Annotated in this window: 198 protein-coding genes, 5 tRNA genes and 1 pseudogene (2 of these 204 cut by a window edge); 113 read left to right on the top strand and 91 right to left on the bottom strand. The window is 65.0% G+C overall.

The annotated features are described in order from the left end of the window. From chrA to AC1RRJ_RS17360, 3 genes are all read right to left on the bottom strand, one after another. Positions 1–493: the start of a chromate efflux transporter gene (gene chrA, locus AC1RRJ_RS17370; RefSeq protein WP_493124908.1), read on the bottom strand. 842 nt of this gene lie to the left of the window's left edge; only the first 493 of its 1335 coding nucleotides appear in the window; it begins with the start codon at positions 491–493; its stop codon lies off the left edge, out of view. A 172-nt stretch (positions 494–665) separates the two neighbouring features. Beyond that, entirely contained in the window at positions 666–1508 is an 843-nt protein-coding gene (gene sseA / locus AC1RRJ_RS17365; protein ID WP_493124906.1) for a 3-mercaptopyruvate sulfurtransferase, read from the bottom strand. Between the two features lie 192 nt (positions 1509–1700). Further along, the gene (locus AC1RRJ_RS17360) at positions 1701–3020 is read right to left on the bottom strand and encodes a hypothetical protein (RefSeq protein WP_493124904.1); all 1320 of its coding nucleotides are present in this window, start codon (positions 3018–3020) and stop codon (positions 1701–1703) included. Between the two features lie 125 nt (positions 3021–3145). Here AC1RRJ_RS17360 and queF point away from each other — a divergent pair, with 125 nt between their 5' ends. Beyond that, positions 3146–3616: a preQ(1) synthase gene (queF, locus tag AC1RRJ_RS17355; RefSeq protein ID WP_493124902.1), complete on the top strand. Its 471-nt coding sequence runs from the start codon at positions 3146–3148 to the stop codon at positions 3614–3616. A 70-nt stretch (positions 3617–3686) separates the two neighbouring features. Next, positions 3687–4097: an acyl-CoA thioesterase gene (locus AC1RRJ_RS17350; protein WP_493124900.1), complete on the top strand. Its 411-nt coding sequence runs from the start codon at positions 3687–3689 to the stop codon at positions 4095–4097. 239 nt (positions 4098–4336) lie between these two features. Here the strand turns inward: AC1RRJ_RS17350 and AC1RRJ_RS17345 are convergent, their stop codons facing one another. The 7 genes from AC1RRJ_RS17345 to hflK form a co-directional block, all read right to left on the bottom strand. Then, positions 4337–5623, bottom strand: coding sequence for a cytochrome P450 (locus AC1RRJ_RS17345; protein ID WP_493124898.1), 1287 nt, complete (start codon positions 5621–5623; stop codon positions 4337–4339). Positions 5624–5676: 53 nt separating this feature from the next. Further along, complete coding sequence (locus AC1RRJ_RS17340) at positions 5677–6123, bottom strand: globin family protein (protein ID WP_493124896.1); 447 nt, start codon at positions 6121–6123, stop codon at positions 5677–5679. A 13-nt stretch (positions 6124–6136) separates the two neighbouring features. Next, positions 6137–7732: a helicase HerA-like domain-containing protein gene (locus tag AC1RRJ_RS17335; RefSeq protein WP_493124894.1), complete on the bottom strand. Its 1596-nt coding sequence runs from the start codon at positions 7730–7732 to the stop codon at positions 6137–6139. Positions 7733–7803: 71 nt separating this feature from the next. Continuing rightward, positions 7804–8172, bottom strand: coding sequence for a VOC family protein (locus tag AC1RRJ_RS17330; RefSeq protein ID WP_493124986.1), 369 nt, complete (start codon positions 8170–8172; stop codon positions 7804–7806). 122 nt (positions 8173–8294) lie between these two features. Beyond that, positions 8295–9791 carry a trypsin-like peptidase domain-containing protein gene (locus AC1RRJ_RS17325; RefSeq protein ID WP_493124892.1) on the bottom strand — a complete coding sequence of 499 codons (1497 nt, stop codon included), beginning with the start codon at positions 9789–9791 and terminating at the stop codon, positions 8295–8297. 125 nt (positions 9792–9916) lie between these two features. After that, positions 9917–10768: a protease modulator HflC gene (hflC, locus tag AC1RRJ_RS17320; protein WP_088474453.1), complete on the bottom strand. Its 852-nt coding sequence runs from the start codon at positions 10766–10768 to the stop codon at positions 9917–9919. Next, entirely contained in the window at positions 10768–11928 is a 1161-nt protein-coding gene (hflK, locus tag AC1RRJ_RS17315; RefSeq protein ID WP_493124889.1) for a protease modulator HflK, read from the bottom strand. The genes hflC and hflK overlap by 1 nt, the downstream gene beginning before the upstream one ends. A 91-nt stretch (positions 11929–12019) precedes the next feature. On the opposite strand from hflK, the gene AC1RRJ_RS17310 reads away from it, so the two are divergent. From AC1RRJ_RS17310 to phbB, 7 genes are all read left to right on the top strand, one after another. Beyond that, positions 12020–13012, top strand: a complete 993-nt coding sequence (locus AC1RRJ_RS17310) for an Mrp/NBP35 family ATP-binding protein (protein WP_493124887.1) — start codon at positions 12020–12022, stop codon at positions 13010–13012. 1 nt (position 13013) lies between these two features. Beyond that, positions 13014–13436: a CoA-binding protein gene (locus AC1RRJ_RS17305; protein ID WP_493124885.1), complete on the top strand. Its 423-nt coding sequence runs from the start codon at positions 13014–13016 to the stop codon at positions 13434–13436. Then, positions 13433–14029: a hypothetical protein gene (locus tag AC1RRJ_RS17300; protein ID WP_493124883.1), complete on the top strand. Its 597-nt coding sequence runs from the start codon at positions 13433–13435 to the stop codon at positions 14027–14029. The genes AC1RRJ_RS17305 and AC1RRJ_RS17300 overlap by 4 nt, the downstream gene beginning before the upstream one ends. A 48-nt stretch (positions 14030–14077) precedes the next feature. Then, a complete protein-coding gene (locus AC1RRJ_RS17295) occupies positions 14078–16366 on the top strand; it encodes a xanthine dehydrogenase family protein molybdopterin-binding subunit (protein ID WP_493124881.1) in 2289 nt (762 codons plus the stop codon). Then, entirely contained in the window at positions 16363–17361 is a 999-nt protein-coding gene (gene hemH, locus AC1RRJ_RS17290; RefSeq protein WP_493124879.1) for a ferrochelatase, read from the top strand. Before AC1RRJ_RS17295 ends, hemH begins: the two co-directional genes overlap by 4 nt. 94 nt (positions 17362–17455) lie before the next feature. Next, a complete protein-coding gene (locus tag AC1RRJ_RS17285) occupies positions 17456–19120 on the top strand; it encodes a DUF1963 domain-containing protein (protein WP_493124877.1) in 1665 nt (554 codons plus the stop codon). Positions 19121–19223: 103 nt separating this feature from the next. Continuing rightward, on the top strand, positions 19224–19946 hold the full coding sequence (phbB, locus tag AC1RRJ_RS17280) for an acetoacetyl-CoA reductase (protein ID WP_493124875.1): 723 nt from the start codon (positions 19224–19226) through the stop codon (positions 19944–19946). A 46-nt stretch (positions 19947–19992) separates the two neighbouring features. On the opposite strand, the gene AC1RRJ_RS17275 is transcribed toward phbB, so the two are convergent. After that, positions 19993–20751 (bottom strand): helix-turn-helix domain-containing protein, encoded by a 759-nt coding sequence (locus tag AC1RRJ_RS17275; protein WP_493124873.1) that lies wholly within the window; start codon positions 20749–20751, stop codon positions 19993–19995. A 113-nt stretch (positions 20752–20864) separates the two neighbouring features. Between AC1RRJ_RS17275 and AC1RRJ_RS17270 the strand changes: the two genes are divergently transcribed. Then, on the top strand, positions 20865–21095 hold the full coding sequence (locus tag AC1RRJ_RS17270; RefSeq protein ID WP_493124871.1) for a ribbon-helix-helix domain-containing protein: 231 nt from the start codon (positions 20865–20867) through the stop codon (positions 21093–21095). Here the strand turns inward: AC1RRJ_RS17270 and AC1RRJ_RS17265 are convergent. The 5 genes from AC1RRJ_RS17265 to AC1RRJ_RS17245 all read right to left on the bottom strand — a co-directional run bounded on the left by AC1RRJ_RS17265 (position 21092) and on the right by AC1RRJ_RS17245 (position 31558). Next, the gene (locus tag AC1RRJ_RS17265) at positions 21092–21949 is read right to left on the bottom strand and encodes an ATP-grasp domain-containing protein (protein ID WP_493124869.1); all 858 of its coding nucleotides are present in this window, start codon (positions 21947–21949) and stop codon (positions 21092–21094) included. The genes AC1RRJ_RS17270 and AC1RRJ_RS17265 overlap by 4 nt on opposite strands. A 123-nt stretch (positions 21950–22072) precedes the next feature. Next, a complete protein-coding gene (locus tag AC1RRJ_RS17260; RefSeq protein ID WP_493124867.1) occupies positions 22073–26794 on the bottom strand; it encodes an NAD-glutamate dehydrogenase in 4722 nt (1573 codons plus the stop codon). 165 nt (positions 26795–26959) lie between these two features. Further along, the gene (locus tag AC1RRJ_RS17255; protein WP_493124984.1) at positions 26960–28279 is read right to left on the bottom strand and encodes a PAS domain-containing protein; all 1320 of its coding nucleotides are present in this window, start codon (positions 28277–28279) and stop codon (positions 26960–26962) included. Between the two features lie 79 nt (positions 28280–28358). Beyond that, complete coding sequence (locus AC1RRJ_RS17250; RefSeq protein ID WP_493124865.1) at positions 28359–30101, bottom strand: amidohydrolase; 1743 nt, start codon at positions 30099–30101, stop codon at positions 28359–28361. A gap of 14 nt (positions 30102–30115) precedes the next feature. Continuing rightward, positions 30116–31558, bottom strand: coding sequence for an alginate export family protein (locus AC1RRJ_RS17245; RefSeq protein WP_493124863.1), 1443 nt, complete (start codon positions 31556–31558; stop codon positions 30116–30118). Between the two features lie 264 nt (positions 31559–31822). Between AC1RRJ_RS17245 and AC1RRJ_RS17240 the strand changes: the two genes are divergently transcribed. Together AC1RRJ_RS17240 and AC1RRJ_RS17235 are read left to right on the top strand one after the other, a co-directional pair. After that, positions 31823–32287, top strand: a complete 465-nt coding sequence (locus AC1RRJ_RS17240) for a DUF983 domain-containing protein (RefSeq protein ID WP_493124861.1) — start codon at positions 31823–31825, stop codon at positions 32285–32287. After that, positions 32277–33647 carry an aminotransferase-like domain-containing protein gene (locus AC1RRJ_RS17235; protein ID WP_493124859.1) on the top strand — a complete coding sequence of 457 codons (1371 nt, stop codon included), beginning with the start codon at positions 32277–32279 and terminating at the stop codon, positions 33645–33647. Before AC1RRJ_RS17240 ends, AC1RRJ_RS17235 begins: the two co-directional genes overlap by 11 nt. 7 nt (positions 33648–33654) lie before the next feature. On the opposite strand, the gene AC1RRJ_RS17230 is transcribed toward AC1RRJ_RS17235, so the two are convergent. The 7 genes from AC1RRJ_RS17230 to AC1RRJ_RS17200 all read right to left on the bottom strand — a co-directional run bounded on the left by AC1RRJ_RS17230 (position 33655) and on the right by AC1RRJ_RS17200 (position 44927). After that, positions 33655–35070, bottom strand: a complete 1416-nt coding sequence (locus AC1RRJ_RS17230) for an efflux transporter outer membrane subunit (protein WP_493124857.1) — start codon at positions 35068–35070, stop codon at positions 33655–33657. 5 nt (positions 35071–35075) lie between these two features. Beyond that, a complete protein-coding gene (locus AC1RRJ_RS17225; protein WP_493124855.1) occupies positions 35076–38261 on the bottom strand; it encodes an efflux RND transporter permease subunit in 3186 nt (1061 codons plus the stop codon). 64 nt (positions 38262–38325) lie between these two features. Next, complete coding sequence (locus AC1RRJ_RS17220; RefSeq protein ID WP_493124853.1) at positions 38326–39594, bottom strand: efflux RND transporter periplasmic adaptor subunit; 1269 nt, start codon at positions 39592–39594, stop codon at positions 38326–38328. Positions 39595–40011: 417 nt separating this feature from the next. Further along, positions 40012–40623: a TetR/AcrR family transcriptional regulator gene (locus AC1RRJ_RS17215; protein WP_493124851.1), complete on the bottom strand. Its 612-nt coding sequence runs from the start codon at positions 40621–40623 to the stop codon at positions 40012–40014. 51 nt (positions 40624–40674) lie between these two features. Further along, on the bottom strand, positions 40675–41055 hold the full coding sequence (locus AC1RRJ_RS17210) for an OsmC family protein (protein WP_493124849.1): 381 nt from the start codon (positions 41053–41055) through the stop codon (positions 40675–40677). A 78-nt stretch (positions 41056–41133) separates the two neighbouring features. Further along, positions 41134–44424 (bottom strand): autotransporter domain-containing protein, encoded by a 3291-nt coding sequence (locus AC1RRJ_RS17205; protein WP_493124847.1) that lies wholly within the window; start codon positions 44422–44424, stop codon positions 41134–41136. 429 nt (positions 44425–44853) lie between these two features. Then, positions 44854–44927, bottom strand: a tRNA-Cys gene (locus AC1RRJ_RS17200). A gap of 245 nt (positions 44928–45172) precedes the next feature. Between AC1RRJ_RS17200 and AC1RRJ_RS17195 the strand changes: the two genes are divergently transcribed. The 3 genes from AC1RRJ_RS17195 to AC1RRJ_RS17185 all read left to right on the top strand — a co-directional run bounded on the left by AC1RRJ_RS17195 (position 45173) and on the right by AC1RRJ_RS17185 (position 47866). Continuing rightward, a complete protein-coding gene (locus AC1RRJ_RS17195; protein ID WP_493124845.1) occupies positions 45173–45829 on the top strand; it encodes a protein-L-isoaspartate O-methyltransferase family protein in 657 nt (218 codons plus the stop codon). A 38-nt stretch (positions 45830–45867) separates the two neighbouring features. Further along, complete coding sequence (locus AC1RRJ_RS17190; protein ID WP_493124843.1) at positions 45868–47358, top strand: TolC family outer membrane protein; 1491 nt, start codon at positions 45868–45870, stop codon at positions 47356–47358. Between the two features lie 76 nt (positions 47359–47434). Further along, positions 47435–47866 (top strand): DUF2497 domain-containing protein, encoded by a 432-nt coding sequence (locus tag AC1RRJ_RS17185; RefSeq protein ID WP_493124841.1) that lies wholly within the window; start codon positions 47435–47437, stop codon positions 47864–47866. A gap of 33 nt (positions 47867–47899) precedes the next feature. Here AC1RRJ_RS17185 and nudC read toward each other — a convergent pair whose 3' ends face one another. From nudC to AC1RRJ_RS17170, 3 genes are read right to left on the bottom strand one after another with little or no spacing between them, the layout of a single operon-like run. Next, positions 47900–48769: an NAD(+) diphosphatase gene (gene nudC / locus AC1RRJ_RS17180; protein ID WP_493124839.1), complete on the bottom strand. Its 870-nt coding sequence runs from the start codon at positions 48767–48769 to the stop codon at positions 47900–47902. Beyond that, positions 48769–50055, bottom strand: a complete 1287-nt coding sequence (locus AC1RRJ_RS17175; RefSeq protein ID WP_493124837.1) for a serine hydrolase domain-containing protein — start codon at positions 50053–50055, stop codon at positions 48769–48771. The genes nudC and AC1RRJ_RS17175 overlap by 1 nt, the downstream gene beginning before the upstream one ends. Further along, positions 50052–51080 carry an A/G-specific adenine glycosylase gene (locus AC1RRJ_RS17170; RefSeq protein WP_493124836.1) on the bottom strand — a complete coding sequence of 343 codons (1029 nt, stop codon included), beginning with the start codon at positions 51078–51080 and terminating at the stop codon, positions 50052–50054. Before AC1RRJ_RS17170 ends, AC1RRJ_RS17175 begins: the two co-directional genes overlap by 4 nt. A 26-nt stretch (positions 51081–51106) precedes the next feature. On the opposite strand from AC1RRJ_RS17170, the gene AC1RRJ_RS17165 reads away from it, so the two are divergent. From AC1RRJ_RS17165 to smc, 4 genes are all read left to right on the top strand, one after another. Then, positions 51107–51691: a DUF721 domain-containing protein gene (locus AC1RRJ_RS17165; RefSeq protein ID WP_493124835.1), complete on the top strand. Its 585-nt coding sequence runs from the start codon at positions 51107–51109 to the stop codon at positions 51689–51691. 17 nt (positions 51692–51708) lie between these two features. Next, positions 51709–52434, top strand: a complete 726-nt coding sequence (locus tag AC1RRJ_RS17160; protein WP_493124833.1) for a thioredoxin domain-containing protein — start codon at positions 51709–51711, stop codon at positions 52432–52434. Positions 52435–52474: 40 nt separating this feature from the next. After that, a complete protein-coding gene (locus tag AC1RRJ_RS17155; RefSeq protein ID WP_493124831.1) occupies positions 52475–53221 on the top strand; it encodes a thioredoxin domain-containing protein in 747 nt (248 codons plus the stop codon). A gap of 139 nt (positions 53222–53360) precedes the next feature. Further along, positions 53361–56804 carry a chromosome segregation protein SMC gene (gene smc, locus AC1RRJ_RS17150; protein WP_493124829.1) on the top strand — a complete coding sequence of 1148 codons (3444 nt, stop codon included), beginning with the start codon at positions 53361–53363 and terminating at the stop codon, positions 56802–56804. Between the two features lie 3 nt (positions 56805–56807). Here smc and ubiA read toward each other — a convergent pair whose 3' ends face one another. From ubiA to AC1RRJ_RS17130, 4 genes are all read right to left on the bottom strand, one after another. Then, the gene (gene ubiA / locus AC1RRJ_RS17145; RefSeq protein WP_493124827.1) at positions 56808–57716 is read right to left on the bottom strand and encodes a 4-hydroxybenzoate octaprenyltransferase; all 909 of its coding nucleotides are present in this window, start codon (positions 57714–57716) and stop codon (positions 56808–56810) included. A gap of 73 nt (positions 57717–57789) precedes the next feature. Continuing rightward, positions 57790–58449 carry a TadE/TadG family type IV pilus assembly protein gene (locus tag AC1RRJ_RS17140; protein WP_493124825.1) on the bottom strand — a complete coding sequence of 220 codons (660 nt, stop codon included), beginning with the start codon at positions 58447–58449 and terminating at the stop codon, positions 57790–57792. Next, positions 58446–59045, bottom strand: coding sequence for a TadE/TadG family type IV pilus assembly protein (locus AC1RRJ_RS17135; RefSeq protein ID WP_493124823.1), 600 nt, complete (start codon positions 59043–59045; stop codon positions 58446–58448). Before AC1RRJ_RS17135 ends, AC1RRJ_RS17140 begins: the two co-directional genes overlap by 4 nt. Further along, positions 59042–60649: a pilus assembly protein gene (locus tag AC1RRJ_RS17130; protein ID WP_493124821.1), complete on the bottom strand. Its 1608-nt coding sequence runs from the start codon at positions 60647–60649 to the stop codon at positions 59042–59044. Before AC1RRJ_RS17130 ends, AC1RRJ_RS17135 begins: the two co-directional genes overlap by 4 nt. A 170-nt stretch (positions 60650–60819) precedes the next feature. On the opposite strand from AC1RRJ_RS17130, the gene AC1RRJ_RS17125 reads away from it, so the two are divergent. The 3 genes from AC1RRJ_RS17125 to AC1RRJ_RS17115 all read left to right on the top strand — a co-directional run bounded on the left by AC1RRJ_RS17125 (position 60820) and on the right by AC1RRJ_RS17115 (position 65082). Next, a complete protein-coding gene (locus AC1RRJ_RS17125; protein ID WP_493124819.1) occupies positions 60820–61569 on the top strand; it encodes a 16S rRNA (uracil(1498)-N(3))-methyltransferase in 750 nt (249 codons plus the stop codon). A 153-nt stretch (positions 61570–61722) separates the two neighbouring features. Further along, positions 61723–63642 (top strand): proprotein convertase P-domain-containing protein, encoded by a 1920-nt coding sequence (locus AC1RRJ_RS17120; RefSeq protein ID WP_493124817.1) that lies wholly within the window; start codon positions 61723–61725, stop codon positions 63640–63642. A 66-nt stretch (positions 63643–63708) separates the two neighbouring features. Then, positions 63709–65082, top strand: a complete 1374-nt coding sequence (locus tag AC1RRJ_RS17115; protein WP_493124815.1) for a glutamate--cysteine ligase — start codon at positions 63709–63711, stop codon at positions 65080–65082. Here AC1RRJ_RS17115 and AC1RRJ_RS17110 read toward each other — a convergent pair. Next, positions 65079–66476 (bottom strand): methyltransferase family protein, encoded by a 1398-nt coding sequence (locus AC1RRJ_RS17110; RefSeq protein ID WP_493124813.1) that lies wholly within the window; start codon positions 66474–66476, stop codon positions 65079–65081. The genes AC1RRJ_RS17115 and AC1RRJ_RS17110 overlap by 4 nt on opposite strands. Before the next feature lie 241 nt (positions 66477–66717). Here AC1RRJ_RS17110 and AC1RRJ_RS17105 point away from each other — a divergent pair, with 241 nt between their 5' ends. Together AC1RRJ_RS17105 and AC1RRJ_RS17100 are read left to right on the top strand one after the other, a co-directional pair. Continuing rightward, positions 66718–67938 carry a M23 family metallopeptidase gene (locus AC1RRJ_RS17105; RefSeq protein WP_493124811.1) on the top strand — a complete coding sequence of 407 codons (1221 nt, stop codon included), beginning with the start codon at positions 66718–66720 and terminating at the stop codon, positions 67936–67938. 1 nt (position 67939) lies between these two features. After that, positions 67940–68320: a bactofilin family protein gene (locus tag AC1RRJ_RS17100; protein WP_493124982.1), complete on the top strand. Its 381-nt coding sequence runs from the start codon at positions 67940–67942 to the stop codon at positions 68318–68320. A gap of 53 nt (positions 68321–68373) precedes the next feature. Here the strand turns inward: AC1RRJ_RS17100 and catB are convergent, their stop codons facing one another. The 3 genes from catB to AC1RRJ_RS17085 form a co-directional block, all read right to left on the bottom strand. After that, positions 68374–69006: a type B chloramphenicol O-acetyltransferase gene (gene catB / locus AC1RRJ_RS17095; protein WP_493124809.1), complete on the bottom strand. Its 633-nt coding sequence runs from the start codon at positions 69004–69006 to the stop codon at positions 68374–68376. Positions 69007–69224: 218 nt separating this feature from the next. Further along, a complete protein-coding gene (locus tag AC1RRJ_RS17090) occupies positions 69225–69527 on the bottom strand; it encodes a DUF1905 domain-containing protein (RefSeq protein WP_493124807.1) in 303 nt (100 codons plus the stop codon). After that, positions 69524–71032, bottom strand: coding sequence for a YifB family Mg chelatase-like AAA ATPase (locus AC1RRJ_RS17085; protein ID WP_493124805.1), 1509 nt, complete (start codon positions 71030–71032; stop codon positions 69524–69526). Before AC1RRJ_RS17085 ends, AC1RRJ_RS17090 begins: the two co-directional genes overlap by 4 nt. 165 nt (positions 71033–71197) lie before the next feature. Between AC1RRJ_RS17085 and AC1RRJ_RS17080 the strand changes: the two genes are divergently transcribed. The 23 genes from AC1RRJ_RS17080 (at position 71198) to AC1RRJ_RS16970 (ending at position 85329) form a co-directional block, all read left to right on the top strand. Then, complete coding sequence (locus AC1RRJ_RS17080) at positions 71198–71869, top strand: TetR/AcrR family transcriptional regulator (RefSeq protein WP_493124803.1); 672 nt, start codon at positions 71198–71200, stop codon at positions 71867–71869. 119 nt (positions 71870–71988) lie between these two features. Further along, complete coding sequence (locus AC1RRJ_RS17075; protein WP_493124801.1) at positions 71989–72423, top strand: VOC family protein; 435 nt, start codon at positions 71989–71991, stop codon at positions 72421–72423. Positions 72424–72449: 26 nt separating this feature from the next. Then, a complete protein-coding gene (locus tag AC1RRJ_RS17070) occupies positions 72450–72866 on the top strand; it encodes a DoxX family protein (RefSeq protein WP_493124799.1) in 417 nt (138 codons plus the stop codon). After that, positions 72863–73081: a DUF4287 domain-containing protein gene (locus AC1RRJ_RS17065; protein WP_493124797.1), complete on the top strand. Its 219-nt coding sequence runs from the start codon at positions 72863–72865 to the stop codon at positions 73079–73081. The genes AC1RRJ_RS17070 and AC1RRJ_RS17065 overlap by 4 nt, the downstream gene beginning before the upstream one ends. A gap of 31 nt (positions 73082–73112) precedes the next feature. Further along, positions 73113–74000, top strand: coding sequence for an alpha/beta fold hydrolase (locus tag AC1RRJ_RS17060; protein ID WP_493124795.1), 888 nt, complete (start codon positions 73113–73115; stop codon positions 73998–74000). 34 nt (positions 74001–74034) lie between these two features. Then, positions 74035–74706, top strand: coding sequence for a glutathione S-transferase family protein (locus tag AC1RRJ_RS17055; RefSeq protein WP_493124793.1), 672 nt, complete (start codon positions 74035–74037; stop codon positions 74704–74706). Between the two features lie 22 nt (positions 74707–74728). Next, positions 74729–75448, top strand: a complete 720-nt coding sequence (locus AC1RRJ_RS17050; protein ID WP_493124791.1) for a DUF1428 domain-containing protein — start codon at positions 74729–74731, stop codon at positions 75446–75448. Positions 75449–75464: 16 nt separating this feature from the next. Further along, a complete protein-coding gene (locus AC1RRJ_RS17045; protein ID WP_493124789.1) occupies positions 75465–76025 on the top strand; it encodes a GFA family protein in 561 nt (186 codons plus the stop codon). Continuing rightward, positions 76022–76321 (top strand): DUF6958 family protein, encoded by a 300-nt coding sequence (locus tag AC1RRJ_RS17040; protein WP_493124787.1) that lies wholly within the window; start codon positions 76022–76024, stop codon positions 76319–76321. The genes AC1RRJ_RS17045 and AC1RRJ_RS17040 overlap by 4 nt, the downstream gene beginning before the upstream one ends. 34 nt (positions 76322–76355) lie before the next feature. Then, a complete protein-coding gene (locus AC1RRJ_RS17035; RefSeq protein WP_493124785.1) occupies positions 76356–77072 on the top strand; it encodes a DUF899 family protein in 717 nt (238 codons plus the stop codon). A 22-nt stretch (positions 77073–77094) separates the two neighbouring features. Beyond that, on the top strand, positions 77095–77892 hold the full coding sequence (locus AC1RRJ_RS17030; protein WP_493124783.1) for a VOC family protein: 798 nt from the start codon (positions 77095–77097) through the stop codon (positions 77890–77892). A 22-nt stretch (positions 77893–77914) separates the two neighbouring features. Further along, complete coding sequence (locus tag AC1RRJ_RS17025) at positions 77915–78334, top strand: VOC family protein (protein WP_493124781.1); 420 nt, start codon at positions 77915–77917, stop codon at positions 78332–78334. Then, positions 78331–78828, top strand: a complete 498-nt coding sequence (locus AC1RRJ_RS17020; protein ID WP_493124779.1) for a VOC family protein — start codon at positions 78331–78333, stop codon at positions 78826–78828. The genes AC1RRJ_RS17025 and AC1RRJ_RS17020 overlap by 4 nt, the downstream gene beginning before the upstream one ends. After that, positions 78815–79264 carry a hypothetical protein gene (locus AC1RRJ_RS17015; RefSeq protein ID WP_493124777.1) on the top strand — a complete coding sequence of 150 codons (450 nt, stop codon included), beginning with the start codon at positions 78815–78817 and terminating at the stop codon, positions 79262–79264. The genes AC1RRJ_RS17020 and AC1RRJ_RS17015 overlap by 14 nt, the downstream gene beginning before the upstream one ends. After that, positions 79264–79917: a glutathione S-transferase family protein gene (locus AC1RRJ_RS17010; protein ID WP_493124775.1), complete on the top strand. Its 654-nt coding sequence runs from the start codon at positions 79264–79266 to the stop codon at positions 79915–79917. Before AC1RRJ_RS17015 ends, AC1RRJ_RS17010 begins: the two co-directional genes overlap by 1 nt. A 121-nt stretch (positions 79918–80038) precedes the next feature. Beyond that, a complete protein-coding gene (locus AC1RRJ_RS17005) occupies positions 80039–80830 on the top strand; it encodes an alpha/beta hydrolase (protein ID WP_493124773.1) in 792 nt (263 codons plus the stop codon). 49 nt (positions 80831–80879) lie between these two features. After that, on the top strand, positions 80880–81197 hold the full coding sequence (locus AC1RRJ_RS17000; RefSeq protein WP_493124771.1) for a hypothetical protein: 318 nt from the start codon (positions 80880–80882) through the stop codon (positions 81195–81197). Positions 81198–81298: 101 nt separating this feature from the next. Continuing rightward, on the top strand, positions 81299–81433 hold the full coding sequence (rpmH, locus tag AC1RRJ_RS16995) for a 50S ribosomal protein L34 (RefSeq protein WP_039570342.1): 135 nt from the start codon (positions 81299–81301) through the stop codon (positions 81431–81433). A gap of 20 nt (positions 81434–81453) precedes the next feature. After that, positions 81454–81804 (top strand): ribonuclease P protein component, encoded by a 351-nt coding sequence (gene rnpA, locus AC1RRJ_RS16990; RefSeq protein ID WP_493124768.1) that lies wholly within the window; start codon positions 81454–81456, stop codon positions 81802–81804. Continuing rightward, positions 81801–82013, top strand: a complete 213-nt coding sequence (yidD, locus tag AC1RRJ_RS16985) for a membrane protein insertion efficiency factor YidD (protein WP_088472044.1) — start codon at positions 81801–81803, stop codon at positions 82011–82013. The genes rnpA and yidD overlap by 4 nt, the downstream gene beginning before the upstream one ends. A 58-nt stretch (positions 82014–82071) precedes the next feature. After that, positions 82072–83817, top strand: a complete 1746-nt coding sequence (gene yidC, locus AC1RRJ_RS16980) for a membrane protein insertase YidC (protein WP_493124765.1) — start codon at positions 82072–82074, stop codon at positions 83815–83817. After that, entirely contained in the window at positions 83814–84479 is a 666-nt protein-coding gene (gene yihA, locus AC1RRJ_RS16975) for a ribosome biogenesis GTP-binding protein YihA/YsxC (RefSeq protein WP_493124763.1), read from the top strand. Before yidC ends, yihA begins: the two co-directional genes overlap by 4 nt. Positions 84480–84657: 178 nt before the next feature. After that, the gene (locus AC1RRJ_RS16970; RefSeq protein WP_493124761.1) at positions 84658–85329 is read left to right on the top strand and encodes a glutathione S-transferase family protein; all 672 of its coding nucleotides are present in this window, start codon (positions 84658–84660) and stop codon (positions 85327–85329) included. Between the two features lie 127 nt (positions 85330–85456). Here AC1RRJ_RS16970 and AC1RRJ_RS16965 read toward each other — a convergent pair whose 3' ends face one another. Further along, on the bottom strand, positions 85457–85924 hold the full coding sequence (locus AC1RRJ_RS16965; protein WP_493124759.1) for a cupin domain-containing protein: 468 nt from the start codon (positions 85922–85924) through the stop codon (positions 85457–85459). Positions 85925–85973: 49 nt separating this feature from the next. Between AC1RRJ_RS16965 and dapE the strand changes: the two genes are divergently transcribed. Then, positions 85974–87107 (top strand): succinyl-diaminopimelate desuccinylase, encoded by a 1134-nt coding sequence (gene dapE / locus AC1RRJ_RS16960; RefSeq protein ID WP_493124757.1) that lies wholly within the window; start codon positions 85974–85976, stop codon positions 87105–87107. A gap of 9 nt (positions 87108–87116) precedes the next feature. Here dapE and AC1RRJ_RS16955 read toward each other — a convergent pair whose 3' ends face one another. From AC1RRJ_RS16955 to AC1RRJ_RS16945, 3 genes are read right to left on the bottom strand one after another with little or no spacing between them, the layout of a single operon-like run. Further along, on the bottom strand, positions 87117–87692 hold the full coding sequence (locus AC1RRJ_RS16955) for a Smr/MutS family protein (protein WP_493124755.1): 576 nt from the start codon (positions 87690–87692) through the stop codon (positions 87117–87119). Between the two features lie 6 nt (positions 87693–87698). Next, the gene (mltA, locus tag AC1RRJ_RS16950; RefSeq protein WP_493124752.1) at positions 87699–89021 is read right to left on the bottom strand and encodes a murein transglycosylase A; all 1323 of its coding nucleotides are present in this window, start codon (positions 89019–89021) and stop codon (positions 87699–87701) included. Positions 89022–89038: 17 nt separating this feature from the next. Continuing rightward, positions 89039–89701: a Tim44/TimA family putative adaptor protein gene (locus AC1RRJ_RS16945; RefSeq protein WP_493124750.1), complete on the bottom strand. Its 663-nt coding sequence runs from the start codon at positions 89699–89701 to the stop codon at positions 89039–89041. A gap of 243 nt (positions 89702–89944) precedes the next feature. On the opposite strand from AC1RRJ_RS16945, the gene secB reads away from it, so the two are divergent. The 4 genes from secB to AC1RRJ_RS16925 all read left to right on the top strand — a co-directional run bounded on the left by secB (position 89945) and on the right by AC1RRJ_RS16925 (position 93933). After that, a complete protein-coding gene (secB, locus tag AC1RRJ_RS16940; RefSeq protein WP_493124748.1) occupies positions 89945–90460 on the top strand; it encodes a protein-export chaperone SecB in 516 nt (171 codons plus the stop codon). Between the two features lie 28 nt (positions 90461–90488). After that, a complete protein-coding gene (murJ, locus tag AC1RRJ_RS16935; RefSeq protein ID WP_493124746.1) occupies positions 90489–92087 on the top strand; it encodes a murein biosynthesis integral membrane protein MurJ in 1599 nt (532 codons plus the stop codon). An 18-nt stretch (positions 92088–92105) separates the two neighbouring features. Beyond that, positions 92106–93122 (top strand): tryptophan--tRNA ligase, encoded by a 1017-nt coding sequence (gene trpS, locus AC1RRJ_RS16930; RefSeq protein WP_493124744.1) that lies wholly within the window; start codon positions 92106–92108, stop codon positions 93120–93122. Between the two features lie 133 nt (positions 93123–93255). Continuing rightward, positions 93256–93933: a DUF4136 domain-containing protein gene (locus AC1RRJ_RS16925; protein ID WP_493124980.1), complete on the top strand. Its 678-nt coding sequence runs from the start codon at positions 93256–93258 to the stop codon at positions 93931–93933. A gap of 79 nt (positions 93934–94012) precedes the next feature. Here AC1RRJ_RS16925 and dnaA read toward each other — a convergent pair whose 3' ends face one another. The 3 genes from dnaA to mutM all read right to left on the bottom strand — a co-directional run bounded on the left by dnaA (position 94013) and on the right by mutM (position 97130). Next, on the bottom strand, positions 94013–95371 hold the full coding sequence (gene dnaA, locus AC1RRJ_RS16920) for a chromosomal replication initiator protein DnaA (protein ID WP_493124742.1): 1359 nt from the start codon (positions 95369–95371) through the stop codon (positions 94013–94015). Between the two features lie 495 nt (positions 95372–95866). Further along, entirely contained in the window at positions 95867–96130 is a 264-nt protein-coding gene (gene rpsT, locus AC1RRJ_RS16915; RefSeq protein ID WP_332817203.1) for a 30S ribosomal protein S20, read from the bottom strand. Positions 96131–96317: 187 nt separating this feature from the next. Beyond that, positions 96318–97130, bottom strand: coding sequence for a bifunctional DNA-formamidopyrimidine glycosylase/DNA-(apurinic or apyrimidinic site) lyase (mutM, locus tag AC1RRJ_RS16910; RefSeq protein ID WP_493124977.1), 813 nt, complete (start codon positions 97128–97130; stop codon positions 96318–96320). A gap of 94 nt (positions 97131–97224) precedes the next feature. On the opposite strand from mutM, the gene AC1RRJ_RS16905 reads away from it, so the two are divergent. From AC1RRJ_RS16905 to AC1RRJ_RS16865, 9 genes and pseudogenes are all read left to right on the top strand, one after another. Next, positions 97225–97962: a class I SAM-dependent methyltransferase gene (locus tag AC1RRJ_RS16905; RefSeq protein ID WP_493124740.1), complete on the top strand. Its 738-nt coding sequence runs from the start codon at positions 97225–97227 to the stop codon at positions 97960–97962. After that, the gene (gene ubiB, locus AC1RRJ_RS16900) at positions 97959–99503 is read left to right on the top strand and encodes a 2-polyprenylphenol 6-hydroxylase (RefSeq protein WP_493124738.1); all 1545 of its coding nucleotides are present in this window, start codon (positions 97959–97961) and stop codon (positions 99501–99503) included. Before AC1RRJ_RS16905 ends, ubiB begins: the two co-directional genes overlap by 4 nt. A gap of 44 nt (positions 99504–99547) precedes the next feature. Then, positions 99548–99793: a type II toxin-antitoxin system CcdA family antitoxin gene (locus tag AC1RRJ_RS16895; RefSeq protein ID WP_493124736.1), complete on the top strand. Its 246-nt coding sequence runs from the start codon at positions 99548–99550 to the stop codon at positions 99791–99793. Further along, complete coding sequence (locus tag AC1RRJ_RS16890; protein WP_493124734.1) at positions 99793–100089, top strand: CcdB family protein; 297 nt, start codon at positions 99793–99795, stop codon at positions 100087–100089. Before AC1RRJ_RS16895 ends, AC1RRJ_RS16890 begins: the two co-directional genes overlap by 1 nt. 2 nt (positions 100090–100091) lie before the next feature. Further along, positions 100092–101345 (top strand): bifunctional phosphopantothenoylcysteine decarboxylase/phosphopantothenate--cysteine ligase CoaBC, encoded by a 1254-nt coding sequence (gene coaBC, locus AC1RRJ_RS16885; RefSeq protein ID WP_493124732.1) that lies wholly within the window; start codon positions 100092–100094, stop codon positions 101343–101345. Then, positions 101317–101769: pseudogene (dut, locus tag AC1RRJ_RS16880) on the top strand (dUTP diphosphatase); the annotation flags it as partial. The gene coaBC and the pseudogene dut, both read left to right, overlap by 29 nt. A gap of 99 nt (positions 101770–101868) precedes the next feature. Beyond that, positions 101869–102210 (top strand): hypothetical protein, encoded by a 342-nt coding sequence (locus AC1RRJ_RS16875; RefSeq protein WP_493124730.1) that lies wholly within the window; start codon positions 101869–101871, stop codon positions 102208–102210. Beyond that, on the top strand, positions 102207–102959 hold the full coding sequence (locus tag AC1RRJ_RS16870) for a HesA/MoeB/ThiF family protein (protein WP_493124728.1): 753 nt from the start codon (positions 102207–102209) through the stop codon (positions 102957–102959). Before AC1RRJ_RS16875 ends, AC1RRJ_RS16870 begins: the two co-directional genes overlap by 4 nt. Further along, complete coding sequence (locus AC1RRJ_RS16865) at positions 102947–103312, top strand: DsrE family protein (protein ID WP_493124975.1); 366 nt, start codon at positions 102947–102949, stop codon at positions 103310–103312. The genes AC1RRJ_RS16870 and AC1RRJ_RS16865 overlap by 13 nt, the downstream gene beginning before the upstream one ends. Positions 103313–103414: 102 nt before the next feature. Here AC1RRJ_RS16865 and AC1RRJ_RS16860 read toward each other — a convergent pair whose 3' ends face one another. The 6 genes from AC1RRJ_RS16860 to AC1RRJ_RS16835 all read right to left on the bottom strand — a co-directional run bounded on the left by AC1RRJ_RS16860 (position 103415) and on the right by AC1RRJ_RS16835 (position 111478). After that, complete coding sequence (locus tag AC1RRJ_RS16860) at positions 103415–104128, bottom strand: class I SAM-dependent methyltransferase (RefSeq protein WP_493124726.1); 714 nt, start codon at positions 104126–104128, stop codon at positions 103415–103417. After that, positions 104128–105255 carry a peptide chain release factor 2 gene (gene prfB, locus AC1RRJ_RS16855; protein ID WP_493124724.1) on the bottom strand — a complete coding sequence of 376 codons (1128 nt, stop codon included), beginning with the start codon at positions 105253–105255 and terminating at the stop codon, positions 104128–104130. The genes AC1RRJ_RS16860 and prfB overlap by 1 nt, the downstream gene beginning before the upstream one ends. An 89-nt stretch (positions 105256–105344) precedes the next feature. Next, entirely contained in the window at positions 105345–107861 is a 2517-nt protein-coding gene (locus AC1RRJ_RS16850) for a penicillin-binding protein 1A (protein ID WP_493124722.1), read from the bottom strand. A gap of 80 nt (positions 107862–107941) precedes the next feature. Then, positions 107942–109087 (bottom strand): DSD1 family PLP-dependent enzyme, encoded by a 1146-nt coding sequence (locus tag AC1RRJ_RS16845; RefSeq protein ID WP_493124720.1) that lies wholly within the window; start codon positions 109085–109087, stop codon positions 107942–107944. Continuing rightward, positions 109084–110337, bottom strand: a complete 1254-nt coding sequence (locus AC1RRJ_RS16840) for a D-arabinono-1,4-lactone oxidase (RefSeq protein WP_493124718.1) — start codon at positions 110335–110337, stop codon at positions 109084–109086. The genes AC1RRJ_RS16845 and AC1RRJ_RS16840 overlap by 4 nt, the downstream gene beginning before the upstream one ends. A gap of 166 nt (positions 110338–110503) precedes the next feature. Further along, positions 110504–111478, bottom strand: coding sequence for an N-acetylmuramoyl-L-alanine amidase family protein (locus tag AC1RRJ_RS16835; protein WP_493124716.1), 975 nt, complete (start codon positions 111476–111478; stop codon positions 110504–110506). A gap of 638 nt (positions 111479–112116) precedes the next feature. Between AC1RRJ_RS16835 and AC1RRJ_RS16830 the strand changes: the two genes are divergently transcribed. The 7 genes from AC1RRJ_RS16830 (at position 112117) to AC1RRJ_RS16800 (ending at position 124054) form a co-directional block, all read left to right on the top strand. Beyond that, positions 112117–114813 (top strand): Rne/Rng family ribonuclease, encoded by a 2697-nt coding sequence (locus AC1RRJ_RS16830; RefSeq protein WP_493124714.1) that lies wholly within the window; start codon positions 112117–112119, stop codon positions 114811–114813. An 88-nt stretch (positions 114814–114901) separates the two neighbouring features. Further along, positions 114902–116296, top strand: a complete 1395-nt coding sequence (locus AC1RRJ_RS16825) for a M48 family metalloprotease (protein ID WP_493124973.1) — start codon at positions 114902–114904, stop codon at positions 116294–116296. 55 nt (positions 116297–116351) lie between these two features. Then, positions 116352–117965 (top strand): DsbA family protein, encoded by a 1614-nt coding sequence (locus tag AC1RRJ_RS16820; RefSeq protein ID WP_493124712.1) that lies wholly within the window; start codon positions 116352–116354, stop codon positions 117963–117965. A gap of 61 nt (positions 117966–118026) precedes the next feature. After that, positions 118027–119565: a tetratricopeptide repeat-containing sulfotransferase family protein gene (locus tag AC1RRJ_RS16815; protein WP_493124971.1), complete on the top strand. Its 1539-nt coding sequence runs from the start codon at positions 118027–118029 to the stop codon at positions 119563–119565. 229 nt (positions 119566–119794) lie between these two features. Further along, positions 119795–122209: a TonB-dependent receptor gene (locus tag AC1RRJ_RS16810; RefSeq protein ID WP_493124710.1), complete on the top strand. Its 2415-nt coding sequence runs from the start codon at positions 119795–119797 to the stop codon at positions 122207–122209. 58 nt (positions 122210–122267) lie between these two features. Then, a complete protein-coding gene (locus AC1RRJ_RS16805; protein WP_493124969.1) occupies positions 122268–123542 on the top strand; it encodes an APC family permease in 1275 nt (424 codons plus the stop codon). Between the two features lie 119 nt (positions 123543–123661). Then, the gene (locus tag AC1RRJ_RS16800; protein ID WP_493124708.1) at positions 123662–124054 is read left to right on the top strand and encodes a DUF805 domain-containing protein; all 393 of its coding nucleotides are present in this window, start codon (positions 123662–123664) and stop codon (positions 124052–124054) included. A gap of 6 nt (positions 124055–124060) precedes the next feature. Here the strand turns inward: AC1RRJ_RS16800 and AC1RRJ_RS16795 are convergent, their stop codons facing one another. The 3 genes from AC1RRJ_RS16795 to AC1RRJ_RS16785 all read right to left on the bottom strand — a co-directional run bounded on the left by AC1RRJ_RS16795 (position 124061) and on the right by AC1RRJ_RS16785 (position 128163). Further along, the gene (locus tag AC1RRJ_RS16795; protein WP_493124706.1) at positions 124061–125665 is read right to left on the bottom strand and encodes a phytoene desaturase family protein; all 1605 of its coding nucleotides are present in this window, start codon (positions 125663–125665) and stop codon (positions 124061–124063) included. Continuing rightward, positions 125662–126882: an FAD-dependent oxidoreductase gene (locus tag AC1RRJ_RS16790; RefSeq protein WP_493124704.1), complete on the bottom strand. Its 1221-nt coding sequence runs from the start codon at positions 126880–126882 to the stop codon at positions 125662–125664. The genes AC1RRJ_RS16795 and AC1RRJ_RS16790 overlap by 4 nt, the downstream gene beginning before the upstream one ends. Before the next feature lie 99 nt (positions 126883–126981). Continuing rightward, on the bottom strand, positions 126982–128163 hold the full coding sequence (locus AC1RRJ_RS16785) for an aromatic ring-hydroxylating oxygenase subunit alpha (protein ID WP_493124702.1): 1182 nt from the start codon (positions 128161–128163) through the stop codon (positions 126982–126984). Here AC1RRJ_RS16785 and AC1RRJ_RS16780 point away from each other — a divergent pair, their 5' ends adjacent. Next, the gene (locus AC1RRJ_RS16780) at positions 128164–128796 is read left to right on the top strand and encodes a TetR/AcrR family transcriptional regulator (protein ID WP_493124700.1); all 633 of its coding nucleotides are present in this window, start codon (positions 128164–128166) and stop codon (positions 128794–128796) included. Positions 128797–128857: 61 nt separating this feature from the next. On the opposite strand, the gene AC1RRJ_RS16775 is transcribed toward AC1RRJ_RS16780, so the two are convergent. The 3 genes from AC1RRJ_RS16775 to dapB form a co-directional block, all read right to left on the bottom strand. After that, positions 128858–130231, bottom strand: coding sequence for a M20/M25/M40 family metallo-hydrolase (locus AC1RRJ_RS16775; RefSeq protein ID WP_493124698.1), 1374 nt, complete (start codon positions 130229–130231; stop codon positions 128858–128860). A gap of 71 nt (positions 130232–130302) precedes the next feature. Then, positions 130303–130959, bottom strand: coding sequence for an endonuclease III (gene nth / locus AC1RRJ_RS16770; RefSeq protein ID WP_493124696.1), 657 nt, complete (start codon positions 130957–130959; stop codon positions 130303–130305). Between the two features lie 5 nt (positions 130960–130964). After that, positions 130965–131693 (bottom strand): 4-hydroxy-tetrahydrodipicolinate reductase, encoded by a 729-nt coding sequence (gene dapB / locus AC1RRJ_RS16765; RefSeq protein WP_493124694.1) that lies wholly within the window; start codon positions 131691–131693, stop codon positions 130965–130967. 120 nt (positions 131694–131813) lie between these two features. Between dapB and AC1RRJ_RS16760 the strand changes: the two genes are divergently transcribed. After that, the gene (locus tag AC1RRJ_RS16760) at positions 131814–132518 is read left to right on the top strand and encodes an NAD-dependent deacylase (RefSeq protein ID WP_493124692.1); all 705 of its coding nucleotides are present in this window, start codon (positions 131814–131816) and stop codon (positions 132516–132518) included. Positions 132519–132561: 43 nt separating this feature from the next. Here the strand turns inward: AC1RRJ_RS16760 and tadA are convergent, their stop codons facing one another. Then, positions 132562–133017 carry a tRNA adenosine(34) deaminase TadA gene (gene tadA, locus AC1RRJ_RS16755; protein WP_493124690.1) on the bottom strand — a complete coding sequence of 152 codons (456 nt, stop codon included), beginning with the start codon at positions 133015–133017 and terminating at the stop codon, positions 132562–132564. A gap of 141 nt (positions 133018–133158) precedes the next feature. Between tadA and rpmB the strand changes: the two genes are divergently transcribed. Continuing rightward, the gene (rpmB, locus tag AC1RRJ_RS16750) at positions 133159–133452 is read left to right on the top strand and encodes a 50S ribosomal protein L28 (RefSeq protein ID WP_493124688.1); all 294 of its coding nucleotides are present in this window, start codon (positions 133159–133161) and stop codon (positions 133450–133452) included. A 22-nt stretch (positions 133453–133474) separates the two neighbouring features. Here the strand turns inward: rpmB and AC1RRJ_RS16745 are convergent, their stop codons facing one another. After that, positions 133475–134482 (bottom strand): esterase-like activity of phytase family protein, encoded by a 1008-nt coding sequence (locus tag AC1RRJ_RS16745; protein ID WP_493124686.1) that lies wholly within the window; start codon positions 134480–134482, stop codon positions 133475–133477. Positions 134483–134683: 201 nt separating this feature from the next. On the opposite strand from AC1RRJ_RS16745, the gene AC1RRJ_RS16740 reads away from it, so the two are divergent. From AC1RRJ_RS16740 to AC1RRJ_RS16725, 4 genes are all read left to right on the top strand, one after another. Next, positions 134684–135091 (top strand): glycine zipper 2TM domain-containing protein, encoded by a 408-nt coding sequence (locus AC1RRJ_RS16740; protein WP_493124684.1) that lies wholly within the window; start codon positions 134684–134686, stop codon positions 135089–135091. Between the two features lie 201 nt (positions 135092–135292). Continuing rightward, complete coding sequence (locus tag AC1RRJ_RS16735) at positions 135293–136384, top strand: Ppx/GppA phosphatase family protein (RefSeq protein WP_493124682.1); 1092 nt, start codon at positions 135293–135295, stop codon at positions 136382–136384. Then, a complete protein-coding gene (locus tag AC1RRJ_RS16730) occupies positions 136381–137118 on the top strand; it encodes an RlmE family RNA methyltransferase (protein ID WP_493124680.1) in 738 nt (245 codons plus the stop codon). Before AC1RRJ_RS16735 ends, AC1RRJ_RS16730 begins: the two co-directional genes overlap by 4 nt. Before the next feature lie 40 nt (positions 137119–137158). Then, the gene (locus AC1RRJ_RS16725; RefSeq protein ID WP_493124678.1) at positions 137159–138616 is read left to right on the top strand and encodes a S41 family peptidase; all 1458 of its coding nucleotides are present in this window, start codon (positions 137159–137161) and stop codon (positions 138614–138616) included. An 89-nt stretch (positions 138617–138705) separates the two neighbouring features. On the opposite strand, the gene AC1RRJ_RS16720 is transcribed toward AC1RRJ_RS16725, so the two are convergent. Beyond that, positions 138706–138780 (bottom strand) — tRNA-Gly (locus tag AC1RRJ_RS16720). Positions 138781–138994: 214 nt separating this feature from the next. On the opposite strand from AC1RRJ_RS16720, the gene AC1RRJ_RS16715 reads away from it, so the two are divergent. Then, positions 138995–139906, top strand: a complete 912-nt coding sequence (locus AC1RRJ_RS16715; protein ID WP_493124676.1) for a tetratricopeptide repeat protein — start codon at positions 138995–138997, stop codon at positions 139904–139906. Beyond that, complete coding sequence (locus AC1RRJ_RS16710; protein ID WP_493124674.1) at positions 139906–140556, top strand: LON peptidase substrate-binding domain-containing protein; 651 nt, start codon at positions 139906–139908, stop codon at positions 140554–140556. Before AC1RRJ_RS16715 ends, AC1RRJ_RS16710 begins: the two co-directional genes overlap by 1 nt. 103 nt (positions 140557–140659) lie before the next feature. Here the strand turns inward: AC1RRJ_RS16710 and AC1RRJ_RS16705 are convergent, their stop codons facing one another. Then, complete coding sequence (locus AC1RRJ_RS16705; protein ID WP_493124672.1) at positions 140660–141901, bottom strand: FAD-dependent monooxygenase; 1242 nt, start codon at positions 141899–141901, stop codon at positions 140660–140662. Positions 141902–142038: 137 nt separating this feature from the next. On the opposite strand from AC1RRJ_RS16705, the gene AC1RRJ_RS16700 reads away from it, so the two are divergent. From AC1RRJ_RS16700 to ribA, 4 genes are all read left to right on the top strand, one after another. Next, positions 142039–144357, top strand: a complete 2319-nt coding sequence (locus tag AC1RRJ_RS16700) for an FtsK/SpoIIIE family DNA translocase (RefSeq protein WP_493124670.1) — start codon at positions 142039–142041, stop codon at positions 144355–144357. A gap of 102 nt (positions 144358–144459) precedes the next feature. Then, on the top strand, positions 144460–145119 hold the full coding sequence (locus AC1RRJ_RS16695) for a LolA family protein (protein ID WP_493124668.1): 660 nt from the start codon (positions 144460–144462) through the stop codon (positions 145117–145119). Between the two features lie 400 nt (positions 145120–145519). After that, entirely contained in the window at positions 145520–146311 is a 792-nt protein-coding gene (locus AC1RRJ_RS16690; RefSeq protein ID WP_493124666.1) for an exodeoxyribonuclease III, read from the top strand. Then, on the top strand, positions 146308–147363 hold the full coding sequence (gene ribA, locus AC1RRJ_RS16685; protein ID WP_493124664.1) for a GTP cyclohydrolase II: 1056 nt from the start codon (positions 146308–146310) through the stop codon (positions 147361–147363). Before AC1RRJ_RS16690 ends, ribA begins: the two co-directional genes overlap by 4 nt. Before the next feature lie 39 nt (positions 147364–147402). On the opposite strand, the gene AC1RRJ_RS16680 is transcribed toward ribA, so the two are convergent. From AC1RRJ_RS16680 to AC1RRJ_RS16670, 3 genes are read right to left on the bottom strand one after another with little or no spacing between them, the layout of a single operon-like run. Next, positions 147403–148209 carry a LytR/AlgR family response regulator transcription factor gene (locus tag AC1RRJ_RS16680; RefSeq protein ID WP_493124662.1) on the bottom strand — a complete coding sequence of 269 codons (807 nt, stop codon included), beginning with the start codon at positions 148207–148209 and terminating at the stop codon, positions 147403–147405. Further along, the gene (locus AC1RRJ_RS16675) at positions 148206–149333 is read right to left on the bottom strand and encodes a sensor histidine kinase (protein WP_493124660.1); all 1128 of its coding nucleotides are present in this window, start codon (positions 149331–149333) and stop codon (positions 148206–148208) included. Before AC1RRJ_RS16675 ends, AC1RRJ_RS16680 begins: the two co-directional genes overlap by 4 nt. Positions 149334–149379: 46 nt before the next feature. Then, on the bottom strand, positions 149380–149895 hold the full coding sequence (locus AC1RRJ_RS16670) for a winged helix-turn-helix transcriptional regulator (RefSeq protein WP_493124658.1): 516 nt from the start codon (positions 149893–149895) through the stop codon (positions 149380–149382). Positions 149896–150021: 126 nt separating this feature from the next. Between AC1RRJ_RS16670 and AC1RRJ_RS16665 the strand changes: the two genes are divergently transcribed. Next, positions 150022–150351, top strand: a complete 330-nt coding sequence (locus AC1RRJ_RS16665) for a CC_3452 family protein (protein WP_493124656.1) — start codon at positions 150022–150024, stop codon at positions 150349–150351. 176 nt (positions 150352–150527) lie between these two features. Continuing rightward, complete coding sequence (locus AC1RRJ_RS16660; RefSeq protein WP_493124654.1) at positions 150528–152621, top strand: RelA/SpoT family protein; 2094 nt, start codon at positions 150528–150530, stop codon at positions 152619–152621. Between the two features lie 108 nt (positions 152622–152729). Here AC1RRJ_RS16660 and AC1RRJ_RS16655 read toward each other — a convergent pair whose 3' ends face one another. The 5 genes from AC1RRJ_RS16655 to gdhA all read right to left on the bottom strand — a co-directional run bounded on the left by AC1RRJ_RS16655 (position 152730) and on the right by gdhA (position 164012). After that, positions 152730–157052: a hypothetical protein gene (locus tag AC1RRJ_RS16655; RefSeq protein ID WP_493124967.1), complete on the bottom strand. Its 4323-nt coding sequence runs from the start codon at positions 157050–157052 to the stop codon at positions 152730–152732. Positions 157053–157058: 6 nt separating this feature from the next. Then, on the bottom strand, positions 157059–158975 hold the full coding sequence (locus AC1RRJ_RS16650; RefSeq protein ID WP_493124651.1) for a hypothetical protein: 1917 nt from the start codon (positions 158973–158975) through the stop codon (positions 157059–157061). A 3-nt stretch (positions 158976–158978) separates the two neighbouring features. Beyond that, positions 158979–160955, bottom strand: a complete 1977-nt coding sequence (locus AC1RRJ_RS16645) for a heme-binding protein (protein ID WP_493124649.1) — start codon at positions 160953–160955, stop codon at positions 158979–158981. A gap of 3 nt (positions 160956–160958) precedes the next feature. Then, positions 160959–162413 carry a multiheme c-type cytochrome gene (locus AC1RRJ_RS16640; RefSeq protein WP_493124647.1) on the bottom strand — a complete coding sequence of 485 codons (1455 nt, stop codon included), beginning with the start codon at positions 162411–162413 and terminating at the stop codon, positions 160959–160961. 243 nt (positions 162414–162656) lie between these two features. Then, on the bottom strand, positions 162657–164012 hold the full coding sequence (gdhA, locus tag AC1RRJ_RS16635; RefSeq protein ID WP_493124645.1) for an NADP-specific glutamate dehydrogenase: 1356 nt from the start codon (positions 164010–164012) through the stop codon (positions 162657–162659). Between the two features lie 159 nt (positions 164013–164171). Here gdhA and AC1RRJ_RS16630 point away from each other — a divergent pair, with 159 nt between their 5' ends. After that, positions 164172–165119, top strand: a complete 948-nt coding sequence (locus AC1RRJ_RS16630) for a tetratricopeptide repeat protein (protein ID WP_493124643.1) — start codon at positions 164172–164174, stop codon at positions 165117–165119. A gap of 203 nt (positions 165120–165322) precedes the next feature. Here AC1RRJ_RS16630 and putA read toward each other — a convergent pair whose 3' ends face one another. Then, a complete protein-coding gene (gene putA, locus AC1RRJ_RS16625; RefSeq protein ID WP_493124641.1) occupies positions 165323–168421 on the bottom strand; it encodes a bifunctional proline dehydrogenase/L-glutamate gamma-semialdehyde dehydrogenase PutA in 3099 nt (1032 codons plus the stop codon). 98 nt (positions 168422–168519) lie between these two features. On the opposite strand from putA, the gene AC1RRJ_RS16620 reads away from it, so the two are divergent. Both AC1RRJ_RS16620 and AC1RRJ_RS16615 read left to right on the top strand, forming a co-directional pair. Then, positions 168520–168990 (top strand): Lrp/AsnC family transcriptional regulator, encoded by a 471-nt coding sequence (locus AC1RRJ_RS16620; protein ID WP_493124638.1) that lies wholly within the window; start codon positions 168520–168522, stop codon positions 168988–168990. Positions 168991–169125: 135 nt separating this feature from the next. Continuing rightward, positions 169126–169199: transfer RNA gene (locus AC1RRJ_RS16615), tRNA-Gly, on the top strand. Here the strand turns inward: AC1RRJ_RS16615 and AC1RRJ_RS16610 are convergent. Next, a complete protein-coding gene (locus AC1RRJ_RS16610) occupies positions 169165–169962 on the bottom strand; it encodes a transglutaminase-like domain-containing protein (protein WP_493124636.1) in 798 nt (265 codons plus the stop codon). The genes AC1RRJ_RS16615 and AC1RRJ_RS16610 overlap by 35 nt on opposite strands. Positions 169963–170082: 120 nt before the next feature. Between AC1RRJ_RS16610 and AC1RRJ_RS16605 the strand changes: the two genes are divergently transcribed. Next, positions 170083–171330, top strand: a complete 1248-nt coding sequence (locus AC1RRJ_RS16605; RefSeq protein WP_493124634.1) for an MFS transporter — start codon at positions 170083–170085, stop codon at positions 171328–171330. Here AC1RRJ_RS16605 and AC1RRJ_RS16600 read toward each other — a convergent pair. Next, positions 171303–172064 carry a competence/damage-inducible protein A gene (locus AC1RRJ_RS16600; RefSeq protein ID WP_493124632.1) on the bottom strand — a complete coding sequence of 254 codons (762 nt, stop codon included), beginning with the start codon at positions 172062–172064 and terminating at the stop codon, positions 171303–171305. The two genes, AC1RRJ_RS16605 and AC1RRJ_RS16600, sit on opposite strands and share 28 nt — an antisense overlap. Positions 172065–172171: 107 nt before the next feature. Between AC1RRJ_RS16600 and AC1RRJ_RS16595 the strand changes: the two genes are divergently transcribed. Further along, positions 172172–172807, top strand: coding sequence for a glutathione S-transferase family protein (locus AC1RRJ_RS16595; protein ID WP_493124630.1), 636 nt, complete (start codon positions 172172–172174; stop codon positions 172805–172807). 247 nt (positions 172808–173054) lie between these two features. Here AC1RRJ_RS16595 and AC1RRJ_RS16590 read toward each other — a convergent pair whose 3' ends face one another. Then, positions 173055–173783, bottom strand: a complete 729-nt coding sequence (locus AC1RRJ_RS16590; RefSeq protein ID WP_493124628.1) for a Bax inhibitor-1/YccA family protein — start codon at positions 173781–173783, stop codon at positions 173055–173057. Positions 173784–173924: 141 nt separating this feature from the next. Between AC1RRJ_RS16590 and thpR the strand changes: the two genes are divergently transcribed. Further along, positions 173925–174542 carry an RNA 2',3'-cyclic phosphodiesterase gene (gene thpR, locus AC1RRJ_RS16585; protein ID WP_493124626.1) on the top strand — a complete coding sequence of 206 codons (618 nt, stop codon included), beginning with the start codon at positions 173925–173927 and terminating at the stop codon, positions 174540–174542. On the opposite strand, the gene AC1RRJ_RS16580 is transcribed toward thpR, so the two are convergent. Further along, entirely contained in the window at positions 174449–174937 is a 489-nt protein-coding gene (locus AC1RRJ_RS16580) for a low molecular weight protein-tyrosine-phosphatase (protein WP_493124624.1), read from the bottom strand. The two genes, thpR and AC1RRJ_RS16580, sit on opposite strands and share 94 nt — an antisense overlap. 115 nt (positions 174938–175052) lie before the next feature. Here AC1RRJ_RS16580 and AC1RRJ_RS16575 point away from each other — a divergent pair, with 115 nt between their 5' ends. Then, on the top strand, positions 175053–176651 hold the full coding sequence (locus AC1RRJ_RS16575; RefSeq protein ID WP_493124621.1) for a spinster family MFS transporter: 1599 nt from the start codon (positions 175053–175055) through the stop codon (positions 176649–176651). A gap of 102 nt (positions 176652–176753) precedes the next feature. Here AC1RRJ_RS16575 and AC1RRJ_RS16570 read toward each other — a convergent pair whose 3' ends face one another. The 5 genes from AC1RRJ_RS16570 to AC1RRJ_RS16550 all read right to left on the bottom strand — a co-directional run bounded on the left by AC1RRJ_RS16570 (position 176754) and on the right by AC1RRJ_RS16550 (position 180318). Next, entirely contained in the window at positions 176754–177326 is a 573-nt protein-coding gene (locus AC1RRJ_RS16570; RefSeq protein WP_493124619.1) for a superoxide dismutase family protein, read from the bottom strand. 362 nt (positions 177327–177688) lie between these two features. Then, positions 177689–178114, bottom strand: coding sequence for an ExbD/TolR family protein (locus AC1RRJ_RS16565; protein ID WP_438324475.1), 426 nt, complete (start codon positions 178112–178114; stop codon positions 177689–177691). 34 nt (positions 178115–178148) lie between these two features. Next, positions 178149–178667: an ExbD/TolR family protein gene (locus AC1RRJ_RS16560; RefSeq protein WP_493124616.1), complete on the bottom strand. Its 519-nt coding sequence runs from the start codon at positions 178665–178667 to the stop codon at positions 178149–178151. Between the two features lie 104 nt (positions 178668–178771). Beyond that, positions 178772–179587 carry a MotA/TolQ/ExbB proton channel family protein gene (locus tag AC1RRJ_RS16555; protein ID WP_493124614.1) on the bottom strand — a complete coding sequence of 272 codons (816 nt, stop codon included), beginning with the start codon at positions 179585–179587 and terminating at the stop codon, positions 178772–178774. Positions 179588–179661: 74 nt separating this feature from the next. Further along, a complete protein-coding gene (locus AC1RRJ_RS16550; protein ID WP_493124612.1) occupies positions 179662–180318 on the bottom strand; it encodes an energy transducer TonB in 657 nt (218 codons plus the stop codon). A 268-nt stretch (positions 180319–180586) separates the two neighbouring features. Between AC1RRJ_RS16550 and AC1RRJ_RS16545 the strand changes: the two genes are divergently transcribed. Next, positions 180587–181471 (top strand): hypothetical protein, encoded by an 885-nt coding sequence (locus AC1RRJ_RS16545; RefSeq protein ID WP_493124610.1) that lies wholly within the window; start codon positions 180587–180589, stop codon positions 181469–181471. Between the two features lie 96 nt (positions 181472–181567). After that, on the top strand, positions 181568–182887 hold the full coding sequence (locus AC1RRJ_RS16540; RefSeq protein ID WP_493124608.1) for a homoserine dehydrogenase: 1320 nt from the start codon (positions 181568–181570) through the stop codon (positions 182885–182887). Positions 182888–182938: 51 nt separating this feature from the next. Here AC1RRJ_RS16540 and AC1RRJ_RS16535 read toward each other — a convergent pair whose 3' ends face one another. After that, positions 182939–183337, bottom strand: coding sequence for a hypothetical protein (locus AC1RRJ_RS16535; RefSeq protein ID WP_493124606.1), 399 nt, complete (start codon positions 183335–183337; stop codon positions 182939–182941). A 128-nt stretch (positions 183338–183465) separates the two neighbouring features. Between AC1RRJ_RS16535 and glpX the strand changes: the two genes are divergently transcribed. Beyond that, on the top strand, positions 183466–184434 hold the full coding sequence (gene glpX / locus AC1RRJ_RS16530; protein ID WP_493124604.1) for a class II fructose-bisphosphatase: 969 nt from the start codon (positions 183466–183468) through the stop codon (positions 184432–184434). Positions 184435–184530: 96 nt separating this feature from the next. Here the strand turns inward: glpX and AC1RRJ_RS16525 are convergent, their stop codons facing one another. Next, positions 184531–185022, bottom strand: a complete 492-nt coding sequence (locus AC1RRJ_RS16525; RefSeq protein ID WP_493124602.1) for a flavodoxin family protein — start codon at positions 185020–185022, stop codon at positions 184531–184533. 63 nt (positions 185023–185085) lie between these two features. On the opposite strand from AC1RRJ_RS16525, the gene AC1RRJ_RS16520 reads away from it, so the two are divergent. From AC1RRJ_RS16520 to AC1RRJ_RS16490, 7 genes are all read left to right on the top strand, one after another. Then, positions 185086–187059: an alkyl/aryl-sulfatase gene (locus AC1RRJ_RS16520; protein ID WP_493124600.1), complete on the top strand. Its 1974-nt coding sequence runs from the start codon at positions 185086–185088 to the stop codon at positions 187057–187059. A 25-nt stretch (positions 187060–187084) separates the two neighbouring features. Beyond that, a complete protein-coding gene (locus tag AC1RRJ_RS16515; RefSeq protein ID WP_493124598.1) occupies positions 187085–187612 on the top strand; it encodes a PH domain-containing protein in 528 nt (175 codons plus the stop codon). After that, the gene (locus AC1RRJ_RS16510) at positions 187609–189117 is read left to right on the top strand and encodes a PH domain-containing protein (RefSeq protein ID WP_493124596.1); all 1509 of its coding nucleotides are present in this window, start codon (positions 187609–187611) and stop codon (positions 189115–189117) included. Before AC1RRJ_RS16515 ends, AC1RRJ_RS16510 begins: the two co-directional genes overlap by 4 nt. After that, entirely contained in the window at positions 189114–190883 is a 1770-nt protein-coding gene (gene recJ / locus AC1RRJ_RS16505; protein ID WP_493124594.1) for a single-stranded-DNA-specific exonuclease RecJ, read from the top strand. Before AC1RRJ_RS16510 ends, recJ begins: the two co-directional genes overlap by 4 nt. 10 nt (positions 190884–190893) lie before the next feature. Continuing rightward, entirely contained in the window at positions 190894–191277 is a 384-nt protein-coding gene (locus AC1RRJ_RS16500) for a VOC family protein (protein ID WP_493124592.1), read from the top strand. Between the two features lie 68 nt (positions 191278–191345). Continuing rightward, positions 191346–191421 (top strand) — tRNA-Glu (locus AC1RRJ_RS16495). A gap of 52 nt (positions 191422–191473) precedes the next feature. Beyond that, positions 191474–191548: transfer RNA gene (locus AC1RRJ_RS16490), tRNA-Glu, on the top strand. Positions 191549–191902: 354 nt separating this feature from the next. Here the strand turns inward: AC1RRJ_RS16490 and AC1RRJ_RS16485 are convergent. From AC1RRJ_RS16485 to ung, 4 genes are all read right to left on the bottom strand, one after another. Further along, complete coding sequence (locus AC1RRJ_RS16485) at positions 191903–192358, bottom strand: YaiI/YqxD family protein (protein ID WP_493124590.1); 456 nt, start codon at positions 192356–192358, stop codon at positions 191903–191905. 16 nt (positions 192359–192374) lie between these two features. Further along, complete coding sequence (locus tag AC1RRJ_RS16480) at positions 192375–192506, bottom strand: hypothetical protein (protein ID WP_493124588.1); 132 nt, start codon at positions 192504–192506, stop codon at positions 192375–192377. A gap of 87 nt (positions 192507–192593) precedes the next feature. Beyond that, on the bottom strand, positions 192594–193352 hold the full coding sequence (locus AC1RRJ_RS16475; RefSeq protein WP_493124586.1) for a sulfite exporter TauE/SafE family protein: 759 nt from the start codon (positions 193350–193352) through the stop codon (positions 192594–192596). Next, positions 193349–194065, bottom strand: a complete 717-nt coding sequence (gene ung, locus AC1RRJ_RS16470) for a uracil-DNA glycosylase (RefSeq protein ID WP_493124584.1) — start codon at positions 194063–194065, stop codon at positions 193349–193351. The genes AC1RRJ_RS16475 and ung overlap by 4 nt, the downstream gene beginning before the upstream one ends. A gap of 105 nt (positions 194066–194170) precedes the next feature. Between ung and AC1RRJ_RS16465 the strand changes: the two genes are divergently transcribed. The 5 genes from AC1RRJ_RS16465 to AC1RRJ_RS16445 all read left to right on the top strand — a co-directional run bounded on the left by AC1RRJ_RS16465 (position 194171) and on the right by AC1RRJ_RS16445 (position 204834). Beyond that, positions 194171–194488: a phosphoribosyl-ATP diphosphatase gene (locus AC1RRJ_RS16465; RefSeq protein ID WP_493124965.1), complete on the top strand. Its 318-nt coding sequence runs from the start codon at positions 194171–194173 to the stop codon at positions 194486–194488. A 14-nt stretch (positions 194489–194502) separates the two neighbouring features. Beyond that, positions 194503–194880 carry a histidine triad nucleotide-binding protein gene (locus tag AC1RRJ_RS16460; RefSeq protein ID WP_493124582.1) on the top strand — a complete coding sequence of 126 codons (378 nt, stop codon included), beginning with the start codon at positions 194503–194505 and terminating at the stop codon, positions 194878–194880. A gap of 176 nt (positions 194881–195056) precedes the next feature. Further along, the gene (locus tag AC1RRJ_RS16455) at positions 195057–200897 is read left to right on the top strand and encodes an alpha-2-macroglobulin family protein (RefSeq protein WP_493124580.1); all 5841 of its coding nucleotides are present in this window, start codon (positions 195057–195059) and stop codon (positions 200895–200897) included. Positions 200898–201042: 145 nt separating this feature from the next. After that, positions 201043–203184, top strand: a complete 2142-nt coding sequence (gene pbpC / locus AC1RRJ_RS16450; protein WP_493124578.1) for a penicillin-binding protein 1C — start codon at positions 201043–201045, stop codon at positions 203182–203184. A 108-nt stretch (positions 203185–203292) separates the two neighbouring features. Continuing rightward, positions 203293–204834 carry an amino acid permease gene (locus AC1RRJ_RS16445; protein WP_493124576.1) on the top strand — a complete coding sequence of 514 codons (1542 nt, stop codon included), beginning with the start codon at positions 203293–203295 and terminating at the stop codon, positions 204832–204834. Between the two features lie 40 nt (positions 204835–204874). Here the strand turns inward: AC1RRJ_RS16445 and AC1RRJ_RS16440 are convergent, their stop codons facing one another. The 4 genes from AC1RRJ_RS16440 to AC1RRJ_RS16425 form a co-directional block, all read right to left on the bottom strand. Next, entirely contained in the window at positions 204875–206068 is a 1194-nt protein-coding gene (locus AC1RRJ_RS16440) for a multidrug effflux MFS transporter (RefSeq protein WP_493124574.1), read from the bottom strand. Positions 206069–206267: 199 nt separating this feature from the next. Further along, on the bottom strand, positions 206268–206570 hold the full coding sequence (locus AC1RRJ_RS16435) for a hypothetical protein (protein WP_493124572.1): 303 nt from the start codon (positions 206568–206570) through the stop codon (positions 206268–206270). 25 nt (positions 206571–206595) lie between these two features. Then, positions 206596–209475, bottom strand: coding sequence for a M16 family metallopeptidase (locus AC1RRJ_RS16430; RefSeq protein WP_493124570.1), 2880 nt, complete (start codon positions 209473–209475; stop codon positions 206596–206598). A 94-nt stretch (positions 209476–209569) separates the two neighbouring features. After that, positions 209570–211726 (bottom strand): acylase, encoded by a 2157-nt coding sequence (locus AC1RRJ_RS16425; protein WP_493124568.1) that lies wholly within the window; start codon positions 211724–211726, stop codon positions 209570–209572. Between the two features lie 213 nt (positions 211727–211939). On the opposite strand from AC1RRJ_RS16425, the gene AC1RRJ_RS16420 reads away from it, so the two are divergent. The 4 genes from AC1RRJ_RS16420 to AC1RRJ_RS16405 all read left to right on the top strand — a co-directional run bounded on the left by AC1RRJ_RS16420 (position 211940) and on the right by AC1RRJ_RS16405 (position 218166). Continuing rightward, positions 211940–213130 (top strand): hypothetical protein, encoded by a 1191-nt coding sequence (locus AC1RRJ_RS16420; RefSeq protein WP_493124566.1) that lies wholly within the window; start codon positions 211940–211942, stop codon positions 213128–213130. A gap of 122 nt (positions 213131–213252) precedes the next feature. Next, positions 213253–214824, top strand: a complete 1572-nt coding sequence (locus tag AC1RRJ_RS16415) for a leucyl aminopeptidase (RefSeq protein WP_493124564.1) — start codon at positions 213253–213255, stop codon at positions 214822–214824. A 109-nt stretch (positions 214825–214933) separates the two neighbouring features. Then, positions 214934–217519 carry an ATP-dependent chaperone ClpB gene (gene clpB / locus AC1RRJ_RS16410; RefSeq protein ID WP_493124562.1) on the top strand — a complete coding sequence of 862 codons (2586 nt, stop codon included), beginning with the start codon at positions 214934–214936 and terminating at the stop codon, positions 217517–217519. Between the two features lie 119 nt (positions 217520–217638). Then, entirely contained in the window at positions 217639–218166 is a 528-nt protein-coding gene (locus AC1RRJ_RS16405) for a hypothetical protein (RefSeq protein ID WP_493124560.1), read from the top strand. 417 nt (positions 218167–218583) lie between these two features. Here the strand turns inward: AC1RRJ_RS16405 and AC1RRJ_RS16400 are convergent, their stop codons facing one another. The 4 genes from AC1RRJ_RS16400 to xseA form a co-directional block, all read right to left on the bottom strand. Next, the gene (locus tag AC1RRJ_RS16400; protein WP_493124558.1) at positions 218584–221601 is read right to left on the bottom strand and encodes a TonB-dependent receptor domain-containing protein; all 3018 of its coding nucleotides are present in this window, start codon (positions 221599–221601) and stop codon (positions 218584–218586) included. A 268-nt stretch (positions 221602–221869) separates the two neighbouring features. Then, the gene (locus tag AC1RRJ_RS16395; protein ID WP_493124556.1) at positions 221870–222796 is read right to left on the bottom strand and encodes a M23 family metallopeptidase; all 927 of its coding nucleotides are present in this window, start codon (positions 222794–222796) and stop codon (positions 221870–221872) included. Then, complete coding sequence (locus tag AC1RRJ_RS16390; protein WP_493124554.1) at positions 222793–223005, bottom strand: DUF2093 domain-containing protein; 213 nt, start codon at positions 223003–223005, stop codon at positions 222793–222795. The genes AC1RRJ_RS16395 and AC1RRJ_RS16390 overlap by 4 nt, the downstream gene beginning before the upstream one ends. Positions 223006–223080: 75 nt before the next feature. Beyond that, positions 223081–224505: an exodeoxyribonuclease VII large subunit gene (gene xseA, locus AC1RRJ_RS16385; RefSeq protein WP_493124552.1), complete on the bottom strand. Its 1425-nt coding sequence runs from the start codon at positions 224503–224505 to the stop codon at positions 223081–223083. Between xseA and purD the strand changes: the two genes are divergently transcribed. From purD to AC1RRJ_RS16370, 3 genes are all read left to right on the top strand, one after another. Continuing rightward, complete coding sequence (purD, locus tag AC1RRJ_RS16380; RefSeq protein ID WP_493124550.1) at positions 224504–225781, top strand: phosphoribosylamine--glycine ligase; 1278 nt, start codon at positions 224504–224506, stop codon at positions 225779–225781. The genes xseA and purD overlap by 2 nt on opposite strands. An 89-nt stretch (positions 225782–225870) precedes the next feature. Beyond that, positions 225871–226665 (top strand): helix-hairpin-helix domain-containing protein, encoded by a 795-nt coding sequence (locus AC1RRJ_RS16375; RefSeq protein WP_493124549.1) that lies wholly within the window; start codon positions 225871–225873, stop codon positions 226663–226665. Between the two features lie 615 nt (positions 226666–227280). Next, positions 227281–227736, top strand: a complete 456-nt coding sequence (locus AC1RRJ_RS16370; protein WP_493124547.1) for a phytanoyl-CoA dioxygenase family protein — start codon at positions 227281–227283, stop codon at positions 227734–227736. 399 nt (positions 227737–228135) lie between these two features. Here the strand turns inward: AC1RRJ_RS16370 and AC1RRJ_RS16365 are convergent, their stop codons facing one another. Continuing rightward, a complete protein-coding gene (locus AC1RRJ_RS16365) occupies positions 228136–229458 on the bottom strand; it encodes a hemolysin family protein (RefSeq protein WP_493124545.1) in 1323 nt (440 codons plus the stop codon). Between the two features lie 217 nt (positions 229459–229675). On the opposite strand from AC1RRJ_RS16365, the gene AC1RRJ_RS16360 reads away from it, so the two are divergent. After that, the gene (locus tag AC1RRJ_RS16360) at positions 229676–230365 is read left to right on the top strand and encodes a YiaD family glycine zipper/OmpA-like lipoprotein (protein WP_493124543.1); all 690 of its coding nucleotides are present in this window, start codon (positions 229676–229678) and stop codon (positions 230363–230365) included. Between the two features lie 57 nt (positions 230366–230422). On the opposite strand, the gene AC1RRJ_RS16355 is transcribed toward AC1RRJ_RS16360, so the two are convergent. Then, positions 230423–230686, bottom strand: the end of a protein-coding gene (locus tag AC1RRJ_RS16355; RefSeq protein ID WP_493124541.1) for a MarC family protein. The gene runs 366 nt beyond the window's last position; 264 of the gene's 630 nt are visible here — the last part of the coding sequence; its start codon lies off the right edge, out of view; it ends in the stop codon at positions 230423–230425.

The raw sequence follows: 230686 nt of genomic DNA, 5'->3' as shown, positions 1-230686 counted from the left end.
CCGCGATTCCGACCAGCGCCGCGACCGCGATCGCGCGCTTGAGCGGGGTCGTCAGCGCGCGGCCACCGATGCGCAACAGGGCTTGGACGACGATCGCCAGCACCGCCGCCTTGATCCCCAAAAAGATGGCGGAAAACCAGTCGAGATTCGCCGCGACGACATAGAGCATCGCGAGCAATGCCATCACCAGCGCACCAGGCAGGATGAACAGCAATCCCGCGACGATCCCGCCGCGCGTCCCGTGCAATTTCCACCCGATCCACGTCGCGAGCTGCTGCGCCTCGGGCCCTGGCAACAGGTGGCAGAAATTCAGCGCGTGGAGGAATTGATCCTCCTCGACCCAGCGCAGCTCGTCGACGAATTCTCGGTGCATCAGCGCGATCTGCCCCGCCGGGCCACCGAAGCTGAGGCAGCCGACGCGCGCATAGACGCGGGTGGCTTCGGCGAAAGTCGGCCGGGAAAGGGGTCGGGATTCGTCAGGCAAGTCGGTCATGTGCAACACTTTCCCATCCGGCAACGCCGGTTGAAAAAGCAACGCTTGGGCATGGATCTGCCCACGCCTGACCGGGAGGTTGCCTCGCCCCGATGCAATACGCCTAACGCGGTGCACCGGGGCGGAGCAAGCAAGAAAAAAGCGCGCGGCCGCAAAGCCGCGCTTTCGGGCGTCAGGCCGCGCCGGTTGCTTTCGGGGTTGCCGGATCGGCGCCCCATTCGGTCCAGCTGCCGTCGTAAACCGCGACATCTTCCTTGCCGAGCAGATGCGCGCCAAAGGCAACGACGGTTGCGGTCATGCCGCTGCCACAGGTAGTGACGAGCGGCTTGTCGAGGTCGACCCCGGCGGCGTCGAACGCAGCCTTCAGTTCATCGCCCTGCTTCCAGGTGCCGTCGGCGTTGAACAGGTTGCTGTGCGGCAAGCTGCGCGAACCGGGGATATGGCCGGGGGCCATGCCCGCGCGCGGATCACGCTCCTCGCCGGTGAAGCGCGCGGCGGGGCGAGCGTCGACGACCTGTTCGGCGCTGCTGGAGACATTCGCCAGCATCTCGTCCTTGGTGCGCACGGCCTTGGCATCGCGCCACACGGTGAAGTGACGGTGGCGCAGCGTCTGCTTGCCCATCTCGAGCGCGCGCCCTTCGGCCTTCCACTTGGCGAGGCCGCCGTCGAGCAGCGCAACATCATGCGCACCGAACAATTTGAGCAGCCACCACGCACGTGCCGCACTCTTCAGCGGGCTGTCGTCATAAATTACGATACGGCTACCGTCGCCGAGACCGAGCGACTGCATACGGCTGGCGAATTTTTCGGCCGGTGGTGCCATATTCTCTACACTGGCGTTGGCGTCGGCGAGTTCGGCCAAGTCCATGAACACGGCGCCCGGTATGTGGCCCGCCTCATATTCGGCGCGCGCGTCGCGATCGGTCCCGGCCATGAATTTCGTCGCATCGACCACCCGCAGGTCCGATGCCCCCAGTTCGCGTTCCAGCCAGTCGGTTGAGACCAAGGCGTCCATGTCATGCTCCTGTTACGATCCGACGGCGGAACCCGGCCCTTCCTGTCCCCGCCCGTCGGCCATCCTGCTGTGGCTTTGGGGTTTTGCCCCCACTTGTTTTGCGGGGGGAAGTTGCCAGCCTATGCCCCGCCTTGCCCTTTTTCAAGCGCAGCGACGCTGTGCCTCAGCCGATGCTGCACTGCAACACAAAAGCTATTGCCTGCGCCGTACCGAGGTCGGGCGGGCGCCGGGCTCATCGATGGCCCAGGAAAGCCGATCGAGCGGCAGCGGCGCCAGCTTGTCGCCCGCCCCGGGGGGCGGTGCGCGGCCGAGCACGAAACTGGCCGCGGACTGGCCAAAGGCGTCGCCCGTCCCGTCCCAATGATAGGTCACGTCGAACGCCAGTACCGGAATCAGCATCGGCTTGCCGCCGATCATCAGCGGTTCGATCGCGGCGCGCGGCAACATGACGTCGGTTGACACCCGATCGCTCTGACCGGGCGCGAGCATGATGTCGTCGCGCAGCACACTGCCGCCCGCACCGTCGAAGAAACGCATGAGCACCGCCTCGGGCATCGCCGATCCCTGGCCCAGCGCAATGCGGATCATCAGGCCGGTCGCGGCGACATTTCCCTCGTTGGTCAGGTCGAGTGTGAAACTGACCGCAACCTGATCGGCGGTGAGGCGGATCGCGCGAATCTGGAGCGACATCGCCACCAGCGCGCGCTCGTCATCGGTCGGCCGTGTGACGAGCGGCGAAGGTGTCGGCGACACTGTCACACCTGTATTTGCAGGGCGCGAAGCTGGTGTTGCAGGAGGGGGCGGGGCCGGAGTCGCGGTGCGCGGGACGGGTCGCGGCGCTTCGGGCACCGGCGCCTCAATTTCATCAGCGGGCGCCGTTTCCGCGAGGACCGGACGGCGGCGCCAATACCAGACGCCAGCGCCAATCGCTGCCAGCCCGACGAGCAGCCAGGCCCAGAGCGGGGTGTTGCCCTCGCCGCTCGCCGGCGCGGGCACCGGCGCGGCATCGTCCGACGGCGGCTGCGACGGCAAAGTCGTGGCGGGCGGAACGCTATTGTCCACGGGCGCCAGCTCCGCGCTATCGGGCGCGGGCGCGGCCGGCGCGGCGTTGTCTGCGGCAGGACCGGGAGCCGTGCGCTGGACCGGTGTCGTCGATGCGGGTGCTTCACGGCGAGTCGGCGCCGGAGCAGGCGTCGCCGTCGATGGTGCCGGCTGGGTCGGGGCAACCCGCGGCGGAGCAACCTGCGGGGCCGGCGCCGGAGTCGACTGCCCGCGGCGCTCGTTCGGCGCGAGCGGCGGCAGGCCATTGTCCGACGGCCCCTGCACGCCGGTCGGGCGGCCATCGTCGGCGGGAGGCAGGCGGAAATCGATCGAACGGCCGGAGGATGGCGCGGGCGCCGGTGTTTCTCCGCTCTGCGCCGATACCGGGGCGGGGCCCGCCAGCGACAGCGCAAGCGCGGCCAGCGGCAGCCCGGCCACCCTGCTTCCCTGCACCCAATGCCTGTTTGTCATTCTTCGTCCGCGATCCCGAATAGCTTCAACTGGCTCAGTCCCGCTGAATTGGCGCTGAACCCGGCCCGATGTCATTCGATCATCTTGACGATGACATCGGCCGCGCTGGGCACTAGACGAAAGCCATGAGTGATTCCAGCCATCCCCCGCTGGCGCCCAAGCATTTGGGCCGATCCAGCGACCTTCCCGCCTCGCCCGAGGCTGCCATTCTCGATTATGTGCCCAATCCGCGGGCCAGCGAGCTGTATCTCGTGCGCTTCGCCGCGCCCGAATTCACCTCGCTTTGCCCGGTGACCGGCCAGCCCGATTTCGCGCATCTCGTCATCGATTATGCTCCCGGCGAAACGATCGTCGAATCGAAAAGCCTCAAGCTGTTCCTCGGCAGTTTCCGCAACCATGCTGGCTTTCACGAAGATTGCACCGTGGGCATCGGCCGCCGCCTGTTCGACGAGATGCAGCCGCGATGGCTGCGAATCGGTGGTTACTGGTATCCGCGCGGCGGCATTCCGATCGACGTTTTCTGGCAGTCGGGCGCGCCGCCCGAAGCTTTGTGGCTCCCCGACCAGGGCGTCGCTTCCTATCGCGGGCGCGGATAACCGGTGATTTCAACAAACTTTGTTGAATTTCATCTTTCCGTCACGAAATGTTGACACTAGTGTCAACATTATGAGCAGCGTTTCCCTTCCACACGACCATGCGATCGCCGTCGGCGCCGACCAGATCGATTTCATGGGCCATGTGAACAACGCCCATTATCTGAGCTGGGTGCAGGAAGCGGTACTCGCCCACTGGCGCCACATCGCGCCGCCCGAAGCGGTCGCGGCGCATCTGTGGGTCGCGCTGAAGCACGAGATCACCTATCGCCGCCCCGCCTTCCTCGACGACCAGGTCATCGCGACGGTGATCCTCGAAAAAGTGCAGGGCGCGCGCGCCTTTTACGAAACGATCATCAAGCGCGGCGAGGATGTGTTGGCCGAGGTCAAATCGAGCTGGTGCTGCATCGACGCCGCAACATTGCGTCCGGCACGGCTGGCGAGCGACGTCGTTGCGAGCTTCTTCCCGGCCGAGAAGGTCTGATCACCCCAAAAGACAGGCCTTGGGGCGGTTCGCTGCCACAGCCTCCCCACTCTTCTTCACCCCGGACTTGATCCGGGGTCCAGAAGGCGAGCGCTGCGATGGATCCCGGATCAAGTCCGGGATGACGATACAGGGTCGAATATCCATCGCCGCGGGGGCCGCGGGCAAATTTGCGCATCATCTCTGGCTGCCCCGCCTTCGCGGGGCGACGATTTAGGGCGGGGCTCGACGCCTCTTCGCTAGGCCACCTCGAACCGGATCGGCAGGCGCTTCAGCCCGCCAACAAACACCGATTCGACGCGCGCCGGCTCACCCGCCAGTTCGACGCTCTTCAACCGCGGGAGCAATTCCTCCATCAAAATCCGCATTTCCATCCGCGCGAGATGCTGGCCGAGACAGACATGCGCGCCGAAGCCGAAAGCGATCTGCTGATTCTTCTCGCGGTCGGGGTCAAAGGTGAAGGGATCGGCGAATACCGTCTCGTCGCGGTTGGCCGAAACATAGTTGAGCATCACCCAGTCGCCTTCGCGGATCGTCTGTCCACCCACCTTGACGTCAGCCTTCGCGCTGCGCATGAAGTGCTGCACCGGGGTCGTCCAGCGGATCGCCTCCTCGATCAGCCCCGCCTTGTCGCTGCCCGCATCGCGGAAACGCGCGAACAATTCCGGATTTTTCGCCAACTCCATCATCGCGCCTGCGGTCGACGCACTCGTCGTGTCGTGCCCCGCAGTCGCGACGATCATATAATAGCCTGACATTTCGCGGTCGGGGATTTGTTCACCGTTGATCGTCGCGTTGGCAATGACCGTCGCAATATCCTCGCGCGGGTTGGCGCGGCGGTCGGCGGTCAGTGCGGCGAAATATTGGGTGAAGTCGGCGATGACATAATCGAGCATCGCGATCGCCTGCTCGACGCTGGTGATCGCCTCCCGGCTCCGGTTGAGTTCAGGGTCGGTCGATCCGAAGAGCTGCTGCGTCAGCATCAGCATCCGCGGCTCATCCTCCGCCGGAACCCCCAAAATGTCCATGATGACGCGCAGCGGATAATGCGCGGCAACGTCGCGCGCGAAATCGCACTCCCCGCCCAGCGACAACATATGGTCCACCGTTTCGCACGCGATTTGCCGAACGCGCTCTTCGACGATCTTCAGATTCTTCGGCATGAACCAGCTCTGGGTCAGAAGCCGGTATTTCATATGGTCTGGGGCATCCATCTGGACCAGCGAGCGAATCAGATGGCCGTCATTGTTCGGCGTCGCCGCGCGCGCCAATGCCTCACCATCGCGGTTGGTCAGCACCGTCGGGCGGATGCCGTTCGCAAAATTCTGCGGATCGCGGCTGATCGCCATGATGTCGGCGTGGCGTGTCACGAGCCAGAAAGGGTCGTGATCGGGATTCTCCGCGACCGCGAGCGGCGCATTGGCGCGCGCCCAGGCCAGCTGCTCGTGCAGCGGATTCCAGTGGCCGTAAGCGACGGGGTCGACGACGGCAGCGGCTACCTCTCCAGGCAATATAGGTTTTACCATGCAACGAAGCTGCCGCAATTTGCGAGCAGAGTCGAGCCGTCAGAAACGGCAGGTCAACCGGCGGTCACCGGGTCGGGCAATGCCGCCTGCCACTCGGCGCGGGCGCGGCGAATCATCGCTTTCAGCTCATCGGCGCGGTGCTGCCAAGCGGCGGCGCAGCCATCACTCCACGCGGCCCCCGCTGCGGCGCCCAGCTCGACCACCGTCATGTCGATGAAGGCGTCATATTCGCCGATCGGCAGCGGCCCGTAGGCGCGGTGGGTGTGCACCAACTCGGTCACCAGCGGCCACACCCAGCCCTCGCCCTTCGCGAGGCCGAACATCATTTGGAGCGTTTCGTCGGTCATCCGCCGCGACGAGGCATCGACGACCATGAAGCTCGCGCGCCGATCGGGAAAGGCCGCGAAGAAGCGGTCGAATAAGGCGTGGCGAATATCGATGCCCGCGTCAGCGAGGGCCGCAAGGCTCGTCTCCATCAGCGCGGCATCACCTTCGCTCATGCGGCGACTGCGCTCATTTGAACAGGCTGCCAAGCAAGCCGCGCATCAATTGGCCGCCGAATTTCCCGGCGACCTGACGGCCAAGGTTAGTCGCAGCGGAACGCGCCGCCGATTCGACCATCTTTTCGGCAAAGCTGGGCTTGGCAGCTTCGCGCGCCGCCGCCTTTTCCTGTTGCAGCCGCGCGCGTTCTTCGATGACCTTTTGCTTCGCCTCTTCCTTGGCGGCGATCGCGGCCTGCTTGTCGGCCTCAATCTGCGCCTTGGCCTCGACCGCAGCGGCCTGCGCCTGATCGGCCTTGGCGGCGAGCAGCTCCTCGGCGCTCTCGCGATTGACGACCGTGTCATATTTGCCCTCGACGGGCGAAATCGACTTGATGATCGCACGCTCCTTGGCGTCGATCGGCCCGGCGCGCGAGCAGGGCGGCTTGATCAGCGTGCGCTCGACCGGCGACGGCGCGCCATCGGCCATCAACAGCGACACCAAAGCCTCGCCGACCTTCAGCTCGGTGATCTCGCGCGCGACATCGACCTTGGGGTTCGGGCGGAAGGTGTCGGCGGCGGCCTTGACTGCCTTCTGGTCGCGCGGGGTGAAGGCGCGCAGCGCGTGCTGGACGCGGTTGCCAAGCTGACCCGCGACATCCTCGGGAATGTCGATCGGGTTTTGCGTCACGAAATAGACGCCGACACCCTTCGACCGGATCAGACGCACCACCTGTTCGATCTTGTCGGTGAGCGCAGGCGGAGCGTCGTCGAACAGCAGATGCGCCTCGTCAAAGAAGAAGACGAGCTTGGGCTTTTCGGGATCGCCCACCTCGGGAAGCGTCTCGAACATTTCGGACAGCAGCCAGAGCAGGAAGGTCGCGTAAAGCTTGGGGCTCGCCATCAGCTTGTCGGCGGCGAGAATATTGACATAGCCGCGCCCGTTCTCGTCGCACCGGATCATGTCCATGATGTCGAGCGCGGGTTCGCCAAAGAAATTGGCGCCGCCCTGGCTTTCGAGCGTCAGCAACTGACGCTGGATCGTGCCGACTGTAGCCTTCGACACATTGCCATATTTGGTCGTCAGTTCGGCGGCATTTTCGGCGCACCAGGTGAGCATCGCCTGCAAGTCGCCCATGTCGAGCAGCAGCAGATTCTGCTCGTCGGCGATACGAAACGCGATCGCGAGAACGCCTTCCTGCACTTCGTTGAGCCCCATCAACCGCGCAAGCAGCAGCGGCCCCATTTCGGAAATCGTCGTGCGGACGGGGTGTCCTTGCTCACCGAACAGGTCCCAGAAAATCACCGGATTGTCGCGATAGGTCCATTCGCTGTCGCCGATCTCTGCGGCGCGCGCAGCGAAAATCTCGTGCATCTTCGACGTCGGGCTGCCCGCCATCGCCATGCCGGCAAGGTCGCCCTTTACGTCGGCGACGAAGACCGGAACGCCAACCGCCGAAAAGCCTTCGGCGAGCCCCTGCAAGGTCACCGTCTTACCGGTACCGGTCGCGCCGGCGATGAGCCCGTGGCGGTTCGCGCGCTTGAGCACGAGCGACTGTCGCGGTCCGTCGGCCGCTCCGCCGCCGCCCAGACCGATATAAATCTCGCTTGCCGTGCTGACGTCGCTCACCCGCTGTCCTCCGCTCTGAAACCTGTTCTCAAGGTCTAGAGCGGAGGGGCAGGAAATCAAGCGACGCGCGCTCAGCCCATGATGAAGGCGTTGAGCTTGTTGCCGTCGAGGTCGCGGAAATAGCCGGCGTAAAACCCCTCGCCGCGCGGTCCGGGAGGACCTTCGCACGTCCCGCCATGCGCCAACGCGATGTCATACAGCCGCTGGACCTGCTCCTTGTCCTTCGCCGCCAGCGCGACCATCACACCATTGCCGACGCTCGCCGCATTGCCGTCGAACGGCTTGGTCAGACCGATCCCGGCGCCGCCATCAGGTTTGCCCCACGCGATGAAGCCATCATAGTCCATCATCCGCGGCACGCCCAGTTCGGCGGCGAGCGCGTCATAAAAGGGCGCCGCCTTCGCCAGATCATTGGTGCCCAGCGTTACATATCCGATCATCATATCTCTCCCGACTCATTGTTGATGGAACATAATAGGAACAAATAACGCCCAGCGCAAAGAAAAAGGGCGCCGGACCCGAAGGTCGCGGCGCCCTTTCCTAAGGCTCGATTCGCGGGCGTTTATTTCTTAACGCGCACCGCGATGAAGGCCGACGGACCACCGCGGCGCAGGATTTCGAGCAGCACCGCATCACGGCCCGCCTTCTTGGCATCGGTGACGATCTTCGCGAGCGCATCGCTCGACGTCACCGGGGTCCGGTTGGCACTGAGGATCACGTCACCGCGGCGCAGGCCCTTGCGGCCGGCGTCGCTGCTGGCCGACGCGGCGCCGATCACCAGCCCCTTGGAACCGGTATCGACGCCGATCGAGCGCGCGATGTCCGACGTCAGCGGCTGTACGGAGAGGCCCAGTTCGTCCTGAACGACCTTGTCGGCAGTGCCGGTCGGATCTTCCGGCATCGTCTGTTCTTCTTCGGGATCGAAGTTGTTGCCGGCCAGTTCTTCCTCGGGCGGACGGGTGCCAACGACAGCATAGAGCGTCATCGCCTTGCCGTCGCGCATGACCTCGAGCGGAATGCGCGTGCCGGGCTTGGTGTTCGAGACGATGTACGACAGCGTCTGCTGCGGCGTGACATCCTTGCCATTCACCTTGGTCACGACGTCGCCGCGCTTCAGCCCGGCCTTTTCGCCTGCCTGCGCGGGTTCGACACGCTGGACAAACTCACCGCGATCTTTCGCGAGACCGAGCGCCGCGGCCAGATCCTCGTCGACCGGCGCAATACCGATGCCCAGATAGCCGCGCTCGATCTTCGCACCGCTGCGCAGCGACTCGATCACCGGGATCGCCGCATCGGCGGGAATCGCAAAGTTGACGCCGATGTTCGCGCCGACGGGCGAGATCAGCATATTATTGATGCCGACGACATTGCCCTGCAAATCGAACAGCGGGCCGCCCGAGTTGCCGCGGTTGATCGCGGTATCGGTCTGGATATAGCGGTCATAAGCGCCGCCCTGACCCAGATTGCGCTGAACCGCCGAGATAATCCCCGCGGTCACCGTCGAACCGAGGCCGAGCGGGTTGCCGATCGCGACCACCCAGTCGCCAACGCGCGCGGTGCTGCTGTCGGCAAATTTGACGAACGGCAGGCCAGTCGCGTCGATTTTCAGGAGAGCGAGGTCGGATGCCACATCGCGGCCGACGATCGTCGCCTTATATTCTTTTTGATTGGTCAGCGTCACCGTCACCTGGTTCACCGCCTCGCCACGCGGACCGCCCGAGATGACATGATTGTTGGTGACGATATAGCCGTCGGTGGAAATCAGGAATCCCGATCCGCCGCCCTGCTGTTCCTGCGTGATCGGCTCGCGCGTCCCGGCAAAGGGATTGAGCCGCACGCCCAGCGTGACTTCCTGCTTGGTCGAAATATTGACCACTGCGGGCTGAAGCTGTTCGACGAGGTCGGCAAAGCTCGCCGGCGCCCCGGCGCGCGGGACGCTCTTGGCGAACTCGCTGCGATCATTTTGCGCGACCTGCGCGCCGACCGGCGACTGGGTGACGAGCGCGAGTGCGGTGCCACCCACCAGCAAGGCCGAAGTGATGCCATATACATAACGCACGATCGCAAATCCTTTTCTCTTACGAAAACCTTACGGCCCCGGCGGCGGCTGTCTGCTAGTCTGTTGCTGAACGGCGATTGAACATGAACGACGGCCGTTCAACTTGTTCATCCACCATCCGGCGGTCAATTGCCTTTGAAACGCCTCAGATACTCATTGTCCGCCGACATGATGATCGACGTTCCGCCCTGGTTATTCTCACCCAGGAAGGTCTGGCGATAGCTCTGCATCGCCCGATAGAAATCATAGAAGTCGGGGTCTTTGCCGAAGCTGGCGGCATAGATGCGCGCCGCTTCGCCGTCGGCGCCGCCGCGGATGATCTGCGCTTCCTTCTGCCCTTCGGCACGGATCGAGATCGCCTCCTGCTGGCGCGCGGTCCGCATGCGGTTATATGCCGCCTCGAGCGTCGCGCCTTCGGGAAGGTCGGCGCGCTTGATCCGCACGTCGATGATCTCGGCGCCATATTTCTGCGCCTCGCGGTTCAGCGCGATCTGGATATTGTCCATCACCGCGCCGCGCTCGGGCGACAACAAAGTAGCAAAGGTACGCTTGCCGAGTTCGTTGCGCAGCGACGAGCCGAGGATCGTTGCAAGCTGTGCCTGCAACTTATCCTCGGTGCGGATCGCGGTGTACATGCGCACCGGATTGGTGATGCGGAAGCGCGCGAAAGCGTCGACCTGCAAGCGCTGCTGGTCGGTCGAGAGCACCTGCTGACGCTCCATGTTCACACCCAGGATCCGCTTGTCGATATACTGGATGCCATCGACGAACGGCATGCGCATGACGAGACCGGCACCCGATTCGCCGAACTGCTCGCCCTTTTTGTACATGTTGACGGTGCCCTTGATCTCACCGAAGCGCAGGATCAGCGCCTGCTTGTCTTCCGGGACGATCGCGAGCGTCGACGACAAGATCACCAGCAGCGCGACGAACGCGAAAAGCAGGCGCATCGGGTGGCGGAAAAGCGACTGGAACATCACTGGCCTCCCTTCGCGGCTTCGGCGGGCGCGGCAACGCGCTTCTGCACCTCGTTGAGCGGCAGATAGGGGGTAACCCCGCGCGCCTCGACGATCGTCTTGTCGACGTTCGACAATACATTCTCCATCGTTTCATAATAAAGCCGCTGCTTGGTCACGCCGGGCGCGAGCTTGTATTGCTCGTAAATCTTGTCGAAGGCCGAGGTGTCGCCGCGGGCGCGTTCAAGCACCTGCTGCTCATAGGCACGAGCGAGGTTGATCGCCGATTCGCGTTCCTGACGCGCCGCGGTGACTTCCTTGAACGCCTCGTCGACCTGCTTCGGCGGATCGACCTGACGGATCGCGATGCCCTGAATCATCACACCGGCGCGATACTGGTTGAGCAATTCCTGCATCCGCACCTGCACCTGCGCCTCGATCTCGACGCGGCCCGGGCCGATCGCCTGAACGAGGTCGAAATTGGCAACCGTCGCGCGCATCGCGCTTTCGGCGACTTCGCGGATCGTCCCTTCAGGGTCGGCAAGCTGGAAAAAGAACAGCTCGGGATCGCGGACCGACCAGCGGACCTCGTAGGCGAGGTCGACGATGCTCTGGTCGCGCGTCAGCACGAAATTCTCGTCGGTCGCATTGGGCGAACCGATCGCCATCGTGCGGATTGCGCGAACGTCTTCAAGGCGGATGCGCTCGATCGGTGCCGGCCAGGTGATTTTGACGCCCGGACCGACGGTGCGCGAATAGCTGCCGAGGCGCGTAACGACGCCTTCCTTTTCGGGCGGAACGATATGGAAAGACGAAAACAAAACCCAGATAACGACCGCCGCGAGGACGCCCCATTTCCAGAGACGCGCCGATTCGGGCAGATTCAGCCCGCCGCCACCGCTGCCGCCCGAACCCCCGCCGCCGAAGCCGCCGCGCCCTTTGCGCAGCAGCTCGTCAAGCGCCGAGGGACCGCGCGGCTTGCGCGCACGGTTGATGTCGATCGGATCGGGGGTCACCCACGGATTGCGCGGGCCGGGACGCTTGTCGCCATCACCATCGCCACCGCCCTTGCCGGGGCCGCTACCCCACGGGCTGTTCGCCATCGGACTCATCGTCCCGAAAAATCGCCGCAATCCCCCCGGGGCGCGGCGTCCCATGCTGCCTTCACTTTTATTGCTCATGGATGCTTTTATAAGGTCGGCGAGCGCGATTAACAGGGGGGCAAGCGAAAATGGCTGGCAATAGCCCGCGCGATGCCTATCTGCGCTGGGCATGACCAATTCCACCGCCGACATCGCCCGCCTGACCGCCGCCGCCGCCGAACTCAGCGACGGTCGTGCCTCGGGACTTCGCCTGCTCGACGACACCGGTACGCTCGCCGTCCTGCTCGACGTCACCGGCATCGCCGCCGAAGACCGCAAACCGCTCGAAGACAGGCTCCGCGCCGGCCTTCTCACCGAAACGGGCGTCAGCGAAGTCCGCATCGCGATGACCGCCGAGAAAAAGACGATGACGCTGATCGCGGTCGGCAGCGGCAAGGGCGGAGTCGGCAAATCGACCCTCGCCGCCAATCTCGCGGTCGCGCTGCACCGTCGCGGTCTGAAGATCGGGCTCGTCGACGCCGATATCTATGGTCCGTCGCAGCCCCGGCTGATGGACAGCGAAGGCGTGAAGCCCGAATCCCGCGGATCGAAACTCGTCCCCGTCCCCAACGCCTATGGCGTCCCGATGCTGTCGACGGGACAGATTGCGGCGCCCGGACAGGCGATCGCATGGCGCGGCCCGATGGCGGGCAAGGCGCTCGAACAACTCGTCGATGCGAGCTGGGGCGACATCAACACGCTGATCGTTGACCTGCCCCCCGGCACCGGCGACGTCCAGCTGACGATGATTCAGAAGCACAAGCCCGCGGGCGCGGTGATCGTGTCGACCCCGCAGGATCTTGCGCTGATGGACGCGACGCGCGCGATCAGCCTGTTCGAACAGGCCGATGTCCCGATCATCGGCCTCGTCGAAAATATGGCGGGCTATGCCTGCCCGCATTGCGGCGAGGTCAGCGACCCGTTCGGCAGTGGCGGTGCCGAAGCCGCGGCCGCGACGATGGGGCTCGACTTCCTCGGCCGCGTCCCGCTGTCGATGGGCATCCGCCTTGCCAGCGACGGCGGCGTACCGCCCGCCGCCGGAACCGACCCGGCGGGCGAGCCGTTCCATGCGATAGCGACGAAGGTCGCCGACTGGCTCGAGGCCCGCAAACAGGGGAAATAATATGGCGATCAACGACGAAGGCGACATCCGCGAGCTGCTGGGAAGCCCGCGCCGCATCGCAGTGGTCGGCGCCTCGCCCAACCCGGTGCGTGCCTCGAACGAGGTGCTCGGTTTCCTCATCGCGCAAGGCCATGACGCGATCGCGGTCAATCCCGGCCACGCCGGCAAAACCATCCACGGTGCACCTGTCGTTGCCACCCTGGCCAACGTCGAGCCGCCCGCCGAACTGGTCGACATTTTCCGCAACAGCGACGATGCCGGGGCTGCGGTCGATGAAGCGATCGTCCATGGCGCAAAGGCGGTGTGGATGCAGATGGGCGTCATCAACGACGCTGCGGCGAAGCGCGCCGATGCCGCCGGCCTGATGGTCGTCATGGACCGCTGCCCGATGGTCGAGATTCCGCGGCTCGGCTTGCTCCGGTGAAGACAGCCCTCGCTCTGCTCGCCGCGACGATGCTCGCGGGCTGCGCGACGACGCCCGTCCCCGCCACCCCGCAGGACGCCTTCTTCGCCGCACTCTCGGCGCGTTGCGGCCAGGCCTATGCCGGCACCCTCGCGAGCGATGAGGAAGCCGACGCCGGGATGCGCGGCAAGGCGATGGTGATGCACATCCGCAATTGCACCGCCGACCGCATCGAAATCCCGTTTCACATCGACGAGCTCGGCCCCGATGGCGGCTGGGACCGCTCGCGCACATGGGTCGTCACGCGCACGTCCACCGGCCTGCGGCTGAAGCACGACCATCGTCACCCCGACGGCAGCGCCGATACGGCAATCCTCTATGGTGGCGAAACCGCCGGCGCGGGCAGCCCGACGCGGCAGGTCTTTCCCGTCGACGCCGAATCGATCGCGATGTTCACCGCGACCGGGCGAAGCGTTTCGAACAGCAATATCTGGTCCGTCGAAACCACCGCCGACGGCTTCACCTATGGCCTGAACCGCGAAGGCCGACATTTCCGCGTCGTCTTCGACTATGACCGGCCCGTCACGCCACCGCCCGCACCTTGGGGCTGGTAGCGCGAAAGGCTTTGCCCTCACGACTCGCGCCGATTATCAGCGTCGGCGATGGCCGGCATTCGCGACATAGTGGGGAAAGATAAATCGCGCCTGCCGCATGTCAGCCGCCGTTCGCTGCTCGTCGGCACGACCGCCGCAGGTGGCCTCGCGCTGGCGTGGAGCGTCTGGCCGCGCGATTACCAACCCAATCTGACCGCCGCACCCGACGAGCATATTTTCAACGCCTTTCTGAAGATCGGCGACGACGGGCATATCAGTGCGATCGTGCCGCAATGCGAAATGGGCCAGGGCGTCACCACGCTGCTATCGCAGATCATGGCCGACGAACTCGGCGCCGACTGGCGCACCATCGCGGTCGAAACCGCGCCGATCAGCCCGCTCTACACCAACACATTGCTCGTCGACGCGGATAGCGCGACCTTCACCCCGCGCACCGGGGTTCCCGATTTCGTCACCGACGTGCGCAGTTGGACGCGCCGCGAATGGGCGGTGCGCAATGCGGTGATGCTCACCGCAAATGGTTCGTCAGTGCAGATGTTCGAAGAGCCGTGCCGAGCAGCGGCGGCACAAGCGCGTGCGCTGTTGATGATGGCTGCTGCCAGGCGCTGGGACGCCAATTGGGAAGACTGCGACACGCAGGGTGGCTTCGTCACCTTCGGCGCCAAAAAGCTACGCTTCGCCGACGTCGCCGCCGCCGCCGCGCTGCTCGAACCGCCGGCCGAGCCCGTCTATCGTTCCAACAGCGCCGACCCGCTCTACGGCAAGGAGCTGGCGCGGCTCGACCTGCCGGCCAAGATCGACGGGTCGGCCAATTATGCCGGTGACATCCGCCTGCCCGATATGGTGTTCGCGGCGATCCGTCAGGGCCCGCTCGGGGCGACACGGCTCAAAGGCATCGACCGCAAAGCCGGCATGGCGGCGCCCGGCTTACTGCATGTCGTCCAGCACGAACGCTGGGTGGCAACGGTCGCGCGCAACTGGTGGGCAGCGAACCGCGCACTCGATCGCTTCGCGCCGGTTTTCGAAACTACGGGCACGCCGATTTCGAGCGACCGGATCGACAAGGCACTGAAAACGGCAATGAAGGAAGATGCGTATCGCATCATCAGTGAAGGCGATGTCGCCGACGCGATGGACGGACGCACCCGGGTCGCCGCAGAATATGCCGTCGCCCCCGCTCTCCACGCGCCGATTGAAACACGCACCGCCACCGCTGCGCCCGACCGCGAGCGCATACGTGTCTGGGTTGCGACGCAAGCCCCCGCCCAGTGCCGCGCCGCGATCGCACGCGCGACCGGGCTTCCTGAATCGATGGTGACGCTATTCCCGATGATGGCGGGCGGCTCGTTCGACGCCTGCCTCGACCATAGCGTCGCGGTGCAGGCGGCGATCATCGCGCGACAGGTAAAGCGCCCGGTCCAGCTCACCTGGTCGCGCGCGGAAGAGATCATGCGCGACCTGCCCCGCGCCCCGGCGCGCGCGCGGATGACGGCGACGCTCAACGCCGCGGGCGGGATCGATGCACTGGTCGCGCGCATCGCCGTGCCATCGACCAACCATGAATTTCGCGACCGGCTGTTCGACAACACACCCGCCGACGTCGCCCAGCGCGCTGCTACGGGCAAAGCCGACGCCGTCGCGGTCGAGGGCGCGGCGAACATCTATGCTATCCCGCATGTCGCGGTCGATCATTGCCCCGCCGATATCGGCCTGCCAACGGCGCGCTGGCGCGGCAACGCCGACAGCTACACCGCTTTTTTCACCGAATCTTTCATCGACGAAATGGCGGCGCGCGCGGGGTCCGACGCGCTCTCCTATCGGATGGCGATGTTGGGGCAGGCGCCCCTGCTCGCGCGTTGCCTGCTCACAGCAACCAGCCTCGGCGGCTGGGAGGGCGGCCTGTCGGGCACCGCGCAGGGGCTTGCCTGCCATTCGATGCGCGGCAGCCATATCGCGCTGATGGCGACGGCGCGGCAAAGCGACAAGGGGCTACAGGTTGAGCAACTGGTCGCCGTCGTCGACGCTGGACGCCTCGTGAACCCCGCAATCGCGCGGCAGCAGATTGAGGGCGGGCTGATCTTCGGCCTAGCCGCCGCGGTTGGGGCAACGACCGACTATGAAGGCGGCATGGCCACCGCGCGCAAGCTCGGCCAGCTTGGGCTGCCGCGCCTGTCGCAATGCCCGCAAATATTGGTCGAATTTATCGATAGCGACCGCGACCCCGGCGCGCTCGGCGAAATCGGGGTGCCGGTCGTTGCCCCCGCAATCGCCAATGCGATGTTCGCCGCGACCGGCCGCCGCATCCGCCGCATCCCGCTATCCGAGCATCCCCTATGAACAACCTTCCTCCGTCGCACCCGCCGGTGGCGACGCCGCGCATCGGCGTGCTGCTGGTCAATCTGGGCACCCCCAACGCGCCCGACGCGCCGTCGGTACGCAAATATCTTGGCCAGTTCCTGTCCGACCGCCGCGTCGTCGAAATCCCGCAGATTCTGTGGCAGCCGATCCTGCGCGGGATCATCCTGACCACCCGGCCGAAGAAATCGGCGCATGCCTATCGGCAAATCTGGACCGATGCCGGATCGCCGCTCGCGGTGATTACCCGCGCGCAGGCCGACACGCTGCAAGCCGCATTCGGCGATGACGTGATGGTCGCACATGCCATGCGCTATGGCGATCCTGCGATCGGCAAGACGCTCGACACGATGATCGCGGCGGGGTGCCAGCGCATCCTTGTCGCGCCGCTCTATCCGCAATATTGCGGCGCGACGACCGCGACCGTCGTCGATGCGGCGAATACCCATCTCGGCCGGCTGCGCTGGCAACCGACGCTGCGTTTCCTGCCGCCCTATCATGACGATGCAGCCTATATCGGCGCGTTGAAAACATCGGTCGAAGCGGGTCTCACCGCGCTCGACTTCGTCCCCGACGTGCTGCTCGCAAGCTTTCACGGCATGCCCGAACGCACGCTGCACCTTGGCGACCCCTATCATTGCCAGTGCCGCAAGACCGCCCGACTGCTCTCCGACGCGCTCGGGCGGCCTATCGAGGTCGCCTTCCAGTCGCGCTTCGGCCGCGCCAAATGGCTCGAACCTGCAACCGACAATGTGCTGACCGATTTTGGAAAGTCCGGCAGGAGCGTCGCAATCTTCGCTCCCGGTTTCTCCGCCGACTGCCTCGAAACGCTCGAAGAGCTGGCGATTCGGGGCAAAGAACAATTCACCGCTGCGGGCGGTACGCACTTCGCCTATCTGCCCTGCCTCAACGATAGCGCGCCGGGGCAAAAGATGATCGAGACGCTGATCCGCCGCGAACTCGCCGGATGGCTTTGATTCCACGGCGGTTACTTCCTGTTTAGGACCTTTGTTTAGACTGGCGGCCACGCGGAAATGCCAAGGGGCGTCCGCGAAGGCATAAGGAGTAGCAATGAGCCAGATCCAGTCGGCAGCCCTGACGCTCGCCGGGGTGACGCTCGCCTTTCTGTTCGTCGTCTTTCTGGTGTTGCGCTGGCGCCGCAATGCCGCCGATCCGGGGCTGCCCAAGCGCGCCGGGACCCCCCGCCTGCCCCGCGACATCAGCCTGCCACGCCGGAACCGCGCGATGGAAGCACCGGCAGAAATCTCCCCTGCACGCCTCGCCCGCATCAGCGGAAAAACGCCGCTCGCCGTCCCGACCGAGGCCGCGCCCGAAACCGCTACCGACCTCCTTGTCGCCGAACGTCCGGCACCGCCCGCACCGCGCGAAGTCGAGCAGATGCTCGAAACGATCGTTGCACAAGTCGAGCAAGAGGCCGATCGGATCGAACCTGGCGACACTCGCGCAGTTGTGGTCCGCCTTGTCCCGCAAATTCCGCCGCGCGACGCCGCCCATCCGACAAGCTGGCTCGGCGGTCGCCCACGCCTCGATCGCGGCACGGCCTGGCCTGAGATTCGCGAAATCCCGGCGGTCTTTATCGCCCAGATCAGCTTCGCCGACCTGCCGCGCGACCTTTGGGACGGGCTTGGCCCGCGCAGCGGCGCCTTTGCCGTCTTCACCCATCCGCGCGACGGCGACATGGCGATCATCCCCGTCGCCGACCCGGGCGAGCCATCCAATCCGCCACGACCGCAGGACGATGCCGAACATTGGTTCACCCCGCGCGGCGCGCTGCATTTCGGCGACCTCAAACCGTTCAGCCAGTCGGGCGTCCCGGCTTGGCCGATCGACCTGGTCACGGTGCGTCCCGGCGACGCCGACCCGCGCGACGCCGAAACCGCGGACGATGCCCCCGGCGATCGCCTCTATCGTGCGGGCTATGACATAGCGGATCCCGCTTTCCATCCCTTTGACTGGGACCTGATGGTCGCGCTTGCCGAAATCCTCGCTATGCGCATCGAACGTTTCTGGCGCGATGTCGACAGCACGTCGCCAATTGCGGCGCAGCTCGCCCATGTGGAACGCCGGCTCGCCACACTCGATGCCGGCGGCGACGATCCGACGGACCGCGAGGAACTCGAAAATATGAGCGCGTCGCTCGGCGAACTCGTAGGCGCGACCGCAGCCGCGGCGGCGATGAACCGCAATGCCCGCGCCCGCGCCGAGGAAATTGTCGGGATCGTCCGCGACAGCGCGCACAAGGCTGCTTTCTCGCGAACCGACGCGGCGGCGGTCATGGAGGCGATGCGCGCAATCCGCTGGACCAAAATCCATCGGGCCCCCGACCCCGGCAATCGTCCGGGCGCCGAACGGATCGAAAGCCAGACATTGGCACTGACCCAGCATCATCCCGATGCGCCGCTGTGGGTCCATGACTATCACGATGCCTGGTTCGACCGTGCGCGACGCGCTTATGCCGCCGATCCGGACGCGCTTTCCGACGCCGCACGCGCGGTCGTCGAACCCTGGTGCCGCGAACTGGCCGCGCGCAGCGTGGGCAGCATCGGCAATCCCCCGGATGCCCATCCTGAAATACACGCGACCTTACTCGACTTGCCGTCGAGCGCGCTGATGGGCTGGGTGTTCGGCGACGCCGATCGTCTTGCTCTTGCGCTGCGCAAGGCCGACCTTGCCATGGGCCGTTTCGACCGGCCGGTCGCCCAATTCGGCATCTGACCCCGACCATCGAATAGCTTTGCGATTGACGTTCCGGTCAACTTGCGGCGCCCGGCGGCGCGCCCTAGTCTGGCGCCGAAAACTCTGTGGGAGAGCTTGATTTATGACACGCGTTGCAATCGTTACCGGCGGAACTCGCGGCATCGGAGAGGCAATCAGCCTCAAATTGAAGGAAGCCGGGGTCACCGTCGTCGCCAACTATGGCGGCAATGACGACAAGGCGCGCGCCTTCACCGAACGCACCGGCATCGCGGCGGCGAAATGGGATGTGGGCGACCATCAGGCATGCCTCGATAGCTGCGCGCGTATCGCCGAAGAGTTTGGCCCGGTCGACATCGTCGTCAACAACGCCGGCATCACCCGCGACGGCACCCTTGCGCGGATGAGCTATGGCGACTGGGACGATGTGATGCGCGTCAATCTGGGCGGCTGCTTCAACATGGCTAAAGCGACCTTTGGCGGCATGGTCGAGCGCGGCTGGGGCCGGATCGTCAATATCGGGTCGATCAATGGTCAGGCCGGCCAGTATGGTCAGGTCAACTACGCTGCCGCCAAGTCGGGAATCCACGGCTTTACCAAGGCGCTGGCGCAGGAAGGTGCCAAAAAGGGCGTGACCGTGAATGCGATCGCGCCGGGCTATATCGACACCGACATGGTTGCCGCTGTCCCGCCGCAGGTGCTGGAGAAGATCGTGGCGAAGATTCCGGTCGGCCGGCTTGGTCACGCCGAAGAAATTGCGCGCGGCGTGGCGTTTTTGTGCAGCGAGAACGCCGGTTTTGTGACGGGATCGACGATGTCGATCAACGGCGGGCAGCATATGTACTGACGAGCCAACGGGCACCCTCCCGCGTGGAACGGTGCCCGCCCGCTTGTCACCCGATCGTATAGCCGACCACTCTCCAGCTTTCGTTTTCCCACGCGAGCGAGAGGGTTTCGACCGCCTCCGCCCGGTTCGCATAGCTGGTTTTGAACTTCACGACCTGATAGCCATAGGGCGGCGCGGGCACATTTTCTTCGCTGACCAGTTTGCGCGACACGGCCGCACCGAGCGGCGTACGGGCCGATCGTGATGCATCAGCCCAAATGTCGCTAGTGTTGAGTGACTTGAACGACTGGCCGGTGGCGTTCCAGCTTCCGTTCCAATCCCCTGCATCGACGAGGGCGAGCCACTGCCGCGCAGACCGGACCGCAGCGGTTTCCGCCGCGGGCGTAGATGAGGCGGCAGGCTGTCCCGCGGCGGACGTCTCCGCGGTTCCGGATAGTGATGCAAGGGCAAGCATGGCAAGGCTGAATGACATAAGAATAGCTCCAACGATCCAGCTGGAAGGCCGCAACATGCGGGGCACCTCGGCTGGTGCCTGAAGCTCTTTCATGCCGATGACAGTCACAGCATCCCCCAAAGGCTTGCGCCCAGAAAATTCGGGGTCGGGATGTTCGATCTCGCGCAGTTGCCGGGCCGCCTCTCGGCTACTCGAAACCGCCATCTTGCGCCGCGCATCACGAAGCCGCTCGTTGACCGTGTGGACGGAAAGCCCCAGATGCCGGGCCATCGATTTCGCGTCATAGCCATGGGTCAGCAGGCGCAGCGTTTCCTTTTCCTTTTCGGTGAGTGACTGAAAATCTTGTGTCATTGCCTTGCCTGAACTCGCGCCCGATGCGCTGCCCCGTTTACGGAGCCGCGAAATTGCGAGCCACCCCAATTTAATTGTACCCGCATTGCCGGTACAGGCCGTAAACCGCCGATATGACGTCCACCTATCATCCCCCGGTCAAACGATCGGTGACCATCGCGGGTCACCCGACCTCGATCAGTCTTGAACCGATGTTCTGGGACGCGCTGGAGGCCGAAGCGGCACGGCAAGCGCTGCCGGTCAACGCACTGGTGGCGCGGATCGATGTCGAACGGATGGATGCCGACGATCCGCCCAACCTGACCTCGGCGATCCGGCAATGGCTGTGGCGGTTGCGAAACTAGATTGCCGCGTAAACCGCGTGCCCGAACGCCGCGCCATTGTCGGGAGCATGATGCAGGAACAGCGACGGTTCGATCAGTTCGAGTTCCATGATGTGCAGCAGCCCCGCCGCGTCGCCGACCATATCGACGCGCGCATAGACGGGTGGCGCTGGGGCCGCCGCGAGTGCTGCTACGGCCAGCGCCTGCGCGGCATCGCTCGCGCCCCATCGCGTCTCGCGCCCACCGAATTGTTCTTGCACACGGAAGTCGCCCGAAGCCGGGCGTTTGACGATCGCGTGGCTGAACTTGCCGGCGAAGAAGAAGAGCGAATATTCGCCCTCGGTCAATATGCCCGGCATCAGTGGCTGGACGAGTCGCCGCTGACCCTGCGCATCGGCGGGGATCGCATCGCCCGGCGCGATGCGGTGGGTGCCGTCGGCGCCGCCCGAGATCGCGGGTTTCACCACTACCTCTTCGGCGCCCAGCGCTGCGCGCGCTGCGGCGAGGCCCGCATCGTGGAGCGCAGCGACCTCGATCGTCGGCACCACCGCGACACCCTTGGCGCCGAGTTCCGCAAGATAGGCCTTGTCGCTGTTCCAGCGCAGTACCGGGACCGGATTAGCGACCGGCAGCGCTTCGGCCTCCAGCCGGTCAAGCAAAGCGTACCAGCGCGCGACGTCGCGCTGATAGCCCCAGGCGAAAAGCGGCAGGATCAGATCATGGCCCGCAAGGTCGCCGGGATCGGTCCACGTCCGTTTTTCGGTGACCAGCCCGGCCGCAGTCAGCGCCGCAGCCTTGCGTGCGAAGGCAGGGTGCCAGTTTTCCTCATAGTCTGACGCCGGGACGAGGATCGCGACGCGTGGCTGGTAGGGCATGGACTTCGATCGCCTTCTAAACCGTCATTGCGAGGAGCCGAGACAACGTGACAATCTCCAGCCAGCTTCCCGTCATGGGGCCCGCTGGAGATGGCTCCGCTCCGCTCGCAATGACGGAAATTATTACCGCCCCAACAGCCCGCGCGCCTGCCCCGCAATGTGCGACAGCATCGCGCCATTGGGGTTCGGGATCGTGCGGGCGCGCTCGACCGTTGCGCGGAACTGCGCGACGCGCGGGGTATGCTCGGCAAGCCACTGCGTGACGGCCGCGTCGAGATCGCCCTTCGGCAACTGCGCAAGGAAGGCCAGTCGCATCTGCTGGAAATCGCGCGCGAGGCTGTTGACGAGCAGGCGCTCCCACGGATCGGCGGGGCTCATATGCGCCGCAAGCGTCTGCGCCCAGTCGAGCCCCAGCGCTTCGCCCAAATGGGTGAAGGCGTGGGTCACCGCAATCTCGTCGTCGCCGCGCCGCTCGGCGAGGTCGACGATGCCGATCGCGCCGTCGGTCTTGAACAGGCGAACGACCGCCGCGGTCAACGCCTCGGGCGCCCCCGCATCGAGCAATTGCTGGCTCAGCATATCCCACTGGCGCTTGACCGAGGGGCTGAGCAGCGCGTCAACGCCCGTCATCAGGCGATCGACGCCGGGTTCGAGCCGCGCAACTAGCGGCCCCGGCTGCGCCGGCGTCGGCCCGACGCGCAGCAGGTCAGCCATTTGCGAGGTCATCGCCGACGACGCCTGAGTGAACAGCGACAGGCGGATGCTCTCATCGATCTTCGCCGCGTCGAGCTCGGCCCAAAGGCCCTTCATCTCGAGCAGCCGTTCGACCGCGACAAAGGCCGCCGCAACGTCGCCGAGCGCGCAGCCTTCCTCTTCCACCAGTTCGAAGGGGTGGACGACGCCCATGCGGTTGATGATGCGGTTGGCGATCTTGGTCGCGATGATTTCGCGGCGCAGCTGATGGTCGGCGATCGCACCCGCGAAATCGCGCTGCATCTCGGTCGGGAAAGCCGCCGCCAGATCGGACGCGAGCGCCGGATCGTCGGGCAAGTCGCTCGCCTCGATCGCGTCCTGCAGTGCGAGCTTCGCAGTCGAGAGTAGCACCGCGAGTTCGGGCCGCGTCAGCCCGCGACCCTCGGCGGCACGACGCAGCAGTTCGTCGTTCGCCGCGAGCCCCTCGACCTTGCGGTCGAGCCGGCCCGATGCCTCGAACGTCTCCATGATCCGCACCAGCGACGGCACCGCCGCCGCGCCGCCCTTTTCGGCGATCGACAGCGCGAGCGCCTGGAGGCGATTGTCCTCGAGCACCAGCGCCGACACATCGTCGGTCATCCGCACGAGCAACGCGTTGCGATCATCTTCCGCCAGACGGCCTTCGATCACTTCGCGGTTGAGCGCGATCTTGATGTTGACCTCATTATCCGAGCAGTCGACGCCGGCGCTATTGTCGATGAAGTCGGTGTTGATCCGCCCGCCCTTCATCGAGAAGGCGATGCGCGCGGCCTGGGTCACGCCCAGATTGGCGCCCTCGCCCACCGCGCGGACGCGCAGATCCTCGGCATCGACGCGCAGCGCGTCGTTGGCGGGATCGCCGACCTCGGCATTATTCTGGCTCGCCGCCTTCACATAGGTGCCGATGCCGCCGAACCACAACAGATCGGCCGGCGCCTTCAATATCGCCGAAATCAGCGAGACCGGATCAATCTCGTCGACCGTCAGGCCGAGCACAGCCTTCACTTCGGCGGTCAGCGGGATGCTCTTCTGGCTGCGCGGGAAGACCCCGCCGCCCTTCGAGATCAGTTTTTTGTCATAATCGTCCCAGCTCGAGCGCGGCAGCTTGAACATCCGGTCGCGTTCGGCCCAGCTTTTCGCTGCGTCGGGATTGGGGTCGAGGAAGATATGGCGGTGATCGAACGCCGCGACGAGTTGGATCGTCTTCGACAACAGCATGCCGTTGCCGAACACGTCGCCCGACATGTCGCCGCAGCCGACGACACGCACCGCGTCACTCTGCACATCGACGCCCATTTCGGCGAAGTGACGCTGCACCGACATCCATGCACCGCGTGCGGTGATGCCCATGCCCTTATGGTCATAGCCGTGCGAGCCACCGCTGGCGAAGGCATCCCCGAGCCAGAAGTCGCGTTCGAGCGCGAGCGCATTGGCGACGTCGGAGAAGGTCGCGGTGCCCTTGTCGGCGGCGACGACAAAGTAAGGATCGTCGCCGTCGTGGATCACTACGCCCTGCGGATGCACGACCTTGCCCGCAACCAGATTGTCGGTGATCGAGAGGAGCGAACGGATGAAGATGCGATAGCATTCCTTCCCCTCGGCGAACCACGCATCGCGGTCGAGCGACACATCGGGAAGCGCCTTGGGATAGAAACCGCCCTTCGCGCCGGTCGGCACGATCACGGCGTTCTTCACGCGCTGCGCTTTCATCAGCCCGAGGATTTCGGTGCGGAAGTCGTCGCGGCGATCGGACCAGCGCAGCCCGCCGCGCGCGACCGGACCGGCGCGCAAATGGGTGCCCTCGACGCGCGGGCTATACACCCACACTTCGCGCCACGGCAGCGGCTTGGGAAGGCCCGGAACGAGGCTCGAGTCGATCTTGAACGCCAGCGCTTCCTCGGCGGCGGGCGCAAAGGCGTTGGTGCGCAGCGTCGCACCGATGACGGCGTGGAACAGGCGCAGGATGCGGTCGTCGTCGATCGACTTGATCGCCGCGAAACCCGCCTGCATTTCGCCATCGAGCGCAGCGGCACGCGCGGCATCATGCGCCGCCGGATCGTGGAGTGCGCGGAAACGTTCGATCAACGCATGGGTCAGCGCGGGGGCGTGGCGCAGCGCCGCGACCACCGTGTCGAGGCCATAGCTCGACCCGCCCTGGCGCATATAGCGGAACCAGGCGCGCAGCCAGACGATCGCCTGCGGATCGGTCTGGGTGACCAACACCAGTTCATTGAACGCGTCATTTTCGGCGGTGCCGTCGAGCACCGCGACGATCGCGCCCTCGATCACTTCGGTATAGGGGATCAGCGCCAGCTCATCGACCGATGCGGGCAGGCGCAGCGAGAAATCATGGATGACGATCGGCGGTTCGGCGCCTTCACCGTCGCTGTCCGCCGGGCGACCCGCGCCGAGCGTGGTCGGAATTTCCTCAAGCACCTCGAACCCGAAATGTTCAAGCGCGGGGACGACGTCGGACAATGCCAGCGGCCCCACCGCGCTATAGACTTTCAGCCGCAGCCGGTCGTCGCCGTCAAGGCTGGTGCGCGCGAGCCGCACGCTGCGCGGTTTGTCGGCGTCGAGGTCGCGCAGGCGCAAAATGTCGCGCGCGGCTTCCTCCGGATTATAAAGATTGCGATAGTTGGCGGGGAAGAGCGGCGCGAAACGCGCGGCGAGCGCCGCAGCGCGGCCGGGATCGCCCTGCCGTGCCAGCGCGCCCTCAACCTCGGGCTGCCAGCCGCGGACCATTTGTTCGAGCTGATGATTCAGCGTCTCGGTATCGGGGACAACCCCGCCGACGCGCAGATCGAGCGTGAAGCGGAGCAAGGCGGCGCCGCCATCCTCGAGCACCATCGTCCAGCCGATAACCCCGGCGTGCGCCTCGCGTACCAGCAGCGCCTCGACCGCGATGCGACGTCCGGTCGAAACCTCGTCGCGCGGCAACCAGACAAAGGCGAACAGGTGACGCCCGAGCGCGCTGCGCACCATCACCAGCTTGGGCCGCGGTCGATCGGTGATCGACATCGAGGTCAGCACCAGTTCCTCGAGCGACGCCGCGTCGAACGCGATCAGCAGATCGTGCGGAAGCGCAGTGAGCGCATGCGACAGCGCCTTGCCCGCATGGCCCGTGGGATCGAAACTGAATTTGCTCATCAGCGCATCAAGCTGCGCACGCAGCACCGGCACCTTGGCGGGCGGGGTCGACAGCGCGGCGCTGGTCCACAGCCCGGCGTGAATCGACAGGCGCTCGACGGTCTTGCCGTTCATTTCGGGGACGACGACCAGATCGAGCAAGACCCGGCGATGCACCGCCGACAGGCGGTTCGACTTGATCAGCAGCGGCGCGGACCTGCCCTTGTCGAACCATTCGAACGCCGCGGTGAGCGCCGCGGGCGAGAGCAGCTGGCCCTCGCTGCTGTCGCTGATCCCCAGCGAATCATGCACCTTACCGTCGCGGGTCCGCCATTCATGGCCGAGCTGGGTCATTGCCCCGCCTTCGAACCAGCGCAGCAATTCGGCCGCCTCGCCTTCGACCCGCATCGCGGCGTCGGCGAGCATCGCGGCGCGCATCGCGCGCCAGTCGCGGACCGCCGCGCGGACGTCGCGCAACGCTTCATCGATCGCGTCGAGCAGGCGGCGGCGGGCGCGGGCATCGCCGCGCTCCAATTCCATATAGATGACCGATTCGCGGCCCTCGCTGCCCTTTTGGGCGGCGTCGGCTTCCTGCAAATCGCCCTTGCCATCGCGCTTCGTCGCAACGACGGGGTGGAGGATGCGGTGCACGGCGAGGCCCTGCGCCGCAACCACCTGCGACGTCGAATCGACGAGGAAGGGCATGTCATCATTGACGATCACCAGCCGCATGCGGCGGTCGGTGCCATCGGCGGCCATCGGCTCGAGGAGCAACGACGGCGTCGCTGCGTCGCGGTGCAGCGACGCACGCGCGGCGAACTGCGCCGCGTCGGCCAGCGCCGCCTTGTCCATATCGTCGCCCTCGCCCGGCAGCGCGCTGCCGTGCAGCGCGGCCAGATAGGCTGCGGCAATTTTCGCAGGCACTTTGACGGTGGTGGGGGTTGGTGTGTCGAGTTCCGAAATATCGGACTTATTTTGAGGCATGAGGTGCAGCATCCCGAACCAGAAATGGCGGACCTCTGCCGACGATCGGCGGGGGCCCGTTCGCTACGTCACCCTATGCGCCCGTGGCGCGCGCGGCTCAAGGCCTCGTTCGCCCTTCCGCGCAAAATTATTTCAATTTTTGGATTGTCTGTTGCGTGAACGCCATCATCCGCCGGGAGTGATCGGCGCCGCCTTGCGCGCCAGCTTCGCAACCAGCGCCGGATCGTCGGCGGCCTTGGCGACGATGCCTATATGGCCGCCGGGCATGACCCGCGCGATCAGCACGACAAATTCGGCCTCGCCGGCGTCATGTTCCAGGATCACCGCGGGGTGCGCGCGGCGCAAGGCGTCGAGCTTTGCGTCGATATTTACCTCATCCGCTGGCCTGCGAGACGCGCGGACATCCTTGACCAGCTTTTTGAGCCCGCCGGGATAATGATCGAGATAAGCGGCGAGCGCGCCCCGGCTGACGCCTTCGTCCCGGGCATGGCCAAGGACGCAGGCATATTCGGCGAGGCGCGTCTTGTCGTAATGGGCGCCGAACACTAGCTTGACCACCGGGGTCATCGGAGCGCGGTCCTGCACCGTCAGCCCGGCATCTTCGAGCAGCGCGGCGAAGGCGTCGGGCTGCACCTCGGCGACCAGCGCGAAATCCCACGCCTTGCCCACCGCCTGATAGAGCGCACTGCGGCTGCGGCTGTCGGCCGCCATCGCGCGATCGGCGGTTTCGCGCGCCAGCGCCAGCCAGTCGGCGAGTTCGGCATCGTCATCGAGCAATATGACGTCTTCGTCGATCGCCAGATCGAGAATCGCATCATCACCGCCGCCCAGCGCGGCAAAGCCGGGTGCGACCTCCTCGTCGAGATGCCCCGAGTCGGGGCCGTCGGCCCACACCGGGACCGGCGCGGTCAGCGGCGCGGCACTGCGCAGCGCCTGTTCGACCGACAACTGGAGTTCTTCCGATTCGTCGGCGGGCGCCGCTTCCTTCCAGTTGATGACGCCCATGATGAAATCGATCGTGTCGTCGTCGGACGAAAAGGGCAGCAGGATACCGCGATACATGATCGTCACGCCGCCATCGTTGACGAACTCGGCCTCGAAACCGATCGGCGCGCGGTTGGCGATGATCTGCAGATAATGATCGGTCAGCCGCGAGAGCAAGGACCGTCCGGGTATCTGATTGATATAATGAACATCTTCGCCGATCTGCGATTCGGCGCGCAACCGCTCGCCAACAAAAGCGATGGCAGGATTTTCAACCCCGGCGGTAAAATCGAGCAAGACCGAGTGCGGTCCGAAATCTCCCGCATGGTCGAGATCGAGGTCCTCAACCGACGGATAGGCGCGGTCAGCGAGCAGTGAAGCCCAGTAATTATAGGCCCGAACCTGCATCCGCCGTTCGTCGACGCCGACGACCGGCGGCGCGTCGATAGCCCCATCATCCTGGTCGTGGCTGCTCGAAAGCAGTCCGCGCATGCTGTCCATCATCTATCCCCAGTCGCAATCATATCGGCATGTCATGCACTGGAACTGGTAAAAGCGCCGTAAACGATGGCGGCGCGGCCTATGCCGAACCACCGGCGACCGGCCGCCCCTCCTTGAACGTATTGGTCACGCTGATATTCGCTAGCCGGTCGGGATCGATAGTCATCGGATTGTCCGACAGGATGGTCAGGTCGGCGAGCTTTCCGGGAGCGAGCGATCCCTTGCGATCATCCTCATAGTGCTGCCACGCCGCCCACAAGGTCATCGCCTTCAGCGCGACATCGACCGGTACGCGCTGGTCGGCGCCCAGGATATCGCCCGACCGCGTGCGGCGGGTGACGGTCGCCGACAGCACGCGCATCGCATTGGGATGCGCAACGGGAGCGTCATGGTGCGAGGTAAAGCGCATCCCGCGCCGCAGCGCCCAGCCGCATGGCGAGATATTCTCGGCGCGGCGCGGGCCGAGCACCGAATCGCGGTGCCAGTCACCCCAATAGAAAGTGTGCATCGGGAAAAAGGACGGGACGATACCGAGCGCCTTGAGCTGATCGACCTGATCCTCGCGGGTGACCTGACCGTGAATCAGCACCGGGCGGCGGTCGGCGGCACCGTGCTTTTTCGTCGCCTCGCGCACCGCCGCGATCAGCATATCGACCGCAGCGTCGCCATTGGCGTGGACCTGAATCTGCCAGTTTCGCGCGAAAGCGAGATCGACCGAGTCCATCGCCTGTTTCTCGGTGATCGCCGGATAGCCGGCATAGGCTGCCGACTGCCCCTCGGGCGGGATAAAATAGGGCTGCGACATCCACGCGGTCTTTGCCTGCGGCGACCCGTCAATCGTCAGCTTGACCCCGCCTATGCGGAAGCGGCCGATATAGTCGCGGCGATAGGACGGGAGTTCCATCGCATCGGTCGAGGTCAAGATGTCGGGGAAGGACAGAACGTCGATCGGCAATCCGCCCTGGCCCGCAACGGCCGCGATCAGCTTGCATGTATCGGTCGACGAGCGCCCGTCCTGACAGGTGGTATAGCCGAAGCTCGCATAAAAGGCCGCTCCTTCGCGGATCATTTCCATATTCGCCTGCGCATCGAGGCGGGTGAAGAGCACCCCCATCATTGCGAAGAGGGCCGATTCCTCGAGCACCCCGTTCGGCTCCCTCGATCCCGGCTCGCGGCGATAGACGCCGCCATCGGGATCGGGGGTCGTGGCGGTGATGCCCGCGGCGGCAAGTGCGGCGCTGTTCACCGCCCCCATATGACTCGACTGGTGCAGGAGCAGGATCGGCACATCTTTCGAGATCGCGTCGAGTTCGGCGCGGGTCGGATGGCGCTGTTCGCGTAGCTGCGAATCATCATAGCCAAAGCCGATCACCAGTTGGGTCTTGCGCACCAGATCGGCGTGCCCCCGCATCCAGTCGCGGGTGATTTTCTGCAGCGACGGGATCGAATCGCCCGCGCCGTCGGGGGCGGGAAGCAGATTGGCGTAGCGCGCCTGCAGCCCGACCATCACGACATGGCCGTGCGGGTCGAAAAAGCCCGGCAGCAGCGTCCGCCCCTGAAGGTCGAAGCGCTTCGCGCCGCGCCCTGCGGCGGCATTGGCGGCGTCGAGCGTGCCAGCGGCGACGATCAGGCCATTGCGCACCGCGATCGCCTCGACGCCTGGCGCCGCATCCTCCATCGTCAGGATCGGACCGCCGTGAAAGATCGTGGCGACACCGGCGTCCTGCGCCATCGCCCGCCCGCCCGTCGCGAGAAGCCCGGCGGCGAGGCCGCCCTGCGCGAGCAGCATGCGGCGATCGATGGCAGCGTCGGTCCAGCTCATGGCTTATTCCCCTGTCAGAAGTTGACGACCACATTGGCGAAGCCGCCGGTCCAGATCGGCGCGGTGACGTCGTTCGAGATCGAATCGACCCCCTTCCCCGGCGACGAGAGCGAGACCCCCGCGGTGAAATAGACATTGGGCGTCATCACGCGCCGATATTCGAGGTAGACATCGTCCGAGAGATGCTTGCGCGTCACCCCGGTGATCGGCTGCGCAATGCCATCCTCAAACTCGACGCGGGTCGCCTGACCGAACTGGATCGGGCTGCGCAATTTGTTGGCGCTGATCCGCGCAGCGCGGAGGGTGACCGTATCACGCGCGCCCGGCGCGACGCTCAGCACCAGCTGGTGCGCGTTGACGTTCGAATTGATGAACATCATCGACGATTTCGTCCCCGTCGACCAGGCACTGGGATTGCCCTCATAATAGAGCGGGTCAAAGCGTTCGAGTTCCGGCGTGTCGGGATCATCGCCCGAAAAGGTCTGATAGACATAGGAGATCGTCGGCCGCCAAGACTGGCCCGCAAAGCTATAGCCGACCTGCGCGCGCCCGGCCCAGGCCTTGAGATCGATCCGCTTGTTGCGCTCGATCGCGAGGTCGAGCCCGATCCACGCATTTTCGAGCGGACCGCCGGTGGGCGCAATCCGGCCATAGGCGGAAAGGAACCGCAAACCGTCGCGCCCGCCGATGATGAAGTTCGGAACCCCGATGCCCCCCGGCGGGGCCTGCGGATAGGGGGAAGAGGAGTTCAGCACTTTCCCCATCGTCACCCCGATGAAGCTGCCGCTGTTGGCGTCGTAGCGCAGGTCAGCGCCAGCGATATGCGTGCCGGTGTCATTGTCGGGGGCCTCATTGGGATCGAGATAGAAAGCGGTGCCCTGCACCCCGCCGCTCGCCGCCGTCACCAGCCCCGCGACCCGCCACGCGCGGCGCGGGCCGAGCTTCAGCGCGCCGCGCGAAAAGCCGTTCGATCCGCCGTTGGACAGCAACATCCCGGTCCCGGCCTTCCACTCGCGCGCACCAAAGGAAGCATCGAACCGCGTCCCCTTTTCGTCGCCGCGCCGGAACCCCAGATACAGCTCCTCGACGGTCGCTTGCCCCGTGTTACCGGCGGCGAAGGCATCGATCCCCACGGTCGTCGACACGACGACCGACGCCGCGCCGTAAAGGCTCGTCCGCTCGTCGGGCCGGTACTGAAAAGCAACGCCGGGCTTCACATAAAATTCGGCCCATTCGCCGCTGGAATCAAAATCGCTGTTGCCCGCGACGGTCTCGGCGAATTCCCAGAAGAGATTATGCTCGGCGACAAGGTTGAGGCCGGCTTCGACGCGAGCGCGCACTTCGAGGTCATCGGTTTCAGCGAGCAGGAAAGGATCTTTACTTTCCTGCGCCGTCGCCGGAGCCGCAGCCGAAAGGGCCAGACACAGAACCGCAAAGGAATGGGTCGATTGGCGCATAAGTCGCAAACCCCTGTTCGAAGCGAGCCTATCAGATCGTCAGCGCCCCGGATAGCTCATGCGACCGGCAAGCGCTGGTGTCGATTGAGCGCATTTTGCTACGGATATATATTTCGAATTATGTATGATATAATTCTCATATAATACCATGCATAAAATCACGCCTCCTGAACATAATCAAAATATCGTTGAAAATACTTGATTTATATCATCAAAAATTCCCGTCGATTCTCCGGCTCTTTTGCTTTATGTATGCGACATTGCATGCACATATATGGAGTCGCAGGCGTGATACGGAATGATGTGGGCAACGAGAAACTCCGCTGGATCCTCAAATCCGGCTGGCAGGGGCTTTGCCCCGAATGCGGCAAGGGACATATGTTCCGGTCGTGGCTCAAACTCACCGATCGCTGCGACAATTGCGGGCTGGACTACAAGTTCGCCTCGCCCGACGATGGGCCGGCATTCTTCTCGCAAATCTTCGTCGCTTTCCCCTTCACCTTCCTGATCCTGTGGCTGGAGATTGCCTATGATCCGCCGATCTGGGTCCATCTGGTCTTTTCGATTCCGGTGATGGTCCTCGGCTGCGTTCTGCCGCTGCGCGCGATCAAGGGCTGGCTCGTCGCATCGCAATATGTGAACAAGGCGCAGGAATCGGGGACCGAGCATCTGTGGGCCAAGCTCCACGCGCGCGAAAAGCAGGAAGCCGACGAACGCCATGGCGGCTAACGCGTGGCTGCCCGATATCGGCGGGATCGCGGGACCGAAATACAAGGCGGTCGCGAGCGCCATCGCCGCCGCGGTGACCCGCGGCGAGCTGCGTCACGGCGACCGCCTGCCACCGCAACGTGACCTTGCCGCAACGCTCGGGATCGACCTTACCACCGTCACCAAGGCCTATGATCTGGCACGGCAGCGCGGCCTGATCGTCGCGCGCGGACGCGCCGGCAGCTTCGTCAGCCCGACGGCGAAAAACGGAGAGGCCGCTGCGGCGGGCCAGACCGATATCGCGATGAACAGCCCGCCCATGCCCGCCGACGGCCGCTTGCCGCGGGCGATGGCGGAAGCGCTGGATATGCTGGCGCGAGACGACGGATTGGCACGGCTCCACTATCAGCGCCCCGGCGGCGCGGCGGCCGACCGCGAGGCTGGCGCCACCTTGTTGTCGCGGATCGGCCTGGTATCGGATAGCGAACAGATGCTGGTCACCGCCGGCGGACAAAACGCGCTGCATGCAATAACGACAACGATCTTGCGTCCCGGCGACCGCGTCGCCTGCGGCCGGCACCTCTATCCGGGCTTTCGTGCCATCGCCCGGCGGATCGGCGCCACGCTCGTCCCGCTGGACGAGATCAGCGCCGACGCCTTGGCCGATGCCCATCGCTCCGCGCCGCTCCGCGCGCTTTACGTGGTCCCGACCAACGACAGCCCGACCGCCGCGACGATCGCAGCGGAGGAAAGAGCGGCGATCGGCGCATGGGCAGAGACCGCGGGCGTTCAAATCATCGAAGATGATGCCTATGGGCTGCTGCCGCACGTGCCGTTGCCGCCGATCGCCAGCTTCGCCCCCGGGATGGGCTGGTATATTGCCAGCATGTCGAAAATCCTGTCGCCCGCACTGCGTGTCGCCTTTGTCCGGGCGCCGGGCGCCGTTGAAGCCGTGCAACTCGCGGCGACCCAGCATGAAAGCGCCGTGATGGCGCCGCCGCTCAACGCCGCGATGGTCTCGCTCTGGCTTTCGAACGGCAGCTTCGATGCGCTCGCCGCAGGCGTGCGCAGCGAGGCGGTTTGGCGGCAGCGGCTGGCCCGTACCATACTCGGGGACGTCGCCTATTCATCGCATCCCGAGGGCTATCATCTGTGGCTGCCCCTTCCCGACGACAGCAATCCGGATATGCTCGCTTCCTCGCTCAGCCTCGACGGACTCTCGGTGGTGCCATCGGATCGCTTTGCGGCCAGCGACGCGCGCGACAAGGCGCTGCGCATCTCGCTCGGCGGCGTCATCGACCGTGCGGGCCTGACCCGCGGCCTGCGCGCACTCGACCGCCACTTGCGGTCACCGTCGACACAGACAGCTCCGGTCATCTAACGCCGCGCTAGCTCGACCAGCCGCCCGCGAGCGCGCGGAACAACGCGATCTGGCGCCGCGAAATCTGCCCATCCTGCGCGGCGAGCACCGCTTCGGCCTCGGCAAAGGTGCGTTCGGCGTCGAGCCACTCGAGCGAATCCGACGCCCCTTCCGCGCGCTTGGCACGCACGATCCGCGCCGCGCGTTCGGACTGGTCGCGCGCAGAGCGCAACGCCTGCCGTTGCTCGAGCGCGCGCGCGTAGGAAGAGAGCGCGGTTTCGGTTTCCTCGAGCGCGCGCAGCACCGTGCCATCGAATTCGGCGAGCGACGCCTGCGTATCGGCCTCGGCCGCGGCGATCCGCGCGCGGGCAGGTTCCTGATTGGGGAAAGCCCAGTTGAGCAGCGGGCCCAGAAGCCAGCGCAGCGGCCCGCCACCGAACACATCGCCGAGGCCTGCACCGGTCGAGCCGACCGAGCCGCCGAGCGTGATGCGCGGATAGAGATCGGCGGTCGCGACTCCTATCCGCGCGGTGTCCGCGGCAAGCCGGCGTTCGGCGGCGCGGATATCGGGGCGACGCTTGAGCAGCGCCGCCCCGTCACCGACCGGGATGGGATCGGTGATCTCGAGGCTGATATTGCGGTCGGCGGCGATGGCCGGCAGCGCGGCGGGCGCGCGGCCGGTCAGCGTCGCAAGGCGGAACAGCGCCGCCTGCCGGTCGGCGTCGATCGCCGGGATGTCGGCGGCGCGCTGGTTGCGCAGCGTCGTGATCCGCGCGAGATCGAGCCCGGTCGCGAGCCCCGCTTCCTTGCGGCGTTCGGTCAACGTCACCTGCTGGTCGAGCAGACCGACGATCCGCCGCGCGACGTCAAGCCGCGCCGCGCCCGAAGCGGCATCGGCATAGGCCTGCGTCGTGTCGGACACGACGATCACCCGCACCGCATCGGCATTGGCCTCGGCGGCAGCGGTGTCGCCGCGTGCCGCCTCGATGGAGCGGCTGACGCGGCCGAACAGGTCGACTTCATACGCGACGTTCAGCCCGACATCGACCGACCAGTCCTCGCGGTCGGCGCCGGGAAGGCGCTGGCCTTCGGGGCTGCGACCGTAATTGGCACCCGCGCCGATCTGGCCCTGCGGCAGCCGGTCCGAACGCGCACCACGCAAAGCCGCACGCGCTCTTGCGATATTGGCGACCGCGACGCGGACGTCGGTGTTGGCAGTGAGCGCATCGGCGACGAGACCGTCGAGGACGGGATCGTCATAGAGGCGCCACCAGCCGGCCGCGACCGGATCGAGCGACACGGCGGGACTGCTTGCCGAAACGAACGGGCCGGTCGCGACCGGTGCCGACGCCGACTTCGGCGCGGCATAGTTGGGCCCGACGGCGCAAGCGGCCAGCGTCAGCGCCGAAGCAGCGGTGAGTATGTTGCGGAGCATCATGGTCATTCTCCTTATTCCGCGGGCACGGGCAGCGCCGCACCATGGTCGCCAGATCCCCGCCGCCGCTGCGCCAGCCAGTCGCCGAGCGCGCGGCAGACGACGTAGAAGGTCGGCGTGAAGATCAGGCCGAAGGCCGTCACCCCGATCATCCCGAAGAAGACCGCGGTGCCGAGCGCCTGGCGCAGCTCCGCCCCTGCCCCGCTCGCGATCAGCAGCGGCACTGCGCCGAGGATGAAGGCAAAGCTGGTCATCAGGATCGGGCGCAGACGGTCGCGCGCCGCACGCACCGCGGCGTCGACCGGCGAAAGCCCGTCCTGCTCCTCGGCCTGTTTGGCGAATTCGACGATCAGGATCGCGTTCTTTGCCGCGAGCGCGATCAGCACGACGAGCCCGATTTGCGTGAGGACATTATTGTCCATCCCGCGCAGGTTCACACCGACCATCGCCGCGAGCAGGCACATCGGCACGATCAGGATGATCGCCAAGGGCAGCGTGAGGCTTTCATATTGTGCGGCCAACACCAGGAAGACGAACAGCACCGCGAGCCCGAAGACGATCCCCGCGGTGTTCGCCGCCGCCTTTTGCTGGAAGGCGATGTCGGTCCATTCGGTGCCATAGCCCGCGGGTAGCGTTTCAGCGGCGAGTTTCTCCATCGTCGTCAGCGATGCGCCCGACGATGATCCCGGGGCGGTGTCGCCGTCGATCTCGACCGCGGGGAAGAGGTTGTAGCGCGTGACGCGATACGGCCCCGTGCGGTCCTCGAAATTGGCGACCGACCCGATCGGCACCATCGCCCCCGAATTCGACCGGGTTTGCAGATTGGCGATATCGGCCACTGTCTGGCGATGCGCCGCGTCGGCCTGCGCGGTGACGCGATAGGTGCGGCCAAGCAGGTTGAAGTCGTTGACGAAAGCCGAGCCCAAATAGACCTGCAAGGCCTCGAACACGCGCTCGGGCGGGACGCCGAGCAGATTCGCCTTGGCACGGTCGATATCGGCATAGACGCGCGGATTGGTTGCATCGAAGAAGGTGAAGACATTCGCGAGCCCCGGCGTCTGGCCGGCCCTGCCGATCAGGTCGCCCGACACCTTCGCCAGCTCCTCATAACCATGGCCCCCGCGATCCTGCACGATCATCCGGTAACCGCCCGCCGAGCCGATCCCCTGGATCAGCGGCGGCGGGATGATCACGATCTGCGCGTCGGTGATGTCTGCGGTGTTCGCATGCGCCTGCGCCAATATCTCCTCGAGCGTGACGCCGAGTTTCTTGCGCTCGGCAAAACTCTTCAGCGGGAAATAGGCGGCAGCCGAATTGGGTGCGAGCGTCTGCGACGGGCCGTCGAAGCCCGCGAGCATCACCGACCCCAGCACGCCTTCGACCGGAAGCACGCGCTGCGCGACCTTCTGCAGCACCGCGTCAGTACGTTCGACCGAGGCGCCCGAGGGCAGCTTGGCGACGATCAGGAAATAGCCCTGATCCTGCGCCGGAATAAAGCCGGTCGGGGTCGCCCAGAACAGGCCGACGGTCGCGACGATGAGTCCGGCATAGGTTGCCATCATTTTCTTCGGCGCGCGCACCAAGCGGGCGGTGAGCGTTGCGTAGCCGTTAGCCATACGGTCGAAACCGCGGTTGAAGGCATCGCCAGCGCGGCGGACGAAGCGCATCCCCGCGCCCTCACCCACCGGCTTGGCATGCGGCCGCAGCAAGATCGCCGCCATTGCGGGTGACAGGGTGAGCGAAAGGATCAGCGAGATGATCGTCGCGGTCGAAATGGTGACCGCAAATTGCTGATAGAATGCACCCGACAGCCCGGTGAGGAACAGCGTCGGCACGAACACCGCGCAGAGCACTAGGACGATCGCGACCAGCGCCGCCGACACCTCGTCCATTGAAGTCCGCGCCGCCTCGAGCGCGCTCATTCCCTTTTCGAGATTGCGTTCGACATTTTCGACCACGACGATCGCGTCATCGACGACGATCCCGATCGCGAGCACCATCCCGAACAGCGACAGATTGTTGAGACTGTAACCAAAGGCCGCAAGCACCGCGAAGGTGCCGATCAACGAGACCGGGATCGCGATGACCGGGATGACCGCCGCGCGCCATTTCTGGAGGAATACCAGAATGACGATGACGACGAGGATCACCGCTTCGAACAGCGTGTCCATCACCGCGTCGATCGACTGGGCGATGAACTCGGTCGGATTATAGATGACGCGATATTCGAGGCCCTTGGGGAAATCCTTCGACGCTGCTTGCATCTCGGCCTCGACCGCCTGCGCCGCGGCGAGCGCGTTCGATCCGGGGCGCTGGAAGGTTGCGAGGATGACCGTCGGATCGCCCGACAAATAGGTATTCGAATTATAGTCTGACGCGCCCAGCTCGACGCGCGCGACATCGGCGACGCGGACCTGCCGCCCGTCGGCATCGCTGCGGATCACGATATTGGCGAAATCCTTGGGGTCCGTTAGGCGGCCCTGGGTTTCGACGTTGAGCTGGAAGTCGCTGCCGTTCGCATAGGGCGGCTGACCGAGCGAACCCGCCGCGACTTGCACATTTTCGCGGCGCAGCGCGGCGACGATCTCGCCCGCGGTCAGGTCGAGCGCGGCGGCGCGGCCGGGGTCGATCCACACGCGCATCGCATAGTCGCGGTTGCCGAACAGCCGCACATCGCCGACGCCGTCGATACGGCTGAGCCGATCGCGGAGCTGGGTCAGCGCATAGTTGGAGATATAGGCGCGATCGAGCGACTTGTCGGGCGACACGAGATTCACGATCAGCAGGAAGTCGGGCGAGGTCTTGCGCGTCACCACACCCAGCCGCTGCACCGTTTCGGGAAGGCGCGGGGTCGCGATCGCGACGCGGTTTTGCACCAACACCTGCGCGGCATCGAGGTCGGTACCGATCTTGAAGGTCGCGGTGATCGTGACATTGCCGTCGCCGGTCGACTGGCTGCTCATATAGAGCATGTTATCGACCCCGTTGATTTCCTGTTCGATCGGCGCCGCGACGGTTTCGGCGACGGTTTCGGCCGATGCGCCGGGATAGCTCGCCGACACGGTCACCGTCGGCGGGACGATGTCGGGATATTGCGACACGGGCAGGCCGATATAGGCCACCGCACCGATGATGGTGATGATGATAGCGAGCACGGCGGCGAAGATCGGCCGGTCGATGAAGAAACGCGATAGGCGCATGGGAGAGCCCCTGTCTGAAAAAATACTCTGGTCATCCCCTCCCGCAAGCGGGAGGGGAGAAAGGCTAGTTCGCGAAAGTCGCCTGCGCCGACACCGGTTCGGTCGCAGTCGCCGCCGCTTTCTGCGTCGTCGCGGCGATGCGGCCGGACTTGGTCACCGCCTTTTCGCCAGGACGCGCGAACTGATAGCCGGTGACAACGACGCGGTCGGTCGGCGCCAGTCCCGAGCGAATGACGCGCAGGCCATCAACTTCGGGGCCAAGCTCAACGGGCTTCGCCGCGACCATGCCATCCTTGCCGACGATATAGACGATCTTGCGCGCCTGATCGGTCTGCACCGCAGCGGCCGGCACGAGCAGCGCCTTCACCGTCTGGCCGGTCGAGAGACGCATATTGCCGAACATGCCCGGCGTCAGGAACATCGACCCATTGTCGAAGCGGGCGCGAGCGCGGATCGTGCCCGAGCGCGGGTCGATGCCATTGTCGGTAAAGTCGAGCTGGCCCTTCCAGCGATAGCCGGCTTCATCCTGCAACCGAACCTCGACCGTCGCGCCCTTTTCGGCGCCGTCGCGCTTCGATTTCAGGAACAAGGCTTCGGAACCCTGGAAGGTGAAATAGATCGGATCGAGCGCGTTGATCGTCGTGAGCAACGTGCCCCCGGAATCACCCGCCGACACCAGATTGCCCGCGTCGATCAGGCGATCCGAAATCCGGCCGCTCATTGGCGCACGCACAGTCGTAAATTCGACGTCGAGCGCGCGTGCTGCAATGCGGGCGTCGGCGCCGGCGAGCGCCGACGAAGCCGCCTGAACGCGGGCGCGGAGACGATCGATCTCGCTCTGCGACACCGCCTCGATATCGACGAGGCGACCGGCGCGTTCAAGCTCGAGCCGCGCGAGCGCAAGGTCGCTGCGCGCACTCGCCGCCGCGGCACGCGCTTCGGCGAGCGACGCGCGATAGGGGCGCGGATCGATGGTGAAGAGCGGCTGGCCCTGACGCACGATCTGGCCGTCGGTGAAGTGGATCTGGGTGATCGCCCCCGCGACGCGCGGGCGCACCTCGACCGATTTGCTCGCCTCGAACCGGCCGATATATTCGTCCCATTCGGTGACCTCGCGCGCCAGCGGCACCGCGACGGTCAGCACCGGCGCGGGCGCAGCGGCGGCCGGCGGCGCACCGTCGCGCAGCAGCCACCAAGCGCCGACGACCAGGACCAGCAGCGCCGCGATCCACGCGGCCCGGCGGCTTCGGCCCGGATGGAGCAATTCCTTGAGCTCGCGGCGGATTTTCATGTCGACGGGATCGATTTTCTCGATCGGCGTGTGGACGGTCATGGCGGTGCCCCTTCATTTTCGTGTCGGTCAGGTAGGATGCGCGGCAGCGCACGGCTTCGCGGTCCCGAAGGCGCGCCTTCGGTCCAGTGTCTTGGCAATGATCATGGGAGCGGCGCAGCGCCGCCCTCGCCGCGCATTCGTGTCGGGCACGAACGCGCGGGCACTTGATTTACCTTCGGTCGGCATGGCCGCCGCGCCACGTGGCGCTGGCGGCCGAAATCATCCCGACCGCCGCAAGGACGGCGTGCGGCGGTCGGTCGGGGGGAGAGACGTGTTAAGTTCAGGCATGTCGGCGCTCCTTCGGCAAACACCGAAAGATGCGCCGACACGGGGGGAGATGTTTATATACTTATCGGTATATAATTCATGCTGCGCCGCGTCAATGCCATTTCATACCGGTCGGTAAAAATTTTTCTTCTAGCGCCCCGGCCACAGCTTCAGGCTGGTTTCGACGAGCCGTTCGAGTTCGGCGCGGGTCGCCCCCGCGCCGGCCTGCACGGCCATGCCCTGGTTCACCGCGGTCAACAGCGCGGCCAGCCCCTCGGGATCGACGTCGGCGGGAAAGTCGCCATCATCCTTCGCGCGTGCGAAGCGTGCGAGCAGCGCGCGCTTCGCCGTCGCCCCGCGCGCCAGCACCGCTTCGCGAATGCATTCGGCCTCGGCGCCACAAGCCACCGACGTGATGACGCCCAGACAGCCATTGGGGTTTTCCGGGCAGCTGTACATGTCGAGCGCGCCGTGCATCAGCCGTTCGGCGACGCCGCGCGCCGTCGGCGCATCGAGCGCCGCGCCCATATAGTCAGTCTTTTCGCGCTCATAGAGGTCGAGCGCCTTGTTGAAGAGCGCCTCCTTGTTGCCGAAGGCGGCATAAAGGCTGGGCTTGGTGATCCCCATCGCTTCGGTGAGATCGGCCATCGAGGCGCCCTCATAGCCCTTGCTCCAGAATACGCGCAGTGCCGCCGCGAGTGCGGCGTCGACGCAAAATTCGCGCGGACGCCCTTTGGTCGCCGGATGAGAATCTACTTCCATAACGGGCGGTATATATTTTGCCTGGGCCCGAATGTCCAGCCGCCGCGGCAATCAGGCAAGATGCGTATCAATCGGCAAGCCGCTTTTGAGCGTCAGCGTCACCGGGGTACGCTCAGCCACATCTGCGAGTCGCGCTTTCTGCACATCGTCGAGCCCGACGATCGTCAGCGTGCGATCGATCCGCCGCTCGTCCTTGCCATGCAGCCGCAGCGTCACTTCGAGCGATTCGAGCGGCCACTCCTTGCGGTCGGCATACATGCGCAGCGTGATCGCGGTGCAGGCACCGAGGCTGGCGAGCAGCAGGTCGTAGGGCGCCGGCCCCGCACCTTGCCCGCCGAGCGCGGGCGGTTCGTCGGCCGTGATTTCATGGCCGCCGACGACGATTTCGGTCCGGTAACGATCCTGGCCAATACTGGCGCTGCCCTGGGCCATGCTACTCTCCTTCGCGCGTTGCGCACCGTCTGTATCAGAAATCCGTCACGATGATCGTGCCCGGCCGCATCGCGCCGTCTAGAATCGAATGAGCGCGCCGACTTTCAGGGCATGATCCTCGCCATTGCTCCCCAGCATACCGTCATAACCAGCGGTCATTTCAACGTTCGATGCAATCGAGAATCCCAGTCCGGCGGTGACCAGGGCAGCGTTACGTGATCGCGCGACGCCGCGTACCGTAAAATCGTCGCCGCCGGAGAAAGCAAAGCGCGCCGCAGGATCGACCGCGCCAAAGCTGTGCTGCCATCCGATCGAGCCGCTGACGCGGAGGACCGCCGACTGCACGCCGAAACGGAGCCCAGCCGTCGAGAGCGTCGCATCGTCCTTCAACTTGTGCGCTGAAAGCGCAGCGCTGCCGCCCTTTTCGGTGAAACCGTCGATCCGCGCCCTGATCAGGGCGAGATTGGCAAAAGGTTGAACATGCCCGCCGCCGAGCTCCAACCGGTAGCCGGCTTCGGCAAAGCCCTGGAGTATCGTCCCGTCATATTTTCCGGTGAGGCGCTCGCCATATCCCGGAAAAGCGATGTCCCGCCGGCTCTTGCCGTCGAGCCAGCCATAACCCAGTCCCGCCTTCAGGCTGACAGCTCCCGCGTTCACCCCGCCGTAACCGAGAAGATGGACGGTCGTGGTCGATCCGGCAGAAAAACGATCCGCGATGTCGATGTCCGAATCGAGATAGCTCCCCGCGATCCCGATGGTCGCATCGGGCCCGACCGCGGTGTCGATGCCGGCGATCAGCCCCCGGCTGTTCCTGTCGATGTCCGCGGTGTTGCGGTCGCCGCCATAGGATCCCCAATCGCCGAGAAACTGCCCCCATATCGCCCTGCCCCCGGTCTCAAGCCGGTCGAGCACAGCATTTCGGGGCAAACGGCTGTCCTCGATCGCGACGGTCAGCACCGACGGATAAAATTCGCCCGAAAGCTGGTCGAACGCGGCACGCGCCGCGGCATCGTCGGGCAGAATGAGGATCGCCGCCTTCACGGCGTTGGCAGCCGGCAGCGAATCGATGCCGGTCGCACTTTCCACCTGGTTGGGCGTAAGTCCGGCGCTCGCAAGCGCCCTGATCTGGGCGAGTTCGATATAGACCGACGTCGCGGTATATCCGGCCCGCGTCCCAGTGAAAGCCGACGCCTGCTGCGGCTGGAAGCTGAACTGGCCGCTCAATCCGCCCCCGGCGGTCAGAACCGTATAACGCGTATTGGCGGCAAGGGCGCCGATCGCTTGCGCCTCCAGCGTCGCGCCGGGCGCGATGACGACGGCTCCGCCCGTTTCCATGAGGTCGGTGCCGGCGGCGCCGACATCGACTGCGAGGACCGATCCGGCGGCGAAGCTGACCGCTGCATCGGTCGCAATCCGGTCGCCGCCGGTCTGGTTCGCCATCGTTATCGTGCCGTTATTTTGCAGCCGGTCGAGATTGCCGAAAATGGTCGTTCCGGGGGCCGCCACGATGCGTCCATTGTTCACGACAGCATAGTCGCCGGTTCCGAAGCGATACTCCCGCCCGCGCAACATGCCGTTGTTGGTGACCTGGCCCGACCCGTTGCCGCTGACCAGAATATTCCCGGCGATCGTGCCATTGTTGAGGATATTGGTGGCCTGCCCGCCGGACGTGGTCACCTGCAGGGCCGAAGGCCCCTCGACCAGACCGGCGATCGTGATGCCGGTCGGCCCCGCACCCTTGTTGACGACCTCGATCGCGGGCCCGCCGAAGCTGGTCACATTGTTGACGTCGATCGTGATCGCTCCCCCGCCGGAACCGCCTTCCGCACGGATGCCTGTCGTTCCGAAAACGCTTCCCGTCGATGTGATGGCAATATTCCCCGCCTCCATAACATCGATGCCATTTGTCACAGCAAATCCTCCGCCGTCGCGTCGGGAGCCTCGAACGTCGACCGCGTTGATGGTGACCGAACCCGATGCCCGGACGCTGATACCCGTACGAAAGGCATCGACAGGCCCGCGGGCAGTGACAATCGTCTCCGAGCCTCCACCGGCGATCAGGATGCCGCTTCCCTGTGCGGCATAAATGGCGTTGACGTCGACCGACACCAGCCCGGGGCCCAGATTCGAGGTCGAGACGGAAACGCCATTTCCGAATGCACGAAGCAGTCCGGTCGATGTCACCGATACCGCGCTCGCTCTGGAATTGCTGGCGGAGATCGCGTCACCCGAATTCAACGCCGTCACATTATGGGCCTGGACATTGATGGCCCCGCCGCGACTGCTCGCGACGATGCCGCCGCCCTCAACGCCAGCCTCCCCGCCGCCGGTAACGTCGCCGGTGGTTGCGATGGTCACCGGCGCTGCCGTCCGGTTCGCAACGAAGATGCCGTAGCGCCCCCCGGTGACGTTTTCGGCATTGATCGAGAGGCTCGTTGCGATCGGAAAACTGCCGACGCTGATTCCGGCTCTCCCGCCCTCGACCGATCCGGCGGAGACGATCCTGACCGCGCCCCGGCCGCCGTGATTGACCGAAATTCCATCGTTTGCTCCCTTGACCACGCCGCTGGTCCTGATGTCGAGATCCTGCGACGGGGCGTCGGTCGGAATCTGGTTTCCGCCCCCGACAGTAGTGACCTGAATGCCGTCCTGTGTGACCCCCTCGACAAGTCCGGAGCTTTCGACAATCGCGTTCCCGGAGCCCCTGTGAGCTATAAGAATGCCGTTCAAATGGCCGCGCACGGTGCCGGTCGTGGTCACCACAGCGTCAGTAGCCTGCAAAATGTTGCTCGATCCCAGCGTATAGCCCGACCGCAGGTTTATCGCGTCGCCGGCGCTGCTGAACACACCGCCACTTGACGTAATCCGGGCCTCGCCGCTGGTCAGGTGGGTCATGCGGATGCCATAGGTTGCTCCGCTCACTGGCCCTTCGGTGACCAGCCGCGTATGCGTGGGGCCATAGGCGGTGCCGGCGGTCACGCGGGCTTCGGCATTCATCTCGATTCCGGCGCCGTTCAAGCCGGTCACCGCGCCGCGCAGCGTGACATTGGTCGTACCGCGTTCGCGATTGTCGGAGAAGAATCCGGTGGTTCCCCCGGTAATCGCTCCCGCCGTATCAACGATGATCGATCCATAACCCGAATTGATGGCGGTATCGCTGATCGAGATGCCGAGCCCACGCTCGGCGCCCCTGAGCGACGATGCATTCGCATCGATATAGGACATGGTGCCCGCAATACTGACGTTGAGGCCGACCGGATCGGCCGTGTCCACCGAAAAGCCCGGCGTCGTCACGATGGTGGCTGCGCCAGTGCCCGTCACATTCTGCTGTGCCCCGTTGGCGCCCGAACAGGTTGTCGTTCCCGGCATGGCTCCGACACATTGCGCATATGCCGGGGTCGCGAGGCTCGTGGTCAATGCGAGTGTCGCCAGTGTCAGTGCAGGCCTGAAGCGCGCGAGGTTCCGTAATGCGGAGGCGGAATTCTGCTCGAAGTGATGCACTGAAACTCTCTCCCGCTTTTCCATAGCGACTTCCATCGATTCTGTTTCTGATGGCTTTTCAACTATATCGGCTCTCCGCCACCAGTACAGCAGCAATAGAAGCTCTTCGGGGCGGCGCCATAGGGCGGTTGATTCCGGACTTTGCATAGGGGTTGTCGCGGGCGGTCCGCTTTTGACCGGAGGCGGCTTTTGCCGCGTCGGAGCTTCGTCATTGGAGACCCGCACATGGTGGCAGAGACGAAAAAGTGCGCCGCTCCGTCAACGAAGCCATTTATCATCGGGTTCGACAAATGGGGATGGAGGCCCGAGCCGGAATCGAACCGGCGTGCGAGGATTTGCAGTCCTCTGCGTCACCACTCCGCCATCGGGCCTCAATGCGCAGCTTTGCGTGGTTCGAGCGCCACTAGCCGCCCGCGTTTCGCAATGCAATTGGCTTGTTTCGCAATTTTGGCATTTCCGCATCCCTTGCAGACACACGAAGCAGGCTTGGCGGCACCTTCGCGGGCGGCTATGCGCGACGCAGCGTGGACCATGGCTGTATTATAATTGCAATACAGCATGGCTTGAGTTAGAGCAGCCTCCGCAAAGATCGAGGCCAGGAATCGGAAAAAGGCTGATGGCGACCAAATTGAGTGAAATTTCCGCTGCGGACATGCGGGCTGCGATGATCGACAGCCAGCTTCGCACCAACGACGTCATCGACCCCGCGGTCGTCGGCGCGATGGCAGCCGAGCCGCGCGAGACCTATGTGCCCGCCGCGCTTGCAGGCGTCGCCTATATGGACCGTGCGATCGCGCTGGGCGATGGCCGCGCGCTGAATCCGCCACTGGTGACCGGGCGCATGCTGGTTGCCGCAGCGATTCGTCCGGGTACGCGGGTGCTGTTGATCGGCGCGGCGACGGGCTATGCTGCGGCGCTGCTCGCACGGCTTGGCGCCGACGTGCATGCGGTCGAGGAACGCACCGACCTGATCGCCGCCGGGCGCGCCGCCGTCGCCGATGTCCACTGGGTCGAAGGCCCGCTGAACGCTGGCGCACCCGACGCCGCTCCGTTCGACCGCATCCTTATCGACGGCGCAATCGAAACGCTGCCCGATGCACTGACGGCGCAATTGGCCGAAGGCGGCCGGTTGGTCGCGGCACGTCGGGACGGCGCAGTAACCCGGCTTGTCCAAGGGGTGAAGACCGGTGGCGCACTCGCGCTGCGCAGCTTTGCCGACATGGACGTCGCGCCAATCCCCGGCTTCGACGCTCCGGCGGGTTTCCGCTTCTAGGCGCCATCTCCCTTCCCTTGCTGCAGGCTGACATGACGATGCACGATATCAAAAAGAAACGGCCACTCCGCCGCGCCCGCTGGCTGGCCGGTCTCGCCGTCGGTGCATTGACGCTGTCATCGCAGGCTCAGGCCGAAACGCTGCAAGGGGCACTTGCCAAAGCCTATGAGAATAATCCGACGTTGACCGGCGCACGCGCCGGACAGCGCGCGAATGACGAGAATGTCCCGATCCAGAAAAGCTTCGGCCTGCCCGACATTTCGACGCGGGCGGACTATGAAGAAAATCTCATCATTCCGGGCAACAGCTTTTCCTCCCCGACGCGTTCGCTGGTCGCCAGTGGCCAATTGTCGGTGCCAATCTATCAGGGCGGTGCCGTGCGCAACGCCGTGCAGGCAGCCAAATATCGCGTCGAAGCGGGTCAGGCCGATCTGCGCGCGACCGAAGCGAGCATTTTTTCGCAGGTCGTCGGGGCCTATATGGACGTCATCCGCGATCAGGCGATCGTCCAGCTCAACCAGAAGAATGTGTCGGTTCTGCGCACCAATTTGCAGGCGACGAGCGACCGGTTCGAAATCGGCGACCTGACGCGTACCGACGTTGCCCAGTCCGAAGCACGCCTTGCGCTCGCCGAGGGCGATTTGCGTGGTGCGGAGGCGAATCTGATCGCCAGCCGCGAATCCTATATCCGGCTCGTCGGCGAGGCGCCGGTCGACCTGCAGGCTCCGCCGACGCTGCCGAACCTGCCCGTGAGCGCCGAAGAAGCGGTCGCGATCGCGCTGAACAGCAACCCGGATATCGAAGCCGCGAATCTTCAGGTCAACGCCACCCGTTCCGACATCAGTGTCGCGAAGGCCAGCCGGGCACCCAAAGTGTCGGCGACGCTCGGCGGCGGCTACAATAATTTTCTCGGCTCGCTTTCCAGCGGCGTGTCGGGCGTCAGTGTCACGCAGGAAACGTCGAGCGCAGCGGCGGGCGTGTCGGTGACGCTGCCGATCTTCACCGCCGGGCGGCGCTCGGCGCAGGTCCGCCAGTCGCAATCGCGCAGCAGCCAGGCGATCGAAAATTATGTCGCGACCGAGCGCGGCGTCATCGCACAGACGCGCGGCGCCTATGCCGCGTGGCAAGCGAATGAACGCGTCATCGCCGCGACCGAGCAAGCAGTTGGAGCCAACGCGCTGTCGCTGGAGGGCGTGCGCGCCGAAAACAGCGTCGGAACGCGGTCGATCCTCGACATTTTGAACGCCGAGCAGGAATATCTGAACACCCAGGTCCAGCTCGTTTCGGCGCGGCGCAACTCCTATGTCGCCGCCTTTTCGGTCCTCGCGGCGATGGGCAAGGCCGAAGCCCGCGACCTCGGCATCGAGGGCGGCGCGCTCTACGACCCCGCCGCCAACTACAATCGCGTCAAGGGCGAGATCTGGGATTGGGCCGACGATCCGGCGCCGCAGCAGCAGGCGACCGATACGCGCGGAGTCCCCGCCGCCAACGCCAGCGTCCCGGCCACCAATCCGCTGCCTCGACAATAAGGCTTGGCAAGCGCCGCCCGCTGCCGGTAGTATATGGTTAATCGCCCCGTTGCGGGCGAATCCGAAAGGGGCAGAAATGGGCGACATGTCGCGAGAGCCGTCGATGGAAGATATTTTGTCGTCGATTCGGCGCGTTATCGCTCGTGACGATGCTCCCGGCGCGCCACGCGAACCGCGCGCGGCCGCCAACGAAGACATTCTCGACCTCAATGACGCAGAAACCGAGACGGCCGCGTCCAACGAGGCCGCACCGACCGCGGAAGAACTGGTCTCGACCGCCAGCGCCGACGCGGCGCGCCAGTCGCTCGAGGCGCTGACCGCCGCGATCGCGCCAGCCGCGACCGCAGCCGTCGCTCATGCCGCGCCGGTTCCGGGCCGCTCGATGGAAGATGTCGTGCTCGAGGCGCTGCGCCCGATGCTGAAAGACTGGCTCGACACCAATCTGCCCGACATGGTCGAAGCGATGGTGGCCAAGGAAATCAGCCGCATCACCGGTCGCCGACTCTAAACGCTCCCCCCGTCGCTACACGACAGGGCGGGTTTATTTCGCCCAATCTTCCAGCAGATAACGCGCGATCGCCATCGGCGGCGGCGCCATGAAGGGCGCGCCCATGTCACCCGCGAGTGCGGCGCGCACTTCGGCGCGGTCGACCCACATCGCCGCCTCGATCTCGGTTTCGTCCAGCGTCAGCGCGGGGTTGTGCGCAACGGCGCGGCAGCCGATCATCAGCGACGACGGGAAAGGCCAGGGCTGGCTCGCCACATAGCTGACGTCCGACACGCGGATGCCCGCTTCTTCGAACAATTCGCGCGCGACCGCTTCCTCAAGCGATTCGCCGGGCTCAACAAAGCCCGCAAGCGCCGAGAAGAAACCCGGCGGGAAGCCACCCTGCCGCCCGACGAGCACCCGCCCCTCGCATTCGGCGAGCATGATGACCACGGGGTCGACGCGCGGGAAATGCTCGGCGTTGCACGCGCCGCAGCGCCGCCCCCAGCCGCCACGGAACAACTCGGTCGGGGTACCGCACACCGCGCAGAAACGATGCCGCGCGTGCCAGTCGACCAGGCTGCGCGCACCGCCATAGAGCGCCGCCTCTTCGCCCGACAACAACGGCAGCAGCCGCATCACGGTGCGCGAGCGTGCATCGATGCGGGCGCCCGCGGGCGCCTCGCGCACGAAATGCGGGATACCGGCATCGTCGAGGCCGAGCAGCATCAGCGCGCGGTCATCGACCGGGTCGAGCGGCTCCCAGCGCAGCCCGCCGCCATCACCCGGCACGAAATCAATCCCGTCGAGCACAAGGCAGCGCGCGCGCGGATCGGCGGCGGTCGTGGCGAAGGCATCGTCATTGGTGCGCAACTGGTCGGCGCGGTCGAGCCACGCCCCCGTGAAACCGAGCGGCAAAGGCATCAGCCCATCACATCCTTCTGAAAGGTTTCGCCGAACTTTTCCTGAAAAGGCAAAGCGCCCGACGGCATATATTGGGCATAGCCCGCGGCGCGATAGCCGCGCTTGCGATCGACAAAGCCGATCGTGCCCGCCGCCCCTGCCCAGCCGTAGATGCCTTCGCCCGTCGGCGAGCTTGCGAGAGACACCCGGCCGCCGGCGCCAAAGCCCTGACCTTCGATGAAGGTGCCCTTGCGCCCGACGCTGTCGTCGATGAGGTTCGACATGGCGAGGCGCGCGGTTTCGCGGCGCATGATCCGCACCCCGCCGGTTTCGCCTTCACCGAGCAGCATCGCAAGGAAGCGGTCATAGTCGCGCGCACTCGACACCAGCCCGCCGCCGCCGAACGGATAGGGAGGCGGATCGAGATAGATGGAGCTCGTCGCCGGATCGATCGGAAGCAAGGCGCCGCCAAAGGGCGCATAATTGGTGGTGAGGCGGCCGACTTCGCTCGCCGGAACGCGGAACCATGTGCTGGTCATCCCCAGCGGATCGAAAAGGCGCGCCTTCAGAAACGCATCGAACGCCTGACCCGACGCGACTTCGATCACCCGCCCCAAAAGATCGAGGCTGACCGAATAGCTCCACTGCGTCCCCGGTTCATAGACGAGCGGCAATTTAGCGAGCCGGTCCGCCATTTCGGCGAGGCTCGGCGCCGGGGTGACTGGCGGGAAGCCCGGAATCGGCAGGCGGCTGACCTGTCCGCCGACGATGCCCGCATCATCATAGGCCTTTTTGATCGGCCCCTTTTGGATGATGTTGTAGCCAAGGCCCGCGGTGTGGGTGAGCAGGTGCCGCACCGTAATCTGCGTCTTCGCCGGATGAAGTTCGGTGATCGACCCGTCGGGGGTGTTCTGCACCTGCATCTTCGCAAAAGCGGGCAGGAAGTCGGCGATCGGCTGGTCGAGCTTCATCTTGCCGTCGTCGATCAGCAGCATCGCGGCGATCGCGGTGATCGGCTTGGTCATCGAATAGAGGCGCCACAAAGTATCGGGGCCGACCGGCGTTTGCGAATCCATCGCCAGAGTGCCGGCGCCGAAAAACTCGGCCGCCGCCTGTCCCTTGCCGACAGCAGCGAGCGTGCCCGCGAGTTCGCGGCGATCGACGAAGCCTTTGATGAAAGCATTGGTCGCGGGATAGAGCGAGGCGCCGTCGGCCTTCCACGCGAGCGCCGCGCGCGGCAGCATCGTGGCGGCCCCGCCAAGCGCGAGTCCGCCGAGCAAGGCCCGGCGCGAAACCATCATGTTCATCCATCTCTCTCCCGCATTTTGTCGGTCAGCTTGCGATAGAGCGTCGGCAACCCGGCCGCGTCAAGGTCCGAAAGCGGCCACCATTCGCCTTCCGCTGCGGAAAGCGGGACTTCGCCCCGCACTAATGTCAGCGTCAGGTCGAAATGGGTGAAGCTATGGTCGACGCGGGCGATACCGGACTCGGTCGGCGGATCATCCTCCCACGCGCCGCCGGGCAGCGCGCGCATCCCGCCGAGCATCCCCTTGTCGGGGCGGCGGACGAGCCACAGCCGGTCGGCATCCTCGATCCAATAGGCAATGCCATGACGATGCGGCTTCGCCTTTTTGGGCGGTTTGACCGGCAGGCTTTCGGCATCGCCGCGCGTGCGCGCCATACAGTCGGTCATCACCGGGCAGATCGCGCAGGCGGGGCCACGCGGGGTGCAGATCGTCGCGCCAAGATCCATCAGCGCCTGCGCGAAATCGCCGGCCCGGTCGTTCGGCACCAGCGGCGCGAGTGCGGCGCGAATCTCGCGCTTCGCCATCGGCAGTGGCGTTGTGATCCAACGATGGCGCGCGATCACGCGTTCGATATTGGCGTCGACGACGACCGCCGCGCGGCCAAAGGCGATCGAAGCGACCGCCGCGGCGGTATAGTCGCCGATCCCGGGCAGCGCGCGAAGCTCCGCTTCGCTATCCGGAAACTGCCCGCCATGATCCGCGACGACCGCACGCGCGCAGGCGAGCAGGTTGCGGGCGCGGGCATAATAGCCGAGCCCCGCCCACGCCGCCATGACGTCGGCATCGTCGGCGGCAGCCAGATCGCCGACCGTGGGCCAGCGCGCGGTGAAGCGATTGAAATAGCCCGCGACCGCCGCGACGGTCGTCTGCTGGAGCATGATTTCGGCCATCCAGACGCGATAGGGATCGGGCACATGACCGCTGTTCGGCGGGATGCGCCACGGCAGCACGCGCGCGGCACGATCGTACCAGCCCAGAATGCGGCCCGCGAAATCTTTGACGCTGTGGGAAGTCTGGACGCTCACCCCTCGCCTATGGCATGGCGCAGGAGATGGCGAAAGACACCGATCAGGACGCGCCCGCCAAAAAGGCGAAAGCGAAGAGCGGGGCAAAAAGCGGCGCGAAAACCGCCAAGCCCGCCGCGCGTCCCTATGAGCGGCCACGCGGCGGCGAAGCGCGTGCGATTTCCGACCTGGTGCCCGAAATCGGCCGCACCGCTTTCCGCAAATTCGGCTTCATCCAAAGCTCGGTGGTCAGCCGCTGGCGCGAGATCGTCGGCGACCGGCTGGCCGACGTCACCCAGCCGGCGATGATCCGCTTTCCCGCCGGCCAAAAGGCGGGCGGGACGCTGCACCTGACGATCAGCGGTGCGCACGCCCCGATGCTCCAGCATGTCGGCCCCGACATCATCGGCGCGGTCAATCGCTTCTTCGGCTATGCCGCGATCGCGCAGATCCGCATGTCGCACGGACAGGTCACGCCCGCCGCACCTGTTCAGCCTCCCGCCATGCTGAAACCCGTACCCGCCGAACTGGGGGATAGTTTGCGCGACATTGGCGACCCGGAACTGCGGACCGTGCTCGAACGCATGGCGGCGGGTCTGGCGTCACCGTCCAAACTTCCACGGATCAATTGAAGGAAGCACCGCAGCCTATGTCGAAATTTCGGGCACCCACCTTGTCCCGCCGGATCGCGATCGGCACCCTGTCCGCCGCCGCGCTGGCGCTGCTGACCGCCGCGACGCCCGCCAAGCCCGCTCCGGCGCGTCTGTCGGCGAAGGTGACCACCAACGAAATTGGCGCGTTCGTCATCGGCAGCCCGGCGGCGAAGGTCCGGCTGGTGGAATATTTCAGCTATACCTGCTCGCACTGCGCCGAATTTGAGAAGCTTTCGGCGGTCCCGCTCAAATCGCTCTACGTCGACAAGGGGCTGGTGGTTTTCGAATATCGCAACCTCATCCGCGATCCGCTCGACATGACCGCGGCGCTTCTGGCACGATGCGGCGGGGCCAACGCCTTTCCCGCGAACCACCGCGCGATCATGCTCGCCCAGCCGACCTGGCTCGGCAAGGTGATCAAAATGACCGAGGCGCAAATGGCACCCTGGTATCAGGGTAGCACCACCGAACGGGCCGAACGGATTGCCGCCGACAGCGGGCTGACAGCGCTGATGCGCACGCGCGGCTACAGCGCCGCGGCGATCAAGGCCTGTCTGGGCAGCGAGGTCGCCGCCGCCGAAATCACCGGCATGACCAATATCGGCAAAAATGCCGACAATGTTCAGGCCACCCCGACCTTTTTCGTCAACGGCCGCCATGTGGACGGCAGCAATTGGCCAACCGTCAAAAGCCGCCTCGACCTCGCGATCAAGGGAAACTAAGAGTCACGCCAACAATGCCATCTTCGGAGACGAGAATATCATGATCAAAGCCTCGCTGCGTATCGCCCTTCTGTCCTCATTCGGCGCGCTGGCGCTCGCCGGTTGCGGCGACGCCAAGACCGACGCGACCAAGGAACAGGATGTCATCGCCAAGGTTGCGGCACCCGCGGGCAAGACCTGGTCGGCAACCGTCAGCAAGACCGCCGAGGGTGGTTATGTGATGGGCAACCCCGAGGCGCCGGTCAAGGTGGTCGAATTCGCCTCGCTCACCTGCTCGCATTGCGCAGATTTTTCGAAGGACGCATCTGAAGAGCTGAAGCGCGATTTCATCGATACCGGCCGGGTCAGCCTGGAAGTCCGCAACTTCATCCGCGATCCGCTCGACGCGTCGGCAGCGGCAATCATCCGCTGCGCACCGACCGAACGTTTTTTCCCGTTGATGGAAAATGCCTTCGCCTCGCAGGCCGACCTCTTCGCGGGTGCGCAGGGCAATCCGAAGGGCGGCGAAGCCGCGATGGCATTGCCCCCGGCGCAGCGCTTCCCTGCGCTTGCCAAAGCGTGGAAACTCGACCAGTTCTTCCAGTCGCGCGGGATGACAGCCGATCAGGTCAACGCCTGCCTTGGCAATCTCGACAATATTTCCGCGCTCGAGAAGAGCACCAACAGCGCGATTGAACAGTATAAGATCGCCGGCACGCCCTCCTTCATTGTCAACGGCCAGCTTGCCGAAGGCATCGCCAGCTGGGCCCCGCTGCGCGACCGGTTGCGCACGATGGGCGTGCGCTGAACGCATTTTCTGCAAGAGGGCGGGGTTCGACCTGCCCTCTTGCGACTCCCCCCGTGGCGCGGCATGACAGTCGGCCAGGGGGAATTGTGACGGCACAATTGCGGCCATTGCGAATCATCGCACTGCACGGAGTATCTTCGTGCAGATAAAGCGCCTGCGCCTGACCGGTTTCAAAAGCTTCGTCGAACCGACCGAGCTTCGCATCGAGCCCGGCCTGACCGGCGTCGTCGGCCCCAATGGCTGCGGAAAATCCAACCTGCTCGAGGCCATCCGCTGGGTAATGGGCGAATCCTCCGCCAAGTCGATGCGCGGCGGCGGGATGGAAGATGTCATTTTCGCGGGCACTTCGTCGCGCCCGGCGCGCGATTTCGCCGAGGTCGCGCTGCACTGCGACACCGAAGGCGCGCTCGTCGCGGGCCTGTCCGACGGGAGCGACGGCGACGAGCTCGAAGTCATCCGCCGCATCGAACGCGGCGCGGGATCGGCCTATCGCGCCAACGGCCGCGACGTGCGCGCGAAGGATGTCGCGCTGATCTTTGCCGACGCCGCAACCGGCGCGCACAGCCCGGCGCTGGTCAGTCAGGGCAAAATCGCCAACGTCATCGCCGCCAAGCCGACCGACCGCCGCGCGATGCTGGAGGAAGCCGCCGGCATCGCCGGACTGCACGTCCGCCGCAAGGACGCCGAACAGAAATTGCGCGCGACCGAAACCAACCTCACCCGCCTGTCCGAAATCGTCGCCGACATGGAAGTGCGCGCCAATGCGCTGCGGCGGCAGGCGCGCGCGGCCGAGCGTTACAAAAAATTGAGCGAAGAGATTCGGGTCGCCGAGGGGCGGCTAATCTATGCGCGCTGGCGCGAGGCCGCCGCCGCGGCAGATCAGGCGCGCCACGATGCCGATGCCGCCGAAGCCGCGGTGAAGGCCGCGCAGGAAGGCCTCGACGAACTGTCGCGCGCGCAGACCGAGGTCGCAACCCGTGTCGCCGCCGCGCGCAGCGACGCGCAAGTACAGCGCGATGCGCTGGCCGAGGTCACCGCGACCCAGGTCCGCCTGCACGGCGAAGAGCGCGCGGCGCGCCAACGCCTCGACGATCTGGCGGCGCAGCAGACACGTCTCGCCGACGACCGCGCGCGCGAAGGTGAACTCGCGCGCGACGCGCATGCCGCGCTCACCGCGCTCGATACCGAAGCGAAGACATTGGCGCGCGACATCGCGGCGCACGACGCGGGCAAGGCGGTGCTCGCCGAAACGAACCAGACGGCGCAGGCACAGCTGCGCGATGCCGAGGTTGCACTGGCGCAAGCGCGCGCCAAGGCGGCAAGCGAGGCCGCCGACCGACGCATTGCGGTGTCGGCACGCGACAGCGCCGAGGCGGCGGTCCGCCGCGTCGGACAGGACAAGGCGCGGGTCGATGCCGACATCGCCGCACTGGGCGACAGCAGCGCGCTCGCCGCGAAACAGAGCGAAAGCGCGGCAGCAGCCGGGACGGCCGAAAGCGCAATCGCGACCGCCGAACAGGCACTGCAGGCCGCCGAGGCCGACCGCGAGGCGATCGCGGCCGAACTCGCGACGATCGACGCCGGGCTCGCCGAAGCGCGTGCAGCCCTCGCCGCGCTCGACGGTGAGGCAGGGACGCTCGAACGCGCGCTCGCCGCCGCACGCAGCGACGCGAACCGCATCCTCGACCAGCTCCGCGTCGCGCCGGGTTATGAAGCCGCCCTTGCCGCGGCCTTGGGCGACGATCTCGACGCCGGGACCGACACCGCCGCAGCCCGCAGCTGGGGCGGCGCCGATTCGCAGAGCGGCGATCCCGGCCTGCCCGCCGGCACCCGGGCGCTCGCCGACCATGTGAAGGCCCCGGCGGCACTCGCGCGGCGGCTGGCGCAGGTCGCGGTGGCCGACCGCGACGATGGCCAGTCGCTTGCCGCCGGGCAACGGTTGGTGACGACCGACGGCGTGATGCGCCGCTGGGACGGCTTCGTGTCGCGCGGCGACGGCGCGACCGCCAGCGAACGTCTGGTGCGGCAGAACCGCCTCGACGCGCTCGCGGCGCAACGCCCGCAAGTCGAGCTCGGGGTCATGGGCCTCCGCGACAAGCGCGACGCAGCCGCCGCGCGCGCGGCAACCCTCGCCGAAAGCGCCGCGACCGCACGCAAGCAGCTCGCGCAGGCCGACGAAGCGCGGCGCACCGCGCTGCGCGCCGCCGACCAGGCGCAGGCGGCGCTCGACCGCCATCGCGATGCCACGGCGATGTTCGACCGGCGGCGGGGCGAAATCGCCGAGGCGGCGAAAGAGGCGGCCGATCACCTCGCGGCGCAGGAAACCACGCTCGCGGCGCTGCCCGACGACAGTATCGCCCGCGCCGCGCTGGACGCCGGGGAACAGGCCGCCGAACGCGCCCGCACCGATGCGAATAGCGCGCGCGATGCACTGACCGGGCACGATCGCACACTGGCGGCCTTGAGCGAACGGCAGGCGGTGGTGAGCGCCGAGATCAAAAGCTGGAAGGCGCGCGCGGGCGAAGCGGCGCGCCGCGTCACCGATATGGACAAGCGCGCCAATGCGCTGACCGCCGAAGCGGCGAAACTCGCCAATGTGCCGGAGCGGCTCGCCGAACAGCGCATGGCAGCCGAGACACAGCAGGCGGCGCTGCGCGAAAAAGCCGCCGCCGCCGAAGCGCAAGAACGCGAAGCCGAGGCGGCGCTGCGCGAGGCCGAAACGGCGCTCAATGCGATTCGCGAGCGCGTCGCCGCCGCACGCGAAACCCGCGCCGGGGCGGTCGCCCGATCGGAAAATGCCGAGCTGCGGCGGATCGAAATGGGGCGACTGTCGGGCGAACGGTTCGAATGTCCGCCGCCGCTGCTGCCGCAAAAGGCCGGGTTCGACGGCGAAGACGTCCGCGACACAAGCACCGAATCGACCCGGCACGACCGGCTGATCGCCGACCGCGAGCGGCTTGGCCCGGTCAACCTCGTCGCCGCCGACGAGCTCGCCGAGCTCGACACCGAACGCGAGAAGAGCGCCGCCGAGATCGAGGAGCTGACGCAGGCGGTGCATCGCCTGCGCGGATCGATCGGCAATTTGAACCGCGAGGGCCGCGTCCGCCTGCTCGCGGCGTTCGAGACGGTCAACGGGCATTTTCAGCGGCTGTTCACGACGCTGTTCAACGGCGGGCAGGCGCATCTCGAGCTCGTCGATTCGGACGATCCGCTTGAGGCGGGGCTGGAGATTATGGCGCAGCCGCCGGGCAAAAGGCTGGGCACGCTCACCCTCTTGTCAGGCGGCGAACAGGCGCTGACCGCGGTCGCGCTGATCTTTGGCCTGTTCCTGACCAATCCGGCGCCGATCTGCGTCCTCGATGAAGTCGACGCCCCCCTCGACGACGCCAATATCGAGCGTTTCTGTGACCTGCTCGACCGGATGTCGCGCGAGACCAACACCCGCTACCTGATCGTCACCCACAATGCGGTGACGATGGCGCGCATGCATCGTCTGTTCGGGGTGACGATGATCGAGAAGGGCGTGTCGCGGCTGGTCTCGGTCGACCTGGGCGGCGCCGAGGAACTGCTCGCGGCGGAATAGCGCCTAGGGCGCGCTGCCGACCACCAGCATCGCGGCAAGGACCAGCAGGCCCGCGAACCGGTTGCTGCGAAATTTCGCCAAGGCATCGGCGCCATTGGCGGGATCGAGCGTCACCACCTGTCCGGTCAGATGCAGCGCCGCAGGGACGAGTGCGACCAGCACCAGCGGATCGGGACGCACGGCCCACAGCGCCCCCGCCCAGCCGGCAAGCGCGGCACCATAGCAAAGCGCAACCCCGCCGCGGACATGGCGGCCCATCGCCCGCGCGCTCGATTTGACACCGATCATCATGTCGTCCTCGATGTCCTGGAGCGCATAAATGGTGTCATATCCGATCACCCATGCGATGCAGCCCGCATAGAGCAACGGCAGCGCAAGCCCTTCGATGCCGCCGACCGCGACCCAGGCGACGAGCGCGCCCCAGCTGAACACCAGCCCCAGCCACGCCTGCGGCCACCAGGTGATGCGTTTCATGAACGGATAGGCGGCGACGGGCAGCAGACTGCCGAGCGCAACAATCTGCGCCGCCAGCGGCAATTGGATGAGCACGAGCAGGCCGAGCAGCGACAGGAAGATCATCCACAAGGCGGCGTTGCGCACCGAAACCGCGCCGCTCGCGACGGGTCGCGATGCGGTGCGCGCGACGCGCACATCGAGGTCGCGATCGACAATGTCGTTATAGACGCACCCCGCGCTGCGCATCGCCACGACGCCGAGCATCAGCCACAGAAACAGCGGCCAATGGCTGACCGCCCCGCCCGCGAGCGCGACGCCGAACGCGCAGGGCCAATATTGCAGCCAGATGCCGATTGGCCGGTCGAAGCGCGCGAGCAGCGCATAGGGCCGCGCCCCGGCGGGAAGCAGGGCAATCAGCCCCTGATGCTGGCTGTCGGGAGGATGGATGGCGGTCATGCGTTGGTGAAGCGCGATAGCAGCCGCAGCCTCGCCAATAAATGCCTGATTCGCCTTTCCGTCCTGATCGCAGTCAGGTGCAGAGCGACGGCGTCGCGGCGGGTGCGGGATTATAGACTTGCTGCAGGTCGCGCCCTTCGCGGATGTTGAAAGCGGCGGTCGACCGGATCATCTGCGGCTTCAGCCACTTGCCATAGACGAGCGATTTATATTGATAGGTGATCTCGACGAACATCACCGCGGTACCGGCCGGCGCCTTTACCTCCAAGCCTTTGGGGCCCATTCCCGGAAAGGTTGTCCCGGTGATCCCGGTTCCTTCCGGACCATATGCCGAATTGACTTTCATGTCGCCATAGCAACGCTGCCAGTGAATCCATTGCCCGTCCTCGGGATTGCGTTCGAGGCTGGAGAGGATGATGCGGCCATTGGGCTTGAAATCGAGCCCCGCAGCCTGTGCCTCAACCCCCGTGAACACCTCGTTGATGTCGATTTCGCGAATCGAAGGCTGCGACAGGCTGCTTCCGAACGCGATGCGCGAGGCATTATCGGCGGCGCTGAGTCCGATCTGGCTGATCCGTGTATGGGTCAGGGTCAGGTTCGCGATTTCTATCCCGCCAAAGCCGAGCACAACCAGCCCGGGAATCGCAAAAGCCATTTCGACCGCAATCGCGGCGCGGCGGTCGCGCCACAAGCGCGTCATGGCCACGCGGACGGGCTTGCGGCGAGCGGTCATGAGCATTTCGCCGGATTGGCGTCGGTGCCGGCGCGATAGGGCTGGTTGCGCAGGACCGTCGTCTGCGTCAGCGTCATCGACTGCGGCTGGCCCAGCATCTTCCACACGGGCAAAACGCGCTTGAACTCCATCGCTGCCGTATAGAGTACGACATCGTCGGCGCCGCCGTTGCCATTCTTTCCGCGATCGGCGTCCCAGGTGCCGTTGCCGTTGAAATCCTCGAAACATTCGCCGCTGTCATAGCTGTTATTGCCATTCTTGTCCTTGAACGCTTCCGGTTTTCCGATCTGGTCGAAGCTGTCATAGACTTTGCGCGTGAAGGTCACATTGGCGTTGACGAACACCCTCTGCACCTCGCGGCGGACCTTGGCGTCGAGCGCAGTCTGATCCGTGGCATTATATTCGAGCGTCGCATCGCGGGCCGCCTTGGCCACCGCGCCCTGCAACACCTGCTTGGCGTAAAATTGCCAGCTGAAATCGAAGATGCCCATCAACAGGAGCAGGAAGAGCGGCGCGGTCAGCGCGAACTCGATGGCCGCGACGCCGCGCTGATGCCGGCCGAGAGCACGCATGCGCTGGTGAAGACCCCGGGTCATTGCGACAACCTCAGGCGCGAAATCTGATCGGCGATCGACTGGAATATGCTTTTGAGCTTTTCGGCGCTTCCGGTCTGATAAGCCTTGCCGGGCGTCGCGCATTGGGTGAGCTGAGCGTTCAGCGCCGTGCCAAAGCCGATCACCCAGATGGTGACCTTCGCATCATTGTTGCCGACCTGCATATTCTTTGCCTTTTCGCAAAGCTGCACAAAGCGGTTGTTGTGGCGCGCGATCGCGTTGGAATTGCTGGTCGCACCGATGCGTCCGCTCGACTGTTCTTCGCCCTGATGCGCGTAATTATCCATCGGCGTGTTCATATCGCCATCGGTCATGAAGATGATGTGGCGGCTGATTGGGCGTCCGTTCGCCGCCGTCGCATTTTCATTGGCGAAAAGCCCCGCGGGCGACAGCAGGCGCGCGCCCCACGCCATACCGACGTCATGATAGGTATTGCCTTCCGGCTTCAGCGACGCGATCTTGTTGGTGAATTCGGTCTTGCCCGCCGCATTCATCTCGGTCAGCTTCATCGCCGGCACCGGACAGGCGGCTGTATTCCCGTCGTCGTCAAAGAGTGCTTTGAAGCTGGGATCATTGTTCGTCGTCGTCTTGGGCGCCGTGGTCGAGCGGCTGAACGCAAAGTCGGGCAGGAACAATTTCCACTTGGTGGCATCGGCACTCGTCGGCACCATGTCGATATTCATATCATAGGCATCCGCAGGAGCCGTCGTCGTCGCATTGAACGGCTTGGTGTCCCGCTCGATAATACAACCGGCCCAAGTGGCGGACACATCCGCCCCCTTGGTTCCGACAGGGAATTTCAGCGTCCCGCCAGCTTTGCCTGCAGCAACCGGGCGCTCCAGGTCTTGGTAGGTGTAATCTTTGAACTTGTTATTCTTATCGAAATTCGGACTCCGCGTAGGCATCATCACCTTGTCGGACAGCCATGCCGGATTCGCCTTGTTCAAAATCGCCCCGACATTGACGGTGCCGCTATAGGGAACGACCCCGAAACGCAGCTTGCCGTCGCCGATTTCCGCCTTGGTCAGCGTGTCAAAAAACACCATCGTGGCGTTGCGCAGCCCCACGATTTTCGAAACCGAATCTCCGGCGTTCGTGCGCGACATCGAACCCGTAACGTCGAGCACGAGCATCACATCGGTATTGGAAATTTCCAGCTTGGCCGCGCAGTTCGCGGTCAGGTCAAACTGCGGCTTGTTAAAGATCGCCATGATCGCCGTCGGCAGCTGCGCGCTCGCGGTGCCCTTGACGTCGGTCGTGCCGCTCGGCACCGACACGAAACTGATCGCCTGGCTGCCATAGATGCCGGCGGGGAAGTTGGCGTTGAACATCTTGTTCGCTTCGGCTTTTTGCGACGCGCCATAATCGCCGCCGGCCATCGCGCGACGCCCGGCGAGCACGCCGGCATCGCACGCCTGTTGCAGGCGCAATTGCGCCATATAGCCGCGGCCGATATCGACGCCCGACCCGACAATGCCGAGGATCGGAAGAAGCGCCGCCGCCGTCAGAATCAGGGCGTTGCCACCCTGGTCGCGAAATAATTTGCTGGCACCCGGCCGCACGCGGCTGATGATGGTCCCTCGCATGGTCTGAACCCCTCTTGGCCCGTCACGCGGCCCACCCAGATGCATGACGGCTCGTCTCGCACTAGGGCCAAACTGCTTACCAAATCGATAATCGCCCCCGCTCTCCCTGCCTGAGCAACCGCAGAACGACAGGAGGTGCGCGGCGAATCGCCTTCTGCTATCGCCCTGCCATGCCTGCGACCCCAGCCTGGCCACCCGCCAGCACGCCCCGCCTGTTCATCGACCAACCGCTCGCGGACGACGGCGCCCCCGCGATCGACGGGCCGGCCGCCCATTATCTGCTGAACGTCATGCGACTGAAGGTCGGCGACCCGATCCTGCTGTTCGACAACCGCAGCGGCGAGTGGCTGGCGGTCATCGCCGATGCGGGCAAGCGATCGCTGACGGTGCAGATCGAACGACTGATGCGCCCGCTGGAGCAAGTACCCGACCTGTGGCTCTGCTTCGCGCCGGTCAAAAAGGCGCGGCTCGACTGGATCATCGAAAAGGCGACCGAATTGGGGATCGCCCGGCTGCAACCGGTGATCACCGAACGCACGATCGTCGAGCGGGTCAAGCGCGAGCGGCTGGAGGCGCAGATTATCGAAGCCTGCGAACAATGCGGCCGGACCGCGGTCCCCACCCTCGCCGAGCCGGTCAAGCTGCCGCAATTGCTGCGCGACTGGCCCACACAGCGCGCGCTGCTGTTCGCCGACGAGGCGGGCGGCACGCCGATGACGGCGCTCGACGCTCCAGCCCCTGCGGCGATCCTGACCGGCCCCGAGGGCGGTTTTACCGATCGCGAGCGTGCGCTGCTGCTCGCCTGTGAGGCGACGCGGCGAATCACGCTGGGCCCGCGCATCCTGCGCGCCGAAACCGCCGCCATCGCGGCGACCGGCCTGTGGATGGCACTTCATGGCGACTGGGCGGGTACGGGCTGAGACAAAGCCAAAACTGTCCCGATACCGGACAGAAGCGCCCCAGCTTTAACCGCCTGTTAGCCATGGCCGGCCCATAAAGACGCCATGCAGCGGCAGGACCAGGGCCGATACTGCTGGCGTGGGGACCAGTTTATGCAGTGCATGCGCGCGTTGATGATGCTTGCCTCGCTGGCGATGGCGCTTGTCGCCGCGCCGGCCGGGGCGCAGACGACGACCACCTACAGCAACACGACGACCGGGACGATCAACGCATCGACGCCCTGCACCGCGCCGCTCGTGCGCAATTTCACCGTCGCGACCAGCTATGTCGTCGGCGATGTCGACCTCGCGATGCTGGCGACCCACAGCTGGCGCGGAGATATCCGCATCATCCTGCAATCGCCCGCCGGCACGCGCGTCCAGCTCGTCAACGGCGACACCGCCGCTATCTCGGGCGACAATTACAACGTCCGGCTCGACGATGATGCGGCACAGACGGTCAACACCGATGGCGACACGACCAATCATTCGACCAGCGCGCCGCCGTACCAGAACAGCTTCCGCCCCAACGCACCGCTGTCAGCGTTCAATGGCGAGAACGCGTCCGGTACGTGGCGACTCGAAATTTGCGACCAGTTTCCATCGTCCGACAATGGCAGCTTCACCCGCGCCGACCTGTATCTCACCAGCCGTCCGGCCGCCTACGCCGACCTGTCGCTGAGCAAGAGCGTCAGCAATGCGGCGCCGGCATCGGGCGCGAGCATCAGCTATACGCTTAGCGTCACCAATGCGGCCGCCTCGCCGAGCACTGCGACCGGCGTGACCGTCCTCGACGTGCTGCCTGCAGGATTCAGCTTCGCCAGCGCATCGGGGTTCGGCACTTACAACAGCGGCACCGGCATATGGACGGTCGGCAGCATCCCGCCGGGCACGACGCGGACGCTGACGGTCAGCGGCACCGTCGTCGCCTCTTCGGGGGTGACGATCGCCAATGTCGCAGAAATTACGGCGTCGTCGGTTGTCGACCTCGATTCGACGCCGGGCAATGGCGCCGCGGGCGAGGATGATTATGCCACCGCCAGCTTCACCGTGTCGGGAACGCGCACCGCAGGGACGCCACCGACGCTCGTCTGTCCGGCGGGCATCACCGTGCACGATTGGGACAGCGTCAGCTGGACGGCAGGGACGACCAGTGCCAGCTATTCGCTGACCGCGATCGGCACGATGAACATCGGCATCGCGATCAGCGGCGGCTCCTTCCTGAGCAACGCGACCTATGGCGGCCAGTCGCCGACGCGGCAGAATGTCATCACCGGCGGCTTCTCCCCGGCGCAATATTCGATTTTCGAGCTCGTCGATTTCACCAGCCAGGCGGGCACGGTCACCTCGACGATCACCCTGCCGACTGCGGTCCCGGGCGCGCAGTTCCGACTGTTCGACCTCGATTTTGCATCGGGCCAGTTCGCCGATCGCGTGACGGTGACGGGCAGCTATAACGGGGCGGCCGTCACACCGACGCTGACCAACGGTGTCGCCAATTATGTGATCGGCAACAGCGCCTATGGCGACGGATTGTCCGCCGACGGCAGCGCCGACGGCACCGTCGTCGTGACATTTGCCGCGCCGGTCGACAGCATCACCATCACCTATGGCAGCCACAGCCTCGCGCCCGCCAACCCCGGCCAGCAGGGCATGGCGATCCACGACATCAGCTTCTGCCGCCCGGTCGCCAATCTGGCGATCGCCAAGACGAGCAGCCTCGTCAGCGACCCGGTGAACGGTACCACCAATCCCAAGGCGATCCCGGGTGCGACGATGCTGTACTGCATCCTCGTCACCAACAATGGCAGCGCGACCGCGACGGCGATCAACATCACCGATGCGCTGCCCGCGACGACGAGCTTCGTTCCCGGATCGCTGCGCAGCGGGACAAGCTGTGCCGGGGCCACGACGGTCGAGGATGATAATGCGAGCGGCGCCGATGAAAGCGATCCGTTCGGCGCATCGATCAGCGGCACAACCCTGTCAGCAATCACGGCAACGCTGGCGGCGGCGGCATCGATGGCGATCACCTTCAACGCAACGATCAACTAGCCGGGCAATATTGCCGCGGACGACGCCCCCGATTGCTTTCTGTACCGAACCGTATAATGGCGCGATATGAGCACGCGCACCGCATCGGACAGCAACGATCCCATCGTCGAAAGCCGCGACCAGCTCGCGGCCCCCATGATCAAGGGCGAAAAGCCCAAGGACCGATGGCGCATCGGCACCGAGCACGAGAAGTTCGTGTATCGCACCGCCGATCATCGCGCACCAAGCTATGACGAGCCCGGCGGCATCCACGATCTGTTGATGGCGCTGACCCGTTTCGGCTGGGAACCGGTGATCGAGGGCGGCAAGGTTATAGCGCTCGCGGGCAGCGACGGCACCGTCAGCCTCGAACCCGCGGGCCAACTCGAACTGTCGGGTGCGCCCGTCGAAAATCTGCACCAGACCTGCGCCGAAACCGGCCGCCACCTGAAACAGGTCAAGGAAGTCGGCGCCGAACTGGGTCTCGGTTTCCTCGGGCTCGGCATGTGGCCCGACAAGACGCGCGCCGAACTGCCGATCATGCCCAAGGGCCGCTACAAGATCATGCTCGACCATATGCCGCGCGTTGGCACGATGGGGCTCGACATGATGCTGCGCACCTGCACGATCCAGACCAACCTCGATTATTCGAGCGAGGCCGACATGGTACAGAAATTCCGCGTGTCGCTGGCGCTGCAACCGCTCGCCACCGCGCTCTTCGCCTCGTCGCCCTTCACCGAAGGCAAGCCCAACGGGTTTATGTCGTACCGCAGCCACATCTGGACCGACACCGACCCCGCGCGCACCGGCATGCTGCCTTTCGTGTTCGAGGACGGCTTCGGATATGATCGCTATGTCGACTATATGCTCGACGTCCCGATGTATTTCATCTTCCGCGACGGCAAATATATCGACGCGGCGGGTCAGAGCTTCCGTGACTTCCTGAGGGGCGAACTGCCCGCGCTGCCGGGCGAAAAGCCCTATCTGTCCGACTGGAACGACCATCTGTCGACCGCCTTTCCCGAAGTGCGGCTGAAGAGCTTCCTCGAGATGCGCGGCGCCGATGGTGGGCCATGGAACCGCATCTGTGCGCTGCCCGCCCTGTGGGTCGGCCTGCTCTACGATCAGGGCGCGCTCGACGCGGCGTGGGATCTGGTCAAGAACTGGAGCATCGAAGAGCAGCAGGCGCTCCGCGATGCCGTTCCACGCGAAGGCCTTTGCGCCATCGCGCCAGGCGGCGGCACCGTCGGCGAGCTCGCGACGCAAGTGCTCGACATCGCGGCAGCAGGCCTTGCTGCGCGCGCCGAGGTAAATTCGATGGGCGACAATGAGGTCGGCTTCCTCGAGCCGCTGCGCCAGATCGTCAAGCGCGGGCGCTCGCCTGCACATGACCTGCTCGACCGCTACGAAGGCGCGTGGGGCGGCGACCTCAGCAAAATTTACGACGAACTCAGCTTTTAGGCGACCGGCCCGACCCGCTCATCGGGTTCGAGCCGGATCAGCGGGCGCCCCCGCCCCGTCAGCCGGGCAAACAGGCGCGGGACGAAGGCGTGATGCTGCGCCCAGTTCCAATAGGCCTGATAGGCGGGGTCGGCGAGGAGATGCTTCTCCTCGGTCTTCGCGCGCCAGTAATAGACTCCGCTCACCAGTGCGAGCAGCACTGTGTTGCGCAGCGCCTCGATCCAGCCGCCCGAGGTGACGAGGAAGGGCATCGACCCGACCCACCAGCTGAGATTCTTCGAAACATAGGCGGGGTGCCGCGTGAAGGCGTAAGGTCCGTGGGTGATGATGCCGCGGTGCGTCAGGTTCGAAAAGCGGATGCCGAACGCCATCGTCGCCCAGGCGTAAACCGCGATCAGGCCAACGAGGACAATAGCCCAGAGCGTCATCAGCCCGTCATGCCCCTCGAGCCAATAGCCCCAGTCTGCCCCGCCCACCTGATAGTCGAGCGGACCGCCGCTCATCAGGATGAAGGGCGGATAACAGATCAGCGCAGCGACCCATGCCATCCCGTAGGGGTTGGCGGTGCGGATATGCGCATCGAGCGGTTTCAAGGTCAGGATATAGCCGACGGTCGCGATATGGACGTCGATCAGATAGAGGAAATTGATCGTCCAGATCCCGGTCTTGTAGGGATTGGCGAGCATCTCGCTCATCGGCACGCTGACCAGCGCCGAGAAATTCCCGGGCACGATCGACAGCATGAAGGCAGTGAAAAACCCCTTCACCGTCCAGGCGCGGAAATGATGCACCATCGCGCGGCTGTCGACCGGTTGGCCCGGTGCAATCAGCCAGCGACCGAGCTGATAGCAACCGTCGCGCGGCTCGACCATGCGGCGGTCAAGCCACAACATATAGGGCACCGACACGAGCAACAGCCACGGCGCCACCGATTCGAGCAGGTTCATCGAAAAGGCGTAATTGCCCTCCCAATAATAGCGCATCATCGCATAGGCGAGTGCGATCAGCCCCCACGTCGCCCACAGCCCGGCAAGCTTGGTCAGGCTGATATCGAGCGTCTCGCGCCACGGCCGGCGTTGCGCCCAGTCGATCCCGGTCGACGGATTGCGGTGAACCTTGTCGACGAAAACCGACCACAGCACCATCGGGACACCGCAAGCGAGCACACTCGCGATCGCCGAATTCGGCCCGTTCATCGGCCCGCGATCGCCCCAGTCGATCCCCAGCCAGACCGCAAGTTCGGGCGCATGGCGCGCGATCAGCAGATAGGCCGCGAGCCCCGCCAGTCCGACAAGGCCGACCCCCGCGCTGACCGCCGAACGCGGCCGCGCGCGGTCCACCGGCGGCGGTTCGATGGCCGCTTCACCGGCTCGAGATCGTGCAATTTTGGTCATGCTTTCCACCCGCTTAGCCCTAGCCAAAAAGGGTAAGCAAGCGGTCAATAATATCGACCGATTCGCGCCGAAAATCCTGCAAAAATGGCAGTATTCTCATACTCTGACACCGTTCACCGCGCGATGGTTTCGATTCGGCGCGAGTCGGGGGCCAAAGATTCGCGCCGCCGCCACGCGGCTGTTAAGGCGCCTTCCAAGTCGGGGCGGAGGGCTCCATTAAAACATAAGACTGGGTCGTAACTTGTCTTCAAAAACCACGGGCCTGCGCCATTGGCGCCAGCGCTTTACTGCGCTGTTTCAGGACCATGAAATTTTTGTGCGCACGCACGGGCATGTCCGCTTCCTGCGTGTCAGCGCCGTCTGGCAAAAGCGCGTTGCGTTGATTGCCGGCCTGGTACTGCTCGCCTGGGCGGGTACGATGCTGACCGTGCTGGTCAATCAGTTCCTCACCGCCGGCGAGCGCGCCGAAGTCGCGCAGAAACAGGCCGCAGCGGCGGCCGCCGAACAGCGTATCGCCCAGTATCGCGACCGCGTCGGCGAAGTCGCCGCCGACCTCGAACAGCGGCAAGAACAGCTTGAGGAATGGTCGAAGATCCATTTCGGGGTCGAACCCGCCGCAGTGACAGACGAAGCCGACGCACAGCCTGCGACCGGAGCCGAGGCGAAAGCCGGCAAGCCCCCTCTCAAGACCAGCGCGATGATCGACCCGAAGCTGCCGCCCGAGGCGCAGATACTGGCGCGGCTCGAGGCGCAGCAGGAAAGCTTCGCGACGCGCTTGCTGACTGCGGTCAACGCCCGCGCCGCCAATGCCGAAGGCGCGGTCGCCAAGCTCGGCATGGACCCCACCGCGCTCGTACGCAATGCCGCGGCCGGCCGCGGCGGCCCCTTCATTCCCTATCGCGGCCGCATGGGCCATGCGCGCACGCTCGGCAAATCCTTTGCCGCGCTTGAAAGCGCCCTGTTCCGGATGGAAGTGCTCGAACGCACGCTCGTTGCGCTGCCCTCGGGCAAGCCCGCCGACGTGCTGATGCTGTCGTCAAGCTATGGCTATCGCAGCGATCCCTTCACCGGCGCCGGCGCGATGCACGCCGGCCTCGACTTTCCCGGCCCGATGGGCACCCCGATCCTCGCCGCCGCACCGGGCAAGGTCGTCTATGTCGGACAGAAGTCGGGGTACGGCAATGTCGTCGAGGTCGATCATGGCCAGGGTATCATGACCCGCTACGCCCATTTGTCGGGCTTTACATCGCGGGTCGGCGCACAGGTCGCCGCGGGCGAGCAGATCGCCAAAATGGGCTCGACCGGCCGCTCGACCGGCAGCCACCTGCATTTCGAAGTCCGTTTGAACGGCGTCGCGGTGAACCCGCGCCGCTTCCTGGAGGCCAAAGCCGATGTTCTCGAAGTCAAAGCCGATGCCCGACAGCGCGTCGGTTCCGTCGCCGCCGTCCGTGGTGCCAGCTAAGATGGCGACGGGCGCGCGCCACACGACCTTTTCGATCCTCGGATCGGACGTCGTTGTCACCGGCCATGTGTCGGCAAGCGTCGACCTGCACGTCGACGGCAAGATCGAGGGCGATCTGAAATGCGCCAATCTGGTGCAGGGTGAGGCAAGCGAAATCAAGGGCGCGGTCGTTGCCGAAACCGCGAAGATCGCAGGGCTCGTCGATGGCTCGATCGAGGCCAAGACGCTGATCGTCCACGCCACCGCGCGGATCACCGGCGACGTGACCTACGAAAATATCACGATCGAAAACGGCGGCAAGGTCGACGGCAAGCTCAGCCACCGCCGTCACGGCGCCGCGGTTGCCAAGGCCCCGCCACCGCTGGAAGTCGTCGCGAACTAAGCGCGCCGCGGACAGGAATGGAGAGCGGACCAGCCGCTCTCCACCCGGCAACCTCATTCCCTGACCGCATCCTGCCAGTGGCGGTGCAACGCCTCGACGTCGCCGCTCGTGAGCAACGGCATCGCCGGTTGCAGTTGCGCGTCGGTCCAGTCCCACCATTGCATCTCGAGCAGCATCGCGATTCGCGCATCGTCGAAACGCTTTCGGATCGGCTTGGCCGGATTGCCGCCAACGATGGTATAGGGCTCGACGTCGCGCGCCACGAGCGATCGCGTGCCGACCACCGCACCGTGCCCGATACTGATCCCGGGCATGATTACCGCTTCCGAACCGATCCACACGTCATTGCCGATCACCGTGTCGCCCGTCGCTTGAAAGCCGTTTCGGGCCCCCTCGAACGCCGGGACATCGGGCATCCAGAAGAAGGGAAAGGTGCTGATCCAGTCATTCCGGTGCCCCTGATTGCCCGCCATGATGAAGGCCGCACCAGACCCGATCGAGCAGAAGCTGCCGATGACGAGTCTGTCGGCATCGGCATCGGGCAGGATGAAGCGCGCGCAATCGTCAAAGCTGTGGCCGTGATAATAGCCCGAATAATAGCTGTAGCGTCCGACAAGGATATTGGGCTGAGTGACTTGCTTGTCGAGCGTAATGCCCCTGAACGGGCTTTCGAAATAATTGGTCATGATGAAGCTTCCGCACCGCCGGCCCGCACGGGGCCGGACAGTATCCAGACAAAATAAGGCTGAAAAGCGCAGGCACTTGCCGCGCTTCCTATGTTCCTCGCGTCAGAAGCGCGGGAACCCGATGCAGATGGTACACGGGGCGGATTTCATGCGCTGGATCATGCCCCGGCGTTCGCCGGAAGGCAACATCCGGCAGGTTGCGATTGGGGCAAGCGAACTCAGCCCTTCCCGGGCCCGATCCACATCGCAACGCCGACATGGTCGCCAAGCCCGACGCCTTCGGCCTTTTGAACCGCCACCTTGATCGGCAGAAAATAGGTGCCGTCGCGCGGGAAGAGCGAGGTGGTGAATTCGCTTCCCCCCACTTTCGCGACGACCGGCACCACGCCCCAGCCATAGCTCGCCGACAGCGCGGCATAGCGAATCTCGCCGACATGATCGTCGGGAATGCGCGCGAAGAGAAAGGGTGCTGGCCCGCGCCACTCGATGATTTCGGCGACAAAGGCGATGCGCGTCGTCAACTGCGCGGTGCCTGCCGCCGGTAGCTGAGCGCTTCGGCGACATGGATGCGGCCGACGGTGTCGGCGCCCGCAAGGTCGGCGATCGTCCGCGAAACCCGAAGGATGCGAGTATAGCCGCGTGCCGAGAGGCGCATTGCCTCAGCCGCCTGCGCGAGCAATTTGCGGCCGGGCTCGTCGGGGGTCGCGACCGCCTCCATCAGCTCGCCGTCGATTTCGGCGTTGGTGCGCGCCTTGTGATCGGCATAGCGCGCGGTCTGGACATCGCGGGCGGCGGCGACGCGCGCGGCAACCTCGGCGCTGCCTTCGGCGGGGGGCGGCAGAACGAGGTCGGCGGCGCTCACCGCCTGCACCTCGACATGCAGGTCGATGCGATCGAGCAGCGGCCCCGACAGTTTCGCCTGATAATCGGCGGCGCAGCGCGGAGCGCGGCTGCATGCGAGCGCCGCGTCACCCAAATGCCCGCAGCGGCACGGGTTCATCGCCGCGACCAGCTGGACGCGCGCGGGAAAAGTGACATGCGCATTGGCACGCGCAACGCTGACCTCGCCGGTCTCCAGCGGCTGGCGCAGCGAATCGAGCACCCCGCGCTGAAATTCGGGAAGCTCGTCGAGGAAGAGTACGCCGAGATGCGCGAGGCTGACCTCGCCGGGGCGGACGCGCAGCCCGCCGCCGACGAGCGCGGGCATCGACGCCGAATGATGCGGGTTGCGGAACGGCCGCGCGCGGACGAGCCGCCCGCCCTCGAGGTTTCCGGCGACCGAGGCGATCATCGACACCTCCAGCGCCTCGGACGGCGTAAGATCGGGCAATATGCCCGGAAGACACGCCGCCATCAGCGATTTTCCCGCCCCGGGCGGCCCCGCCATCAACAGATTATGCCCGCCCGCCGCCGCAATCTCGAGCGCGCGCTTGGCGGTCTCCTGACCCTTGACCTGCGCAAGGTCGACGCTCCGCGGCGGCACTTCGACGGTGCCCGGCACCGGCGGCGCGAGCAAAGCGGTGCCCCGGAAATGATTGAGCAGCGAGAGCAGGTCGGGCGCCGCGAGCACCTCGACATTCCCCGCCCACGCGGCCTCCGGTCCCTGCGCAACCGGGCAGACGAGCCCGCGATCCTCGCTGCCCGCGTGGATCGCGGCGAGCAGCACCCCCGGCGACGGCGCGACGCGGCCGTCCAGGCCGAGTTCGCCGACGACGACATAAGAGCCGAGCGTTTCGGGATCGACAACACCCATCGCGCCCAAAAGCGCGAGCGCGATCGGCAGGTCGTAGTGCGAACCTTCCTTCGGAAGGTCGGCGGGCGACAGGTTGACAGTGATGATCTTGGGCGGGAGCGACAGGCCTATCGCGGCGATCGCGGCGCGGACGCGCTCGCGGCTTTCGCCGACCGCCTTGTCGGGCAGGCCGACGATGACGAAGCGCGGCAGGCCCGGCGTGACCTGACACTGCACCTCGACCCCGCGGGCTTCGAGCCCGAGATAGGCGACGGTGGAAACGATCGCGACCATGACAATCCCCGGAAGCGGCACGCGATGTGCTCGCTTTGTTCCCCGCGCCTTTTTAGGCCAAGCGGCGGGAAGGTCGAGTCTTTTCGCAACTTCTCGATCTTCGCGCACATCGGGGATGGCGCGGGCGATTTGACAACATACCAACTAGTCGGTATGTCGATGGGCATGAACCCGAATCAGTCCTCCTCCGGCGCCACACCGCCCGCTGCCAGCGCACCGCCTTCGGGCCGCGCGGCGCGGGGGAGTGCGCGGGCGGCGTTGATCGCGGCGGCGCATCAGACGGTGCGCAAACAGGGCTATGCCGCGACGACGGTCGACCAGATCTGCGCCGTGGCGGGGGTGACCAAGGGCGCCTTTTTCCATCACTTCGCGTCGAAGGAAGCGCTGGCGGTTGCGGCGGCCGAGGCGTGGACCGAACGCGCGCGGCCGATGTTCGCGATGCCGCCGTACACCCGACTCGACGATCCGCTCGACCGCCTGCTCGGCCATATCGATTTCCGCTTTGCGATGCTCGACGGCCCGGTCGAGGAGTTCACCTGCTTCGTCGGGACGATGGTGCAGGAAGCCTTTGCGACGAGCGACGCGATCCGGCTGGCGTGCGAGGCGAGCATCAGCGCCTATTGCGACGCGCTGACCCCCGACATCGAAGCGGCGATGACCCGCCACGGCGCGCCCGAAGGCGTCACCGCGCTCGGCCTCGCGCAACATATCCAGTCGGTTTTGCAGGGAAGCTTCATTCTGGCGAAAACGACGAACGATCCGGCGATCGCACGGGAAAGCGTCACCCATTTGAAGCGTTATGTCCGGATGCTGTTCGGCCGGCGAGACGCGGCATGAAGCGCCCCGCACCCGATGTCCGCACCGATACGGACCAGACCACCCCGGCGGAACAAAGCCGCCACGACTAAAGCCGGGCGACGCCAAATGCCGCCCGGACATTTTTAAGGAGAGAGAAAATGCCCCAGATGATTTTTGTGAACCTGCCCGTCACCGACCTCGACAAGTCGAAGGCCTTTTACGAAGCGGTCGGTGCCGTAAACAACCCCGCCTTCACCGACGAAACCGCCGCCTGCATGGTGGTCGCCGAAGGGTCGATCCACGTCATGCTGCTGACCCACGCGAAATGGGCGACCTTCACGTCGAAGGCGATCCCCGACGCGCACACCACCGCACAGGTCCTGCTCTGCGTGTCAGCCGACAGCCGCGACGCGGTCGACGGACAGGTCGACAAGGCGGTCAAGGCCGGCGGCACGGCCGACCCGACCCCGACGCAGGACTTCGGCTTCATGTACGGCCGCAGCTTTGAAGATCCCGATGGCCATATCTGGGAAGTGATGTGGATGGACCCCGCCGCAATCCCCGCCGGCGAACCCGCCGAAGCGGCAGCCTGACCACAAGATAAGGGAGGAGGAAGAGGATGACAGACCAGAACCCCGGAAAGGGCCAGGTGATCGCCGGCCGCATATTGAGCGGCCTCGTGATCCTCTTCCTGCTCTTCGACGCCGGGCTCAAGCTCGTGGCGCCAGAGGTTGCGATCAAATACACCCCGGCCAGCCTCGGATGGCCGCTCGACGTCCCGACGATGACCATGCTCGCGGTCCTGCTGCTGATCCCGACCTTGCTCTATATCTGGCCGCGGACGAGCATATTCGGCGCGATCATCATCACCGGCTATCTCGGCGGCGCGATCGCGACCCATGTCCGCATCGGCAGCCCGCTGTTCAGCCACATATTGTTCGGCGTCTACCTCGGCCTGATGCTGTGGGGCGGGCTGTGGCTGCGCGACCCCCGGGTCCGCGCGATGATGCCGCTTCGGACAGGAGGCGGACAATGAGCTTTCAGGCCTATATCGACAATGTCGAGGCGAAGACCGGCAAATCGGCGGAGGCGCTGAAGGCCATCGCGATCGACAAGGGCCTCGCAGACGAAGCCGGCTTGGCACCCGGCATCAAGGCTGGCGCTATCATCGACTGGCTAAAGGCCGATTACGACCTCGGTCATGGTCACGCGATGTCGGTCGTCGCGTGGATCAAAGGGAAGCGGTCCTAGACTCCGCCTCACCAGCAACAGGAATAATTTGATGACCTATCGTTTTTTCCCGTCGCAGCTTGGCAGCGCCTTTGCGCTGATCGCCTTCGCGACCGCCATGACCGCCCTGCCCCAACCCGCGCAGGCGCAAACCAAGCAGACACAATCACCCGCCGCGAACCAGCCGGCCACCACCGCGAAGAATGGCCATGTCGATGTCGCAGGCGCCGCAATCCAATATCAGGTCCACGGCGACCTGACCTCCGGCCGCACTCCGCTGCTCGTCCTCCACGGCGCATTCATGTCGGGCGGGGTCGATGGTCCGCTGAGCTATGAGCGGATGGCCGATGACGCCGCCGCAGTGCTCGCCAAGCTGGGCGTCGCCAAGGCCGATGTGCTGGGTTACTCGATGGGCGGATCGACTGCGGTCGCGCTTGCGGTCCGCCACCCGGACAAGGTCGGCAAGCAGATCATCCTGTCGGGGACATCGAACCTCGACGGCTGGTATCCCGAAGTGCTGGCGGGGATCGCGCAGATCACCCCTGCGATGTTCGCGGGAAGCCCGATAGAGAGTGAATATAAGCGCCTGTCGCCGGCGCCCGCGAAATTCGCGAAGCTGATCGACAATATCAAGGCGCTCGACGCGAAGCCCTTTGGCTGGCCCGACGATGCGATCCGCGCCATCCCCGGCAAGACGATGGTGATCATCGGCGATGCCGACGGCGTCATGCTCGACCATGCGATCGCCTTGTTCAAGCTGCGCGGCGGCGGCGACGTGGCCGCGGCAACGCAAGGCTTTCTGACCGCTGCGCCGAAAGCACGGCTCGCGATCCTGCCTGCAACCTCGCACATCGGGATCATGACCGAGGCGCCGCTGATCGCCGCGATGGCGACGGCCTTTCTCGACGACAAGGTGCCGCCGATGCCCGCGGGTTTCTAGTCCGCCCCCAACGATAAAAGAGAGAGGAACCATCATGCCCGTCAACCCGAACGCTCCCGTGGAGATCACCGCTTTCGACTGGGTGCCCGAATTCGCGCGCGGCCATGTCCGCGACCTGCGCCCGCGCTGGGCGTGCGAGGAGCTTGGCCTCGATTATGCCGAGCATCTGATCAGCGCGATCAACCGCCCCGCCGACCATTTCCTGTTCCAGCCATGGGGTCAGGTTCCCGTGCTCAACGACGATGGCGTCCGCCTGTTCGAAAGCGGCGCGATCCTGCTTCACCTCGCCGAAAAGGATGCGCGGTTGATGCCGCGCGATGCGCAGGGCCGCGCGAGTGTGCTCGCCTGGATCTTCGCCGCCTATAACAGCGTCGAGCCGATGCTGTTCGAGCTGAACAATGTCGATATTTTCGCCCGCGAAGAAGAATGGGCGAAATTGCGCCGCCCCAGCCTGATCGAATTCATCGAGGGCCGGCTCGGCCGGCTCAATGATGCAATGGGCGACAAACAATATCTGGTTGGCGACTTCACCGCCGCCGACATCGCGATGGCGTCGGTGCTGCGCGAAGCGGTCGACGCCGGACTGATCGCCGGGCAGCCGCGACTGCAGGCCTATCTCGACCGCTGCCTCGCGCGCCCGGCGTTCCGGAAAGCATTGGCGGCCCAGTTGGCCGCCTTCAGCGAAGAAGCGGGACCACCCGCCTGACACCCCCCGAAGGAGAGAGACGATGACCTATGTAGAAGGATTTGTGGTCGCGGTGCCGACCGCCAACAAGGAAGCCTATCGCAAACATGCCGCCGACGCCGCGCATCTGTTCAAGGAATTTGGCGTGGCGCGGATGGTCGAATGCTGGGGCGATGATGTCCCCGACGGCAAGGTGAATGATTTCAAGGGCGCGGTGCAGGCCCAGCCCGACGAAACCGTCGTCTTCAGCTGGTTCGAATATCCCGACAAGGCAACCCGCGACGCCGCGAATGCGAAGATGATGAGCGATCCGAGGATGGCGGCGATGGGCGGCGACATGCCCTTTGACGGCAAGCGGATGATCATCGGCGGGTTCGATTCGATCGTCGACGATCGGGCGAAGGGCGAGACCGGTTATGTCGACGGCTATATCGTGCCCGTCCCCGTCGGAAATAAGGAGGCCTATCGTGCGCTCGCGCAGAAGGCGTCCGAAGTCTTCCGCGACTATGGCGCAACGCGCGTCGTCGAGGCGTGGAGCGACGATGTCCCCGACGGCAAGGTCACCGACTATAGCCGCGCGGCGCACAAGAAGGATGGCGAGAGCGTCGTCTACAGCTGGGTCGAATGGCCGGACAAGGAAGCCCGCACCGCCGGCTGGGAAAAGATGATGGCCGACGACCGGATGAAGCCCGATCCCGACAACACCCCGTTCGACGGCGCGCGGATGATTTATGGCGGCTTCGCCCCGATCGTCGAAGCCTGAGCGCGGAGATCGTTCGATGACCGACATGCATCGGAGCGATCGGACCGAAAGGCGCACCGCGTCGTGCCAATGCGGCGCGGTGACGCTGGAGCTGGCGGGAAAGCCGATCACGGTCGCGACCTGCTATTGCCACAGTTGCCAGCAGGCCGGGCAGGCGTTCGATGCGCTGCCCGGCGCCCCGGGGGTGCTGGACAAGGACGGCGGGACGCCATTTGTGCTCGCGCGCAAGGATCGCGTAACCTGGCTGTCGGGATCGGAACAGCTGGGCGAACATCGTCTGACCCCCGATGCACCGACGCGGCGTTTTGTGTCGCGCTGTTGCAACTCGCCGATCTGTCTCGAGTTTACCAAGGGGCATTGGCTGAGCGTCTATTCGGGACGCATCGCCGAGCAGGAACGGCCACCGGCCGAAATGCGGACGATGGTCAAGGACCGGCGCGAGGATGTCGAACTGCCGGGCGACATCCCCAATTATGCGTCGCCGTCGGGCAAGTTCATGTGGCGGTTGCTGACGGCGTGGATCGCGATGGGTTTTCGCGCCCCGCCGATCGAAGCGACGAAGGGATTTCGGCGATGAGCAAGGTCATCGAGCGCGTCGAGATGCACAATGTCATGAGCCCCGGCCATGTCGTGCGCGTCGACAAGGCCAAATATGACGCAATGAAAGATGCGATGCTGGCGGTGGTGCCAGAGGCCGAACCGGGGCTGACGGTCGCCGAAATCAAGGCGGGCGTGTTGCCCTTGCTGCCCGAGGAGCTCTTCCCTGGCGGCGCCAAGGCGGGATGGTGGCTGAAGGGTGTCCAGCTCGATCTTGAAGCAAAGGCCGTGATCGCGCGCGCGAACAGCAAGCCGCTGCGGCTGCACCGGCTATAGGCCACGCCGCCCGATGCGGCGAAGGAGACGGAATATGGAATATCTGTCCTTCCCCAATGAAAGCGCCGCCTATCGCGCGGCGCGGATCGAGCTGTTGAACGACGAGATCGCGCTGCGCCGCCAGATCGAGGCGGTCGCCGCGAAGCGTCGCGCATTGCCGCCCGGCGGCGAGATCGGCGAAGATTATGTGTTCGAGCGCATCGGGGTGCATCAGCGGCGCGAGCCGGTGAAGCTGTCCGAATTGTTCGGTAATCACCCCAGTATCCTCCTCTACAGCTTCATGTTCGGGGCCGACCGCGACACGCCCTGCCCCGGCTGCACCCATATGCTCGACGCGATCGACGGCAGCGCGCGGCACGTCGGCCAGCGCGCGCCGCTCTATATCGTCGCCAAGTCGCCGATCGCGCGGCTGGAGGCGTGGGCGCGCGAGCGGCGCTGGCCGCACCTGAGCTTCCTGTCCGATAGCGAAGGCCGCTATTCGGCCGATTATTATGGCGACACCCGCAAGCTGACCGACGCCAAGCGCACCGAGCGCGGGATGAAGCCGGACGAAAATTGGGACGAGACGATCTTCAATGTCTTTCACCAGACGGGCGGCCGTGTTCGCCACGTCTGGGGTAGCGAGATGGCCTATGAGCCCGGGGATCCCGGCCAGCACCACCGCGCCGGCGACCTAGTCGATCCTTTGTGGGGGCTGCTCGACATGACGCCGGAGGGGCGCGGCAGCTTCTTCCCTAGCCTCACCTATTGACCTTTTCGCAAGGAGAAAGACGATGACCAAGGCATCCAATTTCATCTGGTACGAGCTGATGACCAGCAACTCGGCGGGTGCGGCGGCCTTCTATGGCGCCGTCGTCGGCTGGAACATCGCGGCGCACGGGGAAACCGGCGCAGGCGGCGTCGACTATCGCATGATCGGGCGCAGCGACGGCGGCAATGCCGGCGGCGTGCTGGCGCTCAATGCCGACATGCTCGCTGGCGGGGCGCGGCCTTGCTGGCTCGGCTATCTCGAGGTTGCCGATGTCGACGCGAGTATCGCCGCGATCAAGGCTGATGGCGGCGCGCTGCACATGCCCGCGACCGACCTGCCCGTCGGGCGGATCGCGATGGTGTCGGACCCGCAGGGCGCGGCCTTCTATATCATGGCCCCGATCCCGCCCGCGGGCATGGAGAAGAGCGAAAGCGACGTCTTCTCGGTGACCGAGGCGCAGCATGTGCGCTGGAACGAGCTGGCGACGAGCGATCCCGGCGCCGCGATCGCCTTCTATAAAAAGCACTTCGGCTGGGGTCAGGAAGGCGAAATGGATATGGGCGAGATGGGCGCCTATCGCTTCCTCCAACGCGGCGGCGTCGGGCTCGGCGCGGTGATGCCGCTGATGGAAGGCTATCCGGTGCCGGCGTGGAATTTCTACATCGGCGTCGACGATATCGACCGCGCCCACGCCGCGGTCACCGCCAATGGTGGTACCGTCACCAACGAACCGATGGAAATCCCCGGCGGCGAATTTGCGATGAACGCGGTCGACCCGCAGGGCGCCGCGGTCGGCTTCGTCGGGCCGCGCAAACGATAAACACAAGCGAAGGAGAGAGACGATGGCACAACCCAATCACGGGCCGACCGGCGGCCTGACCCCGCATATCGCGATTGCCGACAAGCGCGCGAGCGAGGCGATCGAATTCTACAAAAAGGCGTTCGGCGCAGTCGAACAGGTGCGGGTACCCGCCGACGACGGGGTGCGGCTGATGCACGCGCACCTCCACGTCAACGGCGCGTCGCTGATGATGCACGACGAATTTCCGGAATATGTCAGCGAGCCCTCGGGCAAGCCCGACGGCGTGACTTTACACCTGCAGGTCGACGACACCGACACCTGGTTCCGGCGCGCGGTCGATGCCGGCGCGACCGTGGTGATGGGGCCCGAGAATATGTTCTGGGGCGACCGCTATGCGCAGGTGAAAGACCCCTTCGGTCATCTCTGGTCGATCGGCACCCCCATCAAAGGAGAAGGATGATGACCAAAGCAACCCTCTGCCTCTGGTACGACAAGGACGCCGAGGAAGCGGCGAATTTCTATGCCGCGACCTTTCCTGACAGCCATGTCGGTGCTGCCCACCGCGCCCCCGCCGATAATCCGAGCAGCCCCGAAGGCGCCGTCCTGACGGTCGATTTCACCGTGCTCGGCTTTCCCTGCATCGGCCTCAACGGCGGATCGACCTTCAAGCACAGCGAGGCTTTTTCGTTCCAGATCGACACCCGCGATCAGGAAGAAACCGACCGCTACTGGAACGCCATCGTCGGCAATGGTGGACAGGAAAGCATGTGCGGCTGGTGCAAGGACAAATGGGGAATTTCGTGGCAGATCACCCCGCGCGCGCTGACCGAGGTGATGACGGGCGGCGACAAGGCCGCCGCCAAGCGCGCGTTCGAGGCGATGATGACGATGAAGAAGATCGACGTCGCCGCGATCGAAGCCGCAATCCGGGGCGAAGAAGTTGGCGCGGCGTAGCCCCGCGCTCAACGCCTGGCTGCTCTGCGCTACGCTCGACATCGTCTATGCGGCGGTGGCGAGCGTGGCGCAGGGCGGCACCGTCTCGTCCATGTTGCACGCGGTCGCGAGCGGACCGTTCGGTGACGGCGCACGGACGTGGGGCTTTGGCGGCGACGTTGCCGGGCTGGCGACCCATTTTGCGATCATGGGTGTCATGGTCTGGACCTTCGTCGCCACCCGCCGCCTCTGGCCAGCCGGATGGCCATGGTGGCTGATCGGCTCCGTCTATGGCCTGATTCTCTATCTGGTGATGAACGCGCTCGTCCTGCCGCTGCGCTTTGGATCGCCATTTCCCCCGACCGCCATGCTCAAGGGCGCAATCGCGCTCTTTCCCCATATTTTCTTCGTCGGGCTGCCGCTCGGCTGGATGTTCACACGCAAGGATGCGCGCTGATGCTGATTTTCTATGGCCACCCCTTTTCGTCCTACAGCTGGAAGGCGCAGATCGCGCTTTATGAAAAGGGTCTCGATTTCGAATATCGCAACGTCGACCCCGAATTTCCGGCGCATGCCAAAGAGCTTTACGCGCTGTGGCCAGTGGGCAAATTTCCGCTGCTCGTCGATGGTGACCGGACCCTGTTCGAGACCTCGATCGTCATCGAATATCTCGACCGCGTTCAGCCCGAACCGTGGATGATCCCCGAAGACGCTGACGCCGCGTTGAAAGTGCGGCAGATGGACCGCGTCTTCGACCTCCACGTCATGGCGGTGATGCAGGAAATTGTGAACGACCGCATCCGCGGCCCCGAAGGCCATGCACCGATGATCGTCGAGAAAGCGAAGGCCGGGCTCAACACGATTTACGCATGGCTCGACAAGGAACTGGCAGGCGACGGCTGGGCGACCCCGGCGGGGTTCACACTCGCCGATTGCGCGGCTGCGCCGTCGCTCTTCTACGCCGACTGGGTGCATGAAATTCCGGTGCACTTCGAAAATCTGCGCGCCTATCGCGCCCGCCTGCTCGCGCGGCCGTCGGTCGCCCGAGCGGTCGATGGCGGGCGGCGCTATCGTGGCTATTTCCCCGGCGGTGCGCCCGACCGCGATTGAGTCAAACCGTCCCGATCCTCCCCGGCCCCGGCCGGGGAACTTCCTCCCTGCAACAGAGTTAATATTCTGCTGACCGTGCCGTTTGACGCCTTGGTAGGCGTGCTCGCGCAAGGACGGGATCATGATCTTGCAGGTCGCCCTCGTTCGCACGTTGATCGTCGCACTTTGCGCGGCGGTGCTGGCGTTCGCGCCCGCGCAGGCGCACGCGCAGCAGCAGATGGTGATCGTCACCACGACCGTTAGCTGGACCTATGAAGACACGGACGACGACGCGCGCGCGATCGACGAGAATGTCGCGCTGCTCGATGACGAGACGCTCGCGGATGTGGCAGTCGACAAGACGCAGGGCGCAACGCGCCGCTATGCGCCCCATGCGGTGCTCGCGACGCTTGGCCATGCCCAGGCCCGCTATGGCCCCTTTTCGGTGATTAACGGCCAGACCGCGCGCATGGCGGGCGATGTCGATGGCCGGACGCCGCGCCAGTTTGCGGCGATGCTTGCGGCGCACCCCGGGCTCAAGCGCCTGGAAATGCTCGATTGTCCCGGCAGCCTCGATGAAGCAGCGAACCTGATCCTCGCGCGCGCGATTCGCCGTGCGGGCATGGAAACCGTCGTGCCGAGCGGCGGATCGGTGCGGTCGGGCGCGGTCGAACTGTGGCTCGCCGGGGTGCGGCGCAGCGCGGCACCCGATGCCGAATTCGGCGTCCATAGCTGGGCCGACGAAACCGGCCGCGAGGCGAACGACTACCCCGCGAGCGATCCGGTCCACGCCGAATATCTGAGCTATTATCGCGAAATGGGGATGCCCGATGCCAAGGCGCGCGCCTTTTACGCGCTGACCAACAGCACCCCGTTCGACGAGGTCCGCTATCTAACGCGCGAGGATATGGCGCGATTTGTTGTGGTGAACTAGCCCGTCGCGGCGGTTGCAACCCGGCGTACGCCTCCCCACATCGGCCGTCATGGCGAAGCTCGGCCTCTATCAACGTTTGCGGTCGACCGCGCAGGTTCGCCTGACGCTGTTCATCCTGGGCGTGGTGCTGATGATCCTGGCACCGATCATCGGCATCCTGCCCGGCCCCGGCTTTATCATTTTGTTCCCGGTCGGCCTGATGCTCTGTCTTCAGAACAGCGCGTGGGCGAAGCGCATCTATGTGCGTTTCAAATGGCGCCATCCGCGCTATGCCGGCTGGACCGACCGTGTGATGCAGCGCGCGAGCGCGGCGCGGCGACGGGCGAAGGCCAGGCTAACGAAGCCGGAAACCCGCGATGGCGATTGACTTTGCGCCGACTCTCGCTTATCCGCGCCTCCATCAGTGGCCGCCCACGTTTGGCGGCCCTTTTCTGTTACAGCCTTTGACGAGAATTAGGGATAACCGCGATGAAGCGTACCTTTCAACCGAGCAACCTCGTACGCGCACGTCGCCACGGTTTCCGCGCCCGCAAAGCGACCGTTGGCGGCCGCAAGATTCTTGCCAACCGCCGCGCCCAGGGCCGCAAGAAGCTGTCGGCCTGACATTTTTGCGTGCGCAAGCGATGTCGCTGCGCACCCTCAGCAAACGTAGCGAGTTTCTGGCCGCGAATCGCGGCCTTCGCTATCCCATGCCCGGCTTCGTCCTGCTCGTCCGCCCACGCGGCGACAGCGACGACACGCTGGGCATTGGCTATACCGTCAGCAAAAAAGTCGGCAACGCGGTCACCCGCAACCGGATGAAGCGCCGGTTTCGCGAACTCGCGCGCGCCGCCATGCCCAGGTCAGGCATTTCCGGTGCCGACCTTGTCCTGATCGGTCGCCCCGGCGGTAACGACATCGTCTTTGCCGAACTCGGCGAGCATCTCGATTCGGCGCTGAAGCGCGCGGCGAAGAAACTCGCGAAACCATCATGATCGCCAAGCTGATGATCCTGGTCGCGCGCGGCTGGCAAATCGGCCCGTCGCGCATCCTTCCACCCAGCTGCCGCTATACACCCTCGTGCAGCGCCTATGCGATTACCGCCCTCCAGCGCTATGGCGCGATCAAGGGTGGCTGGATCGCGACAAAGCGGCTATTGCGCTGCCATCCTTGGGGCGGCCACGGCCACGACCCGGTGCCTTAGGGTTTACGGACCCTCCCGGCATCACCCCCGATATTGAGACGAAGAGAGACGAACGCGCGTGGACGACAAACGTAACCTGATCGCGGCCATCCTGTTATCGGTGGCCATCCTGCTCGGCTGGAACTTCGTCTCCGGGAAATTCTTTCCGACACCCGCCAAGCCCGATGTCACGACGACCGCTGCCGGCAACCATAGCCCGTCGACCGCCGCGAATCCGGCGCTTCCCGGCGCCCTGCCGGCACCGGGAACGCCCGGCGCGCCCGCGTCGCAGGTGATCCGCCCGGTCGAAGCCGTGCTCGCCGCCGGCCAACGCATCGCGATCGAAACGCCAAAGCTGGCGGGGTCGATCAACCTCGTCGGCGCGCGCGTCGATGACATCACGCTGACCCAATATCGCCAGACGATCAAAAAGGATTCGCCCCCGGTTCGCCTCTTCTCCCCCGCGGGAACGAAGGGCGCCTATTTCGCGACTCTCGGCTGGTCGGCGCAGGGCTTTGCGGTTCCTGATGCCAACAGCGTCTGGACCGCGACGGGCGCCAGGCTGACCCCGACGACCCCGGTGACGCTGAGCTGGGCCAACACCACCGGCCAGAGCTTTCGCATCGAATACAGTGTCGACAAGGATTATCTGATCACCGCAAAGCAGACAATCGCCAACAACGGCGCCGCGCCGGTTGCGGTCCGCAGCGGCACCTATATCGACCGCACCGGCAAGCCGACCGATCCGCACGAGCAGGATAGCTGGACGATCCACGTCGGCCCGACGGGCTATCTCGACGGCAAATCCAACTTCACCAATTACGACGAGCTCGTCGAAGCGCCGAACAAGACAGTGTCCTATGGCGCCGCCGGGTGGCTTGGCTTTACCGACAAATACTGGCTCGCCGCAGTGGTCCCCGCCAAGGGCGAAAAAGTGTCGGCGGCGTTCAACGCGCTTCCCGGCGACAGCTATCGCGCCGCCTTCGCCCGCGACCTGACCGAAGTCGCGCCCGGCAAGCAGCTGACAACGACCAGCCGCATCTTTGCCGGCGCCAAGGAAGTCAGCACCCTGTCGATGTATCAGGACGATCAGGGCATCACCCGCCTGTCGAACGCGATCGACTGGGGCTGGTTCGAATTTTTCGAAGTGCCGATCTTCAAGCTTCTCGACTGGCTGTTCAAGCAGGTCGGCAATTTCGGCGTCGCGATCATGGCGCTGACCCTGATCATTCGCCTCCTCATGTTCCCGATCGCCCAGCGCCAGTTCCATTCGATGGCGCAGATGCGCGTCGTACAGCCAAAAATGAAACTGCTGCAGGATCGCTACAAGGACGACAAGCCGAAGATGCAGCAGGAGCTGATGAAGCTCTACAAGGATGAAAAGATCAATCCGCTGGCGGGCTGTCTGCCGATCGTGATCCAGATCCCGATCTTCTATGCGCTGTACAAGGTGCTGATGCTGACGATCGAAATGCGCCACCAGCCCTTCATCCTGTGGATCAAGGATCTCTCGGCCCCCGATCCGGCGCATATCCTGAACCTGTTCGGCCTGTTGCCCTTCACCCCGCCGTCGCTGCTGAGCATCGGCATTCTTGCGGTGATCCTGGGTACGACCATGTATCTGCAGTTCCGCCTGAACCCCGCCCCCGCCGACCCGGTGCAGGCACAGGTGTTCAAGATCATGCCGTGGATCTTCATGTTCGTCATGGCGCCGTTCGCCGCCGGCCTGCTGCTCTACTGGATCACCAACAATATCCTGTCGATCGGCCAGCAGCAGTGGATGTACCGCAAGTTCCCGGCGTTGAAGGCGGCGCCCGCGAAATGAGCGACATCGACACGGACATCGAACCCGGCGCCGATCCCGAACGGGCCGAGCGGGCGCGCAAGCTGTTTTCGGGGCCGATTGTGTTCCTGAAATCGGCGCCGGCGCTGGAGCATCTTCCGGTGCCGAGCATGCCCGAGATCGCCTTTGCCGGGCGCTCGAACGTCGGCAAGTCGTCGCTGCTCAACGCGCTGACCAACCGCAACAGCCTCGCGCGTACCTCGGTCACCCCGGGCCGGACGCAGGAGCTCAACTATTTCGACGTCGGCGAACCGCTGATTTTCCGGCTTGTCGACATGCCCGGCTATGGCTTTGCCAAGGCGCCGAAGGATGTCGTCAAGAAATGGCGCTATCTGATCAACGACTATTTGCGCGGGCGCGTGGTGCTCAAGCGCACGCTGGTGCTGATCGACAGCCGCCACGGGATGAAGGATGTCGACCGCGAATTTCTCGAAATGCTCGACGTCGCGGCGGTGAGCTATCGCATTGTCCTGACCAAGGCCGACAAGATCAAGGCGAGCGAACTCGCCGCAGTCCACGCTGCGACCGAAGCCGAAGCCCGCAAGCATGCCGCCGCGCACCCCGAGGTGATCGTGACGAGCAGCGAAAAGGGTCTGGGCATCGCCGAGCTGCGCACCGCGGTGCTGGAAGCGGTGGAGATCTGATTTCTTCCCCCCTCCCGCTTGCGGGAGGGGAGTTACTGGTCGAATGTGCCCCCGGCACATTCTTGGCTAGCCGGGGGCTAGCCAACCTGTAACTGGGAGGGCATGTCATGGGGACACCGGGCCGGAACAGGCCCTCCCCTAGCCCCTCCTGCAAGCGGGAGGGGGACTTGGAGACCCTATGAAACTGTTTCTCGGCAACAAGGCCTATTCCAGTTGGAGCCTGCGCGGCTGGCTCGCCGCCAAGCATAGCGGCCTGCCCTTCGAGGAAATCACCGTCCCGCTCTATGACGAGGACTGGTCGAACCGGCGCGAGGGCGACGAGTTTGCCCCGTCGGGGGGCAAGGTGCCGATATTGTGGGACGGCGAGGATATCGTCGTCTGGGACAGCCTCGCGATCATCGACTATCTCAACGAAAAGACCGAAGGTACCCGCGGCTATTGGCCCGAAGGGCTGGCGGCGCGCGCGATGGCGCGGTCGATGGCGGCCGAAATGCACTCGAGCTTCGCGGCGCTCCGCCGCAACCACAGCATGAACATTCGCCGCATCTATCCCCCCGCCGAGCTGCTTCCCGAAGTACAGGCCGATGTGATTCGCGTCCTGCAAATCTGGGCCGAGGCGCGCGCGCGTTTCGGCGGCGAAGGCGATTTTCTGTTCGGCGACTGGTCGGCGGCCGACATGATGTTCGCCCCGGTCGTCACCCGCTTCATCACCTACTCGATCCCGCTGCCCCGCTTTGCCCTGCCCTATTGCCAGGCGGTGATCAGCCACCCGCACATGCAGGAATGGATCGGCGGCGCGCAGGCCGAGGATTGGGTGATCGAGAAGTTCGAGGGGCCGGTCGAGGGATAGCGAGCGTCGGCTTTCGACCGGAAGCCGGCCTGTCTCCCATCGTCACCCCGGACTTGATCCGGCGTCCATGGCTTCAGCGCTGCGGTGGATCCCGGATCAAGTCCGGGATGACGAAGGGTGGAACCGGTCAAGGAATCCGCTTCGTCGGATAGGGCGTGCCATCCTTGTGGAAATAGCCGTCGGGGGTGAACATCATGTCGATGTCCGAATAGCCGCCGCCGGTATCATATTGCTTGCCGCCGCCCAGCGCGACGAAGACGCAGTCGGCGCCCGACTCATTGACCAGATGATGGCCGTTGATGCTGCCCTTCGGCCACACTGCGATATCGCCGGGGCGCATCGGCGAGCGGCCGTCATCCTCGATCAGCACCGCTTCGCCTGAAATCATCACCAGCATCTCGTCCTCGCCGTCATGCCAGTGGCGCTGCGACGACCAGGCGCCGGGCTTGAGCACCACATGACTCGCGGCGAAATCCGAAAGACCGGTCGCCGGCGCGAGGCGTCGATACCAGCGCCCCTCGACCGGCGCGTCATAGGGCACGGGATACCCCGTAACGTTGGTCTGCGGGATCGTGTCGAGGTCGAGCTTGGGCATCGGGCTTTCCTCTGTTGGCAAAAGGCTGACAGACTTCTACGCCACGCCCATGACCACGACAATTGATCCCGTCACCCTCGCCCAGGCGTTGATCGCCGCGCCCAGCATCACCCCCGCCACCGGCGCGGTGTTCGATGTGCTGGAGGCGGCGCTGGCGCCGCTCGGCTTCGCCGTCGAGCGCTTCATCGACGGGATCGAGCCCGACGGGCCGGTCGAAAATCTTCTCGCGGTGCGTAAAGGCGCCGGGCCGAAGCATTTCGGCTTTGCCGGGCATCTCGACGTCGTTCCGCCGGGCGTCGGTTGGACCGGCGATGCCTTCGCGCCCGAAATTCGCGGCGACCTCCTCTATGGCCGCGGCGCGGTCGACATGAAGGGCTCGATCGCAGCGTTCGTCGCCGCCGCCGCAGAAACGCCCGCCGAGGCGGGGACGATCAGCCTGATCATCACCGGCGACGAGGAAGGCCCCGCGATCTTCGGCACCCGCGCCTTGATGGAGCATATGGACGCCCGCGGCATCCGCCCCGACATGATCGTCGTTGGCGAGCCGACCTCGGTGGGCAAGCTGGGCGATATGGTGAAGATCGGGCGGCGCGGGTCGGTCAATATCTGGATCGACGTGCCCGGGACGCAGGGGCATGTCGCCTATCCGCACCTCGCCGACAATCCGATCCCGAAGCTGGTGAAGATATTGGCGGCGATTGACGCGGTGGTGCTCGATAGCGGCAATGACTGGTTCCAGCCGTCGAACATCGAATTCACCGATATCGAAGTTGGCAATGGCGCGACCAACGTCATCCCCGCCTCGGCGCGCGCGCGGCTGTCGATCCGTTTCAACGACGCACACAAGGGCGCCGATCTGGTCGCGATGATCGAACGTATCGCGCACGACGTAGACCCCAATGCCAGGATATTGGGCAAGATTTCGGGCGAGGCCTTCCTGACCCCGCCGGGCGAGCTGTCCGGACTGGTCGCCGAGGCGATCCATGCCGAGACCGATATCACCCCCGACATGTCGACGACGGGCGGGACGTCAGACGCGCGCTTCCTCCACGCGCTGTGCCCGGTGGTCGAATTCGGGCTGACCAATGCGACGATGCACAAGCTCGACGAGGCGGTCGCGGTTGCGGATCTGCACACCCTCACCGCCATTTATCGCGGGATATTGGTGCGCGCCTTTGCCTGATCCTCGCGCCTAATCCTCTCTGGCACGGCGCAGGATCACATAGACCGCCCCCGCGCCGCCATGGCTGACATGCGCGGGACGGAGCGCGACGATCTGGTCGGCGTAGGGCGAGAAGGCGAGCCAGTCGGGGAGCGAGGCGCGAATCGCGCCGCGCGGGCGCGGGTCGCCGTGCATCAGCGGCAGGCGATCCGCACCGGGGCGAAGGCGACCCGCCACCACCAGCACCACCCGCGCCCCACGAACAAGCGCTCGGCCGATGCTGTCGTCGAGCAGCGACTGGGCCGAGGCGAGGCTGTGGCCGTGCAGATCGATGCTCATATCGGGGCGAACGAGGCCCTTTCTGAGCCGCCGGTCCCAATGGCCGTCGAGCGTCGCCGCCTGATGGGTGCGACGCGGCGGCGGCAATTTGACCGGTGCCAACGGCGCGGCGGCGGGCTTGGCGATATTGCGCGGCGTCGGTTTCGGTAGGACGACCGTTGGCGGAGCGACGGGCGCGAGCGGCGATGCGGGCTTGCGCAGCGGCTTGACCGTCGCCGCGACCTTTTTCCAGAGCGCGCTTTCCTGCGGATCGAGACGCCGTGGCATGGCGCGTCAGGGCGCCGGGAACAGCCGCGCGATGGTGGCGCGCGGCAGCAGGAGCAGCGCCGATCCGCGCCCCGCCATGCCGCCGGCGATCGCGCGCGCGTTGTCGCCCGCACCCCAGAAGCTGTCAAAGCGATTGGCGCCCTTGATCGCGCCGCCGGTGTCCTGCGCGATCCACAGCCCATTGGGCTCGGCGCGGTCGAGCGAGAGGAAGACCGGGGCACCGAGCGGCACATATTTGGGGTCGGCGGCGACGCTGACGCGGCCCGTCACCGGAACGCCGAGCGCGCCGAGGGGGCCAGGGCCGGTGAGTTCGCGAAAGAAGACCCAGCTGGGATTCTCGTTCATCACCGCCGCGCCGCGCACGGGGTCGGCGCGCAGATAATCGAGGATGCCCTGCATCGACGCCTGTCCGGGCTTGAGCTCGCCGCGGTCGAGCAGCAGCTTGCCGATGCCGACATAGCCGCGGCCATTCTGCGTATCATAGCCAATGCGCATGATCTGCCCGTCGGGCAACCGCAGGCGCCCCGAGCCCTGAATTTGCAGGAAGAAAAATTCGGCCGCGTCGGCGGCATAAGCGATTTCGAGCCCGCGCCCGTCGAGTACGCCGCTTTCGATTGCGGTGCGGTCGTAATAGCGGACGAAATTGCTGCCATCGACGCGGCCGCGAATCTTGCGGCCTTTCAGATCGTCCGCAAATTGGCCGAGATCGGCGTCGATCAGGTCGGCGGGGCGGCGATAGATGGGGACGTCATAGCCCGCGCTCTTCGTCCGCGATCCCGCGATTTCGGGTTCATAATAGCCGGTGACGAAGGCGGTGCCCGCGCCGACCTGCACCGTGCCGAAATAGCGGGCGAAGAAGGTCGCGGCATCGCCGTCGGCCCAGCTTTTCGCGGCGGTGCAGCTTTCGGTCCAGTCGGCATTTTGGGTCAGCCCGCTGGTGTCGGCGCGGCGCTGCACCGAGGGGCAGCTGATCCGGAAGGCGGCAAGCGCGGCGGTCGCGCGTTCTGGCGAGACACCAAGCGATGCGAAGTCAGGTCCGGCGATGACCCCAGCGGTTGCTGCGCTGGTCGCCTCGGCCGGAACCGGCGGCGCAGCGAGCGGCGGATTGGGGGTCGCGGGGATCGGGGTCGCGGCGACGGCGCCACTTTCCGATGGGCGCGGATGATAGGGGCGCGGGGTGCCGGCCGGCGCGGGGGCCGGCTTGGTCGAGGCCGGAGGCGGCGTACCGGCAACGGGGCCTGTTCCCGAAACCGCTGAAGCGCAGCCCGAAAGCAGCGGCAAGACGGCAAGAAGGGCGAACCCGAGCGCACGCGGCGCGCGGGCTGTCATCTTCGCCGGCATGGAAATCAGGCTGCTTCGGTTTCGTCGAGCAGCCAATTGGGATCGTTGCTGCCGATCTTGCGGCGGAAGGTCCACAAATCGTCGGTCTGCGCCGCATCGCTCATCGAGCCCGCGATCATCTTGCCTTCGGCATCGCGCGTCACCGCGCTGATGTCGGCGCGATACTGGACGGTGATTCGCGCTTCGTCCCGGCCCACTTCAACCGCAGTGATCTTGGCCGAATCGACGCTCATCAGACGGTTCTCAAGCCGTTCGCCGCGCGCCTCGCGCGCCGCAATCGCTTCGACGAAGGCTTCGTAGCTATCGTCGTCGCACAGGTCGCGCAGCACATCGCGGTCGCCCGCCCAAAACGCCTCGAGAATCATACGATAGGCGGCCTCGGCGCCTTCCATGAAGCGCCCGGCATCGAAATTGCGGTCGGTCGCGAGCAACTGGCGAAGGCCAGCTTCGGCGGCGGGCTCATAAACCAGTCCCGAGGGTTCGGCGGCGGGGGCCGGTGCCTGCCCGTCGCTGTCCTCGAGCCGCACCGGGCTCGGCGCGGCACGCTCGTCGCGGCGCGGCAGCACGGGCTCCTGCTCGTGCCCGGTCCGCTTCCCGAGCACCGAGTAGAGCCGCATGCCGAGAAACGCGGCAATCATGGCAAGCAAGACGATCGAAAAAGCGGTCACAGGCAAAAGTCCAATGCAGGCAGTGGAAAAGTCTTGGTCTCTACATAGGCGATCCGCCGCCATGTTTCAAATCTCCCTTGGCCGGAGCATGGCGGCAGGTCAACGATTCGCCGCGCCGACCACGCGTCGCCGCCCCCATTGTGCTGACCGCGTCGCGCTGCTAACGCCCCCGCAACCGTCCATCGCGGGTCCAGAACGGCCTGTGGGACGGATCCTTTTTCAAGCGAACGAAAGCACGACATCATGGCCGACGAGACCAGCACCGACATCAATCCGGCTCCGCAGGCAAATGGCGAGGACACAAGCCCGGCGATCGGCCTGATCTCGCAATATGTGAAGGATCTGTCGTTCGAAAATCCGAACGCGCCCGCCGCATTCCAGTGGCAGTCGGCGCCGCAGCTCGACGTCCAGTTCAACATCGCCGCCGAAGGCGTGGGCGAAGGCCTGTTCGAAGTGACGCTGAAAATCGACGTGACGTCGAAGTCGGACGAAGGCACCGGGTTCGTGATCGAGCTGCAATATGCCGGCCTGTTCGGCGTCCGCAACGTCCCCGACGATCAGCTTCAGCCCTTCTTCCTCGCCGAAGCTCCGCGCATTCTGTTCCCCTTCGCCCGCCGCGTCATCGCCGACGCCGTGCGCGACGGCGGCTTCCCGCCGCTGCTGCTCGAACCGATCGATTTCCACGGCCTGTTTGCGCAGCAGGTCCAGGCGCAGGCCGAAGGTCAGGCCGAGATGGCGAACCCGGTCGGCGAAGCCTGATTCTGGCTGAGCTGGCGGGGCGCGTGCGATGAGCAGCCTTGTCAAAAATGTCGGGACGATCGGCGGACTGACGCTGATCAGCCGCATTTTCGGCTTTGCCCGCGACATGCTGCTCGCACGCGTGCTCGGCGCGGGGCTTGCCGCTGACGCCTTCCAGCTCGCCTTCACGCTGCCGAACACCTTTCGGCGGCTGTTCGCCGAGGGCGCCTTTTCGGTCGCCTTCGTGCCGATGTACAGCCGCGCGCTGCACGGATCCGAAGCCGAGGGCGGCGGCGAAGCGGCGGCGGCGAAATTCGCCGACGATGTGCTCGCTGTCTTCCTGTGGGTGCTGCTGGTCTTTTCCGCGATCGCGATGATCGCGATGCCGGGCATCGTCTGGCTGCTCGCGCGCGATTTCCAGAGCGTCCCCGGCAAGTTCGAACTGGCGGTGTTCCTCAGCCGCATGACCTTTCCCTATCTGGCGCTGATCAGCCTCGTCGCCATGCTGTCGGGGCTGCTCAACGCGCGCTCGCGCTTTGCCCCCGGGGCGCTCGCGCCCGTGCTGCTCAACATCGTGCTGATCAGCGGGATCACCGCCGGCTGGTGGCTGCGCGGCGACAGCGGCGACGATCGCATCGTCGCGATCGCGCTCGCGATTTCGGTCAGCCTCGCCGGGGTCGCCCAGCTCGCCTATCTCTGGTGGTCGGTGCGCCGTGCCGGGCTGAAGCTCCACTGGCGGCTGCCCAAATTCACCCCCCAGGTGAAGAAGCTGGGTATGCTGATTCTGCCCGCGACCTTCGGCGCCGGAATTTACCAGATCAGCCAGTTCGTCGACACATTTTTCGCGACCTCGCTGCCGCAGGGGTCGCTGACCTTGCTCAAGCTCGCCGACCGGCTGAACCAGATGCCGCTCGGCATCGTCGGCATCGCGCTCGGCACCGCAATTCTGCCGATGCTGGCGCGGCATATCCACAGCGGCGATTCGGCCGAGGCGCAACGGTTGCAGACCAATGCGTTCGAGATGGCGACGCTGCTGACGCTGCCTGCCGCCGCCGCGCTCGCAATCTGCGCCCCCGCTTTCGTCACCGCCTTTTTCGTCGGCGGCAAATTTACCCTCGCCGACGGCGCCATCATGGCGAATATCGTCGTCGCGCTGGTCGCGGGGCTTCCCGCCTATGTCATCGTCAAGATTTTGAACCCCGGCTTTTTTGCGCGTGAGGATATGCGGACCCCGGTGTGGACCGCGCTGGCGTCGCTGATCATCAATATCGCAATCAACCTTTATGTCGTCGAACATTATGGCATCGTCGGACTTGCAGGGGCGACCGCGGTGTCGGCCAGCATCAACTGCCTGTTGCTCTACATCGTCCTCCACCGCCGCGGCTGGTTCCATTTTACCGCCAAGCTCGCGGGCAGGATCGCGCGCCAGATCGTCGCGGTCGCGGCGATGTCGGCGCTGCTGTGGTGGATGATGCCGATGCTGGCGCCCTATTACAGCGGCGGCGTCATCGACCGCATCTGGTCGCTGGCGGCGCTGGTCGCGGCGGGCGGCGCGGTGTTTTTCGCCGTCGCCTTCCTTGTCGGCGCGCTTGACAAGGATCTGGTCGCCATGCTCACGCGGCGACGCGCCAAAAAGGTGGCGCTCTAAGCCGGACAGGAGAATATCATGCGGATCGTATCGGGCATCCAGCCCACCGGACATTTGCACCTTGGCAATTATCTGGGCGCGATCCGCAACTGGGTGCGGATGCAGGACGATGCCGGGAAGGCGGGCGGCGACTGCCTGTTTTTCCTCGCCGACCTCCACGCGCTTTCGATGCCGCACGTCCCCGCCGAGCTGTCCGCGAACACACGCGCGATGACCGCGGCGCTCGTCGCTTGCGGGATCGATCCCGACCGCTCAACCCTGTTCAACCAGGCACGCGTCCCGGCGCACGCCGAACTGCAATGGTTGCTCAACGGCACCGCGCGGATCGGCTGGTTGAACCGCATGACCCAGTTCAAGGACAAGTCGGGCAAGAATCGCGAGGGCGCCTCGGCGGCACTTTACACCTATCCGGTGCTGCAGGCCGCCGACGTCCTGCTCTATCAGGCGACGCACGTCCCCGTCGGCGAAGATCAGAAACAGCATCTCGAGCTGGCGCGCGACGTCGCGCAAAAGTTCAACAATGATTATGCCACCCCCGACACGCCGATCTTCACCCTGCCCGACCCGATCATCCCGTCGAGCGCCGCGCGGATCATGAGCCTGCGCGACGGCGGATCGAAAATGTCGAAATCGGACCCGTCGGACATGAGCCGGATCAACCTGACCGACGATGCCGACACGATGATGCAAAAGGTCAAAAAGGCGAAGACCGACGCCGAGCCCCTGCCGTCCGAACCGGCGGGACTCGAGGGTCGCCCCGAAGCGCGCAATCTGGTCGGCATTTACGCGACCTTGGCCGATGTGCCGGTCGCCGATGTGCTGCGCGACTATGCGGGCCAGGGTTTCGGCGCCTTCAAGCCCGCGCTCGGCGAGTTGCTGGTCGAAAAGCTGGGTCCGATCAATGCGCGCTTCGTCGCGCTGAAGGACGATCGCGCGGCGCTCGATGCCATTCTGAACAAGGGCGCGGAGAAGGCGCGCACCCTTGCAAAACCGACACTCGACGCCACTTATGATGTTCTCGGCCTATGTCGTTGAAACTGCGGCAGCGACCCTGAGCCGGCCCGGAACGAAGTTGCGACGAAGCGGGTTCAACCAAGGTTAAGTCGCATCGGCATAGTCATGGTATAAAGCGGTACTTAATTCACGCACCGAGAAACGGAGCAAGATGATGAGCAAGATGAACCTTCGGCGACTGGGCCTGGCCGCCCTGACAGGCGCCGCGCTGGCGCTCGCCGGCTGCGCCACCCCCTTCCGCGCCGATGTCGCGCGCTTTCAGACCCAGCTCCCCGCGCCGCAGGGGCAGACCTTCGTCGTCGAAGCCGGCGACCCGAGCCTCGACGGCGGGATCGAATTTGGCCAATATGCCAATCTCGTCGCCGGCGAGCTGACCCGCTTTGGCTATCGCCCCGCAGCGCCGGGCGAAAAGCCCGAACTGCTCGTGCGGATGAGCTATGGCATCGACAAGGGCCGCGAGCGGGTGCGCAGCACCGGCTTCAGCGATCCCTGGTATGGCGGCGGCTTCTACGGTCCCGGTTATCGCCCCGTCGTCGTGCGCGGCCCCAACGGGCGGCGCTATGTCTATGGCTGGCGCGACCCCTTCATGTGGGGCGGCTTCGGCCCAAGCTACAACGACGTCGAAAGCTATACCGTCTATACCAGCGGGCTCGAGCTGCAGATCAACCGCGCAGCCGATGGCATGCGCCTGTTCGAAGGTCGCGCCGAAGCCCAGTCGCGCGATAACAATCTGACCCAGATCATCCCCAATCTGATCGAGGCGATGTTCACCGACTTCCCCGGCAATTCGGGCGAGAAGGTGCAGATCACCGTGGCGCCGCCGCCGAAATAAGCGCGATCGCCGGATCAAACAAAAAGGGCCCGCCCTCTCATCCGAGAGGGCGGGCCCTTTTTTGCGTCGGATTGGGGGGTCAACCGTTGAGGCTGCGGCGGATCGCCGCGATCTCCGCATCGAGTTCACCGTCGTTGACGCGCAGCGCCTCGACCGTGCGAACCGCATGGATCACCGTGCTATGATCGCGCCCGCCGAAACGGCGGCCGATTTCGGGGTAGGAGCGCGGGGTCAGTTCTTTCGCCAGATACATGGCGACCTGACGCGGGCGGGCGATCGCGCGGACGCGGCGCTTCGACGCCATCTCCGACTTGTCGAGCCGGTAATGCGCGCAGACCGCACGCTGAATCTCGTCGATCGTGATCCGCGGACGCGCGCTGCGGACATTTTCGGCGAGCCGGTCTTCGGCGAGCGCGAGGTCGACCGTCGTGCCGGTGAGCGCGGCATAGGCCAGAAGCTTGTTGAGCGCGCCCTCCAGCTCGCGGATGTTGCGGGTGAAATGCTTGACCAGATAGGCAACGACCGTGTCGGGCACGTCGAGCATCGGCATCCCGGCGAGCCGCTGGCGGATGATGCGTTCGCGCAGGTCATCCTCGGGTGCCTCGATATCGGCGACGAGCCCGCCCGACAGGCGCGACAACAGCCGTGCCTCAACCCCGTCGAGCATCGCCGGCGGACGGTCGGCGGTGACGACGAGGCGCTTGCCCGCAGTCATCAGATCATCGATCGTGTGGAGCAATTCTTCCTGCGTCGAATTTTTGCCGATCACAAATTGCAGATCGTCGAGCAGCAGAAGGTCGGCGGCGCGCAGGCGCGCCTTGAACGCCATCATGTCGCCGCCGCGCATCGCGCCGACAAATTCGAGCATGAATTTTTCGGCCGACATCAGAATGATGGTCGCCCCCGGATGGACTGCGGCATAATCCTGCGCAATCGCGTGGAGCAGGTGCGTCTTGCCCTGGCCGGTGCCCGAGCAGAGATAGAGCGGATTGAACTGCGGCGCCTCCGCCATCGCCATGCGGCGCGCGGCATTGGCGGCAAGGATATTGCTGCGCGCGACGATGAAGCGGTCGAAGCTGAGGCGCGCATCGAAAGGCGACGGCACCATGATCGCCGGAGCGGGCGGCGCTTCGAATATGGGCAGCTCGGGCGATGCCAGTGCTGCGGCACGATCGCTCGCCGCCGCGCCGCCGCGCACCATCACGCTGCGCACCGCGGGCAGATGCTGGCGCCACGCGAGCTCGAGCCGGTCTCCGAAGCGTTCATTGACCCAATTGGCCGAGAAGCGGCTGGCGGTCTCGAGCGTCACCACGCCCGACATTGCGCAATAGTCGGCAAAGCGCACCGGCTTCAGCCAGTGATCGAAGGTGCGCGCACCGAGGTCGCGGCGCAGCCCTTCGGCGACGCGCAGCCAGAGCGTGGCGGCGTCGCCGCTCATCGCTCGACCTTGCGTGTCTGTGCCATGCCTGTCGTTGCTCCGTATCACTCTGCGCCGCCCCTTGATGTCCCCTTGCCGGCGTTCCGCTGGGCCGACCACGCGCCGATTCGTCACTTGCGGCAGGCGCAAGCATATTGTCTCGCGCCGAAGCCCGATAAATTGCGAATCATGTCGTTGTGGCGGCCACCGGCGAAGGCCGACGACACCTCTGTCTAGTCAGGGTTGAGAGAGTCGATCAAGGGCAGGCCCTGTAAAAATTCTGAAATATAATTCTTGACTCAACCCACCCCTTGGAAAATCGTTGAGACGTATTTTTATCGTTATATTTCAGATACTTATTTGCAAAAATCGAATGCGCCAGATCCGCGGGCAAAACGAATCGCGATAAATCCGTCACTTACCGCGGCGCAACAAATCTGCCTTGCTGGAGTCACAAAAAAGACCCGCCGGAAGTACCGGCGGGTCTTTTGGTTTTGCTTGTCGGCAAAAGCCGAATCAGGCGATCGCGTTGACGCTCTTGGTCAGGCGCGAATATTTGCGAGCCACGGTGTTCTTGTGCAGAACGCCCTTGGCAACGCCGCGTGCCATTTCGGGCTGAGCAGCCTTCAGCGCAGTCGCAGCCGCGTCCTTGTCACCGGCGGCGACGGCGTTCTCGACCTTCTTCACCAGCGTGCGGATGCGCGAGACGCGATTCTTGTTGACGACGGTGCGCGCCTGGTTGCGGCGGATGCGCTTTTTTGCCTGCGGCGTATTGGCCATAAATTCCTCGGTTTCCAAACGGTCTAAGTCAGTCGGAGCGCAGCAGCACCGGAGCAGCCGAATCGCGCAAAGCGGCGAATCAATGTCCGGATACAGCCGGGACCGGATGACCGAACCCTGCTCGAAGGGTGCGCGCATAGCCAGAGTGGCCCGATTGGTCAATCCTTATTGCAGGAAACCTCCCGCATTACCGTTGGCATTTGGGGCAAAAGAAGGTCGATCGCCCGCTCTGGACGATGCGCGCGATTGTGCCGCCGCATTCGCAAGCATCGCCCTCGCCGCCATAGACGCGCCAGTCCTTGGCGAAATAGCCAAGCTCGCCATCGGGCTGCTTATAGTCGCGCAAGGTCGATCCCCCCGCTGCGATCGCCGCCGCAAGCACCTCCTTGATCGCCGGCACCAGCGCCGCGAGCTTCGCCTTCGACACATCGGTTGCCGCCCGGGTCGGCGCGATGCGCGCCATATTGAGCGCTTCGCACACATAGATATTGCCGAGCCCCGCGACGATCGTCTGGTCGAGCAGCATCGCCTTGATCGGTGCACGGCGGCCCGCAAGCACCTGCGCCAGATAGGGTGCGTCGAACGCGTCCGACAAAGGTTCGGGCCCGAGCGACACAAAGGCCGGAAAGCCGGTCAGCGGATCGCCGGCAACGAGGTCGACCGAGCCGAAGCGGCGCGGATCGTGGAGCATCAGCCGCTGCCCCGCCGCGGTGTCGATGAGCAGATGGTCGTGCTTGCCAGGTTCGCCCGGCCCGATCCGCCAGCTTCCCGACATGCCGAGGTGAAAGATCAGATGATCGTCGCGGTCGGTAGCGATGATGCCGTATTTGGCGCGGCGCGAGAGGCCGGTGACGGTCGCACCAGTCAGCCGCTGTGCGAGATCGACGGGGAACGGCCGGCGCAAATCCGGGCGCATCGTCGAGACGCGGGTCAGGCGCTGGCCGGTGAGGTGCGGCGCGAGGCCGCGGACGGTGGTTTCGACTTCGGGAAGCTCTGGCATATCGCCCATCGGGCTACGCGCCATTTGCTTGGCGAACAAGCCTTGGCTAAAGGCCGGGGCGCACGTCCCGCACTCCCCGCAAAGGCGCATATCCATGTCGACCCCAGAAACCGTCAGCTTTGGCTATGAAGAGGTCGCCGCGACCGAAAAGACCGCCAAGGTCGGCGAGGTATTCAGCCGCGTCGCCAAAAAATACGACATTATGAACGACGCGATGTCGGGCGGGATGCACCGTCTGTGGAAAGACCGCTTCGTGCGCCGTGTGAAGCCGCGCGAAGGCGAGTCGATCCTCGACATGGCGGGCGGCACCGGCGACATCGCCTTTCGCATGGAACGATCGGGCGCCAGCATCACCGTCGCCGACATCAACCCCGACATGCTGGGCGTCGGCGTCGAGCGCGCCGCCGAACGCGGCATCGACACTTTGGTGTGGAGCGAGCAAAATGCCGAGACGCTGAGCTTTCCCGACCAGTTTTTCGACGCCTATACGATCGCCTTCGGCATCCGCAACGTCACCGACATTCCGGCCGCGCTGAAGGAAGCGCACCGCGTGCTGCGCTATGGCGGGCGCTTCTTCTGCCTCGAATTTTCGACCAACGAATGGCCGGGCTTCGCACAGGCCTATGACGCCTATTCGCACCATCTGGTCCCCAAGCTCGGCAAGCTGATCGCGCAGGATGAGGACAGCTATCGCTACCTCATCGAATCGATCCGTCGCTTCCCGCCGATGCCCGAATTTGCGCGGATGATCCGCGAAGCCGGCTTCACCGCGGTGAAGGTCGAACCGATCATGGGCGGCCTCGTCGCGATTCACAGCGGGTGGAAAGCTTGACCCGTCCCGTCACCCATATTTTTCGCCTGCTGAAATGGGGCCGCACCCTCGCGCGCCACGGCGCGCTGCGCGGGATCGAAAGCGCACCGACCACCCCGACGAGTGTCAAGCGGCTCTGCCGCATTGCGCGCCTCGGGACGATCCAGCCCAAAATCCCCGACTATGCTTCCGCCTTCCAGGCGATCGGCCCCGCCGCGGTCAAGCTCGGCCAGACGCTCGCGACGCGCCCCGACCTCGTCGGTGAGGATGCCGCGCATAACCTGCTGATGCTGCAGGACGCGCTCGCGCCGGTCGGCTTCGAACGCATAAGGCAGGAGATTGAGGCCGCGTTCGAAGCTCCGCTCGAGTCGATCTATACCGAGTTCGACCCCGAACCCGTCGGGTCGGCGTCGATCGCACAGGTCCACCGCGCGGTGACGAGCGACGGCCGGCAGGTTGCGGTGAAAGTCCGCCGCCCCGGCATCGACAAGCAGTTCGCGCGCGACATCGAAACCTATGAATGGGCGGCGGCGCATGTCGAAGCCTTTGGCGGCGAACTGGCCCGCCTGCGCCCGCGCGAGGTGATCGCCAATTTCCGCCGCTGGACCTTGCGCGAGCTCGACCTGCGGCGCGAGGCTGCCTCGGCGTCCGAACTCGCCGACGCGATGGTCGCAGTCCCGACCTTTCAGGTTCCCGCGATCGACTGGGACCGCACGACCAGCCGGGTGATGACGCTCGACTGGATCGACGGCATCAAGATCTCGCACCGCGACGCGCTCGTCGCCGCGGGGCACGACATGGAGGCGCTGGCGTCGAACCTCGTCCACGCCTTCCTGCGCCAGGCGATTGCCGAGGGCTATTTCCACGCCGACATGCATCAGGGCAATTTGTTCGTGAAGGCCGACGGGACGATCGCCGCGGTCGACTTTGGCATCATGGGGCGGATCAACCGGCAGGCGCGCTACTGGCTCGCCGAAATCCTCTATGGCCTGACCACCGGAAACTACCGCCGCGTCGCCGAAATCCATTTCGAGGCGCAGTATGTGCCCGATTACCACAGCGTAGAAGAATTCGCGACCGCACTGCGCGCGGTCGGCGAGCCGATGCGCGGCAAGCCAGTGAGCGAGCTCAGCGTCGGGCAGATGCTCGACGGGCTGTTCGCGATCACCCGCGATTTCGACATGCAGACCCAGCCGCACCTGCTGCTGCTGCAAAAAACGATGGTGATGGTCGAGGGCGTCGCGACTATGCTCAACCCCAAGATCAACATGTGGGACGTGTCGGGGCCGTTCGTCAGCGAATGGATCCGCGACGAGCTGGGCCCCGAGGCCGCGCTCGCCGACGGGATTCGCGAACAGGGCAAGACGCTGGCGCTGATCCCCGACATCATCCGACGCCTCGACGCGCAATTGCCGCGCAAGGGCGGCGCCCCGCCCGCCCCGCCGCTGCCCGAGATCGCGCTGATGTGGGACAAGGGCGAGCGGAAGCGTTGGTGGCGTTATGCGCTGACCGCTATTGTCAGCGCGGCGGTGGGGGCTGCGGCACTGAACTGGCTGGGTTGAACCGCTCCGCAAATGCGCATAATCTATGCGCAAGGAGAATGGCGATGAATCGTGCCGCGCGATTCGAAGGTCCGAAGAAAGCGACGAATGTGTCGCTGAACGCCGAGCTGGTCGAAGAGGCCAAGCGGCTGGGGATCAATGTCAGCGAAGCATGTCAGTCGGGGCTCGCCGCGCAGGTCAAAGAAGCGCGCGAGGCGGCGTGGAAGGAAGAGAATCGCGCCGCGATCGACAGCTGGAATGACTATACGCGCCAGAATGGGCTGCCGCTCGCCAAATACCGGCTGTTCTGATGCCGCAGTTCGATGTGCACCGGAGCCGTGACGGCGATGCCCTGTTGCTTGATTGCCAGAGCGACCTGCTGGGCCATTTCGAAACGCGCTTCGTCATTCCGCTGATTCATGCACAAGCGGCGCAGAAACTTTCGCGCCTTCACCCCGTTTTCGAGATCGACGGTCAGCACCATATGATGGCGACGCAGCTGGCGTCGGCGGTGGACGCAAAAGAATTGGGTGCGTGCATCGCTTCGCTGGCCGACCGGCGCTATGACATATTAAATGCAGTCGATATGCTGCTGACAGGGGTTTAACGATGGCGGCGAAACGCATCCTGCTGATCATCGGTGGCGGTATTGCTGCCTATAAATCGATCGAGCTCGTCCGGCTGCTCCGGAAATCCGGCTATGTCGTGCGTTGTGTCATCACCCGCGCGGGCGAACAATTTGTAACGCCGCTGACCCTCGCCGCACTGTCCGAAAACAAGGTTTACACCAGCCTGTTCGACCTGAAGGACGAGGTCGAAATGGGGCATATTCAGCTCAGCCGTGAAGCCGATCTGGTCGTTGTCGCGCCAGCAACCGCTGATTTGCTGGCGAAAATGGCCACAGGAATCGCCGACGACCTCGCGACCACCCTGTTGCTCGCAACCGACAAACCTGTGCTCGCCGCACCCGCGATGAACGTGCGCATGTGGCTTCACGCCGCGACGCGCCGCAACGTCGCGACGCTGCGCGGCGACGGGGTGACGGTGATGGAGCCCGACGAGGGCGAGATGGCGTGCGGTGAATATGGTCCGGGACGCCTGCCCGAGCCCGAGGCGATCAAGACCGCGATCGATGCCGCGCTGGCCAGCCGCGAAGCATTGGCAAGCCAGCCCGATTTTGCCCCCGCCAACCATCGCCCGCTGTTCGGCCGCCGCATCCTGATCACCGCAGGGCCGACGCATGAACCGATAGACCCGGTGCGCTATATCGCCAACCGGTCGAGCGGACGTCAGGGCTTCGCCATCGCCGCCGCCGCCGCCGAAGCGGGGGCCGAGGTATTGCTGATCGCCGGCCCCGTTGAACTACCGACCCCGCCCGGGGTGATCCGCGTCGATGTCCAAACCGCACGCGAAATGGCCGACGAAGTAGAGCAAGGCCTGCCCGTCGATGCCGCAATCATGGTCGCCGCGGTCGCCGACTGGCGCGCCGCCGACACCGCGGTGCAGAAGATCAAGAAGGATGGATCGGGCGCGGTGCCGCCGCTCGCGCTCGCCGAAAATCCCGACATTCTCGCTGGCCTCGCCAAAAGCGCGAAGCGGCCGCCGCTATTGATCGGCTTTGCTGCGGAGACCAACGACGTGCTGGCGCATGCGCAGGCGAAGCTGGCGCGCAAGGGCTGCGACTGGATCGTCGCCAACGACGTCTCCGCCGACCCGATGGGCGGCGAATTGAATCGCGTCCATATCGTTACCCCCGATGGCGTCGACAGCTGGGACCGGCTGCCGAAAGACGCTGTCGCCCGCAAATTGATGGAAAAAATCGCCGATGACCTCAATGCCCGCACACCCCTTTCCCGCGATTGAAATCGCCATCCAGCGCCTGCCCAACGGCGGCGGTCTGCCCCTGCCCGCCTATGCGTCGGACGGCGCGGCGGGGATGGATGTCGTCGCGGCCGAAACGCTAACCATCCGCCCCGGGACGCGCCACGCGGTTGCGACGGGCTTCGCGATGGCGATCCCGCCGGGTTATGAGGTGCAGGTGCGCCCGCGCTCGGGCCTCGCGCTCAAACATGGCATCACCTGCCTCAATACACCCGGCACGATCGACAGCGACTATCGCGGCGAGGTGAAGGTGATTCTCGCCAACCTCGGCGACGAGGCGTTCGAGGTGAAACGCGGCGACCGCATCGCCCAGCTCGTCCCCGCCCCCGTCCAGCGCGCGATCTTTGCCGAAGTGGCGACGCTGGGCGACACCGCACGCGGCGCCGGCGGCTTCGGGTCGACCGGAGTGACGAGCGATTCGGCCGAAGACGATGCCGGCCCCATGGGCGTTGCATCGCTGGCGGCGATGCCGCTGCGGCGCCCGGGCGAATAGGGCCGGCCGCAGATGATTTTGCTGGTCGCGATCCTTGCAGCGGGCAGCCCTGCAATGCCGGTCGAGCAGCGTGTGCCGCTGCAACCCGCCCAAGCGCAAAAAATGGCGTATGTCATCGGTGAGGCCCAGATGGGCATGGAGCGTTTTTGCCCGCCCGGCCAGCATTTGCAGGTTTCGTTCGATCTGTCGCACGCGCGACGACCGGGCAAGGTCGAAGTGACCGGACCCGATTGCGCCCGCCGCGAAATGGAAGCTGTCAAACGCTGGTTCGAAACCCGGCCCGCCACCGCCTTCCTTCCCGTACGACACCAGACCCGCTTTCGTTTCCGCGTCCGGCTGGCCGGGCCGCAATGATGCTCGGCGACGCAGAACTCGACCGCTATGCCCGCCAGATTATCCTGCCGGCCTTTGGCGGCGCAGGGCAAGCAAAGCTCAAGACCAGCCATATCGCGGTGATCGGCGCGGGCGGCATCGGCTGTCCGGCGATTACCTATCTGGCCGCAGCGGGCGTCGGCAAGCTGACGATCATCGACCACGACCATGTCGAGCTCAGCAACCTGCATCGCCAGCCTTTGTTTACCGACCTCGATATTGGCGCGGCCAAGGCCGGGGTTGCGACGGCGGCGGCACGGCGAATCAACCCGCATGTCGATGCGGTTGCGGTGGTGAAGCGGCTGGACGACGCCGATGCCGAAGCCCTGCTCGCCGGCACGAACCTGATCCTCGACGGCTGCGACAATTTCGAAACCCGGCTTGCGGTCAATCGCGCATCGGTCGCGCTACACATCCCGCTGCTCAGCGCCGCAATCGGCGCATTCGACGGGCAGGTAGCGCTCTATGAGGGCTGGCGTACCGACCGTCCCTGCTATGCCTGCCTCGTCGGTAACGACCCCGACCGCGAAGGCATCAATTGCGCCGAAGCCGGGGTGATGGGCGCACTGGCCGGGATGATCGGGACGATGGCGGCACTGGAGGCGGTGCGTGCACTGACCGGCTGGGGTCAATCGCTGAGCGGGCGACTCGCAATCATCGACATGCTCGACCGGCGCTGGCGCGAAATCGGCGTCGCCAAGGATCCGGGGTGCGCGACATGCCGGGGCTGAGCATCATCGTCGCAGGCCCTGAGGGCGCGCGGCTTTATGCCGCGCTGGAGGCCGCGATGGCAGCGACGGCGCTGGGGCGCCCGGCGCGCATCTTTCTGCAGGGCGAAGCGGCGGTGCTGCTGCGCGACCCCGTCGGCTTCGTTGGTGACGCCGCGCAACGTGCGGCGGGGCATCCCGACCTCGCCGGGATGATCGCGGAAGCGATCGCGATGGAGGTTGGCCTGTTCGTGTGCCAATCGGGGATGGCGCTGGTCGGCATCACAGCGACCAGTCTGGTGCCGCAGATTCGCACCGCGGGGCTGCTCAGTTTCATGGCCGATGTGAGGTCCGAGGACCATTTTCTGGTCTATTAGATTTAATACCCGTCCCCGCGAAGGCGGGACTCCGAGCCGGCTCCTTTCCATCGCGGCTATTTCAGGACGACAATGGCCGCTGCCTACGCGGAGGCGACGAATTTACGGATTGTCGCAGACCGTGATCTGGTCGGGAGCGGGGCGCTTTCCGGTCGGAACGAAGCGGGCGAGATAGCCGCCAGCATGCTGTTTATCGTCGTAGGACACGAGCTTGTAGCCCACCGCCTCAAATTCGCAGACAAGCAGACGAAAGGGTGTGCCATGCTCGGCAATCGGCCGGTCGCCATCGACGACGATCACCTGCCCGCCCTTGCGCAGCGCCGGACGCAAGCGCCACAGGAAAGCGTAAGGCTCCCCAATCTCGTGATACATATGGACCATGAAGACGCGGTCGAAGCTGGCAGCGGGCAGGCGCGGATCGTCGACAGCGCCGAGTTTCAGCGAGACATTGTCGAGCCGTTCGCGCGCGACGCGATCGGCGAGCCGCTCGATCACCTCGGGCATGATGTCCTGCGCCAACACGCGGCCGCGCGCGCCGACGCGCGGCGCGAGGCGGACGGTATAATAACCGTCGCCCGCGCCGATGTCGGCGACGGTCATGCCCGGACGGACATCGGCCGAATCCATGACGTCATCGGCCTCGTTGACACGGTCGCGGGCTTCCTCTGTCGACCATTTGGTCGAGACAGTCGGCGCCACAGGGCGGTCGGCGGGCGGAAATTCGCGCGCGGTTTCGAGGCGGTCGCTGCTGTCGTCCCACGGCGCATCGCAGCCGCCGAGCAGCAACAGCGCCGCGAGGACCGCCGCGCGCTTCATCAGTCGATATCTTCCACTTCGACCTTTTCGCCGGTCACCTTTTGGGACAAGGCCGCTGCCATGAAGGGGTCGAGCGCGCCGTCGAGCACGTCGCCCGGCGCCGTCGAAGTGACGCCGGTGCGCAAATCCTTCACCAGCTGATAGGGCTGGAGGACATAAGAACGGATCTGGTGGCCCCAGCCGATTTCGGTCTTGGCCTGATACTCGCCCGATGCCGCTGCCTCGCGGCGTTGCAGTTCAGCCTCGTACATGCGCGCCTTCAGCATTCCCATCGCGGTCGCGCGGTTCTTGTGCTGCGAACGGTCGTTCTGGCTCGCGACGACGATACCGGTCGGGATATGGGTGATACGCACCGCCGAATCGGTCGTGTTGACGTGCTGGCCGCCCGCGCCCGAGGCGCGATAGGTATCGATCTTGAGGTCGCCTTCGTTGATCTCGATATCGATATTGTCGTCGATCACCGGATAGACCCAAACGCTGGAGAAGCTGGTGTGGCGCCGCGCCGAGCTGTCGTAGGGCGAAATGCGCACGAGCCGGTGCACGCCGCTTTCGGTCTTGGCATAGCCATAGGCATTCTCGCCCTTGACCAGCATCGTCGCCGATTTGATGCCGGCCTGTTCGCCCGCCTGATATTCGACCAGTTCGACCTTGAACCCGCGCTTTTCAGCCCAGCGGCTGTACATGCGCTGGAGCATTTCAGCCCAGTCCTGGCTTTCGGTGCCCCCGGCGCCCGCATGGACTTCGATATAGGCATCATTGGCATCGGCTTCGCCCGCGAGCAAGGCCTTGATCTTGTCCACTTCGGCGCGCGCGGCGAGAACGCCAAGCGAAGCCACAGCTTCGTCAGCCAGCGCCTCGTCGCCCTCCATCTCGGCAAGTTCGATCAGCTCGGCGGTATCGGCGCATTCCTTTTCGATAGCGCGCGTCGCGTTGATCGCCTCGTCGAGCCGGCGCCGTTCGCGCATGACCTCTTGTGCCGCCCTGGGATCATTCCACAGCGTCGGGTCCTCGACCTTGGCGTTCAGCTCGTCGAGCCGCCGCACGGCGCGGTCCCAATCGAGAAAGCGGCGCAACAGCGCCAGTGCGGCACCGATCTTGTCGATATGATCCTGCGCTTCGGCGCGCATGTCTTTGCTCCTGAAAAAATGTTGGTCATGCCCTTAGGGCTTGTCGGCCGCCAAGGAAAGAAAACTGGAAAGAAGGATATGCGGGCGGGTCAGATGATGCCGCCGCGATCCTCCAGAAAATCGCTGTCGCTACGCCGCGCCGGGCCCTGCTGGACGGGAGCGTCCTGCCGCCGGGTCGGCTTGATCGGCTTGATTTCCTCTTCGCGGATCGTCCGGCGCGGCTCGCTTTCGGGCTTGAAAGCCTCCCAGATGATCGACGCCTTGGGATCGCTGCCCGGCCAGCTGCCATAGACGCGTCGGCCCGACTGGCGGTCGATACGCACCATCCGCACGCCCTTCGGCGCCACGAAGGGAACCGGCTGGCTGTCGGCGAGCGATTCTTCGAAAAATTGCTTGAAGATCGGCGCCGCCATGCTGCCACCTTGCGCATAGCCGCCCATGTTCCGCGGCTGGTCGAACCCGACATAAACGCCCGCGACGACATTGGGGGTCCCGCCGACGAACCAGACATCGTTCGGCCCCGTGGTCGTGCCGGTCTTTCCGAACAGCGGCACGCCGAGGTCACGCAGACGCACAGCGGTGCCGCGCTGGACGACGCCTTCGAGCATATGGACGACCTGATAGGCGGTCATGGGGTCCATCAGCTGCTTGCCCGATTTGGCGAAACGCGGCATCGGCCGGCCGTCCCAATCCTTTTTGTTGCAGCCGTCGCAGGGCTTCCAATTCTTCGGAAAGATCACTTTGCCGCGGCGGTCCTGCGCATAGTCGATCACCCGCGGCTTGAGCTCGCGGCCATGGTTGGCGAGCATCGCGAAGGCATTGGTAATTTTTTCGACCGTCGTCGTGCCCGCACCAAGCGCGGTCGAGAGATAGGGCTCGTGTTTGCCGATGCCCATGGTCTTGATCGTTTCCACGATCGGTTCCATGCCGACCTGGCTCGCGGTCTTGACCGTCATCAGGTTGCGCGACTGTTCGAGGCCCCAGCGCATCGTATGTTCACCCGAACCGCCCGCGCCGCCATAGTTGCGGAAGCATTTGTTGCCGAGGCTGGCGCCCTGATAGACGCAGAAGGGTCCGTCGACGATCAGGGTCGCGGGGGTCATGCCATTGTCGAGCGCGGTCGCATAGACGAACGGCTTGATCGTCGAGCCCGGCTGGCGTTCGGCCTGCGTCGCGCGATTGAACGGCGAGAGGCGGACGTCGAAGCCGCCCTGCATCGCATAGATACGGCCCGAATGGGGGCTTTCGGCCATGAAGCCGCCCGAGACCTCGGGAATATTCTTGAGCGCATAATTGCCGCCGCCGGTCGCCTTGACCGCGATCAGGTCGCCGGGACGCATTGCCGAAAAGGCGCTGCCGCCGGTCTTGCGATAGCCCAGCGCCGCAGCGCCCGCGGGCAATGTACCGGTCGTGCCGTCGGCAAAGCCGATCTGCGCCGCACCGGGCGATTTGGAAACCACGGCGGCGATTCGCCAGCCGTCATAGTCGATGCCGATGAAGCTGGAGGCGAGACGGCTCGCCCACTGGTCGTCGGCCTCGATCCGCGCGATCGGCCCCGACCAGCCCTTGCCCGCATCATAGCGGATGAGGCCGCGGCGCAGCGCATTGGTCGCCGCGGCCTGCATTTTGGCGTCATAGGGGGTGCGCACCCAAAGGCCGCCAGCATAGACACTATGCGGGCCCTTCTCGGCCGTTTCACCAAATTCGGCAATCAGCTGGCGTCGCACCTCTTCCATATAATAGCCGCCGACCTGCGCGACCGCGCGGTTGCCGCTGTCGGTGAGCCCCAGCGGCATCGCGCGCGCGGCATCGCGCTGCGCCGCCGTGATCGCGCCATTGCTCGCCATCGAGCCGAGAACGAAATTGCGCCGCGCCAGCGCCTCGTCCGCGAAACGGGCACGACCATATTTTTCAGGCGCCTTGGGCAGGATGGCAAGAAAGGCCATTTCATGCAGCGCGAGCTGGTCGACATCCTTGTCGAAATAGGCCCGCGCCGCGGCCTGGACGCCGAAGCTGCGGCGGCCGAGCGGAATTTCGTTGAGGTAGAGTTCGAGAATCTGTTCCTTGGTCAGCGCATTTTCGATGCGCATCGCGAGAATCGCCTCACGAACCTTGCGGCGATAGCTGAGTTCGTTGGTGAGCAGCAGATTCTTTGCCACCTGCTGGGTGATCGTGGACGCGCCGACCGGCCGGCCGCTGTTGGTCACATTGGTGATGATCGCGCTCGCGATACCCGGATAGTCGATCCCGCCATGACTGAAGAAGGTCTTGTCCTCGGCCGAGAGGAAGGCATTGACCAGCGTCTTGGGATATTCGCTGTAGTCGAGCTGGACGCGGCGTTCGCGGGCATAGGCATGCACCGGCTTGCCCTCCGCATCGCGAACCATTGTCGGCAGCGGCGGTTCGTAATCGCGCAGCTGATCGACCGAAGGCAGGTCGCGCGCGAAAATCAGCCAGATCAGAAAGAGGCCAAGCAGGCCCGAAAGCGCCAGATAGCCGAACCATCGGAACCAGCGCCGGGTCCACATGTCGCGGAACCAGCCAAGGACGGCATTGCTGTCGCGGCGCAGGCGCAAGCGGAAATCGGGCGGACTGTCGGCGACCATATGTCCAAGCCTCTATCGCCTGTATCGCCGAAAGGGAAGATGGTTGCGGTGGGCGGCACAACTCCCCCCGGCTGGACGCGTCAGCGCGACCGGCCGCGCGCGCTGACCGGCCAGATCGCAACCAGCGTGTCGGCAGCGACGACATGGTAGTGATCGTAGAGATTCACTGTCGGGTCGCAGTGCGGCACAGTCAGACTCACCGGATCACCGGGTTGCAGCCGGGTCCCGATATCGGGCGCGATCAGCGCCGCATGTTCGTCGCCCATGAAGGCAAAAAAGGCTGTTTCAGGCGCGCCGCGCTGGACCACCGCCACCCCGCCATCGGTCGACAGCGATTTGAAACCGGCGTCAATGGTGACGAGGCCCGAATGATTCGCGCTGACAACGCGCGCATCGACCGCGAGCGACACTTCGAACGGCGCCTCGCCGCCGCCGGTCAGGTCGCAGTCGAGATACTGCTTGTCCATGAACACGTAGGAGCCCGCCTGAAGTTCGGTGAAGGTCCCGAGTTCAAGGTCGATATGGTGCGTCCCGGTGCCCGATCCGGTGACGATCGACGGCGCGAACCCGGCAGCAGTCAGCGCCGCGATGATCTCATTCAAATAGGCGGTGCGCTCTACGATGGCGGCACGGCGTTCGGCATAATCCTCGATATGCTGCTGCGACCCGCAGTAAAATTGGACGCCCTGATAGCGGAGGCGCGGCGCGGCCGCGATCGCCTGCGCCAGCGCGACAGCCGCTGCGGCCGAAGCCACACCGGTGCGCGCAATGCCGGGGTCAATGTCGATGATGACGTCAAGCCGCACATCGGCCGCTGCCAGCGCCGCGTCGATTCGCGCCGCGACCTGCGGATGATCAACCACCGCCATCAGGCCGCGCGCGCGCTTTGCCAGCAACGCGAGCCGCTCGATCGCACGCGGCGCGGCGACGGGCGAAGTGATCAATATCCCCGCAATGCCACCATCGGCCAGCACCTCCGCCTCACCGATCTTGGCGCAGCAAACGCCAACCGAACCCGCCACAATCTGGCGCTTCGCGATATCGACGCTTTTGTGCGTCTTGGCATGGGGGCGCAGCCGGACACCCCGCTCCGCCACAAGGCGCGCCATCCGGGCAATATTGCGGTCGACTGCATCGACATCGAGCACCAGCGCCGGGGTATTGAGGTCGGCGCGGCTCCCCTGCCGGCCGATCAGATGGTTATGCAGCGTCAAATCGTCACTCATGAAAACAACGCCTCGAGATGGGGATTGAGGAATTTTCCGGCCGGATCGGCGGCGCGGCGAACCGCGCGATAGCGTTCGGCCATCGGGTAGAGGGTGTCAACATCGGCGCGGGTCAGCGTGTGGCGCTTGGCCCAATGCGGACGCCCGCGATGGGCGCGGAAAATCGCCTCGGCGTCAGTGAACAGCTGTTGCCACGGCATCTTGTTATACTGGTGCATCGAAATGGCGGCAACGGGCCCCGCGTTCATTGGGCTCATCCAGATATCGTCCGCCGCGACGGTGCGATATTCGAAAGGAAAAGTCACCGGCAGGCGGCCGCGCCGGATCCAGTTGATCACTTCGTCGAGCGCCGCGAGCCCCGCCGCGCGCGGCACTTCATATTCCATCTCCTCGAACCGCGCGGTGCGTTCGGAAGGAAAGACATTGTGTGCGGGGCCGCTGCGTTCGCCCTCGATGCGGGTGCGCATCATCGCCCGCTGGAGCCAGGGAGTGAGCGCGGGCGCCTTGGCCGCAATGTCGAGCACGCGACGAAAGGCGGTTTCCTCGATATCGGTGGAGGTCGGCGGTGGATCGCAGGGATCGGTCGGGGTGAGCGTCTTCAAAATCACCTGGTCGCTGTGCGGAAAGAGCCAGAATTCGATATGCCGATGCTGGTCGGCAAGCTCGTCATAACATTCGCGGATCTCAGCCCACGGCCGCCTTTCGAGCCGTTCAGCAAGATAATAGGCGGGGACCACCGCGGTTTCGATCTCCGTCGCGACCCCGAACAGGCCGAGCGACAGGCGCTGTGCTTCGAACAAATCGGGGTTGGTCCGGGCGTCGCACCAGCGCGCCTCGCCGTCGGCGCCGATCAGCTGATATCCCGTAGCGAAGGTCGCGAGCGACCCCAGCGCCGCCCCCGTCCCATGGGTACCGGTCGCCATTGCGCCCGCCAGTGACTGCGGATTGACGTCACCCTGATTGGCGAGCGCCAGGCCCTCGTCCCACAGCGCTGCCGTCAGTTGCTTGATGCTCCACCCGGCAGGAATGCGTGCAGTACGGCGATCGGCGGCGATCGTGATGCCGCCGGGCAGATCGTCGAGGCTGACGATCGTATCGTCTGATTCGCACAAAGGCATGAAACTGTGTCCGGCCCCTGTGGCGCGCACCTTTCGTGCGCCGCGGATCAGCCCCGCCAATTCCTCTTCACTTCGCGGGCGGGCGACCCGTGCCGTGGCCTCGACACTCCCCGACCAATTGCTCCAACGCATATAATCCACTCTCCTTCGTCGCCCACAAGCCTACGCGTGGGTGGATGAAGAAAGATAGTCAAGACTATACTATTTCGAATCGTCGCAAATCGGGAAAATCGCGCCGCGCCAGCATGGGAAAGGCGCGCCCGCAGCGCTCCCGTTCCCGGCAAAACGCAGAGGCGGCCTAACGCGCCGCGATCCGCCTTGCAAAATGGACTTGCACCGCTTCGCGTACGCCGCGCGCCACCTTTTTCTGTCCCGCCGGCGACGCGAGAAATTCGCCATCTTCCTTGTTCGAAATAAAGCCGGTTTCGAACAGAATAGACGGCGTGTCGGGTGCCTTGAGCACGACGAACGAGGCGAAGCGATGCGCGGTGGTGCGGAATGTGACCGCATCCGCAGCCTCGCGCTGTAGCAAGCGGGCGAAATCGGAGGCGCGATTCATCGTTTCGCGCTGGGTGAGGTCGAGGAGGATCGACGACACCTCGCTGCTGTGCGCGCCCAGATCGACGCCATTGATGATATTCGCCCGATTCTCGCGCGCCGCGATCCGCGCCGCTTCGCGGTCGGAGGCGGTTTCGGACAAGGTATAGATGGACGCGCCGCGCGCCTCTTCATTCTCTGCTGCATCGGCGTGAATCGAAAGGAACAGGTCGGCCTGGAGCCGCCGCGCTATGCCCGAACGTTCCTCGAGCAGAAGATAGCGGTCATCAGAACGGGTGAGCGCAACGCGGACGCGGCCTGACGCGACCAGGTCATCGCGAATCGCACGAGCGAGCGCCAGCGTGATGTCCTTTTCGCGCTTGCCACTATGCGGCGACAGCGCACCCGGATCGTGCCCGCCATGGCCCGCATCGATCACGACCAGCGGCAGTCGCGTGTCGCCGGGGCCCTCGATCCTCGGCAGCGACAACGCTGGCTTCGCGCGGCCGATCGGAACCGTGACGCTATAACGTTTTTCGGGCGGTTTGGCGCGAAACCGCACCGGCGGCGGGCGCTCGATGCGAAGACGGGCGGCGAAGCGTCCCGAATCATGGAGCGCGACCGCGTCTACGGGTCCCGCGAGCGCCGCTGCGGGGTGGGACATCATCGCCATCAGGACGAGCAGCAGGCTCATGCCGCCTCTATGCCGCTGCCGCCGGGCAATGGTCCAGCGCATAATCAGAAACAGCCCGTGCGCGGCTGCAGAGCATAATGAAATCATCCTTGAATGTAGCCGGTCATATCACCCCAAAGCGGCAAGTCTCACGGGCGATCCGGCATGGCTGACGGTGCGCGCTTCTTGCAACACCCGTGGTACAACCCATCTTTGTACGGTGGTTGTGGTTGCCGTCGGGAGATGCCGATGCTAGCACGGCCTCCACTGGCGGTGTCGTTCCCGGCGCCGTCCGGCCTTTTGAGGGGAAGGCCTGACCCGCGAATCTGCGGATCATGGCTGCCCTGGTGCCGGACACGCGGGGAATGGCGATGTGCCACCAGTCCACCCGGTTGACCGGACAGTCGGGGCGTTCGCCTTACGCCCGCCCTGCCCGCCCGCTCATCCCGTAACAGGTTGATGCCGCATGTGGCTTGCCATGCTCTCTTCACTCCGCGACGCGGGCGCTTTCGCCCCGGCCGTCGCTGGACGTGAAGACCGCATGCGCGGACCGGACCATCACGCAGATATGCGTGGCCGGACGCAGCCAGGACGCGGCAATAACGTCTTTTTTCGTTTCACCCTTTTCCGCCGCGACCGCTGCTCAAAGGCGTTTGCGGGATTTTTAACTGGCGCGCCACGGCGCGCTTGGAGTGTTTATAATGACCACGCGCATGTTGATCGACGCGCGGCACCGGGAAGAAACCCGGGTCGCCGTCACCAAGGGAAACCGCATCGAGGAGTTTGATTTCGAGTCCGCCGAGCATAAGCAGCTCAAGGGCAATATCTATCTGGCCAAAGTAACCCGCGTCGAACCGTCGCTGCAGGCGGCGTTCGTCGAATATGGCGGCAACCGCCACGGGTTCTTGGCGTTCAGCGAAATCCACCCCGATTATTACCAGATTCCGAAGGAAGACCGCGAAGCATTGCTGCGCGAAGAGGCCGAGCATGCTGCAGCCGCAGCCCAGCGCGCCGAGGAAGACCTCGACGAGCTGGAAGGCGATGTCGCCGACGTCGAATATCATGACGAAGACGAAAATGGCGACGCCCGCGCCGATCGCGATGACGATCATGACGACCGGCACGACGGCGACGACCATGGAGATTCTGAAAATGGCGACACCGAAGAGGGTGCCGAAGGATCGGAAGAAGGTTCAGAAGGAACCGGGGACGACCGCGGCGACCGCCGGGGCCGTGGACGCGGCCGTGGCAATAACCGCAAGGGCGGTGGACGCGGGCGCGGACGCCGCGACGACGACGATGGTGAAAACCGCATGTCGCTGCGCCGCCGCTACAAGATTCAGGACGTTATCCGTCGTCGCCAGGTGATGCTGGTCCAGGTCGTCAAGGAAGAACGTGGCAACAAGGGCGCCGCGCTGACCACCTATTTGTCGCTGGCCGGCCGCTATTGCGTGCTGATGCCGAACACGATGCACGGCGGCGGGATCAGCCGCAAGATTTCGAACGGCGCCGATCGCCGCAAGCTGAAGGCGATGGTCGACGAGCTCAACCTGCCGCCGACGATGGGCTGCATCGTCCGCACCGCCGGCATGGCGCGCACCAAGGTCGAGATCAAACGCGACTTCGACTATCTCGCCCGCGTCTGGGACGAGATTCGCGAAAAGACGCTCGAATCGAGCGCCCCGGCGCTGATCCATTCGGACAGCGACCTGGTGAAGCGCGCGATTCGCGATATTTATCACAAGGATATCGAGGAAGTCCTCGTCGAGGGCGACGAGGGTTACAAGGCCGCCAAGCAATTCATGAAGTTGCTGATGCCGAGCCATGCGCGGCGCGTGAAGCAATATGCCGACCCGGTCTCGCTCTATCAGCGTTACGGCGTCGAGGATCAGCTGGCCGGGATGCTCAATCCTGTCGTCCAGCTGAAATCGGGCGGTTATCTGGTGATCAACCCGACCGAAGCCCTGGTGTCGATCGACATCAACTCGGGCAGGTCGACGCGCGAGCATAATATCGAACAGACTGCGGTCAGCACCAATTTGGAAGCCGCGCACGAAATCGCGCGCCAGTTGCGCCTGCGCGACATGGCCGGGCTGGTCGTGATCGACTTCATCGACATGGATCATGGCTCGAACGTCCGCAAGGTCGAGCGCGCGATGAAGGATGCGCTGAAGAACGACCGCGCGCGCATCCAGATCGGCCGCATTTCAGGCTTTGGCCTGATGGAGATGAGCCGTCAGCGCCTGCGCACCGGCGTGCTCGAAGCCTCGACGCGCCCGTGCCCGCATTGCGAAGGCACCGGCCTCGTCCGCACCGCTTCGTCAGCAGGCCTCAGCGCGCTGCGCCTGATCGAGGAGGAAGCCGCACGCGGCAAGGGTAGCCGGATCACGTTGCGCGCGAGCCAGGAAGCGACTTTCTACCTCCTCAACGAAAAGCGCCGCGAGCTGCGCGAGATCGAGGAACTCTACGGCGTGACGGTCGAAATCCTGCCCGACGGCGAGACCGAGGGCGCACGCATGGCGGTCGAGGTCAGCGGTCCGCCGCCGGTCGCGCGCCGCAGCTTCGCCCCGATCGCCCCGATCGAAGATGATGAGGACGAGGAATTCTTCGACGAGGAAGAAGAAGAAACCGAAGCCGAAGCCGAAGAGGCTGCCGAACGCCCCGCCCGCCAGCCGCGTGAAGCGCGCGAGGAAAGCGAAACCGATGGCGAAGGCCGCAAGCGCCGCCGTCGTCGTCGCCGTGGCCGCCGCGGTCGCCGCGACGAGGATGGCAATGAAATCGCCGAAGGCAGCGATGCCGAGAGCGAAGGCGATGCTGAGGGTGTCGAAGGCGAAACCGCCGAGGCCGCTCCGGCCGAGACGGATGCCGAGGGCGAAGCCGAAGTGGTGGAAGCCGAAGCCAAGCCGCGTCGCCGCCGTGGTGGCCGCGGTCGCAAGCCGAAGACCGACGCTGGCGAAGCTGGCACCGAAGTCGAGGCCCTCGAGCCCGAGGCCGGGGTTGAGGTCGAAGCCGCTGCACCGGTAGAAGCCGAAGCCGCCGAACCGGTCAGCGAAGAAGCGCCCGCCGACAAGCCGAAGCGCAAGCGTGCACCGCGCAAGACCAAGGCCGACACCGCCAAGGCCGAAGCTGAAGCGGTCGCCGAAGAAGCACCCGTCGCGGTCGAAGCCGAAGCGGCCGCCGAAGCCGTCGAAGCCGCGCCCGAAGAAGCCCCGGCCAAGCCCGCACCCAAGAAGCGCGCCAGCCGCGCCAAAAAAGCCGTGGCCGCTGAAGCCGCGCCCGAAGCCGCCGTCGAACGCGAAGCCGAACCGGCGAACGTCGATGGCGATGCTGAAGGCGAAGGCATCGGTCCCGACGGCGAACCGCGCCGTGGCTGGTGGCAGCGTACTTTCGGAAATTAAGCCAAACCTTGCTTCCGCGCGTTCTGAACCCCACAAAGCCCCTATGGCTTCAGTCGGGGTTCAGGCGCGCGGCGCAAGACAGCGGGAGATGATTTCTCCCCCACCATCTATCGCGCGCCGGACGAGCGTGTTTTTCCGCATCACCCTGACTTTACTGGCGATGCTCGCGATTGCGTTGCGCCCGGCCATGGCGCAATCGATCCTGCGCGACGCCGAAACCGAAGTCTTGTTACAGGATATGATGGACCCGCTAACCGAGGCGGCGGGGCTCCAGCGCGGCCAGGTCCGCGTCCACCTGCTCGGCGACCCCAGCATCAACGCCTTTGTCGCCGGCAGCCAGGATATTTATGTCTTCAGCGGGCTGATCGAGGCCGCCGACAGCGCCGAAGAGGTGCAGGGGGTGCTCGCCCACGAACTGGGCCATGTAATGGGCGGCCATGCGATCCGCGTCAACGAGGGCGCCAAGACCGCAACCGGCATCTCGCTGCTCAGCCTGCTGCTGGGCGCCGCGGCGATTGCCGCGGGCGCGGGCGAGGCCGGCATGGGCGTCATGATGGCGGGCCAACAGGCCGCGCTCGGAAAATTCCTCGCCTTTACCCGCGTCCAGGAATCGACCGCCGACGCTGCGGGCTCACAATATCTTTCAAAAGCCGGGATCAGCGGCCGCGGCAGCCTGGCCTTTTTCAAGAAATTGCAGAATCTGGAATTTCGTTACGGGGTCAAACAGGACGATGATCAGGCCTATGGCCGCACCCACCCGATGTCGGGCGACCGCATTCAGGCACTGCGCGAGGTCTATGTCATCGATCCGGCGTGGACCAAGCCCGCCGACCCCGAAATCGAAAAGCGATTCCAGCGCGTGAAGGCCAAGCTTTCGGGTTTCATGGCCGACCCCGATCGGACGCTGCGCAAATTCCCCGAGAGCAACAGCAGCGTCCCGGCGCGCTATGCCCGCGCCTATGCCTGGCATAGGAGCGCCTATCCGCAAAAGGCGCTGACCGAGGTCGAAGGGCTGCTCGCGACCAATCCGAACGACCCCTATTTCCTCGAACTCGAAGGCCAGATCCTGCTCGAATCCGGGCGCCCCAAGGAAGCCATTCCGGCGCTGCGCAAGGCGGTGACGATTTCGCGGTCGCAGCCACTGATCAGCGCGACGCTGGGCCATGCGCTGATCGCGACTGAAGACCCCGCCAATTTTGCGGAGGCCGAAGAGGTGCTCAAGACCGCGGTCGCGCTCGACAACCAGAACCCCTTCGCTTGGTATCAGCTTGGCATCGTCTATGCGAACAAGGGCGATCAACCGCGCGCCGCGCTCGCCTCGGCCGAACGCTACCAACTCATGGGTGGACAGGCGTCACTTGCACTGCGTAATGCCGAAACCGCGATGCAGGGCCTGCCCGAGGGGTCGCCCGACTGGATTCGTGCACAGGATATTTCGTTGGTCGCTCGCGTCGAAGTGGAACGCGAGCGCAAACGGCGTTAGATTCAAGCAGAATACGGAACAGGCATCGCAAATCCGAGATGCGCAAGGGCGACAAGTGACCAACAAGAACGACGATTATTACCAGCCGTGGCTGCGCGACGACCAGGCGGAAACACCGCTGCCGCGTGACGCCCAGCGTCCCATGGCGAGCGAAGGCCTGGCCAAGCCGAAAGATGCCCCGCCGGTCGGCATCGATCTGGCGCGCTACCCCGCGCGTGACGAAGCGCCGCGCCCGCCGCTGGTGAAGCCCGAAGCATTAAAGGCTGGCGCCGCGAATCTGTGGCAAACCATCCGCACCGCAAGCGAAGCTTTTGCCGATTGGACGATCCGCGTCGGCGAGCGTGCAGACATCCCCGCGCGCGTGGAAGCGATGGAAATTCCACGCCGGTCGCGCGACCTCGCGCAACGCAGCGGCATTCTCGCCGCGCGCACCGCGCGCACGATCGGCAGCGGCTCGGCCCGCGCCGGGCGCGCCGCTGCCGCCGCCAGCGGCGAGGCGTGGGAGAAAATGGCGTTGGGCGACAAGGTCGCCAAAATTTCGAGCGAAGCCGGCCGCGGGCTGGGCGAAGTCGCCGGCAAGACCAAGGCCGGGATCGGTCAGGCCGCGCGGGCGGGCAGCGAAAGTCTGCGCGACAGCATCGGCGACGCCGCGACAAAATTGCTGCCGACCCCGCACGAGGATTTGCCCCCGCCGCCGTCGGGGCTCGCGCAATTGCTGGCGCGCGAGGAAGCGGCGGAGCAAGCAGTCGAACGCTCCACCGCGCCCGACCTGCCGCTGTTTGCGGGCGAGCTCCCCATGATGGCCACACCGACGCCGCACGCGGCGGTCGAAAGCGACGACCGGTCGCCGCATGTGCCCCCGGCAGCCACAAAAAAACCGGCAAGCGCCAAGGCGATGGCCGCCCCGCGCCTGCCGCAGATCAAAGGAATGGAAATGGACGGCGGAGCATCGCGCAAATGGCTGGTCGGAATCGCCGGCCTCGCGCTGCTCGGTATGGTCTTCTGGCTCGGCGGGCGTTTCGGCGGCGGGATGAGCAAGAGCGAGGTCGAAACGATCGTCGCCGACTATATCCACGCCAATCCCCAGGTCATTCCCGAAGCGCTGGAAGCCCAGCGCGGCAAGGAAATGGCGAAGGCGATCGACGCGATCCGACCCGCGCTGGAAAAGCCCTATGCCGGTGCATGGGCGGGCAATGCCGACGGCGATGTGACTCTGGTCGTCTTCACCGACTATGCCTGCGGTTTCTGCCGCGCGAGCGTTCCCGATGTCGACCGGCTGATCCGTGAGGACAAGCGCGTCAAGGTCGTGTTCCGCGAACTGCCGATTATCGCGCCGCAAAGCCGCGATGCCGCGCTGATGGCCCTCGCCGCCGCACGCCAGGGCAAATATGACGCCTTCCACCACGCGATGTTTGCAGCGGGATCGCTTGACAAGGCCGGCATCGCCGCGGCCGCCGAGCGCGCAGGGGTCGTCACCGACGGCAGCGCCGACGCGACCGCGAACGAGGCGCTGTTCCAGCGCGAGCTCGACAGCAACCTCGCCATCGCGACCCAGTTGCAGCTGAACGCCACCCCGACCTGGATCATCGGCGACCAGTTAATGCAGGGCCAGATCGGCTACGCCGGGCTGCGCGAGGCGGTGGCCAAGGCGCGGGCGGCAAAGGGCTGATCGCGGCGTGTCCGACCAGGTCCGCAAATCCATCGCGCAGGGATTGGCAAATCCGCACATGATGGCAGCGGCCCTGGCGCTTCACGACGGCCGACTGCACGAGGCCGAGCCGCTGCTGAAAGCGCAATTGAAACGCGATCCCTTCGACGTCGCCGCGATCCGTATGCTCGCCGAACTGGCGGCAAGGATCGAGCGCTATCGCGACAGCGAGAATCTGTTGCGGCGCGCGCTCGAGATCGCACCGGACTTTCTCGCGGCGCGATCCAATCTGGCGACCATCCTTCACCGCCAGGGACGGTCGGCCGAAGCCGTGATCGAACTGGAGCAGCTGCAACAGCTCGATCCCGGCAATATGTCGAACGCCAATCTGAAAGCCGCCGCGCTGGGCCGGGTCGGCGAGTTTGACGAGGCGCTGGAACTTTATGAGCAGGTTCTGGCGAGCCTGGGCAAACAGCCCAGGATCTGGATGTCTTATGGCCATATGCTCAAGACCGTGGGGCGGCAGGCCGACGCCGTCGCCGCCTATCGCCACGCGCTCACGCTCGCACCGGCGCTGGGCGAAGTGTGGTGGAGCCTCGCCAACCTCAAGACCGTCGCCTTCGACGACACCGATATCGCGGCGATGCTGTCGGCGCTGGACCGGGACGACATCAGCCCGGAGGACCGTTTCCACCTCCATTTCGCGCTCGGCAAGGCGCATGACGACAGGCGGCAGGCCGAAACCGCGTTTCGCCACTATGCGAAGGGAAATGCGCAGCGCAAAGCGCTGCTCCCCTATGACGCCAAGCAGACGCACGCCGCAGTGGATCATGCCAAATCGCTCTACACCCGCGAATTTTTCGAGGCGCGGCGCGATTTTGGCGCCGACGCCCCCGACCCGATCTTCATCATCGGCATGCCGCGCGCCGGGTCGACGTTGATCGAACAGATATTGGCGAGCCATTCGATGGTCGAGGGCACGATGGAACTGCCCGACATTCCCAAGCTGGCCGCAAAGGCGCGGAACCAGGGCGGGATTGCGCAACTGAGCGCTGCCGGCGCGCGGGCGTTGGGCGAGCTTTTTTTGCGCGATACCAACATCCAGCGCAAAAGCGCCAAGCCCTTCTATATCGACAAACTGCCCAACAACTGGCTGCACATCGGCTTCATCCAGCTGATCCTGCCGCATGCCAAGATCATCGATGCACGGCGCCATCCAATGGATTGCTGTTTCTCCAACTTCAAACAGCATTTCGCGCGCGGCCAAGCGTTCAGCTACAGTCTGACCGACATGGGGCAATATTATGCCGATTATGCCGATCTGCTGGGCCATTTCGATACGGTGCTGCCGGGGCGCATCCACCGGGTGATTCACGAACGGCTGATCGCCGATCTGGAAACTGAGGTGCGCGCGCTGCTCGAATATCTCGGACTGCCCTTTGAAGAGGCGTGTCTGCATTTCTATGCCAATGACCGCGCGGTGCGCACCGCGAGTTCGGAACAGGTGCGGCGGCCGATCAACAGCGACGGGGTCGGGCAATGGCGCGCGATGGAGGCACAGTTGCAGCCGCTGAAAGACGCGCTGGGGCCAGTATTGGCGCAATATCCGGCCATTCCCTGAACCCATTGTGGCAATTTTGTCATAGTGCCCTTGAAACCGCCGGTTCGGCGGCATAATCCCCTCGGCTCGATTGACGACGCCATGGAACTGTAGAAAACTCCCTCATCGGCGCCGCCATGACCAGCGGCGCGCGACCATCAGGGGGGAGACTTTTATGTCGGTCCGTTTTTCTTGCCGCGCACTGCTTTTGGCGTCGCTGTCGGGCAGTGTTCTGGCCCCTCTCCCACTGATGGCACAGGAGCCCCCCGGAAGGAGTTATGACGAGGAGATCGTCGTCACCGCGCAAAAGCGCGAAGAGAATCTGCAAAATGTGCCGATCAGCATCCAGGCACTGGGCACCCGCAAGCTCGACCAGCTCAACGTCACCAATTTCGAGGATTTCTCGAAACTGCTCCCCAGCGTCTCGTTTCAGTCGAGCCAGCCGGGGGTCACCACCGTCTATATGCGCGGCGTCGCCAGCGGCGGCGACGGCAATCATTCGGGTTCGCTGCCCAGCGTCGGCGTCTATCTCGACGAGCAGCCGGTCACGACCATCGGCGGCACGCTCGACATCCATGTCTATGACATCGCGCGCATCGAATCGCTCGCCGGGCCGCAGGGCACACTATACGGCGCGTCGTCGCAAGCCGGCACGATCCGCATCATCACCAACAAGCCGAGCACGGCCGGTTTCGAAGGCCGCGTCGATGGCGAGATCAACAGCGTCAAAAGCGGTGATATCGGCGGCCGGCTGGAAGGCATGGTCAATCTCCCGATCAGCGAGATGGCCGCGCTGCGCGTGGTCGGCTGGTATCAGCACAACGCCGGTTACATCGACAATGTGGCGGGAACGCGCAGCTTCCTGCCGACGCCGGGCGGAATCTCCGTCGACAATGACGCATTCGTCAAAAAGAATTTCAACGACAGCGAGGTCTATGGCGGCCGCGCCGCGCTGAAGGTCGATCTCGACGATAATTGGACGGTAACCCCGACCGTGCTGTACCAGAAGCAGACCAGCCACGGTACCTTCGCGCAGGATCCGCGTGTTGGCGATTTGCAGGTCCAGCGTTTCTATCCCGACAACCGCAGCGACCGCTTCATCCAGGCGGCGCTGACGATCGAGGGCAAGCTGGGCAATTTCGACGTCACCTATGCCGGCGCCTATCTCGATCGCAAAGCCTATCAGATCAACGACTACACCGATTATGCCGAAGCTTATGACGCCCTCTATGCCGACTATGGCGGGTTGGCAGAATATTACTCTTTCAAGGACAATACCGGCAATACAATTGATCCGCGCCAGTTCATCATCGGCACCGACCATTTCCGCAAGATGAGCCAGGAGTTCCGCATCGCGTCGCCGCAGGACGAACGCTTCCGCGTCGTCGCAGGGCTGTTTTATCAGCGCCAAAGCAATGCGATCCATCAGGATTACAGGGTCCCCGGGCTGGCCGACGTGCTGTCGGTGAACGGCAGGCCCGGGACGCTGTGGCTGACAGAGCAAAAGCGCGTCGACAAGGATTATGCGGCGTTCGGTGAGGCGAGTTTCGACATATTGCCGAATCTGACGCTGACCGGCGGCGGGCGCTATTTCAAATATGACAACAGCCTGATCGGATTCTTCGGATTTGGCCGCAATCCGGGCAATGGATTTTCCGATTCGCCCCCCAATGGCGCCAACAGCAACCGCACCGGCGTCGCCCAATGTTTCACGACGGCAGGGGAACGGCTGTACGACGCAGACAGCGAGACCTACAGCAGCTCGTTGACGCTGCTTCCCGCTGCCGTTCCCGGCGGACCCTGCACCAATCTGGCCGATTATGTGGACGGCAAGCTGGTTCCAAAGCGGATCAAGGATGACGGTTTCACGCACAAGTTGAACCTGACGTGGAAACCGACCGAGGATCTGATGACCTATGCGACCTGGTCGCGCGGCTTCCGTCCGGGCGGCATCAACCGGCGGTCGACCGTCGCCCCCTATGTTGCCGACTTCCTGACCAATTACGAACTGGGGATCAAATCGACCTTTGCCGACGGAATGGTGCGGTTGAACGCGGCGATATACCAGCAGGACTGGAAGAAATTCCAATTCTCCTTCCTCGGCGAAAATAGTTTTACCGAAATCCACAACGGCCCCAACGCCCGCATTCGCGGTATCGAGGCCGATATCAATGTCCGCCCGACCGAAGGACTGACGATCACCGCTGCGGCATCCTATACCGATGCCAAGACGCGCAACAATTTGTGCGCATTCGACGATCCGACGTTCACCTGTACCGGGCCGGGCAATTCGATCGCCGCGCAGGCGGGCACGCGCCTTCCAATTACCCCGAAATTCAACGCCAATGCAACGCTGCGCTATGCCTTCCCGGTCGGGTCGGGCGAGATGCACTTCCAATCGGTTATCGCGCATCGCAGTTCGGCCAGCGCTGACATCAGGGTGGAACAGGCGACGGACCTTGGCCGGATCAGCGGATCAACGACGGTCGATTTTGCGGTGGGCTATGATTTCGGCAAATACAGCCTCGAAATGTTCCTCGAAAATGCCTTCGACGAACGCGCCGAACTGGCACGCTTTTCCAACTGTGGCCAGTGCAACAGCCGGGTGCAGATATTGGTGAACCGGCCGCAAACGATCGGGCTGCGCGCCGGAACCAAGTTCTAGCCCGTTGACCGCAACCACCATCACAACCGAAAGGCCGGGCCAAAAGCTCGGCCTTTTGATGTGCGTCGCACTGGGCATGGGCAATATGATCGGATCGGGGGTGTTCCTGCTCCCGCGCGACCTTGCTCCGCTCGGCTGGAATGCGGTGATCGGCTGGGGGGTGTCGATCACCGGGACGCTGTGTCTCGCCGCGGTTCTTTCACGGCTGGCCAGAAAATTGCCGGGCGGCAGCGCGACCTTCACCTATGCCGCTGCGGCGTTCGGCCCCGGCACCGGATTTATCGTTGCGTGGAGTTACTGGATCAGTTGCTGGACCGTCGTCGCGACGCTCGCGGTGGCGGCGATTTCCAACCTGTCGATCCTCGCCCCGGCGCTCGGCGCAGGCGGCGCGGGGCCGGCGCTGATCGCGATCGGGTGTATCTGGTTCTTCACCTTCGTCAATCTGCTCGGTGTGCGGCGTGCGGGCGGCGCGCAATTGCTGACACTCGGGCTCAAGCTGATCCCCGTCGTCGGCGCGGTGCTCGTCGCGCTCTGGCTGTGGGGGACGGGCGATGCGCCGACGGCATCGATGGCGGGGACGCAGCCGGTCAGCCTGTCGGGGGTAGGCAGCGCCGCGACGCTCACCCTGTTCGCGCTGCTCGGTTTTGAAAGCAGCTGCGTCGTCGGCGACCGCGTGCGCGACCCCGAAACGACGATCCCGCGCGCGACGATGATCGCGGCGGCGGCGACCGGGCTTCTCTATCTTTTATCATGCACGACGGTGACCTTGCTGCTGCCACTCGATACGCTCGAACATTCGAACGCTTCCTACGCTACCTATTTCGCAATGCTGGTCAGCCCGTCGGCGGGGCAAGGCGTCGCGCTGTTCGCCGCGATCGCCGCGCTGGGCGCGCTCAACGGTTTTGTCCTGTTGCAGGGCGAAATCCCGCGCGACCTCGCGCACCGCCGCCTGCTGCCCCCCATTTTCGCGCGCGACAACCGCTTCGCCGCGCCGTGGGTGACGCAGATCGTGTCGAGTGGCCTCGCGAGCGTCATCGTCTATGCCAATTATTCGCGCGGGCTGGCTGAACTGTTCAGCTTCATGGTGCTGGTCACCACCACGACCGCGATCATTTTCTATATCGCGGGCGCGCTCGCGGCGCTGAAACTCGAATATGATGGCGCGCTCAAGACCTCGTCGGCCTTCATTGCACTGACGATCCTCGCCTTCGCTTACAGCTGCTGGGCCTTTTATGGTGCCGGGTGGGAGGCGAGCCTGTGGAGCATTGCAATGACCGCCGCAGGCCTGCCCATCTATCTGGTGATGCGGCGGAGGTTGGCAGCCCCATCCTGACCGGCCCGATCGCAGTCGGCTGAATTTTCTGGCATTTCCGTAGCGAAACGATTGCCTATTGCTATTCGGAACATCGGGTTTCAGACTTGCCGGCGTTCGATCAAAGAAGGGGCAAAGTCATGGAATGGATGTTGATGCCGTTGAAGCGCTACGCCGATTTCACCGGGCGGTCGCGGCGCAAGGAATATTGGATGTTCGCGCTGTTTCAGCTGATCGTCGTTCTGGTTCCGATGGGCATTATTTTCGCGATCAGCGACCTGACCGCAGGACCACCGGTCCTGCTTTGGGTATTCCTGATCGCCTATATTCTGATCTTCTTTATCCCCAGCATTGCGGTATCGGTGCGGCGCTTTCACGATCAGGACAAGAGCGGCTGGTTCTATCTGCTGAGCTTTATTCCCTATATCGGCGGCATCATCGTGTTCGTCTTCATGTGCCTCGAAGGCACGAAGGGAGCGAACCGTTTTGGCGACGATCCGAAGGGGGGCGGCGCGCAGGACGTCTTCGGCTGATCGGTCTTAGCGCCACCGGGGAGCGAAAAACCCCCGGTCGCGCAGAATGATCTGCGCGGCATTATGCCCCGGCGCGCCAGTCACGCCGCCGCCGGGGTGCGTGCCCGCGCCGCACATATAGAGGCCCTTGAGCGGCCCGCGATAGGCGCCGTTGCCGAGCACGGGGCGCGCCGACCAGAGCTGGTCGAGGCTCATATTGCCGTGCATGATATCGCCGCCGACGAGCCCGAATTTGCGTTCGAGCCCTTTGGGGCTGAGAATCTGGCGGCCGAGGATCGATGCGCGGAAGCCGGGGGCATGTTGCTCGACGGTGTCGATGATGCAGTCGGCGGCGGCGCCCTCCTCGGCATCCCAATCGCGGCCATCGGGAAGCTCGGGCGCGAATTGCTGGCAGAAGAGGCTGGCAACATGCTGGCCCGGGGGAGCGAGGCTGTCGTCGACGGTCGAGGGGATGAGCATTTCGACGATCGGTTTCTTCGACCAGCCATATTGCTTCGCGTCGAGGAAGGCGCGGTCCATATAGTCGAGCGTCGGGGCGAGGATGATTCCCGACTGGTGATGCTCGCCGGGTTCGGGGAGGCAGGTGAATTTGGGCAGTTCGCTGAGCGCGACATTCATGCGGAAGGTGCCGCTGCCTGCCTTGAAGGCTTTGATCCGGCGCTGGAATTCGGGCGCAATGTCGCCTTCATCAAACATGCGTTCGTAGAGCAATTTCGGCCCGACATTGGCGATGACGCGGTCGGCGGCGATTTCCTCACCGCTCGCCAGTTTGACGCCGACCGCCTTGCCGCCGTCGACGAGCACGCGCGACACCGGCGTTTCGAGGCTGATTTCGACGCCGAGCTGGGTGCAGACCTTCGCCATCATCTGCGTGATCGCGCCCATGCCGCCGACGCTGTGGCCCCACGCGCCTTTCTTGCCATTCACTTCGCCGAAGACGTGGTGGAGGAGAACGTAAGCGCTGCCCGGGGTGTCGGGGCTGGCATAATTGCCGACCACCGCGTCGAAGCCGAACGCCGCCTTGACCGCCTCGCTTTCGAACCAGCTGTCGAGGAAGGTGCGCGCCGATTTGGTGAAGAGCTCGAGCACGTCGCGCTGCTGCGACAGGCTGAGCCTGGTGAGCCCCCGCCCCTGTCGCGCCGCGTCGAGCAACGTCTTGAAGCCGTCGCCGACGTTCGGCGGCGATTTAAGCGCGAGGTCGCGCAGCACATCGGCGACGCCCTCCAGCATGTCATAATATTCGGGGAGGCGCGCGGCGTCGTGAGCCGAGAAGCGGGCAAATTCCTTTTGGGTGCGTTCGAGCCCGCCGCCGAGTTTCAGATAGCTTCCATCCTCCTGCGGCAAGAAATTGCTGATCGGGCGCTCGATGACGCGGTAGCCATGATCGACGAGCTTCATGTCGGCGATCACCTTGGGCTGGAGCAGGCTGACGGTGTAGCTGGCGACCGAATTGCGGAAGCCGGGATGAAATTCCTCGGTCACCGCGGCGCCGCCGACGATATCGCGCGCCTCGACGATCCGCACCTTGAGGCCCGCTCGCGCGAGATAGAAAGCACAGACGAGGCCGTTGTGGCCGGCGCCGATAATCAGGGCGTCATAGGCTTTGGTCATGGATATTCCTTGGCGAGTGGGGATTCGACGTGCTGGCGACCGAAGCCGAGGCCGAGGATACGGCCGGGGATGCGGCGGAGCAGCGGGAAACGGTCGAGCAGGCGGACGGCGAGCGGGACACGGGTAATCTGCCCAAGCAGCATCGGTTCGATGACATTCCGGTGTGCGAAACGCTGGAGCCCCTGCATCCGCGTCGTCGGCTTCCAGCGGCGTTCCTGTACCCTGGCGAGCAGCGGATCGGGATCGGCGCCGGCGGCGAGCGGTGCGGCGAGGATATTGGCGGCGGCGACGGCATCCTGCACCGCAAGGTTGATGCCGACCCCGCCGACGGGCGACATTGCGTGCGCGGCATCGCCGATCGCGAGCAATCCGGGGCGCGACCAGCGCGTCAGCCGGTCGAGCGCCACCGAGAGAAGTTTCACATCGTCGAAGCTGGCAATCGCTTCAATTCCGGCGGCAAGGCCCGGGGCGATTTCGACGACCCTGTCGCGGAAAGCCCCGACCCCGCGCGCTTCGATCGGAGCGAAGCCGCCCTTTTCGATAATCTGCGCGCATTGCCAATAGTCACCGCGCGGGATCGCGACGACCATGCCGCCCTTGTCGATGGTGCCGAGCGCCACCTCCGATGCGGATTTGCCTGCGGGGACCGGGATCCGGAACCACAGCACGTCCATCGGCGCGCCAAGATCCTCGAGCGGCAATTCGGCGGCGTCGCGCAAGATCGAGCGGCGCCCGTCGGCGGCGATGACGAGCCGCGCGGGCAGCGCCTCACCGCTCGCCAGTGTCACCCCGCTGACGCGGTTCGCCGCGTCACAGGTCAACCCGGTCGCTTCGGTCGACATCCGCAGGTCAAATGTCGGATATTTCCTGCCCTGCCCCGCGATGAAATCGAGCAGATCCCATTGCGGCATCATCGCGACGAAGGGCGCGGCGACGGGCAGATGCTTCATCGTCGCGATCGTATAGGGCGCGCCGAGCAGGTTGAGCGTCATCGTGTCGATCGCCGCGTGCGGTTCGTCGAGCAGTTCCTCGAGCAATCCGATTTCGTGGAAGAGTTCGAGGGTCGAGGGATGCACCGTGTCGCCGCGGAAATCGCGGAGGAAGTCGGCGTGCTTTTCGAGGATGGTGACGGGAACCCCGGCGCGCGCGAAGAGCAGTCCGGCGACCATGCCCGCAGGGCCGCCGCCGACGATAAGGACCGGTAGAGTGTCAGCCACAACCGTCTCCGTTCGTGTCGAGCGAAGGCGAGACACCGGGAAGGCATACCCCCCCGATGGGCATCTCGACTTCGCTCGATGCGAACGGGTTTTGGAATATCATTTGCGGCTCCACCCCGGCGTCGGGGCATGTTCCAGCCGCGCCTCGGGGATGATGTCGCGCATCCGCGAGCAGAAATGGTTGAGGCAGACTTCCTTGTCGCTGAGCGGCCCCATGGTGAAGCTTTGCGACGCCATCCCCTGCTGGACGCGGTTGATGAGCGCGGTGTCCTCGGCATTGACCTGACGGTTGATGCGCCAGTTGAGGTAGCGCGCGGCCTTCATCTCGCGGCGCCATTCTCCGCTATAGGCATCGGGGAGGACATAGCTGATCTCGCGGATCAGGCAGCTGGTCGGGCTGACCGGAAGCCATTGCATGAAGTCGACCTGATCGGGGTAGATGTCGAAGGCGACATTGGGCCAGAGCTTGAAATAGAGCCAGTGTCGCTGGTTTTCCTCGGGCAGATGCGGGACCGGCGGCAGCAAGCGCTGATACATGCGTTCGGACCAGTTGACCGACGGCCGGTCGATCAGATCGCCCCACATGCGATCGACATTGTCCTCTGCCTCGACGCCATAGCTTTTGCCGAACAGGCGCGTCAGCCCAGGGTGGGCGATGGGGATGTGGAGGCCGTCGGAATAATTGTCGCCGACATTCTTCCAGTTCACCTCGCGCGGGCGGAGAGTGACGCGGCCGAGCGCGCCGAGTTCTTCGAAACGATAAGGTTCGATCTGTGCTTCATAGGGCGCCATCATGGCGGCGACCGAGGGGCCGCCATCATCGGCGAGGCGGACGAACCAGAAACCGCGCCAGCTTTCGATATCAACGGGCACCAGCCCCGCCTTGCCCTTGTCGAGCGTCGGATAGCTTGCCGAATCGGGGACGCCCGTCAGCCGGCCGTCGAGGTCGTAGGTCCAGGCGTGATAGGGGCAGACGAGCTTTTTCGCGCAGCCCGCCGCGCCGTCGACCAGCCTCGAGCCGCGATGGCGGCAGACATTGGTGAAGGCGCGGACGACGCGATCGGCGCCGCGCACGACGATGACGCTCTCGCCGATATAGTCGATGCTGTGCCAGTCGCCCGTGTTCGGAATGTCGCTATCGTGGCATACGACCTGCCAGCTCGGGAGAAAGATGCGTTCGATTTCAACGGCATGAAATTCGGGATCGCTGTAGGTCCATGCAGGCAGCGACCAGCCGCTTTGCGGGTCGCTGTCGGGTGCGAGAATCGGTGCCGTTGCCATATGCCCATCCTTGTTGTACATATGTATAACAATATGCAGCCCGCCCGCCAAGCCTTTACGCGCGAAAGCGCTGACGCCCGCCGTACCGCGCTGTTGGGCGCGGCGGCGGCGTGCCTCGCCGAAGAGGGGCTGGCAGGCACCAATGTCCGCGCGATCTGCGCGCGCGCCGGGGTCTCGCCGGGGCTGCTGCGCCATTATTTCGCGGGAATCGACGATCTGATCGCCGCGACGTACGAAGCGACGAGCGACCGGATGGATGCGATTTTCGCCGAGGCGGTTGCGGGCGCGGGGTCCGATCCGCGCGCGCGGCTCTCCGCTTATCTCGGAGCGAGCTTTCGTCCGCCGGTGACCGATCCTGAGTTGCTTGGCGCGTGGACGGCCTTCTGGGCGCTGGCGCGCAGCGATGCGCGGATGGCTGCGATCCATGCCGACAGCTATGCCGGTTATCGCGCGCGACTCGGCGACTTGCTGATCGCTTGCGGGGTCTCGCCCGTCGATGCGACGCGGCTGGCGATCATGCTGACCGCGATGGTCGACGGACTGTGGCTCGAACTGTCGCTCGACGCCGCGAGCTTTGGCGCCGAGGCGGCGGTGGCGATGATCAAGCAGGCGGTGGGGGCGCTACTCCCCTAATCCGTCGCCCCCCGCGAAGGCGGGGACCACCGGCAGCCCGGAGCCTTCGCGGGGACGGTGCTTACTTCGACAAATCCCGCAGCAGACTATCCCAATGCGCCAGCGCACCCGGAATCGCATCAACCGGCGCGCGTTCGTTGAGGCCGTGGGCAAAGCTGTCGCTCGCCTTGCTGAACAGCCCCGCGACGCCATAGCTGGGTACACCGGCGATGCGGAAATGATAGCTGTCGGTGGCGCCCGCGCTCATCGACGGGATGATCGGCAGGCCAGGGAAGCGCGCATGTACCGCCCTGGACACCGCCGCCATGACGTCAGGCCGCAGCGGCGAAGCATCGCTCGCGCTTGCATCGGGATCGGTCTTCACCTTGACTGCGGGGTCGGCGATCACCTTTTCGAGTTCGGCGCGCACCGTTTCGACCGGGACGCCGGGGAAGATGCGACAGTTGATGTTTGCGGTGGCGCGCTGGGGCAGCGCATTTTCGGCATGACCGCCCTTGACCAGGGTGGGCACACAGGTGGTGCCGATCTGCCCGACATATTCGGGATCAGCGCGGATCGCGGCGATCGCCTTGGCATCGGCAGGGTTGGCGGCAAAGGCCTTGAGCGCCGCGCCGATGTCGCCGCCGACCTGATCGGCGACGATCGGCATGCCGACCTTCGTCAGCTCATTCTGCTGCGGCGTGAAGCGATAGGCGCCGACCCTGGCGAGCGCGTTCGCCAGCTGAACGATCGCGTTGGTGCCCGACGGGCGCGAGCTGTGACCGCCGGGGTTGGTCACCTCGAGCGTGAAGTCAGCATAGCTCTTCTCACCCGCCTGCAGCCCGTAATATTTGGGTTTGCCGTCCTCTCCGATCGTCCCGCCGCCACCGTCGCCGTTGAGCGCAAATTCGGCGCCCTTATATTTGGCGGCGAGCGCGCGCGTCGTCAGCATCGACGTTTCCTCGTCGCCCGAGAGCAGCAGGATGATCGAGCGCCTGGGTTTGAATCCGTCCTTTTTGAGCTGCGCCATCGTGGCGACCATCATCGACACGTCGAACTTGTTGTCCTCCGACCCGCGGCCGAAAATATAGCCATTTTCCTCGACCGGAACGAAAGGGTCGCGTGTCCAGTCCTTCGGATCGGCCTCGACCACATCCATATGGCCGAGCAGCACGATCGGCTTGCCCTTGCCCGTTCCGGCGAGCGTCGCGGCGAAGGTCGCGGTTTCGCCGATGGGGGTGATCTCGATATCGCTGTCGGAATAGCCCGCGGCCTTAAGCACACCGGCATAATAAGCCGCGAGTTCAGGCACCTTTCCACGGCCCTCGACCGTCGGGATCGCGATACTGTCCTTGAGGATCTTTTTTGCCGCATCGGTATCGGCGGGCTTGGCGTGGGCGGGCGCAGCGGCAAGCAGAGCGGCGGCGAGGGCGAGCGGGGCGGTAAGGTTGCGCATGGTTACGGACTATGCCGCATCGCGCCGGAGCGGCAAGCATCAATCGCCGCCCTGGCGGAGGCGGCGGGCTATTACGCTGCCTTCTTCGCCTTCGGCGTTGGGGTTTTGGGTTTGTAGGCGCACAAATCCTCGACCGGGCAGCGCCAGCATTCGGGGGTGCGCGCCTTGCAAATATAGCGGCCGTGGAGGATCAGCCAGTGGTGGGCGCCGACGCGGAACGGCCCCGGGGTGTTCTTCTCCATCGCCTTTTCGACCGCGAGAACGGTCTTGCCCGGCGCGAGGCCGGTGCGGTTGCCGACGCGGAAGATATGGGTGTCGACCGCGAAGGTCTCCGCCCCGAAAGCGCAGTTCATCACGACATTGGCGGTCTTGCGCCCGACCCCCGGAAGCTCGACGAGCGCGTCGCGGTCGGCGGGCACTTCGCCGCCATGCTCGCGGACGAGGATTTCGGAGAGAGCGATGACATTCTTCGCCTTCGCGTTGAACAGCCCGATCGTCTTGATATGCTCTTTCAGCCCCGCTTCGCCGAGGTCGACCATCTGCTGCGGCGTCGTCACCTCCTGAAACAGCCGCCGCGTCGCCTTGTTCACCCCGACGTCGGTCGCCTGCGCCGAGAGCACGACCGCGACGAGCAGCTGGTAATGATTGCCGAACTCCAGCTCGGTCTCGGGATCGGGATTCAGCTCCGCCAGCCGGCGGTAGAATTCGAAGATATCGGCTTTCTTCATCGCGGTTACGACAGCCCCAGCACCTGCGGCATCGTGTAGCGTCCGGGCTTTTGATGGACCAGCCACAGTGCCGCGCGCACCGCGCCGCGCGCAAAGATCATGCGGTTTTCGGCGCGATGCGAGAGGGTGATCATTTCCTCGGGCCCGGCGAAGATGACGTCATGGTCGCCCGCGACGGTGCCACCGCGTAAGGATGCGAAGCCGATCTTGCCATGGCCGCGGGCGCCGGTGAGGCCGTCGCGGCCGCGCTCGGAGGATTTGGCGAGATCGATCGCGCGCCCTTCGGCCGCCGCCTCGCCCAACAGCAGCGCGGTGCCGCTCGGCGCGTCGACCTTGTTCCGGTGGTGCATTTCGAGGACTTCGATGTCCCAGTCGGCGTCGAGCCGCGATGCGGCCTCGCGGACGAGATGCGCGAGCAGGGTAACGCCCAGCGAGGTGTTGCCCGTCTGGAGCACCGCAATGTCACGCGCGGCATCATCGATCAGATAATGGTGGCGTTCCTCCAGCCCCGTCGTGCCGATGACGATCGGCGTCTTCGCAGCGATGCAGGCGTCGAGCGTCGCTTCCAATGCGGCGGGTGAGGAAAAATCGACGAGCGCGTCGGCGTCGGCCGCGAGCCTGGCGACATTGCCGCCCTTGTCGACGCCGCAGCTGCGCTGTCCGGCTTCGGCGATGGCCGCGGCGAGTGCGACGCCCATCCGTCCTTCGCTGCCGATGATACCGATGCTCGTCATGACCCCAAATCCTCATTCGCCCTGACCCCGGACTTGATACGGAGGAAGGGCTGTTCTTGCTAAACCGACGCTTTGAAGGAAGAACGGTCCTTCGACAAGCTCAGGACAAACGGAGAAGGAATGTCCCGTCCCATCAAAAATATCGTCATCCTGACCGGCGCCGGGGTTTCGGCCGAAAGCGGCATCGACACGTTTCGCGACGCCGGGGGATTGTGGGAACAGCATCGCGTCGAGGATGTCGCGACGCCCGAGGCCTTTGCGCGCGATCCCGACCTGGTGCTGCGTTTCTATGACATGCGGCGCGAGGCAATCCAGACCAAGGCACCCAATGCGGCGCATGACGCACTGGCACGGCTCGACGCCGAATGGCCGGGCGAATTGCTGATCGTCACCCAGAACATAGACGATCTGCACGAGCGCGCGGGGGCGAAGCGGCTGATCCATATGCACGGCGAGCATCTGAACGCCTGGTGCACCGCGTGCGACACGCGCAGCCTGTGGACCGGGTCGCTGATCGACCGCCCCGCCTGCCCCGCGTGCGGCATGGTGGGGTATCTGCGCCCCGACATCGTGTGGTTCGGCGAGATGCCGTATCAGATGGACGAGATTTATCGTGCGCTGAACCGCGCCGACCTGTTCGTGTCGGTCGGCACGTCGGGCGCGGTCTATCCCGCCGCTGGCTTCGTCCGCGAGGCGCGCGCGAGCGGCGCGCGGACGCTTGAGCTGAATATGGAGCCGAGCCAGGGGAGCCACTGGTTCGACGAGGCGCGACAAGGGCCGGCGACCAGGCTGGTGCCGGCGTGGGTGGACGAGGTGTTGGGTTAAGCCCAACCCGTCGCCCCCGAAGGCGGAGGCGACGGTATATTTTTTAGCGCCGGGTCGCGAAGAAATCCTTGAGCAGCGCCGCCGCTTCGCCCGCGCCGATGTTGTCGTAGATTTCGGGGCGGTGGTGGATCGTCGGCTGGGCGAAGGTGCGCGGGCCGTGGACGACCGCGCCGCCCTTTGGATCGTCGGCGCCATAATAGAGCCGCGCGATTCGGGCGTGGGCGATGGCGCCGGCGCACATCGCGCAGGGTTCGAGCGTCACATAAAGATCGCAGCCGTCGAGCCGCTCGTTGCCGAGCGCAGCCGCCGCCGCGCGAATCGCGACGATTTCGGCGTGCGCAGTCGGGTCGTGCGATTCGCGCGGACGATTATGTCCTTCGCCGATAATCCGCCCGTCCTTGACGACGACCGCGCCAACGGGCACTTCGCCCCGCTCCGCCGCGGTTTTGGCGAGGTTTAGCGCGCGGCGCATCGGGTCGGGCAGTGGAAATTGCGACATGGCTTTTCCCGCTAGTCCCTTGACGAATCTGCGGCAAGCCGATAAGCGCGCGCCTTTCCCGGCTCATCCGGTCCCGCCCTTTCCCGTTTCACGGGGAGCGCCCGGACGCCGACCCGAATTTTTTTGACGAGGACGAAGACCATGTCGCGCATCTGCGAACTGACCGGCAAGGGCCGCCAGGTTGGCCACAATGTGAGCCACGCCAACAACAAGACCAAGCGCACCTTCCTGCCGAACCTGCAGAATGTGACGCTGCTGTCCGACGCACTCGGCAAGGGCATCAAGATGCGCGTATCGACCCACGGCCTGCGTACGGTCGAGCACAATGGCGGCCTCGACAACTGGCTGCTGAAGGCCGGCGACGACAAGCTGTCGGCATCGGCGCGCAAAGTGAAGAAGGAAGTGGCGAAGAAGCTGGCCGAAAAGGCCGCTTAAACCCCTTCAAATGCGAATCGCATCAAGGCGGGCCGGAAACGGCGCCGCCTTTTTGCTGTCTGCGGCGCGGCGGCAGATCGACCAGTTCGAATTGCAACAGCAGGCTACGCTGCCAGACGTTGAAATTATCGTCGGAGACGAGCCACAGGAAGGTGCGCGCGCCATCGACCGAGATTGCTGCACCTTCATAATTGTCGGCGAACACGCGCGGCACACGGCCGATCGCCTGCGAATGCACTGCCCCGTCCCGGCCTATGTCGGCAGGATCGAGAATCGCGATGATCGTCGTAAAGACGGGATCGAAGCCGAGCCGGCGGTGAACGAGCAGCACCCGGCCGTCGGGCAGCGGCGCAGCGTCGCTGACCAGCCCCTTGCCCGCCGAATCGTAGAAGAAGCGCTGTGGCGGTTGGCCCGGGACCGCGGGATCGTCGGCATAGACCAGCGCCTCGCGCCCGCGCGGGTCGTCGTCAGCATCTTCGGAGAAAATGATCGTCCGCCCGTCGGCGAGCCGCACCATCGCTTCGGGTCCGCGATTCGCGGGCCAGCGCGGGGCAGGCAGACGGCGGCGCGTCTCGACACGGCGAAGCTCGGCGTCGAGACGCCAGACCTGGTTGAGACCTTCGAGCGCGATCCAGCTTTTACCGCTGACCGGGTCGACGAACATCGCCTCCATATCGACCATCGTCTTCCGGCGGGGCTGACCATTCGGGACCGGGATCGCGATGATGCGGACATCGCGAACACCGCCGGCGGGGCTCAACGCCAAGCGCACGCCATAACCATTGTCGCCAACGAGCTGGAAGCCATCGGGCCCGATCCGGGCCAGGGCAGAGAAGCCGCCGAACTTGCTGTGCGGACTATCGAGTTGCCAGCCACGCACGAAGCGCATCATGCCCCGGTGGGAAACGGCAAGCCGCAGCGGCCGCGCCGACATGCTCTGGATCAGATCGTCGGCGGGAACACGCTGATGCGTGCCGGGCACCGGGCCCAGCGCGAGGAAAATCAGGGCGGCAAGGAGGGTGCGGCGCATCGGCGCGGGGATAGGCGCGGAGCATGCGACCGCGCAAGCGCCAACGGACTTGTGGCAGCAGGCCCGCGCAAGCGCGGACCGGGCGAAGCTGAACCCCAGCCAACAAGCATGTTCAGACTATGCTCAAACCGAATCGGGCAAAACCGTTTTATCGATCCACCGCCCCGCCCAAGGGCAGTCCGACGAAGCAGGAGACAGACAATGAAAAAAATGACGACCCTCTCCATCGCCGCCCTGATGTCCGCAGCGACGTTGGGCCTGGCGACTCCCGCCGCGGCGCAGAACGGCTATTATGACCGCGACGGCTATTCGAGCTACAACAGCGGCTATGATCGCGACGACCGGCGCTATGACCGTCGTTCGGATCGCCGCTATGACCGCAACGACCGTCGTTACGACCGCCGCAACGACCAGCGCCGCTATAACAACCGCCATTATCGCCAATGCGACAATGGCACCGGCGGGACCGTGATCGGCGCGATCGCAGGCGGCCTTGCCGGCCATGAAATTGCCGGCCGCGGCGACCGCACGGTCGGTACGATCATCGGCGGCGCCGTCGGCGCCATCGCCGGCCGCGCGATCGACAAGGGGAATGACGGCTGCCGTTAAGGACCAGTCCCGACCCCCAATAATTTCCCACTCCCCTTTACCCCCGTCCGGCATTCGCCGGGCGGGGTTTTCTTTGCCGTCCGGTACCCCGATCGCGGCCCGGCGATGCGCCTTGCTATCATGGACAGCGAAGCCTAAGTTCCAAGCCAAGTGCACGCTCGCGGTCTTGTGGGCGCGTGAATTGAACAGGTTATAATAGCCATGCGCCAAATGGCAGCGCCATCAGGGCGGACGCCGCGGCCCGGGCCGGCGGTAAAAGGACGAAACAGGGCGGGCGATGACCCCCGCCCGATGTTCGCAGCGCGGCCGCGCAGCTATGCCGCGATCGACCTCGGCACCAACAATTGCCGCTTGCTGATTGCGCGTCCCCAGGACGGCGAACTGGTCGTCATCGACGCTTTTTCGCGTATCGTTCGGCTGGGCGAAGGATTGCACGGCAGCGGCAAGATCAGCCAGGCCGCGATGGACCGTACCGTCGCCGCGCTGTCGATCTGCGCCGACAAGCTGCGTCGTCGCCACGTCACCCTGTCGCGCGCGGTCGCGACCGAGGCGTGTCGCCGCGCCAGCAACGGCGGCGAACTCGCCGCACGGGTCCGGCGGGAAACCGGGATCGTGCTCGACATAATTTCCGCCGCCGAAGAAGCGCGGCTGGCTGTATTGGGATGCCATAATCTGATGGAACCGGGTGACGGACCCGCGCTGATTTTCGATATCGGCGGCGGATCGACCGAATTGATGCATGTCGACGTGTCGAACCATGACGTGACGATCCACGACTGGATCAGTGTGCCATGGGGGGTCGTGTCGCTGACCGAACACTCCCCGCTGCCCGAAGACAGCCTGGCCGCGCGCCAGGCGAGCTATGCCCATATGCGCGAAGTGACGCGCACCGCCTTTGCCGAATTTGCCGCGCGCGCGACACGCTTCGCCGGCCAGCCGCTGCGCCTGCTCGGTACCAGCGGTACGGTGACGACGCTCGCCAGCGTCTTCCTCGATCTGCCGCGTTACGACCGGCGCGCGGTCGACGGGCTGGTCGTCCCCACCGACGCAATGCGCGACATCAGCCGCCGCCTCGCCGACGCCAGCCTTGCCGATCGCGCCGAAATCGCCTGTATCGGGCGCGAGCGCGCGGATCTGGTGGTTGCGGGCTGCGCGATCCTTGAAAGCATTATCGACCTGTGGCCTGCGCCGCGCGTCGGGGTCGCCGATCGCGGTATCCGCGAGGGCATATTGCGGTCGCTGGCGATGCAGGGCCGCGACGTCCCCGTCACCCGCCGGGAGCATCGAAAATGAGCGGCAACAAAAGTGGCAGCGGCGGCAGCAAGGGCGGGAGTTCCGGAAAAGGGGGGCGGGGCGGACTGCATGTGCGCGTCAAAACCGCAAAAAAGCGGAGTGTTTCATCGACGCGCTGGCTCCAACGCCAGTTGAACGACCCCTATGTCCGTCAGGCGCAGGCCGAAGGATATCGCTCGCGCGCCGCGTATAAGCTGATCGAACTCGACGAGAAATTCGCCTTTCTGAAAAAGGCCCGCGCCGTCGTCGATCTGGGGATCACGCCGGGCGGCTGGTCGCAGGTGACGCGCAAGGTCAATCCGCGTGCGCGCGTCGTGGGCATCGACCTGCTCGCCTGCGAGCCGATCGAGGGCGTCGAGATCCTCGAGATGGATTTCATGGACGATGCGGCCCCGGACGCGCTGATCGAGGCGCTGGGCAGCGCCCCCGATCTTGTCATTTCGGACATGGCAGCGAACACCGTTGGCCACCCGCAAACCGACCATCTGCGCACGATCGGGCTGGCGGAGACCGCTGCCGATTTCGCGATCCAGACGCTGGTACCCGGCGGCGCCTTTGTCGCCAAAGTGTTTGCCGGCGGCGCCGATCGCGAATTATTAACCATGCTTAAACATAACTTTACTACGGTAAAGCACGCCAAGCCGCCCGCAAGCCGCAAGGGATCGCCCGAGCTGTATGTCATCGCACAAGGCTTCAAGGGGCGCCGCGGGGCCACGGCGGTGGAGACAGAATAATCGTCGCCCGGGGGGCTCCGGTCGAAGGGGGAGGACAGGAATGAGGGATATCAAGCGGAGATCGATCGCCTCGATGACGCTGGCGGCGCTGATGCTGGCATCGTGTGGCAGCGAAGGCCAGAATATCAGCACCGGCCCGATCACCGTCACCCCGACACCGACCCCAACGCCGACATCAGGCTGCAGCCTGACCGAGCGCAAAGCCTTTGCCAAGGCGGTGATCGACGAATGGTATCTCTTCCCCAATGACGTCGCGAGCGGGGTCAATCCCGCCAGCCACGCGACCGTCGGATCCTATATAGACGCGCTGGTCGCCCCGGCGCGCGCGCTCGGCAAAGACCGTCATTTCACCTATCTGACCTCGATCGCGGAGGAGAATGCCTTCTTCGCCAGCGGGTCGAGCGCAGGCTTTGGCTTCCTCATGGCCTATGATGCCGCCGCGCAGCAGATCATCATCACCGAAGCCTATGAAGGCGCGCCAGCGCTGGCGGCAGGCATCGACCGCGGGACGCGGATTTTGGCGATCGGCACCAACAGCGGCAATATACGCACCATCGCGTCGATCTTCGCGGCCGAAGGCATTGACGGGGTCAGCAATGCACTGGGCCCGAGCGACCCTGGCGTCACCCGCATATTGCGGATCAGCGATGCCGCCGGAACGCGCGACGTCACCGTCGCCAAGGCCAATTACGCGCTCGATCCGATTTCCGACCGCTATGGCGCAAAGATCATCAGCGAGGGCGGGCGCAACTACGGCTATCTGAACCTGCGCAGCTTCATCTCCTCGGCGGACCCGCAGCTCCGCGCCGCTTTCGCCAATTTCCGGGCACAGGGCGTGACCGATGTCGTCATCGATTTTCGCTATAATGGCGGCGGACTGGTTGCGACTGCCGAACTGATGGGCGACCTGCTGGGGCGGAACCGCACCGCGTCCGAGATTTTTTCGCAGACCAATTTTCGGCCGTCGAAATCGGTCGAGAACGAGCGGCGCTTTTTCGCCACGGTCCCCGAATCGATCGCACCAACGCGTGTCGCTTTCATCGGCACCGCCTCGACCGCCTCGGCGAGCGAACTCGTCATCAATTCGATGCTGCCCTATCTCGGCACCAATATGACGCTGGTCGGCAGCAACACCTATGGCAAGCCGGTCGGTCAGATCGGGCTCGACAAGGCGGCATGCGACGACCGCATACGCGTCGTCGCCTTCGCGACCGCCAACGTCAGCGGCCAGGCCGACTATTATGCCGGGCTGGCGCCCCAAATTACGAACAGCTGCGCCGCGAGCGACGATTTGACGATGCCGCTTGGCGACCCGCGCGAAGCGTCGGTGCGCGCCGCGATCGATTTTCTTGCAGGCCGCAGCTGCACCACGCGAATCGGCGCTGCCACCATCGGTGCCACGGCCAGCCGCGGCGCCGTGGGTACGCCGGCCAAGCCGGCCATGCTGGTGCCCGAACAGCCCAGCGCGGCGCAACGCGAATTGCCGGGATTGTTCTGAGCATAGCAAAGCGCCGCCAGCAGCGCGCCGGGTGCCCCGAGCCGAAGCCGGCCGCCGCATGTCGCGACGGCCAAAATATTTGGAAATACTGGAGCGGGCGAAGGGATTCGAACCCTCGACCCCAACCTTGGCAAGGTTGTGCTCTACCCCTGAGCTACGCCCGCTCTGGCGGCTGAAACCGGGCGGTTCCAGCGGGTGAGGCGGGCCATTAGCATCGGCTTTTGGAGTCGGCAACCCCCCCTCATGCTTTTGATGCAATTAAAGTCGAAGGGTTGGCATATTGAACGCAAATCCCACATAGACGGGATGAAAGTTTTTTCGGGCTGACGCCGAAACGGCACCGGCCGGGCGCAGCCAAATAACAAGGAGCATCATCGCGTGGCCACTTTGGGTCTGAACCCCGCCGAGAAGGAAGCCGTCGAAGCTTTCCGCCGCGACGTCGTCGATCCGTCGATGACCAGCCTCGTCATCCTCGATTTCTGGGCCGAATGGTGCGGGCCGTGCAAACAGCTGGGTCCGGTGCTCGAAAAGGTCGCCGAAGATTATGCCGACAAGGGCGTTAAACTGGTCAAGGTCGACGTCGACGCGAATCGCTTCATCGCCGGCCAGTTCCAGGTCCAGTCGATCCCGACCGTCTATGCGATCTTCCAAGGGCAGCCAGTCGCCAATTTGACCAATGCCCGCACCGAAAGTCAGCTCAAGACGATCCTCGACCAGCTGCTCGCACAATTGCCGATCGAGAGCGAAGCGACCGCGCGCGCGGTCGAGATCGCGCCGCTCATCGAAATGGGCGAAAATATACTGGCCGAGGGCGACGGGCCGCGCGCTGCGAGCGTCTTTGCCCAGATCCTCGACATCGCGCCCGACAATGCGCCCGCGCATGGCGGACTGATTCGCGCAATGCTGCTCGCGGGCGATATCGAAAGCGCGCAGGCCGCACTCGATGCGGTACCGGCCGAGATCGCCCAGGATCCCGCGATCGCGCAGGCGAAGAGCGCGCTCGCGCTCGCCGCCGATGCCCCCGACGCGGGCGAGCTTGCCGGTTTCGAAGCCGCGGTCGCCGCCAATCCCGACGACCATCAAGCGCGGTTTGATCTCGCGAGCGCACAGATTGGCGCGGGCCAGCGCGATGCCGCCGCCGACAACCTGCTCCACATCGTCGCTGCCGACCGCGAATGGCAAGAGGATGCCGCGCGCGCCAAATTGCTGTCGCTGTTCGAGGCCGTCGGGCTGGAAGACCCATGGGTCGCGGCGCAGCGCCGCCGCCTGTCGCTGATCCTGTTCGGCTGATGTCCGAAGCCGCGCCTTTGACCATCCAGCGGATCGCGATCTTTCCGCTGCCCGGCGCGGTGCTGTTTCCCGGGCTGCACCTCCCCCTGCATATTTTCGAGCCGCGCTACTCGGCGATGGTGCAGGAGGTGCTGGCGCGCGACCGGCAGATCGGGATGATCCAGCCGCGTCAGCTTCCCGGCGAAGAGAAACGCGAACCGCCCGCGCTCTATGACATTGGCTGTGTCGGGCGTATCATCGATGTCGAGGCGCTTGACGAAGGGCGCTTCAACCTCGTGCTCGAAGGTGTTGCGCGTTTCCGCGTCCGCCGCGAACTCGACGTCACGACACCCTTCCGCCAAGTCGAGGCCGAAATCGAGATTGAAGCGGAAGAAGCCGCAGTGTTGTCGAGCATCGAGCGCGCGAGCCTTGAGCGCGAGGCGAAACGCTTTGCGGCGCGTCAGGGTTACGTTGTCGATTGGGAATCGGTCGGCCAGCTCGATGATGCGACCTTGGTGAACGGTATCGCGCAGGTTGCGCCCTTTGACGCCGCGGCGAAGCAGGCGCTGCTCGAGGCGACGCCGATCGACGCGCGCGCCGAACTGGTCGTCCAGCTGATGCAGTTTTTCGGGCGCTTCGATGGCGACGACGGGCGCGTCACGCTGCAATAGACTTCGGGGCGGGTAGGTAGACCCCGCCCGATCCATCGCCACTCTCCTCGGCGTAGCGCGAGACTGCTAGCGGCCCCCGCCTGGGCGGGGGCGACGGCTATAGTCAGATTTCGGTTCCCGCCAGCAGGCGCGGCAGGTCACCCGCCTCGCCGCGCGCTTCATCCATGAAAAAGCGCTTGAGCATCGGGAGCCGCTGGACCGCGCCCAGCCCGGCGCGGCGGACAGCAGAGGCCGTGCGCCCCGGAATGCCGAACAGGCGGGTGAGGCCGTCAGTCGCGAGGCTGACCATCATATTGTCGAGCCCGCGCCAGCGCTGATAGCGCGCGAGCAGCGCCGCATCCCCGAGGTCGAGCCCCAGTCGCGCACCTTCGACCAGCACTTCGGCAAGCGCAGCAACATCGCGCAGGCCAAGATTGAGCCCCTGCCCCGCGATCGGATGGATGCCGTGCGCGGCATCGCCGACGAGCGCCATCCGGTCGGCGACGATCGACGCGCTGTGGTGGAAACCGAGTGGATAGGTCATGCGCGGCGCAACCAGCTCCATCGCGCCCAGCGTGCCGCCCGCGCGCTTTTGAAGTTCAGCGACGAAACCGCGATCGCCAAGCTTGGCGAAACCCGGCCCGTCCTTTTCATCGACCGTCCAGACAAAGGCCGAGCGATGCCGGCCCTGCGGATCGTCGACAAGCGGCAGCAACGCGAAGGGTCCCGACGCGAAGAAGATTTCGTGCGCGACATTGCCGTGCGGCCTCTCGTGTGCGACCGCGCCGATCATCGCATGATGATGATAGGACCAGCTGGCGATGCTGAACCCTGCCGCGTCGCGCGTCGGCGAGCGGCGGCCTTCGGCGACGATCAGCAGCGGTGCCGCGAGCTTCGCGCCGTCGGCGAGGGTCAGCGTGACGCCATGGGGGTCAACCTCGCGCGCCGTTACCGCGGCGGGCATGTGCAGGCGCACCAGCGGCGCGTCGGCGAGCCCGGCGGCGAGCGCGAGGCGGAGCTGGCGGTTCTCGATCATCGTGCCAAGCGGCGCGTCGCCCTCACCCGTGACGAAATCCAGTTCACCGCCGTGTCCCTGCCCTGGCACACCGTCGCCGACCTTGATCGCGCGGATCGGGCAGCCATGTTCGGCGAGGCGGCCAGCGATCCCCAGCACCTCGAACATCTGCCACGTCGCACTCGCAATGGCAGAAGCGCGGCCATCGAACCCCGGAGCGATCGTCGTCACCGGATCAGCGGGATCGACGATCTGCGACGACAGACCATGATGGGCAAGGGCAAGGGCGAGCGCCTGGCCGACGAGGCCGCCGCCCGAGATCAGGACATCGCTGCGCAGCGTTTCATTCATGCCGCTGCCCTAGCTTGCCGCGCGGCGCTTGGAAAGCGGTCAGGCGCACATACGCCACCGCCCGATGGGCCGCGCTTGACGCCGACTCCGCCCCATGTGCATACCGCCGTGGTACATCGACAGGGACCGTTCAGAGCATGGCAAGCCGCAAGGCCATTACCGCAAAGGCCGATTGGCGCAGTGTTTTCCGCCAGAGCATCGCGCGATCGCTGGTGATCGCCGCAGCGGTAGCGCTCGGCGCCTTCACCTTGTTCCTCGCGCTCGCGCTTTTGACCTATGACGGCACCGACGCCGCGATCCACACCGCCGCCGGGGGCAACCCGGCGAACTGGATGGGGACCGCGGGGGCATGGTTCGCCGACCTGCTGCTGTTCGTCGGCGGCGGCGCGATCGTCCTGTTGCTGCCCTTGCTCGGCATCATCGCGTGGCGGCTGTGGGCGGCCGCGCCGCAACCCTATTGGAAGCGCCAGCTCGCCCTCGTCTTCATCGCCATCCTGCTCGTCGGCCTCGGCGCCCAGCTATGGGCGCCCGACAGCAATGCACCGCTGCCCGCCGGCTGGGGCGGGATCATCGCGCTGATCGTCGGCGGGGCGATCACCCCCTGGTTCGAACTCGCTGGCGATCCCGCTGCAGCGCTGATACGTTTCGCAGCGATCCTCCTGCTCTTCGGCGTCGGCCTGTTGCTTGGCTATCGCGCGCTACGGCTCGAAAAGGGCTGGGCGTCGCGCTTCAAGCTGCCCGCAGTCGAGGGCAGCCGCATCGTCGAACCCGCCAAGCCGGCCGAACCGGAATCGGGCGCCAAGACCCCCACTTTGGTGGAGCGCGTCGTCACGCCGCGCCCGCGCGCCGAACCGACCGACCGCGCGCCGCCCGAAATTGCCGACCCCGCCGAGCGCACCGCGCCGTCGAAACCCAGACCCAAACCGCAAACCGAGCTGTTCACCAACTACCAGCTCCCGTCGATCGACCTGTTATCGCCGCCGCCGCCGGGCCCGACCGGGCAAATCGACAAGGCGGGGCTGGAGCGCAACGCACGCCTGCTCGAATCGGTGCTCGAAGATTTTCAGGTCAAGGGCGTCGTCACCGCGGTCCGCCCCGGCCCCGTCGTCACCATGTACGAACTCGAGCCCGCGCCAGGCACCAAGGCGAGCCGGGTATCGAACCTCGCCGACGATATCGCGCGCAACATGTCGGCGCTGTCGGCACGTATCGCCCCGATCCCGGGACGCACGGTGATCGGCATCGAACTGCCCAACGCAAACCGCGAGTCGGTGGTGCTACACGAAATTATCGGCAGCGCCTTGTTCCAGGATCAGACCGGCGCGCTACCGATCATCCTCGGCAAGAATATCAGCGGCGACCCGATGATCGCCGACCTCGCCCCCATGCCGCATCTGCTGATCGCGGGTACGACGGGTTCGGGTAAATCGGTCGGTTTGAACGCCATGATCCTGTCGCTTCTCTATCGGCTTGGCCCCGATCAGGTGAAGATGATCATGATCGATCCCAAGATGCTGGAACTCAGCGTCTATGACGATATTCCTCACCTGCTCGCCCCCGTCGTCACCGAACCCAAAAAGGCGATCCGCGCCCTCAAATGGGCGGTCGAGCAGATGGAGGATCGTTACCGGATGATGTCGTCGCTGTCGGTGCGCAACCTTGCGAGCTACAACGACAAGGTCCGCGGCGCGCTCGCCAAGGGCAAATCGCTCGGGCGGCGCGTCCAGACCGGCTATGACCCCGAGACGGGCCAGCCGATTTATGAGGAAGAGACGCTCGACTATGCGCCGTTGCCGCAGATAGTGGTGGTGGTCGACGAACTCGCCGATCTGATGATGACCGCGGGCAAGGAAGTCGAATTCCTGATCCAGCGGCTGGCGCAAAAGGCGCGCGCTGCGGGTATCCACCTGATCCTTGCGACCCAGCGCCCGTCGGTCGACGTCATCACCGGCGTCATCAAGGCGAACCTGCCGACGCGCATCAGTTTCAACGTCACCTCGAAAATCGACAGCCGCACGATTTTGGGCGAGGCCGGCGCCGAGCAGCTGCTCGGCAAGGGCGACATGCTCTATGTCCCCGGCGGCAAGCAGATCACGCGTATCCACGGCCCGTTCGTGTCCGATGACGAAGTGCGCGCGGTCGCCGACCATTGGAAAGGCCAGGGTCGCCCCGACTATATCGAGAGCGTCACCGAGGATCCCGAAGATGGCGGCTTCGCGATGGAGGGCGCTCCTGCGGGCGGCGACAGCGCCGAGGACCGCATGTATGCCAAGGCGTGCCAGATCGTGGTCGAAAGCCAGAAGGCATCGACCAGCTGGCTCCAGCGGCAATTGCGCATCGGGTACAACAGCGCGGCACGGCTGATCGAGCGGATGGAAGAGGAAGGGCTGGTCAGCACGCCCAACCATGTCGGTCGCCGCGATGTTCTGACCGACCAATATGGCCAGCAACGCTGAGACCATACGGAAAAGTTGAACAGCACCCAGCCGCCGGGTTCAGCGCGGGTTCAATGCCGCGACGCCAGGACCAGCCCCGCATATTGCAGGAATGAGAGCCCAATGACCCTGACCTTCCCCCGCCTGACCCTGACCCGCATCGCCGCGCTCGCGCTCGCCCCGGTGGCCGCCGCCGGCCTCGCATACGGCGTGCCCGCGATCGCGCAAACGTCGAACACGCTGGCGGCGGTGCAGTCGCACCTCAAATCGACCAGTTCGATGACTGCCGATTTCGTCCAGACTGATCGCAACGGCCAGCGCCTTTCGGGCAAGCTGACCCTTAAGCGACCGGGCAAAATCCGCTTTCAGTATGAAAAGGGCGTGCCGTTGCTCATCGTCGGCGACGGCAGTTCGCTGACGATGATCGATTATGAGGTCAAGCAGGTCCAGCGCTGGCCAGTGAAGAATTCGCCGCTCGGCGCGCTGCTCGACCCCGACCGCGACCTGACCAAATATGCCAAGGTCTTGCCGACCGGCAGCAATGATGTGCTGAGCATCGAGGTCAAGGATCCCAAGCGTCCCGAATATGGCACGATCACGATGGTGTTCGTTCGCGACGGATCGGCTCCCGCGGGCCTGCGCCTGCGCGGCTGGGTCGCGCTCGATTCGCAGAACAACCGGACGCGAATCGATCTCACCAATCAGAAATTCAACGTGCCGGTCGCCGATTCGGCGTTCCGCTGGATCGATCCGCGACCGAACAAGCGCGGCCGGGTGGGCTGACAAAGCCCTCACGAGAAATACGCAGATCAGGCGGCGCCGCATCCTTCCCATGGATTCGGCGCCGCTTTTCCGTTCAACCGCCGCCCTGCATCGACGAACTGCAAAAACGGCGCCGGAACGTTCATTTCGTTCAGCTTGGCGACAGGGAAGCGACGGTATTTCTACTTTCGAAGACGCCAACACGGCACCCGGATTTGGGTTTCCCCCTGTTGCCCCACCCGGTTGCCCGGCGTCTTCTTTCAAGAGCGTGACGAACGCTGACCTTGAACCCCCGTTCCACCGCCCCTGGAACGGGGGTTTATGATTCCGGGCGTCGCTTTTGCCGATTTCGCGGCAGGCGACACCAGCCTGCTCCCGCAATCGCATTGCGAACAACCTCCGGCACCGATAGAGCCGCTGCATGACTCGCACCAGCATCGCTTCGTGGAACATCAACAGCGTCCGCGCCCGCATCGGCATCGTCGAAAAATTCCTCCGCGAAGAAGCCCCCGACGTCCTGTGCCTTCAGGAAACCAAGGTCGAATGCGGCCTGTTCCCCAAGGATATGTTCGAAAAGCTTGGCTACGAACATATCGTAACCAACGGCCAGCGGATGCACCATGGCGTCGCGATCGTCAGCAAGCTGCCGCTGGGCGATGTCCGCAAATATGACTGGCAGGCAAATGGCGAGGCGCGCCATATCGGGGTAACATTGCCGTCGGGCGTCCGGCTGGACAATGTCTATATCCCCGCCGGCGGCGACATTCCCGATCGCGAACTCAATCCCAAATTCGGCCAGAAGCTCGATTTCTTCGGCCGCATGATCCAATGGTCGGGAGAACTCGGCCAGCCGACCGTGCTGACCGGCGATTTCAATGTCGCCCCGCTCGAATGCGACGTGTGGAGCCACAAGGCGCTGCTCGATGTCGTCAGCCACACCCCGATCGAGATTGAAACGCTGGCCAGACTTCAGGCGGCATCGAACTGGGTCGACCTTGGCCGCCATTTCATCGCCGCGCCGACCCCGCTCTATACCTGGTGGAGCTACCGCGCGAAGGATTGGGAGGCGTCGAACCGCGGCCGCCGACTCGACCATATGTGGGTGACGCCCGACCTTCTCGATCGCGCGTCCGCGCACCGCATCGTCCAGCCGGCGCGCAGTTGGGAACGCCCCTCGGACCATATCCCGCTGGTGACGGAGTTCGCCTTTTGACAAGCACGGGCGCCCGTCAGGCGGCGCGCGCGATCGACGCGCTGCGGCGCGGCTGGCCGCTCCGTGTGATCGGCGCCGACGGCGCGATCGACCTGCTGGCGATCGAGAGCGCGCGCGATGCGGCGCTGGCCGAATTCGCCAGCCACGATGTGCTGATCTCCGGCGAACGCGCGGTAACCCTCAAGCTGACCAACCAGCGCGCCGCAGCGGCACCGGGTCCGGTCCGGCTGGCCGAGGCGGCCGACACGGTCGTAGCAGCGCTCGCGATTGCCGATCCGGCACTGGATCTCGCCAATCCGCTGAAAGGCCCGTTTCGTACCGTAACAACCGGCGGCGAGGATGCCGCCTCCGCCGCGATGACGATGGCGCGCCACTCCGGGCTGCTCCCGGCCTTTTTCGTGCGTGAGGCGAACGGCGACGCCGAAACCATGTGTACCGTCGACGATGTCGCGGCGCTGCTCGACCCGACCCGGCTTGAAGTGGCGGCGCGCGCGCGCCTTCCTGTAGAAGCCAGCGAGAGCGCCGAAATCATCGCCTTTCGTTCGCCCGAAGAGGCATCGGACCATGTCGCGCTGGTGATCGGCAAACGCGACGGCAATCCGCCCGTCGTGCGGCTGCACAGCGAATGCCTGACTGGCGACGTGCTGGGCAGCCTCAAGTGCGATTGCGGGCCGCAGCTCCACGCCGCGCTTCACGCGATGGCCGATGCGCCATGGGGGGTGTTGCTATACCTCAGGCAGGAAGGCCGCGGCATCGGGCTCGTCAACAAGCTGCGCGCCTATGCGCTGCAAGATCAGGGCTATGATACGGTCGATGCCAATCTGCGGCTCGGCTTTCCGGTCGAAGCGCGCGATTTCGCGATCGCCGGGCGGATGCTCGACCTGCTCAACATCCCGCGCATCCGGCTGATGACGAACAATCCCGAAAAGGTTGCACGGCTGGAGAAGGAAGGCGTCGAGGTCGTCGAACGGCTACCGCTCGCGCTGCCGACGAACAAATATAACGAGCAATATCTGGCAACGAAGCGCGACCGGACGGGGCACCAGCTCTAGAAACATGTCGCCCCCGCGAAAGCGGGAGCGACAGTTAAATCAATGCACGAACCGCGCCACCACGTCGCGGTAGCTGCGGCTGACCTTCACCTGCGCACCGGAACCCAGCACAAGGAAGCATTCGCCGTTGGTGTGCGGCTTGACCTGCTTGACCTGCGACAGATTCACGATCGTCGAGCGATGGACGCGCTGAAAATTGCGCGGGTCGAGCCGCTTTTCCAGATCCTTCATCGTCTCGCGCAGGATCAGGCTGTTGTCGGCGGTATAGATGCACATATAGTCGCCGGCAGCGTCGATCCGTTCGATGCTGTCGACATCGACGCGGAAGATCTGACCGCGATCCTTGATGTTGATCATCTTTTCATAGCGATCGGCGGCGTGCGCGTCGGGCTGAACCTCCGCATCATAATCGTCGGCAGCGTCAGGGGCGACCTCGGCCAGCACGGTTTTCAGTCGTTCGACCTCGGCCGCGCCGCGCTTTTCGGACAGGCGCTGGCGCACGCGGTCGAGAGCATCGGCGAGCCGCTCGGGCTCGACCGGCTTGACCAGATAATCGACCGCCTGCGCCTCGAACGCGCGGATTGCGTGATCCGAATAGGCGGTGACGAAGACGACCAGTGGCGGTTCGACCTCCATCAGCCCCTGGATCACCGAGAAGCCGTCGAAGCCAGGCATCTGGATGTCGAGGAAAACAAGGTCGGGTTTGTGGGTCTTGATCTTTCTGATGGCCTCACGGCCATTCAGGGCAGTGTCGACGATCTCGACATCGCTATGCGCTTCGAGCCGCAGTTGCAGGCCCTGGGTCGCCAATTTTTCGTCATCCACCAGGATGGTTCTGATTGTCATGTGGCTTCGGTTCCAATTCTTGCTTGCCCGCCCTCGGGTTGAAACGGAAATTCGACGATGACCGTGAATCCGCCCTCAGCGCCCGATTGCGTTTCGAACCTCTGCTGGTCGCCAAAAGCCTGCGCCAGCCGGTCCCTGATATTGGCTAAACCCACACCGGTCGATTCCGTTGCAAGCCCCGTGGTGGGGTCGGCACGGTCGGCTGGCAATCCCGACCCGGTATCGGACACGGTGATCCGGACATTTTGACCGGCAAGCTGTGCGGAAATAGTGATATCGGCGCCATCCTCCTGCGGCGTCACGGCATATTTAATGGCATTTTCAATGAGCGGCTGGAGCAAAAGCGATGGCAGGCGCGCGCGGGCAACCGCCGGATCGATGATGAAATGCGGGCGCAGCCGATCCTCGAAGCGCATTTTTTCGATGTCGAGATAAAGTTTCAGCGTCTCGATCTCCTGCGCCAGCGTCACCTGCGCGGTCGGCTCGTTGGCGAGCGTGTAACGCAGGAAAGCCGACAGGCGCGACAACATCGCGTTCGCGGGCTCTGTCTGCTTCAGAAGTACGAGCGTCGAAATGCTGTTGAGCGTGTTGAACAGGAAATGCGGGTTCAGCTGATAGCGCAGCATCGCGAGTTGCGCCGACGCCGCCTGCGCCTCGAGCCGGAGAACACGGTCATTCTGTTCCTCGAGCTGGAGGAAATAGTTGATCGCGAAATAGAGCGCCGACCAGGCGCCGAGCGAGGTGGCGTCGATATAAATGGCGCCAAGCAAGAGACTGGTGAACCCGGCCTCGCTTGCCGGATTCTGGATCTGCGCCACCCAGGCGTCGATAAACGCCCACAGCGCGGTCGCGAGGCCCGCGAGCGCCAGACTGACGCTCCACATCAGGATCGGGCGGCGGTTGATCAGTGCGCGGTAACAGACCGACAGGATCAACGTCAGCGAAAAGCCCGTAATCGCCGAAATCACCTGCGGAATCAGGAAGGTGAAAGATTGGCCATTGGCGAGCCCCGACACGCCGCGCAGGCCGAGCCAGGCGAGCCAGCCGAGGATCTGCAGGTTCCAGAAGGCGCGTATCTTGTCGCCAAAAAACGGCCCGGGCGAAGATAATCCAAACAACGGCATGGAGGCGCGATGGGTTCCGGGGGTCAGCGACAGAAGGGACGACCGGTCATTCAGCGGCGATCGGTGCCGCTTCGGCGCGCACGCGCGCCTGCCCGAGCGGCTGGAGTTCCGCGCGATGCTTCCACACCAGTTCCCCATAACTCAACGCACGTCCGTCATGCGCGGTGATCGTCACCGGACCGATCGGCTGTTCGTCGCGAACGTCGACGAGCACCGGGGTCGATGGAACGCCGGCACCCCATTTTTCGCCCCATTGGCGCAGCGCAATCATCGCGGGGAGCAGTTCGACACCCTTTTCGGTCAGCTGATATTGCACCTTGCGCCGGTCCTCGGCCATCACTTCGCGCGCCATGATGCCATGGTCGACGAGGCGCGACAGGCGGTTCGACAAGATGTTGCGCGCGATGTTGAGCTCCTGCTGGAACTCCTCGAAATGGTGGACGCCGTTGAAGGCGGCACGGAGGATCATGAACGACCATCGCTCGCCCATCGCCTCAAGCGCAAGCGGGAGGGCACAGTGGCCGGAATGCAGGTCGCTCAGCGGTTCGCGTAATTTTCCCATTGGCCAAGCCCTAACGTAAAATCCAAATGCGCGCCAAAAAAATATAGAGCCTCCGTTGCTTTTCGCAACTCATGGAAGTAGATTTCATTTCGCAACCTTTTGGTTGCGCAAAAACAGGACAATATCATGCTGAAACTCACGCTTTCTCCCCTCACCCCTCTGCTCTCCCTCGCCGGCGCGGCGCTGGTCGGCGCGCTGACGGTTTCGCCAGCGACGGCCGCTGGCGCCGCTTATTACAGCGCCGGACTCGCCCAGCCGGCGGTCGAAGGCCGCTTCGTCGCGCGCGACGTCGTCTGGCTTTGCGAAGGCACGACCTGTTCGGCAGCCCGCGGCACCAGCCGCCCCGCGATCATGTGCGCGGCACTGGTCAAAAAATCCGGCCCGGTGACCGGCTTCATAGCGAACGGCAAGGCGTTGGACGCCGAAGAACTGGCCCGCTGTAACGGCAAAAGCTGACGCCCTCGAACGCGCCGCGCCAAGCCCCTCGGGATGGCGCGGCGCTTTTTCCATCGGGCCGCGAAGGCACGCGACCGATGCTTTCAATCGACTTTATCAAAGTTGCGGAGCCCGCCGGGAGCCGCGCAAGCAAATTTCGCATTGCAATTGGGCCCGCATGGGCGACATTGGCAGTGATGCTGCGTCAATATGAACTTGTCGAGCGCGTGCGCGCTTATGATCCCGACGTCGATGAGGCGTTGCTGAACCGCGCCTATGTCTTCACCGTCCAGAAACATGGCAGCCAGAAACGCGCCTCGGGCGACCCGTATTTCAGCCATCCGGTCGAAGTCGCAGGGATTTTGACGGACCTCCATCTCGACGCCGAGACGATCGTCACCGCGCTGCTCCACGATACACTGGAAGACACGCTGACCACGCCCGAGGAAATTGAACGGTTGTTCGGCGCCGATGTCGGCAGACTCGTCGACGGGGTGACCAAGCTCAGCAAGATCGAGGCGCAGACCGAAAATGAGCGCGCGGCCGAAAATCTGCGCAAATTCCTGCTCGCGATGTCGGACGATATCCGCGTGTTGCTGGTCAAGCTCGCCGACCGGCTGCACAATATGCGCACGCTCCATTTCATCCAGAGCCCCGAAAAGCGCCGCCGCATCGCCAAGGAGACGATGGATATCTATGCCCCGCTCGCCGAGCGGATCGGCATGTATGAATATATGCGCGAGATGCAGCTGCTCGCCTTTCGCGAGCTGGAGCCCGAGGCCTATGCGACGATCACCGGCCGGCTGTCGAAGCTGACCGCCGGCGGCAAAGATCAGGTCGCGAACATCAGCCGCGAATTCAAGGAACTGCTCGCGAAGAATGGCATCGAGGCCGAGGTGTCCGGGCGCGAGAAACATCCCTATTCGATCTGGCGCAAGATGCAGGAACGCCATGTCAGTTTCGAGCAGGTCACCGACATCATCGCGTTCCGCATCGTCACCCCGACCGACGCTGATTGCTATGCCGCGCTGGGCCTGATCCACCGCAAGTGGAAAATGGTCCCCGGGCGCTTCAAGGACTATATCTCGACCCCCAAACGCAACGGCTACAAGTCGCTGCACACGACGATCATGCACCAGCAGAATATGCGGATCGAAATCCAGATTCGCAGCATGGGAATGCACCAGCAATCCGAATTCGGCTTCGCCGCGCATTGGGCGTATAAGCAGGGCGGCGCCGCGCCCGACGGCCAGGCAGGATGGATCCGCGACCTGCTCGAAATCCTCGAACAAACCCACGACCCCGAAGAATTCCTCGAGAACACGCGCATCGCGATGTACCAGGATCGCATCTTCGCCTTCACCCCGAAAGGCAGTTTGCACCAGCTACCCAAGGGCGCGACGCCGATCGATTTCGCCTATGCCGTGCACACTGGCCTTGGCGACCGCACTGTCGGGGCCAAGGTCAACGGGCGGCTGGTGCCGCTGCGCACCCAGCTCGTCAACGGCGACACGGTCGAGATTCTGGTGTCGGACAAGCAGACCCCGCAGCCCGCATGGCTGGGTTTTGCGGTCACAGGCAAGGCCCGCGCCGCAATCCGCCGCCACGTCCGGTCGAAGGAAAAGGTCGAGCTCGCGGCATTGGGTCGCAAGATGTACGACGAAATTATTGGACGCCTGCCGAACAAGATCGGCGACAAGGCACGCGCCGCGGCGCGCGAGCGGCTGAAGTTCGACGACGACACCGCGCTTTATGTTGCGATCGGCCGCCGCCAGCTCAGCGACAATGCCGTGCTCGAGGCGCTCGTCCCCGGCATCACCGCCGAGATGAAGACCAAGCCCGGCAAGCTCAGCCAGGGTGCTGCTGTGTCGATCGCGGGGCTGACCCCGGGCGTCGCCTATCAGCTCGCCGACTGCTGCCACCCCGTCCCCGGCGACCGGATCGTCGGGCTGGCGCGTCCGGACGAGGGCATTGTCGTCCATGTCATCGACTGCCCCAGTCTGGCCGACGGCATCGACGCCGACTGGATCGACCTGCGCTGGCAGGAAGATAGCGAGGGCGGCAATGCGCGGTTGTGCATCGTCATCCTCAACGAGCCCGGCACGCTCGCGGAAATGTCGGGCATCCTCGCCGCCAATATGGCGAACATCACCAATTTGCGCCTGTCGAACCGCGAGGGCGGTTTCCACACCTATGACGTCGTCGTCGAAGTCCGCGACGTCCACCATGTGATGCGCATCCTGTCAGCGCTACGCGCGTCGGACATGGTGGTGCAAGCCGAGCGGCTCTAGCCGCAGCAAACCTCAAAAGCCGTTCGTGCCGGCCTAAGTCGAGACACCGCGAAAGCGTGCACACCCACTGGACATCTCGACTTCGCTCAATGCGAACGGGATTAAGGACTAGTCAGCGTATTTGAGCGGCGGACGCCAGCCGCTCTGGTCGACCTCGTCACGGACCTTGTAAACCTGCCCGCGACTGTTGAGGAACAGCTTCTCCATCTCCGGCCGGGTGAAGGGGCGCGAGCCCAGACGCCCGAACACCGCCATCTGCCCGCCGGTCTCGTCGACCGCGCGGTCGCGGTCGAGGCCCTTCGACAGCGCGAGCGCCGGCGACGGAGTTTTCGCCCACGCGATCAGTTCGGGGGTGGGCTTGGGCGAGAAGCCGTAGAGGCCGGCATTGTTCGGGCTGGTCAGCTGGATCACCTTGATGCCCGCGCGGCCGTCGGCGACATAGGCGAAGAGCGAGGCGTTGGTCGATGCGACGATCACATCCTCGGCATCCTGCAGCGCGCCGCCAAAGGTCAGCCCCGGCCACACGACCGGCGCTGCGGGTTTGGTGACGTCGACGAGGACGAGCCCGTCCGCCTTCGCCGCGACATACATGTACGTGCGCGCGAGATAGATTTTGCGCGCATTGGCAAGGTGGACCGTTCCCTCAGGCACCGCGATCGGTTGCGCGAGATTGGTGACGTCGAACAGCTTCACGCCTTCGGCATCGGTGACCCACAGGTAGCGGAACTGCACCGCGCTCGCACGCGCATCGGTCAGCGGCAGCTGCGCCGTCACCTTGGGTTCAAGCGGCTTCGACAGGTCGACGACGACCAGCCCGGCATCGGTGGTGATATAAGCGAAATCGCCCGCCAGCGTCACATGCCGCGCACCCGCCAGCACATTGTCCGGGTTCCACGTCAGCGCGCGACTGAACTTGTTGTTGCGGAATTCGGCGTCGGCGAGCGTGTCGATGTCGACAAGGATCAGCCCTTCGACGCTGTCGGTAATGACCGCGTAGCGATAGAGCGGGTGGAACGCCTGCTCGTGGTTCTCGGGGAAATTCTTGCGGATGCTGTCGTTGCGCGCGACGCTGATCGGCTGCGTCGTCGAAATCGCCATGCAGGTCGCATTTTTCGTCTTCACATTCGTGCTTTGGCCGAGCGGCGAGAAGGGCGCGCGGATGATGCGCTCGGAGAAGCCCTTGTTGCCGATCGAGGCGATGTCATAGACGCGGAAACCGCCCTTGCCCTCGGCGACGAACATATATTCGCCGCGCTGCTGAAGGCAATTCACCCGGCCGCTGGTGCCCTGAACGATGTTCGCAAACTCCTCGAGCGCATGGGTCTCGCCCGAGCCCTTTTTGTCGAAGGTCTTGCCGCGCACCCAGTTCTTCAGCTCGCGGCCATTCTGGTTGACGTGGAGGTCATAATAATCGGGGTAGGCATATTTCTGCAAATAGCTGCCGATCACTGCCTGCGGCTCGTCCCATTCGGTGACGCGGGTGGCCTGGAAACCACCCTCCATCCCCGACCAGACGTTGAGCCCGGTGAAATTGACGAAATTGGTGCCGAGCAGAAGAAGCTGCGACATGATCGCATTGTTATCGTCGGCCGCCGACAAATGGCAGTCGCTGCACTGTTTGGTTTCCTGTTTGCGCACCGTGTGCGGGAAATGCGGCGCGAAGGCCTGGCTCGAGAAGCCCGCCGACGAGATCGGCGGCTGCTGGATATAGATGCGCTCGCGGTTGATGTTGGTCGATGACAATATCAGCGCCGAGGTCGACCGGACCGGGGTGATGATGCCGCGCGCCTCGCCGTCGGGGCCGGGCTCGCCGGGCTTGGTCAGCTGGTGCCGGCCAAGCTGGAACATCTCGTCGCGCGCCACCTGCGGGTTGTAGGTCGCGAAATTGCGCGTCTCCTCACCCTCGAAATGGTGCATCTTGGTCTTCCAGTTCGCCTCGATCGGCAAATGGCAGCCGCCGCAACTCGTCGTCCAAGACAGGTGGCAGGTGAAGCAGGTCATCTTGTCTTCGCCGTGCGCGCGATCTTCCTTCGCGACGCCGGGCCCCCATGCGAATTGGCCGTCGTCGGAACCCGAGCGCGCCATCAGCTTGGCGCGCGCCGCCTTGGCATTGAAATGCGGCCCCGGGGTCACCGCCTGCTTGACGAGGCTGACCTGCCATTCGAGCTTGGGATCGACGATCGAGCGCTGGATCAGCCCGATCACCTCGGCATTATCGTCATACTGGAATTCGAAACGGCGGCGCCCGTCGGGGTTGCGGAGCAGCGCAAGGTTGGTGCCCTGCGGCCGCGCCGCGACGTTCGAGGTCAGCAAATTGGGCAGCGCGTCGGCGGTGCCGTGGCAATCCTTGCAGCTGATCTCGACCGCGTTCGCGACCTCGCCCTGGATATAGCCATTGCCGTGGCTGTCCTGCGCGAAGTGGCAGTCGGCGCACTGCATCCCCTTTTCGGCGTGGATGTCCATCATATGGACGGTCTTGCCGGGGTTGATGCCGGGGGGCACGAACTTGCCCTCGACCCCGGGCTTGCCGGGATCGGCGCTCAGCAGGCAGAGGTCGCGTTCCTTGGTATCGGTGTAATGGCTGCAGCTCTTGCGCCATTTCTCGGGATCCTTGGGATCGACGATGTGCGCGGTGTCGGTGCCATAGGTCGCCATATTGCCGCCCGCATCGAGCAGATTGCCGTTGCGGTCGCGCTTGAAGATGCCGCGGAAGTTCCAGCCATGGCCGTGGTAATCGGCGAACTGGGTGTCCTGATTGCTGTCATTGACGTCATAGACGTCGCGCAAAAATTCGACGTCGGCCCACAGCCCGCGCGGCGCGGCGGCCTCGGGATTGCGTTCGAGCACCTTGTGGACCTCGGCGGCGGTCGGATAGCGCTGCTGCTTGTATTTCTTCTGATATTCCTCGTCGCTCATCCCCGGCGGGCGCGGCGCGGTGTTGTTCGGCCCCGGCCACATTTGCGGCGCATCCGATTCATAGTCCCACATCGTGTAGCCGAGGTAGGAGTTCAGGAAGATATTCGGCTGGTGCATGTGGCAGGTCATGCACTGCGCGGTCGGGATCGCGCGGGTGAAGGTGTGGCTGATCGGATGGCCGGCCTCGCGGCGCGGTTGCTTTGGCTGCTGTTGCGGTCCCGCAGCGGCCGCCGCCGGATCGATCAGCGAGCCGTGACCGCCGCCGCTACCATGGCCGTCGTCGGGCGCCTTATGCGATGCACCGGCCGGTTCGCCGCCGTGCCCCTCATCCGCATGACCGTCGCCGGCAGGCTTCCATTTCTTTTCGGCTATCGTCGGGTCGACCGTCGCGGTTTCGCCGTCGCGGCCGAATTTGGCATAGGTCAGACTGTGGCGCGGTTCGCGGTCGTTGGCATAGATGACATGGCAGCCCGCGCAGCCCGAATGGCGGAAGTCGCCGGGCTGGTCGTTGGTGCCCATGAACCACATCAGCGGATCGTTGAGGCGCGTCTTGTGGATGTTGAGCACGGGGATCGCAACGCGCAGCCCGGTACCGGGGCCCCGGTTCGACTGTTTGAGGTCGGGACGCCCCGGTTCCTCGAGCCGCTGGATACTGCCCGTCGGGTTAGGCAAGCCGATTTCGGGAAATTGGGTGCCGATGTTGCGCCCGCCGCGTTCGAAGACGCGAAAGACATCGCCCGGCGGCATCACGCTCCAGCGCGGCAGCGGATACATGCGCGCGAGCGCGCCACGTTTCTTTTCGTCGTCGGTGAGGATCTTGTCCGACGGGAAGCTCGGCTTGCACGCTTCCTTATATTCCTCGGCGGTGAGCCGCGACGAGGGCGACAGGATGCACGCCGCATCGCCGGTGCGCGTATAAGCCTCGCCGAACACGTAGTTTTTATAAGGGACGATACCGTTATTATACGCCGCGCCGCCCCACAGCATCGCTGATGTCGACATCAGCGACCGCTCGGTCGCCTCGATGACCTCCATATGGCACGCCCCGCACGCCTCGCGCGCGACGCGATAGTCGCTGGGGTTGATGAAGCGGATGAACTCGGGCGATTCCTTGTTGAGCAAAGTATAGCTGCGCTCGGGGTTTGCAGAACTGTCGTGCCAGGCGCCGGGCAAGGTCGGCTGCGGATGCGCAAGCTTCATCACCGCCTTGTTGGTCGGGTGCTGATAGCCCAGGCTGGGAGTGCCGACCTGCGCCGCGTCGCCGCCATGGCAATCGGTGCAGCCGAGCCGCACCGCCGGGGTCGCGTGCATCGACGGCTGATCGGTGCGCGTGTGACAGCTATAGCAGCCCTCGGACTTCGCCTTCACATCGACTTCGGTCTGCTCGCGCGGCGCGGGCGGGGTGAAGCGATATTCGATCTTGAGCGGCTTTTCCTCTTCGGCCGCGCGGCCAACGCTGGCGCCAAAGGCGACGGCCATCGTCATAAAGGCGAGCAAGGCAAAGAGTTTGCGCATCATAACCTAGAAACTCAAAATCATATTGGCGAGGATCGAGACATAGGCGTCCTCGCGGTTCTTGTTCTCGAACAAATCCTGAAATCCGTCGCCCGGCAGCAGCACCGCGGCGCTGAGGCGCCCGACGATATTTTGCGTCGCCTTGGGCCGCCAGATCGCCGCCGCCGACAGGTCGAAGCCGATATCCTTGGGGATCGACCCTTCCATGCGCAGCGCCTGCAAGGTCGCGGTATTTTCGAACCAGAGGTGGTTGAAATTGGTGCTGATGCGAAACTCGGGCGACAGGTCGAAATCGGCGCCGGCGCCGAGGAAGATCGTCCCGGGGTTGTTGAAATTCGACTGCCCCTCTTCCTTCGACGAGCGCAGCGAGTTCAAGATACCGTTGCGGCCGCTGATCGAAATAACGCGCCCACCGCCGGCAAAGGGGATCGTCTGGCGAATCCAGTAGCTGGTGTCGGCGCCGCCGAAGATCGGATTTTCGAAGATCGCGTCGAAACCACCCTCGGTCTTGTTATACGGATCGCTATCGCCGGTCGCATAGAGCCCCGACAGGCGGAAACGCATCCAGTCATAGTCGTAGCTGAGCTCGGCGGCGGCGAAGCCCGCGCGAATATCGGCGGGCTTGCTGGTGAAGAAGCTGTTCCGGTCCTCGCCCAGCGCGGCATAAAAGCTCGCGGTGACGTTGATCCGTCCGATCCGTCCGTCGGCGCTGTAACCCAGATAGACGACATCATATTCGCGCCCGCGCAAATCGCCGATCAGCGCCGGGCGGACCGGGAAGCCATTATGGTCGATCTGGATGTCGTTCTTTTCGCGGTTCATATTGTAGGTCGCGCTGATCTGGCTGGTCAGCCCGACGAACGGGAAATCCTGGCGATAAAGATTGGCCGTCAGGACGAAATCATCGCGCGGGGTCTGGGTGATGTCGTTGAGGCCGCTGTTGGTATCCTTCTCCAGTCGCCAGAAGGCCGCGAGATTGTATTGGAAGCGGTTGTTGTCGCGGTTGCCGAACAGGCGGATGCCAAGCTGGCTGTCGTTGAACAGAAAGCCACGGAAATCACTCTGGAACGGCTGGATGCCGATGCGGATCGAGTGAAAATCGAACCGGTCGCTGTCGTTGCCGAGATGCTTGTCGACGAACAATTCCTGCACGCCGAGAAAAGAGTCATAGCGATGGCTCGGCTCGGACGGGCGCACGTCGAGAACGCGCCGTTCGGGCACGTCGACATAATTGGCCTGATAGGCGAGGGTCAGCCGATATTCAACATCGGGCGGCTTGAACGCGGTCGATCCCTTGATCAGCGCGACCCCGCCGATGAAGGTCTGTGCGAGCACGAAGCTGCGGCTTTTCCCGAACACGTCGAGGCTGCCCGGCCGCTCAGTCGTCTGGACCCCGTTCGGAATCGGGAAGGTTCGCGGTTCGAACACCGTATCGGACACCGCATTGGCAATGAAGAACCAGTCGTCGCCCTTGATCGGCAACCATTTGACCTTGCCGGGGTCGATCGGCCGGTCACCCTTCAGCGTGTTCTGATGATAGGGATCGAACCAGCGTTCCTTGACCACCCCCAGCGTCTCGATCAGCCGCCAGCGGTCGGGAATCGGAAGCTGGTTCTCGATCCCCGGAAAGGCTTGCGGTGGCGGCGGACGGAGCGCGCCGACATTATCCTGCGTGAGCTGATCGGGCAGGTCGGGGCTGTAACCCGGACGGCGGCGGCCTTCGAGGATCTCGGTGATCAGGCCGTCGTCCACCATCTCGTGCCAGTCGACCGGCGGCGGCGGCGGGGTCAGTTCCTCAGGCGGCGATGGCTCGGCCGCTTCAGCGGTAGCGGAAGGTTCAGGTGGTGGCGCGACGACGTCCGCGGGCGCCCCCTGCGCCGCGAGGCTCGCGATGATCGGCCAAAGACTGCCCCCCGCCATCATGACCTACAGCCCCTCACAGACATTTTGCTGCTGCGTGTCGAGGAAGGGCGCGAAGGGGCAGCTGATATAGCGCAGCCGCACTTTCTTGTTGTCGGCGAGCGTCACGACGACATTGTCCGAACGCATCGCCATCGGCGCATTGCCGATCCCGCCGACGCGCGCGCCGCCATTATGCGCGCCCAGAAAGCTGATCATATCATCCTGATCGATACCATCGCCCGACACACCGATCGCGCCGACAAGCGTGCTGCCGCGATAAATCGGGACCGATCCCGGAAAAATCTGAATGCCATTTTGCAGCCGGTTCTGGCCGGGCGCAACATCAGGCAAGGTCGTGCAGCGTTGCGGCGTGTCGGTCAGGCTCGCCCCCGAAACGAAACCCAGATGCGCGCCGACATTGCCGATGATCAGCGCCGATTGCAGCCCGGTCGAGAAGGGATTGAACTGCGCGATCGGCCGCGACAGCGGACCGTGCGGACGCCCGACCTCGCCATCGGGAAAATAGGGCCGCGACAGATTGCCGTTCGCACGGTCGGGGAAAGCGATCGTGCCCGTAAGCGCCGTCGGATTGTTCAGAAATGTCCGCGTCGCGGTGACGAATTGGCGAATGTCGGCGCTGGCGTTGGCGCTGAGTTCCGTTCCCGCTTGCGCGTTCGAGAAGAACGCCGCAGTCCGCGCCTTTTGCAAGGACACGTCGGTGCCGAAAATCGGCGCATCGGGCGAGCGCACGATCCCGAGAGCGACGCCATGCGTGTCGACGATGCTGATCGTCACCTGCGCGCGGCTGTCGAGCGGACGGCGGATCTGCGCGCGTGCGCGGCTCATCACCGCAAAGGCTTCCTCGAGCACCGCGCGGGCTTCGGCCTGCGTCAACGGCGCACTGATGCTCGCACCATCAGTGCCGGCCCGGATCGGGTAGCGGTTGGTACCGCTGCCGTCAGTCAGAACAAAGGCGTCGCGGTTCGAAAATTCGGCGGCGGTCGAGGCGCGGATGCCCGACGCTTCGGTGCCATAGGTCGCCCCGGCGGTGATCGCGGCATTGGCATAGCCGATTACCGCGACCAGATTGCCCGCGACGCCGTTGAGGCTGGCGAAACTCGCCCCGCCGCTGGTCTTCAGCCCGCCGAAGGTCGCATCGGAAAAGCGCAAGGTCGTGCCGTCGACTGCAATCCGGTCGGCGATGATCGTCGCTGGCGCCTCGAACCCGCGCGTGCCGGCGAGCGCGATAAACTCTTCGGGGTCGTTGTCGATGTCGAGGATATTGGGGTCGCTGCCGTAAACGCCGTCGCCCATCACCCCGACGCCGCCGACGAGCACGCCATTTTTATAGAGCGGCAACCCGCCCGGATCGGCGGCGAGGCCGAGCGGCGAGCGTTTCGGGCCGATCAGCGCCGCGCCGCCCCCCGCGCCGAAACGGCTGCTGAGGTCGCTGCACGGCAGCTGGCTGAACTGCACGCCAAACAGCGGCCCGCTTTCGAGCCCGATCGTCGTCGGGGCGGGCGGGAAATGTTCCTGGACGATCTGGCTCGCGGTACGGGTCGAAAAGGCGTTGCCGCCACTTGAGAGATAGGCGCCAGTCACCGCTTTCGCGATCGCGCCGCCCTCGGCGGGGAAAGTCACATTTTGCGCGTCGATGCTGACGCCATTGGGGGCGGGCGCCGTCGTCGCGGTGGCGCGCGCGCCGTTCATGCGGAACACGCCGAGCACATTGCCGACGCGGTCGGTCACCGCGATCACCGACGGCAAATTGCGCGCCTGCGCCTCGGCGATCGCCTGCGCGAGCACACGCTCGACGTCGCTGCTGCTCAACGCCTCGGCGGCGGGCGGGGTGTAGAGCCCGCCGGTCGGCGTGGGGGTTGGCGTCGGGACGGGTGTCGGTGTCGGCGTGCTTCCGCCACCACCGCCACCGCAGGACGTCAGCAATAACGCGCCCAGCACGGGAAAAGCTACCGAACGGAAAAGGCGGGTCTTATGTCGCATCACTTAACGCAGCGCCCGGATTGCGCGCACGGCGCTGCCGAACGAGCCTTGGAAATCGGCAGGTTTATAGGCGTTGGGGTCTTTCACTGCGACATAAGCGCGGTCGATGTCGCCGCGGATGCCCGCAGCTGCGCCGACTGTGATCCGCCCTGAGGACACCAGCGCGTTGAGCAGGGTATCGACCCCCATCACCGCCTGCTGCGATCCCGAATAATCGGTGAAGCGGTCGCTGATCGCTTTCGCCGCGATCGCGTCGATCATCGCAAAGGCATCGGTACCCGAAAACCCGCGCGAGGCGAAACTGCTCTTGAGCGCCGCGACCGTCTGCGACAGCTGCGATGCGGCGTTGACCGCGCTCGCGCGGTCGGTCGCCATCGCCTTGTGGAAAGCCACGGTACGCGCCGAGAGCTGATCGGCGAGCGCCGGTGACGCGAGCCGCGCGGCGGCAGCGAGCATAATCAGATTTTCGTCATTATAGGGCGGCATGCCCTCGGGAATAGCGCGGCCGGGATTATCCATGCTCGTCTTCACCGGCTTCGCCTGATCGAAAATGCGACGGTGACAGCTGTGGCAATCGAGGAAATAGAATTCGGGGAACATCCCCTCGGTCCCGCGCTTCGACTGGAAGAGGGCAAGGCTGCGCTCGATCGCGGTCGCCTGCCCGACCGCCCACATCTGGACATGATCGGTACGCCCGGTCGGCGAACCGAACTTGCGCCAGCCATAATCAGCGTCTTCCTGATGATGCGCTTGCAGCGACGAGAAGAGATCGAGTTCGAAGCTGATGCGCGGATGCCCCGCCGCCATAATGCGATGAGTGACGAACTGCCCCTCACCCGCCGAACCGAAATGGCAGTCGACGCACACGGCCGCGCGGACCAACGGATCTTCGAGCTTCTTGAGCCCTGCCGACAGGTTCGCGAGATGCTTTTGGCGCATTTCGGCGTCGGGATTGGCGTTGGTGCCGACCCCGGCATAATGGCTGGCGATCCAGCCGCCTGCGGGACCGTGGCACGATTCGCAGCCGACGCCATCCTCGAGCGGCACGCTGCCACGGCTCGCGCCCTTTGCGGCGACTGCGCCTGCTGTGCTGTGACAGCCAAGGCACATCGGCGCCGTCGCGGGATCGCCGATTCCGAGGTTGCGTGCGATAAACTGGCTGCGGCTGTTACCGAGAACCGCCCAGGCGCGGCTGTGTGCGCCGCCGGGGGTCGAGGGTTCCTGCCATTTCATCAGCTCGTCCTGGCGGACGACGGTGCCGTCGCCCTCCATCCGGCCGTGGCAGGTCGATCCGGCGCAGGAGGCGACGCCGGTGTAACGCGTACCGCCTTCGCCCTGCGAACGCGCAGGCGGAGCGGCGAGGATGGCGGCAATGGCAAGCGCGAGCAGCATCAACGCCAGCGCGGCAAACGCCGACCATGGTCGATCCCCGCGCTTCTTTTCCGCGTGCGTCGTCATCCGCGAAAACCCCTTTCACCCCGCCCGGACGCTTTTGCGCCTCAAGCCTCTACCCCGGAAACGGTATCGACACCCCGCCGACCGGTCCCATCAGAGCCATTTCGATGCCCATTCGGGATTTGACCGATTTTGTCCATCGCCGCGTCGACAAATAGCGGAATATTTTCATATGCCTGTGTCGTAGCGCATAGCGTTGGACCAATCGCGTCAAACCCGCGAACAGGCCGCTTGCCGAACCCTTTCCTAGACCACGCCGAACGCCAGCATCGCATCGGCCACCTTCTTGAAGCCGGCGATATTCGCGCCCTTCACATAGTCGATATAGCCGCCGCCCTGATCGCCATAGGTGATGCAGCTGGTGTGGATGCCGTCCATGATGTCCTTGAGCATCTGTTGCAGCTCGCCTTCGCTCCACGCGCGCCGGCCGCTGTTCTGGCTCATCTCGAGCCCCGACACCGCGACGCCGCCGGCATTGGCCGCCTTGCCCGGTGCGAACATGATCTTCGCATCCTTGAAGACATGCACGCCCTCGAGGTTCGTCGGCATGTTCGCCCCCTCGCTGACCGCGATGCAGCCGTTTTTGACCAGCATCTTCGCATCGTCGCCGAGCAGCTCATTCTGCGTCGCGCATGGCAGCGCGACATCGCACGGAACGCCCCACGGGGTTTTGCCCGCGGTGAAGGTCGCGCTTTTGAACTCGGCGCAATAATCCTCAATCCGGCCGCGGCGGTGCGTCTTGTGCGCCTTCACCCAGTCGATTTTTTCCTGGGTGATGCCGTCGGGATCGTGAATGAAGCCCCCCGAATCCGAGAAGGTGAGCACTTTACCGCCCAGCTGGACGATCTTTTCCGCGGCATGCGTCGCGACATTGCCCGAGCCCGAGATGACCGCGGTCTTGCCGACCAGATCCTGGCCCTTGGCCGCGAGCATATTGGCGAGGAAGTAAACCGCGCCATAGCCCGTCGCCTCGGTGCGGATCAGCGACCCGCCCCATTCGAGCCCCTTGCCGGTGAGCACCCCGGTGAACTCGTTGGTGATCCGCTTGTACTGGCCGAACATGAAACCGATTTCGCGGCCGCCGACGCCGATGTCGCCCGCCGGAACATCGATGTCGGCGCCGATGTGGCGATACAGCTCGGTCATGAAGCTTTGGCAAAAGCGCATGATCTCGCGTACGCTCTTGCCCTTGGGGTTGAAGTTCGATCCGCCCTTGCCGCCGCCCATCGGCAGCCCGGTCAGCGCATTTTTGAACGTCTGTTCGAACGCGAGGAATTTGAGGACGCTTTCGGTGACGCTCGGGTGGAAACGAATGCCGCCCTTATACGGCCCGATCGCATTGTTGTTCTGGACCCGCCAGCCGCGCTGGACACGAATATTGCCATTATCGTCTTCCCAGCAGACGCGGAACGACACGACCCGGTCGGGCTCGGCGATCCGGCGCAAAATCTGCTGTGCGTGATACTCTTCCTTGTCGGCGATGAAGTCGAAAATATCTTCCGAGACTTCCTGAACCGCCTGAACGAACTCGGGTTGACCCGGATTGCGCTTTTTGACGCCCTCCATGAACGTCGAAAAATCGACGTGATCCGAAACTGCCATGCACCCCTCCCCTGTTGTGACTGGGAAAGCCGGCGCGACCCCTGACGATTTTATCGTTGACCGACCTTACGGAAGAAAGGCTACACCATCGCCGGGCAAAGGCAAGACGGCGCATGTCGCCGCGCGGCTTTATTTGCGGAACCGACCAAAGGGGCAAAAATGAACGAGAGCAATGGCATGGCGAAGGCCAAGACCGGGGGCATGACGGGCACCAACCGGGCGATATTGATCGCCGCCTTCGCGCTGCTGACGGCCGCTATCGGCTATGCGATCTGGCGCGATTCCGCGCCATCCGCCTCTGATCCCGCCGCACAGGCAGCGGCGCCGTCCGACCAGCTTGCCGCATTGGAAGCCCGCACCCGAAGCGAGCCGAACAGTGCCGAGGCGTGGACCGCGCTCGGCGCCGCGCGCTTCGACCTTGGCGATTATAAGGGCGCTGCCGCTGCTTACGAGAAAGGCGTCGCCATCGCCTCCGATTCGGCAGGGCTGTGGTCGGCGCTTGGCGAAGCCCGCGTGATGGCGAGCGATCGCGACCCCATGCCCGCAAACGCGCTCGAAGCGTTCCAGAAGGCAATCGCGCTCGACGCCAAGGATCCGCGTGCGCGCTATTTCATGGCGGTGAAGAAGGATATTGGCGGCGATCACAAGGGCGCGATCGACGACTGGTTCGCGCTGCTCGCCGACACGCCGCAGGGCGCGCCGTGGGAGGCGGACCTGCGCCGCACGATCGAACAGGTCGGGAAGATCCACAAGATCGACGTCGCCGCGCGGCTCGCAGCCACCCGGCCCCGCGCGCTGACCGCCGACGAAATGCCCGTCGCCGCGCGCGCCATTCCCGGCCCGAGCCGATCCGACATGGAAGCCGCGTCGCAATTGCCCAAGGGCCAGCAGGACGCGATGATCGAAGGCATGGTGAGCGGACTGGAAGCGAAACTGAAAGCCGACCCCGCGAACGTCGACCGCTGGATCATGCTGATGCGCAGCCGCATGACGCTGGGCGAAACATCGAAAGCCGCGCAGGCCCTGAAAGACGGCATCGCGGCCAATCCGGGAGCCGCCGGACGGTTGAAGGCACAGGCGCAACTGCTCGGAGTGCCGGGGGCATAATCCCCACTGGCACCCGAGCGAGAAAAGGCTATGCTGGCTCCGCTGCGGGGGGAACCATAACATAGGGTCGCCGCGGCACTACGCCGCGAGACGATTTCGGACGTATTTGCCCGGGACAGTGCGTCCACTCTGTATCGGGCCTCGTGGTACAATCCGAACAGCTGATGCACGGGCGATTGCGCCAGCATATCAGCATCGGAACCCTAGCCCGCCATCAGCGCCGCATTGCCACCCGCCGCCGTGATATCGGTCGAGATCGTCTTTTCCTCGGCGAAGCGGTGCAGATAATGCGGACCGCCGGCCTTCGGCCCCGTCCCCGACAGCCCACGCCCGCCGAAGGGCTGCGAACCGACGATCGCGCCGATCTGGTTGCGGTTGACATAGACATTGCCGACCTGCGCCCGCGCCGCGACATGCGCCGCGACCGCATCGATGCGCGTGTGGACGCCAAGGGTCAGGCCGTAACCCGACGCGTTGATCGCATCGATCAGCTGGTCGAGCTCGCCCGCCTTCCATGTCGCGACGTGCAGCACGGGGCCGAAAATCTCGCGCTTCAAATCGGTCACGGCATCGAGGCGGATCAGCGCCGGCGGAACGAAATGCCCATCGACAGGAAGGTTGGTGCGGCCCGCTTCGGCTATCACACGCCCTGCGCTACGCGCTTCGCCAACATAAGCATCAATATTCGCCTGCGCCTCGTCATCGATGATCGGGCCGACGTCGGTCGCGAGCAGCGCCGGATCGCCAATGTTGAGTTCGGCCATCGCGCCCGCGACCATTTCGATCATCGTCTCGGCGACATCCTCCTGCACGCAGAGCAGGCGCAGCGCCGAACAGCGCTGCCCCGCCGACTGGAAGGCCGAAGCGACGGCGTCGCGCGCGACCTGTTCGGGCAGCGCGGTCGAATCGACGATCATGGCATTGGCGCCACCGGTTTCGGCGATCAGCGTCGCAATCGGCCCGTCGCGCATCGCGAGGCCGCGGTTGATCGCGCGCGCGACCTCGGTCGATCCGGTGAAGGCGACCCCGATGATGTCGGCATGGCCGGTCAGCGCCGCGCCGACGGTCTCGCCGCGTCCGGGCAGATAATGGAGTATATCGCCGGGCACTCCGGCTTCGAGCAATATCTCGACCGCCGCATGCGCAATCAGGGGGGTCTGTTCGGCGGGCTTGGCGAGCACGGCATTGCCCGCCGCGAGCGCCGCCGACACCTGGCCGAGGAAGATCGCGAGTGGGAAGTTCCACGGGCTGATACACGCGAAAATGCCTTTGCCTTCGAGCATCAGTTCGTTGCGCTCGCCGGTCGGCCCCGGAAGCACGACCGGATGGGTAAAGCCGGCGCGCGCCTGCCCCGCATAATAGCGCAGAAAATCGACGGCTTCGCGGACCTCGGCGATCGCGTCGACCAATGTCTTGCCCGCCTCGTCGATCGCGAGGCCAAGGAACAGCGCGTCGCGTTCCTCGATCAGGTCGGCGGCGCGGTCGAGCCGTTCGGCGCGGAAGGCGCCGCCCGCAAGGCTCCAGTCGTCCTGTGCCGCGCGCGCGGCGGCCACAGCAGCGGCCACAGCAGCAGCATCGGCCTCGATCACGCGGCCCACGATAGCGCCGGTGGCGGGATTACGCACCGCATCGCCCGTGCCGCCGCGCGCTTCGCCGCCGACCAGCGGCGCCGCGACGATATCGCTGCGCCGCGCCTTGGCGATCGCGGCGACCAGCGCCTCGGGCACGCCCGGTTCGCCCAGATCATAGCCGCGCGAGTTGCGGCGTTCGGCGCCGTAGAGGCCAAGCCCGGTCGCGATCTTTGGCGCCGGGGCGTTCGCGATGCTGCGCGGATCGACCGCGAGTTCCTCGGCGGTGACATCGGGGTCGGAGAATTGATGGACGAAGCTGGAGTTCGCGCCATTTTCGAGCAGGCGGCGGACGAGATAGGCGAGCAGGTCGCGGTGGGTGCCTACGGGGGCATAGACGCGCACCGGGCGCGGCGGCGGGAAGAGCGCGACGAGCGCGTCGTGCGCGCCCTCGCCCATGCCGTGCAGCCGCTGCAGCTCATAATCGGCGCCCGTAAACAGCTCGGCGACAAAGGCCAGCGTCATCGCATTGTGGCTGGCGAAGGCTGGATAGATGCAATCCTGACAATCGCGCAGCAATTGCGCGCAGCGCAGATAATTGAGGTCGGTGTGCGCCTTTGCGGTGAAGACCGGGAAATCGGCCAGCCCCAGGACCTGCGCGCGCTTGATCTCGGTATCCCAATAGGCACCCTTCACGAGGCGCATCGACACTTTGACGCCGCGCGCGCGGGCGCGCGCCGCGAGCCAGCCGATCACCGCCGGCGCGCGCTTCTGATAGGCCTGAATCACGATGCCAAGTCCGGTCCAGCCGTCGGCGATCCCGGCATCGAGCAGGGCCGCGAACACATCCATATGTGGCTCCAGCCGGTCGCTTTCCTCGGCGTCGATCATCAACGGAATGTTCACCGCGCGCGCCGCCTGCGCGAGTTCGATGACATGCGGGGTCAGTTCGTCGCGCACCCGCGCGGGCTGGAGATATTCGTAGCGGGGATGGAGCGCCGACAGCTTGATCGAAATGCCATGATTGGCGTGCGGGTCGCCGGGCTTCGCATCGCGGCCGATGCGCTGGATCGCGTCAGCGTAGCTGTCATAGTAACGCGCGGCATCCCCTGCGGTGCGCGCCGCTTCGCCAAGCATGTCAAAGCTCGCGAGTTCGGACTTGTCCTTGTCGGCGCGCTTGACCGCGGCGTCGATCGTCTCGCCCATCACGAACTGCTGGCCGAGCATCTTCATCGCCGCGAGCGCCGCCTGGCGGATCACCGGCTCACCCGAACGGCGAACCATCGACTTGAGCAAAGTCAGCGGATTCGCCTTGCTGCCCATCGCATCGAGCATCAGCGTCGCCGACCCGAGCGACAGGCCGCGCGACGACAAGGCGACGATCAGCGGGCTATCGCCATCATCACCATCGGCCCAGTGCCGCCCGGCGATCTTGTCACGGATCAGCGCGTTCGCGGTCGCATTGTCGGGAACACGCAGCAGCGCCTCGGCGAGGCACATCAGCACGACGCCTTCCTCGGTCGACAGACGGTACCGGTTCATCAGCTGCGCGACCAGCGTCTCGCGCTCGCCCTCCGCCTTCGCCTTGCGAATCAGCGCCAGTCCGCGGCGCGTCACCGCATCGACGCTGGCGGGAGAGGTCGCGAGCGTGGCGCGCAGTTCGGCGACAAGCTCGGTTTCGGAACGACGGGCGAGGGCGCGCACTGCGGTGCGATCGGGAGAAGATGTGGTCATACATCCTCCATAAAGCATGGAGTGAAGGCAATCTGCCTTCATATGCCGCACTGAAACTATGTTTTGACCTATTTTCTCGGATTATATAGGCGAAACATATGAAAAATGGATCATCAACAGTCGATATGGATGCATTCGACCGAAAAATCCTGTCCATCCTGCGCCAGGACGGGCGGATCACCTTTACCGATCTCGCCCAGCAGGTCGGCCTGTCGAAAACCCCGTGCCAGCAGCGAGTGAAGCGATTGCAGCAAAGCGGCGTGATCATCGGTTTTCGCGCGATCGTCGATCCCGCCAAGGTCGGGCTCGACCATGTTGCCTTCACCGAGGTCAAACTTTCGGACACGCGCGAAACGGCGCTGAAACAGTTCAACGCTGCGGTGCGCGAGATGCACGAGGTCGAGGAATGCCACATGATCGCGAGCAGCTTCGACTATCTGCTCAAGGTCCGCACCTCCGACATCCGCCGGTACCGGATCATATTGGGCGAGAAAATCTCCAGCCTGCCCTTCGTCGCCAGCACATCAACCTTCGTCGCGATGGAAACGATCAGCGAAGCCGCGCGCTGAACGCAGAGCCATCGTCGCACCCGCGCATCAGGGGATTGACCGGCGCGTTCGAAGACGGCAAAGCCCGTGCCGTCAGCCGATACTGTAAAACGCCCTGTAAAACAGGCAGCGAAGTTACGGCCAGATGGTTGAAATGCGGGTGTAGCTCAATGGCAGAGCAGAAGCTTCCCAAGCTTACGACGAGGGTTCGATTCCCTTCACCCGCTCCACCGTCACCTGCTGGTTCAACATCCGGATGTCGCCATAAGCGGTCAGGAAGCTGATGTCGGCGGCATCGCGGCCGACAGCGATCTTGGCCATTTCGGATTCCTTCGCCATGCCGGTCGCGTCGACCAGATGCCATTCGCCGTCCAGATACACCTCGGCGACGGCATGGAAATCCTGCGGTTCGACACCAAGTGCATAGACGCTGACGACGCGCGCCGGAATCGCTGCAGCGCGCGCGAGGCTGACCATCACATGGGCATAGTCGCGGCACACGCCGCGCCGCTCGACGAAGCTGTCGAGCGCATTGGTCTCGGCGTCGCTCGACCCCGCAGCATAGGTGAAATGATGTTCAATCCAGTCGCGCATCGCGCCGATCCTGGCTCCGCCCTCGACCTCCGCGAACTCGTCGTGGACGAAGTGCATGAACTTGTTCGATGCGCAGTAGCGCGATTCGTTGAGATACTGGACCGCCTCTGCCGGCAACCGGTGCATCGGCACCTTGGCGAGCGCCCGGTAATCGGCAGCGACGCGCTCGATCTCGACTGTCGCCGCATAGCGAACGTTGAGCTCGCCGCCGCTGCGCAGCCAGATGCGGTCGCCGATCATGTCCTGCGCTGCAACGCGCGCGAAAAATTCGGTCGCGCCGACGTCAAGCGTCGCCGCAACGATCGTCTGCCCGGCGGTCGCAGCCGCCTCGATATGGAGCATCAGGTCGACCGGGTCGCCAAGGCGATAGTCGAGCGTAGCGGTGATATTGAGCTTCATGGGCTGCTAACGCTCCAAAACGGAATCGGTGTCCGCAGGGACGGAACGACCGAAAAGCCATAGCATGATTTCACCGGGTCGCTGTATGGCCCGCACGCACATAAAAAGGCGAAAGCATCTGTGACCCCATCGCGTACCATCCCCTTCATCGTCGCCACCATTTTCATGGACGCGGTCGGCTTTGGCATCATCATGCCCGTACTGCCGCAACTGGTGATGGAGGTCGGCGAGCTCGACCTGCCGCACGCGATCGAGGTCGGCGCGTGGATCGGCCTCGTCATGGCGATCGCGACCTTCATCGCCTCGCCGCTGCTCGGCAATCTGTCCGACCGTTTCGGGCGGCGGCGCGTGCTGCTTCTCGCGCTCGGCGGGCTTGCGGTCGACTATGCGCTACTGACGGTGGTCGAGACATTGCCCTGGCTGTTCATCGCCCGCGCGCTGTCGGGGATCTTCGGCGGCAGCTATGCTGCGGCGCAGGCGGCGATCGCCGACATCACCAGGCCCGAAGAGCGCGCGCGCAATTTCGGCTTCGTTGGCGCGGCATTCGGCGTCGGCTTCGTCGCCGGGCCAGCGATCGGCGGCCTGCTGGGCGAGATCGGCCCGCGCGCGCCCTTCGTCGCCGCGGCGGCGCTCGCAGCCGCCAACATGCTCTATGGCTTCTTTATCTTTCCCGAAACGCTGCCGCCCGAACGCCGCCGTGCCTTTGACTGGCGCCGCGCCAATCCGCTCGGCGCGTTCCGGACGATGCGCAGCCTGCCGGGCATGGGCGGCGTCGCGAGCGTGCTGGTTCTGTGGCAGATCGCCAGCCTCGTCTATCCGATGACGTGGAGCTTTTACGGCATCGCGCAGCTTGGCTGGACGCCCGGGATGATCGGCGCGAGCCTTGCAGCAGTGGGGGTGATGATCACGCTCGGGCAGGTCTTTGTCGTAGGGCCAGCGGTCACCCGCTTCGGCGAGCGCGACGCCGCGACGCTGGGCATCCTCGTCGCGGTCGCGGTCTATGTCGGCTATGCCTTCACCACCACGACCTGGGGCGCCTTCCTGCTGCTGATCCCGGTCGCGCTGCAAGCCCCCGTCCAGCCGTCGCTGATGGCGCTTATGTCGCGCCGCGCGACGGCGGAGACGCAGGGCGAGGTGCAGGGGATTTCGGCGATGGCGATGGGGCTGGGGCAACTCGTCGCGCCGCTGCTGCTCACCGGGACGATGGCTTATTTCACCGCAGCGAACGCGCCTGTTCATTTCCCGGGCGCCGCCTTCCTCGTCGCGGCAGTCTTTGGCTTGCTCGCGGTCGTGATGCTGCGCCGACTGCCGCGCGTCACCGGCAGCGACGCATCGGCCGATCAGATCCCGCCGTCGGTCACCGCATAGCCCGCGCCTTCGATCCCTGCAGTCAGCGCGGCGACGCACGCCGCGACGCGGTCGGCATCGGTCGCCCGGATCACGAAATTGGCCCCGGTGCGCCCCTCGCGGAAAAAGGGATAGCTGCCGATCACGACGCCGTCATGGTCGCGCTCGGCGGCGCTCAAAATGTCGGCGATCTCGCTTTCGGGTGCCCACGCGCCGATCGTATGGGCAACGAGCGGCGCGCCGCCCTCGAGCGTCCCGGTCAGCGCGTCGAGCATCCCGGCGGTGATATGCGGAACCCCTGCCATGACGAAGAGACTGCCGATGCGGATGCCCGGCGCACCCGACATGCGGTTGGGGATCAGCTCGGCGCCATCAGGAGTGCGTGCCATGCGCAGCCGCGCTTCGGTCAATTCGCTGCCTCGTGCAGTATAATAACGCTCGAGAATCGCCCGCGCGTCGGGGTGGATGATGACATCGACCCCCAGCGCCCTGGCGATCGCATCGACGGTGATGTCGTCGTGGGTCGGGCCGATACCACCGGTGGTGAACACATAGTCGTAGCGGCCGCGCAGCGCATTCACCGCATCGACGATCTCTTCCGCGACATCGGGGACGATGCGCACTTCGCGAAGGCGAATCCCCTGCACGTCGAGCCAGGTCGCGATCTGCGCGACATTCTTGTCCTGCGTGCGGCCCGAGAGAATCTCGTCGCCGATCACCAGCACGGCGGCTGTCCAGATGCGTTCGTCGCTCATCGCCTTGCCTTACCCCGGCGCCGTGACAAAACAAGCACCTGCGATGGTATGACCGCAATGTTCATGTTATGTTCGATTTCGAATCATATCTGCAAGGGAGAAGTCCAATGGCCGATGAGCTGATTTTCTACACCAACCCCATGTCGCGCGGACAGATTGTCCGCTGGATGCTCGAAGAGGTCGGTGCGCCCTATGAACAGCGATTGCTCGACTATGACACGACGATGAAAGCCCCCGCCTATCTGGCGGTCAATCCAATGGGCAAGGTTCCGGCGATCGTCCATGGCGACCGGGTCGTCACCGAATGCGCCGCGATCTGCGCCTATCTGGCCGACGCCTTCCCCGACGCGAAACTGGCGCCCGCCCCCGCCGCGCGCGCCGATTATTACCGCTGGCTCTTCTTCGCTGCGGGGCCCCTCGAACAGGCGATCACCGCAAAGCAATTCGGGTTCGAGCCCAAGGCCGAACAGCAGCGGACGGCCGGCTTCGGCTCGCTTGAGGCCGCGCTGGACGGGCTCGAAAGCGCTGTCGCGGGCAAGGCGTTCGTCGCGGGCGACAGCTTCACCGCCGCCGATGTCTATGTCGGCAGCCATATCGACTGGGGGCTGCAGTTCGGCACCATCTCGTCACGCCCGGCGTTCGAGACCTATGTTGCGCCCCTGCGCGAGCGCGCGGGGTACACGCGCGCCAAAGAAATCGACAATGGCCTGATTGCAAAGATGCAGGCGGCGAACCCGGGCTGATCCGGACGTCGGCTTTGAGTGGAGTTGAGGTTGGTACCCTTCAAATTCGCCATCCCGGACTTGATCCGGGATCCATTTGCGCCAGCGTCGCCGGACGCCGGATAAAGTCCGGGGTGACGAGGAGGGCGAGGTCGCTTTTCGATCGCTAGCCGACAGCTGCTGGCAGATTTGCTACCCGACCAATGCCCAAAAGAAAAAGCCCGGCGAATCGCTTCGCCGGGCTTTCCTGTGTCCAATGTCCGTCCGCTTAGTCGCGGCTGCCCATGAGGTTGAGCAGGAAGGTGAACATGTTGACGAAGTCGAGATAGAGCGTCAGCGCGCCCATGATCACCGACTTGCCGACAAAGTCGGTCCCGCGGACATAGAAATACATGCTCTTGATCTTCTGCGTGTCATAGGCGGTGAGGCCTGCGAACAGCAGCACGCCGATGACGCTGATCGCGAGGCTGAGCGCGCTCGACTGCACGAACATATTGATCACCATCGCGACAAGGATGCCGACGACGCCCATGATCAGGAAGGTGCCGAAACCCGACAGATCCTTCTTGGTCGTATAGCCATAGAGGCTAAGGCCCAGAAAGGCTGCAGCGGTCGCGAAGAAGGTCGTTGCGATCGACGTGCCCGTGAAGGTGATGAAGATCGTCGACATCGACAGACCCATCACACCGGCATAGACCCAGAACAGAACCTGCGCCGCGGTGGTCGACAGCTTGTTGATGCCAAAGCTCAGCACCAGCACGAACGCCAGCGGTGCCAGCATCACGACCCACATCAAGGGGGTGCCAACCATAGAGGCGGTGAAGCCGCTGTTGAACGCCAGCATCGCAACGATGCCGGTGAGCAGCACGCCCGAGCCCATATAGTTGTAAACCGACAGCATGTACGACCGCAGGCCGGCATCGACGGCCTGGTCCATCGCGTTCGCGTTGGCTCCGAAACCGGAAGCCGCCACATTGGGGTCGTTCCAATTAGCCATTGTCATTACTCCATCATCGGCCAGTCCATACCGGCCGTGAGCGCCAATATCGTGATTTTCCTCTTCGCTTTCAAGCGAAACCGGACAAGCGCCCATCTTTGAGGTTTTCGCATGGCCGGAAGGGCTTATGCTGGATGCGCCATGTCGACCCATCGCCTGTTCGTCGCGCTGCGCCCGCCGCGCCCCATTCGCGCCTTGCTGATCGATGCGATGCACGGCGTTTCGGCGGCGCGCTGGCAGGATGACGACCAGCTCCACCTGACCTTGCGCTTCATCGGCGAAGTCGATCACCACCGTGCCGAGGATATCGCCGCCGCGCTCGGTGCACTTCACGCCCCCGCGATCGTCGCACGCATTGCGGGGACCAGTCTGTTCGAACGGCGCGGGCAACCGCATATGGTCTGGGCCGGGGTCGAGCCGATGGCTCCGCTCGCGGCGCTCCACCGCAAGGTCAATCAATTGCTCGCGCGCGTCGGGGTCGCTCCCGAAACGCGGGCTTTCGTGCCGCACATCACGCTGGCACGGCTCAATCGCTCCGCCGGGCCGGTGGCCCCCTTCCTCGCCCAGAGCGGCGATCTGGCGAGCCCGCCCTTCGTCTTCGATCAGGTATTGCTCTACGAAAGCGAGCTCGCACACGGCGGCGCGCGCTATCATCCCGTCGCGCGCTATCCGCTCGATGCCGACGCGTCGGCGACCAGCGCTGCCGCGACCGCCGAGACATCGTCCCACGTCGCAGCGAAACCGTCTTCGTCGCCATAATAGGGGTCGGTCACGCTGTCGCCCTGACGGCCCGGCACCAGATCGAGCATCAGCCGCAGCCGCGCCGTCGCATCGGGCGGTGCGATCGCCCGCGCGTCGCGCAGATTATTATCGTCGGCGGCGAGGATCAGGTCGAAGCGATAAAAATCGTCGCGGGTCAGCTGACGCGCGCGCAGGTCACCGATGTCGGTGCCGCGCCGAAGCGCTTCAGCCTGCGCGCGGGCATCGGGCGGGCGGCCGACATGCCAGTCACCGGTACCCGCCGAATCAAGCCTCGCGCCGATCCCGGCATCGGCAAAGGCTGCGCGCGCGGCGCCCTCGGCCAGCGGCGAGCGACAAATATTGCCGAGGCAGAGGAAAAGGACCGCGGGCCCGTTTTGTCTATCGTTGCGCATATCGCCCATCTTCACATCGTCATATAAAGTTGAACGAACATTCAACTTGCGCGCCCATCGCGCTCTGCTAGCCATGAGGGATAAAGCGATAACGGGTCAGGGAGAGAGTTGCCAGATGGCTGAAACGGTCCATGAGAATGATACTGCCCATGAGCGGGCACCGCTGCCAGTCACCAGCGCCAGCGGCTATAGCTGGTATGTTCTGGGCGTCCTCGTCGTCGTCTATATCCTCAATTTCATCGACCGGCAGATCCTCAGCATCCTCGCGGTCGACATCAAGGCCGACCTGGGGCTGACCGATGCCGATATGGGCTTTCTCGGCGGCGCCGCTTTCGCGGTCTTTTATGCCTTGTTCGGCATCCCGCTCGGCCGGCTGGCCGACAACTGGAGCCGGGTGAAACTTCTGTCAGCCGGCCTTGCGCTCTGGTCGGTCATGACCGCATTATCGGGCTTCGCCTACAACCAGTTCACCTTGACCATGGCGCGCATGGGGGTCGGCGTCGGCGAGGCGACGGCGAGCCCGACCGCCTATTCGCTGATCTCGGACTATTTTCCCAAGAAGCAGCGGGCAACCGCACTCGCCATCTATTCGTCAGGGCTTTACCTCGGCGGTGGCGTCTCGTTGTTCATCGGGGCCTTGATCGTCGAGGCATGGAACCGCGGCTATCCGGCCGGCGGCCCGATGGGGCTGGTCGGATGGCAGGCGGCATTCCTTGCGGTCGGCATTCCCGGCCTGATCCTCGCGCTGTGGGTGGCGACGCTGCGCGAGCCGGCCCGCGGCGCAATGGATGGCGTACCGACCCACGGCTCGCCCACTCCGTTCCTGGCCTTCGGAAAGGATCTGACGATGATCGTGCCGCCGCTGACACTGATCGGCGCCTGGCAGCGCGGGCCGGCTGCGCTGGCGATCAACATCGGTTTCGCGATCGCCGTAGCCGCCTTTGCCTGGTGGATGATCCTCCTGACCAGCAACGAACCGCAATGGATCGCGGTCGGTATCGGCTATTATGCCGTTTTTTCCTGGGCCTGCACGCTGCGCGCGCACGATCCTGCGACCTTCAGGCTGATCTGGGGAACCCCGGCCTTTATCTGCACGACGCTGGGCTATGGGCTGGTTGCACTTGCCGCTTACGGGCTCGCTTTCTGGTCGGCACCCTATGCCGAAACGGTGCTGGGACTGCCCAAGCAGGAGCTGGCCTTCATATTGGGCGCAAATGGCGCCCTCAGCGGCTTTGTCGGTGTGATCATCGGCGGGCGGATGGCGGATGCGCTGCGCGCGAGGAATCCGGCAGGTCGTATCCTGATGATTATCTTTGGCGTGGTCGCGCCAATCATCCCGATCTGGGTCGGCTACACCACCGAGAATGCGACTCTGTTCTATGCGATGAATTTCCTCGCAGGCATGTTCGGCGCGACCGCGCTCGGCGCCGCCGCCGCGACGACGCAGGATCTGGTGCTGCCGCGGATGCGCGGGACGGCAACCGCCGCCTTCTTCCTCGGAACCACCTTGGTCGGGCTGTCTTTCGGCCCCTATATGGTCGGTCAGATTTCCGATCTGGCCGGCACGATGGTGGGCGGCAAACCGGTCGGCGATTTGCGTACCGGGATCTTGTCGCTGATCGGCGTCGCGCCGATTGCGCTCGCGTTGTTGCTCTATGCCTATCGCGCGGTGCCGGCAGCGGAGGCGACGATCGTCGAGCGCGCTGGGGCCTGAGCTACTCCGCCGCCGACGGACGCATCCTGTTTGTCCGGGTTGAACTGTCGAGCCCCTCCCCGATCGGGAGGGGCTTGATACCGCCGGGCGCGCCGGTGGAGCTTAAGCTCCACCCTCCACGATCACACCGCAGGCGACGCGGCCGCCGCTGTTGCCGCTGGGGTCGGTCTTCATATCGTCAGGACCGGCGTGGATGACGAAAGCCGCGCCATCGGCGTCGATCACGCCGCCTTCACCCGTCAGCCGGGTGCCGACGAGCCGCAGCGTCGCGCGGCCGATGGTGTCGGTTTCGACCACCAGATTGGGCAGGTCGCCGTGATGCGCACCCAGCGGATTGTCGCGGCCATGCTGCGCGCCGGTGGGGTTCCAGTGCGGACCCGCGCTGGTGAAGGCGGGCGCATCGCACTGCCCAACGGCGTGGACGTGCATGCCATAGGTTCCGGCGGCAAAGCCGCGCGCAACGACCTCGAGCCGGAGGCCGCTGCTGTCCTTGAAAATATCGACGCGACCGCGATCGGCGCCGCGTGCGTCGACCAGCTGGGCATGGGCGTCGGGAACGGGCAGGTTCGCGGCGGGCTTTTTGTCGCCGCCCATGGAAGCGCAGCCTGCCAGCGCCAGCGCACCCAGCGCAACGACGCCCTGCAACACAAAGCGCTTTCTGGAGGTCGTGTTCATGATTTTTCTCCCCGATAATCCAACTGATATCACAACGCCGTAGCGGCGTTTTTCGATCCCGCCCAGTCAGGATGCGCTTATTCGGCGCCGGTTCCAATAGCGATATGACGAAAACCGTGGCGCAGCCGTTCGTCGCAGCGATAAATGTTGGGCAAGTCGGGGAGCAGGCTGTCGGCCATGCGGGCAGCGGGCCATGCGAGATCAAGCGCGCGGCAGTCAGGTGGTGAAAATGTCAGGTTCCGGGCGTCCGCCGCCGCCAGCGCATCACGCTCGTGAATCGAAATGCGGCCCGAATGGCGCAAAAGAAAAGGCCGCGAATCGCTTCGCGGCCCTTCCCGTCACACGGATTTTCCGATCAGCGATCAGAAAACGCGCGCATATTGTTCGTTGCCGACAAAGCCGAGCTTGCCGACTCCGCTGCGCTTCACCACCGCCATGACATTGTCGACGATATAGTAACGCGCATAGGGGTCAGGCTGGACCTGCAATTCCGGTTCGACAGGCAGTGCCTTGGTCTGTTCCAGATAATTTGCCAGCTGCGCCAGATCGACCGGCGTCCCGTTCCAGGTGATCGTCCCTGCGGGGTCGATCATCACCTTGTTCTTTTGCGGATCGACGTTGCTCGGATTCTCATTCGGCACCGGAAGGTCGATCTTCACCGCGTGAGTCTGGACCGGGATGGTGATGATGAACATGATGAGGAGCACGAGCATGACGTCGATCAGCGGCGTCGTGTTCATATCCATCATCGGTTCGTTGTCGTCCCGATCTCCAACTGCCATGGACATGGGTTTATTCCTTTTATCTATGCCGGAACCGCCCTTAGAGGCGGCTCACCGCGATCGAACCAGCGGCCGGTTCGGAAATGAACCCGATCTTCTGGAAACCAGCGAACTGCATGGTGTAGATCACCCCGCCGATGCACTGGTACGGCGTGTTGATGTCGCCGCGGATATGCACTTCGGGGAAATTTTCCTCGGTGATATTCTGCGGTCCGCCGATATCCTCGAGCAGCTGCTTCAGCTTTTCCTGTCCGCGCTCGAGCAATTGCTTCGAATCGACCGGGGTCTGGCCCCAATAGACTTCGCACGCCGGGCTTTCGGGGTTGGGTTCGCCGTCGCCGTCGGTGTCCGCCGAACGAACCGACAGCAGAACATTTTCAGGCTTGGTCGTCGTCACCTCAAACTGCACGTCGGGCAGCTTGAGGTTCACCGTCTCCAGCACCACGGGAACCGTGATGAGGAAGATGATGAGCAACACCAGCATGATGTCCACGAGCGGCGTCGTGTTGATTTCCGACATGGGGGCGTCTTCGCCCTTATTGCCTGCACTCATCGCCATAGGATTAGCATCCTGTCACAAAATTTCTATCATGGACCTGGGCGGCCGCCGCAAGCGGCGACCGCCCAGTCCTTCCCTTCCCGTCCCGAAGGACGGGAAGAAGATCAGGCCTTCTTCGGCGCGGCCGGAGCAGCGGCCTTCGCCGGTGCAGCGGTCGTGATCGGCTTCACCTGGCCACCCGACATGATCGAACCGAGAACGTCGTTCGAGAAGGTCGAAAGACGACGAGCGATCGCCTTGTTGCGGCTCTGCAGCCAGTTGAACGCGAGCACCGCGGGAACGGCCACGATCAGACCGATGGCGGTCATGATCAGAGCTTCACCAACCGGACCGGCGACGGTGTCGATCGATGCCTGACCCGACGCACCGATTTTCACGAGAGCGCGAAGAATACCGATAACGGTACCGAACAGACCGATGAACGGTGCGGTCGAACCCACGGTCGCGAGGAAGGCGAGGCCGCCGTTGAGCTTCGAGTTGATGTGGTTCTGCGAACGCTCGAGCGTACCGTGCATCCAGTCATGTGCTTCGACGGGATCGGTCAGCTTGTTATGCTCTTCGTTGGCGCGCAGACCGTCTTCGACGACCTGGCGATACGCGCTGTTCTTTTCGAGCTTCGCTGCACCTTCGGCGAGCGTCGGCGCGCGCCAGAAATTGGCGTCAACCGCTTTGCCCTGGCTCATCACCTTATTCTGTTCGAACAGCTTGGTGAACAGGATGTAGAGCGTGCCGATGAACATGATCAGCAGGATGAGGAAGGTCAGCTGCGAAACGACGCCGCCTTCGCACAGTGCGGGGACGAGACCATAGGGGCTCTGGCCCTCTTCCTTGACGCACATCGCTGCGGGCATCAAGCTGAGGCCTACGTCGTGAGCGGCTGCCGGCGCCGCAGCGGCGGCATTTGCGATCAGATTAAACATTGTGGAAATTCCCTCTCAAATATTCGTAAATCAAGAAATTTGGATGCCCTTGAAACCGATACCCGTGCCGAAAATCAGCGCGGAATCTGCCAACGGATACGATTGCTGTAAGTCCCGCCCGTGGGGTTGCCCGCACGATCCTTGCCCGGATTGAACCGGCCGCGGCGCGTAATGAGCTTACAGGTTTCGGCGTCCAGATCGCCATGACCACTCGACGACGTCACGTCGCACGACGTGATCCGGCCATCGGCGCCATAGGTCACGCGGAAACCGGTGGTTCCTTCGCGTTCTTCACGCATGGCGCGCGCCGGATAGTCGTCGTTCGTCGCCCAGCGACCCGGGTTGCCCTTCGGCGTACCAGCAGCGCTGAGATCCGGAGACGGCGGCGGTGCAGGGGGAGCCGGCGGCGTAAAGACCGGCGGCGGCGGCGCGGGGGGGATTTCGCGCTGCGACTGCATCGTGTTCGTCGTCACCGGCGGCGGAATCACCGACGGCGGCGTCACCACCGGCGGCGGCGGCGGCAGGACATTGTCCGGCGGCGGCGGCGGCGGCGGTTCTTCCGGCGGCGGCGGTTCTTCTACGTCCACCACATCCAATTTTTCGGCAATTTTCTTGACGATACTGATGTTCAAGCCGTTAACCAGGCCATAGCCCAGAACCGCTGTGAACAAACCGACCAAGACAATTGCCACTACCCTGTTTTTAGGGTCGACATTATCACCATAAGCCATTCAGGAACGACGCTCCTTGCTAGATCATCCTGACACCAATCCATACCGTCGGGGGGAGTTGCAATAAGCCCGGATGATTTCCGATGCGTTCCGCAGACCCGACGGCGCAGCAACCGGCCATATCTGTTCTTGCCGGTCGCTTCGCCTGCCGTCCTATCGCGGTGGCGGCAAGTTCGCAAACCCTTTATCAGCGGTTAATGTGGAGTGCCTCATGATGGGGCTTTGGGCACCGCTACCGGTGTCACATATGTTGGAAAGCGAAACGATCATGCGCGCATTTTTGCCGGCCGCACTCGCCGGCCTGGTTACGCTAAGTTACGGGATTCCCCAAGTTTCGGCGATGCAGGCGCCCCCGCCCGCAGCCGCCGCAGCCAGCCCTTTCAGCTATGCCGACATCGCCGATCTGGCCACCAGCGCACCCATGGTATTGCACGCCAGCATCTACAAGGCCGCGCCGCTCAAGCCGGAACAGGCCCCCGGGCTGGCGCCCGGCCGGGCACGATTCTACGTCGAAGCGGACGTCATCAGCCTGATTCGCGGCGCCGGCCCGCTGGCCGCGCGCATCTCCTATCTCGTCGATCTGCCACTCGACGCCAGGGGCAAGCCGGTGAAGTTCAAAAAGAAGCAGCCGGTCCTGCTCTTTGCCCGTCCCGTCGCGGGAACAAGCGCCGGAAACACCAACACCGGCAGCGTTCGCCTGATCGCCCCCGACGCCCAGCTCATCTGGGATCCTGCAACCGACGCGCAGCTGCGCGCGATCCTGACCGAGCTGGTCAAGCCGGGCGCCCCGCCGGCAATCACCGGCATCGCCAACGGCTTTCACGTCCCGGGCACATTGCCCGGCGAAGGCGAGACGCAATTGTTCCTCGACACCAAAACCGGCGAACCGGTGTCGCTGACCATCCTGACCGCAGCCGACGGATCGCGCCGCTGGGCCGCGGCGTTCGGCGAAATCGTCGACGGATCGGCCGCGGTTCCGGCGCGGAATACACTCGCCTGGTATCGCCTCGCCTGCGGCCTGCCGCGCCAGCTGCCGCTCAATAAACTCGCAGGCACCGCGCCCGAGGACCGGCGCAAGGCGGCGTCGGACTATGGCGTCGTGCTGGGCGCGCTTGGCGAATGCACGCGGACCCGCACGCCGCCGGTGAACTAGCCGAAGTCGCTATGCGGGCTTGTTTCCGGCCCAAAAGCCGATAGGGCGCTGCCACCGGCGGGGATCGGCCCGCGTCTGTATATATGGAGTGTCCGCATGTCTCCCTACCCCGCCCCGTCCGCCCCCCGGCCGCCCTTGCGCGTGGCGCTTGCCGGAATTGGCGTCGTCGGCGGCGGCGTCGTGCGACTGCTTGAGGCGAACCGCGACCTGATCGCCCGCCGCGCCGGGCGCGCAATCGAGATCGTCGCGCTCTCGGCGCGCGATCGCCACAAGGACCGCGGCATCGACCTGTCGGCCTATCGCTGGGAAGACGATATGGCGGCGCTCGTCGCGGCCGATGACATCGATGTCGTCGTCGAGATGATCGGCGGCGCCGACGGCCCCGCGCTGACCCTCGCGCGCCAGACGCTCGGCGCAGGCAAGGCGCTGGTCACCGCGAACAAGGCGATGATCGCCCATCACGGGCTCGATCTCGCACGGCTCGCCGAAAGCACCGACACCCCGCTGAAATATGAAGCCGCGGTTGCGGGCGGTATCCCGGTGATCAAGGCCATCCGCGAAGGCGCTTCGGCGAACGAGATTGCGCGCGTCTACGGCATCCTCAACGGCACCTGCAATTATATCCTGACGCAGATGGAGCGGAATGGCGCGAGCTTCGCCGAGGCGCTCGCCGCCGCGCAGGCCGAAGGCTATGCCGAGGCCGACCCGACCTTCGACGTCGACGGCATCGACGCCGCGCATAAATTGTCGATCCTCGCCTCGCTTTGCTTCGGAACGAAGCTCGACATCGGCGCGGTCACCGCGAACGGCATCCGCAACATTATCGCCGCCGACATCCGGGAGGCCGAGGCGCTGGGCCACCGCGTCCGCCTGATCGGCATGGCCGAACGCGACGAAGCCGGGCTGTCGCAGCATGTCCAGCCGTGCCTCGTCCCCGCCGACCATCCGCTCGCTTATGTCCCCGGCGCGCTCAACGCGGTCGTTGCCGAGGGCAATTTCGTCGGCCGTCTCTTCTTCGAGGGCGCCGGCGCGGGCGCGGGTCCGACGGCATCGGCGATCGTCGCCGACATCATCGACATCGCGCGCGACGAATATGGCCCCGCCTTTGCGATGCCCGTCGATGCGCTCGACCAGGCGCCGGTCGCCGACGCCGGTGCGCGCGTTGGCAAACATTATGTCCGCCTGATCGTCGAGGACCGGATCGGCGTGCTCGCCGAAATCGCCACCGCGATGCGCGATGCCGGGGTGTCGATCGAAAGCTTCATCCAGCGCGGCAACGGAACCGAAGGCGGCGTCGTCATCGCGCTCGTCACCCACGACGGCCCGGCAAGCGCGATCCACGCCGCGCTGGGTATTCTTGCCGCGTCGGACCATGTCGTCGGCACCCCGATGCACATGCCGATCCTGGCGCTCTGACGCTGACTCCCCCGGCGCAAGCCGGGGACGATAAGGGCGCGGCCGCGAAGCCTAAGGCTCGGGCTCCTCGGGCGCGGCAGGTTGGCCGGTTTCGGGATCGGTCGCGCGTTTCGCCGCCTCATAGAGCGCATTATATTCGGGGCCGGGCTTGGCGCGGCCGCCCAGCGACATCCAGTTATGGGGCAATTTGTCGAGGGTCATCGCCTGCGCCTCGGCGCGCGGAATCTGAGGCTTGCTCGATCGCCCGACGCCCGCAATCGCACGCAGTTCGGGGGACAGGCGGTGGCGTTCGGTATCGCTGCCGCACACGGTGATCGTACCGTCCTCGGCGGGTTTGCAGCGGCGGATCGGGTCGACCATCTCTTTTGCATTGGCGGTGGCGGTTTCGGCGTTGCGCGGTGGCGGAGGGGCCGGCGGGCCTTGTACCTGCGCTCCGGCCGTCACGGTCATGGCACATGCGAGCGCGAAGGCAGCGCCAGAACGGGCGAAGCATCCTCGACAAGCGGTGCGACCGGCCATATGGCGCGCACAATGCCCGACCCGGGCGACAAGGCAAGAAGAAAGACGGAGATCATCGGATGACGAACAGCAGCAACCTCGACCGCGTACTCGTGCTCGAAATGGTGCGCGTCACCGAAGCCGCGGCGATCGCCGCCGCAAAGCTGATCGGGCGCGGCAATGAAAAGGCCGCCGATGCGGCCGCGGTCGAAGCGATGCGCACCGCGTTCAACACCCTCTATATGGACGGCACAATCGTCATCGGCGAGGGCGAGCGCGACGAGGCGCCGATGCTCTATATCGGCGAAAAGGTCGGTAGCGCCCCGGGCAAGGGTCCGAAGATCGACATCGCGGTCGATCCGCTGGAAGGCACGACGATCACCGCCAAGGCTGGCCCCAACGCGCTCGCGGTGCTCGCGATCGCCGAAGAAGGCTGCCTGCTCAACGCCCCCGACGTCTACATGGACAAGCTCGCGGTCGGCCCCGGCTATTCACCGAACATCGTCAATTTCGACAATAGCGTCGCCCAGAATGTCGAAGCGGTGGCGAAGGAAAAGGGCTGCGGCCCCGAAGACATCATGGTGTGCGTACTCGATCGTCCGCGCCACGAAGCGATCATCACCGAATTGCGCCGTATCGGCTGCGGCGTCGCGCTGATCCCCGACGGCGACGTCGCCGGTGTCATCGCGACGACCAACCCCGAAACCAATGTCGACATTTATATGGGCAGCGGCGGCGCGCCCGAGGGTGTGCTCGCGGCGGCGGCGTTGCGCTGCGTCGGTGGCCAGTTCAAGGGCCGCCTGCTCTTCCGCAACGACGACGAACGCAAGCGTGCTGCCAAATGGGGCGTCGAGGATCTCGATCGCGTCTATGACCTCGAAGATCTGGCGAAGGGCGATGTGATCTTCGCCGCGACGGGCGTCACCGACGGATCGCTGCTGCGCGGGGTCAAGCACCGCCGCGACGGCGTGATGACCACCGAAACCGTCGTGATGCGCGCCTCGTCGGGCACCGTGCGCTGGGTGCGCGGCGAGCATCGGGCGGGGTAAGGCCATCCATATGTCGTCACCCCGGACTTGATCCGGGTCCACTGCAGCCCTTGTCTTCCGGACCCCGGGTCAAGTCCGGGATGACGAGAGATCGGGTCAGAAAATTCCGGCGGCTAGGCCCTCGGCCAGCGCCGCCCCCAGATCGCGCGCTTCGGTCAGGCGGTCTTGCGCGATCGTCTTGGGCGCGAGGATCGCTTCGGGGGTCTGTGCGTCGGTGTTGACGATCATATGGTCCGCTACGCGCTTCAGCCGCCAGCCGGTGGCGATGCGGTCGAGTTGGCGTTGGGCGTTTTCGCCGTCGGATCCGGCGCAGATGATTGTCGCATAGGGGCGCCCCTCGATCCGGCCGAGGCAGGGATAATAGCAGCGGTCGAACATCTCCTTCATCGCGCCCGACAAAGCCGCGAGATTTTCAGGGCCGATGAAAAGAAAGCCTGCCGCCGCCAGCAACAACTCAGGCGTGACATCATTGGCCGCGACGAGTCGCGCCGCCGCGCCGCCGCCCGCCGCTGCGGCCTCGGCGAGCGCGCGGCTGCCGCCGGTGCGGCTGTGCCAGATGATCAGCAGGGTGGGCGGGGGTTCGTCCATAGCCGACGCTTGCCAAGCCCGGGCGCGCGGCGCAAGCTGCCCCGAAATTTGGGGGAGAATGATATGCGCCGTTTGACCGTCCTGCTGCTGGCGACCTGCCTGCCCCTGACCGCCCCGCTTCCCGCCAGCGCGCAGGATGCGGCGAGCGAGGCGACCCGGACCGCGCAGGCCGAACTCGCGGCGCGGCTGCCGCTGGATGATCCGCGCGACATGGCGAATGTCATGCGCGGCAAGATCGCCGAAATCGCCGACGGGGTGATCCTGACCAAGGAGGGCAAAACGGTGTGGGACCGGCGGCCTTATGCCTTCCTTGCCACCGAACGCGCGCCCGACACGGTCAACCCGTCGCTATGGCGGCAGGCGCGGCTGAACGCGGTGCACGGGTTGTTCGAGGTGGTGCCGGGCAAGATCTGGCAGATCCGCGGCTATGATATTTCGGTGATGACGATCATCCGCGGCAAGGCGGGCTGGATCGTCGTCGACCCCTTGCTGTCCGAAGAGGCTGCGGCAGCGGGCTGGAAGCTGTTTGCCGACACGGTCGGGGCGAAGTCGGGCAAGCTGCCGATCAAGGCGGTGATCTTCAGCCACAGCCACAGCGATCATTTCGGCGGCGTCGGCGGCATCGTGACCCCCGAACAGGTTAAGCGCGAGAAAATCCGCATCATCGCACCGCACGGCTTTTCAGAAGAAGCGACGTCGGAAAATGTCCTTGCGGGCGCCGCGATGGGGCGGCGTGCGCTCTACATGTTCGGGTCGATCCTTGCCCCCGGGCCGACGGGACAGGTCGACACCGGGCTGGGGCCCAAGCTGTCGTCGGGAACGATCGGCTATATGGAGCCGACCGAGACGGTGGGCGCGGGCGGCGGCACGCTGACTATCGACGGACTGGCGTTCGAATTTCTCGATGCCGGCGGGACCGAGGCGCCGTCGGAATTCGTCTTTTACATCCCGGCGTACAGGGCGCTGCACACGACCGAGGTCGTGACGCATAATCTGCACAATGTGCTGACCTTGCGAGGGGCGCAGGTGCGCGATGCGCTGCGCTGGTCGAAGGTGATCGACGCGACGCTGATGAAATGGGGCGGCAAGGCCGATGTCGTCATGGCGTCGCACCATTGGCCGACGTGGGGGGCGGGCGACGTCAGCGCCCTGCTGGCGAACCAGCGCGACGCCTATCGCTATGTCCACGACCGCACCCTGTTTCTCGCCAATCGCGGCGCGACGCTGCACGAACTCGCCGACCAGACCCCTGAGGCGCCGGTGCAGGCCAGGAATTTTTCGACCCGCGGCTATTATGGCACGGTCAACCACGACATGAAGGCGACCTATCAGCGCTATTTCGGCTGGTGGGACGGCAACCCCGCCAATTTCAACCCGCTGCCGCCCGAAGCCAGCGCCCCCAAATATGTCGCGCTTGCGGGCGGGGCCGACAAATTGCTCGCGGCGGGCAAGGCCGCGATCGCGAGCGGCGACTATCGCTGGGCGGCGGAGCTTTTGAACAAGCTCGTCTTTGCCGATCCCGCGAACAAGGACGGGCGCACCGCGCTCGCCTCGGCCTATGACCAGCTCGGCTATCAGGCCGAGTCCGGCGCGTGGCGGAACTATTATCTCGCCGCCGCCGCGAGCCTTCGCGGCAATGCGGTCGAGAATGTGTCGGGCAATGGCCAGAGCCGCAGCTTTGTCAGTGCGATCCCGACGGGCGTATTTTTCGATGCGCTCGCTACGCGATTCGATGCCGCGAAAGGCGCCGCGGTCGCGGGCACGTTCCAGTTCATCCTGCCCGACAGCAAGGAAAGCGTCGCGGTGGTCGTCGGCGGCGGGGTCGAGGTGCCGCGTTACGGCCACAGCGCCGCCGCGCCGACCGCGACGATCACCCTCAACCGCAGGGTGCTCGACGATGTGATGCTGGGCCAGGCACAATTCCCCGCGCTGATGCAGTCGGGGGCGATCAGGATCGACGGCGATCGCATGGCCTTCCTGTCGTGGTTCGCACTCCACCCGCCCGCCGACCCGCGCTTCAATGTGGTTGTCCCCTAGGGGGGCAACCGACTAACAGGGGACCATGACCGACACCGCCGCAGCGCCGACCGATCCCTTCGCCCATGACGCGATCAACGCCGCCGACGGGCTCAATCCGGTCAACCCGGCTTATACCCATGTGCTGCGCGCCGCGACCGCGCTCAACATGGTGCCGCTCGCAATTGGTGCGAGCGTCTTCGACTATATGCTGATCCGCCATATCGAGGGGCCTTACGGACTGGTCACCGCGCTCGTCTGGGCGCTCGCAATATTCGCGATCACAAGCTTTCCGGCGCGGCGCATGCAGCGCTGGGGGTACAGGATCGGCGAGGGACAGCTGCGGGTCGCGCGCGGCTGGCTGTTCCGCACCGACACCATCGTCCCCTTTGTGCGCGTCCAGCATATCGATGTCGGCCAGGGACCGATCGAGCGCTGGTTCGGCCTGTCACACCTGATCGTCCACACGTCAGGCACCCACAACAGCATGGTGACGCTGCCCGGCCTCCACGCCGACCTCGCCGCGGCGATGCGCGAGACGATCCGCCGCCATATCCAGACCGATTTCGCATGAGCGACGCCGCCGCCTTGCCCGTGTCCGCAGGCGAACCCGAATGGCAGCGGCTGCATCCCGCGACGCTGGCGCTCGCGATCGTCAAGCTCGGTCCGCGTTCGCTCAACTTTCTGCCCGCGCTCGCGGCGATCGGCTTCGCGGGCAAATGGACCTATGTCGTCCCGGCCCTGCTCGCCTTCCTGCTGATTTCTCTGGCCCTCGCGTGGCTCGCATGGCTGCGTTTCCGCTTTGCGGTCGGCGCCGATGAAGTGGTGATCGAAAGCGGCGTCCTGTCGCGCCAGCACCGCACCATCCCCTTCGACCGCATCCAGGATGTGGGCATCGAACAAGGGCTCGTCGCACGCGCGCTTGGCATTGCCAAGGTCGGGTTCGAAACCGGTGCCGGCGGTCAGGAGAATGACGCCAATCTCGACGCGATCGGGCTCGACGCGGCGCAGGCGCTGCGCACGACGATCCGCGCCCACCGCAGCGAAGCCGTCGCCCCGGCGACAGCGAGCGATGTACCCGCAATAGCCGCCGAGGACCGGCTGCTCTTTTCGATGACCCCGCGACAGCTACTCGTTGCGGGACTGTTCAACTTCTCGCTCGCCGCGCTCGCCGTGGTCGGCGCGGGCATGCAGCTGTTCGACAATTTCCTGCCGTTTAAATTCAACACCTTCAACCTCGTCGACTGGATCGACATCGCCGAGGATTATGGCCTCGACCAGTGGGTGCTCGCGCATCGCTGGGTCGCGGGCGTCGGCGGCGCCGTCTCGCTGCTGTCGATCGGCTTTGCGAGCGGCGTCATCCTGATGGTCTTTGCCAACTGGAACTTCCGCCTGACCCGCGAGCCGCGCGCGCTGCGCCGGACGCGTGGGCTGACGACGCGCACCGACGTCGCGGTGCCGGTGCGCCGGGTGCAGGCGGCGATCATCGTCACCGGCTGGTTCCGCAAGCGTTTCGGCTGGCACGAGCTGCGGCTGCAAAGCCTCGCCAGCGACGGCGGGAAAGAACGCGACCATCAGGTCGTGCCCTTCGCCCAACTGGACGCGATCGACCCGGTGCTCGCCGAGGTCGCGATCGCGCGGCCGGACAACGACCAGCCCTGGCAGCGCAGCCACGGCATCATCGCGCTCGGCGGACTGATCGGCGCGACCTTCGCCGCGACCGGCGGGCTGATCGCGCTGTCGCTCGGCGAACGCGCGGGTTGGCTCGGGCTCATCGCCGCGCTACCGATCGCGATCGCCGCGCTCTTCGGCGCCCGCTTTCACCGCTGGACCGATCTGGGCGATAGTGTCGCAATCCGCCGCGGCTTCTGGAAACCCAAAATGACCCTCCTCCCCCATGCGTCGGTGCAAAGCGTCGATCTCAAGACCGATTTCATCCTCCGCCCGCTCGGGCTCGGCACATTGGTATTCGGCGTTCCCGGCGGCAGCGCCCTTGCGGCGCACGAGATTCCGGCGATCCCGCTGGGCGTCGCGCAGGATCTGCGCGATCGCATACTCGCCGTCGGAGCGCGGCGATGAGCGGCGCGGCACTCGGCATCACCCGCTCGATCCTTGGCCAGCCATGGCACTGGCGCCGCGCGAGCGCCGACATGGCATCCGAGAATCTGGCCCCCGACGATCTGGTCACCCAGCTTTTGCTTGCACGCGGGGTGGCGCGCGACGACCTCGACCGCCAGCGCAACCCGACCTTGCGCGGTTTCATGCCCGACCCGTCGCTGTTCCGCGACATGGACGCCGCCGCCGCGCGGCTTGCCGATGCGGTCGAACACGGCGAGGCGGTAACGATCTTCGGCGACTATGATGTCGACGGCGCGACTTCGGCGGCGCTGCTCGTCCTGCTGCTGCGCGGGCTGGGGCTTCCCGCGGGCGCCTATATCCCCGACCGCCTGATGGAAGGCTATGGCCCCTCGGGCGCCGCGCTGGTCAAGATCGGTGAAGCGGGATCGAAGCTCGTCGTCACCGTCGATTGCGGCGCGCAGGCGTTCGAGGCGATCGCCGAGGCGAACGCCGCAGGGGTCGAGGTGATCATCGTCGACCACCACCAGTGCGCCACGACGCTTCCGGCCGCCTTTGCGGTGGTCAACCCCAACCGGCTCGACGAAGTGCCTGATGCGGCGGCGCACGGCAATCTGGCGGCGGTTGGCGTCGCCTTCCTGCTCGGCGCGGCGCTGCTGCGCACGTTGCGCACGCGCGGCTATTTCGCGAGCCGCACCGAACCCGCGCTGATCGACCTGCTCGACCTCGTCGCGCTCGGCACCGTCGCCGACGTCGCGCGACTCACCGGCTTCAACCGCGCGCTGGTGACGCAGGGGCTGAAGGTGATGGCGCGGCGCGGCAATATCGGAATGGCAGCGCTGATGGACGCCGCGCGGCTGACCAAGCCGCCGAGCGCAAGCGACATGGGCTTCGCGCTCGGCCCGCGCATCAACGCGGGCGGACGCGTCGGCAAGTCCGACCTCGGCGTACGCTTGCTCACCACCACCGACCCGCAGGAAGCAGCGGACATTTCGCAGGAACTCAACCGGCTGAACGAGGAACGGCGCGCGATCGAGGCGGCGGTGCTCGAACAGGCGATCGAGGCGAGCGAGCGATGCGGCAATGCGCCGGTTGCGATCGTGTCGGGACAAGGCTGGCACCCCGGGGTGATCGGCATCGTCGCGGGGCGGCTCAAGGAACGGCTGCACCGCCCCGCGATCGTCATCGCGGTCGATGAGGACGGCGTCGGCAAGGGATCGGGCCGCTCGATCAGCGGCGTCGATCTGGGCGCCGCGATTCTCGCCGCGAAGGAAAGCGGCCTGCTCGTCGCGGGTGGCGGCCATGCGATGGCGGCGGGGCTGACCGTTGCGGCGGACAAGATCGACGCACTCGGCGCGTGGCTCAACGACCGGCTCGCGGCCGACGTCGAACGCGCGAGCGGCGACAAGGCGCTGCTGATCGACGCGGTGCTCGCGCCGCGCGGGATTTCGCCACTCTGGTGCGAGGCGATCGAGAGCGCGGGCCCCTATGGCGCCGGCTGGCCCGCGCCGCGCGTCGCAACCGGGCCGGTGCGAATCGTCGAATCGGGGCTGGTCGGAACCGACCATGTCCGCCTGATCGTGTCGGGCGACGACGGCGGACGGTTCAAGGCGATCGCCTTTCGCGCCGCCGAAACCGAATTGGGACAGACACTGCTCAATACGCGCGGGAATCGCAAGCTGTGGCTCGCCGGACGCGCCAAGCGCGACGACTGGGGCAGCCGCCCCGCCGCGGAGCTTCATCTCGAGGACGCCGCCTGGGCCGATTAGGGGGGACAAGATGTACAGCCACACCACGATCGGCATCGACGACTTCGCCCGGTCGGAACCCTTTTACGATGCGATCATGGCGGTGCTCGGCCACCCCGAACTGATTCGCTACGACAAAGGGAAAGGCTATGGCCTGCCGACCGGCCCGAAGCTGTTTATCGGCCCCGCCTATGACGGTGGCCCGGCGTCGGCGGGCAACGGCACCCACATCGCCTTCATCGCCGCCGATCGTGCGGCGGTCGACGCCTTTCACGCCGCGGCCCTTGCCCACGGCGGCAGCGACGAAGGCGCGCCGGGCCTGCGGCCACATTATCATCCCCATTATTATGGCGCTTATGTGCGCGATCCCGAGGGCAACAAGCTGCAGGCGGTTTGCCATAAACGCCCATCGTGAAAAGAGTGTCGAGAGAAGCCTTGACCGCACCGAAATGCCCGTCTAATGCGCCGCTTCACCGATCAGACGGCCCCTTCGTCTAGCGGTCTAGGACGTCGCCCTTTCACGGCGAAAACACGGGTTCGAGTCCCGTAGGGGTCACCATCGGTGGAGCAGGCGGTCGGCCTGCCCATCCCGCGAAAACTCCGACCTTCAAGGCCCCTTCGTCTAGCGGTCAGGACGCGGCCCTCTCACGGCTGAAACACGGGTTCGATTCCCGTAGGGGTCACCAAAACTCCTCGCTCGGAGGGGTTCAGCGAGCATCGCTTCATATCACATCCTGTGGCAGATTTGCGGGCATGGCGCCCCGCCCGATTCGGATGATTCCATCGTGGCGCTTACAGCCATCGCATGAGCGATCATCCGGCGTTGCCCCGAAAGAGCGGCGGCCGCTTCAACAAAAAGCCAGCCCTCCCGCCCGGGTCGCTGAGGCGGAAGGGCTGGCTCCGAACCGGTTTCGTGGGCCGGTCCGGGTTTCAAAATCGCGTTGCGCCGCTTATGCCGGGCACAGCCGAACGCGGCGGTGATCAAGATCACTCGGCCGGAAAAAACGCCCAAATTTTTGAAAGAAGAAGAAAGAAAATCGCTATCCGCGCTTGAGCCGGACCAATGTGCTGTCGAGCACCTGCAAAAATTGCGAGCGATCGGCCTTCGAGAAAGGCGGTGGTCCGCCGATCTGGTCGCCCCCGGCGCGCAGGTCGGCCATGATCGCACGCGTCGCGATCGCCGGGCCGATCGACGCCATGGTGAAGGGCTTGCCATTGGGGCCGAGCACCGTCGCCCCCGCTTTCAGCGCGCGGTCGGCGAGCAAGATGTCAGAGGTGATGACGATGCTGCGCGCGTCGGCGGCCTCGGCGATCCAGTCGTCGGCGGCGTCAAAGCCGTCCGACACGACCACCCGCTCGATCAGCGGGTGGTCGGGGACGCGCAGCCGGCTGTTGCTGACCACTTTCACCGCGACCTCGTGCCGCCATGCGACGCGATAAATCTCGTCCTTCACCGGACACGCGTCGGCGTCGACGAGGATGGTGGGCGCGGTCATCGCAGCACCGGCCGGATTATTTCTTCATATTGTCGAGGCCCGAGACGACGCCCGCCTTGGTCGACGGGTTGCTGGCGTTGGGCTTTTTGGGCTTTTCCGCCTTGGGTTTTCGGACTTCGCGACTGGTCTTCTTTTGGCCCTTGGCCATGATCAATACCTTGGAAGCGACGGACGCCTGTGCCCGTCACGGGCCAGCCTAGGCGCTTTACCCGCCCGCGTCGCCCACTTCCGGCGCTCATCCAGCGAGCCCATCCCACAAGAGCTTGGCGCCGAGCAGGACCATCAGGACATAGATCACGACATAGAAACGCGCGCCGTCCATCCGCTTGAGCAGGCGCACCGTCAACAAGGTGCTGATAATCGCGAGCGGCATCAACAGCCCCGCCGCCACGAGTACCTCGTGGGGGAAAGCGCCGAGCGCGAGATAAGCGGGCACCTTCATCCAGTTGATCATCGCGAACAGGATCGAGCTCGTCCCGACGAACACCAGATGCGGCAGCCGCCGCGGCGTCACCCACATCTGGAACGGCGGGCCGCCAGCGTGCGCGATCTGGCTGGTAAAGCCGGTGAGCGCGCCAAACAAGGTGCCGACCCAGCCGGGCGAAGTCGACGCCGCGACGATGCGTCCGCCGCGTTCGACCCACAGGCGATAGACGCCAAACGCCAGTGTGATCGCGCCGAGCGCCGCCATCAGCTTCGCCTCGTCAACCTGCTCGGCGTAAAAATAGCCTGCGGCGATGCCGACCGCTGCGCCCGGGAGCATCCATGCGACGACCCAGCCGTCCCATGTCTTGCGGAACGACCAGACGCTGACGACATCCTGCACGATCAATATCGGCAGCAGCAACGCCGCGGCGATCGTCGGCGGCAACACCAGCGCGACGAGCGGGGTTGCGAGCGCGCCCACCCCCGACAATCCGCCCTTCGCCAGCCCGAGCAGGACGACCGCGAGCGCAACGACGGCCAGCGTCGCCGGGTCGGCGAGCAGGCTCATTCGGCCGGAAGCAGGCCGGGCGCCTCGGGCAGGCGCCAGTCGATGGCACCGCGGCCATGGGCCTCGAGGAAGTCATTGGCCTGACTGAACGGCCGCGACCCGAAAAAGCCGTTGTGCGCCGACAGAGGCGACGGGTGCGGCGCGCGCAGGATCAGGTGCGGGCTGCCCGCCCCCAGCGCCGCAACGCGCGCCGCCTTCTTCTGGGCGTGACTGCCCCACAGAATGAACACCTTGGGCGCCGGATCGGCGGCGACCGACGCCACCACTGCATCGGTGAACGTCTCCCACCCCTTGCCCTGATGCGATGCCGCCTGCCCCGCCTCGACGGTCAGCACATTGTTGAGCAGCAACACGCCCTGTTCGGCCCAGTGCGCGAGATAGCCGTGCGACGCCCGCGATATGCCAAGGTCGCTCTGCATTTCCTTGTAGATGTTGACGAGGCTCGGCGGCACGCGAACCCCGGGCTGGACCGAAAAGCACAGGCCATGCGCCTGCCCCGGCCCATGATAGGGATCCTGCCCCAAAATGACGATGCGTACGCCCTGCGGCGGCGTCGCATCGAGCGCGGAGAACCAGTCGCGCGGGCGCGGGTAAATCGCCTTGCCCTTCGCGCGCTCGTCGCCGAGAAACTGCTTCAATGCCGCCATATAGGGCTGTTCGAACTCGCCGCCGATGCGTGCGAGCCAGTCGGGATGGAGTTTGACGTCGGGCATGCGCGTCCTTCGACCAGAGCATCCTGCGCTTGTCCAGTGCTCTTGTCGCCGCCGCCTCCGGACGCTAGGCACGCGGGCGAAGGGACAGGCGGAATGAGCATGGCGATCGGCGAAGCATTGGGGCGGCTCGAAGCCGTCGTCCGCGACCGGCTCGCTGCGGGCACCGCCGAGGCCTCCTATGTCGCGAGCCTCGCAGCCAAGGGCCGCGGCAAGATCGCGCAGAAATTCGGCGAAGAAGCCGTCGAAACCGTCATCGCCGCAATGAGCGAAGACGATCACGCGCTGATCGGCGAAGCCAGCGACCTGATCTTCCACCTCACCGTATTGCTCGCCGAACGCGGCATCGCCTGGGCCGATGTCGCCGCCGAGATCGACCGGCGCCACGGCACCTCGGGCCACGCCGAAAAAGCCAGCCGCAAATAGCAACAGGAGCCATCATGGCGATCGACGCGACCCTCCCCTATGACGACAGCAACATCTTCGCACGCATCCTGCGGGGCGAACTGCCATGCAAAAAAGTCTATGAGGACGACCACGCCCTCGCTTTTCACGACATCAACCCGCAAGCGCCGCTCCATATTTTGGTGATCCCCAAGGGCGCCTATGTCAGCTGGGACGATTTTTCGGATCGTGGAAGCGATACCGAAATTGCGGGTTTCGTCCGCGCGGTCGGACAGGTCGCGCGCGACAACGGCCTTGTCGTTCCCGGCTATCGCCTGCTCGCCAATGTCGGCCCCGACAGCCATCAGGAAGTCCCGCACCTCCACGTCCACCTGTTCGCCGGTGGGCCGCTCGGACCGATGCTCGCGCGCTGAAAAGTACGTCGAAGATACACGTCGCCTCAGCGGGGCGACAGTCCGGATTTACCTGTGTCTGTAATCGCGATCACAGCATATCGGCCCGTTGCGGCTAGTCGTGCACGATGCGCGGTGGACTCACACCCCTGTTTCCAGCAGGATAACCCAACGCTCTGAAAGCGGGGAGACGATTAATGGCATCGATGTGGCACGGACTCGGTGGTCGTTTGACCAGCAAGGTACGGCTGGCTCTGCTCGTCCCCCTCGCCATGGCCGTCGCGGCGGCGGGCGGCGACACGCCCCCGCAGGTCACGCTCGCTACCCCGGGCAGCACCGGCACCGGCGAAGGCACGATCAGCCGCTTCACCCTGCGCTTTTCCGAAGACATGGTGCCGCTCGGCGATCCGCGCGCCAAGGCACCCGCGACCAACGACTGCAAGCGCCCCGCCGACGGCCGCTGGGTCGACACGCGCACCTGGGTGCTCGAATTCGAAAAGCCGCTTCCCGGCGGGCTCAGCTGCCATGTCGAACTGCGCGACGGGCTGACCACCGCGCGCGGGGTCAATGTCGTCGGCAACAGCCGCTTCGCGCTCGACACCGGCGGCCCCTCGGCGCGCGCCGTCCTCGCCGGCGGCATCTATGGCGGAATCGAGGAGGACCAGATCTTCCTCGTCGCCACCAATGTCGCCGCCGACCGCGCCTCGGTCGGCCGCTATGGCTATTGCGCGGTTGACGGGATCGGCGAGAAGATTCCGCTCGACGTGCTGCCGCGCGAGACCGCGACGCAGATATTGTCCGGCCTCGGCGACAACAACTGGTCGCGCCAGTCCTTCACCGAAGACGCGGGGCTGCCGCAGCGCCTGCCCGCTGCGGGCGCCGACCGCGAGGCTGCGCTCGACCGCATCGTCCCCGTCAAATGCCGCCGCCCGCTGCCTCCCGGGCGCGACATGGCGCTCGTCTGGGACGCGCGCATTGCGCAGGCCGGCATCCCCGCCCGCACGGCCGGGCGCGACCAGCGTTTCGACTATGATGTGCGCGCCGCCTTCACCGCGAAAATGTCGTGCAACCGCGTCAATCCGCAGGCCGGATGCAACCCCATCAAGGATGTCATCCTGACCTTCGCCGCGCCGATTGCGCGCGACGCCGCCCTCGCCGCGACGCTCAACACCGCCGACGGCAAAAAGCTGACGCCGAAGGTCGCCGACAGCGACAAGAATGACGCGTTTCTGACGCAGGTTCGCTTCACCGGCCCACTCCCGCAAAATGTCGATGCGACGCTGGTGCTGCCCGCCGACGTCACCGACCAGAGCGGCCGCAAGCTGGCCAACCAGTCGAACTTCCCGCTGAAATTCCACATCGACCGCGCGCCGCCGCTGGTCAAATTCGCCGCCGAATTCGGCATTTTGGAAGCGAGCGAGGGCGGCGTGCTGCCCGTCACCGTGCGCGGGGTCGAAGGGACGATGGTCCAGTCGAACCTCAAAATGCCCGCGACCGCACTCAAGGTCGGCGACGATGATGCCGCGATCGCGCGCTGGCTGAAGCGCGTCGATGACGCCGACGATACCGACTATCGCGAGGAAAAGGACCGCACCGGCAAAGAGGTCACGGTCAATTACACCGGCACCAAATCGGTGTTTGCGGGCGCACCGGCGGGCGGCGAACGCCGCGACCTGCAACTGACGCCGCCGGGCGGCGGCAAGGAATTTGAAGTCATCGGCATCCCGCTGACCGAAAAAGGATTCCATGTCGTCGAGATCGCGAGCCCCGAACTCGGCGCGACACTGCTCGGGCGCAAGGCGACGCGCTATGTCGCGACCGCTGCGCTCGTCACCAATATGGCGGTCCATTTCAAATGGGGCCGCGAGGGCTCGCTCGCATGGGTGACCTCGCTCGACAAGGGCCTGCCTGTTGCGGGCGCCGAAATCCGCGTCACCGACAGCTGCACCGGCCGGCTGATCGCGCGCGGGGTCGCCGACAAGGCGGGTCGCCTCGGCTTCCCGTCGGGGCTGCCCCAGCCCGAAACCTATGCAAGCTGCGAGGAAAAACCCGATCTCGCGAACAGCGAAGGCCATGCGCTGATGGTCAGCGCGCGCGCGGGCGATGATTTCAGCTTCACCCTCACCGACTGGGGCAACGGCATCCGCCCCTATGATTTCGACCTTCCCTATGGCTGGTCGGAGCGGAGCGACATCCTCCACACCATCTTCGACCGCGCGCTCGTCAAGGCGGGCGAGACGGTCAATATGAAGCATATCCTGCGCCGTCCGATCGGGCTCGGCTTCCAGATCCCCAAGGCGATGGCGGGCAAGCTGCGCCTCGTCCACCGCGGGTCGGACACCGAATTTGAAATGCCCTTTGCCGTCAGCGCGAATGGGAGCGGCGAAACCGTCTGGAACGTCCCCGCATCGGCGCCGATGGGCGATTATGAACTCGTCTTCGTCACCAAGGACAAGGATGGCGAAGATAAAACCATTTGGTCGGGGCAATCAGTCCGCGTTGACGAATATCGCCTGCCGACGATGAAGGCGACGGTCACCGGGCCCAAGGCATCGCCGGTGCGGCCGACCGCAGTGCCGCTGTCGCTGTTCGTCGGCTATTTGTCGGGCGGCCCCGCGCCGAACCTGCCGGTCGAACTGCGCACCAATTTCCGCCCGAGCTGGTCGCCGCCGCAAGATTATAGCGACTGGGACTTCGACGGCCAGCCGGTCAGGGAAGGCGTCGTCCAGCTCGACGACAGCGGCGACGAACCCGCCGCCGACATGCCGCTCGCGCGCTCGGTGCCGCTGACGCTCGGTGCCGACGGCACCGCCACCACCAGTGTGACAGTCGACCAGCCGATCACCGAACCGACGCTGATGGCGGTCGAGATGGATTATGCCGACGCCAATGGCGAGACGCTGACCAGCAGTCGCCGGATCACGCTTTATCCGTCGGCGGTCCGCCTCGGGCTCAAGACCGACGGCTGGATGATGCGCGACAATGATCTGCGCCTGAAGTTCGTCGCGCTCGATTTGGATGGCAAGCCGCTGTCGGGCCAGCGCGTCTCGGTCGCGCTCTATAATCGCGAGATCATCACCGCGCGCCGCCGCCTGATCGGCGGCTTCTATGCCTATGACAATCAGATGCGCACGACCCGGCTCGCCACGACGTGCGCCGCGACGACCGACAAGCTCGGCCGCGCGAGCTGCGCGATGGCACCCGGAATCTCGGGCGAGGTGACCGTGGTTGCGACGACCACCGACGCCGACGGCAATGAGGCGCGCGCGGTGCGCTCGGTCTGGCTCGCGGGCGACGATGACTGGTGGTTCGGCGGCGACAATGGCGACCGCATGGACGTGATCGCCGAAAAGCCGCGCTATGCCGCGGGCGACACCGCGCGCTTCCAGGTCCGGATGCCCTTCCGCGAAGCGACCGCGCTCGTCACCGTCGAACGCGAAGGCGTATTGTCGAGCTTTGTCGTGCCCTTGAAGGGCACCGATCCCGTCGTTCAGGTCAAGCTCCCCGCCACCTACGCCCCCGACGTCTATGTCTCGGTGATGGCGGTACGCGGGCGCGTCACCGGACAGGAAAGCTGGTTCCGCCAGATGAAACGCGCGGTCGGTTTCCAGATCGAGAATAGCGAAGGCGCTCCCCCAACCGCGCTCGTCGACCTCGCCAAGCCGAGCTACCGCATGGGCATCGCGCGCATCAAGGTCGGCTGGGAAGGCCATCAACTCGGCGTCAAGGTGAAGGCCGACAAGGAAAAATATGCCGTTCGCGAAACCGCCAAGGTCGCGATCGAGGTCAAGACCCCCGATGGCAAGGCGCCCAAAAGCGCCGACGTCGCCTTCGCCGCGGTCGACGAGGCTTTGCTCCAGCTCGCCCCGAACGAAAGCTGGCAGCTGATCGACGCGATGATGGGCGAACGCACCCTCGACGTGCTGACCTCGACCGCGCAGATGCAGGTTGTCGGGAAAAGGCATTACGGCCGCAAGGCGCTCGAACCTGGCGGCGGTGGCGGCGGCGATCTTTCGGGGCTGACCCGCGAGGATTTCCGCCCGGTCCTGCTGTGGAAGGGCAATGTCCCGCTCGACAGCAGGGGCCGTGCGGTGGTCGATGTGCCCTTGTCGGACAATCTGTCGAGCTTCCGCCTCGTCGCGATCGCGGCCGACGGCGCGCAATATTTCGGCACCGGCGAAACCAGCGTCCGCACCGTGCAGGATCTCGCGGTCTTCGCCGGGCTGCCCGAACTCGTCCGCACCGGCGACACCTATGATGCGCGCTTCACGCTGCGCAACGGCACCGACAAGCCGATGGAGGTCACAGCGACCCCGACGCTGGCACCCGCCGTCGCGACCGCGCCGCCGCTCACCGTCACCATCCCGGCGGGCGGCGCAGTGCCGGTCAGCTGGTCGATGGTCGCCCCCGATATGACCGGCCCAATCCAGTGGACGGTCGAGGCGGTCGCCAAGGGCGGCAAGCAGCGCGACCGGCTGGTCTTCGAACAGATGGTCGAGCCCGCGGTGCCGGTCGAGACCTGGGCCGCCAGCCTGTTCCGCGTCGGCCCCGGAACGACCCTGCCGATCGCCATCCCGGCGGGCGCCTTGCCCGGCGGCTATGTCGATGTCGCGCTCGCAGGAACGCTCGCGCCGCCGCTCGCCGGAGTGCGCGATTATATGGCGATCTATCCATATAATTGCTTCGAACAGTCGACCTCGCGCGCGATCGCGCTCGGCGATGTTGCGCGCTGGCAGGCGCTTGCGGAAGCCATGCCGACCTATCTCGATGACGACGGACTGCTGCGTTACTGGCCGAACAACCAGATGACGGGCTCGCCTGAACTCACCGCCTATGTCCTCGCGATCACCGCCGCCAACGGCTTCGCGATCCCCGAAACGTCAAAGGCGAAGATGGTCAAGGCGTTGCAGGCGGTCGTCGAGGGACGCCTTAACCGCAAGGGTTACGGCCCCTATGATATCCGCCCGGTCCGCGTCGCGGCCTTGGCGGCGCTCGCACGCAACAATGCGTCGAGCGCGAGCCTTGTCGCGGCGATCGACGTCGCCCCGATCGACATGGCCACCGGCACGCTCGCCGACTGGCTCGTCGCGATCGAGCGGACGCCGGGGGTACGCAATGCCGTCGCGCTGCGCACCGCCGCCGAGGCCGAACTGCGCAAGCGGCTCGTTTACGAAGGCACGCGTCTCGACCTTGTCGACGATGCGAAGGCGCCGTGGTGGATGATGACCAGCGGCGACGAAATGGCGATCAAGGCCCTGGAAGCCGTGCTCGGCCGCAAGGGCTGGGAGGATGACGCGGGCAAGCTGATGGTCGGCGTCGCCCAGCGTCAGCGCAAGGGTCATTGGGACACGACCCCCGCCAATGCGTGGGGCGCAACCACCGTCCGCCGCTTCGCCGAGCTTTATCCGGCGAGTGCCATCACCGGCGTCACCAATATCAGCCTTGCGGGCGGCACCGCCGCGCAAAGCTGGCCGCTTCCCGCCGAACCCATCTCGCCGCTGCGGGTTGCGCTGGCCGCGGCAACGATGAGCCTGAAGCATGAGGGCACGGGCGCGCCATGGGCGACGGTCAGCGTCAAGGCCGCCGTGCCGCTCAAGGAACCGCTCAACGCCGGCTACCGGATCAAGCGCTCGGTGAGCGTCGTCAAGGCGGCCGACAAGAACCAGCTGACGCGCGGCGACGTGATCAAGGTGCGGATCGAGGTCGTCGCGGCGGCGGGCCGGACGTGGGTCGTGATCAACGATCCGGTCGCGCCGGGCGCAACGATCGTCGGCAATCTGGGCGGCCAGTCCGAAATGCTCGCCGATCAGGCGAGCGGATCGGGCGCGCAGCCGAGCTATGTCGAGCGTGGAAAAGACAGCTGGCGCGGCTATTTCGGCTGGATGCCCGCAGGCACTCATGCGGTCGAATATGTCGTACGCCTCAACGGCTCGGGCAAATTCACCCTGCCGCCGACGCGGGTCGAGGCGATGTATTCGCCCGCGATCCGCGGCCAGTGGCCGAACGCGCCGTTGACGGTGGCGAGCGTCGGGCAGTGATGCCCGCCCGCCCTTTCTCTTTTCGTTCGTGTCGAGCGAAGTCGAGACACCCCCGTCGCGCGCACGGCCGACGGGCATCTCGACTTCGTCCGATGCAAACGGAAATTGAGGGGCCGGCGCTGATCCGCATCAGATAGAGCGGCCAGTGGAATCCTCTCGCAAACGCCGTTGGCGCGACATCCTTGGCTGGCTCGCGCTAGCGCTGCTGGTCCTCACGACCGCAGCGCACCTCCTCACGCGCCCGCCCGCGATGCCCGACTACGCCGAAGTCCGCACCGACTGGAAACCCAGCGAAGCGTGGCTCTACGACCGCAATGGCCGCCTGCTCGACAGCGAGCGCGTCAATTTCGAACGCCGCCGCCTCGCGTGGGTGCCACTGAACGACATCAGCCCTGCCGCCCGCGATATGGTGGTGCAGGCCGAGGACCGGCGTTTCTGGTCGCATGGCGGAGTCGACTGGCTCGCAATCGCGAGCGCCGCGCGCACCCGCCTGACGTGGGGGAGGACCGGCGGACGCTCGCGCGGCGCCTCGACCCTCCCGATGCAACTCGCAGGCTTTCTCGCCCCCGAGCTCGCACAGCCCGGCAAGCGCGACTGGCTCAACAAGATCCGCCAGATGCGCGCCGGACAGGCGCTCGCGTCGAACTGGTCGCACGAGCAGATGCTCGAAGCCTATTTCAACCTCGTCCCTCTGCGCGGCGAAGCGCAGGGCATCGGCGCGGGATCGCGCGCGCTGTTCGGCAAACGCCCCGCCGAAATGACCCGCACCGACGCGGCCTTGTTCGCGGGACTGCTGCCCAATCCGACCGCCGGCGCCGAAGCGCTCGGCCGCCGTGCGTGCCGCGTCGCGCAGGCAAGAGACTGCACCGCGATCCGCACCGCCGCCGCGACGCTCGTGTCGGGCGAGCGCATCGCCGAGCTCGATCCCGCACTCGCGCCGCACCTCGCGGTCCGCCTGCTCGACAAGCCCGGCAAGCGCGTGACGACGACGATCGACCGCCGCATTCAGGCCGCCGCAATCGTCGCGCTGCGCCGCCAGCTCGCCGGGCTGGGGTCGGACCGCGTCCGCGACGGCGCGGTCGTCGTGCTCGACAATGCCACCGGCGAAGTGCTCGCCTATGTCGGCGGGGTCGGGCTCAAATCCACCGCCGCGGCGGTCGACGGCGCCAATGCACGGCGGCAGGCGGGATCGACGCTCAAGCCGCATCTCTATGCGCAGGTGATCGAACGCGGCTGGCTCACCGCCGCGTCGATCCTCGACGACAGCCCGGTCCAGCTCGACACCGCCTCCGGCCTCTATGTCCCCAAAAACTACGATCACAGCTTCAAGGGGCCGGTCAGCGTCCGCAACGCGCTGGCGAGTTCATTGAACGTCCCCGCCGTCCGCGCGCTCGTCATCGACGATGTCCAGGAATTCCGCGACCGGCTCTGGGCGCTCGGCTATCACGGCCTCGTCGAGGATGGCGATTTCTACGGCTTCAGCCTCGCGCTCGGGTCGGCCGAAGTGTCGCTGGTCGAACAAGCCAACGCCTTTCGGAGCTTCGCCAACGGCGGGCGCTGGTCGCCGGTGCACCTCTCGTTGGGCGAAAAGCCGGGCGAGACGCGCCAGATCGTCCAGCCCGCCGCCGCCTTCATCGTCGGCGACATCCTCGCCGACGCGTCCGCCCGCGCCGATGCCTTCGGTTCCGACAGCGCGCTCCGCCTGCCCTTCTGGGCCGCCGCCAAGACCGGGACGTCGAAGGGGATGCGCGACAATTGGTGCGTCGGCTGGTCCGACCGCTTCACCGTCGCGGTGTGGGTCGGCAATCTCGAGGGCGATTCGATGCGCGCGGTGTCGGGCACGTCGGGCGCCGCGCCGGTGTGGCGCGACGTCATGCTCGCGCTCCATGCGGGAAGCCCCGGCAAGCCACCATCGATGCCGGACGGCGTCGAGGCGCGCCAGATCAGCCTGCCCGGCACCCGCGAACCGCCGCGCCGCGAATATTTCCTGCGCGGCACCGCGCAAAGCGAAATGGCCGCCGCCCCCGCCGTCGCGCGCCGCCCGCGCATCACCAGCCCGGTCAGCGGCAGCGTCTATGCGCTCGACCCCGACATCCCGATCGACCGCCAGCGGCTGGCGGTCAGCGTCAGCGGATCGGTCGCGGGGCACCGGCTGATCCTCGACAAAATGGTGCTCGGCGACGCCGACGCCGGCCAGCAAATCCTGCCGCGCCCGGGAATCCATATGCTGACGCTCGTCGACCCCGGCGGGCGGATGATCGACCGGGTGCGATTTACGGTACGGTAAGCTATACCCGCTCGCACGAAATTAAGTTGCGCTGACGGGTGGAGCGGCTAGTCTGCCGCGCCAGGAGAGGGCGCCGTCGACGGTCGCCCCACAAGGGGAAATTTCTCTATGATATTTGACCGGGTAAAACCGTTAGATGCCATTTTGGCGACAGCCGAAAAAAAATCGCTGAAGCGAACTTTGGGCGCCTTCCAGCTCACCATGCTGGGAATAGGCGCCGTGATCGGCACGGGTATTTTCGTGCTCACCGCCGAGGCCGCACAAAAGGCCGGCCCGGGCATGATGATCAGCTTCATCATCGCCGGTTTCGTCTGCGCCTTTGCCGCGCTCTGCTACGCCGAAATGGCCTCGATGGTCCCCGTGTCGGGCTCGGCCTACACCTACAGCTATGCCGTGATGGGTGAGCTGATCGCGTGGATGGTCGGCTGGGCGCTGATCCTCGAATATGCCGTCGCGGCAGGCGCCGTCTCGGTCGGCTGGTCGGGCTATGTCGTCGGCTTGATCGAAAATGCCTTCAGCATCGACATACCATCGACATTGGTGCTCGGGCCGTTCGACGGCGGGATGATCAACCTGCCGGCGATGTTCATCGCCGGGGTCGTCACCATGCTGCTCGTCATCGGCACGCGGGAATCGGCGACGGTCAATGCCTTCCTCGTCGTCATCAAGGTCGCCGCGCTGACGCTCTTCGTCGTTCTCGCCGTGCCGGTGATGAAGATGGAGAATTTCGAACCCTTCGCCCCGCTCGGCTTCGGCGGCATCGGCGCCGCTGCGGCATCGATCTTCTTCGCTTATGTGGGCTTCGATGCGGTCTCGACCGCCGCCGAGGAAACCAAGAATCCACAGCGCAACATGCCGATCGGCCTGATCGGCAGCCTTGCCATCTGCACCATCTTCTACCTGCTCGTCGCCGCCGGGGTCATCGGTTCGGTCGGTGCGCAGCCGGTCGGCATCGACGCCGCCGCCAAACATGCGCTCGAACCCGGCAGCCGCGAACTCGCCGCAGCCTGCGCCGCCATGGGCGATCAGGCGGTGGTTTGTTCGAAAGAAGCGCTGGCCTGGACGATGCGTGAAATCGGCTGGCCACAGATCGGCAATCTGATCGGCCTCGCCGCCGGCCTCGCGCTGCCGTCGGTCATCCTGATGATGATGTTCGGCCAGACCCGCATCTTCTTCGTCATGAGCCGCGACGGTCTGCTCCCGCAGGCCTTCTCGAAAATCCATCCGAAGTTCAACACACCGCACGTGATCACGATCATCACCGGTGTCGCGGTGGCGCTGTTCGCCGCCTTCTTCCCCGTGGGGCAGCTGGCGAACATCTCCAACTCGGGTACGCTCTTCGCCTTTGCCGCCGTGTCGATCGCGGTGATGGTGATCCGCAAGACCGACCCGACCCGCCATCGTCCGTTCCGCACCCCCGCGATCTATATCACTGCGCCGATCGCGATTGCCGGCTGCGTCTATCTGTTCTTCAACCTCGATTCGAAGAGCATCATGCTGTTCGTGATCTGGGCCGCCCTCGGCCTGCTCGTCTACTTCGGCTACAGCCGCCGCCGCAGCCATGTCGGCCTCGGCCATGTCGAAGTGCATGAGGATGACAGCGATGCACCGCCGCCACCGGTACCCCCGGTGCCGTCGTTCAAGAGCTAAATGGAAAGGGGGCTTCGGCCCCCTTTCTTTTGCCGCCGGTTCAGTAAGGGCTTTTGGGTGCGGTGCGTGGCCGGGTGAACAGCTTGCCGCGCTCGGCCCACAACACCAGCAACAGCCCTGACACTGCACAGCCGAGGAAGGCATAGGCCAGCGGCAAGGTCGTGCCGTCATATTGCTGGCCGATAAACGCCCCCGCCGACGCCGCGAGCAGCATCTTGGCAAAGCTCTGGTACGACGATGCGACCCCGGCCATATGGCCGAAATCCTCCATCGCGATCGACCCGAAATTGCTGCTGATGAAACCGATCAGCCCGACATTAACCATCATCAACAGGGTGAACATCGTCAGCGTTTCGGTGCCGCTCGACGCCGCGGCAATCTGCGCGATCGAGGTCGCCATGAAGGCGAAGACCGCGGTCTGCGACACGCGCCGCGCCCCGAAGCGTTCGACGATATGCGCGTTGGAGAAATTGGCGATCGCGATGCCGACGGCGACACAGGCGAAGACGAGCGGGAACAGCGGCTGCGCATCGAAAATCCCGGCGATGATCTGTTCGCTGCTGTTGAGGTAGCCGAACAGGGCGCCCTGCATCAGGCCCGAGGCGATCATATAGCCCGCGGCGCGGCGGTGCCGCGTCACCGTCAGCCAGCCCGACGCCACCGTGCCCAGATCCAGCGGCCGCGCGTCGGCGGGGTCGAGCGTTTCGGGCAGACGGCGCAACCAGATGAGCATGACGAGGCTCATCGCCGCGAACAGCATGAAGATCGCGCGCCAGCCAGCCAGCGCCGCGACCCCGGCGCCGATCGCCGGGGCGATGATCGGCACGATCATGAAGACCAGAAAGATCAGCGACATGCGCTTGGCCATCGCGTCACCGACGAACAGGTCGCGGATCACCGCGACGACGATGACGCCCAGCGCCGCGCTGACCAGCCCGTGACCGAAGCGCAGCACGAGCAGCATCGGGAAACTCGTCGCGAGCGCGCAGCCGATCGCGAACACGGCATAGGCCCACAGCGCCGCGACCAGCACGCGCTTGCGTCCAAAGCGGTCGGCGAGCGGACCATAGACGAGCGAGCCGAAGGCGACGCCGAGCAGATAGACCGAAATGACATGCTGGCGCTGGTTGGCGACCAGCACCCCCAGCCCGTCGGCAATCGCCGGCAGCGCGGGCAGCATCGAATCGATGGCAAGCGCGTTGAGTGCCATCACCATCGCCATCATGAACACCATTTCGCGATCGCCCGGAAGGCCCGACCGCTGTGAAGTTTTGGATAAATTGTGCATTGCAGCGAGACTATGCGCCGCTGGCGCCGTTTTGGATAGCCCCCAAGGGACGAAGACGGCGCACGCAATGCTATGCAATCAAAGCAAAAGGGCCGCCCCGCAGGTGCGAGACGGCCCTTCCTGTTGCCCGGCTGGGCGCGGGCGATCAGCCTTGGCGCGTACCGTTCATCGCCATCGAACCGAATGCGCCGGCCTTGATGGTGCCGGTCAGCACGTCGCCGTCGACCGTCGCTTCGCATTCGAGCGTCATCGGCATCGGAACCTTCATATTCATGGTCCAGGTCAGCTTGTTGCCGTCGACCTTGCCATTTTCGACGTCGAGCGAGCCCATGCCTCCGGCATTCTGGCCGGTGAAGCTGCCACCGTCGCTGCTGACGGTGAAAACCGACTTCTGGTCGCCCATCGGCGACTTGGTGATGCAATCATAGCTACCATCGACTTGAGACATGCAAACTCTCCTACTGAAACTGATGTTAGTTAGCGGGTGACGCTGTTTCCACTGCCAATCCCAATCCGTCAAGCTGCGGTTTTACCACCGCAGCGTCGCCAACAATAACATAGACAAGATCGTCGGCGCTGAAGGCTTTGCGCGCTGCCGCGTCGATTTCGGGCGCGGTCATCGCTTCATAGGTCGCAGCAAGCGTTTCATAATAATTGTCGGAGCGGCCGAATTTGACGATCGAGCGCAGCCCGCCGAGCACGTCGCCCGAGGTTTCGAAGCTGCCCGGCAATTCGCGTACGCTGCCGTTGATCGTGCGCTGCAATTCTTCCGGGGTGACACCCTTGTCGCCGAGGAACGCCTTGAGGTCGCTTTGCAGTTCCTTGATCGAATCGCCGGTGCGGTCGGCCTGCACCGGCGCCGCGATGACCCAGTTCAGTCGGTCCTTCTCGCTCGAAATGCGCGCACGCACACCATAGGACCAGCCCTTGGTCTCGCGCAGGTTCATGTTGAAGCGCGACAGAAAATTGCCGCCGAAGATATCATTGGCCGACCGCAGCACGTCCAGATCGTCGCCACCCTTCGCATCGAGTATCTTGCCCGCAAGGATCACCGACTGCGGCGATTTCGGCCGGTCGATCAACAGGATTCGCGGTTTGGGTTGCGGGATGGCAATCTCGAAATGCTTGGTCGGCTTTGCCGTCGCCGGGGCTTTCCAATTGCCGAAGGCGGCATCGAGCTGTTTCGTCACATCCTTCAGCGTCGTGTCGCCGACGACGAAGATGCGCGCCGTATCGGGCCGGAACCATGTCGAATGAAAGGCCGCGAGCTGCTCGCGCGTCGCCGCCGTGACGGCCTTCGCATTGCCCAGCCCCGAGGGCGGAATGCCATAGGGATGGTCGGGGCCGTAAAGCGTCGGCATCAGCACGCGCGAGGCAATCGCGTTCGGATTGTTGAGTTCGGCGTTCAACCGGTTGAGCTGCTGCGCGCGCACACGCTCGAGCTCCTTCGCGTCGAAGGCGGGGTTGCGGATATAGTCGGCGAGCAAAGTCAGCGACGGCGCGAGGTTCGGTTTCAGCGCGAACAGGCTGAACACGGTCTCATCGGCATTGGCCGACCCGTCGATCTGCGCCCCGAGCCGCTCTTTCGCTTCGGCAAAGGCGATCGAATCGAGGCTGGTCGTGCCCTCGTCCATCAGGCTGAGCATCAGCGACTGGGTACCCAGCGCATTGTGCGGATCGGCGGCATAGCCCGCGTCGAAGCTGACCGCGACATTGACCGTCGGCACCGTCGCGCGGCGCGCGAAGACGACCTCGATGCCGTTCCTGAGCTTCGCGCGTTCGATCGCGGGGAAGTCGAGCGCCTTCAGATCGGTCACGGCGGGCATCTGCGAGCGGTCGGCAATCGACGTGCCGATGCCGGTATCGGGACCGACATCGCCGAGCGCGGGGTTCCAGTAACGGTCGGGCTCTACAAAGCTCGCGGCTTTGCCCGCCGTCACCGCGCCGCCGCGATTTTCACCGCCTTCGGTGCGCTCGCCCGGCGTATAGGTCAGCGAGAAAGCCGGGCGCGACAGCCATTTGTTCGCGATCGCTTTCACCTGTTCGGGGGTCGCCTTGGCCATGCGGTCGAGTTCGACTTTATAATAGGCCGGATCGTTCGAATAGAGCGCGCCCTCGGCCAGCGCGACGGCCTTGCCACCGAAGCCGCCGACCGATTCAAGTCCCGAAATCACTCCGCCGAGATAGCTTGCCGCCGCACGCTGAAGCTCGTCGGCGGTTGGACCGCTCGCGAGAAACGACGCGATTTCCTCGTCGAGCCGCTTGGCGACTTGCGCGGGATCGACTCCCGGCTTCACATCGGCCTGAACCAGCAGGATGCCGGCATCCTCGAAGGGTTGCGCGCCCGCCGATACGCTCACCGCGACCGGATCCTTGCGCACCAGCGCATTGTCGAGCCGCGACGACGACAGCCCGCCGAGCACGGTCATCGCCATTTGCAGCGGCACGGACTCGGGATCGTTGAGCCCCGGGATCGCCCACATGCGGTAGATGCGCGTCGTCGGGACGAGATCCTTTACCTCTTTCGCGAGCGGCGCAGGCAGTGTCGGCACCTTGACGACCGGCGCAGCAATCGCCGGGCCGCGAGGGATGTCGCCGAACCATTCGCCGACCTTGGCCTTGGCGGTCGCAAGGTCGACGTCGCCCGCGATCACCAGCACCGCATTATTGGGGCCGTAATTGTCGGTGAACCATTTCTTCACGTCACCGAGGCTCGCCGAATTGAGGTCGCCCATCGAGCCGATCGTGCTGTGATGATAGGGATGGCCGGTCGGGAAGAGATTTTCGAAAATCTCGTAGCGCAGCAGGCCATAGGGGTTGTTGTCGCCCTGACGCTTTTCATTCTGGACGACGCCGCGCTGGTTATCGAGCTTTTCCTGCGTCACCGCACCGAGCAAATGCCCCATGCGATCGCTTTCGAGGAACAGCGCAAGGTCGAGCGCCCCGGTCGGCACCGTCTCGAAATAATTGGTGCGGTCGACGTTGGTCGTGCCGTTGCTGTCGGTCGCGCCGACCTGTTGCAGCGGCTCGAAGAAATCGCCTGGGGCATTTTCGGACCCGTTGAACATCAGATGTTCGAACAGGTGGGCAAAACCCGTCTTGCCTTTGGGCTCGTGCTTCGATCCGACGCGGTACCAGACCGACACCGCGACGACGGGGGCTTTGCGGTCCTCATGCACGATCACGCGCAACCCGTTGTCGAGGGTGAAGGCCTGATAGGGAATATCGACCGCTTTCACGAGGTCGGCGATCGGCGCGGGGTTGGCCACCTTCGCCCTGGCGAGCGCGGGGCCGGCGGCGACGAGCGATGTCGACAGCGCCAGGGCCAGGGCGAAACGATGGAAACGGGGCATGGATATCCTCTCGGAACGGCAGGCATGGACGCCCGCATATAATGGCGTGCCGAACGGCACTGTGTCAGTGGTTTAGGATGGCCATATCCGCCATTCAAGGGCGATAGACACGGGGCTTTGTCGCCATCAGCGCTGCCGGATCGAACAGGACCGGTTTCAGCTGATGCCGCACGAACAGCGGCGCCTGATCATTATAGTGCGGACTTTCGGGCCGTGTTGTCGCGGCGCCGAACGGCTGAATCGATTCGGACCGCACCCGGCCATCCCGGTCCCACGTCATGAACATGATGAAGCTGTCGCCGTGGCGCACCTTCAGCCGCCCGTCGGATTCGACGTCCCACAGCGTCGAGGCGCGGACCGTATCATTGCCGCCGTCGAGCGGCAGGTCGATCCTGTGCGCCCCCTCGCCGTGGCGAAGCCGCAGCACCGTCCCCAGCTTGGGATCGAGCCCGGCGAAATATTTCTGCAGATGGACGACCGTCTCTTTCAGCACCGTGCGCGGATCGGGCGCCGGGCGCCGCTGATAGTGGCTGCCGTTGGCGGGGCGCAGCACCATCAGCGCCAGCGCATCGCCCTTCCCCTTGCCGTCGAGGTTCCAGTCCCATTGGCGGAGCAATTGCTGCGCCTCGACCAGCGCCGGATCATCCTTCACATCGAGCGCGAGCAGCCGGTCGATCCATGCCTTCGCATAGCCCGCCCGCGCATAGGCGGTGTCATATTTGATCGCCTTCAGCCGTGCCTCGTCGATCAGACCCGACGCCTCGAACAGGTCGATCAGCCGCACCGCGCGGTTGGTCATATCATCCTCGATCCCGAGCAGGGGCGAGAAGGCGGCGGCGTCGAGCTCGTCGCCCGGCCCCGCCGCGACCCACGGCGTGTTGTTGGCGTTCATCACATAGCCCGAGCGCGGGTTGACCAGCGCGGGGACGCGATCGAACGGCAGCGTCTTGGTCCACAAATCGGCCGAGGTGTCACCGGGCAGCACCCCGCGCCAGTTGAAGCCCGGCTGGCGGTCGGGGAACATGGCATTGTAGAAAAGCCCGATATTGCCCCTGGCATCGGCATAGATGAAATTGGTCGCGGGGACGCCCTGCCCCGCCATCGCCGCGCGCCACTCGGCGAAATTCTTCGCCTTGTTGAGCCGGTAATATTGGATGACCATATTCGCCTGATCCTGCCCCGCGTAGCGGATCGCAAAAGCGCCCTTGTCATTCTTGACCACCGGCCCGTGAACCGAACGATAAATGGTGCGCGGCACGGGGAGCACGAAGGGGCCGAATTTGACCCCGAGCCAGATGCGTTTTTCCTCGAGCGGGCGCCACGCGCCGTCGAAGCGGTAATTGTCGCCGCTGTCGTCGAGCGTCAGCTTGTAAATGTCGATCAGATCGGGCCGGTTCACCGTGTTGGTCCAGCCGAGATATTTGTTATGACCGAGGAAGGGATAGGGTGATCCGGGGAAGTTCGCGCCGGCGAAATCCCAACCCTCTTCCGAATGGACGACCAGCTCGTACCACGCGACCCCGCCGGTCCATGGCTGGTGCGAGTTGGAGACGAGCCGCGTCGCGCCGTCGGTCGCGCGCGCCGGCGCGACCGCCATGCCGTTCGACCCGTTGGCGTCGGGATCGCGCCCGACCGGCGTCAGTGCGCGCGGCACGACCTTGCCCGTCACATCGAGCAGCGGTCCGCCCTCGCGCCCGCCCGGCTTGCCTTCGACCAGCGAGCCCAGCACCCCGTCGAGCCCGAAGAAAAAGGGCGAGCGCAGCACGAAACCCGCGACGACATCCTCGCCGGTCGCCGGGAACAGGCCGCGAAGCCGTACCTCGCCCGGATGCTTGTCGGCATAATGGTTGAGCCCCGCGGCATAGGCGGTGAACAGCGCCTTCACATCATCAGGCAGGCGCGGCCAGTCGCGCGCGGTGGTCGCGCGAATGTCGAGCAGCGCGGCGGCATAATCGACCTTGGCCCCATCCGCGCCCAGCATCGCCCCGGCGCGTCCGCGCGTCATCGCGAGCACTTCCTGCAGGGTCGAAAAATCATCTTCGGCGTGGGCGTAAGCCACACCATAGGCGACGTCGGCGTCGGTCTTGCCGAAGATATGCGGGACACCGAACTTGTCGCGCGCGATTTTGACGTCGGTGGGCTTGAAGACGGGGGCTGGCGGCGGCGGCGCGGCCATCGGCTCCCACAGGGCAAGCCCGATCCCGGTCGCGACGAGCAGAAAGGCGAAAAGCAGGAAAATCCGTCGCAGCATCTCTGGTCCTCTTCCGTGCTTCGTCCGGGCGCCTGTGTGGCGGCGTCATCGATCGATGGCAAGCCGCTGTCGTTCGTCACGGCGGATTGCGCGGCAACATTCAGCCGCTATGCTGAGGGAAAATATTAATAAAATGGGGGAGCATCCGAAAATGCACATGGGCCATTCCTGTCCCGCCGCGCCTGCGCTGACCCTTATGTCCGGGCGCGACGCGTGACGGCCAGCATTCCACCGGCGGATCGCGCGCAATGGGTTGGCGGCCACACCCTCTCGGGACGCGAAATCACCGCGGCGCTGACATTCGGTGTCGTCGGAATCATGATCCCGGGGCTCCAGCCGCTGCTATTGGGTGCGCTGCTCGAAAGCGGACGGCTGTCGGCGATGCAGCTTGGCCTTGTCGCAACCGCCGAACTGCTCGCCATGGGGGCGGCCGCGGTGCTGGCGGGGGTCCTCCTCAAACCCGAGCGGCTGCGCCTGATCGCTCTGCTCGCCTGCCTCCTGCTCGCCGCAATCGATGCCCTCACCACCCGGCTGAGCGGCGCCGATCTGATATGGGTACGGGCCGCCGCGGGTTTGCCCAGCGGCGTTTTGATCTGGATCGCCCTGTCGATGATCGCCCGCTCGCCGCTGCCCGAACGATGGGCAGGCATCTATCTCACCGTCCAGACCCTCACCCAATTGCTCTGGGTCACGATACTGACCGCGCTGGTGATGCCGCATATGGGTGCCAATGGCGGCTTCCTGTCGCTTTCGCTGCTTTGCCTCGCGGCAATGCTCGCCGCGGCCGCGCTGCCCGGTCATTATGCCGCGCTACCCGGCGGAACGACCGACAGCGCAAGCGCCGGATTACCGAACCGGCGCGGCTGGATCGCCCTCGCCGCAGCCTTTCTCTACCTCGCGGCGATCGGCGCCGTCTGGGTCTATGCCGAGCCGCTGTCGCATCAGGCGGGTCACGCCCCCACGATCATCGGCGCCGCGGTAGCGATCTCGCTGGCGTGTCAGGTCGCGGGCGGAGCCCTCGCGACCATGGTCGCCGGGCGGGTACGCTGGAACCATATGCTGATGCTGTGCGGGCTCGCCAATATGGGGGTGCTGGCGGGGCTCGCCTGGCTTCCCCCGGAGGCGCTTTTCCTCTTCCTGCTCGGGCTGTTCGGCTTTCTCTGGCTGTTCGCGCTACCCTTCCTTGTCCCAATGGCGATCGAGGCCGATCCGACCCGCCGCGCCGCCGTCCTGCTCGGCGGGGCCCAGCTTCTGGGCGCAAGCCTTGGCCCGCTTTTCGCCTCGATGCTGGTCAGCGACGCCGATGTCCGCGCCGCGCTGGGCCTCGGCGCGGCGTCGCTCGGCCTTTTTCTGATCATCACGGCCGCACTTCATCGCGTCGGCAGGAAGCGGGCGCCGGGATGAGGAGTCCGGCAAAGCGCCGCGTCCGACAGCCCATGACGGCCGTTCGTCGAGCGGGATTTGCGCCGCAACGCGCGGCCGTTATGCAGAAACAACAGTTTGAACAAACCGGGGAATATCAAAATATGCGTAGCAAAAGCCTGCTCCTTGCCGCTTGCCTGTCGTTCGGCGCGGCGCCCGCCGTGATGGCGCAGACCTTCGTTGGCTCGGGGGTCGCCCCTGCGACCGTGGCGAACAGCGCCGAACGCGCGATCGGCTTTGCGACAAGCGCCCCTGCGGGAGGCGCGCTCGCGCTGTTGATGGCCGATGCGACCTTGCCGCCGCTGACCGGGGTCGCGCTGAGCGCCGCCGAGCGCGCCGCGGTGACCAGCGCGATCGCTGCCGCGAGCTTCGATGGCAAGGCGGGATCGATGCTGTCGCTGCGCGGCATCGGCGTGCATCCGCGCATCCTGCTGGTCGGAACCGGCCCGGCTCCGACCGCACTCGCGCTCGCCGAAGCCGGGGGCAAGGCGGCGCAGGAACTCAAAAGCGAAGCGCATCCGGTGACGATCGCAGGTACCTATGACGATGCCGCAGCAGCAGAGGTCGCCTATGGTTTCGCGCTCGGCCAATATCGTTTCGACCGCTACAAAACCGTCGACAAAAAGGCGCCGCCGACCGGCGCGGTGACGCTGGTCGGCGCGAACCCCGCCGCCGCCGAAGCCGCCTTTTCCGCACGCGGACGCCCGCTCGCCGACGGGGTGCGCCTGTCGCGCGACCTCGCCAACGAACCCGCGAACGTCATCTATCCCGAAAGTTTCGTTGCCGAGGCGCGCCGCGCTTTCTCCGGGGTTGCCGGGGTGACGATCGAAGTGCTCGACGAAGCGATGATGCGCAAACTCGGCATGGGCAGCATCGTCGGGGTCGGTCAGGGCAGCCCGCGCGGGTCGCGGATGATGCTGATCCGCTATCGCGGCGCCAGTGCCCCCGCCGCGCCGCTCGCGCTGGTGGGCAAGGGCATCACCTTCGATTCGGGCGGAATTTCGATCAAGCCCAGCGCGGGAATGGGCAATATGAAGGGCGATATGTCGGGGGCCGCATCGGTGATCGGTGCCGCGCTGTCGCTCGCCAAGTCGCGCGCGCCGGTGCATGTCGTCGCGGTCGCCGCGCTCGCCGAGAATATGCCCGACGGCAATGCCCAGCGCCCCGGCGATGTCGTGCGCACCATGTCGGGCAAGACGATCGAAATGGTGAACAGCGACGCCGAAGGCCGCCTCGTCCTCGCCGACGCGAATGAATATGTCGCGCAGAACTACAAGCCGCGCGCGATCGTCAATATCGCGACGCTGACGGGTTCGATCGTTGGCGCGCTGTCGGACCAATATGCCGGGCTGTTTGCACGCGACGAAGCGCTCGCCGCCAAGCTGCTCGCCGCCGGAACCGCAAGCGGCGAGGAGCTGTGGCGGATGCCGCTCCATGCCAAATATGCCGAGCGCGTCAAATCCGACATCGCCGACGTCCGCAACAGCGGCGGCGACGGTCCGGGCGCCAGCCTCGGCGCGCATTTCATCGGCTTCTTCGTCGACGACGCCATGCCCTGGGCGCATCTCGACATCGCCGGGGTCAACCGCAGCGATAAGGCTTCGCCGCTGGTTCCCGCAGGGATGACGGGCTTTGGCGTGCGCCTGCTCGACCAGCTGGCGCGCAGCGGGGAGTAAGAAAGCCCCCCAACTCCGCTCGTATCAAGCGAACGGAGTTGGGGCGAAGCTCACCCCTTGTGTTGCCAAATAGCAACACTATCTTGCTTGACGAGAAAGGGGATTTTCCATGAACCTCGAAAAATTCACCGACCGCGCCAAGGGCTTCCTGCAAGCCGCGCAGACGATCGCGATCCGCATGAACCATCAGCGGATCGCCCCCGAACATATTGCCAAAGCCTTGCTCGAAGACAGCGAAGGCATGGCCGCCGGCCTGATCCAGCGCAGCGGCGGCGACGCCCCGCGTGCAGTGCAGGGCATCGACGCCTTGCTTGCTAAAGTTCCCGCCGTGTCGGGATCGGGCGCGCAAGCGACGCCGGGGCTCGACAATGATGCCGTACGCCTGCTCGATCAGGCCGAACAGGTCGCGACCAAGGCGGGCGACGGCTATGTTACCGTCGAGCGGCTGCTGCTCGCGATGGTGCTCGCGCCGACCACCCCGGTCGGCAAGGCCTTCGCCGATGCGGGCGTCAAGGCCGACGCGCTCAACAGCGCGATCAACGCCCTGCGCGGCGGACGCAGCGCCGACACCGCCAGCAGCGAAGACCGTTATGAAGCGCTCAAGAAATTCGCCCGCGACCTCACCGAAGTCGCACGCGAGGGCAAGCTCGACCCGGTCATCGGCCGCGACGAGGAAATCCGCCGCACCATCCAGATTCTCGCGCGCCGGACCAAGAACAACCCGGTGCTGATCGGCGAACCCGGGGTCGGCAAGACCGCGATCGCCGAAGGCCTCGCGCTGCGCATCACCAACGGCGACGTCCCCGACAGTCTGAAGGACCGCCGCCTGCTGTCGCTCGACATGGGCGCGCTGATCGCGGGCGCCAAATATCGCGGCGAGTTCGAAGAACGCCTCAAGGGCGTGCTCGACGATGTGAAAGCCGCCGAGGGCGAAATCATCCTGTTCATCGACGAAATGCACACGCTCGTCGGCGCCGGCAAGGGCGAGGGTGCGATGGACGCGTCGAACCTGCTCAAGCCCGCGCTCGCCCGCGGCGAGCTGCATTGCATCGGCGCGACGACGCTCGACGAATATCGCAGGCATGTCGAAAAAGACCCTGCGCTCCAGCGGCGCTTCCAGCCGGTGTTCGTCGGCGAACCGACGGTCGAGGATTCGATCTCGATCCTGCGCGGGCTCAAGGAAAAATACGAGTTGCACCATGGCGTGCGGATCACCGACGCGGCAATCGTCGCCGCGGCGACGCTGTCGCACCGCTACATCTCCGACCGCTTCCTGCCCGACAAGGCGATCGACCTGATGGACGAGGCCGCGAGCCGCATCCGCATGGAGGTCGAATCGAAGCCCGAAGCGATCGAGACGCTCGACCGCCGCATCATCCAGATGAAGATCGAGGAATCGGCGCTGTCGAAAGAGACCGACGATGCGTCGAAGGATCGCCTCGCCGCGTTGCAGGCCGAACTCGCCAATCTCGAGCAGCAGTCGGCCGGGCTGACCCAGAAATGGCGCGCCGAAAAGGACAAGATCCACGCCGAGGCAAAGATCAAGGAAGCGCTCGACGCCGCGCGTTCGGCGCTCGATCAGGCGCAGCGCGCCGGCGACCTCGCAAAGGCGGGTGAGCTCTCCTACGGCACCATCCCCGGGCTCGAACGGCAGCTTGAGGAAGCACAAGCGATCGCGGGCAATGCTATGCTGCGCGAGGAAGTCACCGCCGACGATATCGCCGCCGTGGTCAGCAAATGGACCGGGATCCCCGTCGACCGGATGATGGAAGGCGAGCGCGAGAAATTGCTGTCGATGGAAAGCACGCTCACCCGGCGCGTGATCGGGCAGGACGAAGCCGTTCGCGCCGTGTCGACCGCGGTCCGGCGCGCGCGCGCGGGCCTGCAGGATCCGAACCGCCCGCTGGGGTCGTTCCTGTTCCTCGGCCCGACGGGCGTCGGCAAGACCGAGCTCACCAAGGCGCTCGCGCGTTTCCTGTTCGACGACGACAATGCGATGGTCCGCATCGACATGTCCGAATTCATGGAAAAGCACAGTGTCGCGCGGCTCGTCGGCGCGCCTCCGGGCTATGTCGGCTATGAAGAGGGCGGCACGCTCACCGAAGCGGTGCGCCGCCGCCCCTATCAGGTCGTGCTGTTCGACGAGGTCGAGAAAGCGCATCCCGATGTGTTCAACATCCTGCTCCAGGTGCTCGACGACGGCCGCCTGACCGATGGACAGGGGCGCACGGTCGATTTCACCAACACGCTGATCATCCTGACGTCGAACCTCGGCAGCCAGGCGATTGCGGCGCTCCCCGACGACGCGCCGGTCGAACAGGCCGAACCCGCGGTGATGGAGGTTGTGCGCGGGCATTTCCGGCCCGAGTTCCTCAACCGGCTCGACGAGATCGTTCTCTTCAACCGGCTGGCGCAGCGGCATATGGGCGGCATCGTCGATATCCAGGTCGCCCGCGTCCAGAAGCTGCTCGATGGCCGCAAGGTGACGCTCGAACTCAGCGATGCGGCGCGCGCGTGGCTTGGGCGGGTCGGCTATGATCCGGTCTATGGCGCACGGCCGCTGAAGCGCGCGGTGCAGAAATATGTCCAGGACCCGCTCGCCGACCTGATCCTGCGCGGCGAGGTCAAGGACGGGTCGACGGTAAAGGTCGACGAGGGCGACGGGGCGTTGGTGCTGACGACAGACAGCGGCTGAAGGCTACCCCCCTTGGTCCCGACGCCCTGCTTGACCGCCGACGCGGCACTGATACGGTGTCAGCGAGTATGATCCATGCATAGATCATACTCGCTTTGCTGCGGAAAAGGGATTGTCCGATGAAGATATCGATTGCGCTGGCCGCCAGCGGTTTGACACTGGGAAGCCTGCTCGCACCCGCGGTAGCTCACGCACAAGCGATCGCGAATGACGTCCTGCGCTGCGGCGAAATCACCGATGATATGACGCGCCTGCGCTGCTTCGATGGCCTGCTGCCCGAAGCGCGCAAAAGCGAAGATCAGCGCCGGGCGGAAGCCGAGGCGAAAGCGAGGACCGAATTCGGACTGACCGCGACCCAGCGCAGCGAAGCCGTCAGCCGCGAGCCTGAGGAAAAGCGCAAACAAATTCGCGCGGCGCAGGAAGAAAATCTGCGAATCGATGCGGCCATCACCGATCTCAATATCAGCCGATTTGGAACCATATTCGCGCTTGATAACGGGCAGACGTGGCAGACGACCTCCTATGGCCAACTGAACACGGTCCCCCGCATCGGGCAGAAGGTGAAGATCACGTCGGGAGGCCTCGGCGGCTATCGCCTCGTACTGGAAGGCAAGACAAGCGAAGTCGGCGTGAAGCGCCTAAAATAGGCACTACCGGCGTCACGCGCCGCTAGTGCCCGGCTATTCCGATATTCCGCGAGCGCGCTTATGCACGTATCAACAACGTTCCGTACAATGGCTTGAACGGTTGAGATCGTCCATCGCCTGACGCGCGGCTGCCCGCTCGCTGGCCCATATTGCGTTGGTTTTGCACACGCGCTTGGGAATCCGCGAACCTAGTTCCCTGACAGAACGGCAGCGGACCGTATCCGCGTCCGCGGTCGCCGCCGCGTCTGCTTCAGGCGCACTTTCAGCGGCAGAGGCAAAGCCCGGCAGCGACAACGACAGCGAAATGGTCAGCGCCGAAGCCAGCAAGATAGAAGCGCGATACATAGTATAAGACCTCAAAAAAAAGGGAGGCAGCGACGAATCGCTGCCTCCCCATTATGATCCGATTTTTCGAAATCAGAAGTGGAAACGAACGCCAGCGTAATAACGGCGACCGAAGATGTCATAGACATCAGCGGCGGTGTCCGAACCCGTCGTGTTAAAGGTCGTGTTGGTCAGAATGTTCGGAGCCTTGTTGTTGAGCAGATTGTCAACGCCAAAGTAGAATTCGAACTTGTCTGCCGGGGTGAAGGCCACCTGGGTATCCAGATAGAATTCAGCCGGGACCGAGACGCAACGCGGCGAACCATCACCGAAGTTGGCGCACCACGACGTATCATCTTCATACGACTTGCTGATGTAGGTACCGGTGAGCGACCATTTGAACTTGTCGTTCGAATAGCCGAGCGTGCCGGTGAAGCGGTCGGTAGCCGTACCGATCTCGCCATCCTGCCGATCGACTGCAGCGCCAGCGAGAGGCGTATAGTCGGTCTGCAACAGATGGGTGTAGGCAAGGTTGAAATTCACCCGGCCTTCAGCTTCGAAGAGGTTCACCGGCGTGAACCAGTTGACGGTCACATCGAGACCCTGCGTCTCAAGCTTTGCAGCATTGACGTTCAGGTCATTGATGAACTCGATCGACCCTGCGCTGTTGGTCGCCGTCGCAGTCGGGCGACGGATGATCAGGTCGCAGAGCGTCGCATTGCTCTTGTTGTAGCACTGGTCGAGGATCGTACCGCGACCGACCGTCGAAATAACATCGTCGATCTTGATGTTATAATAGTCGACCGTGAGCGTCAGGTTACGCAGCGCATCGATCGAACGCGGATTGATAACCGCACCGACGGTCCACGACTCGGACTTTTCTTCCTTCAGGTTCGGGTTGCCGCCATCAAAGCCGCTGATTCCCTGAATATCGCTCTGCGAGAGAGTGAATACACCGCCGGGGGCGGCAGCGATATTCGCCGAAACGCCCGCAGCCGCGCGACAATTGTCGCCAAGGGTGCCGCCGCCTGTGGCGCCGATGCCGCGGCACGGATCCTGAAGCCCCGGCGGGAAGGTCTGCGACAGACCCGAGAAAAGTTCACCGATGTTCGGTGCACGAACCGCACGGGCCCAAGTGGCGCGAAGACGGAGGTCTTCGACCGGCTGCCACGTTCCCTGGACGTTGTAGCTGTAGATCGTCCCGATCGTCGAATAATCGGCAGCGCGGAAAGCACCACCCACTTCGAGCAGGCGGAAGAAGGGCTTGTCGCGAAGGATCGGGACCTTGACTTCGGCATAGGCTTCGATGACGTCGAACTCACCGTGGGTATCGGGCAGCTTGTTACCGCCGTTCAGCCCCTGGTTGGTCAGAGCATCGTTGTCCTCGGTGCTTTCTTCCTTGCGATATTCAAAGCCTGCAGCGATGCCGAGCGGGCCGGCGGGCAGCTCGAACAGCGAACCGCTGATGTTACCCTGGACGACCTGCTGCTTGATGCTGTTCTGCAGCGACTGCTGCGCGGCAATATATTCGATCGCCTTCGCGTCAATTTTGCCGACACCAAAGATGTTGACCGGCACACAACCGTTGGCCCGTGCCTCGGCGTTGACGCAAACCACGTCCGTGGTCAGCCCATTGCCATTGACGTCGTTGACATCGGTCATCGCCGCAAGCGCGTTGCGGAAATTGACGACGTTAACCTGGCCGTTCGACACCTGGTTCTCGGTCACCTGGCCATAGTTATAGCTGAAGTCCCAGTTAAACTTGTCGCCCAGCGTTCCTTCAAAGCCAACGACGAAGCGCAGGAAGTCGCGCGTCGTCTTGCCGCTGCGCGGTCCGAATTCGGTCATGCGACGGGCAAAACCGATGTCGCGCAAGCCGTCGCCATCCGAGTCCACCGCCTGATTGGCGATCGCGGTCGGGACGATCGGGTTGAGCACCTTCGTCGTCGTGCCGTTGGGAGCGATGATGTAATTTTCAATCGGCATCACGCCCGATTCCGGATAAACACCGGTCGTACCGTCCGATGCCAACGCGAAGGGCTCGATGATACGCGAAGACTGCGTCTTGTTATAGGTGCCTTCGAAGAACATCGTGATGTTGTCGGTGACATCATAATGACCGACGGCAGCAAAGGTGTAACGCTGCACCGGCACCGCGAGGGTGCGATAATATTGACGGTTGAACCCGTTCGGACCCACACCCGTACCCAGCGCGTTCGTGCAGGTCAGCCCATTGGTCGTCGAGCAGGGCTGCAACTGGCCGGTCGGGCTATAGGTGAAAGTGGTTCCGCCGGAAATGAAGCGCCCGGGTTCCGAAAAGCTCGACAGAAACGGCTGGGTTGGCTTGCCATAGTCAGCAAGGTCACCGGTCAGTGCCGACGTATCGGAATCATCCAGGAAGGTGTTCTTCCGCTGACGCGAAAGCAGGCCCTTCTCGTTCGAATAGCCGAGGTGAACCATGATGTTACCGCGACCATCGTCGAAGTTCGCACCCATGGTCATGTTCGCCTGGTAACGAATATCGTCACCCTGCTCGGTCAGGCCATATTGAGCGTTGCCTTCAAGGCCCTGAAAATCGCGCTTGTAGACGAAGTTGACGACGCCCGCGAGCGCGTCCGAACCGTAAAGCGACGATGCGCCGCCGGTGAGCACGTCGATACGCTCGAGGAACTGGGTCGGAATGACGTTAAGATCGACGGTTGCGCTGCCGCTGAGGCTCGACACGACGCGGCGGCCGTTAACCAGCACCAGCGTGCGGTCCGAACCGAGGTCGCGAAGGTCGACCGTGGCGACGCCCGTACCCGAGGTCAGGAACGCCGAGTTCGTGCGGCTGAGTGCCGGTGTACCGAAAGCCGGATTTTTGAGCAGCAGATCCTGCACGTTGGAGACGCCCGACTGGTCGATCTCGACAGCGCCGAGAACCTGCAACGGTGCGTTCGATTCAGCCTGCGGGCTGGCGATGCGCGAACCGGTCACGATGATCACGTCTTCGGCCGAAGCGCCTTCCGCCGGCGCGCCCTGCGCGAAAGCAGCGGTCGAAAGCATGGCAACGCAAAGCGCCGCCGGCGCAACCGCCGCCTTCAATACCATATGAGTGGAATATTTCTTCACAGTGCAGTCCCTTGCTACTGGTGGATAAGACACCCGGGCACGCACTGCGACGGCGACAGAAATCGCCTCGCAAAACTACCCCGATGGCATGCCGGATGCCGGGTCATTCACCGTGAGTAAAGGAAATTCCCCCCGCTTTCTGCCGTTTAGAAGGGGATTGTGACGTATTTGCAACAACACGGAGACGCCGCGCAACACAATATGTCACAGTCACCCGTTTCGCGAAATTTTGTTTCAGCAGTTACCACTTCGCGCGCACGGCGGCGGATCACCCGCCCATCGGCCCGGCGAGCTTGCCGGGGTCGAGCCGCGCATCGCGCCACTTCAGGCCCCAGTGCATGTGCGGACCGGTCGCGCGTCCGGTCGCGCCGACGGTGCCGAGCCGCTGGCCCTGCGTCACCCGGTCGCCGACCTTCACGTCGAGCCGTTGGCAGTGAAGAAAGGCGCTGCTGAGCCCCATGCCATGGTCGACGATCAGCAAATTGCCCTCCAGCGTGAAGGGCGCGGCGGCCGCGAGCACGACGACCCCGTCGGCGGGCGCAACGAAGGGCGTCCCCGCAGGCACCGCGACATCGGTGCCGCTGTGATAGGCGCCGGGCTTGCCCTGATAGACACGCTGTGATCCGAAAAAGCCCGAGAAGCGCCCCTTCACCGGCCAAATGAAGCGCTGGCGCCACCCGTCCGATTCGACCGCCATGGTCCGCGCCGCGGCGATTTGCGCAAGCTCGGCGGGACGGCGGCGTTGGAAATCGGCGTCGCTCGACGCGCTGCCGCGATAGGGGGCATTAATATTCTCGAGCTGCCAGCGACCGGGGGCGACCGGTATCAGACGCTCGACCGCGCGTCCGTCAGCCAGCGTCGCGACGAGCCGCGCGCTCGGTCCGGCATCGCGATCGAAGGCGATCAGAAAATCGCCGTCGGCGGCGACCGGGATCGCCTGTCCATCGAGCGTCAGCGTGCGGGTGCCGCTCGGCGCCCGGCCGATCAGCGTCGCGCCCTGTTCGAACAGACCGCGCAGCGCAAAGTCGGCGTGCACAGGCGCGGCAGGAACGACGGGCTTGGACGGAAGAGCGGCTTCGCGCCGCGGCGGGGGAGGTGGAAGCGCGGCGCCCCCCGATGGCGAAACACAGCCCGCCGCACCGATCATCAGCATCGGCACCGCAATAGGACGCACCCAACGCTTTCGGAAACTCATGCCCGGCGTGCGTCGTCCAACGCGGCCTGCACCGATATCGCGGCGGTCGCATAAGGCTCCTGCCGCGCGACCGACCAGTAGCGCAGCTCGTCGAGCCCGATCGGCACACCGCTAACCGCGCACAGCACATGATCGCCGGGCTCGAGAACGCGAAAACCGTTCGGGCCATATTGCAGGCGGGCAAGACGGTTGCGGCTGGCGATCAACATGGTCGTATATCCATAAAATGGCGGGTCATCGCACTTCTATAGCAGCTTCGGTGCGCGCGGACACCCCCGTCAAGCTCAGAAGAGCTCGCCCTGCCCCCGTTTGGGCGCCCCCTGCGGCGGTTTGCGGACAGGTTTCGGCGTCGATGCGGGCGCATCGCCATCGACCACCTCGGCCGCAACCTCGCCGTCGGCGAACTGCAGCCGCAGCGAGCCAGCGTCGCGTGCTTTGCCTGTCGTGGTGACGATCGCGCCGTCGATATCGCGCACCATGGCATAGCCGCGCGACAGCAGCGCGCGCGGGTCGAGCGAGGTGAGCAATCGCGCCAGCCCCTCGATCCGCGCCCGGTCGCGATCCCAGCGCCGCGCGAGCAACGCCGGACGCAGCGCACCCGAGCGCGTCGCGAGCCGCTCGGCGATCATCGTCAGCCGATGACGCTGGCTGCGGTCGAGCCGGTCGCCGATGTCGTCGAGCCTCTGGCGCTGCGGCGCGTACAGCGCCTCGCGCCTGGGCAGGTGGCGCGCGAGCGCGGTCAGCCGTTCGCTGCCCAGCGACTGGTGGCGGTTCGCGGCGCCGATCATCCGGCCGCCCCAGGTCGCGAGCTGCGCCTGCAATTCAGCGCGCACCGGCACCGCCATTTCGGCGGCGGCGGTCGGGGTCGGCGCGCGGACGTCGGCGGCATAATCGGCGAGGGTCACGTCAGTCTCATGCCCCACGGCGCTGATCGTCGGGATACGACAGTCGGCGATCGCGCGCACGACAATCTCTTCGTTGAACGCCCACAGATCCTCGATCGAGCCGCCACCGCGCGCGACGATCACCAGATCGGGGCGCGGCACCGGGCCGCCGGGCTCGATGCCATCGAAACCGCGAATCGCATTCGCGACCTGCGCCGCGGCACCGTCACCCTGCACCAGCACTGGCCAGACGATCACCCGCGTCGGGCAACGGTCGGCAAGGCGATGGAGAATGTCGCGGATCACGGCTCCGGTCGGCGACGTCACGACGCCGATCGTGCGCGGCAGATAGGGCAGGCGGTCATATTTGCGGTCGCGGTCGAACAGTCCCTCGGCGCCGAGCCGCGCCTTCAATTTCTCGAAGAGCAGCATCAATGCGCCCTCGCCCGCAACCTCGAGACTGTCGACGACGAGCTGATATTTGGAGCGGCCGGGATAGGTGGTGAGCTTGCCGGTCGCGATCACTTCGATCCCGTCCTCGGGGCGGAAGGCAAGGCGCGCCGCCTGCCCCTTCCACATCACCATGTCGATCAGCGCATTATCGTCTTTCAGCGCCGCATAAAAATGCCCCGACGCCGCGCGCTTGGTCCCCGACAATTCGCCGCGAACCCGCACGCGAGCAAAGCCATCCTCGACCGTGCGCTTGATCGCCGCCGACAATTGGCTGACCGACAAAGCCGGTGCATTGTCGCCGGGCGCGCCCTCGGCTAACAGCCGCGCGGGCGCGTCGCTATCGGACGCCGGATCGGGAAAAGGGACTGACATGAATATCCTGCTGGTGGGCTCGGGGGGCCGCGAACATGCGCTTAGCTGGCAACTGGCACAATCGGAAAGCTGCGCCAAGCTCTATGCCGCGCCGGGCAGTCCGGGGATCGAAGCCTATGCCGAATGCGTTGCGATCGGCACCGACGACCTCGACGGCCTGATCGCTTTCTGCACCGCGCACAGCATCGATTTCGTCGTCGTCGGCCCCGAAGCGCCGCTCGTCGCGGGGCTCGCCGACCGGCTGCGCGCACTCGGTATCGCGGTCTTTGGCCCCGGCGCTGCGGCGGCACAGCTCGAAGGATCGAAGGGTTTTACCAAGGATCTGTGCGCGCGCGCGGGCATCCCGACCGCCGCCTATGTCCGCTGCACCAGCGCCGACGAAGCGCATGCCGTGCTGGAAGGCTTTGCAATCCCCGTCGTGATCAAGGCCGATGGCCTCGCCGCGGGCAAGGGCGTGATCATCGCCGAAACGCGCGAGGAAGCCGCGGCAGCCGTTGACGATATGTTCGACGGCGCCTTCGGCGGTGCCGGCGCCGAGGTGGTGATCGAGGAATTCATGACCGGCGAGGAAGCGAGCTTCTTCGCGCTTTCCGACGGCACCAACGTGATGGCGTTCGGCAGCGCGCAGGATCACAAGCGCGTCGGCGACGGCGACACCGGGCCGAACACCGGCGGCATGGGCGCGTACAGCCCCGCACCGGTGCTCACCGCGGAGCTCGAAGCGGCAGTGATGAACCGCATCATCCGCCCAACCGTGGACACCCTCGCCGCCGAGGGCACACCCTATGTCGGCGTTCTCTTTGCCGGGCTGATGCTCACCGAAGCGGGGCCGAAGCTGATCGAATATAACGCGCGCTTCGGCGACCCCGAATGCCAGGTGCTGATGATGCGCTATACTGGCGATCTTGCCGCGCTGCTCCACGCCGCATCGACCGGCGCGCTCGCCGATGCGACGCCGCCCGCCTTCGCCAGCGACTATGCGCTGACCGTCGTGATGGCCGCGAACGGCTATCCCGCCACCCCCGAAAAGGGCGGCGCGATCCATGGCATCGCCGACGCCGAAGCGGGCGGGGTCCGCGTCTTCCACGCCGGAACCGCGCGCAACGGCGACCAGATCGTCGCGGCGGGCGGGCGCGTGCTCAATGTCACCGCGACCGGCCGCACCGTCACCGAAGCGCAGGCGCGCGCCTATGCCGCGGTCGACAGGCTCGATTTCGCCAGCGGCTTCTGCCGCCGTGATATCGGCTGGCGCGAGGTCGCGCGCGAAGCCGAATAAGCCCCGGCCCGTCAGGGATGGGGCGCACCGGACTGGACGCCGTCGACGGGGCCGCATAGGCTGAACAAAAATCAGGAGCGGAGAATATCATGGTGTGGCTTCAGGAAAATTGGATCATCGCGGTCGTCGGGCTCCTCGTCGCGATCCTGCTCGCCGCGTGGCTGCTGCGCCGCAAGAAGCCTGAAGACCTTGCGCCTCCGGCCGCAGCTCCCGCGAAACCCGCCAAGCCGCTCGAACCGGCAAAGCCCGAAATCATCGCCGCCGAACCCGCGCGCTTCAAACCGCTCGAGCCCAAGCCGCAACCCGTTGCTCCGGCCGCTCCGCCTCCCGTCCCGCAACCGGCCGCCAAGGCACCGCCTGCGCCGGAACCGGAACCTGCTCCGAAACCCGCACCCATCGTCGAGCCGGTTGCCGAAGCCGCGCCGCCGAAGCCCAAGCCCGCCGCGAAGCCGAAAGCCGCCGCGAAGTCTGCGGCGGAGAAGAGCACAGCAAAGCCAACGACAAAAGTTGCGAAGAAAACCCCCGCCAAGCCGGCCCCGGCCGAAGCGGCGATCCCGATTCCCGAGGAACCGGCTCCTCCGCCGCCCGCACCGGAACCTGCGCCCGCGCCTGCCTCAGCGCCCGCAGCGGCCACCGCAGACAATCTGCGGTTGTTGAAGGGCATCGGACCAAAGATGGTCACGCTGCTGGGCGGCCTTGGTGTCACCAGCTTCCAGCAGATCGCCGACTGGACCGACGCCGACATCGCCGCCATCGACCCGCAACTCGGCTCCTTCCAGGGCCGCATCGCGCGCGACAATCTGGTCGATCAGGCCAGCTATCTCGCGCGCGGCGACAAGGCCGGGTTCGAAGCGAAATATGGGGCACTCGGCGGCGAACTCTGACTCCGCTCTCCGTCAACCCGCACCCGCGCGGATAGACGCCGCCAGCAACATGCGTGCGCAAACGACGGGTTCCTTCCCGTCGTCATGCCGGGCTTGATCCGGCATCCATAGCGGCGCCTGTCGCCTGCCCGCCGGATCGGGTCAGAAGTAACGGAAAGGGGATGGCGGCGAACGACCGAAAGCCCCCACTCCTATCCCGTTTGCATCGAGCGAAGTCGAGATGCCCCTCGGCTTGGCGCCATCTCGATGGGTGTCTCGACTTCGCTCGACACGAACGGGAAAGGGGAATGTCCGGAAACGACCACATTTTGTCATTTAAAGGCGAATTGAGGCTGCCCTAAACCAGCCGTTGCCCAGACACGATGAAGCACCTTAAATAATGCGATGGACCACTCGTCAAACGTCCGCCATCTGACCCTCGAAAAGGATGGTGCGGAACATTTTCATGCCGCTGCATTGGCGGCGCTCCCAGACATTCGAGCAGCGTTACAGGGTCTTCCCACACAGCAGGCTGGAGTCCGGATTCATGGCATCAAGCCTCTCATGCCGATATTGGCCGCCGACGGATCGATAGGCTCTCTTGCATCGGAGTTTCTTGGGCCACGATGCCGTCCCGTGCGTGCGATCCTGTTCGACAAGAATGCAAAAACGAACTGGTCGTTGGCGTGGCATCAGGATCGCACGATTTGCGTCAAGCAGCGGATTGAAGTTGACGGTTACGGGCCTTGGACAACAAAGGGGGGTATGCAGCATGTCGCGCCTCCGTTCGACCTGCTTGCCCGCATGGTAACGCTTCGGGTCCATCTCGACGATGTCCCAACAGGCAATTCACCGCTGTTGATCGCGCCCGGTTCCCATAAGGTGGGACGGGTGCCAATTAGTGAGTACGATGAGGTGGTTCGCCAGTGCGGCACCTATTCCTGCCTCGCTCATGCTGGTGATGTGTGGGTATATGCGACACCAATCTTGCATGCTTCCGAGGCGGCCAGCGTGATAAGGCATCGTCGAGTTTTGCAAGTCGACTACTCGGCGAATGAGCTCGGCGGCGGATTGGAATGGCTCGGTGTGTGACGCGGCTAACGACCATCTGCTGCGTAAAAGCCGACAGGCAACTTCCCACCCCAAAGTTGACGGCCTTCCCGTCGCCATGCCGGACTTGATCCGGGATCCATGGCAGCCCTCGCCTTCTGGACCCCGGATCAGGTCCGGGGTGACGAGGGTTGAAAGACTGCAACGGCTAACCACCCCAAAGCTGACATATCCCGGACCCGATATATTGCTTTCCTACATTATTCGGCTGTGCCAGCGTCGCTGCGGCTCTTTGACCTCGTCCATCTTCCGTTTCCGAAACACGGGGGCCTCTACTCAGGCTAAAGTCGCAAAAGTGCCATTCAATCCGCTGATCTTTGGCACCTTCGCCCCGCCCCGCGTGCACAACTTTTGCGACGTTCAGACGATCGGACGGACCGCTTAACCTTCGCCGTCATCCTTCGGCCGGCTCATCTCGGTGACGAGCAGCTTGTCGATCTTGCGGCCGTCCATGTCGATGATCTCGAAACGCCAGCCGCGATCGCGGAACACCTCACCCTCCTTGGGCAGATGCTTCAAAATCGCCAGCGCATGGCCCGCCGCGGTCGCATAGTCGCGGTCGTCGCCCAGTTCGATCCCCAGCCGTTCGGCCATCTGGTCGGCGGGCATGGAGCCGGCGATCAGCAGGCTGCCGTCCTCGCGCTCGACGACGAAAGGTTCGCTGCCGATATCCTGATCGGACGCAAACTCGCCCGCAATCGCCGCGAGCAGGTCGGCGGGGGTCACCAGCCCTTCGAAATGGCCATATTCGTCGTGGACGAACAGCATCGGCACCTCGGCGACGCGGAGCGCCTCGAGCGCGTCCATCGCATCGATCTGGTCGTGGATGACCTTCGCCGAACGCGTCAGCTTTTCCAGATCGAGCGCGTCGCCGCGGAACAGCGCTCCGGCGATATCGCGCGCCTGCACGACGCCGACGATATCATCGACCGAGCCGCGCGCGACGGGGATGCGCGTGTGCGGGGTTTCGAGCAGCTTCGCGCGCACCGCGTCGGCGTCCGACGCGATGTCGATCCAGTCGACATCCTTGCGCGGGGTCATCACCTCGCGCACCGGGCGGTCGGCGAGGCGCACGACGCCCGAGATGATCGCGCGTTCGCTTTCCTCGATCACCCCCGACTTCGACGCTTCGGCGACGATCAGGTGCAATTCCTCGGCGGTCACCCGGTCTTCCGATTCGCGGTTGAGCCCGAGGATGCGGAACACCAGCGCCGAGCTGTTGTCGAGCAGCCAGACGAGCGGCGCCGCTACCTTGGAAAGCCAGTACATCGGCAGCGCCATCGCGATCGCGATGCGTTCGGGCGAACGCAGCGCGAATTGCTTGGGCACCAGTTCGCCGGCGATCAGCGAGAAATAGGTGGTGACCGCGATGACGACGGCAAAGCCCGTCGCAAACGCATTTTTGTCGTCGAGGCCGAACAGGGCCTGCAACCGCTCGCCGACCGGCCCGCCAAGGCTCGCGCCCGAATAGGCGCCGGCGAGGATGCCGATCAAGGTGATGCCGACCTGGACCGTCGACAGGAAGCGCCCCGGATCGGCCGCAAGCTTCCGCGCAATCGCGGCGCCGCGGCTGCCGCGCTTCTCCGCCGCCTGCAGCCGCTGGCTGCGCGACGATACGATCGCGAGTTCGGACATGGCGAAAACGCCGTTGAGCAGGATCAGGACCGCAATGATCGCGACATCGGACCAGGGAAAGGGGGTCATGGGTTGTGTTGCGGGCGCTTGGGCGCCCGGCCCCTGTCATCGTCGGTCATATGCTGCCTATAGGCGAAAGACCCGGCGATACACAATGCCACCGTCGAAGGTCGGCTCAGCCAATGTTCAGCAAGATTTTGGAACCAGATACGCGGCCATATGTTATCGGCATGAACGCGGCCTTCGCACGACCGGCGAAGTCACCGCAAATAAAGGGAGCGACACGATGAATAGCAGAATGATCAAGCTCACCACCCTCGCCAGCATCGGCGCGCTCATGCTCACGGGCTGTGTGACCGATCCGGAAACGGGTCAGAAGCGCATTTCCAAGGCCGCGATCGGCGGCATCGGCGGCGCGCTAGGCGGCTATTTGCTCGGCGACCTGATCGGCGGCCGCAACAGCCGCACCGAAGAAATTCTGGGCGCGGGCATCGGCGCGATCGCCGGCGCAGGCATCGGCAATTATATGGACCAGCAGGAAAAGAAGCTGCGCGAACGCACCGCCGGCACCGGCATCGACGTCGAGCGTCAAGGCGACCAGCTGGTGCTCAACATGCCCGGCGACGTGACCTTCGACCTCAACAGCGCCATGGTAAAGCCCCAGTTCCGCAGCGCGCTCGACAATGTCGCAACGACGCTCGCCGAATTCCCGAGCACCTATATCGACGTTTACGGCCACACCGATTCGAAGGGCAGCGACACCTATAATCAGGGCCTGTCCGAACGCCGCGCCGCGTCGGTCGCCGATTATCTGGGCGGCCGCGGCATCCAGCGTGCGCGCATGGCGACGCTGGGCTATGGCGAATCGCAGCTGAAATGCACGCCCGAGCTGACCGAGGCCGATTATCAGTGCAACCGCCGCGTCGAAATCCGCATCGCGCCGATCACCCAGGCCGACGTCAACGCCGCGAAGTAATTCCATTCCCGTGGATGAGAAAGGGCGGCGCCGGCGGGCGGCGCCCTTTTTCGTGAATCACCCCAGCGAGGGGAAGCTGGCTTTCAAGCCGTCGATCACGAATTGCGCCGCGAGCGCCGCGAGCAGCACACCGAGCAGCCGCGTGATCACCGCTTCGCCCTTATTGCCAATCAGCCGCATCAGCGGCCCCGCCGTCAGCAGCGCGGCGAGCGTGAGCAGCAGCACGAGCAGCAGCGCGCCGAAAATCACCATCGCGCGGTCGAGGCCGTTGTTCTGCGCAACGAGCAGCATCACCGATGCGATCGATCCCGGCCCCGCGAG

The sequence above is a fragment of the Sphingopyxis sp. GW821-FHT12C06 genome, from assembly GCF_058807415.1.
The sequence above is the reverse complement of the archived record's forward strand: the minus strand, read 5'-3'. Positions and strand labels throughout refer to the sequence as shown.

Coding starts and splice junctions, on each gene's coding strand:
- yihA (WP_493124763.1), top strand. CDS start 83,814: ATGAGCGACATCGACACGGACATCGAACCCGGCGCCGATCCCGAACGG.
- glpX (WP_493124604.1), top strand. CDS start 183,466: ATGACGAACAGCAGCAACCTCGACCGCGTACTCGTGCTCGAAATGGTG.
- AC1RRJ_RS17195 (WP_493124845.1), top strand. CDS start 45,173: ATGGCGACCAAATTGAGTGAAATTTCCGCTGCGGACATGCGGGCTGCG.
- AC1RRJ_RS17125 (WP_493124819.1), top strand. CDS start 60,820: ATGCCTGCGACCCCAGCCTGGCCACCCGCCAGCACGCCCCGCCTGTTC.
- AC1RRJ_RS17075 (WP_493124801.1), top strand. CDS start 71,989: ATGCCCCAGATGATTTTTGTGAACCTGCCCGTCACCGACCTCGACAAG.
- AC1RRJ_RS16435 (WP_493124572.1), bottom strand. CDS start 206,570: ATGTCTCAAGTCGATGGTAGCTATGATTGCATCACCAAGTCGCCGATG.
- AC1RRJ_RS17360 (WP_493124904.1), bottom strand. CDS start 3,020: ATGACAAACAGGCATTGGGTGCAGGGAAGCAGGGTGGCCGGGCTGCCG.
- AC1RRJ_RS16925 (WP_493124980.1), top strand. CDS start 93,256: ATGAGCAAGATGAACCTTCGGCGACTGGGCCTGGCCGCCCTGACAGGC.
- AC1RRJ_RS16540 (WP_493124608.1), top strand. CDS start 181,568: ATGTCTCCCTACCCCGCCCCGTCCGCCCCCCGGCCGCCCTTGCGCGTG.
- hemH (WP_493124879.1), top strand. CDS start 16,363: ATGAACAACCTTCCTCCGTCGCACCCGCCGGTGGCGACGCCGCGCATC.
- AC1RRJ_RS16365 (WP_493124545.1), bottom strand. CDS start 229,458: ATGACCCCCTTTCCCTGGTCCGATGTCGCGATCATTGCGGTCCTGATC.
- catB (WP_493124809.1), bottom strand. CDS start 69,006: ATGACCAATTATTTCGAAAGCCCGTTCAGGGGCATTACGCTCGACAAG.
- AC1RRJ_RS16650 (WP_493124651.1), bottom strand. CDS start 158,975: ATGATGGCGGGGGGCAGTCTTTGGCCGATCATCGCGAGCCTCGCGGCG.
- AC1RRJ_RS17230 (WP_493124857.1), bottom strand. CDS start 35,070: ATGACCATGATGCTCCGCAACATACTCACCGCTGCTTCGGCGCTGACG.
- AC1RRJ_RS17345 (WP_493124898.1), bottom strand. CDS start 5,623: ATGGTAAAACCTATATTGCCTGGAGAGGTAGCCGCTGCCGTCGTCGAC.
- AC1RRJ_RS17350 (WP_493124900.1), top strand. CDS start 3,687: ATGAGCAGCGTTTCCCTTCCACACGACCATGCGATCGCCGTCGGCGCC.
- AC1RRJ_RS16835 (WP_493124716.1), bottom strand. CDS start 111,478: ATGCGCTGGACCATTGCCCGGCGGCAGCGGCATAGAGGCGGCATGAGC.
- AC1RRJ_RS17235 (WP_493124859.1), top strand. CDS start 32,277: ATGGCGGCTAACGCGTGGCTGCCCGATATCGGCGGGATCGCGGGACCG.
- AC1RRJ_RS16600 (WP_493124632.1), bottom strand. CDS start 172,064: ATGAGCGACGAACGCATCTGGACAGCCGCCGTGCTGGTGATCGGCGAC.
- queF (WP_493124902.1), top strand. CDS start 3,146: ATGAGTGATTCCAGCCATCCCCCGCTGGCGCCCAAGCATTTGGGCCGA.
- AC1RRJ_RS16580 (WP_493124624.1), bottom strand. CDS start 174,937: ATGCGCAACGATAGACAAAACGGGCCCGCGGTCCTTTTCCTCTGCCTC.
- trpS (WP_493124744.1), top strand. CDS start 92,106: ATGCGGATCGTATCGGGCATCCAGCCCACCGGACATTTGCACCTTGGC.
- AC1RRJ_RS17010 (WP_493124775.1), top strand. CDS start 79,264: ATGCTGATTTTCTATGGCCACCCCTTTTCGTCCTACAGCTGGAAGGCG.
- AC1RRJ_RS17025 (WP_493124781.1), top strand. CDS start 77,915: ATGGCACAACCCAATCACGGGCCGACCGGCGGCCTGACCCCGCATATC.
- AC1RRJ_RS16440 (WP_493124574.1), bottom strand. CDS start 206,068: ATGGTGTTCATGATGGCGATGGTGATGGCACTCAACGCGCTTGCCATC.
- AC1RRJ_RS17045 (WP_493124789.1), top strand. CDS start 75,465: ATGACCGACATGCATCGGAGCGATCGGACCGAAAGGCGCACCGCGTCG.
- AC1RRJ_RS17080 (WP_493124803.1), top strand. CDS start 71,198: ATGAACCCGAATCAGTCCTCCTCCGGCGCCACACCGCCCGCTGCCAGC.
- AC1RRJ_RS17205 (WP_493124847.1), bottom strand. CDS start 44,424: ATGCCGGGAACGACAACCTGTTCGGGCGCCAACGGGGCACAGCAGAAT.
- AC1RRJ_RS17130 (WP_493124821.1), bottom strand. CDS start 60,649: ATGCGAGGGACCATCATCAGCCGCGTGCGGCCGGGTGCCAGCAAATTA.
- AC1RRJ_RS16575 (WP_493124621.1), top strand. CDS start 175,053: ATGGCTGAAACGGTCCATGAGAATGATACTGCCCATGAGCGGGCACCG.
- AC1RRJ_RS17305 (WP_493124885.1), top strand. CDS start 13,014: ATGGCGATCAACGACGAAGGCGACATCCGCGAGCTGCTGGGAAGCCCG.
- AC1RRJ_RS16395 (WP_493124556.1), bottom strand. CDS start 222,796: ATGAGTTTCCGAAAGCGTTGGGTGCGTCCTATTGCGGTGCCGATGCTG.
- AC1RRJ_RS16970 (WP_493124761.1), top strand. CDS start 84,658: ATGAAACTGTTTCTCGGCAACAAGGCCTATTCCAGTTGGAGCCTGCGC.
- AC1RRJ_RS16405 (WP_493124560.1), top strand. CDS start 217,639: ATGAAGATATCGATTGCGCTGGCCGCCAGCGGTTTGACACTGGGAAGC.
- AC1RRJ_RS16660 (WP_493124654.1), top strand. CDS start 150,528: ATGCTGCGTCAATATGAACTTGTCGAGCGCGTGCGCGCTTATGATCCC.
- AC1RRJ_RS16520 (WP_493124600.1), top strand. CDS start 185,086: ATGCGCCGTTTGACCGTCCTGCTGCTGGCGACCTGCCTGCCCCTGACC.
- AC1RRJ_RS17310 (WP_493124887.1), top strand. CDS start 12,020: ATGACCAATTCCACCGCCGACATCGCCCGCCTGACCGCCGCCGCCGCC.
- AC1RRJ_RS16475 (WP_493124586.1), bottom strand. CDS start 193,352: ATGAGCCTGCTCGCCGACCCGGCGACGCTGGCCGTCGTTGCGCTCGCG.
- AC1RRJ_RS16515 (WP_493124598.1), top strand. CDS start 187,085: ATGACCGACACCGCCGCAGCGCCGACCGATCCCTTCGCCCATGACGCG.
- mutM (WP_493124977.1), bottom strand. CDS start 97,130: ATGCCAGAGCTTCCCGAAGTCGAAACCACCGTCCGCGGCCTCGCGCCG.
- AC1RRJ_RS16805 (WP_493124969.1), top strand. CDS start 122,268: ATGTGCGTCGCACTGGGCATGGGCAATATGATCGGATCGGGGGTGTTC.
- AC1RRJ_RS16695 (WP_493124668.1), top strand. CDS start 144,460: ATGACCCTGACCTTCCCCCGCCTGACCCTGACCCGCATCGCCGCGCTC.
- AC1RRJ_RS16775 (WP_493124698.1), bottom strand. CDS start 130,231: ATGCGCAACCTTACCGCCCCGCTCGCCCTCGCCGCCGCTCTGCTTGCC.
- xseA (WP_493124552.1), bottom strand. CDS start 224,505: ATGTCAGTCCCTTTTCCCGATCCGGCGTCCGATAGCGACGCGCCCGCG.
- AC1RRJ_RS17220 (WP_493124853.1), bottom strand. CDS start 39,594: ATGACCGTCCACACGCCGATCGAGAAAATCGATCCCGTCGACATGAAA.
- AC1RRJ_RS16705 (WP_493124672.1), bottom strand. CDS start 141,901: ATGAATGAAACGCTGCGCAGCGATGTCCTGATCTCGGGCGGCGGCCTC.
- AC1RRJ_RS16460 (WP_493124582.1), top strand. CDS start 194,503: ATGGCGATCGACGCGACCCTCCCCTATGACGACAGCAACATCTTCGCA.
- AC1RRJ_RS16535 (WP_493124606.1), bottom strand. CDS start 183,337: ATGACCGTGACGGCCGGAGCGCAGGTACAAGGCCCGCCGGCCCCTCCG.
- AC1RRJ_RS17065 (WP_493124797.1), top strand. CDS start 72,863: ATGAGCTTTCAGGCCTATATCGACAATGTCGAGGCGAAGACCGGCAAA.
- AC1RRJ_RS17255 (WP_493124984.1), bottom strand. CDS start 28,279: ATGGACAGCATGCGCGGACTGCTTTCGAGCAGCCACGACCAGGATGAT.
- AC1RRJ_RS17140 (WP_493124825.1), bottom strand. CDS start 58,449: ATGACCGCTCGCCGCAAGCCCGTCCGCGTGGCCATGACGCGCTTGTGG.
- AC1RRJ_RS16565 (WP_438324475.1), bottom strand. CDS start 178,114: ATGTCCATGGCAGTTGGAGATCGGGACGACAACGAACCGATGATGGAT.
- AC1RRJ_RS16740 (WP_493124684.1), top strand. CDS start 134,684: ATGAAAAAAATGACGACCCTCTCCATCGCCGCCCTGATGTCCGCAGCG.
- AC1RRJ_RS17035 (WP_493124785.1), top strand. CDS start 76,356: ATGGAATATCTGTCCTTCCCCAATGAAAGCGCCGCCTATCGCGCGGCG.
- AC1RRJ_RS16800 (WP_493124708.1), top strand. CDS start 123,662: ATGGAATGGATGTTGATGCCGTTGAAGCGCTACGCCGATTTCACCGGG.
- AC1RRJ_RS16670 (WP_493124658.1), bottom strand. CDS start 149,895: ATGGGAAAATTACGCGAACCGCTGAGCGACCTGCATTCCGGCCACTGT.
- phbB (WP_493124875.1), top strand. CDS start 19,224: ATGACACGCGTTGCAATCGTTACCGGCGGAACTCGCGGCATCGGAGAG.
- AC1RRJ_RS16545 (WP_493124610.1), top strand. CDS start 180,587: ATGCGCGCATTTTTGCCGGCCGCACTCGCCGGCCTGGTTACGCTAAGT.
- AC1RRJ_RS17135 (WP_493124823.1), bottom strand. CDS start 59,045: ATGACCCGGGGTCTTCACCAGCGCATGCGTGCTCTCGGCCGGCATCAG.
- mltA (WP_493124752.1), bottom strand. CDS start 89,021: ATGACAGCCCGCGCGCCGCGTGCGCTCGGGTTCGCCCTTCTTGCCGTC.
- AC1RRJ_RS16485 (WP_493124590.1), bottom strand. CDS start 192,358: ATGACCGCGCCCACCATCCTCGTCGACGCCGACGCGTGTCCGGTGAAG.
- AC1RRJ_RS17240 (WP_493124861.1), top strand. CDS start 31,823: ATGCACATATATGGAGTCGCAGGCGTGATACGGAATGATGTGGGCAAC.
- AC1RRJ_RS17000 (WP_493124771.1), top strand. CDS start 80,880: ATGGCGAAGCTCGGCCTCTATCAACGTTTGCGGTCGACCGCGCAGGTT.
- AC1RRJ_RS16570 (WP_493124619.1), bottom strand. CDS start 177,326: ATGAACACGACCTCCAGAAAGCGCTTTGTGTTGCAGGGCGTCGTTGCG.
- AC1RRJ_RS16850 (WP_493124722.1), bottom strand. CDS start 107,861: ATGGTCGCCGACAGTCCGCCCGATTTCCGCTTGCGCCTGCGCCGCGAC.
- murJ (WP_493124746.1), top strand. CDS start 90,489: ATGAGCAGCCTTGTCAAAAATGTCGGGACGATCGGCGGACTGACGCTG.
- AC1RRJ_RS16735 (WP_493124682.1), top strand. CDS start 135,293: ATGCGCCAAATGGCAGCGCCATCAGGGCGGACGCCGCGGCCCGGGCCG.
- AC1RRJ_RS16425 (WP_493124568.1), bottom strand. CDS start 211,726: ATGCTGCGACGGATTTTCCTGCTTTTCGCCTTTCTGCTCGTCGCGACC.
- AC1RRJ_RS16700 (WP_493124670.1), top strand. CDS start 142,039: ATGGCAAGCCGCAAGGCCATTACCGCAAAGGCCGATTGGCGCAGTGTT.
- AC1RRJ_RS16655 (WP_493124967.1), bottom strand. CDS start 157,052: ATGCGCAAACTCTTTGCCTTGCTCGCCTTTATGACGATGGCCGTCGCC.
- AC1RRJ_RS17115 (WP_493124815.1), top strand. CDS start 63,709: ATGAGCACGCGCACCGCATCGGACAGCAACGATCCCATCGTCGAAAGC.
- AC1RRJ_RS16870 (WP_493124728.1), top strand. CDS start 102,207: ATGATGCTCGGCGACGCAGAACTCGACCGCTATGCCCGCCAGATTATC.
- sseA (WP_493124906.1), bottom strand. CDS start 1,508: ATGGACGCCTTGGTCTCAACCGACTGGCTGGAACGCGAACTGGGGGCA.
- rnpA (WP_493124768.1), top strand. CDS start 81,454: ATGTCGCTGCGCACCCTCAGCAAACGTAGCGAGTTTCTGGCCGCGAAT.
- nth (WP_493124696.1), bottom strand. CDS start 130,959: ATGAAGAAAGCCGATATCTTCGAATTCTACCGCCGGCTGGCGGAGCTG.
- AC1RRJ_RS16680 (WP_493124662.1), bottom strand. CDS start 148,209: ATGACAATCAGAACCATCCTGGTGGATGACGAAAAATTGGCGACCCAG.
- AC1RRJ_RS16830 (WP_493124714.1), top strand. CDS start 112,117: ATGACCACGCGCATGTTGATCGACGCGCGGCACCGGGAAGAAACCCGG.
- AC1RRJ_RS16810 (WP_493124710.1), top strand. CDS start 119,795: ATGGCACAGGAGCCCCCCGGAAGGAGTTATGACGAGGAGATCGTCGTC.
- rpmH (WP_039570342.1), top strand. CDS start 81,299: ATGAAGCGTACCTTTCAACCGAGCAACCTCGTACGCGCACGTCGCCAC.
- AC1RRJ_RS16745 (WP_493124686.1), bottom strand. CDS start 134,482: ATGCGCCGCACCCTCCTTGCCGCCCTGATTTTCCTCGCGCTGGGCCCG.
- nudC (WP_493124839.1), bottom strand. CDS start 48,769: ATGCCTTTGCCGCTCGGTTTCACGGGGGCGTGGCTCGACCGCGCCGAC.
- AC1RRJ_RS16510 (WP_493124596.1), top strand. CDS start 187,609: ATGAGCGACGCCGCCGCCTTGCCCGTGTCCGCAGGCGAACCCGAATGG.
- AC1RRJ_RS16445 (WP_493124576.1), top strand. CDS start 203,293: ATGATATTTGACCGGGTAAAACCGTTAGATGCCATTTTGGCGACAGCC.
- AC1RRJ_RS16760 (WP_493124692.1), top strand. CDS start 131,814: ATGTCCCGTCCCATCAAAAATATCGTCATCCTGACCGGCGCCGGGGTT.
- AC1RRJ_RS17330 (WP_493124986.1), bottom strand. CDS start 8,172: ATGATCGGATATGTAACGCTGGGCACCAATGATCTGGCGAAGGCGGCG.
- AC1RRJ_RS16795 (WP_493124706.1), bottom strand. CDS start 125,665: ATGACCAAAGCCTATGACGCCCTGATTATCGGCGCCGGCCACAACGGC.
- AC1RRJ_RS17185 (WP_493124841.1), top strand. CDS start 47,435: ATGGGCGACATGTCGCGAGAGCCGTCGATGGAAGATATTTTGTCGTCG.
- AC1RRJ_RS17210 (WP_493124849.1), bottom strand. CDS start 41,055: ATGGCCCAGGGCAGCGCCAGTATTGGCCAGGATCGTTACCGGACCGAA.
- AC1RRJ_RS16965 (WP_493124759.1), bottom strand. CDS start 85,924: ATGCCCAAGCTCGACCTCGACACGATCCCGCAGACCAACGTTACGGGG.
- clpB (WP_493124562.1), top strand. CDS start 214,934: ATGAACCTCGAAAAATTCACCGACCGCGCCAAGGGCTTCCTGCAAGCC.
- AC1RRJ_RS17295 (WP_493124881.1), top strand. CDS start 14,078: ATGGCCGGCATTCGCGACATAGTGGGGAAAGATAAATCGCGCCTGCCG.
- AC1RRJ_RS17040 (WP_493124787.1), top strand. CDS start 76,022: ATGAGCAAGGTCATCGAGCGCGTCGAGATGCACAATGTCATGAGCCCC.
- ung (WP_493124584.1), bottom strand. CDS start 194,065: ATGCCCGACGTCAAACTCCATCCCGACTGGCTCGCACGCATCGGCGGC.
- AC1RRJ_RS16905 (WP_493124740.1), top strand. CDS start 97,225: ATGTCGACCCCAGAAACCGTCAGCTTTGGCTATGAAGAGGTCGCCGCG.
- AC1RRJ_RS17265 (WP_493124869.1), bottom strand. CDS start 21,949: ATGCCCTACCAGCCACGCGTCGCGATCCTCGTCCCGGCGTCAGACTAT.
- AC1RRJ_RS17050 (WP_493124791.1), top strand. CDS start 74,729: ATGACCTATGTAGAAGGATTTGTGGTCGCGGTGCCGACCGCCAACAAG.
- recJ (WP_493124594.1), top strand. CDS start 189,114: ATGAGCGGCGCGGCACTCGGCATCACCCGCTCGATCCTTGGCCAGCCA.
- gdhA (WP_493124645.1), bottom strand. CDS start 164,012: ATGGCAGTTTCGGATCACGTCGATTTTTCGACGTTCATGGAGGGCGTC.
- dapB (WP_493124694.1), bottom strand. CDS start 131,693: ATGACGAGCATCGGTATCATCGGCAGCGAAGGACGGATGGGCGTCGCA.
- AC1RRJ_RS17285 (WP_493124877.1), top strand. CDS start 17,456: ATGAGCCAGATCCAGTCGGCAGCCCTGACGCTCGCCGGGGTGACGCTC.
- AC1RRJ_RS16860 (WP_493124726.1), bottom strand. CDS start 104,128: ATGAAGCGCGCGGCGGTCCTCGCGGCGCTGTTGCTGCTCGGCGGCTGC.
- AC1RRJ_RS17060 (WP_493124795.1), top strand. CDS start 73,113: ATGACCTATCGTTTTTTCCCGTCGCAGCTTGGCAGCGCCTTTGCGCTG.
- AC1RRJ_RS16865 (WP_493124975.1), top strand. CDS start 102,947: ATGCCGGGGCTGAGCATCATCGTCGCAGGCCCTGAGGGCGCGCGGCTT.
- AC1RRJ_RS16630 (WP_493124643.1), top strand. CDS start 164,172: ATGAACGAGAGCAATGGCATGGCGAAGGCCAAGACCGGGGGCATGACG.
- AC1RRJ_RS17030 (WP_493124783.1), top strand. CDS start 77,095: ATGACCAAGGCATCCAATTTCATCTGGTACGAGCTGATGACCAGCAAC.
- AC1RRJ_RS16875 (WP_493124730.1), top strand. CDS start 101,869: ATGATTTTGCTGGTCGCGATCCTTGCAGCGGGCAGCCCTGCAATGCCG.
- AC1RRJ_RS16780 (WP_493124700.1), top strand. CDS start 128,164: ATGCCCATCCTTGTTGTACATATGTATAACAATATGCAGCCCGCCCGC.
- tadA (WP_493124690.1), bottom strand. CDS start 133,017: ATGTCGCAATTTCCACTGCCCGACCCGATGCGCCGCGCGCTAAACCTC.
- AC1RRJ_RS17155 (WP_493124831.1), top strand. CDS start 52,475: ATGATCAAAGCCTCGCTGCGTATCGCCCTTCTGTCCTCATTCGGCGCG.
- AC1RRJ_RS16480 (WP_493124588.1), bottom strand. CDS start 192,506: ATGGCCAAGGGCCAAAAGAAGACCAGTCGCGAAGTCCGAAAACCCAAG.
- AC1RRJ_RS16375 (WP_493124549.1), top strand. CDS start 225,871: ATGGTGTGGCTTCAGGAAAATTGGATCATCGCGGTCGTCGGGCTCCTC.
- AC1RRJ_RS16360 (WP_493124543.1), top strand. CDS start 229,676: ATGAATAGCAGAATGATCAAGCTCACCACCCTCGCCAGCATCGGCGCG.
- AC1RRJ_RS16525 (WP_493124602.1), bottom strand. CDS start 185,022: ATGGACGAACCCCCGCCCACCCTGCTGATCATCTGGCACAGCCGCACC.
- yidD (WP_088472044.1), top strand. CDS start 81,801: ATGATCGCCAAGCTGATGATCCTGGTCGCGCGCGGCTGGCAAATCGGC.
- coaBC (WP_493124732.1), top strand. CDS start 100,092: ATGGCGGCGAAACGCATCCTGCTGATCATCGGTGGCGGTATTGCTGCC.
- AC1RRJ_RS17020 (WP_493124779.1), top strand. CDS start 78,331: ATGATGACCAAAGCAACCCTCTGCCTCTGGTACGACAAGGACGCCGAG.
- AC1RRJ_RS16730 (WP_493124680.1), top strand. CDS start 136,381: ATGAGCGGCAACAAAAGTGGCAGCGGCGGCAGCAAGGGCGGGAGTTCC.
- AC1RRJ_RS17245 (WP_493124863.1), bottom strand. CDS start 31,558: ATGCGCCAATCGACCCATTCCTTTGCGGTTCTGTGTCTGGCCCTTTCG.
- AC1RRJ_RS16640 (WP_493124647.1), bottom strand. CDS start 162,413: ATGACGACGCACGCGGAAAAGAAGCGCGGGGATCGACCATGGTCGGCG.
- AC1RRJ_RS16620 (WP_493124638.1), top strand. CDS start 168,520: ATGAAAAATGGATCATCAACAGTCGATATGGATGCATTCGACCGAAAA.
- putA (WP_493124641.1), bottom strand. CDS start 168,421: ATGACCACATCTTCTCCCGATCGCACCGCAGTGCGCGCCCTCGCCCGT.
- ubiA (WP_493124827.1), bottom strand. CDS start 57,716: ATGACCGCCATCCATCCTCCCGACAGCCAGCATCAGGGGCTGATTGCC.
- AC1RRJ_RS17070 (WP_493124799.1), top strand. CDS start 72,450: ATGACAGACCAGAACCCCGGAAAGGGCCAGGTGATCGCCGGCCGCATA.
- AC1RRJ_RS16595 (WP_493124630.1), top strand. CDS start 172,172: ATGGCCGATGAGCTGATTTTCTACACCAACCCCATGTCGCGCGGACAG.
- AC1RRJ_RS17165 (WP_493124835.1), top strand. CDS start 51,107: ATGGCGAAAGACACCGATCAGGACGCGCCCGCCAAAAAGGCGAAAGCG.
- AC1RRJ_RS17270 (WP_493124871.1), top strand. CDS start 20,865: ATGACGTCCACCTATCATCCCCCGGTCAAACGATCGGTGACCATCGCG.
- AC1RRJ_RS16430 (WP_493124570.1), bottom strand. CDS start 209,475: ATGCCCCGTTTCCATCGTTTCGCCCTGGCCCTGGCGCTGTCGACATCG.
- AC1RRJ_RS17190 (WP_493124843.1), top strand. CDS start 45,868: ATGCACGATATCAAAAAGAAACGGCCACTCCGCCGCGCCCGCTGGCTG.
- AC1RRJ_RS16560 (WP_493124616.1), bottom strand. CDS start 178,667: ATGGCGATGAGTGCAGGCAATAAGGGCGAAGACGCCCCCATGTCGGAA.
- AC1RRJ_RS16815 (WP_493124971.1), top strand. CDS start 118,027: ATGGCAGCGGCCCTGGCGCTTCACGACGGCCGACTGCACGAGGCCGAG.
- AC1RRJ_RS16590 (WP_493124628.1), bottom strand. CDS start 173,783: ATGGCTAATTGGAACGACCCCAATGTGGCGGCTTCCGGTTTCGGAGCC.
- AC1RRJ_RS16895 (WP_493124736.1), top strand. CDS start 99,548: ATGAATCGTGCCGCGCGATTCGAAGGTCCGAAGAAAGCGACGAATGTG.
- AC1RRJ_RS16455 (WP_493124580.1), top strand. CDS start 195,057: ATGGCATCGATGTGGCACGGACTCGGTGGTCGTTTGACCAGCAAGGTA.
- AC1RRJ_RS17275 (WP_493124873.1), bottom strand. CDS start 20,751: ATGACACAAGATTTTCAGTCACTCACCGAAAAGGAAAAGGAAACGCTG.
- AC1RRJ_RS17055 (WP_493124793.1), top strand. CDS start 74,035: ATGCCCGTCAACCCGAACGCTCCCGTGGAGATCACCGCTTTCGACTGG.
- rpsT (WP_332817203.1), bottom strand. CDS start 96,130: ATGGCCAATACGCCGCAGGCAAAAAAGCGCATCCGCCGCAACCAGGCG.
- AC1RRJ_RS16665 (WP_493124656.1), top strand. CDS start 150,022: ATGCTGAAACTCACGCTTTCTCCCCTCACCCCTCTGCTCTCCCTCGCC.
- AC1RRJ_RS17085 (WP_493124805.1), bottom strand. CDS start 71,032: ATGGTCGCGATCGTTTCCACCGTCGCCTATCTCGGGCTCGAAGCCCGC.
- AC1RRJ_RS16550 (WP_493124612.1), bottom strand. CDS start 180,318: ATGGCTTATGGTGATAATGTCGACCCTAAAAACAGGGTAGTGGCAATT.
- AC1RRJ_RS17120 (WP_493124817.1), top strand. CDS start 61,723: ATGATGCTTGCCTCGCTGGCGATGGCGCTTGTCGCCGCGCCGGCCGGG.
- AC1RRJ_RS16500 (WP_493124592.1), top strand. CDS start 190,894: ATGTACAGCCACACCACGATCGGCATCGACGACTTCGCCCGGTCGGAA.
- AC1RRJ_RS17160 (WP_493124833.1), top strand. CDS start 51,709: ATGTCGAAATTTCGGGCACCCACCTTGTCCCGCCGGATCGCGATCGGC.
- purD (WP_493124550.1), top strand. CDS start 224,504: ATGAATATCCTGCTGGTGGGCTCGGGGGGCCGCGAACATGCGCTTAGC.
- AC1RRJ_RS16725 (WP_493124678.1), top strand. CDS start 137,159: ATGAGGGATATCAAGCGGAGATCGATCGCCTCGATGACGCTGGCGGCG.
- AC1RRJ_RS16710 (WP_493124674.1), top strand. CDS start 139,906: ATGTCCGAAGCCGCGCCTTTGACCATCCAGCGGATCGCGATCTTTCCG.
- AC1RRJ_RS17215 (WP_493124851.1), bottom strand. CDS start 40,623: ATGGAAGTAGATTCTCATCCGGCGACCAAAGGGCGTCCGCGCGAATTT.
- hflK (WP_493124889.1), bottom strand. CDS start 11,928: ATGAGCAATAAAAGTGAAGGCAGCATGGGACGCCGCGCCCCGGGGGGA.
- AC1RRJ_RS16555 (WP_493124614.1), bottom strand. CDS start 179,587: ATGTTTAATCTGATCGCAAATGCCGCCGCTGCGGCGCCGGCAGCCGCT.
- AC1RRJ_RS17340 (WP_493124896.1), bottom strand. CDS start 6,123: ATGAGCGAAGGTGATGCCGCGCTGATGGAGACGAGCCTTGCGGCCCTC.
- AC1RRJ_RS16825 (WP_493124973.1), top strand. CDS start 114,902: ATGATTTCTCCCCCACCATCTATCGCGCGCCGGACGAGCGTGTTTTTC.
- rpmB (WP_493124688.1), top strand. CDS start 133,159: ATGTCGCGCATCTGCGAACTGACCGGCAAGGGCCGCCAGGTTGGCCAC.
- AC1RRJ_RS16645 (WP_493124649.1), bottom strand. CDS start 160,955: ATGCGACATAAGACCCGCCTTTTCCGTTCGGTAGCTTTTCCCGTGCTG.
- AC1RRJ_RS16955 (WP_493124755.1), bottom strand. CDS start 87,692: ATGCCACGGCGTCTCGATCCGCAGGAAAGCGCGCTCTGGAAAAAGGTC.
- AC1RRJ_RS16845 (WP_493124720.1), bottom strand. CDS start 109,087: ATGAGTGACGATTTGACGCTGCATAACCATCTGATCGGCCGGCAGGGG.
- AC1RRJ_RS17225 (WP_493124855.1), bottom strand. CDS start 38,261: ATGCGCCTATCGCGTTTCTTCATCGACCGGCCGATCTTCGCCGCCGTG.
- AC1RRJ_RS16415 (WP_493124564.1), top strand. CDS start 213,253: ATGCGTAGCAAAAGCCTGCTCCTTGCCGCTTGCCTGTCGTTCGGCGCG.
- AC1RRJ_RS16390 (WP_493124554.1), bottom strand. CDS start 223,005: ATGTTGATCGCCAGCCGCAACCGTCTTGCCCGCCTGCAATATGGCCCG.
- AC1RRJ_RS17110 (WP_493124813.1), bottom strand. CDS start 66,476: ATGACCAAAATTGCACGATCTCGAGCCGGTGAAGCGGCCATCGAACCG.
- dapE (WP_493124757.1), top strand. CDS start 85,974: ATGACCACGACAATTGATCCCGTCACCCTCGCCCAGGCGTTGATCGCC.
- AC1RRJ_RS17005 (WP_493124773.1), top strand. CDS start 80,039: ATGATCTTGCAGGTCGCCCTCGTTCGCACGTTGATCGTCGCACTTTGC.
- AC1RRJ_RS16785 (WP_493124702.1), bottom strand. CDS start 128,163: ATGGCAACGGCACCGATTCTCGCACCCGACAGCGACCCGCAAAGCGGC.
- AC1RRJ_RS16610 (WP_493124636.1), bottom strand. CDS start 169,962: ATGAAGCTCAATATCACCGCTACGCTCGACTATCGCCTTGGCGACCCG.
- thpR (WP_493124626.1), top strand. CDS start 173,925: ATGTCGACCCATCGCCTGTTCGTCGCGCTGCGCCCGCCGCGCCCCATT.
- AC1RRJ_RS16890 (WP_493124734.1), top strand. CDS start 99,793: ATGCCGCAGTTCGATGTGCACCGGAGCCGTGACGGCGATGCCCTGTTG.
- dnaA (WP_493124742.1), bottom strand. CDS start 95,371: ATGAGCGGCGACGCCGCCACGCTCTGGCTGCGCGTCGCCGAAGGGCTG.
- secB (WP_493124748.1), top strand. CDS start 89,945: ATGGCCGACGAGACCAGCACCGACATCAATCCGGCTCCGCAGGCAAAT.
- AC1RRJ_RS17100 (WP_493124982.1), top strand. CDS start 67,940: ATGGCGACGGGCGCGCGCCACACGACCTTTTCGATCCTCGGATCGGAC.
- AC1RRJ_RS16675 (WP_493124660.1), bottom strand. CDS start 149,333: ATGCCGTTGTTTGGATTATCTTCGCCCGGGCCGTTTTTTGGCGACAAG.
- AC1RRJ_RS16840 (WP_493124718.1), bottom strand. CDS start 110,337: ATGCGTTGGAGCAATTGGTCGGGGAGTGTCGAGGCCACGGCACGGGTC.
- AC1RRJ_RS16690 (WP_493124666.1), top strand. CDS start 145,520: ATGACTCGCACCAGCATCGCTTCGTGGAACATCAACAGCGTCCGCGCC.
- hflC (WP_088474453.1), bottom strand. CDS start 10,768: ATGTTCCAGTCGCTTTTCCGCCACCCGATGCGCCTGCTTTTCGCGTTC.
- AC1RRJ_RS17260 (WP_493124867.1), bottom strand. CDS start 26,794: ATGCCTCAAAATAAGTCCGATATTTCGGAACTCGACACACCAACCCCC.
- AC1RRJ_RS17250 (WP_493124865.1), bottom strand. CDS start 30,101: ATGAGCTGGACCGACGCTGCCATCGATCGCCGCATGCTGCTCGCGCAG.
- AC1RRJ_RS17175 (WP_493124837.1), bottom strand. CDS start 50,055: ATGAACATGATGGTTTCGCGCCGGGCCTTGCTCGGCGGACTCGCGCTT.
- prfB (WP_493124724.1), bottom strand. CDS start 105,255: ATGCGCGCCGAAGCGCAGGATCATATCGACAAGATCGGTGCCGCACTG.